Origin of the sequence: Lysinibacillus sp. NPDC096418 (assembly GCF_044762775.1) — a bacterium.
Lineage (GTDB): Bacteria > Bacillota > Bacilli > Bacillales_A > Planococcaceae > Lysinibacillus.
This window is the reverse complement of sequence record NZ_JBIWEY010000001.1, coordinates 230,687-461,372: the sequence shown is the minus strand read 5'-3', so window position 1 is coordinate 461,372 and position 230,686 is coordinate 230,687. Positions and strand designations below refer to the sequence as shown.

Sequence of the window (230,686 nt, the reverse complement as noted above, 5' to 3'; positions counted from 1 at the left end):
GAAAGCTGTCGCACCAGCACCAACTGGATCCAAAATAACTGGGATTCCAAGTGCGTTTGCTTTTTTTCCAGCAAGTAGCATCGATTCTTTTGTCCGTTCGTTTAGTGTGCCAATATTAATCAATAAGGCTGACGCAAGTGATACCATCTTCTCAACTTCTTGCAATTCATCGGCCATTACTGGAGAAGCACCAATTGCTAGTAAACCGTTTGCTTGAAAATTGGCCACAACGTAATTCGTTATACTATGAATAAGAGGCTGTTTTTTTCGAATAGCTTGTAAAATCATCGTACGCTCTCCGGTACCCAATTTTCTTTCGTCCAGGCCATTTCCCAAAACTGTAATTCATAATAACAACTGTTTTTAAAATGACTTTTTAAAATTGCTAATTTTTCAGGAGAAGCTGCTGCAGCATAAGCGTTCATCATTGAGATTTGTTTTTGGATTGTTACTTGGAAATCGTCACTACTATACATCGCAATCCAATCTTCATATAGGTTAACACCAGGTTTTGCGTCTTTATAATACATTCCTATTTCTAAATAAAGCCATGGGCAAGGCATCATAGCAGCAAAAGCTTCAGCTACATCGCCATTATGCACGGCGCTATACATATGATTAATGTAATTGATAGCACCTGGAGCAGGTTCACTCTGCTCAAGTTCCTCTTTGGTTACATTTAATTCTAAGAAAACAGAGCGATGTAATTCTAGCTCAGCTTCATTAATGAATTTCGCTGTATCAGTGTAGTATGCGAATTCTTCAGGTGTTTCACATTTAGCAGCTGCAAATGCTAATACCTTGGCATAATGCTTTAAATAATAGGCATCTTGAATCATATAGTATTTAAACTTATCGAGTGGTAGAGTACCATCCGCAATCCCTTTTACAAATGGGTGCTGGAAACTTCCCTCCCAATAAATATCTGTTTCTTTTCTTAATTCGTTACAAAATGTCATTATAAGTCCTCCTCAAATTGGTGAACGTAAGCATACAAAAAAAGCTCTTTTTCGTCTGTGAAATACACGTAAAAAGAGCTTCTTCATCAAAAAAATGATGTACTGCTCCCTACGTCAGTATTAACTAACAGGTTCAAAGGGTCAGGTTTTACCTTCTCAACTCAAAATGAGTCCCCCCGCAATCAAAATATTTAGCTGAAAATTGGAACGAAAAAAGCTCTCCTACGAATGAGGAGAGCGTATGTACAAGAAAAGCATAAGCGCGATTGTACATTGCTCCCTACGTTAGTATTAACTAACAGGTTCAAAGGGTCAGGTTTTAACCTTCTCAACTCAAGATGAGTCCCCCTGCAAACATTTGATTTGACCACAATGTACCATACTTTCCCTATATGAACAAGGCAATTTTATTATATTTGAAAAGTGGTGACTGATGCCATACAAATAAATGTGATAATTGTCATAATTTTTAATTATTAGAGTGTTTTTCATTGAAATCTATGAAAAATGAGTTTTATAATAAGTTTAACAAAGGGGGCAATAATGATGAATAGACAAAATCTAATCGCACCAGAATGGTATAACATTGTAGAGGAATTTGAAAAGTATGCACAAGATCCAGAGAAAAATGCTTTAATTGTTTATAATGAAAGCGAAGAGATTGACTATATAACATATACAAGTTTACTAGAAAAAGCGAATCAAGTAGCGCATGTGTTAACAGCACAGGGATTAACAAAAGGGGATGTTATTCTCATTATGGTGCCTAGATCTATTGAGGCATATGTTGCATATATCGCTGCATTGAAAGTTGGTTTAGCTATTATTCCAAGCTCTGAAATGCTTAGAGCGAAGGATATTGATTATCGTATTACACATGCTGATGCCAAAGCGGTCATTGCTTATGAACCATATATTGAACAATTTGATGATGTTGAACATTTAGGTGGATTACAACAGTTTGTCATCGGACATGCACATGCACCATGGCAGCCACTACTTGAAAAAATGGAACAGCAGCCTACAAGTTTTATAAGTACTACACCAACCAAAAGTACAGATGTAGCATTTCTTGCGTATACGAGTGGGACAACCGGTAATCCAAAAGCTGCTATTCATACTCATAGTTGGGGTTATGCGCATTTACGCACGACAGCACCAAATTGGCTAGGTGTACAAGAAAATGACATCGTATGGGCGACTGCAGCACCTGGTTGGCAGAAATGGATTTGGAGTCCGTTCCTTGCAACGTTAGGAAGTGGGGCTACTGCTTTTGTTTACAAAGGTAAGTTTGATGCACCTACATATTTAACATTGCTCGAAAAATTCAAGGTGAATGTTCTTTGTTGTACGCCTACAGAATATCGCTATATGGCGGCACTTGAAAATTTACGTGACTATAATTTATCAGAAGTTCGCCAAGCTGTATCTGCAGGTGAGCCGTTAAATAGTGAAGTCGTGAACGTATTTTTAACTGCATTTAACTTACAAGTACGCGATGGTTATGGTCAAACCGAAAATACATTACTTGTTGGAACGATGGTTGGTATGGAAGCGCGTGTCGGCTCGATGGGCAAACCAACACCAGGTAATACGGTATCGATTATTGATGATTTTGGTAATCCTGTTTCGGAGGGTATTGTTGGTGATATTGCCGTACACAAAGAAACACCTGCGTTATTTAGTAAATACTTTAAGGACCCAGAGCGTACAAGCCTGCAATTCCGCGGCGATTGGTATATTACTGGTGACCGTGCATGTAAAGATAAAGACGGCTACTTTTGGTTTGAAGGGCGAGGCGATGATGTAATTATTTCCTCAGGTTACACGATTGGTCCGTTCGAAGTAGAAGATGCATTAATAAAGCATTCTACTGTGAAAGAAGTGGCAGTTGTAGCAAGTCCAGATGAGGTTAGAGGTAATATAGTAAAGGCATTTGTTGTATTACGCGAAGGAATTATTGGGGATTCGTCGCTTATTCAGCAATTACAAAATCATGTAAAGGACTTAACGGCACCCTATAAATATCCACGTGCTATAGAATTTGTGGAGGAATTGCCAAAGACAGCATCCGGCAAAATCCGCCGTGTGGAATTACGTCAACAAGAGCAAAAACAATATAATCATTAATTATTTCCTGGGGAATAATGTCGAAAATCAAAGTTCAAGCGCATTTTATGAACTTTGATTTTTTTATGTGTTAAAATTGTTATTTACGGCATGATGAATTGCGGGAAATTAGTGCATATTTGCAAATAAATGAAACGTTTTATCCATTCATTCGTATAAAATTTTAAGGAGGCGGAATAGAATGAATGCAAAAAGGTGGGTAGCCTTAATTATTGCGGGCGTATTACTAGTGGTTTCACTAGGAATCAATACGGTATTTGCGTTTTTAAAAGCTGATTTCTTCGGTAATTTTGATAGCGTAATTGCAGGCAATGATTTTGAAGTTTATGAAACTGTATTAGAAGGAAATAATTTTGATAAAAGAATTGCTCATTTAACATTGGACGGTACGATTCAAGATGTTGGCTCTGGTACGGTATGGCAACAGGTTACCTATGATCATCAGTTTTTCTTAGGGCAATTAGATAATATTTTAAATGATGAAACTGTTCAGGGTGTTGTATTGAGCGTGAATACACCAGGTGGTGGTGTAACGGAGTCAGCAGAAATTTATAAAAAACTCCTACAAATCAAAGAAGAACGACAAATCCCAATCTACGTATCAATGGGGTCAATGGCCGCTTCTGGTGGTTATTATATCTCAGCACCAGCTGACAAAATTTTCGCAAATCGCGATACGATTACAGGTTCAATTGGTGTCATCATGCAATCTATTAACTATCAAGCACTTGCTGAAAAAGTAGGTGTCAAATTTGAAACGTTTAAATCAGGCGAGCATAAAGATATGCTAAGCCCAATGCGTGATGTTACAGCAGAAGAACGAGCGATGATGCAAGAAATGATTAATGAGTCATATGAAGAGTTTGTTGATATTATTGAAAAGGGTCGTAACATGTCGGAAGCAGACGTGAAAAAGGTAGCGGATGGCCGAGTTCTTGGTGGCACAAAAGCGCTTGAGGCAGGTCTAATTGACGAAATTGGCGATAAAGAAGCAGCAATTGCTGCATTACGTGCGGATTATGATTTAGAAGATGCAGAACTATTCGAATACACATATAACGTGGATGGCTGGCAATCGTATCTTGGTATGAAAATTGGTTCATTTATTGGACCATCAGCAGAAGAAAAAATGCTGATGAAAATTATGTCTGACTATAGTGCGCCAAAAATGATGTACTTATACGGTGAATATTAAGGGGGGCATATCATGACTAATAATGAATTCGTTGTGCAAGGTCCATATCCTGATGACGCCGAATTAACTGGCTATACGCCCAAATTACCAACAAAAGAACGACACTATACATTAAAAACGGCTGGCTTTTGGGTACGCTTTTGGGCGTTTTTAATTGATTCCCTCGTTATATCAGCAGTTATTGGTATTTGTATTAACCCGATTTTCCACTTAATGGATTGGTCTTTATCAGATTCGGCTTGGTATGCACCAATCTCCATTATTTCAGCTGTTATCTATTATTTATATTTTGTGTTGATGACAAAATTTTTAGGGCAAACATTAGGGAAAATGGCTTTCGGTCTACGCGTTGTATCGTTAAAACATGAAACCTTATCATGGTCTGATGTAATTTATCGTGAATGGATTGGTCGTTTTATTAGTAATTTTATAAAGTTGCTGTATGTCTTTGTGGCAATTTTGCCAAACAATCAAGGCTTACATGATTACTTTGCAGATACAATGGTTGTACACGAGAAAATTTATGTAGAAAAAGATTTCGAACAACCAGTACCGACTACTCAAAAAACAGTAAAACAACCTGAAATGATTGAAGAGTCAACAAAAGAATAATGATTGAAGGGCCTCTAACAACTCGTTAGAGGCTCTTCGGATATAAAGTATTTAGTTTCTTAGTAGTTGCGTGAATAAACTGCTCTTGAAAATTGTCTCTACACTAAAATCGGTAATTGAAAGCTTCTTTAACTACAGTAACGAGATGAGGATTTCCGTTCGGGGTGGGGAGCTTTCTGGGGGGATCCACTGAACTTCTCGCTACCCTCGCTTCAGGGGCTCATATGGGACGCTAATCCCCCAGGAGGATGAGGACTACAAATGATATAAATAATACAATTTGATCAATGCAAGATGGCCATTTGAACAGTAGCCATTTTACCTTCGTTCAAAATTAAATTGGCTTATTTTCTTTTACGATCTCCACAAGAAAGTTCTAGTTGATTGGAGTGGAAGACGGTGACTTCTAGGGGATTAGTGAGCAATTTGAAACCCAGCAGGAGCGTGTGACGAAGCGGCTCAAGGCTCGCCTCCTAGAACGCGTTCGCCTGGAAAGGAAATCAACAGGTCCCTTGAATAAAGGCTCATAATGAATTTTTGACGCAATTGTTTTGTTATAATGTGACCACTAACGAGTTGTTGGTGGTCTTCATTTGTATAGCCAAGCTCTATGAGTTGCAATTAATTCCCTACATTTAGTAGTATTATGTACAGATGAAGAAATAGGAGGCGTTAATATGGCACAAGTCACTTTTAAAAATGGCCCAGTAACACTAGTAGGAAATGAGGTAAAGGTTGGAGACCAAGCACCAAATTTCACAGTTTTAGATAATGGACTAGCACCTGTTACTTTAAAAGATTCAGAGGGTAAAATTCGTTTATTCAGTGTTGTACCGTCATTAGATACTGGCGTATGTGATGCGCAAACACGTAAATTTAATGAAGCTGCAGCTGAATTAGGAGACAATGTTGTGATTTACACAGTATCTGTTGACCTTCCATTCGCTCAAAAACGTTGGTGTGGTGCTGCAGGAATCGATGCAGTACAAACAGTATCGGATCACCGTGACCTTTCATTTGGTGAAGCATACGGCGTTTACATTCAAGAATTACGTTTACTTACACGTGCCGTATTCGTAGTGGATGCAGCTGGTAAAGTAACTTACGTTGAGTATGTTCCAGAAGCAACAGATCATCCAAACTATGAAGCAGCAATTGCCGCTGTAAAAGCACTAGCATAAATCATTTTATTTAGGCTAAGATAGTACCAGACGACGGGGCTGTGACAAAGGTGTTTGTCACAGCTTCTTTCTGTGTGAAAGGAAGTTTTATATGGAAAAGATTGAAAAACTATTTGGCATGATGAATGCTCATGCGGAGAAAATAGAAAAAGAGCAAGATGCTACATTTTTAGAGGGTATTTTGGATGCACTTGAAGCGTGGTTGGACGGAGAAGTAGATTACACGGTTGAAGGCGCAACAAAAGAAGATATTCGTAAAGCCATACAAATCGCTATTTTAAAAGGAATGCGTAAAGGTTCACAGCCAAACCATCAAATGACGCCTGATACACTGGGCTTACTTGTAGGATATTTTGTGGAACAGTTTTTCGAGGAGCGTCTAGCGAAAGAGAAAATTTCTATAATGGACCCAGCTGTAGGCACAGGGAATTTATTATTAACAGTGATGAATTTACTGGATGGGAAGGTAGAGGCAACTGGTGTAGAAGTAGATGAATTACTGATTCGTTTAGCGGCAGCTACAGCTGATTTAACAGAGCAACCTGTATCGTTATATCGCCAAGATGCACTGCAAGATTTATTGGCTAGCCCGGCAGATGCAATTGTATGTGATTTACCTGTTGGTTTTTATCCAAATGACGAAGTGGCACTTGATTATGAGCTATGTGCGGCAGAAGGCATGAGTTACGCTCATCACTTATTTATCGAGCAATCTGTGAATTATACAAAAGATGGAGGCTACTTATTTTTCTTAGCTCCAACGCATTTGTTTGAATCAGAGCAAGCTAAACAGTTGCATAAATATATTAAAAAACATGCGTGGATTCAAGCGATTATTCAATTGCCTGACACTATGTTTGCCAATAAAGCACACGAAAAGAGCATTGTAATTTTACAAAAACAAGGCGAGGGTTACAAGGCACCGAAAGAAGTGCTACTAGCTAAAGTGCCGAATATGCAAAATAAGCAAGCACTTTCTATGTTCTTTGAAAAAGTTCAAATGTGGAAAGAAGCGAAATAATATAGAGAAAAATGTTATAATGCCCGTTTATCCCCGAAAAGTGCTAGAGCATCTGAAGCGACTTTGAGGGAGGCGTTTTAACCTAACTAATCATAAAAAAGGTATCCAATAAACTTGGATACCTTTTTATGTACAGAGATATTATTGTTCTGGCGTACGGATAACAAGTACGTCGCATTTTGCAGAACGTACGATGGCTTCAGAAACTGATCCGATAAGGAAACGTTCTACTGCGTTAAGACCTGTAGCACCACAGATGATTAGGTCTGCATCAACAATATTAGAAAGTTCTTTTGTGATGATATTTTTTGGAGAGCCGTATTCAATCACAAGGTTAACATTTGTTAATCCTTCTTCTTCAGCTTCTTTTTTATAACCATTTAATAATTCTTCGGAGAATGCTTGTGCACGCTCTGCAATTGAACGGTCATATGCTTCGATTGCAGCGAAAGAACGAGTGTCAATAACATTTACTAAGTTAAGAACTGCACCCTCATTACGTTTTGCAACATCGATTGATTTACGGAAAGCGTATTCAGCTTCCTTCGAACCGTCAACTGCAACTACAATACTTTTATACTGATTAGCCATTTGTATTACCTCCCTATCTTTATACTCTGATTATACCAAATGATTGCTTAAAGGAAATACTTTCATATAGAAAAATTGTGAAAAAGTGAAGGCATTCACTTTGAAATGCTGAAAATATCGTTAGTAAATACTAAATTTTTTTAAAGGAAATCAATGAAAACTATGAATTAAAAGTGCTTTAATTAAAGCATTTTCAGTGCTTATTTGGTAATATGGAAGGGTAAGGGATGATTGAGAAATTATTCTTATTTCATATGAAGTGAAAGGGGTAGAAAGCTATGAAAATTGGGATTCCGAAAGAGATTAAAAATAATGAAAATCGGGTGGCAATGACGCCAGCAGGAGTCGTGTCATTAACAAATTCAGGTCATGAAGTATTTATTGAGTCAGGTGCAGGGATCGGTTCCAGTTTTTCTGATGCTGATTACGTAGCGGCTGGTGCACATATTGTAGCGACAGCGAAAGAAGCATGGGCTCAAGAGCTAATTTTAAAAGTGAAGGAACCTATTTCATCTGAATATGATTATTTTTATGAGGGACAAATATTGTTTACATATTTGCACCTAGCTCCTGAGAGAGAGCTAACGCAAGCATTAATAGATAAAAAGGTTGTAGGTATAGCCTATGAAACCGTGCAATTAGCGAACGGTTCATTACCACTATTAACACCAATGAGTGAAGTTGCTGGTAAAATGGCGACGCAAATTGGTGCACAGTTTTTAGAGAAAATTCACGGAGGAAAAGGTATTTTACTAGGCGGGGTGTCTGGAGTACCTCGTGGTAGAGTAACGGTCATTGGTGGCGGTATTGCTGGGACAAATGCAATCAAAACAGCTGTTGGTATGGGAGCGGACGTGACAGTTATAGATTTAAGCCCAGAACGTCTACGTCAATTAGAAGATGTATTTGGACGTGAAGTACAGACATTAATGTCAAATCCTTATAATATTGCAGAGTCTGTAAAAAACTCTGATTTAGTAATTGGCGCTGTATTAATTCCAGGTGCTAAGGCTCCTAAGCTTGTGACCGAAGAAATGATTCAATCAATGCAGCCTGGTTCTGTAGTAATTGATGTCGCGATTGACCAAGGGGGAATTTTTGCAACATCTGATCGTGTGACGACGCATGATAATCCAACGTATGAAAAGCACGGGGTTGTACATTATGCAGTGGCAAATATGCCAGGTGCAGTACCGCGTACGTCCACAATCGCATTAACAAATAATACGATTCCATATGCCTTGCAAATTGCGAATAAAGGTTTTAAACAGGCGTGTATTGATAATCTAGCACTGAAAAAAGGTGTCAATACATTAGATGGGCATGTGGTTTATAAAGCTGTTGCGGAGTCTCAAGGATTACCGTACGTCCATGTGGATGATTTAATGACATTGAGCTAAAGCTTACATTTTTTTAGAGCGTAAGGTTTAACGAAGACATAATTGATTTTAGAAGCGCCAATTTTTAGATGGCGCTTCTTTTTTGAATTTGTATTTTTAGTGGTTGAATTAAGAGAAAGGAATAATTTTAATAAATCTAACATGTTGCGGTATCTGAAATTTTTAAGGTCTGCTCATTATTGAATATTGGGGGCATAAATGTTTAAAGAAGTGATAGAAGAATTATTATATCGATATAAGATGCGCACTGTGAAAAATCGTCCTTTAATTGTTGCAGTTGACGGCTTAGGAGGAGCCGGAAAGACGACATTAGTAAAAAATATTGAAAATGAACTGAAGAATATATGTACTATTAGTGTTATTCATATCGATGACTATATAGAGGAAAATAACGAACGTTATAATACTGGATACGACGAATGGTATGAATATTATTATTTGCAATGGAATATTGAAAAAATTAGGGACGATTTATTAAAAAAAAATTCATAACAACTATACAGAACTAATTTTACCTTTCTATGATAAATTCTATGATAGAACTACACTAAACAAAATTACTATAGCATCTGATAGCATTGTTTTAATCGAAGGGGTATTTCTACAAAGAAAAGAATGGAAAATATATTACGATTATACAATCTTCGTAGATTGTCCAAGAGAAATAAGATATGAAAGAGTAATTAATCGAGATTTGTACATCGGAGATTACCAAGTAAGGTTGAATAAATATAAAAAAAGATATTGGTTAGGGGAAGAGTATTATTTGAAAACAGAAAATCCAACAAAAAAAGCAGATAAAATATATTGTGCTACATTATAACGTATATATTTAAGGATGAAAAAGACTTGATTCTACAAAAATGTAGAGACAAGTCTTTTTTTAGAACAAAATTAAATTTAAAGTACTATTAACTCTTTAGGGAATTTCGTTAACACTTCTACACCATCTTTTGTAACAACTACATCATCTTCAATACGAACGCCAGTTACATCTGCTTTGTAGACACCCGGTTCAATTGTGAAGACCATGCCTGCTTTCATCGTCATGTCGTTTGAACCTGTAATTGATGGGAATTCATGAACAGAAATGCCAAGCCCATGGCCAAGACGGTGTGTGAAATATTCACCGTATCCTGCATCTGTAATCGTATCACGTGCTATTTTGTCTAAATCCATCGCGCGAACACCTGGTTTTACGGCAGCAATAGCATTCATATTGGCAGCTAGTACAGTATTGTAGATATCTTTTTGTGCCTCAGAGGGTTCGCCGAATGCAACAGTTCGTGTGATATCAGAACAGTAACCATCGTAAATCACGCCAAGGTCGAATAATACCATATCTCCTTTTTGAATTTTGCGAGTTCCTGGTGTTCCATGTGGTGATGCTGTTTTTGGTCCACTTAACACCATTGTTTCAAATGACATTTTGCAACCTTTTTCCTGAATGGCGTTTTCAATCGCTGTTAGGATTTCTATTTCTGTTTTACCTTCAGCAATCTCTTTACAACCAATTTCAATTGCGTAATCTGCTAGCTCTGCAGCCTTACGTAATTTAGTTAACTCTGTTTCATCTTTTATCACACGCATAGCATTAATTTTTTCGTCGAGACGTACATAGCTTGCCTGTGGGAATAAGTGTTGTAGTGCTTCTAAGCGTTCTACGATTAAGTGAGTTTTCTCAATGGCAAATGTTGTAGGATTCACACCGCGTGCTTTAATGGCATTAGCTAGCACGACCATAGAATCTTGTGTATCTTGATGACCAACTACTTCGTAGGTCCAGCCAGCAGCTTTTGCATCAGGAATCTCCATTTGAGGACAAATTAAAAAAGGCTCTGCTTCTTTAAAAATCATGACGCCTAGTAATCTTTCATGTGGATTGCTTTTAAAGCCTGAAACGTAAAAAACGTTGTCTGGTGTTGTGATAAAAGCGGCATCAATATCGTGTTCAAGTAAAAAACTTTTAATTTCTTCATACTTTGACATTGTATTTCCTCCCCGTGCAGCAACGAATTTTCTAATCTTGTATAGCATATCAAAAAAAGGGAAATAACGCATTTGTAGCGAATTAAGCAAGGGTATAAAACATTATGGTAGGAGGAATTATTGATGGAAATTAGTTATCATGGACATTCGGTTGTGAAGATTCAAACAAATGGTACAACGATTCTAATCGATCCCTTTATTAATGGAAATACGTTAACGGATTTAAAAGTAACAGATGAGGCACCTGATGTAATTTTATTGACCCATGGGCATAACGATCATGTCGGCGATACAATTGAGTTAGCAAAGAAAAAGGATGCACTTGTAATAGCGCCACATGAGTTAGCTAACTGGGTTTCGTGGCAGGGGGTGAAAGCGCATCCGATGCATATTGGTGGTGCTAGGGAGTTTGATTTTGGAAAGGTAAAGTTAACGCAAGCTTTCCATGGTTCTTCGTATACGACTGATAACAATGAAATAATCTATATGGGTATGCCTGCTGGAATTTTACTCTTTATTGAAGGCAAAACAATATACCACGCTGGCGATACAGCGTTATTTAGCGATATGAAATTAATCGGTGAACGTCATCCAATTGATATAGCTTTTGTACCGATTGGTGATAATTTTACGATGGGACCTGAAGATGCGGCATGTGCAGTAGAATTCCTAAAACCAAAAATTGTTGTGCCAATTCATTACAATACATTCCCACCAATCGAGCAGGATCCACAAATTTTTGCAGATTTAGTAAGAGATGCAGATGTGCAAATTTTAGAAATTGGCGGAAAAGTAAACTGTTACTAACAAATTTAGAACCTGTACTATACAGGTTAACAACGTGCTAATAGTTGAAAACGTAGGCGGAGTTGTGATATTTCATCGCTTATACTCAATACTTTCGTAAAAAATATGGTACACTAGGAGCAGAATAGATTGCTTGAGAAATAGGTGATATTTTGTCTACTAAACATGAAAAAATTTTACAATACATTGAATCCTTGCCTGTGGGCGATAAAATTTCAGTACGCCAAATCGCGAAGGAAATGCAAGTAAGTGAAGGTACAGCTTACCGTGCCATTAAGGAAGCGGAAAATCGCCGTTTAGTTAGTTCGATTGAACGTGTAGGAACGATTCGTATTGAGAAGAAAAAGAAAGAAAATATCGAACGATTAACATTTGCTGAAATTGTCAATATCATAGATGGACAAGTACTGGGTGGCAAAACAGGCCTCCACAAAACGTTAACAAAGTTTGTGATAGGTGCCATGCAACTAGAAGATATGATGCGTTATACAGATGCAGGTAGTTTGTTAATCGTTGGTAACCGTATGAAAGCACATGAAAATGCATTACGTGCTGGTGCAGCAGTTCTTATTACAGGTGGGTTTGATACGACTGATGATAATAAACAACTTGCAGATTCACTTGATATGCCGATTATTTCAACGAGCTATGATACATTTACTGTAGCAACGATGATTAACCGTGCGATTTATGACCAATTAATCAAGAAAGATATTTTATTTATCGAAGATATCTTCATTCCAATGGCAGAAACTTCAGTGCTTCGCAACGACGAAACGATTCATCATTTCCAAAAGTTAAACGAACGTACAACCCATGGAGCATTTCCAGTTGTAACGCCGAATAACAAATTAGTAGGGATGGTAACAGTAAGAGATGTTATCGGCAGAGAAGAAGATGAACTTATCGAAAAAGTGATGACGAAGAATCCGATTGCAGGTTCAATGAAGATGAGTGTGGCTTCAGCAGGACATCGAATGATTTGGGAGGGCATTGACTTATTGCCAGTCGTAGATGATGATAATATTTTACAAGGTGTCATCAGTCGTCAAGATGTCTTAAAGGCATTACAACATGCACAACGCCAGCCACACCATGGTGAGACAATCGATGATCTAGTGAAAAATGAAATGAAAGTACTAGGTGATGAGAATTTAATCGTGGAGTTTAAAGTGACGCCACAAATGACCAACCAATATGGTGCTATTTCTTATGGAGCCTTTACAACATTACTAGCAGAAGTAGGTTCATTTGCCTTGAAACGCCGTAAGCGCGGTGACGCAATTGCAGAAAATATGACCATTTACTTTATTAAGCCAGTGCAAATGGAAAGCATTCTTACGGTTAAACCTCGTATATTAGATATGAGTCGTAAGTTCGTGAAAATGGACTTTGAGGTGTATAGTCATCAAACACTTGTTGGAAAAGCGATGATGATGTTCCAACTATTGGAGCGTTAAATTATTGCAACCATCGACGAAGGGGTGACCTAGTAGCTAGGTCACCCCTTTATCTTCATTCATTTCACCTTTATTAGTGCTGAGATAAGGCCTCTACACGTATTGTTTTTCTGTGCGAAAGCGAAGCATTAGGTACCTTTATATGAAGGGGTTATTGATTGATTTGGTATTCTTCTTCAACGAATTGTCCATAATGACGCACTTTTTTGGAATTTTCTACAATTACAAAGATGCCTAAAATGACAAGAATTGCTGCAATAATAAATGTATATACATCAGGGAATAAATAAGCTTGGTTTAAGGCGAATAGTACAATAAATGCGCCGAGTCCCAAGTTCGCTTTGCATTTATACCAATTTTTAGCGATTGGTAATTTTGAACGAAACTGTTTTGTTTTAAAGTAAAAATAAACAACAAACGATATAATAATCGCGAAGACAAAAATTAAATTGAGCATAGTAAACCTCCTAGCATAACTAGTAATTATTGTAACGATAAACTGGAGAAAATGCGAACGGATTTTACTATCATTTTGGGGGAAACTATTTTGAAGAGACAAATCATCGACACAATTGAACAATACGATACGGTTGTTATTCACCGCCACGTACGTCCAGATCCAGATGCATATGGCTCACAATTAGGATTAAAAGAGTTGATTTTAGCAAACTATCCAGAAAAAAAGGTATACGCTGTCGGAGAACATGATACATCTTTGTCGTTTTTAGCTAAGCCTGATCAAATTTCTGATGATATCTATAATGATGCTTTAGTTATTGTTACAGATACGGCAAACACTGAGCGTGTCGACGACCAACGTTATACGAATGGTAAAATGGTGATTAAAATAGATCACCATCCAAATGATGATGCATACGGTGATTTCCGTTGGGTGGATACAAATGCAAGCTCATGTAGTGAAATGATTTATGAGTTATTTGAAGAGGGAAAAGACGTAGCAAATTGGAAACTCTCTGATGCATCGGCGAGATTATTATTTGCTGGTATTGTTGGGGATACAGGACGTTTCCAATTCCCAAGCACGACGGTCAAAACATTTAAAATTGCAGGAGAGTTAATTACATATAATTTCGATCGTAATCAAATTTTTGACGGTATGTATGAAATGGATCATAAATTATTGAATTTACAAGGCTACATTTATCAAAATTTCGAAATGGATGAAAACGGAGCTGCATATGTAAAGCTAACAAAAGGCTTACTGGCTGAATTTGATGCAGTCCCATCTGAAGCTTCTTTATTAGTAGGCTGTCTAGGTAGTGTCAAAAATATTTGTGCATGGGTTGTATTTATTGAAGAAGAGAATCAAATTCGTGTGCGTTTACGCTCTAAAGGTCCAGTTATTAATACATTAGCAAAAGAATTTAATGGCGGTGGGCATCCTCTTGCTTCAGGTGCAACAGCATATTCTTGGGATGAAGCAGCACGAGTGACAAAGCGTTTGCAAGAAATCTGTGCAGCGTATAACGCATAAATGAAAGGTTGGGATACTATTGACACATGTATATACACAAATGCATACGAGCGCGGATTTACTACAAAGTACGATTCGCCTTGAACAATTGATCCCATTTTTACTAGAGCAAAAAACACAAGCCTGTGCAATCGTTAATACGAAATTGTACGGGCTTTTGCCTTTTTGTAAAGCAATGCAGCAAGCAAACTTACATGTAGTAATGGGACTAACTGTGGTCGTGCAATGGCAAGATATGAAGATGCCTCTTATACTTTATGCACAGACGCAAGAAGGCTATCAAAATTTATTGAAGATCAGTAGTGCTGTGTCTATTAGACAAGATGAAGTATTACCGTGGAAATGGCTTGAAGGCTACCAAACAGGGTGTGTGGTGATGCTTACAAGTACGAATCGCCAAGAGGATATGGGGGCTTGGCAGTCTTTTGCTAGTAATCTACATACAGTCTTTGGTGAGCGTTTTTTTGTAGGCATAGCAAGGCCAATGGGAATTTTTTCTGATCAAGAAGCGGCTATTACTTCGTGGTGTGCTACTGAAAATATTACGATTGGTGCGACACATTGCTGTTATTTTTTAAGACCTGAGGATCATTTCGCCTATGAGGTAGCAAGAGCAATTGACAAAGGTGAAAAGTTAAATGAAGGAATGTATACTGCAGATTCGCGAGGGCAATTCGCTCCAACTGCGGAGGAATGGCAAACTTGGTTTTTAGACAGACCAGAGTGGCTTGAAAAGAGTGCCAGTATGATAATGAGCTGTACAGCTGAAATTCCAGAGTCGCACACACAAATGCCAAAATTCCCTGTCCCAGCGGATGAAACAGCGGAGAGCCTACTAGTGAAGGAGGCGTATTCGGGATTAACAGCGCGTTTGCAGCAACCGTTAACGCAGGCTTATCAAGAACGACTCGACTATGAGCTTGGTGTTATTTGTTCAATGGGGTATGCGGATTATTTTTTGATCGTAGCTGACTTTATGCGCTTTGCGAAAGATAATCGTATTTTAACGGGGCCAGGCCGAGGATCTTCTGCAAGTTCACTTGTGGCATATAGTTTATCAATTACTCAAGTTGATCCGTTAATGTATGGTCTATTATTTGAACGATTTTTAAATCCTGACCGAGTAACACTGCCGGACATAGATATTGACTTTGTTGATTCAAAACGACAAAAAGTGATTCAATATGTAGCGCAAAAATATGGCAAGGCCAATGTAGCACAAATCATTACTTTTGGGACATTGTCGGCAAAGGCAGTTGCCAGAGACGTTGCACGTGTCTTTAATTTTGAAGCAGAAACGCTCGAAAAAATTTCAAAAATGATTCCGAATAAACCTGGCATGACATTACAAAGAGCATATGCTGAGTCATCTGCCTTTCAGCAATGGATTGGAGAAAATGAGGCACATGGCCGATGGTTTGATGTGGCATTAAAGCTAGAGGGATTACCGCGAAATACTTCAACACATGCTGCTGGAATTGTACTAGCGCCAACGCCTCTTGTCGATACCGTTCCGATTGAGGAAGGACATGAAGGAATCTATTTAACCCAATGGCCTATGGGGGATGTTGAGGCAAGTGGACTTGTGAAAATGGATTTTCTAGGCTTGCGCAATTTAACAATCTTAGAGCAAATTCGTTGGTCGATTTATAAGGCAAATGGCCCGTGGATTGAGTTTGAAAGAATCCCAATGCACGATGAGAAGACGTTTCAGCTATTACAAAAAGGTGATACAACGGGAATATTCCAATTAGAATCTGATGGAATGCGTCAAGCGTTGCGAGATATTTGTCCAACACATTTTTTAGATATTGTGGCAGTCAACGCATTGTATCGTCCAGGTCCGATGGATTTCATACCTGTGTACGCAAGGCGTAAAGCAGGCAAAGAGCCAGTGGTGTTGCCACATCCGGTGTTAGAACCGATTTTACGTGAAACTTTTGGTGTTATTGTCTATCAGGAGCAAATAATGCGCATCGCTTCAGTGATGGCTGGTTTTACGATGGGGCAGGCTGATTTATTACGCCGTGCGGTAAGTAAAAAAAGTCGTGAAGTGTTAGAGGAACAACGAGAGGTATTTGTACGCGGGGCAAAACAGCAAGGCTATGAAGTAGCGGTAGCTGAGGAAGTCTATGTATTAATCGTTCGTTTTGCGGATTACGGCTTTCCAAAAAGTCATGCTGTAGCGTATAGTATCATTTCTTATCATATGGCTTATTTAAAGGCACATTTCCCGAAAAGTTTTTACGCAGCACTTCTATCAAATGCTACTGGTAATGCCGAAAAAATTCAGCAACTTGTTGTAGAGGCAAAGGATAAAGGAATCGAATTTTATCCGCCTTCACTTTTACAGAGTACAAAGTTTTTTACTGTGGAAAATGAAGGGATTCGTTATAGCTTATCGGGTGTGAAGGGTGTACCACAGCCCTTTTTAGAGAAGCTACTGATGTTGCGTAAAGAGAATCAATCTGGATTTGATAATTTATTTGACTTAGCGGTACTATTAAGCGCACAGCATTTTAAGCCGAAAATTATGGAATCATTAATTTTTGCCGGGGCACTCGATTATTTAGGAAAAGACCGATCAGTATTGCTTGCTACGTTAGAGGCGGCTGTAAAACAAGCGGAATTACTGCGTCCGACAGATGATATTGATATAGATGCGGCCACAGCGTTTAGTTTTGGTAAGCCAAAATACATGCAAGCAGAACCGATGCCAAGAAAAGAAATGCTTCAACATGAAAAGGACAGCCTTGGCTTTTATATTTCAACGCATCCAATAGTAGAGGCAAGGTCGTACTGGCAAGAAGTCAATGCAACCTGCCGAGAGTTAAAGCAGATGCGTGAGGGAACGTATGTCAAAATGATCGGTATGATAGAAGAAGTGAAAGTAATTCGCACGAAAAAAGGCGAGCAAATGGCTTTTGTGCAGCTACAAGATGAATACAGTTCCGTTTCAGTAACATTGTTCCCTCAAGTGTTCCAACTCGTACAAGATATGTTACAAGAAGATCAGATACTCTATATAGAGGGGTCCCTCGAATTACGGTTTGGTAAACCACAAGTGAAAGCAAAACATGCACAAACGACAAAATAATAACGAGAATTAAAGGAATTTTAAAAACTGCATAAATTTTATGCAGTTTTTTCTTTACATTCAAACTGTTATTTTGTAAGATATAGTCATCACAAAAGTGGTCAGACCACTTTTTTATCCGAAGAAGTTAGTATGGGTACAGGGGAGTTTTCATATGGATAAACAAACCGAAAATAAAAAAGTTTTTTTAGAAATCGTGCAACAGCTGCGTCAACTTATACAAGTTGAAAAAATCCAATCTGGGGGAAAGCTTCCTTCTGAACGAGTTCTTTCAGAGCGTTTGGGTGTTGGACGTTCATCTGTTAGGGAAGCGCTGAGAAGTTTAGAATTACTAGGATTAATTGAAACAAGACATGGTGGTGGAACGTTTCTTGCTACTACACATAATCACCAGCTTGTTGAAGTTTTATCAATGTTTATATTAGAAGATGAAAAATCAAAAAAAGATGTCGAGTTAACGAGACAAATTCATGAAAAGGAAGCCATTCGCGTAATAACCTGTACAGAGGTACTGCGTACACTTCCTGTGTGGGACAGTTTTTTTGTAAAGCTAGAGATTGATGGGGCAGTGAATTGTAGAGATGTTTTACGAGAAATATTGATTACTTCCGGCAATCGACTTGCACTGAAAGTTTGGTTTCAGTTAGTAGCGTATGATGGTGACCGATTAAATCGGCTTTCAACGGAAAAAGAAAAGCTCATCATTCAAACGATGCTAAAGTCAATGCAACTAGGATTTGAAAAAGAGGCATTACAAGCCTATGAAAAGTGGATGGAAACTGCTTAAGTCATCATATACAACAAAGGGGGATACAAAAAATGGCAATACGTGATTTATTTAGCGGTAATCGAAAAAAGAAAATAATGATACAAGATGGACAAGAAAAGGCATTTCCTGAGGGATTAATGACAAAGTGTTCAGAATGTCGTCATATTCAGCTAACAAAAGAGTTAGAAAAGCACTATAATGTTTGCGTGAAATGCGGTCATCATTTTAAAATGAAAGCACAGGAACGTGTAGCAATTTTCTTAGATGAAGGTTCATTTGTTTCAATTGACGATCATTTACAAACGAGCAATCCTTTGAATTTTCCAGCATATGTGGAGAAGGTATCTGCAGACCAGGAAAAGACGGGCTTAAATGAAGCCGTATTGACTGGGATAGGTACTTTAGAAGGCGTAGAAATTGTTGTAGCAATTATGGATTCTCATTTCCGGATGGGCTCGATGGGGTCTGTCGTGGGAGAGAAAATTACACGTGCTGTTGAAAAGGCAACTGAAATGCGAGTGCCGTTTATTATTTTCACTGCTAGTGGTGGTGCACGTATGCAAGAAGGTGTACTTTCACTAATGCAAATGGCAAAAACAAGTGTAGCTTTAAAACGTCATAGTGATCAAGGATTACTATTTATATCGATTTTAACGCATCCTACAACAGGTGGTGTATCCGCAAGTTTTGCATCTGTTGGCGATATTAATATTGCAGAACCACAAGCGCTAATTGGTTTCGCTGGCCGTCGTGTCATTGAAGAGACAGTGCGAGAGAAATTGCCGAGTGATTTCCAAACTGCCGAGTTTTTATTGGCACATGGTCAACTTGATGCAATTTTCCATCGGAAAGATATGAGAAAACAAGTCGCAATGCTCGTGAAAATGCATACGAAAGGTGGCGTACAGCATGTCTAAAACATTAGCGTTTGAGGAACCAGTTGTACAATTACGTGGGAAAATTGATGAACTCAAAACAATTGCTGCAGAGGCAGATGTAGATATGACGGGGGAAATTGAAAGGCTTGAAACAAGATTGTCCCAGTTAGAGCAATCGATTTATGCGAATATGAAGCCATGGGATCGTGTCCAAGTAGCGCGTCATCCTGAACGCCCAACAACGTTACAATATATAGAAGCAATGTGTGAAAACTTTATTGAGTTGCACGGGGATCGTAATTTTGGTGATGATGCGGCAATTATAGGTGGTATTGCCTTTTTTGAAGGACAGCCAGTGACACTTATTGGTCATCAACGTGGTAAATCGACGAAAGAAAATATTCGCCGTAATTTTGGGATGCCTCATCCAGAAGGATATCGAAAGGCGCTACGTTTAATGAAGCAAGCTGAAAAATTTAATCGCCCTATCATTTGCTTCATTGATACGAAGGGAGCCTATCCTGGAAAAGCAGCGGAAGAACGAGGACAAAGTGAAGCAATTGCCCGTAATCTAATTGAAATGGCTGGTTTAAAAGTCCCTGTTATTAGCATCGTTATTGGTGAAGGAGGAAGCGGTGGTGCACTTGCTTTAGGTGTGGCAAACCGAGTCTTTATGTTGGAAAACTCGACGTATTCGGTGATTTCACCTGAGGGTGCTGCTTCAATTTTATGGAGAGACGGAAGCTTAGCGCAACAAGCTGCAGAGGCACTACGTATTACAGCGCCAGATTTAAAAGAATTGGGCGTTATTGATGGTATTATTCCGGAGGTAGCTGGTGGTGCCCATCGAAACGTAGCTAAGCAAGCACTGTATTTAAAAGAGTGTATTAGTGATACACTAAAAATACTAGGAGCTTTCAACGCTGAGCAATTAGTCGAAGATCGTTATGAAAAGTTTAAAAAAATAGGTCAGTTTGGCGAATAGCAGAACTTTACAGATGGTAGAACTTTGATGGAGGGATGCGTGCTAACGCATTCTTTTCATTTTTTTTTTGTAAAAGTTATGTTTTTGTTTTTTTTGAGCACTTTCGTAGTTTGTTTTTTCGTGATAATGTGAATAATAGTTGATATGTGCAGGAGGTGCTTGGATTATGAAAAAAATTGCTGTTTTAACAAGTGGTGGAGACGCCCCGGGAATGAATGCGGCAATTCGTGCAGTCGTACGTAAGGCAGCTTTTCATGGAATCGAGGTTGTCGGTATTAATCATGGCTATGAAGGATTGTTGAATGGTAGTATGCAACCTTTAGATTTAGGTTCAGTTGGTGATATTATTCAACGAGGAGGTACAAAATTATACTCCGCACGTTGCCTTGAATTTAAAAAGGATGCTGCGCAAGAGCGAGCTATCGCGAATTTGCGTGCTGCAGGAATAGAAGGTTTAGTAGTAATTGGTGGTGACGGTTCATATCGTGGTGCAATGGGAATGGTACAAAAAGGATTCCCTGTTGTCGGTGTACCGGGAACAATTGATAATGATATACCAGGTACAGAATACACGATTGGATTTGATACAGCACTCAACACTGTAGTTGAGTCTATAGATAAAATCCGTGATACAGCTAATTCCCATGAGAATTCTTTCATTGTAGAAGTTATGGGACGAGATGCTGGTGATATCGCACTTTGGGCAGGACTTGCTGCAGGTGCAGAAACTGTGTTAATTCCAGAAGAAGAGTATAATTTAGATGAAATTATAGCAAGATTAGAACGTGGTGCTGCGCGAGGTAAAAAGCATAGTATTATAATCGTTGCGGAAGGTGTCATGTCTGGTAATGAGTTAGCAAAATTACTAAAAGATAAGATCGGCATTGAAACTCGTGTATCTGTATTAGGTCATATACAACGCGGTGGAATTCCTACAGCACGTGACCGCGTCCTTGCAAGCCGCTTTGGTGCACATGCAGTGGAATTACTAATGGCAGGCAAGGGCGGCCGTGCTGTTGGTATACGTAATCATAAATTAATCGACTATGATATGCCTGAAGCATTTGAAAAGAATCATGAGGCAGATGTAAGCTTGTATACGTTAATGAAAGAACTATCAATATAATTTAGTGAAAATCGGAGTGGGCAAATAATGAGAAAAACGAAAATAGTATGTACAATTGGTCCAGCAAGTGAGTCACCAGAAACTTTAGAAAAGCTAATTGAAGCAGGTATGAACGTTGCTCGCTTAAATTTTTCGCACGGATCACATGAAGAACATGAAGCACGTATTAATACGATACGTGAAGTAGCAGAAAAATTAGGCAAGCCAGTTGGTATTTTACTCGATACAAAAGGTCCTGAAATTCGTACGCACAATATGCAAAATGGTGAACTTCACCTTTCTGTAGGACAAGTGATTGATATTTCAATGACTGAAGTTGAAGGAACTGAAAAATGTTTTTCTGTAACTTATGATCGTTTAATCGAAGATGTAGAACAAAACTCTATTATATTATTAGATGATGGTTTAATCGAATTACGAGTACTCGCTAAAGATATGGAAAAAGGTTTAATCCATACAATCGTTGAAAATGCAGGCGTCTTAAAAAATAAAAAAGGTGTAAATGTTCCTGGCGTATCTGTACAACTTCCTGGTATTACTGAAAAAGATGCACAAGATATCTTATTTGGTATTAAGCAAGGTGTAGACTTTATTGCGGCATCATTTGTTCGTCGTGCAAGCGATGTATTAGAAATTCGTGAGTTGTTAGAGCAAAATGGTGGTAGTCATATTCAAATTATCCCGAAAATCGAAAACCAAGAAGGTGTCGATAACATTGATGAAATCATTACAGTGTCAGACGGCTTAATGGTTGCACGTGGTGACCTTGGTGTAGAAATTCCTGCTGAAGAAGTACCGCTTGTACAAAAGCAATTAATTTTAAAATGCAATCAAGTGGGTAAACCAGTTATTACAGCAACACAAATGTTGGATTCTATGCAACGTAATCCACGTCCAACACGTGCTGAAGCGAGTGACGTAGCGAATGCGATTATCGATGGAACTGACGCAATCATGCTTTCTGGTGAAACGGCAGCGGGACTTTACCCTGTTGAATCTGTGCAAACAATGAATAAAATTGCCCTTCGTACAGAAAATTCTTTAGACTACAGACAAATTGTATCAAAACGTAGTCGTGAAAAAGAAGCAAACATGACGGAGGCCATTTCTCAAGCGGTTGCTTATACTTCTATCAATTTAGGCGTAAAAGCTGTACTTGCACCAACTGAAAGTGGAAACACTGCAAAAATGATTTCTAAATATCGTCCAGGTGTGCCGATTATAGCGGTAACTGGTTCTGTGAATTCAGCGCAAATGTTAACACTTGTATGGGGTGTGCAGCCAGTTGTTTGTCAACGTGTTACTTCGACTGATGAAATTTTAGAGTTAGCTGTAGATGAAAGCTTGAAACATGGCTTTGTAAATCACGGTGATGCAGTTGTCATCACAGCTGGTGTACCAGTTGGTGAAGCAGGTACAACGAACTTGATGAAAGTTCATATCATCGGTGACTTACTAGCTCGTGGTCAAGGAATCGGTAAAGCCTCTGTTGTTGGCAAAACTGTTATCGCAAAAAATGCGGCTGAAGCACTTGCTTACGAAACAGAAGGTCACATTTTAGTAACAGTTGGCTCAGATCGAGACATGATGCCAGCTCTTGAAAATTGTGTCGGACTAATTACTGAAGAAGGCGGACTTACTAGTCATGCAGCAGTTGTTGGTTTAAGTCTTGGTATTCCAGTTATTGTTGGAGTGAAAGAGGCGACAACATTAATCCGCCACGGACAAGAAATTACAATGGATGCTGAAACAGGCGTTATTTATAAAGGACATGCAAGTGTTCTATAAAATGTAAATGAAAAGCTCTAGTACAAACATGTACTAGAGCTTTTTCTTTTATAGGTGAAACTTATTGGGCTATAATAACGTATAAGAGGTAAGCGGTTTTGTATGCGAAAGGAGAAGAAAATGAAGAAAATCTTTCTTAGTTTCGTTGTTTATTCATTCGCCGAACTGGCGTTATTAATATTTATTGGGCAAAAAATAGGGGTACTTAGTACATTGTTATTAATTGTTGCAACAAGTGTCATTGGTATATATGTAGCGAAAAATAAAGGCATGCATTCTGTTCAAAAAGTGAAGAGCTCTTTAGCACGTGGAGAAGCACCAGGTCCAGCAGTTATAGATGCCATGCTGAATTTTAGTGGTGGGTTATTATTAGCACTACCAGGATTTTTAACAGATATTGTAGGTTTGCTGTTGCTATTGCCAATTACGCGTAAAATGTTCCAACCGTTAGCTTTTTATTGGATGCGCAAAAAAATGAGAAATGGTCAGTTCATTATCGTTCAAAAATAGCATTTTCCTTCAGCTTAACGGCTAAGAATAAAAATATCGGACTGAGCAAAATGCCGTAAAAGCCAAATAATAAAATTGAGGCAGCACTGATGAAAAATGTGTGGACGGTACGTAGTTGCAACGTATTGGACCAAAGCATGGAATCAGCTAGCTGCCTTGTTAATTGTACGAATAAATATAACAATAAAATAGAGACACATAAAAATGTGTTGCCATTGAAATAAAAATAGATGCTCATAGGTATGAGAAATACGCCTATGCCAAAGAAGGGCAATACATCAGCGAATGCGACAACGAATGCTTTGATAATCGCATTTTCAAATTGAAACAACATGAAACCTGCACATAGTATGAATAAAGTAATTGTGAATAGTTGGAATTCCACGAAAAGAAAATAATGGAATAGCTTCATTACCTTTGAAAAGTGAGATTTCCATTCAACACGATATTTTTTGGGTACATATTGGAAGAACCAATAGCGGGATTTTCTTGTTTCAAGAAGCGCGATGTAGTATGCAACAAGAAAGATAAATACTTCTATGAGATGTTTCATGAATAGTTGCAATAAATTTGCTGTATAGACTAGGATTGAATCGAAAATTGACAGTGATTTTTCTTGAAGTACTTGTATGAATAAGGATTCATATTGGGTGAACAAATGAAAATTTTGCACTGTATCTCGTATTTCAGGGAAAATCAGTATAACACTGTTAATTGAAATAATAATTAGGAGGATAATACTTGAAAGTATGAGGATTTCTACGATAATTGCAGCAAGCCAATAGGCAATTTTGCAGTATTTGTGTAGGAAATTTATTATAGGATAAGTTGAAAAGGATAAAAAAATTGCAAGAGATACTGGTAATACCAACCAAAGAATCAGGAAATAAAAAAGGAAAAGTGTTATATTTATAGATCTTTCGTATGAAAAATACTTAAATTTCTTCATTTTTTACAAAATCACCTCAATTTGAATAAATTGGTATTGTAAAATTGTTGTCAAAAAACTCTTAAATGCGAAAATATAGTCGTTTGTACGTTTTTTTCTTTATTTAAGGGAATGTCATTCACAAAGCTGTCAAAAATGATTATAATAACGATGTAAGCGATTTAATTAATGGTTCAAAATGAGCAAAAACGTAAGTGTCTACGAAATAGAAAGCACTTACAAAAAAATTACAAAGTATGAGGGAGCGATAATTTATGTCAGCAACAAAAGGTTTAGAAGGTATCGTAGCAGCGGAATCTAAAATCAGTTCAATTATCGATGACACACTTACATATGTCGGTTATGACATTGATGATTTAGCGGTTAATGCATCGTTTGAAGAGGTAATTTATTTATTATGGCACACTCGTTTACCAAAAGAGGACGAGCTAGCTGAATTAAAACAACAATTGGCAGACAACATGTCTATTCCACAAGCAATTGTAGACCAATTCAAAACATACCCACTTTCAACTGTACATCCAATGGCTGCTCTACGTACTGCAGTATCTTTACTTGGTGTATTCGATGAAGAAGCAGATGTAATGGATCCAGAAGCAAACTACCGTAAAGCTATCCGTCTGCAAGCTAAGATTGCTACAGCAGTAACTGCATTTGCACGCGTTCGCAAAGGTTTAGAGCCAGTTGCGCCAAAACCAGAGCTAGGTTATGCAGCTAACTTCCTATATATGTTAAAAGGTGAAGAGCCAGCAGCAATCGAAGTGGAAGCATTCGATAAAGCTTTAGTTTTACATGCTGACCATGAATTAAACGCATCAACATTTACAGCACGCGTATGTGTAGCTACACTTTCAGATGTTTATTCTGGTGTAACTTCAGCTATCGGTGCATTAAAAGGGCCACTTCATGGTGGTGCAAATGAGCAAGTTATGAAAATGTTATCTGAAATTGGCACACTTGCTAATGTTGAATCTTATATTCAAACGAAATTAGATAACAAAGAGAAAATCATGGGCTTCGGTCACCGTGTATACCGCAAAGGTGATCCACGTGCACCGCACTTACGTGTAATGTCACAAAAATTGACAGAATTAACAGGCAAACCAGAACTATATGAGATGTCAGTTAAAATTCATGATATGATTGTTGAACAGAAAAAACTACCAGCAAACGTAGATTTCTTCTCTGCATCGGTTTATGATTCATTAGGTATTGATCATGATCTATTCACACCAATTTTCGCGGTATCGCGTACTTCTGGATGGGTAGCACATATTCTTGAGCAATATGCTAATAACCGCCTAATCCGTCCACGTGCAGAATATGTTGGACCAGGTATGCAGAAATATGTTCCGATCAGCGAGCGCTGATTTGGAAAATATGCTAAAATATGTGGGACTGTGTTGTAACTAACACAGTCCTATGATTATGAATTTAGGAGGCAACAACAATGACAAACAAAATCGTAGTAGAAAATGGCGTACTTAACGTACCGAATAATCCAGTAATTCCATTTATCGAAGGTGACGGTATCGGTCCTGATATTTGGGCTGCAGCATCTCGCGTAATCGATGCAGCTGTTGAAAAAGCATACAATGGCGAAAAGAAAATTGAATGGTTAGAAGTTCTAGCTGGTGAAAAAGCATTCAACCAAACAGGTGAATGGTTACCACAAGATACTTTAGACAAAATTAACGAATACTTAATCGCAATTAAAGGTCCTCTTACTACGCCAATCGGTGGTGGTATCCGCTCTCTAAACGTAGCATTACGTCAACAACTTGACCTATATGTTTGCTTACGTCCAGTACGTCACTTTGACGGAGTACCTTCTCCAGTTAAACGCCCTGAAGACGTTGATATGGTTATCTTCCGCGAAAACACAGAAGACATCTACGCTGGTATCGAATTTGAGTCAGGTTCTGAACAAGCTCAAAAAATCATCAACTTCTTACAATCTGAATTTGGTGTAAAACAAATCCGTTTCCCAGAAACTTCAGGTATCGGTGTAAAACCTGTATCTAAAGAAGGAACTGAGCGTTTAGTACGTTCTGCTATCGAGTATGCAATTAAACATAACCGTCCATCAGTGACATTAGTTCACAAAGGGAACATCATGAAATTCACTGAAGGTGGATTCAAAAAATGGGGTTACGAATTAGCTGAAGCTGAGTTTGCTGATCAAACATTCACTTGGAACCAATATGACGCTATTAAAGCTGAACAAGGTGAAGAAGCTGCAAACAAAGCACAAGCTGACGCTTTAGCATCTGGTAAAATCTTAGTGAAAGATTCTATCGCTGATATCTTCTTACAACAAATCTTAACTCGTCCAAAAGAGTTTGATGTAGTAGCTACAATGAACTTAAATGGTGACTATATATCTGATGCATTAGCTGCACAAGTTGGTGGTATCGGTATCGCTCCAGGCGCAAACATCAACTATGTAACTGGTCACGCGATCTTCGAAGCTACTCACGGTACAGCTCCAAAATATGCTGGCTTAGATAAAGTTAACCCATCTTCAGTATTATTATCAGGCGTATTAATGCTTGAGCACTTAGGATGGCAAGAAGCTGCTGATATGATTAACACTTCTGTTGAAAAAACAATCTCTTCTAAAGTTGTAACTTATGACTTCGCTCGTTTAATGGACGGCGCTACAGAAGTTTCATGTTCTAAATTCGCAGATGCTTTAATCGGCAACCTATAATCTTTAGATAATTTATTGAATTTCGATAAGTGTCTAATATATACTTGTTAATTGAGGGTAGGAGATTCAATCTCCTCCCTTTTTTAAAACATAAAAACCAAAATTAAAGGAGCGTATTAAAAATGACTTTGAAACGTAAAAAAATCTCAGTTATTGGCGGCGGCTTCACTGGCGCTACGGCAGCATTCCTAGCAGCACAAAAAGAACTTGGTGATGTAGTTTTAGTTGATGTTCCACAAGTGGAAAACCCAACAAAAGGTAAAGCTTTGGACATGTTTGAAGCTTCTCCAATCCAGGGTTTTGATTCTTCAGTAATTGGTACTTCAAATTATGAAGATACTGCTGGTTCTGATATTGTAATCATTACTGCAGGAATCGCTCGTAAACCAGGGATGAGCCGTGATGATTTAGTGCAAATCAATCAGGGCGTGATGAAATCTGTATCTAAAGAAATCGCTAAATACTCTCCGGAAGCAACAATCCTTGTATTAACTAATCCGGTAGATGCTATGACTTACACTGTGTATAAAGAAACTGGATTCCCTAAAAACCGTGTAATCGGTCAATCTGGTGTACTTGATACAGCTCGTTTCCGTTCATTTATCGCTGAAGAACTAAATATCTCTGTTAAAGACATCACTGGTTTTGTACTAGGAGGTCATGGAGACACGATGGTTCCACTTACGCGTTATTCATTCGCTGGTGGTATTCCACTAGAAACTTTAATCGCTCCTGAACGTTTAGAAGAAATCGTTGACCGTACTCGTAATGGTGGTGCTGAAATTGTAAACCTACTTGGTAACGGTTCTGCATACTATGCTCCAGCTGCTGCTCTTATTGAAATGGCTGAAGCAATCCTGAAAGATCAAAAACGTATACTTCCATCGATCGCTCTTCTTGAAGGCGAATATGGCTACGAGAATATTTACCTGGGTGTGCCAACTTTACTTGGCGCTAACGGTATCGAAAAAATATTCGAATTAGAATTAACGGATAAAGAAAAAGCTGCGTTAGATAATTCTGCTAATGCTGTGAAAGCCGTTATGGAAGTTCTAACTTAATAGTAAGCTTATGAAATCGAGCGGGAATCCATTCCTGTTCGATTTTTCCATTTTTACGAGCCCATATACATAAATTAGGTATATCACCATAACATAGATGTGATTTCCGACTTTTAATGCTGAACCATAAATTGTAAAGTCGTATTGCCTTCATTTGGCTTTTCATTGTGCTTTTAGAAAAAAATTGATAATATAAAAGAAGATATGAGAGAAAAGGGGTTGGCGTGTCATTGCTTCAAAAGAACAGTAAAATTGGTCTCACTATTGATGAAATAACGATTGGCGAGAAAATTCAAATTACTGAAAAAATAGAAGACAAAGATTTACTGCTTTACTTAGGATTGACGAATGATAATAATCCGCTCTATATTCAACATGATTATGCAGCGACAACGCCTTTTAAAAAGCCAATTGTACCTACAATTATGCTAAATGGCATCATCACGTCTGCTGTTTCTAAATACATTCCAGGACCTGGAGCACGTATTATTGAACAGCATTTAAAATACTTAGGACCGCTTTATCATTATGAATTATTTGATACTTTTTTAGAGGTTACGGAAGTAAACAAAGAACATAATACGATTAATGTATCAGTCCACTCTTACGACGAGAACAAAAAGCTAGTCATTGAAGGAAACTTAACGGTTACACCACCACTTTAAGTATGACACGTCTTGATGATTTGAGATGGGGGTTTCAAATCACTATCGGAGGCATTAAAATGACAAAAACAATTCTAGTTGTAGAAGATGAATATTCAATTGCGACCTTACTAAAATATAATTTAGAACAAGCTGGTTATACTGTGGAAACGGCACAAGATGGTCAAGAGGGATTAGATAAGGCAATAGCTATTCAGCCTGATTTAGTATTACTTGATTTAATGCTACCAAAGATGGATGGCACTGAAGTGTGTAAACAAATCCGCCAGCAACGTATGAATACACCAATAATTATGCTGACAGCAAAAGATGATGAGTTCGATAAGGTGCTTGGATTAGAGCTAGGTGCTGATGATTATATGACAAAGCCATTTAGTCCGCGTGAAATGTTAGCACGAGTAAAGGCAGTGTTACGAAGATTTTCACAAAGCGTCGTGATCGAGGATAAAGATAACATAAAAGAAAAAATGTATGAATTTGGGCATTTACGTGTATATCCTGAGCGCTTCGAAGTGTTCTTACAAGATGAAGCACTAGAGTTCACCCCAAAGGAATTTGAATTGCTGATCTATTTATTGGAAAATAAAAATCGTGTATTAACACGTGATCAGCTATTAAGTGCGGTATGGAAATACGATTTTGCGGGTGATACTCGTATTGTAGATGTGCATATTAGTCATTTGCGCGATAAGATCGAAGAAAGTAGCCGTAAGCCAGTATTTATCAAAACGATTCGTGGTCTTGGCTATAAGTTTGAGGAGCCAAAAACGACATGAAATCAATGAGCAACCGCTTATTCTTGACGTTTATGCTATTGCTCGGAACGATATTAGCTGTCCTAGTTATTGTCATAGGTCAGCTTTTTCCTGTTTATTTAGAGCAATACAACTCACAAAAACGCTTAGACATTCAAGAAGAAATGAACGAAGTTATAGAAGAGCGACAAATCCATTTAACTGAATCTGATAAAACTGCGCTGTATGCTGTACAAACAAAAGAAACGGATGAGCAGTTTCTTTCGTATATTCATACACGTCTTTTTGCGTTACTCGCAATTTTATTTATCATTACGATTTTGTTACTCGGAATTGTTACTCGCTATATGATTAGGAGTTTTTCAGCGCCAATCGATAATGTAACTGAAACGGCACTTGAGCTAGCGAAAGGTAATTATCGTGCAAGAGCTCATGAAAATGAGCAGACACGTTTGATGCCACTAAGTCATTCCATCAATATTTTGGCGCGTAATTTACAGGACATTACGACAATTCGTGAGGTTGAGGAAGAACGACTAAAGACGTTAATCGAAAACATGGGTAGTTCGTTAATGATGATTGGTAGAGAAGGAAATGTGTCGATTGTTAATCGAGTGTTTTTAGATCGTTTTGGCATGCCATTAGAGGATGTAGAGGGGAAAGTATTTCGTACGATTGGATTGCCGAAGTCGTTGGAGCAGTTTATCGACCACGTATTTCTAACCGAGATGCCGTACCGACAGCAAATAAAGATGGAAGTACAACAGGAGTTTTACAATAAAGAAGTATACGGTGCACCGGTAATTGGCGACCATGGACGCTGGCTCGGTGTTGTAGTTGTCATGCACGATGTAACGGAGCTCGTACGTCTTGAGCAAATCCGTAAAGATTTCGTGGCGAATGTTTCGCATGAGCTACGCACACCAATTACTTCAATTAAGGGCTTCTCTGAGACATTATTAGACGGAGCTTATAAAGATGAAACGATGTTATTGTCGTTTTTAGAAATTATTCATAAGGAAAGTAATCGCCTACAAATGCTAATTCAGGATTTACTAGAGTTATCGAAAATTGAACAGCATGGCTTTACGGTCAATATTATGCCGATGAGTTTGCAGGAAGTGCTCATCCGCGGAGCCGAGCTTACAAGTCCACGTCTTGATGAGAAAAATATGAGTTTTAACGTGGATATTGCTCGTGATGTACAAGTAATGGGTGATGCTAACCGTATTATACAAATTGTCATGAATTTAATTACAAATGCTATTACGTATTCACCCGAGGATACGACGGTAACGATACGTTTAAAGGAAAATGAAGAGTATGGCATTCTTGAAATTGAAGATGAGGGCATAGGGATTGAAAAAAATGAAATCCCTCGTGTGTTCGAACGTTTTTACCGTGTAGATCGTGCGCGGAGCAGAAACTCAGGTGGGACAGGGCTAGGATTAGCCATTGTAAAGCACTTAGTGGAAGCACATCATGGGCGCATTCTGGTAGAAAGTGAAGTAGGGAGAGGAACGAAAATGATCGTGTCGATTCCGAAACATACACCGGGTCAAATAGATTGATGCATGTAACACTAGTAGCGGAATTAGTGTTGAAAGTTTACGAAATATTTACAATGAAAAAATAATAACTTCATAATATAGGGGTATAATCAATTTTAGAAACCCCCTATATCATTTAATAAGACGAATAAATGTTTATAAAAACCTGTATGCATTTGCATTCAGGTTTTTATGTTGTACTCTTTCATCAAAAGGGTGTAAAGTGTATAGGAATAATAAGTTTGAAAGAAGGATTACAATGAGGTTCGCAAAAAGTATCCTGCAAATTGGATACCTTTATATCATACTATTTGTCGGGAATAGTATTGCAAGTTTACTACATATTCCAATCCCCGGGAGCATTATTGGACTGGGGATTTTATTTCTCCTGTTACAGTTTAAAATAGTAAAACTAGAATGGATTGAAGTGGGTGCAGCTTTACTTCTAAGTGAGCTATTATTATTTTTCGTTCCATCGGCAATTGGGGTTATTGATTATGACGCACTTTTTGGCGTGCAAGGCATGAAAGTGATAGCTGTGATTGTAGGAAGTGGAATTGTTGTGATGCTTGCTACGGGCTACATGGCGGAGTGGTTTGGACAAAAGAAAAAAGGTGACATAGTATGAATTTTTTAGTAGCAGTTGTCAGTTTGCTTGGTACAATTGCTATCTTTTATGGCAGTAAAATAATTTATGTGAAATTCGGAAAAGCATGGTTAACTCCGTTGCTCCTTACACCAATTATTGTTATTTTAATATTGCTTATAACGGATACGTCTTATGAAAAATATAATGCGGGAGGCACCATTTTAACACATCTCCTTGGTCCAGCCACTGTTGCTTTTGCCGTGCCGATTTATAAAAATATTGCGTTGTTAAAAAAACATGCGATGGTAATTATCGTAAGCATTACTGTTGGTTCTACTGTGGCCATTACATCGTCATTTTTACTAGCGTTACTTGTTGGTTTGAATGATGAACTTACGCATAGCTTAGTGCCGCGTTCAGTAACAACACCGATTGCGATGGATATTTCTACAATGATCGGGGGCTCGCCAACATTGACAGCTGTTTTTGTTATGACGACGGGAATTTTAGGAAGTTTGTTAGCGCCGCTGCTAATTCGGACATGTCGTTTAAATACGCCGTCCGCAAAAGGTTTAATGCTAGGCATGGGTGCGCATGGTACGGGTACTTCGAAAGCCTTTGAGTTTGGAGAACTGGAAGGTACGTTTTCGAGTATTGCAATGGTAGTTGCTGCATTGATAAGTATCGTTTTATCAGCGACAATTTTCCCTGTTTTTGAGCAATTCGTGATGAATAGCTTGTTACCTTAATAGGTAGCAGGCTATTTTTCTTTAAAAATTATGAAACTTTTTCCTATATACCTTCGTAAAGAGTAGTACAAAGAAAGCAAAGGGAGGAACAAATATGAGTGTGAAAAGGACCCTAATGATGGTGGGACTTGGCGTTTTTGGCATCGTGGCCCTCATTGCAGTATTTACGTCGTGGTATACGGTCGATGAGTCAGAACAGGCGGTTGTCATTACATTTGGTCGTGCAGATGAAACGGTGACAGATTCTGGTTTGCATTTTAAATTACCTTGGCCAGTGCAGTCAGTTGAAGTTTTATCGAAAGAAACTTTTAGCTTACAGTTTGGCTATAAGCAAAATAAAGAAGGTGAGTTAGAGGCTTATGATGCTGAAACGAAAATGATTACGGGAGATAACAACATCGTCCTAACGGATCTTGTTGTTCAATGGAAAATAACAGATCCGCGTAAATATTTATTCAATGCACAAAAACCAGAAGAAATTTTACATAGCGCCACATCCAGTGCGATTCGCTCGATTATTGGTAGTTCAAAAATTGATGCAGCGTTAACCGATGGAAAAGGAGAAATCGAGGTACAAACACGTGATTTACTGGTTGGTCTTATCGATAAATACGATGTTGGTATTAGTATTTTAGGTGTGAAATTACAAGATGTTGAACTTCCAGACAAAGACGTTCGAGCAGCATTTACAGCGGTAACAGATGCACTTGAAACGAAAAACACAAAAATAAATGAAGCGAAAAAATATGTGAATAAGCGGAGCAATGAGGCAGAAGGTGAAAAGGATGCAATCATCTCTAAAGCGGAAGGTTCAAAAATTGCACGTATTGAACAGGCCCAAGGGGATGTGGCAGTCTTCAATAAAATGTATGAACAATATAAAGGCAATCAACAAATTACCCGTGAGCGACTTATTTTAGAAACATTAGAAAACGTTTTACCGAAAGCGCAACTTTATATTATGAATGATGATGGTGGCACGATGAAGTACTTACCGCTACCTGGATTGCAACCAACGGCACAGCAACCAACAACCGAGAAAAAAGAAGGGAGCGGTAACTAATGGACAAGAAAAATAATGATCTTGATAAATTTCTAAAGTTTTTATCTGGAAAAACGAAAAGTACCGCTTCTACTGAAGAAAATGCTGGAGACAATGTTGTGAAAATGTCCAAAAAAAGCCCTATGAATCCAAAAAAGTATATTTCTTTGACAGTCACGTTAACAGTGATTTTTGCAATCGGAGTAATAATATTTGCTAATATTTATATTGTAAAGGAATCTGAGTATGTCGTTGTTCGTCAGTTTGGAGAAGTAGTAAAATTTGAACGTGAGCCTGGATTGAAGATGAAGGTGCCATTCATTCAAAGTGTGACAAGATTACCGAAAAACCAAATGACTTATGAAATTTCAGAAGAGGAGATTAATACAAAAGATAAAAAACGTATTATTATTGATAATTATGCAGTATGGCGTATTACAGATCCGAAGCTTTTAATTTCAAATGCAGGTACGATTGAAAAGGTAGAATCTCGTATGGAGGAATTTATCTATTCGGTTATTCGTACTGAGCTTGGTCAGATTAAATACGAAGATATTATTAGTGATAAAGACTCTCAACGCGGAGGTATTAATGACCGTGTTACAAAACGCGTCAATCAATTATTATCGGATGATAAGTATGGAATTGAAGTAGTCGATGTACGTATTCGTCGTATCGATTTGCCAACTGTAAATGAGCAATCCGTTTTTAAGAATATGGTGTCAGAGCGTGAGTCAATGGCGCAACAGTATTTGTCAGAAGGGGATGCGGCGAAGCGTCGTATGGAAGCGCAAGCAGATAGAGAAGTGCAAGAAATGCTGGCAACAGCAAATAAAGATGCTGCAATGATTCAAGCAGAAGGTGAAGCGGAGGCGGCGAAGATTTATAATAAATCGTTTTCACAAGATCCTGAATTCTATTCATTGTATCGTACGCTAGAATCATATAAGAAAACAGTTGGGGAAGAGACGGTTATCATTTTGCCATCGACTTCACCATATGCCAAAATATTATCAGGTTACCTAGAATAATAATGTAATCCTTGCAGGGATTTGTGAAAGTGGGAATTGTCGTGCTAGTAAAGCGCGCGATTCCCACTTTTTGTTAGTTGGAATTTTAAATTAGGTGTTTAATATAATGCTAGTTTCTGATAAAATTATGATGTTTAGAAAAGATAAATGGAGGTAATTGTTGTGAAATTACAAATTAGCACGTGGCTCCAAAATCTAGGGATTGCTTGTAGCATTGCATCGTTTTTTACACTTTTTTTCCGCCTGACAGAATTTGAATGGGTGACGAAGAGTGTTTATCATATACCAGTATTTTTTGTTGTTGTATTTTTGTTAGGGCTAGTTCTTGCAGAAGATGTACGTAAAGTATTTAAAAAGATTTTTTTGTACGAGAAGCGTAAAGATCAGCGGCCTATTTGGCAAATTGGGATTGGATTGATTTTCTTCCTTGCACAAATTGGTGTTGTCATGGTATTTAGTACAGAGCTTACTCAGCCGACACTAGGTGGCATGCCATTGTTTTTAGTATTTGCTTTCATGAATGCATTTATTATGACGGTTATTTATGAAGAGGTTTTTTATCGTAAGGATAAAACGAATGAATTAAATAGTCATTAAAGGAAAGAGTCGATTGCTATGAGCAATCGGCTCTTTTTAGTTAAAGGTCTTTTGGGATTTGTAGAGAAATAGTAATTAATAGGTCGTCAACAAAATGATATGCTCAAAATGAAGAGTTTCGTTATAGCATTATGCAGGTAAAAATACAGTGGGGTGTATAAATGGAAAATGAAGAGATAAAACAAGAAGAATGTATTGATTATGAGGGGAAAGCTGCAAGATTCACACTTGCTTTATTACTAGCAACCTTAATAATTTGGGCCATTTATGATAAGTATAAAACAGGTAATAACGGTTTTCAATGGACGTTGATATCGGCAACGACTTTAGTTTATTTCAATAGTAAACAGTATTTTATAAGAAGAGATTCTAAAAGAAAGAGAATAGAGAAAGAAGGATAGTGTTAGAAAGGGAAGAGTTGAAATAGTCGACTTTTTCCCTTTTTTCATTTAAGCGGTTATGAATGATAGGGAGAAGAAAGCATCTTGTGTGAATTTTTGAGGGAAGAATGCTGTATTACAATTATGCATCCCTTATTTTCGCAAATCCGCTCATATGATTGGTAAAAAGACTATTTTCCCGATAAAGTAAGGGAGAGAAGCATTTTCAAACATACGTTTTCGTTTTACAATAAGAAGAGATGAGAACTCAGGAGGACATGAGATGACAAAAGATAAGTTACTATTGCTGGATGGTAATAGTTTGGCGTACCGCGCATTTTTCGCGTTACCACTTTTAACGAATGATAGTGGAATTCACACGAATGCAGCGTACGGATTTACGACGATGTTACAAAAGATATTAGAGGAAGAGCAACCGACTAAAATGTTGGTAGCATTCGATGCGGGTAAAACAACTTTTCGTCATGATACGTTTACTGAATATAAAGGTGGTCGTCAAAAAACACCGCCAGAATTATCGGAGCAATTTCCGTATATTCGTAAGTTGATTGATGCATATGGGATTAAGCGATATGAGCTTGAAATGTACGAGGCTGATGACATTATTGGTACATTAGCAAAAGAAGCGGCATCGCAAAACATGGACGTCATCATCGTATCTGGTGACCGTGATTTAACACAGCTTGCGACGGAGCAGGTGACAGTTTACATTACGAAAAAGGGAATTACGGAAATTGAGAAAAATACACCTGCATTTATCGAAGAAAAGTATGGTTTAACACCATTACAAATTATTGATATGAAGGGCTTAATGGGTGATGCTTCCGATAATATCCCTGGTGTGCCAGGTGTCGGTGAAAAGACAGCGGTGAAATTATTAAAAGAGCATGGTTCAGTGGAGGCGCTTTACGAGGCGATCGACACGTTGAAAGCATCGAAAATGAAAGAGAAGCTTGTCGCAAATGAAGAACAGGCACATATGAGTAAGAAGCTTGCGAAGATTTTCACAGAGGCACCAATTGAGGTGACACTTGCTGATCTAGCGTACAATGGACCTGATGAAGAAGCACTAATAAATGTATGGCAAGAGCTTGGCTTTAAATCATTGATTGAGAAAAGTGATTTTGCAGTCGAGGAAGAAGAACGTGCACCATTCGAATGTGACATTGTAGAAGATGTGAAGCCAGAGCAGCTAAAAGATATAATGGCTGTACATGTAGAGCTTGAAGATGAGCATTATCATACTTGCCAGCAGCTAGGCCTAGCTCTCTCAGATGGAATGAATACTTTTTATGTGCCATTTGAGAATGCTGCTAAATCAGATACGCTGCGCCTATGGTTAGAGGATTCAACGAAAACAAAGTATATGGTTGACTCTAAGGCGTCTCAAGCAGCGTTGAAACGTGCTGGCATTAAACTTGCTGGTGTTGAATTTGATTTATTGCTTGCTTCATACATTAATAACCCTGCACTTAGTGGTGATGACGTGGCGACACTTGCGAAAGATCTTGGCTACCGTGATGTGCAAACGAACGAAGCAGTTTATGGAAAAGGAGCAAAGCGTGCTGTGCCAGCGCAAGATATACTGGCTGAACACGTAAGTCGTAAAGCATTTGCTGTCTGGACGTTGCAACCAAAACTTGAAACACTATTACGTGAAAATGAACAGTTTGATTTATATAAAAACCTTGAACTCCCCCTTGCATCGATTTTAAGCGAGATGGAGAGCGAAGGGATTACTGTCAACCGAGCGACACTTGAAAAAATGGGCCAAGATTTAAAGGAGAAGCTGACTGTCATTGAACAAGATATTTATGCGGAAGCTGGTGAAGCATTTAATATCAACTCACCAAAGCAACTAGGGGTCATTCTCTTTGATAAGCTAGGCCTCCCTGTTATTAAAAAGACAAAAACAGGTTATTCTACAGCGGCTGATGTATTAGAAAAATTAAAGCCAGAGCATGCCATCATTGAACATATTCTCTTGTATCGTCAATTAGGAAAGTTGCAATCGACATATATTGAAGGGCTACTAAAAGAGATTCATGAAGCAGATGGAAAAGTGCATACGCGTTTCCAACAGGCATTAACATCGACAGGTCGTTTAAGCTCAACGGACCCGAACTTGCAAAACATTCCTGTGCGTCTAGAGGAAGGACGTAAAATTCGCCAAGCGTTCGTGCCATCGCATGAAAACTGGATTTTATTCTCTGCCGATTACTCACAAATCGAACTTCGTGTTCTGGCACATATGTCAGAGGATAAAAACTTAGTCGAAGCTTTCCGCGAAGGTATGGATATTCATACACGTACGGCAATGGATGTATTCCATGTATCTGCAGAAGATGTGGATAGCGATATGCGCCGTGCGGCAAAAGCGGTTAACTTTGGAATTGTGTACGGGATTAGTGATTATGGGCTTTCACAAAACTTAGACATCACACGTAAAGATGCAGCGGTATTTATTGAAAAGTACTTAGCGAGCTTCCCTGGAGTAAAGGGCTATATGGACAATATCGTCCAGGATGCGAAATTTAATGGTTTTGTGACGACTATTTTAAATCGCCGTCGATATTTACCGGATATTACGAGCTCAAACTTTAACTTGCGCAGTTTTGCGGAACGTACAGCGATGAATACACCGATTCAAGGTAGTGCGGCAGATATTATTAAAAAAGCAATGATTGATATGGATGCACGCTTGAAAAAAGAAAATATGCAGGCGAAATTATTATTACAAGTGCATGATGAGTTGATCTTTGAAGCACCACAAGAAGAATTAGCATTGTTAGAAAAAATTGTACCTGAAGTCATGGAAAATGCGATTGCGCTTGCCGTGCCATTAAAAGTAGATGTCAACTACGGCGCAACTTGGTACGAAGCGAAGTAAGGAGGCAGGATGTATGCCTGAATTACCAGAGGTGGAAGGTGTCGTGAAGGCATTGAAACCAGAAATTGAAGGACGAACAATTGAAAGTGTCAAGCTGTCGGAGACAATCCATTTAGGTTTTAGTGTGGGTAAGCAATGTATTGTTAAACAGGCAGAGCCGGAAGCGTTTGAAGTGGCACTTGCTCATATGACCATTACAAAAGTTGTGCGTCGTTCAAAATATATATTTTTTCATTTACTGAAAGAGGAAGTGCCTTATTTTTTGGTGAGTCATTTAGGTATGACTGGTGCTTGGTTTGTCGTCGATTCACCAGAAAATATTAATGAAGCTAAGTTCAAGAAACATATTCATGCAACATTTCGTTTAACGGATGGTGGATATTTAGTTTATTCGGATATTCGACGATTTGGAGAGTTACGCCTTTTAGCAAATCTGGAGGATCATGCACCACTAACCAAAATGGCACCGGAACCTTTTGATGATGATGCTTGTGATTTTTTCATTGCGAAAACGTTATTGCCGAAATATGAGAAAAAGGCTGTCAAAGAAGTGATTATGGATGGGCAAGTGATATCTGGCTGTGGCAATATTTACGCAACAGAAGCCCTGTTCAACGAGCGGATTCATCCAGCACGTAAAATGAATCGCATTAGCGAGAAACGTAAACGTGCGCTATTTGATGCAATAGTAGCTGTGTTGCGACAAAGTATTGAAGCAGGAGGCTCGACGATTTCAGATTATCGAAATATAAATGGCGAGGCTGGTAGTATGCAAAATCGGCTCCAAATGTACGGCAAAAAAGCATGCCCAGTGTGTGGGACGCAGACGAGTCAAATGACAATTGGGGGACGCACGTCAGTCTTTTGTCCAAATTGTCAACATTAAAGGGGAATTAGCTAATGATTATCGGATTAACAGGTAGTATTGCGAGTGGGAAAAGTACAGTAGCGAAAATGATGACAGACCTTGGATTACCAATCGTCGATGCGGATGTTGTGGCACGAGACGTTGTTGAACCAGGCACAGAGACGCTTAAAATAATTGCTCAAAACTTTGGGGATGATATTTTACTGGAAGATGGTCATTTAAATCGACCGAAACTGGGTGATATTATTTTTCACGAACCTGCAAAACGTAAAATCTTAAATGATATCATGCACCCGGCAATTCGTGCAGAAATGCTTCGTCAACGTGATGTATTAATAGCGGCAGGAGAAAAACATGTCGTGATGGATATTCCTTTGTTATTTGAAAGCAAATTACAACATTTTGTTGAACGTATTTTAGTAGTGTCGGTAAAAGAGGAAGTGCAACTACGTCGTTTAATGGAACGAAACGCATTGTCGAAAGAGGATGCAATTGCTCGTATTCATTCGCAATTGCCATTATCTGTGAAGGAAAAAGGCGCACATGCTGTTATTTATAATAATGAAAAGTTAGAAAATACTGAGGAACAACTGAAAAAAATTCTTACTTATTGGGAAGTACTGTAGATTAGGTGCGTAGCGAAAAATCATCGCTACGCATTTTTTTTATTATTTAAAGACGGAAAATAAGCAAAAGTTTTGATGGGAAGAATGATGTGTTATTTATCAGAAAATAAGAACTTTTCCAATGTGCGTAATTAATGTTCATCTTTATTGAAATTGTGTTATACTAATTTCATATAGTATATAATTAATATGAAAACGTATCCACAGGAGGATTTACAAATGACAGTATCTATTGCTATTAATGGTTTCGGACGTATTGGACGTATGGTTTTCCGTCAAGCGATCGTACAGGAGGGTTTAAATATCGTTGCGATTAACGCCAGCTATCCAGCTGAAACGTTAGCACATTTGATTAAGTATGACACAAATCACGGGACATTCGAAGGTACAATCGAACCGGCAGGCGATGCACTAATGGTAAATGGTAAGCGCGTACAAATTATTAGCGAACGTGATCCATTACAATTACCATGGGCAGCAATGGGCGTAGATATCGTTATTGAAGCAACTGGTAAATTCAATGAACGTGAAAAAGCAGCAATGCACTTAGAAGCGGGCGCAAAAAAAGTTATCTTAACAGCACCGGGTAAAAACGAAGATATCACTGTTGTATTAGGTGTAAACGACGAATTACTTGATATTGAAAAACATGACGTGATTTCAAACGCTTCTTGTACAACAAACTGCTTAGCACCAGTAGCAAAAGTATTAAACGACACATTCGGCATTAACAATGGTTTAATGACAACTGTTCATGCATACACAAATGACCAAAAAAATCTTGATAACCCACATAAAGATTTACGTCGTGCACGTGGTTGTGCACAGTCAATCATCCCAACATCAACGGGTGCTGCAAAAGCTTTAAAACTAGTATTACCAGAGCTAGATGGCAAGATTCATGGTATGGCACTACGTGTTCCGACTCCAAACGTATCACTTGTTGATCTTGTGGTTGATTTAGATACGGACGTAACAGTGGAATCAGTAAATGCAGCATTTGAAAAAGCAGCTACTGAAGGACCAATGAAGGGTATTTTGAACTTCACAATGGAGCCGCTTGTATCCTCTGACTTTAATACAACAACTTTCTCATCTACAGTAGATGGTCTTTCTACGATTGTTATGGGCAACCGCAAAGTAAAAGTACTTGCTTGGTACGATAACGAGTGGGGTTACTCTGCACGTGTAGTAGATCTTGCGAAAAAAGTTTCATTAGCATTAGAAACAGTTAACGCATAATAAATACGTAGATATGAAGACACACTGAAATCCTCTTGATTTCGGTGTGTTTTTTTCTTTATATAAGTGTGTTAGACTTCAAAAATGAAAGTGATTTTGTCCACGGGGGAAATTTTGTTATAATAGGTATACTAAAATTGTAGGAAAATCAGGGGAGTAAATATATGAGATGTCCATCTTGCCAATTTAACGGAACACGTGTAGTGGATTCGAGGCCTGTAGATGATAATAAGGAAATACGTAGACGTCGTGAATGTGAGTCGTGTGGCTTCCGTTTTACTACGTTCGAAAAAATTGAAGAAACGCCATTAGTTGTCGTGAAGAAAGAAGGATCACGTGAGGAGTTTAGCCGCGAAAAAGTATTGCGTGGTTTAATTCGTGCGTGCGAAAAACGCCCTGTTGCGCTTGAAGTGTTAGAGGGAATGGTGATTGCAATTGAAAAAGATTTACGCCGTATTGGAAATGCAGAGGTGCGTTCAGAGGATGTTGGTGAAATGGTAATGGACCGCTTAGCGAAAATTGATGAGGTTGCTTATGTACGCTTTGCATCTGTTTATCGTCAATTTAAAGATATCAACGTCTTTATAGAGGAGTTAAAAGAAATTATCCAAAGACAAACTGAGCAAAAATAATGAGGCAAAAGGGAGGGTGAATGACGTTGGTTCATTTGTATAAGGAGTTGCAGCCAGCGGATACTTTTGACATTCGCTTACCTCATGCGCTTTCAACGCAGGAAAGACAGCTGGTGACATTATTTTATCAGCCTCTAACAGGTGCTGAGCCAATTAGCTTGTATTTGACATTGTGGGCGGAAGCCGAGCAAATGCAGACACAACATCAATCGCATTATTATTTAATGAATGTTCTCGGCATGCCTATTGGCAAAGTGTTTGAGGCACGTATTGCTTTAGAGGCAATTGGTTTGCTACGTACGTGGAAAAAAGAAATTGAAGGGCAACGTTCCTTTTTATATGAGCTGGCACGTCCACTTGATGCGGATAGCTTTTTGAAAGATCCTTTGTTATCAATGTTCTTATTTAGCAAAATTGGGGAGCAGGCGTATCGTAAATTGCGTCAACGTTTTATAGTACCTGCAAGGGAGGCGGCATACAAGGATGTGTCGCGTGCCTTTATCGATGTTTTTAAACCTGTAAGTACGAATATCCCAAGTGATTTACAAGGTGACGATGGCATAAAAGTGCAGTCACCCAAAACCTATCCTTTCTATTTTGAACAATTCGACTTTAATTTATTGCAAGCGGGTCTATCAGAGCAACTGGTACCGGCGAGTTTACTGACAATTGAAGTACGCGAAGCAATTGCCAAGCTTGCTTTCTTATATCATTTAACGGCACTAGACATGCAAAAGGTTGTGATTCTCGCACTTGATGATGATTTAGGTATTTCATTAGAGCGTTTGCGTAAGGCAGCAGCCGACTATTATAAGCTGACAGTTTCTAAAGAACCACCAAAGCTTGCACGTGTCTATGATACAACGAGTGTCGAAGAGAAGGCTCAAATGACAAAGGATCAGGAGTTGCAACATTATTTAGAGACAACGCCGCCTGTGCAGGTGCTGCGTGATATTAATAATGGCAAAGAACCTTTGCAAACGTCTGTACAGCTTGCAGATAGCTTAATTGTTCAGCACGGTATGCCTATCGGGGTGGTTAACGCTTTACTTGAGTACGTTATGTTAACGACAGACATGAAGCTACCGAAAAAGTACGTGGAAACAATTGCTGACCATTGGGTGCGTAAAAATTTAAAAACAGCTAAAGAAGCTATGGAGCTTGCACGTCAAGAGCATGATAAATATACGGCATGGAAAAACAAGCCGCAAACGCCAGCAAAAAGTAGTAATTATACAAAAGGACGTTCGACTAATCGGCGCGAGGAAAAAGTGCCTGATTGGTTTTATAAGCGTAATGAGCAATCAGAAGAAGTTCCGACAGATACGGTAAGTACTGGTGGAACAGATTTTGAAATAGAACGACAAAAAATATTAGACAAGTTAGGCAATCAACAAAAGTAAGGCAGGTGAATAACTGTGGAACCAATTAATGGACCGCTGCAACGTGCAGTGAAAGTGCCATCTTTTCAAGAGCGCTACGAGGCGATGCGCAGAGAAATTTTAGAACATCCACGTGTACAGGCTTTTTTAGCTGATCATATGGAGGAGCTTAGCTATGATGCGATTGAGCGTAACTTGCCGAAGCTGCAAGAATTTATTAATCAATCTACGGAGTGCTGTGGCTGTGACAATACGGAGCATTGCACAAATTATTTACAAGGTTTTATTCCAAAATTACGTACGGTGCGTAATACAGTGGAAATCGATTATGTACGATGCGAGCAAAAAATACGTGAAGATGATCGCCGTGATGTCGCTAATATGATTGCTAGTATGCATATGCCAAAAGACGTACTACAAGCAACGATAGGTGATTTATTCATTGATGATTATTCACGTGTTGATATTGCAAATCGTGCCGCTGATTTTGTGCAAAAAACACGTGAGACAGGAAAATTACCGACAAAGGGCCTTTATTTATATGGTAAGTTTGGTGTCGGTAAATCCTTTGTTTTAGGTGCATTAGCAAATGAGCTGGCGACACTTAAAGTGAAGTCCGTAGTCGTGTTTGTGCCAGAGTTTTTACGTGAAATGAAAAATGCTATTGGTGATAATACGTTGCAAGAGAAAGTTGATTACGTGAAAAAAGCACCTGTACTAATGCTTGATGATTTAGGAGCAGAAACGATGTCTGCTTGGACACGTGACGAAATACTGGGTACTATTTTCCATTATCGTATGGCAGAACAATTACCGACCTTTATTACGTCAAACTTTAACTACGATGAACTAGAACATCATTTAGCACAATCGCAAAAGGGTGATATAGAGGTTGTGAAGGCAGCCCGTATTATGGAGCGAGTTAGGGCGATAACTGAGCCTGTACAAATGGGTGGAAAAAATCGCCGAGAGTAATTTTGCAGGTTGCATTTTTCGACAATCGAGCGTATACTGTCACATATAATATATATCATTGAAATGCATTGATGAGGACATGGATCTTGTGTATCTACTTACTAGAGAGGGAAGTCATTGGCTGTAAGCTTCCTAAGTTGTGAGCATTTGATTTACTACCTACTGAGCAGCGAGAGGGAATAATCTTTCGCCGGTACTGGCCCGTTAGCTAGCCTTGAGCTTCGTCTGACTTTTTTAGTCGGAAGGAAGAAGGGTGGAACCACGAGCATACGCTTCGTCCCTTTCATTAGGGACGGGGCTTTTTTGTTTTTTGGGGAGATTTTAAATGTTGGTTGTGTGGTGGGGCGCTCAAGATCAGAGTTAAGGCGCTCAACATTGTTGCGAAGTCGCTCAAGATCAGAGGCAAAGCGCTCAACATTGGTGCAAGGTCGCTCAAGATCAGAGGCAAAGCGCTCAACATTGGTGCAAGATCGCTCAAGATCAGAGGCAAAGCGCTCAACTTCGGCGCAAAGTCGCTCAACACCCATGTCAAATCGCTCAACTTGAGTAACGCGAACACAACAGTTCCAAATCACAATGCACCGCAATTAAACCGAATAAGGAGTGCAAACAAAATGTCAGATATGATTAAATTAACATTCCCAGATGGCGCTGTTAAGGAATTTGCAAAAGGCACATCTACAGATGACGTAGCATTATCAATTAGCCCGGGGCTTCGCAAAAAAGCGTACGCGGGTAAAGTAAACGGTGAATTAGTAGACTTAAAAACACCTATCGAAGAGGATGCAACAATTGCGATTATTACTCAAGATGATGTAGACGCGCTTGAAATCCTTCGTCACTCAACAGCTCACTTAACTGCACAAGCTGTAAAACGTTTATTCCCAGACGTTAAATTAGGAATTGGTCCAGTTATCGAAGGCGGTTTCTACTACGATATCGATGCACCAACACCAATTACAGCTGACGATTTACCAGCAATCGAAAAAGAAATGAAAAAAATCATCGCAGAAAACCTTGAAGTAGAACGTAAAAATGTTTCTCGTGATGAAGCACAAGCAATTTTCACTGAAATTGACGATGAATATAAATTAGAACTACTTGAGGCTATCCCAGCTGACGAGCAAGTATCAATTTATTACCAAGGAGAATTCTTCGACCTTTGCCGTGGTATTCACGTGCCATCTACAGGTAAACTTCGCGAATTCAAATTATTATCATTAGCAGGTGCTTATTGGAGAGGTAACTCAGACAATAAAATGCTTCAACGCATCTACGGTACAGCTTTCTTCAAAAAAGAAGAACTAAAACATCATTTGCAAATGCTTGAGGAAGCAAAAGAACGTGATCACCGTAAGATTGGTAAAGAATTAGAATTATTCACATCTTCGCAAAAAGTTGGTCAAGGGTTACCGCTTTGGTTACCAAATGGTGCGACAATCCGTCGTGTAATTGAACGCTATATTGTGGATAAAGAATTATCGCTTGGATACAAACATGTATACACACCAGTACTTGGTTCAAAAGAGTTATACCAAACTTCTGGTCACTGGGATCATTACCAAGATTCAATTTTCCCACCAATGGAAATGGACAATGAAACATTAATTATGCGTCCGATGAACTGCCCTCACCATATGATGGTGTACAAAAACAGTAAGCATTCTTACCGTAACCTACCATTACGTATTGCTGAGCTTGGTACAATGCACCGTTACGAAATGTCAGGTGCTGTTTCAGGGTTACAACGTGTACGCGGAATGACTTTAAACGATGCGCACTTATTCGTTCGACCAGATCAAATTAAAGCAGAATTCCAAAAAGTTGTGCAGTTAATTTTAGAAGTTTATAAAGATTTCGATCTAAACGATTACTCATTCCGTCTTTCTTATCGTGACCCAGCGGATACTGAGAAATACTTCGATGACGATGCAATGTGGGAAAAAGCACAAAGCATGTTAAAAGAAGCGATGGATGAGCTTGGCTTAGATTACTTCGAGGCTGAAGGTGAAGCTGCATTCTACGGTCCAAAACTTGATGTACAAGTAAAAACAGCGATTGGTAAAGAAGAAACATTATCAACAGTTCAACTCGACTTCTTATTACCAGAACGCTTCGATTTAACGTATGTTGGTGAAGATGGTAAACCACATCGTCCAGTTGTAATTCACCGTGGTGTCGTATCAACAATGGAACGTTTCGTTGCCTTCTTAATCGAAGAATACAAAGGTGCCTTCCCAACTTGGTTAGCACCAGTACAAGTAGAAGTAATTCCTGTATCGAACGAAGCACACTTCGACTATGCAAAACAAATCGAAGAACAGTTAACAGCTGCAGGTTTACGTGTAGAAATGGATGATCGTGAAGAAAAACTTGGTTATAAAATCCGTGAAGCACAAATGAAAAAAATCCCGTACATGCTTGTGATCGGGGACAAAGAAGTTGAAGCAAATGGCGTAAACGTTCGTCGTTATGGCTCTAAAGAGTCGTCAACAATTAGCTTTGAAGAATTCCTAGCTAACATTAAAGCAGAAGTGGCTCGCTTCTAATTGATATAAGTGAAAGACCTCGCTCTTGTATAGGAGTGAGGTCTTTTTTTGGTATTTACACGCGGAATTGATTGACGGCATTTTGTAAATCTAGTGCACGTGTGCTTAAATCATTTGAGACAGCACTAATTTCTTGCATGGTTGATAATTGTTGTTGTGAAGATTCTATTGAACTTTCAGCTTGGTTAGCGGTTGCTTTAGCAGCCACTGCGATTTCAGCTACTGAAGCGGCGACTTCTTCAGCTGCAGCAGAAATTTCTTCTGTGATAGCGGAAATATCTTCAATTTGTAATTTCATATCGTCTACGGCATTTTCGATATGGCTAAATGATATGCCAGCTTCGTTAATGATACCAACTCCAGCTTCCACAGTTTGTAAACTTTCTTGAACCGCCTTTTCAACATTTTTTGTATCTGTTTGAATCTCATTTGTTAATGCAACAATTTGGCTTGCTGATGCATTCGATTCTTCGGCGAGTTTACGTACTTCATCAGCTACTACGGCAAAGCCTTTACCATGTTCACCAGCACGTGCTGCTTCAATAGCCGCGTTTAGTGCAAGTAGGTTCGTTTGTTCTGTAATGCTCGTAATGACGTGAGAAATACTTTCAATTTCTTCGGATTGCTTGCTTAATTTTTGAATGAGTTCAGTTGTTAGCTTCGTTGATTCGTAAATTGTAGTCATTTGCTTGCTAGCAGTATTGATATTGGTTGCTCCTTGATCGGCCATATCAGCGGTTTCTGCTGCTTTTATATGTAGATTTTGTGAAGATTCAGCAATACGCTGTACAGCAGAAGCTGTTTCATCCATTGCTACTGCACTATCTTGTGCTGTTTGTGCTGCAGATAGTGTATTTTGAGCACCAAGTTCGGAGCGGTGCGCCATTTCAACAGATGATGCTGTTACTTCTTCCGTTGATGCACTAAGTTCTTCGGCAGATGAACTTAAATGCGTAGCACTATCCGATAATTGTATGATTAAATTTTTTAATGTATCTTTCATAGCATTAAAAGAAGTTGTTAATTGACCTATTTCGTCTTTTGATTTTATATTTATTGTAGGAATCGTTAAATTACCATCAGCAATTTGCTGTACGTTTATTTGTAAGTTTCTTAATGGTACAGCGATCCATTGATTCAATAGGTATGAAGTGGTGATTCCTACTATGATAGCGAGAATAACAATGATAATACCGATATATATCGCTTTTTGTGCCTTTTGATTGGCTTCTTTTTGCGCATTATCAAATAAAGTATCGATCAATGTTGATAATTCACTAGATGATGCAATCGTTTGTGTACTTTTTTCTTTTACATCTGTCACGTAGTAAGCTACTGCGGTATATACATCCTTTGTATCATTAAGATTAATTGTTTCATTTATACCTTTTTCGAGTGCCTCAATGTCTTGGGTAACACCTTTAAGCATTTGTTGTGCTTCATCACTTTCGAATGAGGTATTTAACTCTTTTATAATGTTTTGTAATTTTTGCTGTGCTTCTTTTACTTGGTTGAGTGCTTCTGAATCGCCCAGTAAATAGCTTTGCGTCTGTGTTGTTTGTAAAAGTGTGTAGTACTCAATGTCTGATGTTAATTGCAATTGTGGTAATCCGAGTTCTAATGTGTCGTTGTATTGTGATTCGATGCTACGTAATTGCATGAAAATAACGCTACATGCAAGTATTGTTACAATGACAGATAAGCTAATACTTAATAGAAGCTTTTTGCGAATAGTCATTTTCTCTCCCTCGATTCGTTCGAATATTTGGATTTTTCATAATAATCATAAACCAAATAAATGGAAATGTTAATGGATTATTTTATACTTTTATTTTTAGGGTGGATTTACTTGAAATTATTATTAAATAAATTGATGATGAGCCATCTAAATAGGGAGAATTAGCAAATATTTATATCACACATAATTATGAGTAACTCAATTCACTATGAGCATTCAATCATATGCATACATAGAATTTATAAATTATAGTTGACTTTCAAAAAAGGGCATGATATTATTGTGAAGGTTAATGAATACAAAGTTTGTGGTTGAAGTAGAGGCTGCCCGCTTCTCACCTGATTGACGCTTATTATGAGCTGTTTCAAGGTTATGACACGTTGAATTGTTTTACGCTTTGATTGCGTATGCACATATAGCGGGCGGACATCTTCAAAATGTCCGTCTTTTTTTTATGGACAGACGCTAGAAGGTTGTACCGTTCAACCGGGCAAGGCTTTGCCCAAACCATGTATTCGCGACAACTACTTGGAGGTGGATTACTATTAGCAAAGACATGTATGTAAACGAAGGCATTCGCGCACGTGAACTTCGATTAATCGATCACAATGGTGACCAGCTTGGTGTAAAGACACGTAATGAAGCGTTGGAAATCGCCACTCGTGTAAACTTGGATCTTGTCCTTGTGGCCCCTCAAGCCAAGCCGCCAGTCGCTCGTATCATGGACTATGGTAAATTTAAGTTTGAACAGCAAAAGAAAGACCGCGAAATTCGTAAAAATTCAAAAGTCATCGTGATGAAAGAGGTTCGTTTGAGCCCAACAATCGATGAAAATGATTTCCAAACGAAGCTACGTAACGCTATCAAATTCCTTGAAAAAGGCGATAAAGTTAAATGTAGCCTACGTTTCAAAGGTCGTGCGATTACACACAAAGAGATTGGTCAGCGTGTGCTAGATCGATTTGCTGAAGCTTGTGCTGAAGTATCTACGGTTGAACAAAAACCGAAGATGGAAGGCCGAAGCATGTTCTTAGTTCTTCAACCAAAGAACGAGAAATAATATTAGACGAACAGTTTAGGAGGAATTCGACATGCCAAAAATGAAAACACACCGTGGAGCTGCGAAACGTTTCAAAAAAACGGGTACTGGTAAATTAAAATTTGACCGTGCTTTTGGTAGCCACTTATTCGCAAACAAATCTACAAAAGCTAAGCGTCAATTACGTAAAGCTAAAATCGCTACATCTGGTGATTTCAAACGTATCCGTACGTTACTTACTTACGTAAAATAAGATCGAACAAAAACATAACATTCATTTTTTAATGAAAAGCAGGAGGTAATTAGTATGCCACGCGTAAAAGGCGGAACAGTAACGCGCAAGCGTCGTAAAAAGGTTTTAAAATTAGCAAAAGGTTATTATGGTTCAAAACATACATTATACAAAGTTGCTAACCAAGCAGTAATGAAGTCAGGTCAATATGCATACCGTGACCGTCGTCAAAAGAAACGTGATTTCCGTAAATTATGGATCACTCGTATCAACGCAGCTGCTCGCATGAATGGTCTTTCATACAGCCGTTTAATGCACGGTTTAAAAGTTGCTGGTATCGAAGTTAACCGTAAAATGTTAGCTGACCTAGCTGTAACGGATGCACAAGCATTCACACAATTAGCAGACGCTGCTAAAAAAGCAGTTGCTAAATAATTTACATGTACTTTAAAGACTGATGGATTTTTCCGTCAGTCTTTTTTTCTAGCTAAGGAGGTAGTTATGGCACAGGCTCTACTTGCTTATATGATTGTACTTTCACTTGTATTGCTTGTTTTCATGGGCATGGATAAATCTCGTGCGAAAAAACAAGAGTGGCGTATTGCTGAGCGCACATTATTTACACTAGCAATTAGTGGTGGTGCTGTAGGCGGTGTACTCGGCATGTATCTATTTCGACACAAGATACGTAATAATAGTTTCGCATTTGGCTTTCCATTGTTAGCAGCTTTGCAGATATTTGTGATTGTACGTCTATGGGGCACCTCTCTTTAGCAGGGAGGTATTTTTTTGCCTTCTGCGGATGTCACAGATGTTTTTTGCGCGAAAGCGAAGCGTCAGCAGCAGATTTTGAAAGGAGTCAATTACGCCTCGGTGTAATTGATATATTTGTAAGGTTGATGTCGATAAAAGTGGAAATGTGGGCGATAAAACAATAAAGTTGTCCAATAAAATTAAAAAATCAGTCCGATTAATGCCAGAGGTTGTCCGATAAACAAAAAATACGCCCTCAGTTCGAGGACGTGTCACACATAAGCTGTTCAATTGGTTGTTTCCAGTTAATTTTTGCATTTGGATAACTTGTTAAAATTTCTTGTTGTAAGTATTCGAAGTCTTTTTTTGTGAGGCCCTGCAATGTTGCGGCATCACGGGCTCCGACGAAAATTGTTACGACTTCAAAAGCATCTTCTGTTGTGCCTAAGTATTTTTCACCTTCAAAAAGTGAACCCTTATAAGAGATAAAGAAGTTTTTTCGGACATTTTTAACATCATCATAAAAATAATATTGATTTTTTTCGTAGGCCTCGTCCAGTTTTCGCTTTGGATCTGTTATATAACGAATCGCTTTATAAAATACGTAAATAATAAGCGCAATGACAGCAAGTCGAATTAGTAATGGCACCATGTTAGATTTCCCCCTTGTCTAAAGGTTATTCCTACCTATACGATTAAGGTGTGCAATTAGTTTCACTTTTAAAAAATTATTTAGGAGAAAAAAATGAATTTACATAAATTATTTGAAATGCAAAAAGGGCTAGATGCCTTTATCGAGAAAACGCAAAAGATTGAGCATGATGTTTTTAAGGAGAAGGGACTTGCACTTATGGTTGAGCTTGCAGAACTCGCCAATGAAACTCGTTGTTTTAAGTTTTGGAGTACGAAGGGTCCATCTGAAAGAGGCATAATTTTAGAAGAGTATGTGGACTCAATACACTTTATCTTATCGCTTGGCTTACTAAAAGGTTTTACTTCAATTGAGAAGTGGCCAGTAACTGAGGAAAAATGTGATTTAACTGAAACGTTCTTAATGACACAAGAAAGTATTTTGAAATTTATCCACAATCCAACAGAGAATGGCTACCTAGATATTTGGCAATGCTATGCAGTAATTGCTAATAACTTAGGTTTTAGCTTTGATGATGTGGTACGTGCATATATAGAAAAAAACGAGGAAAACTATCAACGTCAACGTACAGGCTACTAAGAAAAACCTTATGAAGCACATTTAATGTGTTTTATAAGGTTTTTCTTATAATATTAGAAAATTTCCATAAACTTTAAGCGTAACACAATAGTATAAAGAAATTTGCTGAAACTACGGCTTTATTGTAAACGCTATGTAAAGAATATGTTAAAACTCTGCTGAAAACCGCACAGGGAGTTAGATTTTTTTATAATAAATGAGATAAAACTTTAAGGAGTGGCAACATGGAGTTAAATTGGCAGGAAATGATATTCCAGTTCTTAGGGGGGCTAGGTCTCTTCTTATTTGCAATTAAATATATGGGAGATGGTCTGCAAAAGGCGGCCGGAGACCGTTTAAGAGATATATTAGATCGCTTTACGACGAATCCATTTATGGGTGTTTTAGTAGGTATTTTTGTCACAGTACTTATTCAGTCGAGTTCTGGGACGACTGTAATTACAGTTGGATTAGTTAGCGCCGGCTTTATGACATTACGACAAGCAATCGGTGTCATTATGGGGGCAAACATCGGGACAACGGTTACAGCCTTTATCATTGGGATTGATGTAGGGGAATATGCATATCCTATCATGGCACTTGGGGCAATCCTGCTATTTTTCTTTAAGAAAAGTAAAATTCAAAATATCGGACAAGTATTATTTGGCTTCTCAGGCTTATTTATCGGTTTAGAGTTGATGAGTAGTGGTATGAAGCCTTTACGTGAATGGCAACCATTTATTGATTTGACATTAAATATGAGTGACTCACCGATTCTAGGTGTCATTGTAGGGACAGTCTTTACGCTCATTGTACAGTCATCTTCGGCCACAGTAGGTATCTTACAGGGGCTATATGCAGAAGGTTTAATGACGCTGGATGGTGCGATACCAGTGCTTTTTGGTGACAATATCGGGACAACGATTACTGCGATATTGGCAGCATTAGGAGCATCTATTGCGGCAAAACGTGCAGCTGCAACACACGTATTATTTAATGTAGTTGGTACTATTGTTTTCATGCTTGTTTTAGGATTATTTACGAATTATATCGTGTGGATTTCCGGTGTATTAGGGCTAGAGCCTAAAATGCAAATTGCTTTCGCGCACGGAACGTTCAACGTTGTAAATACACTTATTCAACTTCCGTTAATCGGGGTATGGGCTTACGTCGTGACGAAGTTAATTCCAGGAGAGGATGCAATTGTTGAATATAAACCGAAGTTTTTAGATTACTCATTAATTACAAAGTCTCCAGCGATTGCGTTGGGACAAGCAAAACAAGAAGTTGTACGTATGGGTGATTTTGGTGTGCAAGGTTTAGTGGCATCACTGGATTATTTAAAGACACTAGATGTGAAACAGGCGAGTACAACAGCACAATTAGAAGAGGCTATAAATAACCTCGATCAAAAAACAACAGATTATTTAGTAAGTTTATCGAAACAATCATTATCAGGTGTAAACTCCCATGTCCACCACGGGCTACTTGAAAATATTCGTGACATTGAGCGTATTGGGGATCATGTAGAAAACTTAGTTGAGCTTATTGATTATAAAGAAGCAAACCGAGTAAAACTTAGTCAAGAAGCGATGCAAGAGCTAGAAGAAATGTTTGAGCTTGTTATAGATACAGTAAAGATAGCGATGCAAGCGCTCGAAACACGTGATGTATCGGTAGCACAGCAAGTGAGAGATCAAGAAAATCGAATTGACGAAATGGAACGTAAATTACGTAAACGTCATATTAAACGTTTAAATGAAGGTATTTGCTCGGGCTCAGCAGGTATCGTCTTTGTAGATATTATCAGTAACCTCGAACGTATTGGCGACCATGCCAACAACATTGCTGATACGATTTTTGAACAAGAGTAAGACCACCAAGCATTCTTTCGGGAATGCTTGTTTTTTTTAGCTCAATTTTCAGACGATTTATTAGGCATATAACGATAAACTAATTATAATAAAAGGAGACAGAAGATGTAGGAGGAACAGTCATGACTCAATTAGATTCAACGTTGCAAATGTTTAAAGATTTAACAGATGCAAATGGTATTCCTGGTAATGAACGTGCACCGCGTGAAGTGATGAAACAATACATTGCACCGTACGCTGATTCAGTGGAAACGGATAATTTAGGTAGCTTGATCGCCAAAAAAGTTGGAGATGAAAATGGTCCTAAAATTATGGTTGCAGGACACTTAGATGAAGTCGGTTTCATGGTAACGCAAATCGATGATAAAGGATTCATCAAATTCCAAACGGTAGGCGGCTGGTGGAGCCAAGTGATGCTTGCACAACGTGTGACGATTACAACACGTAAAGGCGAAGAAATTATCGGGGTTATTGGATCTAAACCGCCACATATTTTACCGGCTGAAGTGCGCAACAAAGTGGTAGATATTAAAGATATGTTTATCGATATTGGTGCTGCTTCTAAAGATGAGGTAATGGGATGGGGCGTTCGTCCTGGGGATATGGTGACACCATATTTCGAATTTAATGTCATGAAAAATGATAAATATTTACTTGCAAAAGCTTGGGATAACCGTATTGGATGTGCCATTGCGATTGATGTGATGAAAGCTTTAAAAGACGAAAAACATCCGAACATTTTATACTCAGTAGGAAATGTACAAGAGGAAGTTGGTCTGCGTGGAGCGAAAACGTCTACATTCAAAATCCAACCAGATATCGGCTTTGCAGTCGACGTTGGTATTGCGGGCGATACACCTGGGGTAACACCAAAAGAATCAAACAGTAAAATGGGTGCTGGTCCGCAAATCGTCGTGTACGATGCATCGATGGTATCACATCGTGGTTTACGTGAATTTGTTTTAGATGTAGCAGAAGAAAATAATATCCCTTATCAATTTGAGGCGCTATCTGGTGGTGGGACGGATGCTGGCTCTATCCACGTCACTGCAAACGGCATCCCTGCACTATCAATCGGTATTGCGACACGCTATATTCACTCACATGCAGGAATTTTACACCGTGATGACTACGAGAATGCGGTTAAATTGATCGTAGAAGTGATTAAAAAATTAGACCGTGATGCTGTGAATAAAATTATTTTTGACTGATACTGCTATAAGAATATCGGTAAGAACTAAATATGTATACTATAGTTTTGCCCTCTAACAAGAATGTTAGGGGGCTTTTTGTTTTGGTTAGATCAAAGAAGTATATAAATGTTGATACGAAGATTTTGGCGATTCAAGCTCAAAAAGAAGAAGAGCCAATATCAGAGGAACAAAGCATTGTAGATAAGCTGTATATTCTAAATGTAAATAATAAAAGTAATCAGATCATTACTATTCATCATGCATTGCCCGTACTCAATTAGCAAATGAAGCTGAATGGATTACGCAAGCTATCGGGACAGAAGTAGATTAGTAGATGTATTGTACGGGAGAGCGCATTTAAATAAGGGCATACGATACGGATAAAATGATTTATAGTTAATTAGACCTCATATCGTGATGGTTGCTTAGACGTTCAACTCTCAAGTTCCCTATTAAAAAATATACGTTAAAAAAATAAAATGGGAAGATGATACAATAGATGTAATTCAGGGTCAACACCAAAATATGTACTTGCAATTTAATAGGCTGGATATGGAGTGGAAAGTGGAGAGTTTTTGTACCGAAAGCAAAGAGGTAAGTACAGGAAGGCCATACCTGCGGAAGCATCCACTTGTAACGGAATCTACAGTCAAGCACATATTTGGGTGAGAGCCATAATTCAAAAACTAAATTGTTCCTTATTCCAACAACGAGGCAATTACAATTAGTGGAACAAATTTAAAGATGTTATCTTGAATCTTAAAAACGATAGTAAGGGTAGGAGAAGAAAATGAAAACTCAAGTGTCAGACTATATAAAAATAGGATCTTCGAAACAATTTATTTCTATTTTTGGTGAAGATAACAATCTGCCTCTTTTAGTGTATTTGCATGGTGGTCCAGGCGATGCCGCCTTACCACTAATTTATAAATATAACTCAGAACTTGGAAAAACGTTTAATGTTGTAGTCTGGGAACAAAGAGGAGCTGGGAAATCTTATTATACTTTTTCGGAAAAGGAACAAATATCTATTGAAACTTATATAGAAGACCTATACAGTTTAATTCATTATTTATTAGAAACGTTTAAACAAGAAAAAGTTTACCTTTTAGGGCACTCGTGGGGAAGTGTCCTAGGCTTAATTTTCATTAAAAAATACCCACAGCTAGTACATAGTTATTTTGGATGTGGTCAAGTAGTTAACATGAAAAAAGGGTTGAAGTGTCAATATGATTTTGTTTTGAAAGAAAGTCAAGAACAAAATCAAAAAAAGATTGTCCAGCGATTGAAAAATATTGACCTTTCATTGACTCAAAAAGATTGGTTAAACGATTTATTATTTGTTACTAAATTGGTGGTCCGATTCAGACATTCTTTATACGGAAAAAGCAATTACAACCAACTTGTAAGGGATTTCATTTTTTCATCAAAGTACACATTTAAAGATTTAATCAATCGCGAAAAAGGGAGTCTACAATCTATACAATTTTTGTGGCAAGAGCTCATGGAAATTGATTTTAGTGAATACAAGAGTTTCGATGTCCCTATTACGTTTTTTGAGGGGCGTCATGATCGGCATGTTTCTTCTTCATTAGTAGAGGATTACTATCACACAATAATAACGACAAAAAAACTCATTTGGTTCGAAAATTCAAGCCATTTTCCCCAGTGGGAAGAGTCAGACAAGTTTAATCAATCTTTGAATAGTATCAAAAAGCAGAATTAGCTTTTCAGGCTATTGATTGCTGTAACGTCTGTAATTCACCATCTTTTAAATAGCAGTACATCAATAGAGGGGAGGGCGTATATTTCAGATAATCGATAGGGTATCTTCCTATTTAGTATTGCGACACGCTATATTTACTCACATGCAGGCATTTTACACCGTGATGACTATGAGAATGCAGTTAAATTAATCGTAGAAGTTATTTAAAAATTAGATCGCGATGCTGTAAATAAAATTATTATTTGATTAATATGGACGAGAGCTTATCCAATGAGGTAGGCTTTTTTTGTTTGACTATGATTTTCACTTTGAAAAATATGCATAAAAATTCAGAAAGACGGATTATTGTCACAATTTATGTGTGAATTCAAACTTTTTAAAATAAACATAAAAATTCAGTTGATTTTATAATTATGCATGTATATAATAAACTCAACAGCAACGAAAGCAAGGAGCGAACGCAATGAAATTACTAGAAGAGGTGCAGTTAAAGTTAGTGTCTAGTTTAAAAGGGAAAGACTTACTTACACTGCTTGACTATACAAGTGAGGAAGTAGAGCAATTAGTAGCGTTGTCAACGCAGCTCAAGACGATCACTAAAGCAGGAAAATGTCCGAAATTACTAGAAGGTAAAACACTAGGTATGATTTTTGAAAAACATTCGACACGTACACGGATTTCATTTGAAGTAGGAATGAATCAGCTAGGCGGAAAAGCAATGTTTATGCATTCACGTGATTTACAAATTGGTCGTGGTGAATCGATTTATGATACAGCACATGTATTATCAGGTTATTTAGACGGTATTATGATTCGTGCAAATTCTCACGCAATGGTGAAAGAGCTTGCCGAACATGCAGTAATTCCAGTGATCAATGGTTTAACAGATATTTATCACCCTTGCCAGGCTTTAGCGGATTTGGAAACAATCGCTGAAAACAAAGGGGAATTAAAAGGACTTAAAATTGCATATGTTGGAGATGGCAACAATGTGGCGCACTCGTTAGTAGTCGCTTCTGCACACGTAGGAATGCACGTAGCAGTAGCAACGCCAGTTGGCTATGAATGTGATACAGAGGTTATCGCAAAAGCACAAGCTATCGCAGCAACAAATGGCAGTACAATCATCATTACTAATGATCCTGTAGAAGCAGTTCAGGATGCTGATGTTGTATATGCAGACGTTTGGACGTCAATGGGGCAAGAAGAAGAAACGGCTAAACGTTTACAAGACTTCGCAGGTTATCAAATTAACGATGAGCTTGTAGCACATGCAAAACCAAATTACATGTTCTTGCACTGTTTACCAGCACACCGAGAGGAAGAGGTCGCTACATCAGTTATCGATGGACCGAATTCTTACATCTTTGAACAGGCTGAGAACAGACTTCATGCACAGAAAGCAGTACTAGCTTCGATTTTAGCATAACGTTCGACATATGCTTCTCGGGTTGAGAAGTACTATATAAAGAGAGTTCATATTGGCAACAGAGGGTGTCAATATGGATAACATAAAAGTGGTGCACAGACAGAGGGATGTAGACCACACGCGATGTATGTTGTCAAGATGGATGGCTTCATCGCTACATAGTAAAAGTAATCTAGGAGATGCTGGATTGCTTTTTTTGTTGTTGAATTAGAAAAAACCGCACAAATTGAGCGGTTCGATAAGAATACATATTAGATTTTTCCATAGGCAAGGTATGGGAAGAAGCCTTCGAAAAAGCGTTCAGTTGCTGGCATGAAGTATGAACCAAAGTGGAAATCTGGATCAAGCGTTGTAATGATCCATGTACCACCAGTGGAATCCGTATCCATGTACATGACTGCACCGCCATCTTCTGTTGAAATCAAAACTTCAGTGTGCTCAGGTGGCCAAAAGACACCATGTTGATGCCATGTACAGTCAGCTAACGTTAAATAGCCATTGAACATTGGATGTAATGGATTTCGTAGCACTAAGCCGCTAGATGCATTTTTTTCAAGCCACCACCAGAAGTTAGTAGGGCGCTCTTCCCATTTTTGTGCAGGAAGCCAATTCCATGGTTGTGGGCCGAAAGTGACAACGATACCACCGCGTTCTGCAAAGTCATGGATTTTTGTAACACTTGCTAGTAATAATTTAGAATTCAATTGGGATGGGACTATCAAAACGTCTAAATCTTCAATATTTGTTTTTAAAAATTCAGGATGATAGATGATTTTTGTGATGTATTGATTGAACTTGGGTTCATGGAATGTGCGGTAATGCGATTCATTACCACTATAAATGACACCGATTTTTCTCATTGTGCTGTTCCCTCCTTTAAAGTTTTTACCTCCGCTTCAAGCCAAGCTAAAAACTGTGGGCGAATGCGGTCTGTTGATTTATTTTCACCTGCATAGCCAAGTAAATCACGCCCAGCATGTACTAAAATAGTGCCGTTTGTCGACGTTCGGTCAATGTACGTAACTGGCTTACCATTAGCAAATGTTAGTAAAATTTCTGCTCCTACGGGTGCATGGTGATAGCCACGTGCAAAGAAACCAGCAACACCTTTTTTAAAGGTCATATCTTCTGTTGTAACACCCTCGAAAATATGTGAATTTTCAGCTGGAAATACCTCGTAATCCTTGTAATTTTGAATATGCTGTGGCATGAATGGAGCACAGCCTGGTAGCCATTCACGGAATAAATGGCCACAATATACGACAATCTTCTTCTTCGCTAAAAAGTCTTTAATTTTTTCGCGCTGCGAAAACAAAAACTCTTGATCTACAAAATTTGGGATAATTAGAACGTCAACACCACTTAAATCCTCATTTGCAAAATCGTATTGCTCAACAACCTTAGACTCATCGCCTGTATCTTTTTGCATGGGGCCGTTTACACCAAAAGCATGACCAGGGTCTAGTTTTAACATAGTAAATTGAATACCCATATTTCTCCTCCTAAAAAACTTACTTCTTCCTTCAATGATAAATAATAGTGAAAATGTATAGTAAATGAACTATAAATATTATTTCTATAAAAATATCATGAGATAGCTAACGACTATAGAACTATAAAAAAAGTATATTGACAATGATAATCGTTATCAATATACTGTAGTAAGTATTTTACTGCAAATGATAATCATTTTCAATGTAAATTTAAAAAGAGAGTAGGGTATGCTTTGAAGCCAATTGCTTATGTCGGCATTGACATCCAATTTGCAAGACTAACAGAAGAGGATCGAAATCGGGGTTTAGTGTTTTTATATTTATACGATTTACCACATGCTGATTTACGTAAATTTGAGGGGATTATCATTACAAACTTAGTGGAAGAGCTGTTTTTACTGGAACATAAAGCAGTATTAGATGACTATCTGGCACAAGGTGGTGTAATTTTTTCTTTAACGGAAACATCACTGCCATGGCTTACAGGCGTGTCAAATTGGAAGCGCTCTCCAATTCCTTTGAAGGACCGTGAAATCATCATAACTGAGCCAGAGCATCCGCTATTTACTGGAATTGATGCATATGACCTTAACTATCGTAAAGGGGTGCGTGGTTTCTTCTCACGTGGTTATTTTGAGGGAATTCCACAGCATGCCAAAGTACTTGTGACTGATCAAAGCGGTGTACCAATTATATATGTAGACCAACATTCAACGAACGGTACAATTTTTGCAGGAGCAGGTACGGATATTTACCGTGTTTTTATAGACGAAGATAATACATCAAGCAAGCTAAGTGTACAAATGCTTGCATGTATACGGGAAGAATATTCATGCAACCAGGTGAGAGGAGGACAAGCCTTATGATAGGTATTGTGACAAATGGCTTGCCATTTCAAAATCGCTTTTTTGCAGAGGAAGAATTCAATTATTTATATGACGACGTACTACATATTCGTGAGTTACATAAATACGATTTAGCGAAGTATGACACCCTGATTTTATCATGTCGTTTAGATATTCCACATTTAAAACAATATCAGTCACAGTTATTAACATTTATTGAATCTGGTAAACGACTCATTATTTTCGGTGAGGTTTTAGACAACTGGTTTCCAACGATTGACTGGGAAGACTCAGAAGTAAACTTCAGCTGGTGGGTACGTGATGGTGGTGATTTGCCAATGGAACTGCAAAATGAGGCGCATCCACTATTTAAGTATGTGACACTTCGTGATATGAAATGGCACTATCATGGCTCTTTCATCCCACCTGAGGGTGCACAGTCATTACTGGATATTCCAGGCGGACGCTCATTACTTTACGTAGACAAGGTAAGTTTTAATGGCGAACTTATGGTGACAACACTTGACCCAATGTTTCATATTGGACTAGGGTTTATCGATCAATCGAAACCGTTTTTACACGGAATCGCAAAATGGCTAAGAGAGGAAGAAGGACAATGAGAAAATACGGATTTTTAGCAACATTAGCGTTGACGGCAATGCTAGCAGCTTGCGGAGGTGAGAAAGAAGAGGGAACAAGTACAGAAAAATCAGCAGAAGCACCAGCAACAGAAGTGCAAACAACTGCGGAGGAGAAAATTGTTACTGACCAACTAGGGCGTGAGGTGACAGTACCAGGAAAAATTGAACGGGTAGTAACAGGTGGGATTTTACCATACTTCTCAACTTGGTATGTAGCGACGAACTCGACAAAAGAGATAGTTGGAATGCACCCAAACTCATTCAATGCTGCGAAAAACTCAATTCTAGCCAAAATTTCACCAGACGTTTTAAAGGCTGAAACTTCCTTTGTTCAAAATGGTGAAGTGAATGTGGAAGAATTGATGAAAGTAAATCCACAGCTATATGTAGAGATTTCAACAGATGAAGCATCAATTAATAAGGTTTCAGAAGCAGGGATACCTGTCATTGGTGTTAAAGCTATTGATGCGGCTGCAGCCGAACCACTTGCAACGTTTAATAGCTGGTTGGAACTAACTAGTCAGATTACAGGTACAACAGAACGTGCGAATCGTTTTTTTGACGAAGGGAAAAAAGTACAAGCCCAATTGGATGAAAAGCTAGAGAACTTGGCAACAAATAAGAAGCCGCGAGCAATGATTTTACACATGCATAATGATAAATCCATTACAATCGGCGGTAAAAACTTCTTTGGGAACCAATGGCTAAATGCAACGGGTGCTGTAGATGTTGCTGAAAATGATATACAGGGACGAAAAGAAGTCAACATGGAGCAAATTTACGCTTGGAACCCAGACATCATTTACATTACAAACTTTACTGAAACACAACCTGTTGATCTACTTGAAAACAAAGTAAATGGTCAAGATTGGAGCCAAATTAAAGCAGTTCAAGACGGGAAAGTATATAAAATCCCGCTTGGTATTTATCGTTGGTTCCCACCAAGTGGGGATGCACCGCTTATGTTGAAATGGATGGCACAAAAGAACCATCCTGAATTATTCGACTATAAAATCGAAGATGAAATAAAATCTTATTACAAAGACTTCTATGAATTTGACGTAACAGACGAAGAAATTCACTCAATTTTAAATCCTTCTTCTGATGCAGCGAAATATTAAGGACTGATGGTGAAATGAAGAAATGGAAAGTTGCATTGTTATGGTTGCTACCGATTGTAGTAGCAATCATTTCACTGGGTGTAGGTCGTTTCGAGGTAGGGATTGAACATATTTTGAAAATCCTCGCTTCTCAAGTGTTCCCAGTTGAACAAACGTGGACACAAATGGAAGAAACCGTTGTGATGAATATTCGCTTACCACGGATCTTGCTAGCGCTACTTATTGGTGGTGGCTTAGCGATTGCGGGGGCAGGGTTTCAAGGCATGTTTGGTAATCCACTAGTATCGCCTGATATTTTAGGCGTTTCGGCCGGTGCAGGTTTTGGGGCTTCTCTAGGGATTTTATTATTTGGACAGAACTTTGCTGCACAAGTAATGGCTCTAATTTTCGGGCTTGGTGCGATTGGATTTACATTTTTAATTGCTGGTGCGAAGAAAAATGCACAAATGTTTATGTTTGTGTTAGCAGGTGTCGTGACGTCAGCGTTGTTTAACGCATTGATTTCACTGACAAAATTTGTAGCGGACCCAGAGGAAAAGCTCCCAGCGATTACATATTGGTTGATGGGGAGTCTTGGCACAGCGACATATAAGGATTTATATATTGGTGGCCCACTTATTTTAATAGGTATTTTACTATTGTATTTATTACGCTGGCGCTTGAATATTTTAACCTTGCCAGAGGACGAAGCAAAATCAATGGGGATTCCAGTGGTCCGTTTAAAATGGATTGTGATTTTTGGAGCTACATTGATCACCGCTGCTTCAGTAGCTGTAGCAGGAATTGTTGGCTGGGTTGGCTTAATTATTCCTCATGTAGCGCGAATGCTCGTTGGGAATAATAATCAGAATGTGTTGCCCGTGTCAGTTGCCATTGGTAGTGTGTATTTACTAATCATTGATAATTTGGCTCGCTCGATAACAGCGACGGAAATTCCGTTATCTATTTTAACAGCGATTATAGGTGCACCTTTCTTTGCTTATTTATTACGCCGTTCAGGAGGTGGATGGGGATGAAAATTGAAGTTGTGAATGGCAACTATCATTATGAGAAACGTCGAAAAAAATTCCCGGATTTATATGCAAGAAACATCAATTTCACCTTAGAACCTGGAGAAATTATGGCGATCCTTGGGCCGAATGGTGCAGGGAAGACGACAATGCTTAAATGTATTACAGGTCTACTTGAATGGAAGCAAGGTGAAACGCGTATTGATGATAAGGCACTTACGTCGATTGATCGTAAAGAGCTATGGAAGCGTGTTGGCTACGTACCGCAAGCACATAAAATGGTGTTTGGTTTTTCTATTGAGGAACTAGTAGTGATGGGACGTGCCCCATATATTAGCACACTTGCGCAGCCAACAAAAAAAGACTTGGAAGCGGCACATGCAGCACTCGATACAATTGGTATTTTGCATTTGGCGAAAAAGTCGTGCAATGAGGTGAGTGGTGGTGAGTTACAACTGGCACTTATTGCACGTACGCTTGTATCAGATCCAGAAGTTCTAATATTAGATGAACCAGAATCGCATCTCGATATACAAAAACAAATTGTTATTTTACAGACGATTAAACGTTTATCGCAAGAACGTGGCATTTCATGCATCATTAACACCCATTATCCAAATCATGCGTTTTACTTGGCGGATTTTGTACTCATGACGGCAAAGGAAAAGGATGTTGTCTACGGTAAAGTTCAAGATGTGATGACAGAATCCCGCATGAAGGAATTTTTCGACATTGAATTAAAGAAAATTATTTATGAGGAAGATGATTATTTAGTTGAAACAATGGTACCGCGAGCACTTGGTACAGAGCGAAATCTTAGTAGTTGTCGCTTTAATGATTTTCAGTAGAAAACACGGCCTTCTGTTTTAAGAGAGGCCGTGTTTTTAAGTGGTGAAATGTTATAGATTAACAAAGTTTCTCTCTTAATTTGAGAAACTACATCGTGAAAATTTTTCCTGGATTCATAATATTATGAGGGTCAAGAGCGGCCTTAATGCTTTTCATGACAAGTAAGGAAGCACCATGTTCTGCCGCTTGGTACTTCATCTTGCCGATGCCGACACCATGTTCACCTGTACATGAACCGCCACGTAGCAGTGCAAACTGGACAATATGTTCATTGAATTCATCGGCCCTTGCTTGCTCTTTTGCATCCGTTGGGTCAAGCATGAGTAACGCGTGGAAGTTGCCATCACCTACATGTCCAACAACTCCACCGGCAAGACCAACCGTCTCTAGCTGTTCCCGCGCATATAAAATTGTCTCAGCAAGTGCGGAAATTGGTACACAAACGTCTGTGGACATTAGTTTTTTTCCTGGATATGCATGAATATAGGCATAAGCAAGACTATGACGGGCTTCCCAAAGCTTATTGCGTGCGGCATTGTCGGTTTCAAAGGTAATTGAGGCGCAAACATAGTCCTCAAAAATTGCGGTAGTAAATTCAATATCTTCTTGCATACCTGCTTCATTTCCGTGGAATTCTAAAAATAAAGTCGGTTTTTCTTCATATGTAGTTTCATTGTAAACATTAGCTTGCGCTATAGAAGCTTCATCGACGAGCTCAACACGTCCGACCATAATCCCAGCTTGCAACAAGGCAGTGACTGCGCTAACAGCTTCACCAACTGTCGGAAAAACAGCACGCCCAGCAGTCACAAATTCAGGAATCCCATAAACCTTTAATGTCAACTCTGTAAAGCAACCAAGTGTACCCTCTGAGCCTACGAATAAACCATTTAAGTGATAGCCAGAAGAAGATTTTGCCGCCATGCTACCTGTATGGATAACGGAGCCATCTGCCAGCACGACCTCTAAATCACGTACTTGGTCACGCATAACGCCATAGCGTACAGCTGTCGTGCCACTAGCATTTGTTGCAGCCATCCCACCAAGTGTCGCATCAGCACCAGGGTCTACAGTAAATTGCAAACCGTGTTTTTTCAATTCTTTGTTGAGTTGAGCACGCGTGACACCAGGTTGCACTTTTGCAAGCAAGTCTTCTGGACGAATTTCTAAAATTGCATTCATTTCTGAGAAATCAATAGAGATTCCACGTGCAATAGGAATGGCATTGCCCTCTAAACTCGAGCCAACGCCAAATGGCACGACAGCTACACATGCTTCATGCGCAATTTTTAAAATCGCGCTCACGTCAGCTGTCGAGCGGGGAAATACAACGATATCTGGCAAACTCGCTGCATGGTGAGATTCATCTTTTCCATGCAATTCACGTACCGTTTTATTCGTAGATACTTGCTCGTCCTCTAAAATACTTTTAAGTTGACCTACTATTTGATCAATGACAATAGTCATTTCACTCGCCTCCAAATAATTCTGATAAATCTAATTTATCATGCTATTGGAAGGAATGAAATGTATGAATACATAAAAGTATGCTAGTGTGCAAATACTTTTTCTAGCTTTTGGGTAAAGGCATCTCGTTCTGTAGGGCTTGATTGTTGCCACCACTTTTCGAAAAATACACCAAGACCAGGTAGTAGATGTTCTTCACCGCGTGCAATCGCATCCTCTACAATGTCCTTAAATTCGGCTGCTGTTTGACCATTTACATTTGTTGTAATAGCATCTCTTATTTGAAAGTTCATCTTAAATCGCCTCCTTAGTAATAATTTGTCCAGGCTTTCAAAAATTATGTATGTAAAGTACTAAAAAAACTTATGATTTACAAAATTTCACTTAGTAAATTGCTGTTTTAATATGAAAAAATATTATAAATAACCTTAAGGAAATACGCTAAATCAGCCATTCGTCATCCGTTTTTATCCAGGTTACGATGGAGTCACCTAGGAATAATTGATTGTGCACAGTCGTCAGGATGGACTAATGATTGATGCGAAGGAAAAAAAGATAGAGTTGTCGCCAGAACAACCGTTTGAAGAAGTATTAGAGCTAGTGCAACCAATGATTACGACGATTTTATTGAAATGCCATGTTTATAAAAATTATGACTATTATCGTCATATTGCTGCTATCGGAGTATGGGAGGCGTGGCAAAAAGCTGATCCTACAAAAGGTAAGTTTTCTTCTTATATTTATACTACTGTTAAGGGGCGTATTATGCAGGAGCTTACAGTTGAAAAACGTTATGTGAGCAACTGTACGCTGATGGAGGATGAAACTTTGAACGTCTTAAGAACACATGACGGATTACTAGAAGAAGGGCATTCCACTGAATTAGTAGAAATGCTTTTTGAGTCTTTGACAAAAGAAGAGGTGAAATTACTTCAATTATTCTATTTAGATGGCTATAACTATAGGGAAATTGCTCTACAACTATCTGTGTCAGTGGATGCTGTAAAGAAAAGACGGATGCGAATTATAACCAAAATTAAGGGGGTTTTATAGGTATTTTTAAATAGAGAATAATAAAAAAAAACATCCTAATGCTCTTTATGATAGAAAAATGGGATGTTTTAATAAAATGTCCACAAGGGTTAGGAATAGTGATATTCTGTAGATTGTAAATTGATATCTCAAAAAGAGTAAAATATCAACCATTTATTTGCATCTGATAAAGAAGTAGTTGCTTTGCGCTACAAGCAACTACTTTCAATTATAGAAAGTAGTTGCTTTGCGCTACAAGCAACTACTTTCTATAATTGAAAGTTAAAATAAATTGAGAATTTTAAGATTTAACTATGCTCATCGCGAGTTAATCTTAGATGTGAAGGATTTTTACTATGGAGGAATAGTATTGGAGAAAGTTCATTTTAATAGAGACATCGAGAAAAAGGAGCTAGGCTTTATTTTCATGCCACTGCTACTACTTCTGCCAATTTTATTTTATAGTGAGCAATTATATGGTGTTTTCAAAGATGAACATTATATTTATTTTCATTTAGCCATTCAGATACTAGTCATCGTTTTTGCAATGGCCATAGCTATACAGACTTGGTTAATATTTCCACATTTAAAGTTTGAGCGTACGCTATACACAGGCGTCTTTTTCTTTACGATTGCCTTATTCGAATGGATTAACATCATTGAAGTGCATTCATTTGTTTCAGACTATGGTTTACAAACATCCTACCTTTCTATGTGGTTACACCTTATAATACGTCTGTTATTAGCGGGCGTCTTTCTCGTGATAATCATGAAAAACCAAACGCAGTTACAATTGAATCAGCGCTTACTTACATATGGAAAAGCTTGTATTCTTTCGATTTTTACACTGATAATACTTAGTAATCCACCTGTTTTTTTGCAGCCGTTTATTGTAGAAGAGATTCAACAACCACAATGGCAAAATGTTTTGCAATTGTCTGCAACAGGCATACAATTAATCGTTCTTGTGATTTTAATGAAAAACTATCATCTTGCACCTAAGCGTGCTGGTTGGCTAGCTATTGCATCCCTGTACTTGATTGTGAGTGATGTATTATTTACTGTATATCAAGATCCATACGCGTTTGGGCATGTTCTTGCGCTTGGGTATAAAATCTATGCTTTCTTCTTTGTCATTAAAGCGATTTATTTTGGCTTCGTGGAGAGGCCTTATCAACAGCTTTTACAGATTCAGAAAAATTTAGAGCAGTCGGAAAAAGAGTTGTATCATCAAGTGTATCATGATGATGTGACGCAGCTTGCAAACGAACGCTTTTTATTGAAAACGTTGAAGGTAGATTTACAAACAGGCAATGAGCCAAAAGCAGTTATTGCAATAGAGATTGATCGCTTAGCGACAATTCGTTCATCCCTAGGTATTAGCTATTCCAATAAAATGTTAAAGCTTGTGGCAGATAGAATCATTAGCGTGTTACCAGTGCATTTTTTTGCTGCTAAATTACAGGAAGATCAATTCGTTATTTATATTGGCCAATTTAAAGCGAAGGAAGAATTGATCCTATTTTGTGAAACATTAAAAGGCGTCATGCTGAAGGATCCAGTGCAAATACAGCATTACTCCTTAAATGGAGATCTAAATATTGGAATCGCTATTCAAACAGAAGAGTACATTTCTGAGGAAACTTTACTAATGCAGGCTCGCTTAGCGATGAAAGAGGCAAGTCGTTTTCCGAAGCGCTTATTATTTTATAAGCCGAGCATGTCTGATGGCGTTGCCGACCGACTTCTTCTCGAACAAGAGCTACGTCAGGCACTAGCAAATAACGAGTTTCATCTTGTATATCAGCCTCAGGTCAATTTGAAAAGTGGGAAAATTGAGTCTGTGGAGGCACTTGTACGGTGGCAACATCCTACACGTGGTTCCGTTTCTCCATGTGTATTTATACCAATCGCCGAAGAATCAGGGCTTATCATTCAACTCGGAGAATGGGTATTAGAAGCGGCATGTTTGCAGGCGAAAGAATGGCAAAAACAAGGTTTACCAAATATGAAAGTGGCAGTTAATCTATCACTCGGTCAGTTATTTCAGAAAAATTTAGTCAATATGGTAGAGGATATTTTACTACGAACAAAGCTAAATCCATGTTATTTACAACTCGAAATTACAGAGAGCATGGCAATGAATATTGACGAAATGACACTATTACTACGGGAATTGAAATCCCTTGGTATCCAAATAGCTGTCGATGACTTTGGGACAGGGTATTCATCGTTATCTTACTTAAAAGATTTTCCGATTGATTGCATTAAAATCGATCGTGCCTTTGTACGTAACATTCAGCATGATAAGAATGACGAGGTACTTGTGTCCATGATTCTTTCGATGGCCAAACATTTATGTTTAAAAGTTGTCGCAGAAGGCATTGAGGACATTGAACAGCTCTCTTTTCTTTTAGAAGGAGAGTGTGATTACATTCAAGGTTATCTATTCAGTAAACCAATTGCAGCTAAGCAACTTGAAAAAACTATTGATGAACTCCATCTTCATGCGGAAAATATACTTAATAGTTTTAAAAGTGTAGAAGAATATTCAATTTAGAAAGCTATCTTCCTCTTTAATATTGGAGAGTGAAGATAGCTTTTTTGCGGGAATTTAGATGTACTATACAATAAGAAAAGAGTGCCTAATTAATTTGCAAGTGTAAAAAATACTGGATAAATTGCAGAAAAATGAAATTTTATGTAAAAATATATTGAAAATTCTGATAACTGATTTTATAATGAAGGTGTAACAAATAGAGATGGAGGTGGTTATCGCAAAGAGTAAAGAGAGAATTCGTGAACGATTAGGATATTTGAAATGTGGCGGTAGTTAGTCGGTTGGAAGTATGAAACTGTTTTTGGGTTAAAAACAAGCAAGGAATGAACACCAGTAGCTGTATGGGTTTCCTTGCAATTTAAACAATGAGGAGGCAAGACCGTATTGTCAAAAATACAGCGTCTTCAAAAATCCCCAAGTATTCGACATACATAATCTTGTTGAGTAATCAACCAGCGCGTTGAAAGGACTCGTTAGTAAATCGAGAGCGGGTGTCAACAGTAGAAAGTATACAGAACTAATCATTATTTAGTATCGTGATTAGTGAGTCGACAAGATGTGAAGACCTCAATTCAAATGTATGTGAATGGTCGCCTGCAACATGCAACACATCGAGAAGTTAAGTACAGAAAACTGACGCATTAAGCCGGTAAGTTGAACCGATTTTAGGGGAATTTGACAACGGAATATGAAATGGAGGAAATAAAATTCATAAAAGAAAATAGAGTATACGCAATTGCACCATATTATATGGGCGGATATTCTTCTGTATTGATTACAGAGAAGGGAAAGTTGTTTTCGAAAAAGAGTGTGTCTGAAATTATGAATCGCTTTTGTATTATGAATGGGTCGACATTAGATGGGTGTATTCGAGCAGCGCGTGAAACTACAAATTATGTAAAGAATCCACCAATTATGTTGTCAGCAAAAGGGTTGTATGCGATGCAACTACCAAGTTTCGAATACAGAGAAGCGGTTTGGATATTTAACTTGGACTTCCTGACGCAAAAGATGGCTAATGGCCCGATGAGAATTGTCTTTCAAAACAATTACTATGTTGAAGTAGATGCTTCTGTAGCCAAGTTACAAACATACCTTTGGAAATTACTTGAGATGAAACATTTATTCGATCAGATTACACCAGACTATTTAAAATAAGCGCATCTGTGAATCCCACATTCTTGCTAAAGGGGTTCACTTTTTTTTCGCTTCATATGACACTCGGTGCTCGGTACTATATAATAGGGGACAGTATATAAAAAAAGGGCGGTAAAGAAATACAATGAAAAGAATTGAATCGACGCAAAATACATTAGTTAAATACTGGAAAAAGTTAGCAACAACTCGCAAAGAACGGGAACGTTCGGGTGAATTTTTAGTAGAAGGCTTCCATTTGGTAGAGGAAGCGTTGAAAAATAAGGAACAGGTGCTGCAGTTAATTGTACGAGAAGATGTTGATTTACCAATGCTTTGGCCAATTGATGATGTAACGTTGGTAGAAGTAACGCCAGCTGTTGCCAAGGAATTTGCTGAAACAGAAACGACACAAGGTGTGTTTGCCGTTTGCAAGCAACCAACGGCAGTTGCAGACTCGATGTCTACTTGGCGCAAGGTTTTACTTGTAGATGCAGTACAAGATCCGGGCAATATCGGTACGATGATTCGTACAGCAGATGCGGCCGGACTAGACGCAGTTGTGCTTGGCAAAGGTTGTGCAGATCTTTATAATCCGAAGACACTTCGTTCAGCGCAAGGCTCACATTTCCATATACCAGTTGTACGTGGTGATTTAGAAGACTGGATTGATGTGCTTCAAGATAATGGCGTTCCAGTGTTTGGTACAGCACTTGACGAAGATGCCGTGCCTTATAGTGATATTCAGCATGGTGGCGCATTTGCGATTATGGTGGGCAATGAAGGTAGTGGCATTAATCCACAGTTGCTTTCAAAAGCAGATCAAAACATGATTATTCCTATCTTTGGACAAGCTGAATCGTTAAATGTTGCTGTTGCGACAGGTATTGTCCTTTATGGATTTGCAAAATAGAATGGGTTAATTGAAGAAATTAATTAGTATAACATGATGCGAGTCTTTTCTCTGTAAATTTGTAATATAGAGAAAAGACTCGCTATTTTTATGTCTGTTGATGAACCAATTATATGATGAAAGTAGGTAACTGATTTTTAATAAAGAATCTTCGTATTTCTAAGGTTAAACTCTAAGCTGCTTTCTCTACTTCGTTTTTGAAGGTAGTGGATTTACAAATATTTTCGAAAGAGTCATATGGCTAAATTCCAATCAACTAAAAAGAAGACACCAATACGTGCGCTGAAGATGAAAAAGAAATATTTTAATAAGTCGTTAATTGAGGATTCCCTATTCAAATCATCTGATTTAGTAGCCATTTTAGAAGTTTGGGCCGAATATTTATTGAGTAAGTCATCTAATTCTTGACTATAGTGTACTACTTGGGGATGTGTGAATCCTAAATCTTTGGCCTTTTTATACATGATCTTTCTTTTAATCTCAATTTCAAATTTCAAAATATGTTTCCATAATAAACTGATCACGATAATTTCTCCCTCTACTTTTGTCTAATATTTGGAATGATTGTCTGATATTTAAATCAGCCTTTTCATTCTATAACACTTAAAATGAAAAAAATGTCATAATGTGTGCTAGGAATAATGTTTCACAAATTTGTCACATATGAAGAGGAGAGAGATGAATTAGGATCTTAAGTTGTATAAATTCGCTATTTAAATAATATAAAAACATCTTTTTTGTATATTGATGATATGTGAGAGAGGTCGAATTTTGTTCTTTTGTTTATGAATATAATGCTGAAAGAAAAATCCCCAAAGCTTCTTCGTAGATTTCATCGAATTGCGTAAGTGGGAGCGGATTTGTCCCGCTTCCAAGCTCAATTGTGAAACCAGGTCTCCGCCAGTCTTGGATGAACCAATCTTTATAGCCTGCGTAACTACCGGTAGCTTGAGCTGGCACGTATCCACTAACTCTTGCAAACTCTTTGGCAAGTATCTCATTTTCAGGGGGTTCAAGGTTTTCAAAACCCCAGTAAATTACTTTCCCTTGTGTATGAAATGCAAGCACTCTTGCAAAATCCATGCGCCTTGTAAGGTCCGCCATTGCAATGGCCTCTGGCTCAGATAAAGGTTTTTCCCCACCGTAATCTCTTGGACCTGGCTCCTTTGGATTTCTGGCACTTTCCAACTCCCACTTGGCAGGGAATTGATCGTTCAAATCTACACCTCTAATATTTGCTTTCCATCCTGAGAAGTCTAGGTTTCCTTTATTCCATTCAATCACTTGGCTATGCCACGGCTCAGTCTCTGGAGGTCCATTTATCACTAAATCTACACCGTCTGGATTGACCATTGGCACAATGGAAAGTTTCGTTTGTTGGTAAAGAGGAGCTGTAAAAAGACCACGAATGGGTTGCTGGTTCGTGAGGGAAAGCAAATAATCATTTAAGAAGGTCATAATAATTGGTGTTGTAATCCATTCATTTGCATGAAATGATCCATTATAATGAACGCGTTTAGCCCCGGTTCCAATCAGTACTTCGGGTATTTCCTTACCCAAAACTGAATTACCGATTGGAGGGGTTTGTAAGAATGGATAAACGGATAGTAATCTTCTAATGTCCTTCATCATGATGGAGTAGTCGTAATTTTGCTTTCCATTTACAAGCCTTGAAGTAATTCTTTTTGGTACTCGAATTGTCTGCCCAATTTGCAAACGATTTGGATCAAAATTAGGAGTCACAAGAAAAAGTGCATCTAGCGGAAGGTTTCTGCTAAGGGCAATTGACCATAAAGAATCTCCCGCTTGTATGTGATAATTAGTGGCTACAAACCCTGGTATTTGCACTGTTTGCCCTACTTGAAGTTCTTGAGTGTTAATGGTCCGGTTGGAGTCGATTATTAGTTGAAGAGGTACCTTAAACAGTTGGCTGTAATACCAAAATGAATCCCCACGTCTAACAAATATTTTCATGTGTTACTCTCCTTAATATTGAAAAGACTCAATTATAAAAGTATATGTAAAAAAGTAACGTTTGTTATTGGAAATCAAAATCAACCTTTCGAAAAGGTGTTGCATAGTATGTAACATACAATCAACATCATTTGAGAAGGGGGTTATAGATTGAAGAAGGCAAAGCTGACAGGAAGAATTGTTACCCCTGATGATCCTAATTATGAGCAGGCAAGAACGAATAATAATTTAAACAATCCTAAATTTCCAAGTAAAATTGTCTTTTGTCAAAAAAAGAAAGACGTCATCAATGCATTGCGTTGGGTGCAGGAAAATAATGAATCATTTCGAATCAGAAGTGGTCGGCATAGCTATGAAAATTTTTCATTAGTGAGCAAGGGCATAATTATTGATGTCAGTGAGATGAACAAAATCGTGGTCAATCCTGCAACAATGACGGCTAAAGTCGAAGCCGGTGCTAATTTAGGGAAAGTTTATCATGCATTATGGGAACACGGTTTGACGATTCCAGCGGGTACTGAAAGCAGTGTAGGGGTGGTTGGTTTGACGCTTGGTGGTGGAATCGGGATGTTGTCACGGCCATTTGGGTTAACTTGTGACAATTTGATTGAAGTTGAAATGGTTAGGGCTAGTAGTCATTTAGGGGCAGAACTCATTACAGCAAACAAACATACGAATAGTGATTTATTTTGGGCTTGCTGTGGAGGTGGAGGCGGTAATTTTGGCATAGTCACATCTCTTACATTCGAGTTACACCCCATAATGGATGTATCCATCTTCTCTATTTCATGGGGGTGGGAGGATTTCGAGATTGCCTTTGATGCATGGCAACACTTTGCACCCCACACTGATGAAAACCTAACGTCACAAATCGAATTAAAATCAAAAGAAGTTGGTGAAATTGTAGCGCAAGGCATTTTTGTAGGCTCTCCGTCCAAATTGAAAAAGCTTCTTAGACCTTTAAGGAATGCTGGAACCCCAACAAATGTATGGATTAAGGAAGTCCCGTACATCAAAGCTGTCAAATTTTTTGACGTACCAAGTGGCAATCAACCGGCCCTCCGCAAGCGCTCAGGATCTTTTATTGAAAGAACACTTCCGCAGAAAGCCATAATGGAGATGAAAGAGTTACTAGCAAACGCGCCAAATCGAAATGCAACTATATGGCAGCAATCATTGAGGGGAGCAGTAGGAGAAATTCCTTCAAGTAGCACGGCATATTTTTATAGAAACGCGCTTATCGCCCAAGAGTACCTGACTATATGGGAAGATCCTGAAGAAGAACAGCAAAACATTCGTTGGATAGAAAAAGTGAGGACCACATTGTCCCCTTATACATCAGGAGACTATGTGAACTTTCCAGATCTATATATTCAAGATTGGCCAACTGCGTATTATGGACGGAATTTTAGACGCCTTCGAGACGTGAAAACGAAATACGATCCTAAAAATGTATTTCAGTTTCCTCAAAGCATTCCTCCTAGTAGGAGATGGTTGTAGATAATATTTTCAAAAACAATCTTGTATGCGTTGTTTTTCTAGTTATGTAATGGTTTGATTAACCCCGCCTTTTAAATAGGGCAGGGGTTTTTACTCATTTTAATAGTAGTGTATATTGAATACTCGGTATTAGCAAAATCACAACTTAAAAATATCGAATCTATTGTACAAGGGATTCATCATCATATAGTGGAGGATTTCCGTTCCGGCAGGGCACTTTCCAGGGGCGTCTGATGAGCTGCTTCGGGGCAAAGTGTAACTGAATCAGGAAAAACAGAATTGTCTATTCGGCATAATTAATGCCCATAGGAAAACACTAAGAAAATCTTAAGAATTGGTGTGTAAATTTGTTAAGATTTAATTAGTATTATAACCTTATACGAATCCTATAGGAGTGATCACATGAGCCGAAAGAGATGGAGGAGTGAATGTAGTTGAACATTTTGATTTGTGATGATGATAAAGAAATTGTAAGGGCGATTAGCATTTATTTAGAAAATGAGGGATATCAAGTATTCAAAGCTTACAATGGTATGGAAGCAATCGATCTTATTCGAGATCACGTGATTCACCTCATTATTATGGATATTATGATGCCAAAAATGGATGGAATTACGGCGACGATGAAGATTCGGCAAGATAGTATGATTCCGTTAATTATGCTTTCTGCTAAGTCGGAGGATTATGACAAAATACTCGGATTAAATATCGGCGCAGATGATTATATGGCCAAGCCGTTTAATCCATTAGAACTTGTGGCCCGAGTGAAATCGCAGCTAAGAAGGTATACGACATTTGGGAGTCTTGAGGTGAGTAACAATGTATTGCAAACGGGCGGGCTCATGATTGATGATGAAAAGAAAGTCATTACCATTGATAAACAAGAGGTTCATTTGACACCAGTGCAGTATAAAATTTTAAAGCTTCTCACAGCAAATGCTGGGAGAGTATTCACAATTGAAGAGATTTATGAAAAGGTCTGGAATGAAAAGGCCATTAATCCAGAAAATACGGTTTCGGTTCATGTTCGAAAGATTCGAGAAAAAATTGAAATTAATCCGAAAGAGCCGAAATATTTAAAAGTTGTATGGGGAGTTGGGTATAAAGTTGAGAAATATTAGTCATGCACTCATTACGAAAGTAGTTGTGTTTGTGATTGCCGTCGTTTGTTTAACAGGTACAGCGAAGGCAATTTTCAACATGGAATTGAATGAGGTTCATCTAAGTAGTATAAATCAAGATAATTATTTTGAAAGCCGCGCATTCGCTGATGAAAGTTACAGCCTTATTTCCTCCTTGGCGCAATTAATCGGCAATTACAAAAGTGAAGAACATATTTTAAGCGGCAAGACATTAACAGAAGACGATATTTTCCGTTATTCATACAATTATAATCCGAATTTGAGTAGAGAGGAAAATAAGCGCATCTATCAAGAACAATATGCAGATGAAATAAATAGTGAAAAAGACGAAATCATGAGAGAACAAGTAAGAGAATTTCATCGGTTACGCAGCACACTAGAAGCATATGAAGGCATCGTGTTTTATGCGAGTGACGGTGAACATGTATTCTCCAATAGTGAACTAAATACGAAAGAGCAATTTGAATCATTTGGTGCATATATGCTATTTGAGGATTTTCAACAAACGCTTTATCCAAATGAAGTGAAAGAAAGCAGATACTTGGATTACTTTACACACCATGTTGAAGAGTTGAATCCACAAACAGACGTCTTTTATGTAGCGTTTAAAAAACCTTACTTAGAACAAAAAATGAAGGAATGGGAAAATAACAAAGCGATTGCCAAAAGTTTTCTTAATGAATTCATTGTATTTCTAGCAGGGTTTATTGTATCTTTTGTTTATTTAATCATTGTTATTGGAAGAACGTCATTTAAAGATAAAGAAGTTCATTTCCATGCCATTGACAAACTATATAATGATCTCAATATTGTGATAGTCGTTAGTTTAACAGCGCTGTGGATATCAATGATTGTTGAAGTGTTGCAAGAAATGTACATGCTTCTCACAGTACCTATTATTATCATTGTCTTATTGATGATTTTATCGCTCGTAAAGCATATCAAAAATAGATCATTGCTTCAGCATACACTCATCTATCAAATTCTCAAGAAGGTTTGTCTTGCGGTGAAAAATGTATTTGATAATGGCAGTGTAGGTGTGAAAACCGTACTGCTTGTCATTGGCTATCCAATCGTAGTTGCGGCAACGTTTTTCGTGTTCCCGATTACCATAGGTCTAGCTGCCTGGTTTGCGATGAAAAAGGTGAAGTCGTTTAACCGCATTAAAGAGGGCGTAGAGCAAATTAAGAATGGCGATCTTCATCATCGAATTGAAGTAGACGGAAAAGGCGAGTTTAGCCAACTTGCAGCGAACATTAACAGTATTACTGATGGGTTAAAAGAGTCGGTGGATAGTGAGATCAAGAGCGAGCGTTTAAAAACAGAGCTCATTACGAATGTTTCGCATGATATCAGAACGCCTTTAACGTCAATCATTACGTATGTCGATTTATTAAAAATAGAAAAAGACCCTGAACTAATTGCTGAATATATAGACGTGTTAGATCAAAAATCGAAAAGACTCAAGTTTTTAACAGATGATTTATTTGAAGCAGCGAAAGCGTCAAGTGGCAGTATGCCTGTTCAGTTAGAACGGATTGATATCGTATCATTACTAACGCAAGGGATAGGAGAAATGGGTGAAAAAATTGAAGCGTCGGCATTAGATTTTAAGTTAGCCTACCCAACAGAAAAGGTGTATGTTCAGGCTGATGGTAAACTCCTATGGCGCTCCGTCGAAAACCTATTCTCGAATATTTTTAAATACGCACAGCCTGCATCAAGGGTATATATTAATGTTGAAGATTTAGGCAATGAAATACTCGTGACATTTAAAAACATTTCAGCATATGAATTAAATATTTCAGTCGATGAGCTAATGGAACGCTTTAAACGCGGAGATGAATCTCGAACAAGTCAAGGTAGTGGATTAGGGTTGTCGATTGCTGAAAGCCTTATACACCTCCAGCATGGAAAGTTCTTAGTGCAAGTAGATGGCGATTTATTTAAGGCGATGATTTATCTACCGAAATTTCAAAATGAATAATGTAGCAAAGGAATAGGATATATGAGTATCCTATTCTTTTTTTGAATAGGTATAACTAATAAAAGTGATAGATATGCTGTTAGAATTTTCAAGGTTCTTCAGGTATAGAAAAACACGCTTACGCTAGAGAATTAGACGTGCGACAAAATCTGGCTGCAATTAAAAAATATATAAGTATTTCAATTTTGGAAAATGAGCTAAGTCGAGTTAGAGAATGCTCTTTGCTTTTTTAAAACGCCATAAATAATGCTGTGAGCTTAACGTAAGAAGCTGATTTGTATAAATGGGTATTATTTTTGCTTTGCTCGCTATGGGAGTGTGAAGAATGGGACGAGGTATTCTTTTTCATGAGAGATTCCTCGTTCCGTCAATGTTTGTCTAGTAACTTACATTGTACAAGAGGAATCTCTTTTTATTTATTGATAGAATTTGAAAAATCAACAAAGGTGCTAAACTAAATGATCAAACTTTATTCTAAAACTAATAATGACAGTCAACACACACAATCTTTTAGACATTGTCCTATGCTAAATTATTGGCTTCTAGTTTAGGTTGTTTAATGTTAAATTCATTCCAAACCGAGTCCTTTTCACCTAGCAATTCTTTTCCGTTCCAAAGGATGTCGTAAATGTCACCCTCGTAAGCAAGTGCTCGGCCAAAGGCAAATGAAATAAAATAGTCCTTCCAAGATTGAAAGACATTGCTGGCAGCATCTGCAGCTCTTTCTATATAGCCCCATGCCTCTTCTTCGGATATATAACCAAGTATGTAGCTCCATCTTGCAATATTTACAGCGCGGTCTAAATCCCATGCAGCAATGGTGTTCACTCGGTCAAAATCGGATTTAGTAAAGGAAAGCTTCTTCATCAGCGCAACTTGGGCTGATTCATAGCATTCCTGCGATTTCCCTATTTCTTCCTCTGTAAAGAACTGGCCAGCTTTCAACGCCATAAGAAGCTGATCATAATCCGGACGATGCCCTTCAATAAGCAGCCATTCCAGGACTTGTATAGCCTCCTCCCGATTTCTAACATCCCAAGCTGAAGATAGTCCTTCTCTCAAAGTTTCCTTATCTACCTTCACCGCCAGTATCTGCGGTGACTCAGACCGATAAAGAGAGAGGTTGGCACCGTAGGCAAGTAAATGCTGTTTCTCTTTTGGTAAAGGATTAGCCATCTCCATTGCTAATCGCGTTTTTTTATTCTGTTTCTCAGTTCGTTTGCTTGCTGAAATCAAACCCACGATTAGTAAAATCACAATCGTTGCTATAGCTCCTATAATATACAGAAAAGTATTCAAATCATCACGTTCCTCTCCATGTTTTTTGGGTGCACAGTTAAAGGTATTTTTTCTTACGAACACTTGTTGTCGTCATAAAAATAAATAAGAGTGAGTGGCTAGGTGGGGACTTTGCCTTATTTTTAGTTTGATCAAATTGTTGCCGAGTACTGACTCTGGGTGATATTCTTAAAGCCCAGTTTTGGAACAGACTTCGCTACCTTTAAGTAGATGAAACTATTATTCCGAAAAGAGGAGGCGAGTGTTGATTCGAAAACAGGGTAAGCGAGGTGAAGCGGCCGCCAAAAATGGAATTGCCAATGAAAAAGTATACATTCTTGTAGTACGTCATCGTTGGAATTATATAATCAGTGTGGTTGTAATATATGGACGTATTAACTCCACCATTTCGAATCGGGGACCGATAAAAAACACTGTGAAAAAATGGTTGTTTCCCTGCAGAAAAACGATATGTACAGAAGGGATATTTCTTATCCAAAACGTATTTGTATTTCATCTACGAATTAAGACTTTCTTTTCTCCCTTTCGAGGTATCGTTACAAAATACGCCAACTATTACTTAGCTAGGCATCGTTTCATTGACGAAAGATTAGCACCGTAAGTAAAAGATATGTTTCTTACTACACTGAGGTACCCGCTAAAAGTTACCTGCATCGGATTTTCAGTATACTGCGAGACAACCATGAGAAATCTCCCCTCTAAGCTCTACAAAATTTAAAACTGCGCCATTAATTTACCTACAACCAGAGGGGGATACCGTGTTACCTGTGTTCTACCACCCTTATGTATTGTAACATAATATTCAGTTAACATTTTGAATGTATGGATAATTATGGATAGTTGTAAAGTATGAAATGTAATATATAAAATTGGGAAAATCGATGGAAGTGGCAGGTATGTGAGTGGGTGATATTATGTGGTCTGAAAAGATTGTGTTTATCTATTTGGGGAGCAACACTCATTCTTTAATTTCCGTATTATTGCATATACATCCGTTCTAAAGATGAAAAAATCGCTCAAGTCTCTCATTAGTCTTTTGATTTTTTGAGATAGTAATTTTAGAGAAAGTGTTATGTATGGTTTATTGCAATTAAAAGATTGGGGGATCCATTGTAACGTACGATTGAATAAAATAATTAATCGACGGTATTTTATTTGGATTTGTACAAATCCTATTATAAAAATAACAGAGGGGATTTAAATGAATAATCATTATTTTTGGGCTGTCCGATTACCAGATTTCATAAAGCGAAATATTCAGGATGAGATGACAAGTGTTAAACAAATTCTTCAGTTTAAGCGTTGGGTCCATATGAAGGATTATCATATTACCCTTGCTTTTCTTGGGTCAGTGCATCAACAACAGTTGCAACCTGTTATCGAATTAGTGAGGAATGCCATTAAGGATGAGAAAGCTTTTCCGTTGCAGATTCAAGGTTTAAATGTTTTTGGAAATAATAAATCCCCACGAATATTATGGGCTGCCGTCCATCAGGAAAATAAATTATTCCAACTACAAAGAATCGTTCATGAAAAATGCCTAGAAGCTGGCTTTACATTGGAAAATCGACCATACCATCCGCATATTACATTGGCGCGAAATTGGACAGGTCTTGAAGAATTTAAGTTAGAGTTATTAGCAAAGTATAATCCTTTCCGTGAAAATCCTTTATCATTTCAAGCGGGTGAAGTTGTATTATATAAAACAAATTTAGAACAACTCCCCAAATATGAACCAATTGCAGCCTTTTCCCTTATTTAAATATAGGCTCTGTACCATGCTCTAGATAAACGAAATGATACATTCATCTAGTTTGTGCAATTTTTATCGATTTCTCTATGTGTTATGTTGTCTTTTTTTAGTAATTTCCCATCCGACAGTGTAATTTTTAGTGCAATCATTATACGCGAGCATGCCTTCGAAGTAAATAAATACTTAACTTTTGCGGGTGGTGCTATGGTGATTGAGTTGCTTTAAGAGGATGATTGAGGGAAATAAGCGAGAAGTAATGTTACTTGGAATCTTATGTGAAAATCCTTTTATTTAAGAATTGGATATTAAAAGGTTAATATATAATGGGTTTTAGGATTTTTTACTGGAGAACTGAATGAGGTTTTATTAACATGAGAATTCCATCGTTTAATTAATAATAATTATCTAGATAAAATAAAAAGGCTAACTATATACAATTTATATTTGTATATTGCAGCCTTAAATCGAATTTATATTTAATTACTTTTTCCTTTGAAGAACAATCGAAAAAAACGAAGAGCATCTAAACATTTTATTCAATAAATCTTTCTTGAACTTAATATATATGTCTTTTATAGCTACTAGATAAACATCAATATGTTTCTTCGGGAGTGAAATGGCCTTTGTCTTTTAACGTATAGTCAAAAAATTCAAGAATGAGTTCATTTTCCTTTTCAATACAGTAATATTGATCAATGTCGGCCTTCCCGCCTTGCAGTATATTTGCAAGTATAGGAGAGAAAAGTGGTAAATCGGTCAAGCTTAAATGTTTTGCCCCTTTAAAATGAGTAGTATATGCATCTTTGAAGTGCTCATTATTGAGTTTGTTTGCTACGTAAGTAGAGTTGCTTTCGAGTTGTTCCCAAACATCGTCAGAATAGATGTTAAGAAGAGGGATCGTAAAATCTTCGTCACGCGCTACAAAATCATTCATTTCACTATTATAAACAAGCTCACTAAAGAAGGGGGCGTCAATATTTACAACTGCATCTATATCATTACGTTCTTTACCTACCCAAACACTTGCAGCTCCGCCCATGGAGTGACCGAACACACCTATTTCCTCAGTATTGATATGTTGATAAACGGTGCTATCGTCTCTTTTGGCTTTCTCAACTACCGTATCAATGACAAAATTAATATCGTCTCTTCTCAATTTCATCCATTTTTGAATGAGTCCATAGACTTCTCCCTTCGTGTAAATACCTTTTTTATTGGAATTGCTGAATTCAAGATAAGTATCTGAATTAATTAAAGCCTTCGTTCCATCCTCTGATGCAGTATAAAAGGAGTGATATGGATGATCGATTGAAACGACTACATAACCGTGGCTTGCAAGCTCCTTATAGGTAGAGGTATTACTTGCCTTAATACCATATGCTCCATGTGAGAACACCAATAGAGGGTGTTTTTCATCTGCCTTTTTAGGATACCAAAATCCCACATTAACAAATCTGTTGTCTCCCTTGTCGGTAAACTCCTCTATTCGTTTTTTGTCAATATATGTGTAAGTAGCGGTTGAGACTTCATATTTACCTGTCACTTTTGGTGATTTATGCTGCGGAAATACAATTGCTGGTGCAATTGCAATTACGAAAACCGATATCATGATAATGGTTTTCCACACAATTTTAGAAGTTTTATATTTTTTTGTACTTGTTTTGTTACGGGCAAGAGATACAGTTCCCTTAACTGCTAAAATGAAAAGCAGTATGGCGAGCATACCCCAGCGGAAACTCCACACAATCACCGATGAAAGTGTGAGAATGACAAATGCTAAGAATAAAGCAATCCTAATCCAATTCTTCATTTTTTTATAGTATTGCTTCGTTACTATGCAGTAGATTGAAAATACAATCTCAAAAGCCAAAGCGATCAATAATAATAAAGTTCCCATAGTAGTTACCCCTTCCTTTTTTAAAAATTTCTTATGCACTGATCATAAAAAATGGCTGAAAGGATGTATATAGAAAAACGGTAAGTTGTATCTACGATCGAATAAGATGCAAAAAAGCGGTAAGCTTTTTAGCTTACCGCATAATAATCTGCTAGCAGACAACTGCTGCTTTATGATTTTATGGACTACTCAAATTCTTCTTTCTTAAATGCTTTTAGTTTTTCGTTGATTTTTTGTGCCTCTTTTTTATCCTTTTGCCATGACAACAAACGAACTATGAGATAGATTACGGCAATTTGCAGTGCCAAAATGATGCCATCTAATGCACGATTCACAATACCGAAAATGCTTCCAAGGATAATCAATAGAATCTCTAAAGTAAAAAAGTGAATGGCCATTCTTATACGCATTTTCTTCTCACTTATATCATTAGGAAAATACAAAATAAGTCCAATTAAGGCACTTGAAAGTGAAAAAGCCATAATAATATAAATTGAATTCAAATCAAAGTCCATATTTGGATTATATATTTGTCGCAAAATAGTAATAATAATTATGATGGATGCGAAGATAGTCAAAAAATCTTTAACAATCTTTTGTACAATTGCGATAACCCACATATTTTCCCCTCCTTCTATAATCCAAGCATATTTTTAAGGACAGGCACATACTGCCTTGATACAACAGCACGTTCCCCATTATCAAGCATTGCTTCAAATCGGCCACTTATGGACGGATTAATAGAAGAAATTTTGGCTATGTTCAATATTGTTGATTTTGATGCACGAAAACAGTTCTTTCCCTGCAATAATTCCTCAAGCTCATAAAGCTTTTGTTTTACCTCAAAAACGTTATTCTTGCAGTAAATAAAAACCTTTCCGTCAACTGCCTCGAAATAATAGATATTACTAAGCTTAATACGGTGAACTTCATCATTTTGATGTCCGAGTATTATGAGGTTTTCAGTTTTCAGCTTATTTACGAGTTCGTATATTTCGTCATCCACTTCATGACACCTTATGATGATTTCTTCCTTCATTTCTTTGCTAATTTCTTCTATTGAAATTTTCATATTATCACCCACGAAAATTCAAATTATTTCTCGTCGACTACACAATCTGATCTGGATAATGCTTACATCCTTGAACGTTGAGATGACAACGATTTAGGTAGTTTTGTTAGTTTGAAACTTTTATGTAGGGACTTTATAAAGGTTACATGCATTATTATTGATATCGTTTTGTTAGTTTATCTTTATGGCTTAACATAATTTCAGTTAAATCAATTTCGTACTTATCAGCTAAAATAAATAAATTATCAAGAACATCGCCTAGTTCTTCTTTTAAATTCTCAATTTGGTCTTCTTTTGGTAGAGTTTCTTCGTCTGGACGATCACGCCCAATTTCAATTGTTCGAATTGCTTTTGAAACTTCACCAACCTCTTCCGTTAAAAAATTTACACGAATAAAGGGGTTTAAGTCATACCAACCTCGTTTTTTATAAAATTCTGTTATCCATTTTTGGTATTCAAAAATATTCAATGAAAATCACTCCTTATACTTCTATAATGATAGCATAAAGGAGGAATGAAATTTGAATATTTCAGTTTATTGTGGTGCAAGTCTAGGTAACAAGGATTTATACGAAGAGGCAGCAAAATCACTTGGAAAATGGATTGCCGAAAATGGTCATACTTTAGTATATGGCGGAGGAAAGGCTGGACTAATGGGTGTGATTGCAGATGAAGTTTTATTACATAACGGTAAAGTAATCGGCATTATTCCAACATTTTTAGTTGACCGAGAGCTAAGTCATCCTAATTTAACTCGTTTAGAAGTTGTTCATTCCATGTCTGAACGTAAAAACAAGATGATTGAATTAGGGAACTGCTATATTGCACTGCCTGGGGGACCTGGAACTCTAGAAGAAATCTCTGAGGTAATTTCATGGGCAAGAATTGGACAACATCAAAATCCATGTATTTTATTCAATGTAGGTGGCTACTACGATAAATTAAAAGATTTTTATGATGATATGGTAACAAACGGTTTTTTAACTGAAGCAGATAAAAAAGCAATGCTGTTTTCCAACTCATTCATCGAAATCGAACAATATATTACAAATTATATACCACCAATGGTACGTACATATTAATTTTAGGGAACAGCCGCTATTAGTATAAAATAGCTAAGCTGTTTGTTCTAATAGGTGCAAATGGCATAGAGATTAGCGGTACTAAAAATCGTATATAGACTAGTTACGTTGAACCGTATCATAAGTAAATGAGGTTTATTGGTGCTGAGTAGCTATACCTAAAATAATATAGGATGCTCTGAAAAATAATAATCCCTAGTATGAGTATTATTTATCATAAAAGTCGATAAATTAAAGGTAGATAAAAAAAGCTTACCATTTTGGTAAGCTTTTTTATTAGATTAATGCATTATTCTACAACAAATCTTTAATTTGTTCATAAATATATTCTTTACTTAACCACCAAGCTTGTTTCGTCATATAATCATCCGTAAAATTTTCCCTTTCACTCTCTGGTCGATTTATCCATTTTGCTGGATGAGGTAATTTCCTAGAATTATTCATTAATTTCTTTTTAGGAACCCCTTTAACTACTGTGTCTTTATAGTATTTTGATCTGTATAGAGCTACTTGGGCATCGGGACGAAGATGTAAAATATCATTAAGAGATGGTTTAATGAAATTATTATGTATTCTGGTTTCATTATTTTTATTTTTGGTAAAAGTTAGTTCAACACCATTTTTTAGTTTTTCAACCTCTATTTTCCATACCCTTTTTACTGGCCCTTCTATATCAGGAATTGACATATTCCAAAATTTAGCTCCTACAAAAATAATATGCTCAGGGTTTGATTCATACGAATTGCTATCTTTTTTCTGTTTATTAAAATCGTTAAAGACTAGTAGTAAAAATTTTTTCCTTTCTAAGAAATCATAAACTCTTGATTCCTCCCAATATTCGTTAACCAGTTCAGAAAATGAAGGGATCCCCATGAATTTGAAATGCTCTTTTGGTTGTCCCATCCTTAAAGTAACCGTTTTTAAACTAATTTCTGCTTTTTCGATTTCTTCTGAAGTGACCTCATCTGTAGAGGTTGGCAAATTAAGAATTCCACGGATTATCATGTTATTAATATTTTTTTGCGACTGACTTTTGCCTACTTGGATACCAAGTTTTTGAATCAAATCACTTTGTTTCAAACCGTAATAGGGAGTAAAGCGGGATACAATAATTTCCTCAAGAGTTTTCTTTTCTAACTCTCTAACATCTTTCACAATACTATTAATTGCTTCGGTATGGTCTTGTCCAATAATATGATTATTTATGAGTTCATTAATGAATTTTGCTTTAAATGAATATGCTCTAGGCTTTGCAGGAACATCTGTATTCTTCTGTTTTGTAAATTCATCACCAGTTGTTGACTTTGTACATGCTCCTAGATAATTTGTGAGCCCCTCAGATAATTGTTCGGCTTTATCAGAGTTAATATATTCAGATATTTTTTTCCAGTCCTGTTTGATGATTTCTAAATCTTTCTCAGGAATTTCTATTACAGTATCTTTAGGCAAGCCAAAATCTTTTAACTCTGTCATTGAAAGTAGATTCGCATATAATACTCGGAATTTTGTCCTATCTTCAAACATTTCTCCGCTAGAAATTTTTTTCTTATGCGAAACATCACGTCTATAATATTGAATTAATTCAATTAGCTTATTCTTATGCCAAAAGGAGCTTTGTTCAAATGATTTACCATATTCATTTTGATAATTAATTTTATTTAAAACAAGTCTCTCCCCAGCAATAAACTTTGTGACTTTTCTCCTTTTAACATTTTTTACTTGTTTATCTATGGGGGTAACTTTTAATTCTACACCAGCTTCTGGAAAATCGGGTTCGGCGTAATTATCTGCAGGGTGTTCAAACCAAACTTGCTCTATTACATTGCCTGGATAAGATTTATTTTTCACATTCTTAGTGCTCTTTACATCAATTTCTCCAAGAGTCTTTCCAACCACTTCTAATGCTCTTTTATGTACTTTCTCCTTAGTATTATAGACACAACTCAAATCAATCCACTCCTCTAATATAACGAACAACAATATTTAATTATAGTATATCAAAGTTATTAAGGCGGATATTGTAAAAGGAAGATACTTTGAAAGTTTAGAACAATTAAAATTGGAATTAGATGATTATATTCATTGGTTTAACCATTTCAAAATACAAGGAAAACTTGGATACCTAAGTCCACTTGAATATTAAATAGGATACTTTAAAAAGTTGTCTTGTTCAGCATCGATAAACCAATATTTTATATTATAATATAAATATGGTAAATATTATTTTATGGAAATAAGAATTTAAGGAGGCTGCGGTAATGATTTATGAAACAGAACAGGCACTTTTATATAAAGCGAACGGGGCCCGTGGAAAGACATTTCGAGAGATTGACCAGCACGGCCGTTTAGATAGTAAACGTTCTAGAGGTGCTCTCGGGCAAATTATTGAAGAAAGCTTTTTTGGATATGAAGTGAATAGTAATGCAGAGGCAGATTTTGCGAATTTAGGTATAGAGTTAAAGGTGACACCTTTTAAGCAAAATAAAGATAAAAGTTTGTCGGCAAAAGAGAGATTAGTTCTAAACATCATTAATTATATGACAGAAGCGGAAAAGGGTTTTTACGACTCAAGCTTTTGGAAGAAAAATCAGAAATTATTATTAATGTTTTATGAATGGAAAAAGGAATTAAATCGTGGTGATTATAGAATTATCGAGACAATCCTTTTTGAGTATCCAGAAGAAGACTTAGCTGTTATTAAATCTGATTGGGAGTTGATTCAAGAGAAAATCAATTCGGGTTTAGCACATGAGTTATCAGAAGGAGACACACAATATTTAGGTGCATGTACTAAGGGAGCTAATAAAAATTCATTACGAGTTCAGCCTTATTCTAAAGAACTAGCAATGCAACGGGCCTTTTCTTTGAAGCAATCATATATGACAGCACTTATAAGACAATATATTTCAAAGGAGAAGTTAGTCAATTTTTCTACCCTTCAAGAACTTCAGGAAAAATCAATTAAACAATTATTAAATGAACGGTTTTCTCCTTTTATAGGAATGACTATGGAGGAAACTGCAGGAAAGCTAAATATTCAGGTTAATCCTAAAAATCGTTCGGCAGTTCCAAATTTAATTAGCGCATTATTAGGAGTTAAAGGAACAAAATTAGATAAAATTGCTGAGTTTGCAAAGGCGAATATTCAATTTAAAACAGTACGCTTACAACCAAATGGGAAACCTAAAGAAAGTATGTCCTTTAAAAATATTGATTTTGAAGAAATCGCTCATGAAGAATGGGAAGAAAGCTATATTAGAAATTACTTTGCGGAAACACAAATATTATTTGTGGTCTTTCAGTTTGATAGTGAAGGAGCATTACGTTTCAAAGGTATTAAGCTATGGCATATGCCTGCGCAAACAATTGAGCGGGAGCTGTTCGATTACTGGACTGAAATTCGCAGGGTATTAGCAGAAGGGGTAATTGTTACTCAAACTAAAAAGGGAATGGAAAATAACTTTCCTAAATCAAATTTTAATGGTGTTGTTCATGTACGGCCAAAAGGGGCGGACGGTAGTGATACAGTACAGCTTCCTGATGGGCAAAGTATTACAAAGCAATGCTATTGGCTAAATGCTAGTTATATTGCGGAAATAGTAAGTGATTTGGATGAGTAGTATTGGTTTAGCTGTTTAAACCAGTAATTTACTTGAATAAAAATTAGTATTTTGGGACATTAAAGTTATCGGAGTTCTCAAAAAAATAAGAGGTGAATGATTAAAGTTAGAAGGGGTAAACCAAATGATGGGGTTATTCACTAAGCTATGAGATATTTCGATTGAATAAATCAAGAGTAAAGTTTGAGTGATTACGTTATGGATAGAAGCATTTGTTGTAGCAGTTGATATTCCAAATGAAGTAATTAGATTAAAAAAGTGGTTTGAAAGAGTTTTTATTTAAGGTAAATAGACTTCTGTAACAGATGAATGGCCGAATTAAGTTTAATTAAATATATTTATAATGAATAAAATAAAAACCTTGAATTTATTAGGTGCAATAAATTCAAGGTTTTTGAAATTGTCGGTTAATATATGATTTGAAATAAAATAGTTGATCTTTTCTTAGATTTTTATTATAATGTAATTAAGAAGAGAAAGGATGTTCGCTTATGTCAAATACTCTGAATGTAGTCGAGTTGTTTGCGGGTGTCGGCGGATTTAGGTTAGGTTTAGAAAAAGCGAACGCTGATATTTTTAAAACAGTGTGGGCTAACCAATGGGAGCCGTCTCGCAAAGTACAACATGCGTTTGAATGTTATACAAGTAATTTTGATGAAGGAATTCATAGTAATGAGGATATTACAACTGTACCCGATAAGGTGTTTCAAGAGCTTGAGATAGATATGTTAGTCGGTGGCTTTCCATGTCAAGATTATTCGGTAGCCCGTTCGCTATCTGGAGAAAAAGGACTTGAAGGCAAGAAGGGTGTATTGTTTTGGGAGATTAAGCGTGTGCTTGAGAACTCGCACCCAAAGTATGTATTACTTGAAAATGTGGATCGATTGTTAAAATCACCTTCAAAGCAACGTGGTCGTGATTTTGCAGTAATGTTAGCAACGTTTCGTGATTTGAATTACATTGTGGAATGGCGTGTTGTGAATGCTGCTGAATATGGGGCTGCACAAAAGCGTCGTCGTGTGTTTATTTTTGCTTATAAAAATAACCTAGATTATGCACAGGCGCAAAGTGTCTTTTCAATGGATCATGTTGTGTTTAAAGAAGGTTTTTTTGCTAAGACATTTCCTGTTTTAAACGAGCCGTATAAAAATCGTATTGGGACGGTTGAATTGCCTAATGATTTAGTGGAGATTTCAGAGTCATTTTCCTTTGCTTTTCATACAGCAGGACTGATGATTGGTGATCAAGTATTTACTACGCAAACACAAGCAACTCATGAAGATTTCATTCCATTAAAAGATATTTTGATGGATGAAGCTACTGTGGATGAGTCCTACTATTTGAGTGAAGCAGCAACAGAGAAATTTGCTTATTTACGTGGGCCTAAGAAAATTGAGCGTACCTCCGCTGAAGGACATAAATATATATTTTCAGAAGGTGGTATGTCGCCAACTGATGATATTAACGGTCCAGGGCGTACAATGTTGACGAGTGAAGGTTCTATTAACCGTAGTACACATATTGTGGAAGTAAACGGGCGTAAACGTTATTTGACACCTGTTGAGTGTGAGCGTTTAAATGGTTTCCCTGATAATTGGACAAATACAATGCCAGACCGTATGCGCTATTTTTGCATGGGTAACGCATTAGTGGTTGATTTAATTCAGAAAATGGGACAAGCGATTGTTGAAATTGATACGAATGAACGTATTACATCGGAGCAAATAGAACTGAATATTTGATATTAGGACTGTGGGAAATCACAGTCTTTTTTTTCTGTTTTGAATATATGCCCATGAAACTTTGGTATTTCATCGCCCACTATTTCAGGAAGTGACTGACTGAATTTGGGTAATCAATATGCTTGTTATTAAACATAGTTACAAATTTTAAAGCAGGGTTGATAGAAGATTTCATTCGATTTTTAGGCCTTATGTTCGTTCAGAATTATTTCAATTGCTGGAATATCGGCAGGAGCTAAGTTTAGTTGAAGGAGTTGTTCGAGAGGAACTCTTTTTGTTTCAGGGTGTTCTAAAGCGATAAGTTCACCTGTTAAACTTTATAAGTTTCTAAGCGTACGATAATCTTTTCATACTCGTAAGGAGTATCTTCAAATTTTTCCCCAACCTTAATGGAGCAATTGAATTCCTCTGTAATTTCTCGTGTTAACGCTTGTTCAGGTGTTTCCGCAGCTTCGATTTTGCCACCAGGAAATTCCCAATAGTTTGCTAATATCATTTCGGGACTTCTTAGCGTGCAAAGGATCTCTTTCTTTTTATTTTCAATTATTGCACCGACTACATGTACATTTTTTTTATTAATAAATCACCCTGAATTATATTTATAAATTAATCATAGCTGAATTTCTGAGAATGAGCAGCAATTATGAATAAATTGTTTGCTTTGGATTATTTTATATCTGTAATGCTTTCTTCAGTTCTGCATCATCCGACAAAACAATATAGTGGAGTATACATTTTTAGATTCCATCTACATGAACCATTCAAAGGAGGTCGAGCGGATGCTGTCAAAATTTTTCGGTAAACGGAAGTTGTCCATTTATGCACCTGTGGATGGTGAGATTTTGTCGCTTGAGCAAGTACCCGATCCCATTTTTAGCGACAAAATGTTAGGTGAGGGACTAGCGATTATGCCGACAAAGGGGCATATACATGCACCGATTAATGGAACGGTCATGCATGTGGCCCAAACGAAGCATGCAATTGGCCTCCGTTCAAAGGATGGCACAGAACTTCTTATTCACATTGGTTTGGAAACGGTTTCACTAAAAGGGAAAGGTTTTACCGTCTTAGTAAAAGAGGGGGATATCGTTTCTGTTGGGCAACTAATAGTCGCAGTAGATTGGGATTTTATAGAGGCAAATGCGAAGAGTATCATTACACCAATTGTCATCACAAATAGCGCAGCTCGACAAATACAATACGAAGGGTCAAAGGAAGGTATTATGGGTGAAACATTGTTAATGACTGTCTATCCGAAATAAGAGAAGGGGGCATTCACTCAGTCATCAAAGAAAGGAACATGCTGTCATCTTTTATGTTTTTTGGTTCTTCACCAAAAGGTGGGGGCGACATATTAAATAAAGCGTTTGTTGATTGGAGTGGAGCCAGTGTGACTCCTTGGGAATCAGCGTCACAGATAAGACCCTGGAGCGAGCGTAGCGAAACTGTGTTTTGTCGCGGAAGCGAAGCGTCAGCAACCAGTGAAGCGGCTTATCGGACGCCCCTAGGAAAGCACGCTGGCGTAACGGAAATCAACTCCTAGTTATGGTGATGGACCATTTTTAAAACTGTACCTCATTAACTATGAAAAGGGGATCGTTTCGAATGAAGAAGTATCTACAAAGACTTGGTCGCTCTTTAATGTTACCGGTTGCTGTGTTGCCTGCAGCTGCTATTTTGATGGGGATTGGATATTGGATTGACCCTTCTCCTACTGGCTGGGGTTCGGGTAGTGTCTTAGCGGCGTTTTTAATCAAGGCGGGGGCGTCGATAATTGATCATATTCCGATTTTGTTCGCGGTAGGGGTTTCTTTTGGGATGGCGAAGAATAAGGACGGATCAGCGGCGATTAGTGGTTTGGTGGCTTTTTTAGTTGTGACGACAATGCTGTCAACGGACACGGTTGCGCTTTTGCAAGGTGTGGATGTGGAGAGTGTGGATGCTGCGTTTGATAAGATTGATAATGCATTTATAGGTATTCTTTCAGGGTTGATAGCAGCAGCGATGTATAATCGCTTTAGTCAAGTCAAGCTTCCTGATTTCTTGGCGTTCTTTAGTGGCAAGCGACTTGTGCCAATTATGTCATCTATCGTGATGATTTTTGTTTCCGCACTGTTATTTTATATTTGGCCAATTGTATTTGGTGCATTGGTATCATTCGGTGAAAGTATTAGTGCTTTAGGTGCTGCAGGCGCTGGTTTGTATGGTTTCTTTAACCGTCTATTAATTCCTACGGGCTTACATCATGCATTAAATTCTGTATTCTGGTTTGACACAATAGGTATTGATGATATCGGGAAGCTCTGGGATGGCTCTGGTGTTAAAGGGGTAACGGGCATGTATCAAGCTGGTTTCTTTCCAGTCATGATGTTTGGCTTACCAGCTGCAGGTCTTGCAATGTATCATACAGCGAAAACTAAACGGAAAAAGCAAGTGGCATCTTTAGTGCTTGCAGCAGGCTTTGCATCATTCTTTACAGGTGTTACTGAACCACTTGAATTTTCATTTATGTTCTTAGCACCTATGCTTTATGTGGTGCATGCGGCGTTAACGGGTCTTTCTTTATTTATCGCGGCTTCCTTCCAATGGACTGCAGGGTTTAGCTTTAGTGCAGGGTTTGTTGATTATATCTTAAGCATGCAATTGCCACTTGCCAATATGCCACTCATGTTGGTGTTGCAAGGATTAGTGTTTGCTGTGATTTACTATTTTGTATTTAGATTCTTAATTGTGAAATTTGATCTAAAAACACTTGGTCGTGAAGATGATGAGGAGGAATTCATAGCAATTTCATCAGATAAATCTTTCGCGAAGTTAGCGGCTGATATTTACGAAGGTTTAGGTGGCTTTGCTAATGTCGTATCTATTGATTATTGTGCGACGCGTTTACGTATTGAAGTCAAGGAGATGGGGAGAGTAAATCAGAAGCAGATTAAAGATACCGGTGTGTTTGGCATTAATATTATAGGGCCACATAGTATTCAAGTTATTGTTGGTACGAATGTTCAGTTTGTTGCAGATGAGATGGCAAAGTTGAAAAAGTAATGTGGAATCGTCGATAGATGTTTATGAGTACGCTATTCTTCTTGAATTGCAGTACCATATTATTGTATAATCACATTTGAATGTAAATAATTTATAATAAATGCTTTGACCGGGAAGTAGTAAAGATTGTGAATGGACGACAGGGAGCGCAGGCCGTAGATTGAAAGCCGACGCCGTGCCAATGCAGTTTTGAATTCAGCCCGCGAGCAGCTACCGGGACCAGCGTTTTAGCTGTAAAGGATAGCCGGCTTTAATCTTAGTCGTTATGTCAATGAAGTGATTGCACGCGTATTTGTTGTGCAATAACTAGGGTGGTACCGCGAATTATGTCCTCGTCCCTTTCTTAGGGGCGGGGTTTTTTGTTTTTATCGAGATGATTCAAGGAGGTTTTACACATGGAAGAACAATTAAAGCAGTTGGAGCAAGAAGCTTTAGCGAAGATTGAAGAAGCGGCGAATTTAAAAGAATTAAATGATGTACGTGTGGCGTATTTAGGGAAAAAAGGGCCAATTACGGACTTATTAAAAGGTATGGGTAAATTATCGGCTGAGGAGCGCCCGAAAATGGGGGCTTTAGTGAACACTGTACGTGAAAACGTGACTGCTCAGCTAGAAGCTAAAGTGGCTATTCTTGAAGAGGCTGCAATTGCTGAAAAATTAGCAACTGAAGCAATCGATGTAACATTACCGGGTCGTGCTATTAAAGTTGGTAACAGTCACCCATTAACACGTGTTATTGAAGAAATTGAAGACTTATTCATCGGGATGGGCTACGAGATAGCAGAAGGTCCAGAAGTAGAAAAAGACTACTATAACTTCGAGGCACTAAATTTACCAAAAGGTCATCCTGCGCGTGATATGCAAGATTCATTCTATATTTCCGAGGAAATATTATTACGTACACAAACATCTCCAGTTCAAGCGCGTACGATGGAAGCGAAAAAAGGTGAATCAATTCGAATCATTTGCCCAGGGAAAGTTTTCCGTCGCGACAATGATGACGCAACGCACTCACACCAATTTATGCAAATTGAAGGTCTTGTAATCGGCGAAAATATTCGCATGAGTGATTTGAAAGGTACTTTAGGTATGTTTGCGAAAAAAATGTTCGGTGAAGACCGTGAAATTCGTTTGCGTCCAAGTTTCTTCCCGTTCACAGAGCCTTCTGTTGAAATGGATATTTCTTGTTTCAAGTGTGGTGGCTCAGGTTGTAACATCTGTAAAGGTACTGGCTGGATTGAAATTTTAGGTGCGGGTATGGTGCATCCAAGAGTACTAGAAATGTCAGGTTATGATCCGAAGAAAGTTTCTGGTTTTGCGTTCGGTATGGGTGCAGAGCGTATTGCAATGTTGAAATACGGCGTGGATGATATTCGTCATTTCTATACAAATGACACGCGTTTCTTATCACAATTCGAGCGTACGGAAGGCTAGGAGGAGAAAATTACATGTTAGTTTCATTAGAATGGTTAAAAGATTATGTAGGTACTCAGGAATTAGCACCTGAAGTTTTAGCTGAAAAAATTACGCGCTCTGGGATTGAAGTAGACGCAGTAATCGACCGTGCAAGTGGTATGGATAAAGTTGTAGTCGGTCATGTTGTATCGAAAGAAAAACACCCTGAAGCGGATAAATTAAATATTTGCCAAGTGGACGTTGGGGAAGATGAGCCACAACAAATTATTTGTGGTGCACCAAACGTCGATGCTGGCCAAAAAGTAATCGTTGCTCGTCCAGGCGCACATTTACCAGGTGGCATCAAAATTAAAAAAGCAAAACTACGTGGACATGAGTCAAACGGGATGATTTGTTCATTACAAGAGTTAGGTATTGAAGGCAAGCTTGTACCGAAAGCTTATGCAGAAGGTATTTACGTATTACCTGCAGATGCAGAGCCAGGTTCTGATGCACTTGCACTTTTAGGCTTACGCGACACAGTGTTAGAGCTAGGCTTAACGCCAAACCGCTCTGATGCACTTTCTATGCTAGGTGTAGCATACGAGGTTGGAGCAATTCTTTCTGAGGAAGTAAAGTACCCAGAAATTTCTTATAAAACATCTTCTGAAAAAGCGGAAGACGTATTAAAACTTCGCGTGGAAGATTTACAAGCGAATCCTATGTACGTAGCAAAAGTTGTGAAGAACGTGAAAGTTGCTGAATCACCAATGTGGTTACAACACCGCTTAATGGCAGCTGGCGTGCGTCCACACAATAATGTAGTAGACGTAACGAACTACATTTTAATGGAGTACGGTCAACCGCTTCACGCATTCGACTACGATAGTCTGGCAACAGGCGAGATTGTTGTTCGCAAAGCAACAGAAGGCGAAACAATCACGACTTTAGATGACCAAGAACGCACATTAAAAGCGTCTGATTTAGTCATTACAAATGGTAAAGAGCCGGTAGCAATCGCAGGTATTATGGGTGGTGCGAATTCTGAAGTAACAGAAACGACAACGACTGTAGTCATTGAATCTGCTTACTTTGATGGTTTAACAGTACGCCAAACTTCACGTGAACTAGGTCTTCGTTCTGATGCCTCAGCTCGTTTTGAAAAAGGCGTTGATCCAAACCGTGTTTTACCAGCAGCTGAACGTGCAGCTGCATTACTTGCTGAACTAGCTGGCGGTGAAGTGCTAGAAGGCACTTGTATCGTAGATGAATTAGATAAAACACCTGCACGTGTTGTTGTATCGCCTGACTTCATCAATGAACGTCTAGGTATGAAAATTTCTTTAGAAGAAATGTTAACTATTTTAGAGCGTCTAAAATTCGATGTAGAAGCAGCGAATGGACTGTTAATCGTTGATGCACCAACACGTCGTCAGGATATTAAAATCGAAGAAGATATCGTGGAAGAAATCGCTCGTCTTTATGGCTACGATGAAATCCCGATGACTTTACCAGAAGGCGCGCAAGTTGGTCGCTTAACGCCTTACCAAGAAAAACGCCGTGTTGTGCGTAATTTCATGGAAAGTGCTGGGCTTTATCAAGCAGTCACATATTCATTAACGTCAGAAGCACTATCTCAACGTTTTGCACTGAAAGCTGAGCCTGTTACACGTTTATTAATGCCGATGAGTGAAGAGCGTTCTACACTACGCCAAAGCTTAATTCCGCATTTAATCGAAGCGGCAGCTTATAACGTAGCACGTCGTGCAGATTCAGTTGCTCTATATGAGGTTGGTTCTGTATTCTTAGGTAAAACATCAGAAGAGTTACCTTATGAGGAAGAACATGTAGCTGCTGTGTTAACTGGTAAATGGTTAGACCATGCTTGGCAAGGTGAGAAAAAAGCAGTAGATTTCTTCGTCTTAAAAGGCGTAGTAGAGGGTGTTGTTAATAAACTTGGCCTAGGCGAGCGTATTTCATTCGTCAAAGCAGAAGTAGATGGCTTACACCCAGGTCGTACAGCAAGTATTTTACTAGACGGCGAACAAGTAGGTATTATCGGCGGTCTACACCCAGCAGAAGAAAAAGCATGGGGCGTCAAAGATACGTACGTGATGGAAATGAATTTAGTGGCTTTATTAGCAGCATCATCAAACGAAGCACCACTAGGTTATACACCAGTACCACGTTTCCCAGCTATGTCTCGTGATATCGCACTTGTCCTTGATCGTGCAACAGCGGCGGGCGAAGTCGTATCAGCGATTCGCACAGCAAAAGTAAAATTATTAAAAGACGTCCGTATTTTCGACGTGTACGAAGGCGATAAAATGGAGGCAGGCAAAAAATCAGTAGCCTTCTCATTAACATACTTCGATCCAGAACGTACATTAACGGACGAAGAAGTTGTCGCAGCACACAATAAAGTACTAAAAGCCATCGCTACAATTGAAGGCACAGAAGTGCGTTAATAATTTTTAGTAAAAAGGTTGCTCTACACTATGTAGGGCAACCTTTTTTCATATAAAAATGCTATAATTGTACAAATACATAAGCAACGTTGAAGGAGCACCGTAGAAGTATGAATAGTAGTAAATACACAACGGCAGATTTTGCCGCATTAGTCGGGGTTAGCAAAGCCTCTGTTAATAATTATGTCGCAATTTTATATGAGTGCGGCCACGTAGTAGCACGTGATCACCGCAATTATCGTCAATTTACCGATAAAGACATTGCTATTTTCAAGGCATTAATCACATTAAATAAAGAGCGTGGCATGAGGCTAAAAGATGCCGCACAGGTTGTGGTAGCGCCAGGTTTTAAGTTAGATAGTGTAGCACCACAGCAAGCGCTAGAGGTAGCGAAGTACGATGATTTATGCCAGTCAATGGAGCTGCTTGCTGGTCATGTGTATGGAATTGAGCAACAAAATGCACAGTTACTCGAGCTTATTCAAACGCAGCGTCAACAAAACGAGCTATTAATGGCGCAAAATAATACATTAAAGCAAGAGCTAGGCACGATGATGCAGCACTTACTTGAAAAAGCGAACGAACCAAGTGCTATGCACCAGCAACAGCTCGACCGTGTCGAAAAGCAAAATAACGCAATTATGAATGTCCTTAATCGCCTGCAAGCTGAGCAACGTGAACAAACTGTTGAGGAAAAACCCGTTGAAAAAGGGATCTTTGCACGGATTTTGAATAAATAATGCTTTTAAAGGGAGGCGACTATATGGCCTCCTTTTTTAGTTATCCACAAAAAATTACGGAAATTAATATTTAGTAGTGGTTTCTTTATCGAAAAAAATAGTTTCTAGATGTGTGTAGGCACGGGCGGAATTCCTTGTTATAGTCGAGTGAAAAACGGAGGGGTTTCAATGATTGTGAAGCCATTTGAAGAGTCACCGATGACACAAGGCCTGCGTGAATTAGCGAGAAGATTAATGCCAAGCCATCCACTTTATGCGAAAATTTTGCGAGAGCTCCAGCAATCTGAGGCAGGTGATCACGGAGAGCAATTTATCGTTAGGCAACTAGAAAAGCTATCACATTGGCTTGACCTGAAAGTACTACACAATGTGGCGATTCAAAAACCTATGCCCATGCAACTCGACGTTGTTATCATTACGCCGTCAGAAGTAATAATTGTTGAGAGTAAAAATATCCGAGGACATATTCAACTGAAAATGAAACCGCGTCAAATGGTACGAGTCCTTGATAATGGGGATAGGGGTATCTTCAATCAACCAGAGATTCAACTAGAGGAATATGTATACAACTTGTCCGAATTTTTTAACCGCCATCATGTAAAGCTAAATGTCGAAGGTATCGTCATTTTTCCCTTTAACAACGCGAGTATTGACTATGAAGATGGCCAATATCCGATTCTCGTACTACGCGAACTAGCGAATTATCTACGTCAAAGAAATTCCAATAATTCACCAGTTGAAAGTCGCGAAATTATTCAGCTACTTCTCCATCACCATCAGCCTTTTTCGCCATTTCCCTTATGTCACTATTACAAAATTGACCCGAAATATATAAAGCAGGGCGTAATTTGTCCAAATTGCCAATGTGACAAGATGCAGCGAGAACAATTTAAATGGATTTGTCTCCAGTGCCAACAACAAGATGTAAAGGCACATGTACAAGCATTGCACGATTATAGCCTGTTAATCAGCAATCAAATTACTAACAAGGATGCCCAACAATTTTTATGTCTCTCTAATCGCCATCATGTGAAACGAATGCTGCAGTCTACCTGTGTTAGGAAACAAGGTGTTACAAGTAATACGATTTATCAAATATTGAAATAAGATTGCGCAGGGGAGGCGAGATGCTCAACATAGTGTAATAATGGCTCAGGTTTGGGTGAGAGTCGCTCAACTTCATGTCTAGGTCGCTCAAGTTAGGTTTGAAGTCGCTCAACCTCATGTCTAGGTCGCTCAAGTTTGGGTGAAAGTCGCTCAACCTCATGTCTAGATCGCTCAAGTTTGGGTGAAGGTCGCTCAACCTCGCACCCACCCCGCAATCCTTCTTCACTTCATCAATTTCCGAGCCTTCTCTGTATTCGCAAAATGCCATTTTGTCATAGCACGCAGCTTTTCTTCTCCTTGTTGCTTCCAAATGCGAGCAGCCATTAGATCTACCTTGCCAGAGGCACCTTTCAATAGCTCCATGTCTGCTTCTTCACTTAATCGGTCCATCTCTTTTAAAAATGAAGCACGTGCTAAAATCGAAGCTGTCGCAACGGCCACATGTAATTGCTCTGCTTTGGTTGAAAAGAGTACATCTTCACGCACAACTTCCCGCTCATTTTTAAGATAATTGTAGTACACCCCGCGCTCTGCAAACTGGTCAATCAAAATGTGGTCAGGTTTTTCTGGTGCCATTTTTGTCAGTACATGACCCAATGCTTTGTTATGCATCATTGCTTTGATCTTGCCTTGGGAGTAGCCTTTTGCTTGGATTTTATTGTATTTTTCGTTGCGTAGCACTAACACACTGTGAACACAGGCTGCGCGTAAATCAGGGGCGATGCGGCGCATGTAGTCGTCTGTTAGCATTTTTGAGTCTTTTACACCTAGTTCATGTATTAGTTCGATTTTTGAAGCGGGTACATAGACGGCTGCCACCGTGACTGGACCAAAGTAGTCACCAGTACCAGTTTCATCTGAGCCAAGAACGGACATTGTAGCAAAGCCGTCTGGTAAAGCATCTCCTTTGGCGCCGATTTTTGCGGCAACGCCTGTAGTGACCGTGGTACTTTTCTCATGTCCCCAGCGTGTCGCTTCGCGTTCTGCACCGCCTCCTTGAAACATTAGTTTGCCAGATTTATAGAGTGTAATCGATGTATCGGATAATTTTGCGGCGAAGATGACACCTGGTGCTTTTCGTTCCACAAAATTGCTTGCATAGAAGGTCATCACCTCTTTTTGCACATTGTTTGGAATTAAAAGTACAATATTTGACATAAAACCAATCCTTTCTGTCCTCGTTGTTCACAATTTTATACCTTTCATGGTATGATAAGAAATAGCTTTTTTGTATGTGATGGTAAAAATATTGTTCACTTCACAGTTAAAATCGTGAGCGAATAGATTTTATTGGAGGGTGCGGCTATGGAAAATCAAGAAAAAAACAGAATTTCTGTAGAAATATATGGGCAAACTTATAAAATGGTCGGCACAGAATCAATTGGACATATGCGGCTCGTTGCTTCGATTGTAGATGATCGTATGCGCGAGATTAACATACATAATCCATCACTTGATAGTACAAAATTAGCCGTCCTAACAGCTGCAAATACGGTTCATGATTATTTGCTACTAAAGGAACAAATGGAAGAATTAGAAGAAGAATTGAAAAAGTTAAAGGGTTGAAGTGAATGCTAGATTTAATCATATTATTTATATTACTTGTTGGACTGATAGTTGGTGCAAAACGAGGCTTAATTGTGCAGAGTATGCATATGCTTAGCTTTGTGATTGCATTGATTGTTGCGTACATTTATTATAAGCCACTGGCAAATAAATTTGTGTTCTGGGTGCCGTATCCAGGAGTAGCTGAAGGCGGAAGTCTGGGTGTTGTGATAGATAGTTTGGACTTAGATAACACATTTTACCGCATCGTTGCGTTCGCGGTGATTTTCTTTGCTGTGAAAATAACACTACAAATTGTAGCTTCAATTTTTGATTTTATCGCTTATTTACCGGTACTGCAATCATTAAATCGTATACTTGGTGGGTTACTTGGTATGGTTGAGTATTATTTACTCATGTTTATCGCATTTTATGTGCTAGCGCTGTTACCAATCGAACCAATTCAAAATTTAATGTCGAAGTCACTGTTGTCAGGCTTGATTTTGGAACATACACCGATTATTACGAAGATGTTCCAAAATTGGTGGTATATTTATATGCAATAGCAAACTGTACACTTCTCTCTGCACCTGAGGGAAGTGTTTTTACGATAGGAGGAATTTTACATGAACAAAAAAACAATTATTCGGACACTCGAAAAAATTGCTTTATATATGGAATTACAGGGCGAAAATCCATTCAAGATATCTGCTTTTCGTAAAGCGGCTGGAGCACTTGAAGCGGATGAGCGTTCTTTAAGTGAAATGGATGATGTGACAAAGCTAAAAGGCATCGGTAAAGGTACAGCGGCAGTGATTGAAGATTTAATCGCAACTGGTGAATCTAGCCTACTGAAAGAATTAGAAGAGATTGTACCAAAAGGGTTACTCCCATTATTAAAGCTCCCAGGATTAGGTGGCAAAAAGATCGCAAAACTACATCAAGAGCTTGGGATAGATTCTGCGGAGAGTCTACAGGCCGCATGTGAGGCTGGAAAAGTACGTGAGTTGGCAGGCTTTGCAGCGAAAACAGAAGAGAAGATTTTAAAGGAACTTGCCAATTTTGCGAATCGTTCAGAGCGTCTGCCAATTTGGCAACTAGAGCCTGTCGTTTTACAAATTGAAGCACTTCTCAGTAGTATGAAGGAAGTAGTGCGTTTTTCTGTAGCAGGAAGCTTCCGTCGTGCCGCCGAAACAAGCAAGGATGTCGATTTCATTGTTGTAACAGAGGATGCCCAGGCAGTACGTGAAAGGTTACTCAGTGAGTTAGTTATAAAAGAGGTAGTGGCTGCAGGTGATACGAAAATTTCTGTTATTTTAGATCGTGATGAACCAGTGAGCGTGGATTTCCGTTTAGTGAAAGATGCGGAGTATGCTACGGCATTACATCATTTTACCGGTTCTAAGGATCATAATGTGCGCTTACGCCAAATTGCGAAATCGCGCGGCGAGAAAATTAGTGAATACGGTGTCGAGCAAGAAGACGGCTCTGTATTAACATTTACAGATGAAACAGCATTCTTTAATCACTTTGGTTTACCGTTTATCCCGCCAAGCTTGCGAACAGGTTCGACGGAATTTGATCGTACAGAGGAACTTGCTGAATTAGTGAAACTAGAGGATATAGTGGCAGATCTACATATGCACACGACATGGTCAGACGGTGCATATTCGGTAGCTGAAATGGGTGAGGCGCTAATTGAACGTGACTATCGCTATAGTGTTATCACGGATCATTCACAGTATTTAAAAGTGGCGAATGGTTTAACGCCAGAGCGTTTAGAAAAGCAACGAGTGGAGATCGACGCGTTTAATGAGGCACATCCTGACTTTCATTTATATGCTGGAACAGAGATGGATATTTTACCGGACGGCACGTTAGATTTTGAGGATGACGTATTGCGTAAGTTAGATTTTGTCATTGCTTCAATTCATTCAAGTTTTACGCAATCACAAGATAAAATTATGGCGAGACTGCACACAGCGATGCAAAATCCATACGTCCATATGATTGCACATCCGACTGGTAGAATTATTGAGGACCGTGCTGGCTATAATCCAGATATGGAACAGCTCATTACATGGGCTAAAGAATATGGTAAAATTTTAGAGTTAAATGCCAATCCATATCGTTTAGATTTATGTGTAGAACATTTAGAAATGGCAGTAGCTGCAGGTGTACCGGTTGCTATCAACACAGATGCACATGCAATCGACCAACTACGCTTTATGGATATTGGTGTTCGTTATGCCAATAAGGCTTGGCTGAAAAAAGATATGATTGTAAATACATGGACGCCAGAGCAGTTCGAGGCGTTCATTCGACGAAATAAATAGGTTGAGGAGGTGTTCTCGATGATTGCAGAGCGCGCATTGAAAACACTAGAATATAATAAGGTCCGTCAGCTGGTGGCAAAACATTGTACGTCTTCTATCGGGAAGTCTGCTATTGATGAGCTTGTGCCACAAACGGACTTTGAAAAAGTAGTACAATTATTAGATGAAATGGATGAGGGCTTATCCATTTTACGTGTCAAAGGTAATGTACCATTAGGCGGCATTTTCGACGTGCGCCCAGCGGCAAGACGTGCCCAAATTGGTGGGATGCTGTCCGCAATGGAATTAATGGAAGTGTCGAGTACGATTCGTGCAAGCCGCATTCTTCGAAATTTCATTGAAGATATAGATGCAGAAGCAGCGATTGACATTCCGCTTTTTATCGCTAAAAAAGAATCAATGCCTGTATTAACAGGTTTACAGCATGAAATTAATAACTGTATTGATGACAACGGTGGCGTAGTAGATTCAGCGAGTCAAACACTACGTACAATCCGTCAATCTCTACGTTCAGAAGAATCTAAAGTAAAATCTAAACTGGAGAGCTTAACTCGAGGCAGTAATGCATCAAAAATGCTTTCCGATGCAATTGTCACGATTCGTAATGACCGCTACGTTATTCCAGTTAAACAAGAATACCGCTATCATTATGGTGGAATCGTGCATGACCAATCTTCTTCCGGTCAAACATTATTTATCGAGCCAGATTCAGTAGTACAAGCTAATAACGAAATTCATCGCCTTAAAATGAAGGAACAAGCTGAAATTGAGCGCATTTTATTAGCACTGAGTGCCATGGTGGAGGAAGTCGCACCTGATCTCTTCAACCTCGTTAAAATATTAGGTGAAATCGATGTGATTTTAGCAAAAGGTAAATACGGTCAAGCGAATAAATGCACGAAGCCGAAAATGAATAAAGATGGTTATATTCGTCTTGTACGTGCACGCCATCCATTGTTACCAATTGAAACAGCAGTTCCGAATGACATTGAATTTGGCAAGGACATTACGGCAATCGTGATTACAGGGCCAAACACGGGTGGTAAAACAGTTGCATTAAAAACAGTTGGTCTTTGCACGTTAATGGCGCAGGCTGGTCTACCAGTACCTGCATTAGATGGGTCAGAGCTAGCTGTGTTTGAACAATTATTCACGGATATTGGTGATGAGCAATCGATTGAACAATCTCTTTCAACGTTCTCTTCTCACATGGTGAACATTGTTGATATTCTACAAAAATTCGATCATGAATCACTCGTATTATTTGATGAATTAGGTGCAGGAACAGACCCACAAGAAGGTGCTGCTCTAGCGATTTCTATTTTAGATGAGGTGCACGGTAGAGGTGCACGTGTAATGGCAACAACGCACTATCCAGAGCTAAAAGCGTATGGCTACAACCGCCCAGGTGTTGCAAATGCAAGTGTCGAATTTGATATTGAAACGTTGAGTCCGACATATCGCTTACTGATTGGTGTGCCTGGGCGTTCGAATGCTTTCGAAATATCAAGCAGACTTGGTTTATCTAAATCAATCATTGACCGTGCGAAAAACTTCACAGGTACGGACCGTCATGAAGTCGAGTCGATGATTGCCTCACTTGAAGAGTCTCGCCGTCAATCAGAAGACGATGCTGAACGTTCTCATGCGTTATTATTAGAATCAGAAGCATTACGTGAGGAACTACAAGGAAAACTACAAGCCTACGATGAGCGCAAAGAAGCTCTCGAGAAAAAAGCAAAGGAAAAAGCGCGCAAAATTGTCGATGAAGCAAAAGCAGAAGCGGAGTCGATTATTGCAGAGCTGCGTGAAATGCGCAAAAATGCTAATCAGGTAGTTAAAGAACACGAACTCATTGAAGCACGTAAACGTTTAGAAGAAGCCGCACCACTTGAAGACAACAAAGTACTGAAAAAAGCCGCACAAGTAAAAGCGCGTGCACAAAGCTTAGTTGTCGGCGACGAAGTTAAGGTGTTAAGCTATGGACAACGAGGTACTTTACTAGAAAAAATATCTGATTCCGAGTGGGTTGTTCAAATGGGCATCCTAAAAATGAAAATTGCCGATAGCGATATTGAATACATCAAACCAGAAAAAGAGCCTGTACAACGTATGTCAGGTGTGAAAAATCGTAGTAGTCATGTGAAATTAGAATTAGATTTACGCGGGGAACGCTATGAGGACGCACTGATTCGAACAGAGAAGTATATCGATGATGCGTTACTAGCCAACTATGGTCGCGTTTCAATTATTCACGGCGTCGGCACAGGTGCGCTTCGTCAAGGAATTCAGGGCTATTTGAAAAAACATAAACGTGTGAAGTCCTTCCGATTTGGTGAAGCAGGTGAAGGTGGCTTTGGCGTGACGGTTGTTGAATTGAAATAAGTGAAATAGTGTAATAACAAAACATCATTACGGTAAAGGGGACTGAGAAAATGCTAGATTCTAGTTTTTGGCGCTATCCGATTGTCGAAACGGCAGGGTATTTTAGTGTTGTTGTATTATGTTTAGTCGTCTCAATGGCATTATTCGAAGTCGTTACGAAATATAAAAATTGGGACGAAATTAAAAAAGGCAACGTCGCTGTGGCACTCGCAACAGGTGGGAAAATTTTAGGGATCTGTAATATTTTCCGCTATTCCATTGCACGTCATAATACATTAAGCGAAATGATTGGATGGGGTCTTTTTGGTTTCACTTTATTAATTGTGGCCTATTTCTTATTTGAATTTATGACGCCACGCTTTAATGTCGATGAAGAAATCGCCAACGACAATCGTTCAGTCGGCTTCATATCATTTACCATTTCAGTTGGTTTGTCATTCGTCATTGGGGCAAGTATCGCATAGGAGTGTAGCTAGATGGAAAAGTTAGCGAAAATTTTAATCGTCGTATGTATCGCATTTTTAGCAGTCGGCGTCTATTATATGATGAATAATTAGCCTGTACCGCGCATCCAAGGAGGAAATCTTGGATGCGTTTTTTGGTTCAATTATGCTTTGTTGCTTATCGCTCGTGAAAAGGAACTTACCGCTCAGGGAGAAGAGTAGTACGCTCGGGTGAAGGCACATTTCGCTCAGGGATAGAAGTGGTGCGCTCGGGTGAAGGTACTTATCGCTCGGGGGTAGGAGTAGTGCGCTCGGATGAAGACACATTCCGCTCAGGGTAGAAGAGGTGCGCTCAGATGAAGGCACATTCTGCTCAGGGGTAGGAGAGGAACGCTCGGGTGAAGTTTACTAATCACTTGAACTTTAATATTATCAGCACACTTATCCACAAGTTTTACTAAAATTTCATCAAATCTTTATTTTGAAACGGGCAAATTTTTTGTTTTGGAAAAGGTATAGGCATGGGCAAAAAAACTTGCTATAGTCGAGGCAAAAAGAAGGAGTGAGGGGATGATTTTAAAACCTTTTGAGGAGTCATTTATGGTCAAAGGATTAGGCGCATTATTACAACGGTTAGAAATGAGCCATCCGCTATATACAAAACTTTCCCATGAATTGCAGCAACAAGAAGCCGGTGATTTTGGAGAGCACCATATTATAAAGCAGTTGCAAAAGTTGTCGTATACATTAGATATTGTTATTTTGCATAATGTTACTATACCCGAGCCTATACCTATACAACTAGATATTGTGGTGATTACACCTTATGATGTTGTGATTATTGAAAGTAAAAATATTAAAGGTAATATTCAATTGAAGATAAAGCCTCGTCAGATGATTCGTACATTAGAGACGGGAGAGCGGCACATCTTCAATCATCCTGAAATTCAACTTGAGGAATATGTTTTTGGCTTGGGTAAATTTTTTGAACGGCAACAGATCCATGTTGATGTAACGGGGGTTATCGTTTTTCCGTTTAATAACGCCGAAATTCAATATGATGATGGGGAATTTCCAGTTTTAATGATACGTGAATTGCTCTATTTTCTAAGGCAGCATGTAATGAACAAGCGGTCACAAAGGAAGATACCATCTAAAAAAATTGGAAATCTCCTAATGGAAAGTCATCGTTTATATCAGATACCCCCATTTTGCACATACTACAAAATCGATCCCCTGGTTATTAGAAAAGGTGTATTCTGTCGTCGTTGTATACAAAAGAAGGTTGTTCGAAATAAGAAAAATTGGTTTTGCCCTTACTGCAAAATGTATGACAAAACGGCACATCATCAAGCTTTACAAGACTATCGTATGTTAATCAATGACCATATTAATACGGAAACGGCACGTTACTTTTTAGAGCTTTCAAATAGACATATTACGAAAAGGCTATTACAAGATTATTGTACACAGAAAAAGGGGCATAATAATCAGATGTTATATCAACTATAGGTGTGAGAGGTGTTTCCTGTCCATCGATTAGGTGAAGGAGTACATCGCTCAGGTCAATGCTCACCCCACTAAAGGTAATCTCCAAACTGCTCAAGTAATATACCTTCCTTCTCTGACTGCACTTTTTTAGCAGCACTACGAAATCATTCGCACAAAACTCCCTTGAAAATCATCAATATTCCCTCGAAACCTGGTAACCTATGCAAAATATTTTATTTTTCTAAAATAGGAATAAGGATAGTTTAACTTTCATAGATAACAAGAAAATGAATAGGTATTCATTGGTAAATAGAACTTCCTAGCATTTTTGAATGCTCATATAGATGTTCAATAATGCATAATAATTAATCGAAAATGCATTTATTTTCTATTTTTGTGTTTGAAAGTGTATTTCCTTTTCATTATAATGAAGGTAAGAATTTACAAAGTTTCGGACAAGGGGGAGAGGACGTATGACAGAAAAACCATGGTTAGCAAATTATCCTAAAGAAGTACCGCCTTCTTTAACGTTTGATGAAATTCCGGTGCAAGAATTTTTGACACGTGCCTATAAAGCGAATCCAGCTAAAGTGGCCATTCATTTCATGGGCAGAGATTTGACGTATACCGAGCTTTACGAGTCATCACTTAGGTTCGCCAATTATTTACAGTCTCTTGGGGTGGAAAAAGGTGACCGCGTGGCAATTATGTTACCTAATACGCCACAAAGTGTAATCGCTTACTACGGAGCAATGTATGCTGGTGCCGTTGTTGTTCAGACGAATCCACTTTATACAGAACGGGAACTCCAATACCAAATGGCTGATTCGGGTGCGAAGGTTATTTTGGTTATGGATATTTTGTATCCACGCGTCATGAAGGTCCTCAAGGAAACTGCACTTGAAAATGTCATTGTGACAGGAATTAAAGACTACTTACCATTCCCGAAAAATTTAGTATATCCATTTATTCAAAAGAAGCAGTATGGCTTTAGTGTGAAGGTGGAGCATAGTGGGCAAAATCATTTATTTACTGAAATCATGAGATCTTCACCGATAAAAACGATTGATGTGCCTTTTGATTTTGAAGAGGATCTTGCATTGCTGCAATATACAGGTGGAACGACGGGCTTCCCGAAAGGTGTAATGTTGACACATAAAAATTTAATTGCTAATACATCGATGTGTGATGCATGGATGTATGAATGTGTGCGTGGGGAAGAAACGATTATGGGGGTTTTACCATTTTTCCATGTGTATGGAATGACAACGGTCATGTTGTTATCTGTATTTACGCACAATCGAATGGTGCTATTACCAAAATTCGATCCGGAAACAACATTGAAAACAATTGATAAGCAAAGACCGACATTGTTCCCAGGGGCACCTACATTGTATATTGGTCTATTAAATCATCCTGATATTACGAAGTATGATTTATCTTCTATAAAGGCTTGTTTGAGTGGCTCGGCTTCATTACCAATAGAAGTGCAAGAACAATTTGAAGCGGTAACAGGCGGCAAGCTTGTAGAAGGGTATGGCTTAACAGAAACGTCTCCTGTTTCACACGCGACACCAATCTGGGGTAAACGTATAAACGGCTCAGTTGGTTTACCATGGCCAAATACCGATTCAGTGATTTTACGTACAGGTGATACTGAGCCGTTACCTGTTGGAGAAGTTGGTGAAATTGCGGTAAAGGGGCCTCAAGTTATGAAAGGTTACTGGAATCGACCGGAGGATACAGCTGCAACTTTTGCAGATGGCTGGTTTTTAACCGGGGATTTAGGTTATATGGATGAAGAAGGTTTCTTCTATGTAGTAGACCGTAAAAAGGATTTAATCATTGCAGGGGGCTTCAATATTTATCCGCGTGAAGTAGAGGAAGTATTGTATGAGCTGGAAGAAATTCAAGAATGTGTCGTTGCAGGCATACCAGATCCGTACCGCGGAGAAACTGTAAAAGCATATATTGTTTTAAAAGAAGGACATTCGATTACCGAAGACGAATTAAATAAATATTGCCGTCAGCATTTAGCGGCGTTTAAAGTACCTCGTTACTATGAGTTCCGTGATGAACTACCAAAAACTGCGGTAGGAAAAATTTTACGCCGCACTTTAGTAGATGAAGAAAAAACAAAAATGGTGAGCAAAGAAGCGAAATAACTACGTAATAAAGTATTGACAAGTCATAATGTTAAATATAATATGAAAATATGAATGAGCATTCATATTTTCATATTTTTAATTTCTAGGTAATCACGCTACATCCTTGAGGTCGTTTTAATTCTTTGGATGAAAGTGATGGGGTGACTTTCATTTTGGGTTTTTCATTGGCTGTAGAACGTGCTTACGTTTTTTTCCTAGGTGGTGATATAAAAATGAAACGAGATAAGCCTAAATATAAGCAAATTATTGATGCAGCTGTAATCGTTATTGCAGAAAATGGCTATCACCAAGCGCAAGTATCGAAAATTGCTAAACAGGCGGGAGTAGCTGACGGAACGATCTATTTATATTTTAAAAATAAAGAAGATATTTTAATTTCTGTCTTTAATGAAAAAATGGCTGTTTTTGTAGAGTCATTACAAGATATAATAGAAAATGGAAGTACGTCTCAGGACAAACTTTCTCGAATGATTGAAAATCATTTTAATGTTCTGGTAACAGATCGATACTTAGCAACCGTCACACAATTAGAACTTCGACAATCCAACAAGGCATTGCGTTTGAAGATTAATGCAGTATTAAGAGAATACTTAAAACTGCTCGATCAAATTTTAATTGAAGGTATGCTTTCTGGTGAGTTTAACCAGACGATGGACGTAAGGCTGGCCCGTCAAATGGTGTTTGGAACAATCGATGAAATGATTACTTCTTGGGTGATGAATGATTATCGATACGATCTACTAGAGCAAGTTCCGAAAGTTCAAGACCTAATCTTGAACGGCATTAAAGCATAAGGAGATGTGGAGAAATGGAGTTTCTAAAGTGGAAAGTAGAAGAAGGGGTAGCAATCGTTACCATTGCACGTCCACCGGCTAATGCATTATCAGGTGGATTGATTGCAGAAATCAACGAATTACTAGATGCAGTAGAAAACGACGATGCTGTTCGAGTACTTGTACTTCATGGCGAGGGACGTTTCTTCTCAGCTGGTGCAGACATTAAGGAGTTTACAGATGTTGCAACTGGGGAAGAGTTTGCTAAGCTTTCAAACCATGGACAAGTAGTATTTGAACGTGTAGAAACGTTCCCTAAACCAGTTATTGCAGCCATTCATGGTGCCGCACTTGGTGGTGGACTTGAACTTGCTATGAGTTGTCATATGCGCTTTGTAACAGAGAAAGCCAAATTAGGCTTACCTGAATTACAATTAGGAATTATTCCAGGTTTCGGTGGCACACAGCGTTTACCTCGATATGTGGGAGTTGCAAAAGCAGCTGAAATGATGTTTACAAGTGACCCAATTTCGGGTATAGAAGCTGTACAATGGGGACTTGCAAACCGTGCGTTTGCAGAGGAGACATTACTGGAAGAGACATTGAAACTGGCGAAGAAAATTGCGAAGAAAAGTCCAATTGCTCTTAAAACAACAATTGAAACACTTCAATATGCAAAACCAGCTTCATTCCATGAAGGAATCCAAGCAGAAGCTGCATCCTTTGGTACTGTGTTCGTGACAGAAGATGCAAAAGAAGGTATCCAAGCGTTTATAGAAAAACGCGAACCTGTATTTACCGGCAAATAGTTATACATCAGTGACGTTGGCATAAAGAAAAGGGGTTCACCGACACTGAATATATATAATATTTACAAGTTTACTTAGAAATTAAAAAACGTTTCAGGAGGTATGGATATATGAACATTTTTGCATTAATTAAACGTACATTTGATACTGAAGAGAAGATCGTTGTGTCGGGTGGTAAAATTCAAGAGGATGGTGCTGAATTCATCATCAACCCATACGATGAGTATGCAATTGAAGAAGCAATTCAAGTGCGTGACGCTGAAGGCGGTAAAGTAACGGTTGTCACAATTGGTGGCGAAGATGCTGAAAAACAACTGCGTACAGCGCTAGCAATGGGTGCTGACGAAGCGGTTCTTATTAATACAGAAGACGACTTAGATGAGTTAGATCAAAATGCTGTTGCTTTCATTTTAGCAGAGTATTTAAAAGATAAAGAGGCTGACCTAATCTTAACTGGTAACGTTGCTATTGATGGCGGTTCTGGTCAAGTAGGGCCACGCGTTGCTGACCTATTAGGCATCAACTACGTAACAACAATTACAAATCTTGAAATCGATGGATCATCTGCGAAAATCGTACGCGATATCGAAGGTGATTCAGAAGTAATCGAAACAGCTTTACCACTTTTAGTAACGGCTCAACAAGGTCTAAACGAGCCTCGTTACCCATCTTTGCCAGGTATCATGAAAGCGAAGAAGAAACCGCTTGCTGAGCTTGAATTAGATGATTTAGATATCGATGAAGATGATGTAGAAGTAAAAATCGAAACGATCGACATTTACTTACCAGCTCAAAAAGCTGCAGGTCGCGTATTAGAGGGCGATCTTTCTGCTCAAGTAAAAGAGCTAGTGAATTTACTTCACACAGAAGCGAAAGTAGTTTAATACAGCTGCAATTTCGCTTTTTCGTAAATGATAGGAATCATCGACTTTAATTGAATTTAAGAGGGTAACGGAGGGAATATACTATGTCAAAAAAAGTATTAGTATTAGGTGAAGTTCGTGAAGGAAGCTTACGTAACGTTTCTTTTGAAGCAATCGCAGCAGCTAAACAAATTGCTGATGGTGGCGAAGTTGTAGGTGTACTTTTAGGGGATGCAGTTTCAAGCCTTGCTGGACCATTATTTGAATATGGTGCTGATCGTGTTGTAACAGTGGAACACCCACATTTAAAAGACTATACATCTGATGGTTATGGCCAAGCTTTATTAGCTGTTATTGAACAAGAAAATCCACAAGGACTTGTCTTTGGTCATACAGCGAATGGTAAAGATTTATCTCCGAAAATCGCAAGTAAATTACAATCTGGTTTAATTTCAGATGTAACGTCTATCGAAGGATCTGGTGATGATGCTGTTTTCATCCGTCCAATCTACTCTGGTAAAGCTTTCGAAAAGGTAAAAGTAAAAGACGGCATTGTGTTTGTAACAATTCGTCCAAATAACATTGCACCTTTAGAAAAAGCGACAGGTAAATCAGGTGATTTATCTGCAATCACTGTAGACATTACGAACCTACGTACAATTATTAAAGAAGTTGTACGCAAAGCTTCAGAAGGTGTTGATCTTTCGGAGGCAAAAGTGGTTATTGCTGGTGGACGTGGCGTGAAGTCTGAAGAAGGCTTTGAGCCATTAAAAGAACTAGCGAACTTATTAGGTGGAGCGGTTGGTGCTTCACGAGGTGCGTGTGATGCAGAATATTGTGATTACTCATTACAAATTGGTCAAACAGGTAAAGTAGTAACACCTGACCTTTATATCGCAGCGGGTATTTCGGGAGCAATCCAGCACGTAGCGGGTATGTCAAACTCAAAAGTAATCGTAGCGATTAACAAAGATCCAGAAGCGAATATCTTCAAAGTTGCAGACTACGGTATCGTAGGCGATTTATTTGAAGTAATTCCCCTTCTAATTCAAGAGTTCAAAGCATTAAAAGTAAATGCATAATTTTTAATGGCAGGGAGGATTTATCTTCCCTGTTTTTTTTATGGCTTATCACCATAACAAGGGGTTGATTTCCGTTCCGCCAGCGTGCTTTGCCGCTGACGCTTCGCTTTCGCGCAGAGCAAGAGCTTCCTGGGGGCGTCCGATAAGCGGCTTCACTGGTTGCTGACGCTTTGCTTTCGCAACAAAACACAGTTTCGCTACGCTCGTTCCAGAGGCTTATCTGTGACGCTAATCCCCAAGGAGTCACGCTGGCTCCACTCCAATCAACAAACGCTTTATTTAATATGTCAGCCCCACCTTTTGCTGATGAACCTTTTTAATGCAAAGAAAACCAGGCCTCACTGCGAATGGATTTGCTATTTTAAAATAAAGTGTTGACATTGAGAATGTAAGTCGGTATAGTGATGGATATTAACTAAAAGTTTTTGAATATAATTTATTTTGAAACGCAAAGATTAGGAGCAGTAAAAGCTCATTATTTGGTGAAGAGAGCTGCGGGTTGGTGCAACGCAGTCCAATAATACTTTGAACTTGCCTATGAGTGGTAAAGCAAATAAGATTAACTGACTATTTTATTTGTTTTGACGATTAACCTTCGTTACCAGGTTTTTAAGCAGGGTTCATAAAGAACCAATAAGAGTGGTACCGCGGTTTGCTAAAGGCATATCGTCTCTTTTTTCATTGGATGATGAAGGAAGAGACGATATGCTTTTTTTAATTTAGGAGGTGAAGAAAGGGTTCGTAAAGTGATGGATATTAATTAGAACGCTATAACTATAGTTTTAGGAAACGCAAAGATTAGGAGTAGTAAAAGCTCATTATTTGGTGAAGAGAGCTGCGGGTTGGTGCAACGCAGTCCAATAATACTTTGAACTTACCTATGAGTGGTAAAGCAAATAAGATTAACTGACTATTTTGTTTGTTTTGACGATTAACCTTCGTTACCAGGTTTTTAAGTAGGGTTCATGAAGAACCAATAAGAGTGGTACCGCGGTTTGCTTAAGGCATATCGTCTCTTTTTTCATCGGATGATGAAGGCAGAGACGATATGCCCTTTTTAATTTAGGAGGTAAGGAAATGGAAAAAGACAACCAGAAATTACAGAGAACAATGACTTCAAGGCATATTACAATGATGGCATTAGGTGGTGCCATTGGTGCAGGATTATTTAAAGGAAGCAGTGCAGCCATTGACATGGCAGGTCCAGCAGTACTGATTGCGTACTTATTAGGTGGGGTAATCTTGCTATTCGTTATGCAAGGTTTAGCTGAAATGGCAGTCCGCAATAGTGATGCAAGAACATTTAGAGATTTAGTACAATCGATTCTAGGCAAATATCCCGCTTATTTTTTAGATTGGATTTATTGGAAGATGTGGGTTTTAAATATTGCAGCTGAATCAGTGGTTGCGGCGATTTTCCTTCAATATTGGTTGCCGGAATATCCAATTTGGATACTTGCATTATCTGTTTCCCTATTGGTTACAGTAATTAATTTATTATCCGTGAAAGTATTTGCAGAAACGGAGTATTGGCTTGCGTTTATTAAAATTACCGTTATTGTAGTATTTATCTTAGCAGGGTTCATTTTATTACTTTTCACATTTGGTGATCATACAGCTGTTGGTTTTTCAAACTTAACGGAGCATGGTGGTTTCTTACCGAATGGCCCAACAGGCTTAATTGCCGCAATGCTTGTAGTAATCTATTCTTACGGAGGCACTGAAATTATTGGTATTACGTTAGCAGAAACAAAAAATCCTGAAAAAGTAGTGCCGAAAGCTGTTCGCAGTACATTGCTACGAATCATCGCATTCTATTTAGTACCATTCTTTATTATTGTTAGCTTAATTCCGTGGAATGAAGTAAATGGAGTAGCGGAGAGCCCGTTTGTAATGGTGTTTAAAATGATAGGAATTCCTGGTGCAGACCATATTATGAATGCAGTTGTAATACTTGCGATTATTTCATCAATGAACTCAGGATTATACGGCTCATCACGTGTGCTGTACACACAAGCTGTGGATGGCCGTGTTCCTAAAATGTTCGCGCATTTATCGAAAAAGAGAGTTCCTGTATATGCGATATTGATGTGTACGATAGCTTTATATATGGGCGTAATTATTTCTTTATTTGCTGGTAGTAAAACGTTTGATTTCCTAATGGGTTCACTAGGGTATACCGTATTATTTATTTGGTTAATCATTGCGATTGCACATTTGAAATCGCGGAAGATACAACCAGAAAAAACAAGTGCCTATGCGGTGAAATGGTACCCGTATACAACTTGGATAGCTATTATTGCGTTAGTAGCAATCTTAATCGGCATTATTTTCACGACGTCGATTATTATCACAGGAATTACATTAGCCATTTATATTTTTATTACATTAACGTATGTATATAGCGGGCGTCATCATCAAAATGAGGAGAAATAGTAAGTTATCAAAGCGTCTTTTCGACAGTTTCCTCAGATAAAGGATAAAATATACAATCCAGGCAGATTGTTCGCTCAAGTTATTTTGAACATGCTATACTACAGATATAGTTAGTTTTAAGGAGGATTTCAAATGGCAATTGTACATGCAACAGACGCGAATTTCCAAGAAGAAGTTAAAGAAGGTTTAGTGTTAGTTGATTTCTGGGCTACTTGGTGTGGACCATGTAAAATGATCGCGCCAGTTCTAGAAGAACTTGACGCTGCAGGTAGTGCTGCTAAAATCGTGAAAGTAGACGTGGATAATAACCAAGGTACTGCTGCACAATATCAAATTATGTCGATTCCATCATTATTATTATTCAAAGATGGCGAAGTAATCGACAAAACAGTTGGTTTCCAACCAAAAGAAGCGTTAGAAGCTTTCATCGCAAAACACGCTTAATATTCTAGATATTTCCGAGCCAGGCCATCTAAGGATGTGCTTGGCTTTTTTACATTGTATAATAGTAGGAAATATGAAGGAGGCAGGTAGGCGATGAATGATTTAATCAAACGTAAGCTTGAAATATTACCAGATCAGCCTGGCTGCTATTTGATGAAGGACAGGCAAGGCACTATTATTTATGTCGGTAAAGCCAAGGTGCTCAAAAATCGTGTACGCTCGTATTTTACTGGCACACATGAGGGGAAAACACAACGACTTGTCAGTGAAATTGAGGACTTTGAATATATTGTCACATCGTCTAATATAGAAGCACTTATTCTAGAGCTGAATCTCATTAAATTACATGATCCGAAGTATAACATCATGTTAACGGATGATAAAACGTACCCGTATTTAAAAATTACGAATGAAAAATATCCACGTTTGATCACAACTCGTAAAGTCAAAAAAGATAAGGCGAAATATTTCGGGCCCTATCCAAATGCCTATGCAGCGAGTGAAACGAAAAAATTGCTCGACCGTTTATATCCGCTTCGCAAATGTGTGCAGCTACCGTCAAAGGTTTGCTTATATTATCATATGGGGCAATGCTTAGCGCCTTGTGTGAAGGACATTGAGCAGCAAGTGTTTACGGATATGATAGAGGAAATGACGAAGTTTTTAAATGGCGGTGTCGAGACAGTAAAAAAAGAACTTGAAGAGAAAATGCTTGCAGCTGCGGAAAACTTGGAGTTTGAACGAGCAAAGGAATTTCGTGACCAAATCACCCATATCGAGACAGTAATGCAGAAACAGAAAATTGTTTCTAGCGATACGACGAACCGTGATGTATTTGGCTATGCAGTTGAAAAAGGTTGGATGTGTGTGCAAGTATTTTTTGTTCGTCAAGGTAAACTTATCGAACGTGACGTTTCTATTTTCCCGATTTACAGAGATGCGGAGGAAGAGTTTTTAACGTTTGTCGGTCGATTTTATGAAAAGCCGGAGCACATCAAGCCAAAAGAAATCTTCGTTCCGCAGGCAATTGATGAAGCTATATTAACAGAATTACTTGAGGTAAAGGTACTAACACCAAAGCGTGGGCAGAAAAAAGAGCTTGTCGATTTAGCAACTAAAAATGCAGAAATCGCGGTAATGGCGAAATTCCAACTCATTGAGCGACAAGAAGAACGCACTATTGGCGCTTGTGAGGCACTAGGTGAGGCGATGGGGATTGCTACGCCGTTACGTATTGAAGCATTTGATAATAGCCATATGCATGGAACGGATGCTGTGTCGGCAATGGTCGTTTTTATTGATGGTAAGCCAGCCAAGAAGGAATATCGTAAATACAAAACACGAACTGCTGCCAAACATGATGATTACGGAGCAATGCAAGAAGTTATTCGCCGTCGTTATACACGTGTGCTTAAAGAAAATCTACCACTGCCAGATTTAGTGCTAGTTGATGGTGGGAAAGGGCAAATAGAAGTTGCTCGGGAAGTATTAGAAGATGAACTCGGTTTATCGATTCCAATTGCCGGTTTAGCAAAAGACGATAAGCATAATACGTCTCAACTATTATTTGGTGAGCCACCTGAGGTTATTGCATTGAAAAGAACAAGTGATGGATTTTATTTACTGCAACGTATTCAAGATGAGGTGCATCGATTTGCCATTACGTTTTTACGCCAGCAACATGAAAAGCATGCTATTCAGTCTGTACTTGATGAGATTGAAGGTGTTGGACCAAAGCGCAAACAACAGCTACTCAAACATTTTGGCTCGGTCAAGAAAATCCGTGAAGCTAGTGAGCTTGAGCTTCAAGAAGCAGGTATGCCTGTTAACCTAGCAAGTAACATATATGCGTATTTTCAGCAGGAAGCATTGTCAAAGGAATAGACATGTGCTAAGGTAAGGTCAATTAAATAATTTAAATAGTCACTATTTTTAGTGATGATAGAGGTGCAAGATTCAATAGTAGCTCATTAGAGGATGAACAAATCCGTTGATAATGTGTGAAAGGGGAGCTTGCCGAAGTAGGACATCGTTGTTTCCGATGTCGTGCTGGTTTTGCATTTAAGAGATGTAAGACTGTCGAATCTTTACGTTTCGGAGAGCTATCACACATGAGCAAGCTTTTTATTTGTACATGTTGCAGGCAGCTATTCACGCTATGTGAAGGCTGCCTTTTTTTCGTTCAAACGAATCAATAATATGGAGGAGGAATGGCAGATGGGAAGTATCGTATTGAAATTTGGTGGGCCAGCGACGGCATCAACGGAACGTATACAAGAAGTAGCGAAAAAAGTAATTGCTGAAAAAAATCGTGGTTTTGATGTTGTTGTGGTGACAGCGGCAATGGGACGTACGACAAAGGATTTAACAAGAATGGCGAGAGAGTTATCAGATGATGTGTCGAAGCGTGAGCTAGATGTATTGTTATCAACTAGCTCACAATTAACGAGTGCGTTATTTGCGATGGCACTCATGGAATCAGGCTATGATGCTGTGTCATTAACAGGTTGGCAAGCTGGCGTGCAGACGGATGCTGTTCATCATAATGCACGCATTGAAAACATTGATGTAAAAAGAATTGAAGAACATTTTATTCAAGGCAAAATTGTAGTTGTTGCCGGTGAACAAGGGATTGATGAAGAGCAGAATATTACGACGCTTGGGAAGGGCGGAGCTGAAACGACGGCGATTGCGATTGCCGCGGCCCTTAAATCTGAACGAGTAGATATTTATACGAATGTAGATGGTGTGTATACAGCTGACCCAAGCTACATACCAGCCGCACAAAAATTAAAAGAAATTTCTTATGATGAAATGTTAGAGCTGTCCAATCTAGGCTCGCATATTTTACATCCACGGGCTGTGGAGCTAGCGAAAAAATTCCAAATGCCTGTAATTATTCGCTCAAGTGTAATGGACGTAGAAGGTACTATATTAAAGGAGGAAGTTGAAATGGAGAAAAACTTAATAGTACGTGGGGTGGCCTTTGAATCAGATATTATCCGTTTGACGGTTGGATATGATGCCTATTCTGACGCTTCTTTAGCGGATATGTTTACGACACTTGCAGAAAACCACATTAATGTCGATATCATTGTACAAGCAATTATTGATGGCGTAAAACCGTCTGTGTCATTTTCAATTATGAAAGACGAATTTGCAGAAACTCTACGCGTGCTTGAGGATAGTAAATTATCGCTAGGTTTTAGTTTTGCTGATTTTGAAGTAGGTTTATCGAAAGTATCTATTATCGGCTCAGGAATGGCATCGAATCCTGGGGTTGCAGCCCGCATGTTCGATCGTTTACGCCGTGAAGACATTCCTGTAAAGATGGTGAGTACATCAGAAATTAAAGTATCTGTCGTTGTGCTACAAGATGATATGATTCGTGCTGCAAATGCATTACATGAGGAATTCAATTTAGAAGAAGCGCTACATGCATAACGTTAAAGCTATTATTTCCTCAAACGGAATAATAGCTTTTTATATTTGAAAAATTCGTGAAATACTAAATTTTACGATAAAAAAATAGTTTGTCCATTTTTGTTGGGCTATAATGACAATATGTATCATTTTGGAAGAACGTAGAATAAATATTCAGCAGCTAAGAAATTATTATAGGAGGGATAGTGTGGCGTTATTTAGCGTGTTTCATAAACCTGTGCAAGAAGCAGTAGAGAGTAATCATAATGAAGAGTTACAACTATTGAAAAGACGAGTATTGGAATTAGAAATCGATCAAGAAATAGTCGATATTAAAAATGCTATTTTAGACTTTGTATTAGCCCATATGGAATTAATTAATTTTCAAACGGCCTTAAAAGTTCTTGATGTATCTCGTAGTGTAGGCGATATTTCGGCGATGAGTGAAGAAATGTCATCGAATTCAGAGGAAATGCTGGCAGTTGAACAAAACGTCAATCGTAACATTCAGCAAATCAAAAGCCATTCCATCCAGCTAGTTGAAGAAATGGAAGCTTCAATTGCTAAAGGGGAAACCGTTCAAAAATTATTAGGGAATGGGGCTAGCTCCACCGAGGATTTGAAAAATGAACTCAACAAAATGAATACTATAGGTTTGAGTGTGACAAGTATTGCCGATCAAACTCAACTCCTGTCATTAAATGCATCGATTGAAGCGGCACGAGCGGGCGAGCATGGCAAGGGCTTTAGTGTTGTCGCAATGGAAGTGGGGAAACTAGCGAGTAGCTCAAAAGATTCATTAGCGGGGATGACGTCAATTCGCCAAATAATCGATGAAAAAACAAATCATACGACAGAGAATATAAAGCAAGTCGAACATTATTTTGTGGATTATTTAAGTAGTATGAAGCAAAATATTTCAAATCTAGCAGAAATGAGTAAGAATATTGAAGAAGCTGCTTACGGTATTCAACAAATGACTGAAGCCTCTGAAGAGAATGTCATAGCAGTGGATCGTTTAGCACAAACGACAACAACACTATCTCATACAAGTGACTTTACGAATGTGATCAAAAGTCAAGTGGATGAAATGTTAAACGCCATTGCTCCGACGATTAAAAAACCAACTGAACAAACTGTTGTAAGTCAGTTGGCAGCAAGACTCATTGATCACGCCAATTTCCTGCGTCATACAATGCAGCAAGCTGGACGTAAATCTACGATAAAAACACATCACCAATGCGCACTCGGGCAATGGTATTATACTCATTTGGACCAGTACAATCATTTACGAGAATATCGCAACATCGAGGAACCACATGCAAAAGTGCATTTATCAGCACAGAACTTAGTAAATGAGCTGTCGATGATAAATTTAGAAGAAATGATTCAACACTCACTACATATTTTAGAGGCATTTATTTCGCTATTCGATGTACTATTAGCGGAAAGAAAGTTACAGTGACAATAAAAAGGAGTGACACTTTCCAATTTGGCCAGTTTCACTCCTTTTTTGTTTACTTGTCGGGAATTGTATTTAAGATGCGCTCTTTGACATCCCATTTGACTGTGAAGTTGACGAATTGTTGTTTATCGCGCTTTTCGTCATAACACTCCGTTAAATAGCCTTGAATATGCTGGATTTGCTCTGCTATAAAACCAGCTTCAAGTCTAAAACTACGATTGTTAATTTGTAAAAACTGTGGGTCGTTCGTTAAATGAAAGATACGGCCATCCCTAGATTCTTTGACGATTGTTAGCGTTCCCCAGCTTGCATCATTGAAAAATGCGATAATTTCCTCTTGACTTTTGCAAGGGAATTTACGAGCAAGCTCTTTTCCTGCCCAATAAAGGACGTCATCTTCATGTTTTCCTAGTATAGAAGATAGAACATGATCACGAATTAATTCATAACCAAAGGAAGAGATTGTATTTACTGGATTGTTTAACATAGAAAGCCTACTTTCTTAGAATTTTCATATAATTCCACTGATATTAACTAATGAATGTTTTTTCGAGCGAAAAATAAGCATAAAGAACCGTATTTCTCATTTAATGAGGTACGCGAAAAAAGCCAAGTTACCTTGACGCTTGTTGCTCTTGAGAGTACAATAAACATGTCATAATATTGTACCATGATGAAATACACAGTCAATGAACTATCATTTACAAAATGGTGACTCTTTAATTGTGATATTTTAAGTACTAAGGGGGGTAACAGTCTTGTCGAAAGATCGAGAGTTTTTATGGCGACGCTTACATTCTCTACTTGGCGTGATTCCAGTAGGTCTGTTCCTAGTGTTCCACTTGTCATTGAATTTCACTGCTGTAGGTGGTGAAGAGGCTTACAATGATGCAACGGGGGTAATGGAATTAGTTCCACATTCTCTATTGTTGCTAATGGAATGGGTAATTATTTATATTCCATTAATGTTCCATGCATTCTATGGTGTGTTCATCGCATTCACAGCTACACCAAATACGGGTCGTTTTAGTACATACCGTAACTGGATGTTCTCATTACAACGTTTTACTGGTGTATTCCTAGTGATTTTCGTTGCATGGCATATCTTCCAAACGCGTATTCAAAAAGCGCTTGGAGCTGACGTAGACTTCAATATGATGGAAGAAATCGTTTCTAATCCATTCATGCTTGGATTCTATATCGTTGGTATTTTATCAGCAACGTTCCACTTAACAAACGGTTTATGGGCATTCCTAGTAAGCTGGGGTATTACACAATCTCCTCAGTCTCAAAAGATTGCTACATATGTAACTAACATTCTTTTCGTAATTTTAAGTGTAGTTGGTGTGGCTGCTATTTTAGCTTTCGTAGTATAAAAGCAAAGTTAGCAACTTATGCAATCATTGTAATTTTTAAAGAGGAGTGAGAAATAATCATGGCGAAAAGCAAAGTAATTGTTGTCGGCGGCGGTTTAGCTGGTCTGATGGCAACGATTAAAGCAGCTGAAGTTGGTACTGAAGTTGATTTATTCTCATTAGTTCCTGTAAAACGCTCACACTCTGTTTGTGCGCAGGGCGGAATTAATGGTGCAGTAAATACTAAAGGTGAAGGGGATTCTCCTTGGATTCACTTTGACGATACAGTTTATGGTGGGGACTTCTTAGCGAACCAACCACCAGTTAAGGGTATGTGTGATGCAGCCCCTGGTATTATCCACTTAATGGACCGTATGGGTGTAATGTTCAACCGTACGCCAGAAGGTCTACTTGACTTCCGTCGCTTCGGTGGTACGTTAATGCACCGTACAGCATTCTCGGGTGCAACAACTGGTCAACAATTACTATACGCACTAGATGAGCAAGTTCGTTCTCACGAAGTAGCTGGTTTAGTAAGTAAGTACGAGCACTGGGAATTCCTTGGTGTAGTTATCGATCCAGACGGCGTTTGTCGTGGTATCGTAGCGCAAGATATGCGTACAGAAGAGATTAAGTCATTCCGCGCGGATGCTGTTATTATGGCAACTGGTGGCCCTGGTATCATCTTCGGTAAAACAACAAACTCTGTTATTAACACAGGTTCTGCTGCTTCTATCGTTTACCAACAAGGTGCTTCTTACGCGAATGGTGAGTTCATTCAAATTCACCCAACTGCGATTCCTGGAGACGACAAAAACCGTCTAATGTCAGAATCTGCTCGTGGTGAAGGTGGACGTATTTGGACATACAAAGACGGTAAGCCTTGGTACTTCCTTGAAGAGAAATACCCTGCATATGGTAACCTTGTACCACGTGATATCGCAACACGTGAAATTTTCGATGTCTGCGTAAACCAAAAACTTGGTATCAACGGCGAAAACATGGTATACCTAGATCTTTCTCACAAAGATCCGCATGAATTAGATATTAAATTAGGTGGAATTATCGAAATCTACGAAAAGTTCGTAGGTGATGATCCGCGTAAATTACCAATGAAAATCTTCCCAGCAGTTCACTATTCAATGGGTGGATTATGGGTAGATTACAACCAAATGACTGAAATTCCTGGATTATTTGCAGCAGGTGAATGTGATTACTCACAACACGGTGCTAACCGTCTAGGAGCTAACTCATTATTATCTGCTATTTATGGCGGTATGGTTGCCGGCCCTAATGCAGTAGATTATGTTAAAACACTTAAAAAGCATGCAGAAGATACTCCACAAGAAGTCTTCGATGCTCGCGTGAAAGAAGAGCAAGAAAAATGGGATGCTATCATGAAGATGGATGGCACAGAAAATGCTTACCTTCTACACAAAGAACTTGGCGAGTGGATGACAGACAACATGACAGTTGTTCGTCATAACGACCGTCTTGAAAAAACATATGCTAAATTAAATGAATTACAAGAGCGTTGGGAAAACATCAATATCTATGATACGCAAAAATGGAGTAACCAAGGTGCTCACTTTACGCGTCAGTTGAAAAACATGTTATACCTTGCAAAAGTAATGACAAAAGGTGCTTTATTACGTGATGAATCTCGTGGTGCACACTACAAACCAGATTTCCCAGAACGTGATGATGAGCAATTCTTAAAAACAACGATGGCGAAATTCGATCCAGCTACTGGTGAGCCAACAATCACTTACCAAGAAGTTGACGTATCATTAATCCCACCACGTAAACGTGATTACTCTGCTTAAGGAGGCTAAGAATTATGGAAATGACAGGTAACACTGGCAGAACAGTAAAAGTTGAAATTTTACGACAAGATACACAAGGTGGCAATGGCTACTGGCAGAAATTCGAAGTTCCTTATCGTCATGGTATGAACGTTATTTCTGTATTAATGGAAATTCAAAAAAATCCTACTACAGCTTCTGGTGAAACAACAACACCTGTAGCTTGGGATATGAACTGTCTAGAAGAAGTTTGTGGTGCATGTTCAATGGTGATTAACGGACGTCCTCGTCAATCATGTTCGACACTGATTGACCAATTGACTGAACCAGTTAAACTTGAACCAATGAAAACTTTCCCAGTTATTCGTGACTTACAGGTTGACCGTGACCGTATGTTTAATGCGCTGAAAAAAGTTAAAGCATGGGTTCCAATCGATGGTACTTACGATTTAGGCGAAGGTCCACGTATGCCTGAAAACAAACGTCAATGGGCTTATGAATTATCGAAATGTATGACTTGTGGTGTATGTATGGAAGCATGTCCAAACGTGTCTGAAAAAGCTTCATTCATCGGACCAGCACCATTATCACAAGTACGTCTTTTCAACACTCACCCAACTGGTGCAATGATTAAAAACGAACGTTTAAATGCAATCATGGGCGACGGTGGTCTTGCGAACTGCGGTAACTCTCAAAACTGTGTAGCAGCTTGTCCTAAAGGTATTCCTTTAACAACTTCTATCGCATCTTTAAACCGTGCGACTACAGTACAAATGTTCCGTAACTTCTTCGGTTCAGACCACATGGTTGACTAATTGTACAAGCCAAACTCCCTTACATATTCGTGTAAGGGAGTTTTTTTACATTAATTCCGGAGTAGAGGCTCATTACTATAACTTGGGATTGATTTCCGTTCCAATGTTGATATTCTCTTTAACCAAATGTCATTCCCGAACCTGAGTGGATGGATTAAAACCGTAAAGTGACGGATCGACCTTGTGAAAGCAGAGATAGAACGAGCAGTAAGTGAGTTGATATATTAAAAAACAGAAATATCTGATTTTTATGGGATAATAGTATCTTTTCCGTTATAATGAATAAGAATTCATTATAACTGCATTGGTAGAAGATCCAAGTAATTGTTGAATGCGGTTAGGCTTCCGGGCACAATTACTCGGAGGTTTATTTGAAAACAAAGGGGATGGGAAATATGAAGGCAAGTTATGTGGGGGACTATGAGAAATGGTTGAATGATTTTCAATTTTTTATTGAGGTGCGTGTGCGTTTCTCAGAAACAGATATGTATGGTCATATGAATAACACAGTAAGTTTTACGTACTTTGAGCAGGCGCGCATCGATTATTTCCGTCATATAGGGGTGCTTATGCCATCAGCTATTGATGAAAATGTAAAAGGTATTCCGATTGTGGCAGATTTGCAATGCGATTATGTGCAACAGGTTTTCTTTGATGATGTGTTACGTATTTATACAAAGGTTTCGAATGTTGGTAATTCGTCAATGGATATTCATTATGTAGCGAAAAATCAAAAGAATGAAGTATGCTTCACTGGTCGAGGTACAATTGTACAAATGGACCCGCGAACTGGTAAGAGTGTGCCACTTTCAGAAGAAGAAAAACTACGTTTGAAATCACTAGCAATCATTTAACGTTGTGGGGCTAATGTTTTTATATGGGTAAAGTAGGGCGACTGTCACGAATAAATAGCCCGTAATTGCTTAATATAGAAGAAACGAGTAAAAAATTTGCTGAATGTTAATTTATTGATGCAATAGCCGTCACCGCTCTTCACTCCTTTACATAAGTTACAATACGTGAGGGGGAGGAGGGTGTGACTAAATATGAATGGCTCCCATCATCGTTCTCTTTTAACTAACCGAGAACGTGAAATATTTGCGCTATTACTAGCGGAAAAAACAACGAAAGATATTGCAGAGCAGCTTGGTATTAGTGAAAAGACTGTACGTAATCATATTTCCAATACAATTCAAAAACTAGGTGTGACGAATCGTTCACAAGCCATTATTGAGCTATTACGCTTAGAAGAATTCAAATTAGAATAAATGGACTCTTGCTATTTTGAGAAAAAAACGACAAAATAGAACTATTCAACGTATTTTTAGGAGTGGAATAGTTATATGTCGGATGAAGTAACAAAGCACTCACCTGAAACCGTTGCAACGGTTGAAAAGGAATTACGCTATATAGCGGCCATTGTGAAACAAAAAGGAAGAGAAATTGTTTCGCAGTATGCGATTACGCCGCCACAATTTGTTGCATTACAGTGGTTAGAAGAGCTTGGAGATATAACTATTGGCGATTTGTCTAATCGTTTGTATTTAGCCTTTAGCACAACAACAGATTTAGTGGACCGAATGGAGAAAAATGAATTAGTCAAACGCGTGCGTGACGAAAATGATCGCCGTGTTGTGGTCATACATCTCCTTGAAAAAGGCGAACGAATTATACAAGAAGTAATTGAAAAACGACAGCAGTATTTGCAAGAAATGCTGGTGGGTTTTGACGTCCAAGAAACCGAGCAATTTTCGAACTATTTACAAAAACTACATGTACACATGAAACAGGATTGAGGCGGAAAGTATGAATGCCCCGATAGGCGTTATTGATTCAGGAGTAGGCGGTTTAACCGTAGCAAAAGAAATTATGAAACTATTACCAAACGAAACAATCTATTATATTGGTGATACAGCAAGATGTCCGTATGGTCCACGTAGTCGACAAGAAGTACGGAATTTTACTTGGCAAATGGCAAAAGCATTGGAAAAAATGAATGTTAAAATGCTTGTCATTGCTTGTAATACAGCTACTGCGGTAGCCCTTGAAAGTTTACAAAGAAATATGCCCTTTCCAGTATTAGGTGTTATTAATGCTGGAGCACGTGCAGCTGTTAAAAAAACAAAGCGACATGAAGTCGTGGTCCTAGCTACAGAAGGGACGATTAAAAGCGGTGCCTATGAGGAAGCATTGACGTCACTTAATACGTCAACGCATATTATCCCCCTTGCTTGCCCAACATTCGTACCAATCGTAGAAAGTGGCGAGTACAAAGGTGAGTTTGCGAGTAAATTAATCGCAGAAGGTTTGAAACCTTTAAAAAATGAACAGTTTGATACTGTTATTTTAGGATGCACACATTACCCAATTTTGCAAAAGCAAATTGAAGCTGTCGTCGGAGAAGATGTTTTTGTTCTTTCTTCTGCAGAAGAAACAGCAAAAGATGTGCAGGAAATGCTTGCGTATAACGGTACATTGGCAGATTCAAATGCTGTATCTGCTCATAAATTTTTTGCAACAGGCTCGGTGCCAATTTTCCGCTCGATTGCAGAAAGCTGGCTTGAACAAGGTACGTTAGACATTAATCGCATTACACTAAAATAAAAAATCAGCTTAGCTTTTTAGCCAGGCTGATTTTTCATGTATAAGCTAAAGCGCTTGTCGAAAGTAGATAAGCGCTTTAGCATTTTTCGTAGTAAGGTGGCACTTTTTTGAAACTTAAAATTGTGATAAGATGAGTGCGCGAAAGATTTTAGGAGGAACGAATATAATGACTAGATATGATGGAAGAAATGCGGATGCACTGCGTCCTGTAAACATGGATAGCGACTATTTACTACACCCAGAAGGTTCAGTTTTAATCCAAGTGGGGAACACAAAGGTAATATGTACAGCAACAGTTGAAGACAAAGTACCGGGCTTTTTACGTGGACAAGGCAAGGGATGGGTTACAGCAGAATACTCAATGCTACCACGTGCAACAGCACAACGTACAGCTCGTGAATCATCTCGTGGTAAAGTGAATGGACGTACAATGGAAATCCAACGTCTAATCGGTCGTGCATTACGTGCTATCGTTGATTTAGAGGCGCTGGGCGAGCGTACAGTTTGGATTGACTGTGACGTTATTCAAGCAGATGGAGGAACGCGTACAGCTTCAATTACAGGTGCATTCGTAGCAATGACACAAGCAATCGGCAAGCTAGCTGAAGAAAAGAAACTAGCTAAATTCCCAGTGACAGACTTTTTAGCTGCTACTAGTGTAGGGATTGTTGAAGAACAAGGGCCTGTTTTAGACTTAAACTATGTAGAAGATGTAGCTGCGGCAGTGGATATGAACATTGTCATGACAGGTGCTGGTCGTTATGTAGAGTTACAAGGAACTGGTGAAGAAGCTACTTTCTCACGTGAGGAATTAAACGAGCTACTAGCGCTTGGCGAAAAAGGAATTCGCGAATTAATCAATATGCAAAAAGAAGTATTAGGTGAACTTGCAAGTAAAGTAGGAGGAGACTGCTAATATGAAACAAGTTGTCATTGCCACTAAAAACAAAGGTAAAGCAAAGGATTTCGAAGCACTATTTGGCCCGCTAGGCTATGAAGTAGTGACGATGTTTGATGTAGCTCCAGATATGGAAATTGAAGAAACAGGCACAACATTTGAAGAAAATGCTGTATTAAAAGCAGAGGCACTTGCTAAAGCACTGGGTACAATCGTGATTGCAGATGATAGTGGTCTTGCAGTAGACGCATTAGACGGCGAACCAGGTGTATATTCAGCACGCTACGCTGGTGATCATGATGACGAAGCGAATATGGTGAAGTTACTGGAGAATTTACAAGGCGTAGCAGATGAAAAGCGTACAGCACGTTTTTGCTGCTGTATCGCTATTGCAGGTCCAGACTTAGACACGACAACTGTTTTTGGTACTTGTGAAGGTGTTATTGCCCATGAAAAACGCGGTACAAATGGCTTTGGATACGATCCAGTGTTCTTTGTACCAAGCTTAAATCGTATGATGGCAGAATTAACACCTGAAGAAAAAGGTGCCATTTCTCACCGAGGTAATGCCATTCGCCAGCTGAAAGAAATACTACCAACTCTTATAAAATAAGGAGTGATGTCCATGCAAGTTTTAGTCATGAGTGATACCCATGGGGATAGTCAAGTCATTGAAAAAGTACGTGGATTTTATCCAAATGCAGCTGAGATGATTCATTGCGGAGATAGCGAGCTTGCCTTTTCTCATACTGCATTAGCAGATATGCAAAAAGTGCGTGGCAATTGTGATATGGAGTCGGCGTTTCCGGATGAAGCGGTATTTGAGGTGGATGATATTACATTTTTTGTAACACATGGGCATTTATTCAATGTGAAGTCTTCCATTTTATCGTTATCTTACCGGGCGAAAGAGGTAAGCGCGCAAATCGTCTGCTTCGGCCATTCGCATTTGTTAGGCGCTGAGATGATCGATGGTGTATTGTTCTTAAATCCAGGTAGCTTATTAAAGCCGCGTGGACGCAAAGAGAAAAGCTTTGCCGTTGTAGAAATACGTGATGATCAATTCCGAGTGGATTTCTTTACTGATGATAACGACTGCATTTCTTCACATACTTTTACGAGGTAGTTTACATTAGCAAGATAAGTACTTTACTATTTATTCAATTGTACAGGTATCAGTCACATGACTTTTATCTGAGCTTGAATGAGTAGTAAGGTGCTTTTTATTTTAGGCAATTTTCGTTAAGCGGAACGGAAAAAAGTTTGCTAGCATATCGTATGTATGGAGAGATAAATTGAAGGAGAATGATCGCCGTGCATATGTATTCTAAAGGTTGGTTTGTGAAGGAATTACGGGCAAGGGGAGTCATGGTGCATCCGCTATTACGCAATCACTTGGGACTCTATAAAGAATCAGAATTACGTCATTTATATTATAAATTGCTGGAGAAAGAACAGGAAAGTAAGAGCGATTTAGAAGGATCCTGAAGCACCCAATTATCATATTGGGTGTTTTCTAAGATGCTTGTTTGGATGAGATCCCTGTGGGAAATAACTAGATTTGACTGAGAGGAGGAGCCAAAGGTGAAAAAAACTTGGATGATCACACAACAGTGGGAAGATGTATTATTTCTTCATTGGCCAGTTCCATTTGATGAATTAAAGCAACATATCCCTCAAGAACTTGAACTTGATCTTTATGGAAATAAAGCTTGGCTTAGTCTAGTCCTATTTAAAGTAAAAGGGAATAGGCTAAGGTTAACACCTTCTTTGCCAGGTGTTAGTTCTTTCTTACAACTAAATGTGCGGACATATGTCACTTGTAATGAGAAGAAAGGCGTCTATTTCTTTAACCTAGATGCAAGTAATGCCCTTATCGTACAAATAACAACATTCGTTCATTTATTGCCTTACAGACGCGCAAAAATGACGTTGGAAAAAGAGGGGAATACCTTTTCCTACACTAGTAGCTATCAAAGCCAAAAAGCATTAGAAGAGAAGTTGATAGTTACATTTGAACCAATGCCTGTTCGGATAGAAAGTCGTGCATTCGAAAGTTGGTTAATCGAGCGCTATCATTTATGGACAAAAATGAAAACTCGTTTACTTCGCATCGATACTTGCCATTCACCGTGGCGTTTGCAGAAGGTAAATGTCGTCATCCATCACAACACGATGGCTCCATTTGTAAATAGTTTTAGGCAAGGCAGTCAGCCAATCGTCCATTATTCAAAATATAAAAAGGCACGAATTTTCCGTCCTGTAATGGAAACTAAAAAAGTACCAAGTCATTAACAATTCGAAATTGTCGACGGCTTGGTACTTTTACTTTTGTTAAAAACGATAATAAAATTGCATAACGATAGCCGATGCAATCATATCAGACATAGCTAAAGCCTCTGCTTCAATTTCATCAAAAATTTCAATATCTCTTTTATAGTTTTTCTGAATCATCGTCACAGCTTCATCTTTCGTTAATGCTAAATGTGTATAAAACATTTTTTGTACATCTTCTTTTCTCAAACATGGATTAATGCTACTTAAAAACACTGAAATATCATCTGCATTGCGATACCATTCTTTTTCCTTTAACGCTGCAGTTTCAGCGTCACCTTTAACAGCAGCAGTAACAAGCTCTGCTGCTAGGACTAGATGTTCTTTAATCAGCTCGGCATAGCGGTCTGCGATTTGATCGCCGTAAAATGGACGGAGACAATTACCCAAATCGGTCGCATTTCGTAGCAGTCGTTCTTGTACAAACGGTAAATCAGGCAAGCCGAATACAATGCTAATAATAGTCATCCTCGTCCAATTGACATGCTCCATCCATAGCAGACGATTCATCGCCATAAAATCAGATTCAGCCTTACTAATGCAGCGATAGTCATTTGCAGATGGTTGCTGGTTTAAGAAGTGGCGGATCGGCGCGGTATATTGTGAAGAAGGATTTGTATAGATTGATCTGAGCGAATTCGCGTAAAATCCATATTGGTAAGGAAACACCGTATTTTCATTCCTTTCCTCATACTATTGTTGAACGAAAATGTTCTTTCAATAGCATACTCAGAGGTGCCTTAGAATGTGAAAAAATTAGGGAGTATCCACTGCGAAGGACATTTAAATTGTAGGAACAAGTTTTTTATTAATCCTCATACATCATTTTCTTGGTCATTCCACCATCAATCGTAAGGTTTGTCCCTGTTACAAAATTATTGTCCGGGTTTGTAAAGTAGAGGCAAGCTTGTGCAATATCCGCTGGCTTACCTACACGACCTGATAAATGTTGTGCATGATCAATAGTAAGTAAGCCTTCATAGTCACCCGTTTCAATCCAGCCAGGTGAGATACAATTGACAGTAATCCTATCAGGTCCTAGAGAGCGTGCTAGTGCATGCGTTAATGCAACGATGCCACCTTTTGTGGTCGCATAGGCTTCTGTGAAAGGTTCAGACATAAAAGCGCGCGTAGAGGCCATTGAAACGATAGAACCCCCATTTTCATTATCACGCATAATTTTCGCTGCCTCTCTAGAGCAGAAAAATACGCTACTTAAATTTGTTTGAATGACATGATTCCAATCTTCCATGGATAAATCATAAGGGGAGGTATACTGAAACGTGCCTGCATTATTAATTAGAATATTGATTGTGCCAAAGTGGTTGACCGTTTGCTGCATTAAAGAAACTATGTCTTGCTCTTTGCTGACATCCGTTTGGATAAATAGCCTTGAACATCCCATCGCCTGCAATTCACTTTCTAATTGTTTTCCCTTAGCGAGATCAATATCGGCAATGACTACCTTTGCGCCACTTTTTGCATAAGCCAATGCTACGCCACGACCAATTCCTTGCGCTCCACCAGTAATTACAACAACTGAATCATGAAACATAAAGATTCCTCCGATTTATCTGTTTTAAATTATTTTAACAAAATAATTAATATTTTTATGTTCCTAAAGAACTCAAAATAAGCTATAATAAATCAGTCACAGTATGGGAGTATCATTGCACAAATGTATTTGCTATAATTTCTAGGGAAATATTTTCTGTATAGTAAAATTCATGTTGACTTTGTTAGAAATATCGCATATAATAATTATTGTCTTTACTAATGAATTAGTGAAGTAACCATGTCTCAGTAGCTCAGCAGGATAGAGCAACGGCCTTCTAAGCCGTCGGTCGGGGGTTCGAATCCCTCCTGGGACGTCAATTGCAAATCGAAGGTTGATATTCAACCAAAAAGAAAAACGCTTGAAACCTTGTGGATACTGGGTTTTGAGCGTTTTTCACATTGTCTAAAGTATATCGAGAATCGCGTTAGACCACTCCCTTGATGGAGGGTCTTTCGTAAGTGGACCATTTGTTTGAAGATAATCAATCCATCATCTGTGGAGGACAAGAATCACAATGAGCGTCCAGTACCTTTCTACAATTGGTTAAATGAACGTGATAGTCATCCGCAATCTAGTAGTAGACAGGGCAATTTGGAAAATTGGTTGGAATGGTAAATGGAAATAGTTATCCAAATAAATTTTATTTGAGGTATTATTAAAATGGTTCAAACAAAATTGAACTAGAGGAAGGCGTATGAAATATGAAAATAAAAAGCGTTGTTATTACAATTGTCGCATTTTTATTTATAGTTATTGCAGGGTATAGTTCTGGGACAGAAGAAGAGTCTATGGGTGAAGTTGAAAAGGAAAGTTATACGCAAGAACGGGTAGAGTCTATGTTCAGTGAAGAAAATCTGGAGGCAGCGAAAGAACGACTAGAGGAACGGGGTGGCTCAGATTATATGATACCACATGAGCATACTGCTATCGGAGAAAATCAATCAACTGTAGTAGAACTTAAAGAGTCGGACATTTTAGACGGAGAAGATTCTAGTTTTGAAAAGTATGACAACGTAGGAGAAATACGTCTTGATACGTTAGAGCTGGACTCTACTTTTGAGGATCAAGATAAATATACAAAGGTGCTGCTTACAGAACTAGGAATGGAGGATTATTATTATGCAAAGCGTTATCCTCTATTGTGGACAGCCGGTATTCCTCCAGATGGACTCAAAGAGCATAGTGATGGCACTCTATCTTTTTATCTAAGTAAATACTCTGTGCTTATAAATTGTCACTTTCAGGGCGCTAATCCTGACGTGAAAGAAAAAATTATCAGAAACATGGAGCACGTATATAAAAACAATACACCTATAATTGTCTATGGAGAATATGAGCAGTTTCTGGACGAAGAAGGATACCCTGGCTATCGTCTTATCGTTCATCGAATAGGCTTTAAAGAGGTCATAATTTAATAAAAGAAAAACTAAGGATTTGAAAACAACCCTGAATTATTCATGGAAATGATTTTTAGAAATTTTCCAATTAAGACCACTCCGTGATGGGTGGTCTTTAGTATTTGGACTATTTGTTTGAAGATAATCAAATCATCATCTGTGGAGGACAAGACTCACAATGAGTGTCCAGAGCCTTTTATAACTGGCTTAATGAACGTGATAGCCATCCACAAATAAATAGTAATAGACCGAATTTGGATAACTAGCATTTATGGTAGCAATGGTGAAATTAGACTAAGTCCAGTTACTCTAATTTTGTTAAATTTCTCACAGTATTATTTTTTTCGTTGTTAGAATATTAGATTATTAGTATATAATACCAATATAATGTGTTTTCTAACATAAAGATGAGTAGGGGGAGAATTATGAAAAAAATTTTTATGGTGTTACTAGTAGTATTTGTATTAGCGGTAGTACATCCAACAAAATCAGAAGCAATCGTAAGGTATGATGGAGCAGATGTGTATAAAGACCAAACTGGAAAAATGACCTTTACAAAAGACATCAAGGTATACAAGAAAAATGAAGATGGTACATTTGATTCGCTAGTGGTGAAGCGAAATAATTATTTTAGAACGTATGAAATTGAAAAATATGATGGCAAAACATTCTATCAAATGGGGCAATATCGGGTACAAGCAACGGATTTGGTAGTTTTCAAAGAAGTACCGATCGATATACGTTCATCATTCTATAACAATCCAGCCTATGTCATGATTAATCATCAGGGCGTGAAAACTAACGGTATGGATAATTTCATTGAATATGGCACACTTTTTATAGTTGGAAAACGAGAAGAGGTTTGTAGACCACAAGTACTATTAGTTTCTATTGAGAAGGGTAAATTAAATTACCATTATTGTGTTGGAGACATTGAAGGTGGAGATGTAACCGGTACAGGTATTCTTGATAGCACCGATATTCGAATTTTTGAAAAGAAAACAAGAAATAAAGGCTCATATATACTAACAGAAGATACAGAACAATATAATGGCCCGGTGATAACAAGATACTATGGAAAAGTGTTGAAAGGAACTGTCTTTTATTCACCAGGAATTGAGATTAATGGTTATTTGATGGTGGGAGATGTGAATTTTGGTTTTATTCCAGCAAATCTATTGAAGCCAGTTGAAGATAAGTGATAGAGTAGGAATTATATTAAGCCCTCTTATTTATTTCATAAGGGGCTATTTTTTTATGGTTTGTTGACATGCGGAAAGTTTGTTTGTTTGTTGATGTCTTAGGCTTAGCTGATAACAATTAAAAAGACCACTCCGTGATGGGTGGTCAAAAAAATATGCTAAAAAGGCTTAGATCATAACGAAGTTGATTTGCTTTGTTTCGAATTCCTAACGTCTCCAGGCGGGCGAGCGGGTTCAGTATGTCCATTACGCTCATTAGGCTTTTTATTATTACTGGAGTCTGCTCTACTAGAAAATGATTGTTTTATTGTCTCGTCTGTTGCAAATTCTGTATCTTTTTTATCTCTTTTCATTTCAACACCTCCTAAAGATATTATTTAACTTATCCAATAAAATATACTTTGAGCATGAGTGTCTAAAAGCAAGGTAAACATTATAGTTATAAACATTTGATATATCAATGTTTTAGCATGTCCTCCTGGACGTCAATTAAACAGTCACAAACCATTGATACTATTGGATTTGTGAGAAACTAGGGATTCAGTCGGGGCTTCGGTCACTTACGTAGAATCCCTTTTTTATTACCCTGAAAATTACGTTAATAGCATTCAAAAATTATCTTCCAATTCATTTGAGTGGAGGATTTTTTTATTACAATTCATCATTCTATATAAGCCTGATGTTATCTATTAAATTCCTCACTTAAAAAGATCCGATAAATAATTAAATTCGCCACGCCTGTTAATGTAAGTGAAATTTCTCGAATCCGAAAATGCATTCACACGTGTAGGAGCAATAAACTTCGCTGTTTTCATTTCTTCAAACATAACTTCATTTTCGCCAATACCGTCTAAAAGTAAAATAATAGGTGGGATTTTCCAGAATTTAAAATTGTAATAACTACACATACTTAAAATAGTTAATGCTTTTGTAAACGTTATGTAAATTTATTTTCAGAAAGTAATAAAAATGGGCAATTTTAAAGAAGATATATTACCAATATAAAGAAATCTAACTGCACATCGCCAAATTTCAGACATATTTGTAGGCGGAAGTATGATGAAAGAAATGAAATGTAAAGAAGAAGAAAATAATTCATTTCACTGCTATTGGTAGTGAAAAAATCGAATGAATTAAAGTGAAAATAAACAAGGGATTTATTAGTTAAACTAATGCATAAACGTAAATTTTATTAAATAACAGATACATTTATTAGAAAATAAAGAAAAATCTTAATGTATTTTACTGTCTATTAACGACTGATTTATGAAATTTACATAAGGTTTACATTCTTTATATATGGAGTTAATTTTATTCCTTTATTGTTAAGATAACGAAAGAAACTACTTGGGGGATTAATCAAACATGTGGAAAAAATTACTTTACTTTCTTTGCTTTACAGTACTATTAATTGTTCTTGTAGCTTGTAGTAATGAAAAAGATACAGCAGATACACAAACAGGTGGCTCGCTTGTAACGATTTCAGGTTCTACATCAATAGGGCCGCTTGCAGAGAAGCTAGCTATGAAATATGAAGAAGAAAACGACGTGAAAATTGAAGTAAACCAAATAGGTTCTTCGGCAGGTATTACAAATGCAATCAACGGTGTTTCTCAAATCGGGATGGCATCACGTGACTTAAAGCAAGAAGAAAAAGACAGTAATTTACAAGAATTGATTATTGCTTATGATGGCATTGTTGTTGTAGCACATCCATCCAACCCTATAAAAAATTTAACGATGGAACAGGTGAAGCGAATTTTCACAGGTGAGGTTACGAACTGGAAAGAGATTGGTGGCAAGGACATGGAAATTGTTGTTGTTTCACGTGAGGATGGTTCAGGATCACGTGATGCGTTCCAAGAAATCGTGGGCTATAAATCAGGCCAGCTTATTAAAAATGCGATTGTAGCAAGTGGTAACGGGAATATTAAAACGACAGTTGCAATGAACAAGCATGCAGTCGGATTTATTTCCTTTGAATATGTAGATGAATCAATTTCGACAATGGATATTAATGGAGTACAAGCAACGGCTGAAAATGTTTTAGCAGGACAATATGAACTATCTCGACCATTTTTATTTGTGCATAAAGAAGATGTACCGGAGTCAGCAAAGCAATTTATGGAGTTTATCTTAACGATTGAAGGGCAAAAGATTGTTGAATCAGCTGGTGCAATTCCGTTAACGAAATAAGTAGTCGTGGGGGACGAAAAAGTGGCAATACAACATTCAAAAGAAGTAGAACAACAGATTAGTAACGGAAATGCACGAAAGTACTTTTTTGAAAAATTATCATCGAAAATTTTCTTAGCCTGTGCATTGCTATCCGTAATTAGTTTATTACTTATCGTAGGATTTGTTTTTTATAAAGGGACTAACCCATTCGTAACAGGTGATTATAGCTTCCTAAGCTTTATCTTCGGATCAGAATGGGTGCCAAGTGAAGATAAATTCGGGATTTTCCCGATGATTGTTGCATCGATTTATGCGACGATTGGTGCTTTAGTAATCGGGGTTCCTGTTGGTTTATTTACGGCGATTTTTTTAGCTGAGATTGCACCGAAGCGCGTGGCGAAAATTGTGTCACCAGCAATTCAATTGTTAGCAGGTATTCCATCTGTATTGTATGGGGTATTTGGTTTAGCAATTATCGTACCATTTTTACAGGACAATTTAGGGCTTGCTCGTGGGCAAAGCTTAATCGCGGTTATTTTAGTATTAGCGATTATGATGCTTCCGACAGTTGTAACAGTAGCAGAAACAGCGATTCGTGCGGTACCAAAATCATATCATGAAGGTTCACTAGCATTAGGTGTTTCTGAAATTGGGACAATCTTTAAAGTTGTTGTTCCAGCAGCAAAATCAGGTATTATGGCTGCAATCGTTTTAGGTCTTGGACGTGCATTAGGTGAGACAATGGCTGTTATTTTAGTTGCGGGTAACTCATTAATTATCCCAACAAGCCTAACAGACAGTATACGTCCATTAACTACAAATATTGCACTTGAAATGGGCTATGCAGCAGGTACGCATCAGGAAATGTTATTTGCGACAGGTATCGTATTATTCTCTTTCATCTTAATTTTAAATTTTGTATTAGCTCGAATAACAGCGAAAGGTGGTCACTAAGGTGCGCCAAGCAAAAGATAATCTACTACGCGTAATGCTTTGGGGCTCAGCGTTTGTATCAGTAGCCATTTTAGTTACGATTGTTGGATATTTATTCTACAAAGGTTTTTCTTATATTAGCTTTGATTTTATTTTTGGTGACTATTCACCCATAGGTGGCGGCGGGCTTTTCCCGATGATTGTCACAACGATTTACACAATTATCATTTCATTAATTATTGCAACACCAATTGGGATTTTAGCAGCGGTTTACTTACAAGAGTATGCCAAGCAAGGTCGTTTAGTCCGCATCATCCGCTATGCAACGGAAAGCTTAACGGGTATTCCATCAATTATTTATGGTTTATTCGGTGCCGTATTCTTCGTAGCGATTTTGAAGTTAGGTATGTCGATCATAGCTGCTTCATTAACTTTAACAATCATCGTTTTGCCGGTTATTATTCGTACGACAGAGGAAGCGTTAAAAACGGTACCAGCATCATATCGTGAAGGTTCATTAGCATTAGGAACGACAAAGCTTCAAACACTGTATAAAGTCATTTTACCGAGCGCGATGCCTGGTATTTTATCGGGTATTATTTTATCAATCGGTCGTATTGTAGGAGAGTCGGCAGCGATTTTCTTAACAGCAGGTACAGTAGCCGCGATGCCAGATAGTATTTTCTCGTCTGCTCGTACATTAACAGTACACTCGTACTTAGTAACACAGGAATCAGGGGATATTGGTTTAGCAGCAGCAATCGGTATCGTATTGATAGTCATTATTTTAGTACTTAATTTATCGGCAACATATATTTCGAAAAAGTTCAATAAAGCAGATTATTAACAAAGGGGAATGGGCATGGTAATGATGGTATCGGAGGTAGCAGCAGTGAACAAACAACAACAAGTATCTACAGCATCAGCGCAATCTAAAATTCTTGTCAATGATTTAAATTTATTCTACGGGGAAAAGCAAGCTTTATTTAATGTTTCATTAGATATTAAGGAGAAGGAAGTAACGGCTTTAATCGGTCCTTCGGGATGTGGTAAATCGACTTTTCTACGTACGTTAAATCGTATGAATGATTTAATTGACGGTGTGCGTGTTAACGGTAACATTAATATTGATGGTGAAGATATTTACACTTCAAATGATGTGATAAAACTACGTACAAAAGTAGGAATGGTATTCCAAAAATCGAACCTATTCCCGATGAGTATTTATGACAATGTAGCATATGGTCCACGTATGCAAGGGATTAAAAATCGTAAAGTTCTAGATGCTTTAGTGGAGGAATCTTTACGGGGTGCGGCGATTTGGGATGAAGTAAAGGACCGTTTAAAAACATCAGCATTAGGTCTTTCGGGCGGTCAGCAACAGCGTATTTGTATTGCACGTGCCATTGCAATGAAGCCAGATGTTATTTTAATGGACGAGCCAACGAGTGCACTAGATCCAATTTCAACATTAAAAGTAGAAGAACTGATTACACAAATGAAAAAAGACTATACAATCGTCATTGTAACGCACAACATGCAACAGGCTGCGCGCATTAGTGATAAGACAGCTTTCTTCTTAAATGGAGAGGTTGTAGAGTATGATGATACAAATGTGATTTTCTCTACACCAAAAGATCAACAAACAGAAGATTATGTAACAGGTCGTTTCGGCTAATAGGGGGAAATAGAAATGATTCGTGAAAACTTCGAAAAAAATATGCTTGAGCTTCAAAATAAAATGGGTGAGATGGTAGAGGCGACAGTGGCAGCGATGGAAAAAGCCTTTACCGCACTCGAAACGCAAGATATGACAATTGCTTTGTCGGTTATTGAGGAAGACGCGCACATTGATGCACTTGAAAATGAAATGAATCAAGTGGCAACTTGGCTGATGGCAAAAGAACAGCCTGTTTCTCGTGATTTACGCCGTATACTAAGCATGATTAAGATGTCTGCAGAAATCGAACGTATTGCAGATTTCGCGGTAAATATATCAAAATCAACGATTAAAATTGGCAAGACGGACTCATTACTTCCTCTAACATCGTTAATACAAATGAAAGATATTTCGATGGATATGCTGAAAAAGGCACTGAAATCCTTTGTGGAAGAGGATATTGTATTAGCGAAAGCAGTAGGAGATTTAGATGATCATGTGGATGAAAAAAATTATCAAAACTATAAAACGTTAATCGATTTGATTCAACAACAACCAGAGCAGGCAGAAGAAATTGTACAGCTACTGTTTATTAATCGTTTCGTCGAACGTACAGCAGATCATATTACGAATATGGCAGAATCAACGGCTTACTTCATTAAAGGGGAATTATTTGATTTAAATTAACGGAATCTTTAGATACGTGGAAGAGGACTAATTTATGAAAAAAAGAATATTAGTCGTAGAAGATGATCGTCATATGGCAGACTTGATTCAAGCACGTTTGAAAAAAGAAGGCTATGAAGTAGAGTGTGTGCATGATGGGGTAGAGGCGTTGCGAGTTGTGGAACGTTGCCTACCGGATTGTATGCTTCTTGATTGGATGTTACCGAAGATGGAAGGTATTGAAGTATGTAGACAAGTACGGTATCGACATGATTTTCCGATTATTATGATTAGCGGGAGAACGGAAGAATTAGATATCATACTTGCCTTAGAGTTAGGCGCGACTGATTACTTAACAAAGCCATTTGGTTTTCGTGAACTTCTAACACGCATGCGTATGCATATGAAACGCTATGAAAATGAACGGAAATACAAAGAATATGTGTCGGAGTTTTCAATCGGACCATTCCATTTTGATTTAGTCGCATTTAAAGTTTATAAAAATAATTTAGAGATACCACTAACACACCGAGAGTTCAAGGTACTGTTGCATTTAATGCAACAACCAGATGTTGTTCAAACGCGTGATCAAATTATAGAGGTGCTGGAATCCTCAAAAGATAATCGACGTGCAGTTGATGTAATTATTCGCCGATTACGTGAAAAAATAGAAAAACAGCCAAGTGATCCAAAATGGATTAAAACGAAAAACGGTATAGGCTATTATTTTCATATTGATTCAAAAGAAGTCTCTTACTATTAGTGGGAGACTTTTAATTTAGGAAATAATCGGTACCGTTTTATAAAATTAGAACCATGGTCACGACGATAAATAAAATGTACACGAAGCCCGTCCCTTTGCTTAGTGTAATTTTAGAGCGTATATAAGCCCCTGAAATCATCGCACAGCACATCATGGTATCGATAAAAGGTTCGATTGGCCCGAGCAGTTTCACATCAATTTTCCCTGCTCGTAAGAATGTTATCGTGGGACTTATCAAGTTCAAATCGAATAAGTTTGAATCAACTGGAAAGTGCTTCAAATCCTTTGGTTTTAAGGGTTCGAGGCGCTTTTTTTTTTGAGAATCCGTTCGAAAAAGTGTCACGAAATTGCTTCTAGACTGTTAATGAAAGATGTTAAGTGTAACGATTCGCTTACAATTAGCCGAAGTCCACATTACACAACTATTCATAAATCCATTCATCAATCTCAATGAAATACTTTGTAATGAAGAATGAAACATATATAAATTGGAAATGAATAGGTGTAAAATGAAGGGGCTGATAGTTATGGCATTTTATGAAGATAAAGAAATTTACTGCTACAGCTGCCGTAAAAAGACTTTATTTACACGCAAAGATATGCATAAAAATAGTGGAGTAGACAGTCATTGTAGTGAATGTGCCGGCATGTGGTTTGAGTGGCAAAATCGAGCAGTGGAGCGAGAAATGGAAAAGTGGATTGACTATAACCAAAGGCTCGTAAATTAACTTTATGTCTATTCTCAACGTTTATTCAAGGGGAATTTAGTAACCAGTATCTACATCATCAAGATATTGTAAAATCCTTTTAACAAAGGGGCATCCTATAAAAGATGCCTCTTTTTATGGTTACATGATTAAAAAGTAAAGGTATACGATGTACAGCATAGGAAACATTTACACTGGTTGTTTGGAGTTGAAATTGAAGACTAGATAGTTAGTTGAAAATAGCAACAATCTTTAAGAGAAAGTCTTACTCAAAGATTGTTGCTGTTTTAATGTTTAGTTATTTCGTATATATTTTTTAATTATAGTAACTAAAATAGCGAGAAGAAATACTATAAAACTATTTATTAGCAAATAGTATGCAAGATTCAACCCAAAGAATACTGCAAAGGCATCACGAATTATAAATAGTGCTAGTATACTTCCCAATCCACCGAATACACCTGCTAGTATTAATACTACGAAAGAAGCAAAATATAAACTTTTCTTTTTTTTGAAGAATACAATTCCAATAATATTGGCAACAACGATAGAAAAGACCATAAATATATAGAAAAAACTCTCCATTAACTCCCTCTTTTCAAAACAATTTTACTTAATGTAATTACTATCCCTTCGTTAATTTTTCCATTGCCTCCCTCTGATTATAGATAATAACTAGGGGGTGATGTGGGTTTATTACACTCTTTTTCTTCATCATTATAATTCTCCCTATTGATCTGCTCAGATAGTTGAATAGCAAAAATCTTTTCTAACAAAAGAATAAAAATGTGTAGCTAATGAAAGAAAAGAGACATGGATGTATGAAGCGGCTCAGAACTGTTTGCATCTGAAGATAACAAAAACATTTTTTTTACTGAATGTAACAACATATGTATGGCTGATTTAGTTGGCTTTGGAACCCCTTTTAGGATGGTGAGCTGTGCATACATCAATACCTTTTTAATTATCGAGAAGCGCTTAAAGAACTACTCGATTACTTAGCTGAAATATTAAAATCGAGAGAATTCAAAGATTTTCGTTATATTAATTGATTTGTGAAATCTCATACAGATTAATGTTTAAATAACCGACACTATGGGCATCCTCCAATAATAATCTATTAGGGGGGGCTTCATTTGATTAAAAATATGGACTTTAATTCAGTGATGCATTCAAACGTAGGAATTATTTATGCTGGAAAAACTTTTGTTATCACCGGGGAGTTTTCAATACCTTACGAAGAAATTGTGAAAGAAATTGAATCTAGAGGTGGCGCTGTCTTAGCGGAAGTATCTTCAATAACTGATTATTTGATTATTGGTGAGAAAGTTGGAGTCACAAAGATAGGCGCAGCTGAAATAGCGGGGACACGGGTAATAACGGTAGAAGAACTTCAAATGAGTTAATGTATTTTGTTTCTTTTATTCTTTTAGTCAATAATTAAACTACTAAGGCGATGAGGAGCGGGCTTAAATAGGTATCTTTATGTTCAATATTGTTAATTATCTTTTTCGGGTATAACTAAGATACTTAGCCCTTTATCACCGTAATTCTACATTTTAACACAAGGATACGTTTCTTCTGGCAAATGAAAAGTACATATCTCTAACGGCAGTATAACTTCTTTATCAGATTATTGTATCTGCTATATATTCAGTTTCATAATTTGTGTCCATCCAAGCAATTGCTTTGGAGTGACATTAGTTATTTAACCACTATTCCTGATATTTATATGTAGAAGGAGATGACTTGGATAGAACACTCTCTTCTATTTCCTTAAATGTTAGGAAATTTACTTTTTGTATTATTACATAAAAATTCATTAATTTAGTAATTTTAATATAATAATTCCATATGTTAATTCTTTCCTTTTCATAATTAATTTTTTTTGAAAACAGTTCGCAGTTTTTTAATTGTTATCTTTCTTTAAACTATGAGTTCAATGGGAAATATAAATAAAAACAAAATATCGACAGAGAAAAACATATTGTTACCTTAAAAATAATAATATTTTGATTCAATGTAATTCTTAAGACCGCTTCTATTTGTATTCGTAGAACTAAAGGATTGTCAATATAGACGACGCCAGATTTTGTCGTATATAATAAATTAAAGTAAAATTTTGTAGGTGAAATAATTGGATGATATAGTAATTACAGGGTATGGGATTAAAGCACCTGGTGTTTCTGATAAATTTAGTTTTTTAAATGTACTAGATAAAGGAATTTGTACTCAGAGCATATTAAAGAATGATAATCAGCCCCATTCTAGTATTGTTGCGGGTTTGATAGAGGATAGCTTTATAGAGATAAAGGGGAAAAATTATAAACGACATTCGCGTGCAGTAAGAATGGCGATTGCTGCGACAATGGAAGCAGTTGAAATGTCGAACTTAGATTATTTCAAACCACACAGAATTGCAGTGATTATTGGAACAGCTGCTGGCGCTATTCTTGAACTTGAACAATACTCTTCTAAATTTTTTGATGTGAAGACAACTCCAATTCAAGGAGTGTCATACGCTGATCCGCACACACTCTCGGGTTCTGTTGCAGAAGCAATTGGTTCTTGTGGGCCTACATTTACAGTTACAACTGGATGTACTGCTAGTCTGGATGCAGTTTCGATTGGGAAACTCCTACTTGAAAGTGGCAGTGTAGATGCTTGCATAGTAGGAGGAACAGATGCTCCTTTAGGTCAATGGACAATTAATGGCTTTAAAAAAATGAGATCACTCTCAACTGAGGCTACTATCGATAAAGCTGGAGTTCCATTTTCGACGGAGCATCGTGGATTTGTTTTATCCGAGGGGGCAGGAATAATTGTTCTAGAACGCAAAAAATCTGCACAAGCGCGTAAACAAATGATCTATGGCAAAATAGAACGTGTCGTTTCAAGAAATGAAGGGCAAAAACTATTAAGTTCCGATACAACAGGTAGACATATGCTTGAAGTTTTTCAAGAAACCATTGGAGATACTATACCATGCTATGTAAATAGTCAGGCACTTGGTATAGAAGTAAATGATCAAATTGAACGATATATCCTAAAGGAAACATTAGGTTGTGAGGTACCCATCACTTCAGTTAAAGGAATGATAGGACATTCATTTGGTGCAATGGGAGCAATGCAAATCATTTCATCGCTGCTGTCCATGGAATATGGGTTTATCCCTCCTACAATCAAAACATTTGGGAAGGGATTTGAGGACATACCGATTGTTTATGAAACGAGGCATCAAGCTGTTAAGTCCGTTTGCATAACTAATCATGGGGTAAGTGGGAATAATGCAAGTCTATTACTGACACGTATATAGGAGGCTCATTATATGTTTTTTATTTTTTTAATTTTGCTATCTTGTATTCCCATCTGTGTTGGTATTACGATATTAGGCTTATTCAAAAAAAATAAACTATCAAAAGTTATTTTTTTATTTCTATTAATGGTTACAGTTTGGCAATTAGATGTTGCATTTTTGTATTCTTTTAATCTATTTAAAGAAGAGACTGTAGAATTCTTTTTTAAGCTTTTCCGTTTTGGCTCTATTATGATTACTCCAACGATATTCTATCTAGGATATACAATAGTTCAAGATACATTGCCATCTGATTTAAAAAGGAAATGGCAATTTCTTGTGAATCGTACTACTGTTTTATTATTTTATGGGGTGGCCTTTGTTGTTTATTTAATCGGGTGGAGTGATAAAGGGGTTAGTAGAATAGAACTTATACAAAGGGGTTCTAGTTTATTTTATTTTCCTGTTTATGGAGATCTGTCGTGGACTTTTTGTTCAAACCTAATTCTCTTTTTAGTGAGTATGCCTGTCTGTTTTTTGATTAGTTTAAATGTGCAAAATAAGAGTATACGATCATTTGTGATTTATTTTAATATCTTTACATCAATTGGATGTGCAATAGGCCTCTTAAACATGTTTCCGTCGGCCAGATTGTACCCAAGTTCGATTGCATTGCTAGTCTATGCTATATCAATATTAATCCTTTCGAGCCGGATGCATATTGATATCGTTAACAATATGAATAAGAAGTTAAGTGAGCAAAGAAAGTTTTTATTCCAAGTCATTGATCTAAATCCAAATTATATTTATGCTCAAGACGAAAACGGCCGTTATACACTTATGAATCAATCATATGCTCAATTAAGGGGTATGAACATTCAAGATATGATTGGGAAATCTGATGATGACCTAAATAAAGATCCTTTCGTTGAGGGACAAGTGGCGAGTCAATGCAAAATACAGGAGAAGGTTTTCATAAGAGAAGAATCTATTACAGCTGCATCAGGAGAAAATATTTGGGTGCAGACCGTCAAAGTACCTATACATATAAATGATCGGTCAGCGCTGCTTGCTGTATCAACTGATATTACGGAACGAAAGCAATATGAAGATGAAATCAAATATCAAGCCAATCATGATGCCTTAACAGGGCTACCGAATAGAAGAATGTTCAATGAGGATTTAACGATCCTTTTGGAAAAAGCTAAAATTGAATCAAGTCAGAATGCAATTATGTTTATTGATTTAGACAGATTTAAATACATCAATGATACACTCGGACATGATGTCGGTGATTTTTTATTAACAGAAGTATCAAGACGTATTGGAATGTTACTAAAGCAAAGACATAGCTGCGCGGATATTTATCGTCTGGGTGGAGATGAATTCACAATTTTACTGCCAGATTATAATGCTGAAGATAGTGAGGCTTTTGCCGAAGAATTATTGGAACAATTTAAAAATGGCTTTTTGGTTGATGGTAGTGAGTATTTCATTACACCGAGCATTGGAATCAGCATATTTCCAAGAGATGGTGATGATGCGAACACTTTAATAAAACATGCAGATAACGCAATGTACTATGTGAAAGAAAAAGGGAAAAACAACTACCAATTATTCACATCAGAAATGCAGCATCAGTTCTATAGGAAAATGATGATTGAAAAACAATTACGAACTGCACTAGATAATGAGGAGTTTGAACTTTACTATCAGCCTATTATAGATGTAAAAACAAATGAAATCGTAGGGATGGAGTCCCTGATTCGGTGGTATAATGAAATATTAGGACAAGTTACACCGGATGAATTTATTCCAATTGCGGAAGAGACCGGAATGATTATTCCAATAGGCCAATGGGTATTGGATACTGCGATTAAACAAAATATCCGATGGCAAACAGAATCAGGTAAGCCATTAACAATAAGTATTAATGTATCTGTAAGGCAGTTACTTGAGCCAGCGTTTTTTGAGTATGCGAAAAATGCAATCGAGAATGCTGCAATTGATGCGAACTATATAGTATTAGAGATCACTGAGAGTATTGCGATGTATGCTGAGTCGATGATAGAAAAGTTATATGCATTAAAGGGACTTGGTATAAGTCTATCAATGGATGACTTTGGAACAGGATATTCATCGCTTAGCTACCTGAGTAAATATCCTCTAGATTCATTGAAAATCGATAAATCATTCGTCATGGGGATGAATCGAAATGATGAAAACAAAGCACTTGTGAAAAATATTACTGTGATAGCAAAACAATTCGATTTGAAAGTCATAGCTGAAGGGGTAGAAGGAGAAGAAGAATATCAGTTCTTATCTGAGATTGGCTGTGATTACGCTCAAGGCTATTTCATTAGCCGCCCACTCCCTGTAACTGACTTTGAAGAAAAGTGGCTTACAGTGGGGAACTGATTCATTAACTAAGCTTTATCGCGAATACTTTGATAAAAGAGTTGAACAGTGTTTTAAAAAGTAACTATCCCCGAATAAGGCACTTTAAAATGTGCTTTATTCGGTTTTTTCTATGGAAAAAGCTTGTATACTAAAAGCTGAATATACTATAACAGGGTAGTTTTAGGGATCAAATCTTTGTAATGAACATCATCGTCGATTGTTTTTCATTTGTTTGATGACGGAAAAAGGTGTTTAATATATATTGAAGTTATTTTGTTAGAATAAAAAGAGCTCAATGTTCAAATTAATGTTACAGTTAGTAAGTAAATTTTTTTAGGTGAATAGGAGAACAAACATGATTGAAGTAAAAACATCTCCGATAAGTGGTGGAGAATTCAATAGAGGGGTATTCGCTACACGTGATATCCAAAAAGGTGAGCTTTTACATGAAGCTCCTGTCATTTCTTATCCAAATGAACAGCATAAGTACATGGAAAAAACGATACTAGGGGATTACGCTTTTGAGTTTGGCATAGGTCAATCTGCTATTCTTCTTGGTTATGGCATGTTATTTAACCACTCGTATGAACCAAATGCAACTTATGAAATTAATTTCAAAAATAACACATTCGACTTCTTTGCTTTTACTGATATAAAAGCAGGTGACGAAATTTTTATTAATTACAATGGCGACGTTGATGACCTCGATCCACTTTGGTTTAATGAGGAATAAAAGGATAGAGGGACGATTCGTCTTCTGAAATGAATACCATCTTTATAACCATCTATCTAAGTGGCTGATAGGTGGTTATTGTGATTCTAGGAACGAAATGAATCAACAATATTATTTCTTTACATCACAATGTTAGTGGTGGGTTTACCTATTGTTAAATAGGGAGAGTCGTGAGAGTGAAGTATACTCGAAATTCAGCTCATTAACTATGGACATATTGCTGGGAATTTTAAGTTAATCGTTGCGCTAGACAAATATGATTTTTTAGTATATAATCAAGTTAATAAGATCGATTACGAAGAAATAATGAATTCACATATTACAAAGAGTGATCATGTTTTATTCGATACTTTTTGTAATGTGTGAATTTTTTCTTTTGAAGAAATGTGATATTATTTAATACAATTAATGGAGGTCATTCAAATGACACAACAAGGTACAGTAAAATGGTTTAACGCAGAAAAAGGTTTCGGATTCATCGAAGTAGAAGGCGGAAACGATGTATTCGCTCACTTCTCAGCTATCCAAGGTGAAGGTTTCAAATCACTTGACGAAGGTCAAAAAGTTGAATTCTCAGTAGAAGAAGGTCAACGTGGCCCACAAGCTACAAACATCGTAAAACTTTAATTTTTAATGATGTAATTAAAAAGAGGCATCCTTTCATTAGGATGTCTCTTTTTTTATGCCTAGCATGAACGTAATCTCGAGGGCACAGTTGTCGTTTAATTTCTTTCTTTGAGTTTGGATCCCCCAAACTGAAATTTTTGTCCTTTTACTAAGTTCATTTTTTCAGCTCAGGGGAATTATAGCTTATTTTATTTCAAGTGTATACGGTTGTGTGCTAGCTTTGCCGTAATATTCACTTACTTCAATATAATAAGTTCCTTTGTCCAATTCGATTGTACCTACTTCATCATCTTCAGCTCCGTACAAATCTAACGTTTCTACTGTTTTTCCTTTTGCATCAATAATACGGATGACACCATCAAGTGCTTTTTCTGTTTTTAGAGAGAAGTACACATCGCGTTTGCGGTCATTGTTAAATACAAAATGGTCCTTGTCACCAAATGGAACACCTGAATTTAGATATTGAGTAGCTACCCATGTATCGTCTTTTTTCGTGAGTATAGAAGGTTTTGTTGGTACGCCGTTAACTAACTTGGAATCTGCATCTTCATCTACTCTTGTATGATTAAAAATGTTTAAACTATACGGTTGCATCGATACTTGTTCAAGATTGGCTCCGTTTACAAGAATAAAATAACCGTAATTCTTTTTTGCTTTAAAAGATGTGCTTACTTCTGTTGTCCCAAAAATACCAAGTAGTTGTTCAATTAAGCTCTCACCTTGTCCAAAGGGAACTTCTGTTGCCATTTCTTTTGGATCAATTTCCATATTACCATTTGTGTCTTCAATAATGGAGCCGTAAAATTTTAAGTCATTTTGAAGTTCTTTAGGTAATTGATTTAGCTGTTCAGGTGTATATGGTACAGAAGAAACAAGAAGACTCAAGACTTCATCTTTGCCTCGTTGTTTATAATAATAGTGATCCGTATCATCTTGATAGATGAGATGATTAGTATATGTTGTACCAGGTTGAATAGTTAGCGCTTCTATCGGTGTATTATTATTGCTATTATTGTCCTTCGGAATATCTGCCATTTTACTTGCTTTAAGGGTATATGGTTCTGAAGAACGATCACCGTAATTGACTACTTTTAAAACATAAGTTTTGTCCTTTTTCAAAGCAATTGTTTTGGCATCATTTTCATCACTTGTTGATCCAAGAAGTAGAGCAAGTAACCCCAATTCATTAGTTAACGAAGAAATCGGTAATAATTCATTTGTTTCCTCGTCGTATTCAAATATAGTACCAGATGGTGTTTGGTTCATACCTTTTTTAATGTGGAAACCATATACGGCATCTTCTTGTGCTTTAAATGAGAAGTAATCTTCATCATATTCTGTTTGGAAGTATGCTTTTTGATCTTTCCCAATATCAAAACTAATCGCATGTTCCATGATTAGATCTACTTCTTCCGGACTTCCTGTAGCGTCTAGACTCATTAACATATTCAATAAATCATTCTTTTTATGATATTCTTTTGTCTGATATTGCTCTAAGGATGTAAGGTCCTCTTGTGCTTCTCCTTCTAGTACTTCTCCTTCTAGTACTTCCTCATTTAACGGTAGCCCGTCTTCATCTTTGGGAAGGGTAATGACTCCTCCTTTTAATGTGTAAGGTAGGGTTGATTCACTGATACTTTCTTCAATTTCAATGCCACCGCTAAAGAACATTCCAAGTAACATGTCGAAACTATTTTCATTCGATACACTTAGTACATACTCTTGATCAGGAATAGCATCGATAATAAGGCTTACTCCGTCGCCTTTATCTGTGCCATAGGATGATTGCATAGGATAAGGCTCATACAATTCCTCATCATCCACTTCCTCTGTCGGTACAGTATCTAGATCTTCCTTAAGATAAAGTTCCATAGATGCTGTAACACCTGGTATACCAGATAAATCAAATTTTAGTGTTGTTGGTTCTTTAACTGAAAATGTGAAATAATCTTGGTCTCTTTGTTGATCTTTAGAAAGTAGGGTATAATTTTTTCCTTCTGTACTAAATGGGAACTGTTGGATATTATCCATGTTGTCAATATCTAATGAATCAATTGGTAATTCTATAGATGTTTGAGCTGTGAAGATGTAGTTGGACTCGCCTTTAATGTTATAGCTACCATTATGATCTTTAACTCCAACTAGAAGGGTTCCTTTTTTGTCTGCTTTATATAGGTATCCTTCTTGCTTTCCTACACGGACATCATTCACGTTGATTGGTTCAACTTCACCTTTTTTGTCTGAAGGGTAGAAGTACAAATCAAATGCATAATCGTACTTGTTTGCACCTTTTAATGTCAGTTGAGCATATTCGTTTGATTCTAGATCGACCTTGTACCATTTTTTCTCGTCTGGCTGCGTGAATTTACCTTCTTCTGTATTCAATATATTTTTTTCGAGCACCTTGGCGTTTTTCATACGCTCTTCGTTTGTCTCTGAATACTGCTCAGGTAGATTCTTTAAATCAAACTGTAATGCCTTCACAGGGTTGACAAGGCCATGTCCATATGTGAGATCATAGCCCTTCTCACCTAAATCCTTTGAGGTCATTTCGAGAATAGCTTTTATTTCATAAGGCTTTAAATTTGGATATTTAGATTTTAGTAGGGACACCACACCTGCAACAACGGGAGATGCCATCGATGTCCCGCTCTCCTTTACAAAGGAAGATCCTTTATTCACATCAAGAACAGTGCTGTATACATCTTCACCTGGAGCTACCAAGTTAACCGATGGACCGTAGTTTGAATAGCTTGAGAGTTTGTTTCTATCATTTGTAGAACCTACGCTAATGACACCTTCGAAAGAAGCGGGGAAGGAGTAATCATCTGTCGACTCATTTCCTGCTGCTGCTACAATAGTAATTCCTTGATCAATCGCTTTCTTAACTGCTTCCTTCACTAGTGGAGATTCTCCATAGCCGCCAAGGCTCATGTTAATAACATCAGCGCCTTGCTCAATGGCGTAAAGGATACCTTGTGCAATGGCGAAATCATAGGCACCTTCTTTTCCATTGAAAACATCAATCGGAAGAATCTTCGCTTTTGGATTAATCCCATGTCCTCCTATAGCATTATCTTTTGCCGCTCCTATAATTCCTGCTACATGTGTTCCATGGTAACCGGAATATGCAGTATTTGCAGGCGCTACTGCATTATACGGTGGAAGTATTTGAGACTTTAAATCTGGATGTTTATAATCCACGCCAGTATCGATAACTGCTACTTTTACTTCATGATCACCTGCTAATTCTAAGGCTTTATCAATTTGAAGCAAGTCTAGGTGATACATATCCTTTTTCTTAGGATCTACTCCTGTGTTGAAAGAGTGATACACATAGCTTGGAGATACACTTTTAACTCCTTTTTGCTTTGCGTAATATGAAACTGCTTTTTCTAAAGTTAATCCCTTGTTAAGTTGGATAACGTCGTAACCTAATGAAGGGATAGATCGGATCACTTTTGAGCCGATTTTTTTATGCGCATTCTTTGCAAGACCTGAATGCTTGACGATAATTGTATCCTTACTAATCCATTCTTTTTGATTTTCTAACTGCTTTAACGTTTGTTCCTTACTGCTAGTTAGAGTACTATTCGCTGTTTTTTGTGGTTCCTCTGCAAAGGCAGAAGTGGCAGGAATCATTAGTGCAGTAGAAGCTACGACAGCGATTGATTTCTTAATCCAGTTTTTCAATTATTTCCTCTCCTTCAGTGATTTAATGTAAGTCACACCTATACTATTACGAATGAACGATGGAAAAGTTTCGTATATGAGGAAATTACAACAATAATTTACATATATGATTCTTTCTACTTTATATATGCTGAAAAGTTGCAACAGCATACTAACTTTAGTTGTGGGGGTGGAAGGTCATAAAAAATCCCACAACTTCTATGAAGTGTGGGATTCGGTCATTTTTTCTTATGCTTCTTCTTGGAAATAGATTTTATAGAACTTTCTATTTGTTGTTTCATCATAGCCAAACTCAATCAGTTCATCCACTTGATCGATATTCTGTACGTTCACTTGAATCTCAATGTTGGAGTCGAGTTTAATCTTCCGCTTATAACTTTTTTCTACCTTAGCAATCGCGCTCTCAGAAATAACTGTTTCGTAGGGTTTTACTGAATTAACGATTAGATCTTTTTGTGCGGGCTCTGTTTTTTCAAATACCGTTTCAATATAATCGTTTACTTGAAATTCTTCTTCATTTTTAAAATAATCGAGCGTTTTGTTTAATAGCCCTAACTTTTCGGTATTTGTAAAATTCTCTTCTTTTAAAATATATTTTTTACATTCTGTTAATGCTAAATTCGTTTTATGATAATGTTCATCCGCTACCTTCACCTTTAAAAAGCGCTCTTGCCAGTAGATGACATCTTCTTTCTTTTTCGTCTTCATAAAGACAGCTGGAGCTTCGTCTGCCCCCATATCCACGATAACGGCCATATTATTGATTTTCTTAACATTAATACCGTCGATGCCATTTACAACTACTTTGTTTTGTTCGTTTTTTACATCTAAAAACATTTCCTTTTCATCAATTTTGACGATGGCAATTACCTTTTTTGCCTCTGTAGACATTAAACAATTTTCGAATAAGCCAATAAACAATTCACCGCTTTTAATATTAGGGTGCCCAGATGAACTTTGTAAGTGTGTTGCGATATTCTTGGATTGTTCAAGGAAATTATTCTCATTATCGAAAATAGATTTCACATACGTATATACTTCATTTAATCCAATGTCCGTTTCGTGGAAAAATTCATATTGTTGGTCAAAATCGAGTTTGTTAAACGCTAATTGTGTAAAGGCTGCTTCAAGCATGACCTCAGGACGCGTGAATGCCTCTTCTCCCAAAACAAGCGTGTCGCTTACATAATGTACGACATACTGTGCTAATATACTGTCACTTACTTCTAGCATGGTCTTCACCTTCTAATCATTAGTTGTAGATAATCTACCATATCATATTCTTCATGCTATTTTCATGTGTTTTACATAGAGTTATGATTATTTTTTTAGTGAAGTAAGAAAATGATTGCTTTTAAATTGTGTGGCGTTTCATGAATTATGGAACGTTGTTTAATTTTTAGCGCCAAGTATTCGTACAATCCACTAGAACCTTTTTATTTGTTTTCTGCAAAATTTGTAAATATAGTAGATAACCTTTCCCTATTAGATACATAGCCCCTCCTAGAAATTGATTAACCTCCACAATTACATTCTATAATCCCCTTAAATTGTCTTCTTTGAGTAAAATGATTATTTAAAATGGCGATATAAAAGTAATGGTCTATATTTCACTTTAATTCATGGCATCCAGATTTTTTCTAAACATTGATTGCTTCATTGTTGTTACATTCTTTCTTCCATTATGAGTAATCTCCCAAAACATTTAGTTAATGTTACTTAAATTCGTAAGTCCAACATATATACTAATAAACCTCTATGCTAATAAAGTTGAGGATAAATAATAACGTAAAATCCAAATATAAAAAGAGGAAGTGAATGTAGTTGAAGAAAGCCTTCATTCTACTCTTGTTGACAATACTTCTATTAGTAGGGTGTTCTCAAAATAAGCAACAACAAAATGAAACTCTTAAAGATACAACAGTATCCAATAAAGAACTAGTTGTCGTCGCGGACAATCTAGAAACACCATGGTCGATTGAGAAGTTAGGTGACACTTTCTATTTATCAGAAAGACCAGGAAATATTTTGAAGATAGTTAATGGAGCAATAGATAGCCAAGGGGTGGAGCTCAAAAAAGAACTTTCAACTGCTTCGGAGGCAGGGTTATTAGGGTTTGTACTTGCTCCAGATTTCTCAGATTCGAAGCACGCTTATGCTTATTATACTTATGAGGACAGTTCTGGACAGTTTAACCGTATTGTAACACTACGCTTAGAAGGTAATCGTTGGAGAGAAGAGAGCTTGCTCCTCGATAAAATCCCTAGTGGTACCTACCATCACGGTGGAAGACTTAAAATTGGCCCTGATGGCAAGCTTTATGCAACAGCAGGTGATGCGAGTCAACCTTCAATCGCACAAGATCTAAAATCATTAGGTGGAAAAATTTTTAGAATGAATTTAGATGGATCTGTACCAAGTGATAATCCGTTTCCAGACTCCTATGTATATAGTTATGGTCATCGTAATCCCCAAGGAATTACCTGGTCGTCGGACGGGACACTTTATGTTAGTGAGCACGGTAATTCAGCCTTTGATGAGATTAACAAAATAGAAGCGGGTAAAAATTTTGGCTGGCCGCTTATCGAAGGACTCGAAGAACAAGAGGGGATGGTTACACCTTTATTTACATCTGGAAGCAATGCAACTTGGGCTCCTTCTGGAATGGATTATTATAATGGTAAATTATACGTCGCTTCATTAAGAGGAAATACGGTTTTAGAATTTGACCTTGTTACAGGTGAACAAAAAGAAATAATTACGAAACTCGGAAGAATCCGAGATGTCTTAGTAGAGGATGGTTTCCTATATTTTATTAGCAATAATACAGATGGACGTGGGGATCCACAAGAGAATGACGATAAGTTGTATAGAGTTTCACTTTTACATTTGGATTAAAAGGACTGTGAATCTTGCTATATAGTCAATTTTCCAACAATACTATCAAATTAGTTTTACTTAGTTAGAAATAGTGTAAAATTTAATATGATTGAATAAACTTCTAGGAGGATTATGATAATGACTAAATATAACAAAATCGCAGTAGCAATTGATTTTTCAGAACAGTCTTTGAAGGCGTTTAACCGCGCAGTAAATGTAGCAATAGAGAGTGGAGCTACTTTGCAATTAGTGAATGTTGTTGACACTAAGTCATTTGGATCAGTTTCGGCATATGATTTAAAATATGCGGAGAAACTTAAAGAAGAAAACATTATCCAAATTGAAAAGTTGAAAAATGAAGCAAAAGCAGCTGGTATAGCGAATGTAGAGGCTGTAGTAGAAATGGGTTCCCCTAAGGTTATTCTGACAGGGCTTCCTGATGTCGGATTAATTGTATGCGGTGCAACGGGTGTCAATCAATTTGAAAAAATGGTGATTGGTTCAGTAGCAGATCGCATCGTTCGTCTTGCTAAATGTGATGTGTTATTAGTACGTTAAAATTATTTAAACACGCTAAAGGTTCTAGGATGTTTAACACTTTATTAAAATTCAGATGAAAATTGAACGCTTTAAAGCCTCTAATTTCAGGGGTTTAAGGCGTTTTTTTTGTAGAATAAGAAAAAACGCCAGCTAAAGAAACATTAATTGCATTAACAATCCCTCACCCAACTGAGACCGGTTGTGCCTTCTCCCGTATGTACGCTTATACTAGCGCTCAAAGGGTAGATTATAAACTGAATGGAAGGGAATTCGGCTTGGAGTTCAGCTTTCCAATGCTCGGCATCTTGATCGTTATTGCTATGGACAATTGCCACTTCAGTAACTGTAGATTGTTTTAATTCTTTACGTAGTAAGTCATTTACATATTGTTTAGCGCGCTTGTAGGTGCGTACTTTATCCTTTAATACAACACGTCCGTTTTGAAACGAGACAATTACCTTTAATTTTAGTAAATTGCCAAGTAAAGCAAAGATGCCAGGTACACGTCCACCTTTATAGAGTTGTGTTAAGTTTGCTGGGATACCGGATAGCTCTACTCGGTTAGTCATATCTTCAAGAATTCGTGCAATGTCATCTGCTTTAACACCTTGTGCTTCGAGAGCATGGCCTGTTTCGAGAATTTTTTGCATCGGATAGGAGATGATTTTTGAATCAATCGCATAAATCGGAAAGTTCGCTTGTTTAGCAGCAGCTAAAGAACTTTCATACGTTCCGGATAATAAACTTGTGGGATGAACGGCAATGGCACAAGTATACCCTTTCATTTTTAATTGTGTGTAAAGATCCACCATATCTCCAAAGAGCGGCTGTGAGGTTGTCGGAAGTGCTTTTGTGTTCCTCATTTTTTCATAAAATTCTGCCTGTGTTAGTTCTATCTTTTCTCTAAAAGCACCTTCTTCAAATATCACACTAATTGAAAATACATGGATGTTCAATTTTTCAATAAAAGAGTCACTTAAATATGCAGACGTATCTGTAACCCATGCAATTTTTTCTACCATAATACGGTGCCACCTACTTTCTAATAATGATAAAAATGAACAATCCTCATTCGTCATTGAAAGCTGTATTTACTGGTTATACTTATTATATGAAAAAATAAATTGTTGGATGAAAGTCCAAAATGAAGCGTGCTATTTAATGTAAAGGTGTGAGCATAATGAAAAAGGCAATATTTTTAGATCGTGATGGTGTAATAAATGAAGTACTATCGGATCGTGTGAAGTTTGTAAATAAACCGCAGGATCTATATTTCCTACCAGGTGTGCCAGAAGCGATTAAAAAATTGAACGATTATTTTGATTTTATTTTCGTCGTAACGAATCAAGGTGGTGTTGGATTGGGGTTTATGAAGGAATCGCAGCTCAAAAAAATCCATGACTATATGATTGCGGAATTAAAGAAGCAAGGGGCAACAATTCATGATGTGGCGTATTGTCCGCATAAGCCAAAAGCGGGCTGTGAATGTCGTAAGCCGAAAAGTAAATTGATTGTAGATCTAAGTGAAAAATATGATGTCGAGCTATCCCAGTCTTATATGGTAGGCGATACCGATACAGACATTATTGCAGGAAAGAGGGCGGGAACGAAAGGTGTATTTTTAGGGAAAAGTGATCCGCTTGCAGACGCCGTTTTCCCGGATTTAATCAGTGCTGTAGATTGGATAATAGAGGATTCAAAAGTATAGAAAGTGTATAATCAATTGTTGGCAGTAAACACTAAATGTTACACAAAATGAAATAAGAAAAGGGGATACGATGACAAAAAAAACAGAAGCAGGGTGGAACTTAGACAACAGTTATGCCCGACTTCCCGAATTACTTTTTACTAGGCTTGATCTCAATCCTGTACGTTCGCCAAAATTGATTGTTTTCAATGATTTATTGGCTAATTCATTGGGATTGAACGCTCAAATTTTAAAAAGTGATGAAGGAGTAGCAGTCCTTGCAGGTAACCGCATTCCTGAAGGTGGTTGTCCTCTTGCACAAGCTTATGCGGGCCACCAATTCGGCCATTTTACGATGTTAGGGGACGGTCGAACTATTCTACTTGGCGAGCAAATCACTCCGTTGGGAGAACGTGTTGATGTACAGCTCAAAGGTTCTGGTAGAACGCCTTATTCGCGTAGAGGAGACGGTCGTGCGGCACTAGGGCCCATGCTACGAGAATACATCATCAGTGAAGCAATGCATGCCCTCGGTATTCCAACGACTCGTAGCCTAGCGGTAGTAACAACTGGAGAGTCGATTATCCGTGAAACAGAGCTACTTGGTGCTGTTTTGACTCGTGTGGCTGCTAGTCATCTGCGCGTCGGAACTTTCCAATATGTTGCACAGTGGGGAACAGTTGAGGACCTTCGTGCTCTAGCTGATTATGCCTTACAAAGACATTATCCAGACGTTGATGCTGATGAGAACCGCTATTTGAATTTACTTCAGGCGGTCATCAAACGTCAGGCAACGTTAATCGCTAGATGGCAATTAGTTGGGTTTATACATGGGGTAATGAATACCGACAATATGACGATTAGTGGAGAAACTATTGATTATGGTCCTTGTGCATTTATGGATACGTATGATCTGGCTACAGTGTTCAGCTCAATTGATACGCAAGGGCGCTACGCTTATGGGAATCAGCCTCGTATTGCTGGATGGAATCTTGCGCGATTTGCAGAAACACTTTTACCGCTTCTGCATGACGATGAAGAAGAAGCGCTTAACCTTGCCCAAGAAGCAATTCAAGATTTTCCTAAGCTATATTACAGGACTTGGCTAACAGGTATGCGAGCCAAACTAGGGATGTTTAACGAAGAGGTGGAGGATGAGCCACTGATTGAGGAGCTTTTCAGTTTGATGCAAAAACATCAAGCAGACTATACGAACACCTTCCGCGCATTAACGTTGGATAAACTGGAAGATACAGCTCTGTTTGGCATTGAAGAGTTTACTCAATGGTATGAGAAATGGCAGGCAAGACTTGCAAGGCAGACGGAATCCAAAGACAACGCAAAACAGTTGATGAAAGACAATAACCCAGCAGTAATTCCTCGCAATCATCGGGTGGAAGAAGCAATAGCAGCTGCGGTAGAGCAAGCAGATTATAGTGTGATGGAACGGCTTCTGAAAGCACTTACGACCCCATTTGCGCACGTGCCTGAACAGGACACATACACAACACTGCCACCGCAATCAAACTGCCCTTACCAAACTTATTGTGGTACATGATATAGAACATTAACTAAAAGAGTTCTCGTTGCAGGGAATCATAGAGAAAGTATTATCTCATCTATCAATGACCTAGTTTTCACTTAACGTGAAAGCTGGGTCTTTTTTTATTTAAGGAATAAAATAGAGTGCGTATTAATATATTGCATAAAATAATCTGTCTGTCGAAGGGGAGGAAATTATGAAAAATCTAGGTGTATTACTTTTGATGCTAGCATGTGTACTATCTACTTCTATAAAAATTAACATACGTCTTAGCAACCGAGTAAGCATTACTACTAATAGTAAAGCCAATTGCTGAAGAGAATTCAGTAATTGGCTTGTAATTAGGTTTAATTTTCAATTACTGTTGCTGTGTCGATAATGCTTTGAGGGATATCGATTGAATCTATATTATTGATTTCTGAATAGGTAACTACAGATTTTGTTTGAATTGAAACCTCTTGACCTTCTACTTTCATTATTAAATCAAATTCCATGTCCATTTTATTTGTATCGAACGTTTCTTTATCGATATAGATTACGTAGTTTGCTTTATCAATGCTTAAGCCATCAAGAGGGTTATTCCCTGCACCAATTGTTTTATCCATCTCAGATTGGATAAGTTCTTTAAAGGCATCACCTTGTGCATTTAATGTTAAAACATACGTATCGTCTGTTTGTTTAAATGTAAAGTCATCAATATATTCTTTAAGTTGTGCTAGTTGCTCTTGCGCGTTAGCGGACGAAGCAGTTTGGTCAAGAATAGCGTCGAATTGTTCATTCGGTAGCTTCATCCAACTTCCTGATGTTTCGTCTTTCATAAAGAATCCTTGATCCTGCTTCATATACATTTCAATTGGTAGCTTAGAATCTTCAGTGCCTCCACCAAACATGTCAGGTGCAGACATAGTACCAGAGAGGTGCATAGCAAGTGGTTTGGTGATCATGTCCATGTCTATTTGAGAATCCATATTCATCTCTATCGTTTCTTCGCCGTTAACAACTTTCATTGCTTGTTCCATATCCATAATTGCGCTCATACTCTTGATGTCTACTTGGCGTTCTACGGCCTTCTCATATACTTGCTCTAAAGTTAACTTGCTTGTATCTGTTGTACCTTTCTCTGGTGTAGCGCTAGTGTTACAAGCTGTTAATACAAGTGCAACAGCACCTGCACTTAAAACTGTGAAAAATTTTTTCATCTCATCCAACTCCCATTTTTTTATAATAAAGAATTACATTACTAGTACGAATAACACGGGATAAAGTTTCAGAATAAAAAGTTTTTTTAAAAAAAGGGGGGGTTTTAGAAATGTGCTAAGCAGTAGAGGCGTGGTACGCATAAAAAAAGCCGAGAAAATGAAAACCATTTTCTCGGCTTGCTTGACTTATTGGTAACCCCAAATCATTGTGAGTAGAGAACCAAGGATTGTAACAACACCAACGAATACTGCGTATAAGATTGATGTATAAATTGATTTCTTATCTTCAGATTCACCAGCATGCATGAACAACACTAATTGAACAGTTGCTTGTGCAAGAGCTGTAACTAGTAAGATAGTGAAAGCAATGTTATAGGACATATCGAATATCACTACAGATAGAGCGACAAGTGTTAGTAAAAGTGAGAAGCCGAAGCCCATCACATGTTGTTTAGGGAATAATTCCTTCATCAGCTAATCAGTCCTTTCAAGTAGACGAAGCTGAAGATGAAAATCCAAACAACGTCTAAGAAGTGCCAGTACAGTGAGAAGATAAACGCTTTGTTAGCTGTTTTATCAGTTAAACCACGTTTTGCAACTTGAATTAAAATCGCAGTACCCCAGAATAAACCGAAAGTAACGTGAGCTCCGTGTGTACCTAGTAAAGTCATTAATGCCGATAAGAATGCGCTTGTAGTAATTGTAGCGCCCTCATGTACATAAGTGAAGAATTCAAAGATTTCAATTCCTAAGAAACCAAGACCAAGAATTAGCGTAATGATGAAGAAAGACATCATCGCTTTTTTATTGCCAAGGCGCATAGCATGAATACCAAGGCCGATAGTAAAACTACTTGTTAATAGTATGAAAGTTTCCAGTAATACAGGCGTCAATTCGAAAATCTCAGCACCAGTTGGACCACTACCTGTACGGTTTTCTAATACAAAGTAAACAGTAAAGAGTGTAGCGAATAAGGCAATCTCCGCGCCAAGGAAAATCCAAAATCCGAAGATTTTCAGACGATTTTCCTCTGTACTATATTCTAATGGAAGTGAAGAATCTATTTTCATATTATTTGTCACCTCTCAAACGTTTTTCAGTTGCCGTAATTTCTTCAACTGAAATGTAACGGCCATCGTCTTTTTCGAATGAACGAACAGCCATGAAACCAAATACACAAAGCATGCTAATAATAGCTAGTGTCCATGCACTAAATACCGCAAAGAAAGCAGCTAAGAAGAAGAATCCGCTCATCCAGAATGGTGCAGCAGAGTTATTTGGCATGTGGATTTTTTCATATTTTCCAGCCGTAATGTCACGACCTTCTTTTTTCGCAAACCAGAATTCATCTAAACGGTTGATTGTTGGTACAATTGCAAAGTTATATTCAGGTACTGGAGAGTGTGTAGCCCATTCTAAAGAACGACCATCCCAAACATCTGCCTTTTCATTACGTGGCATATGTCTCCAGCTGTAGTAAATGTTATAAACAATTACTGCGAAACCTGTAGCAAGTCCAAGTGCACCGACGAATGATAGCATACTCAATGGACCGTATCCTGTAGATTCAGAGTACGTGTACATACGACGTGCGTAGCCATCTAAACCTTGGATAAACATAGGGAAGAAAGTTACGTTAAAGCTAATAGCGATTAACCAGAAACCAAGCTTACCTAATTTCTCATTTAAACGGAAACCGAACATTTTCGGCCACCAGAAGTGGTAACCTGCAAGTACACCGAATACTGTACCTGGAATTAATACATAGTGGAAGTGGGCAACTAAGAATAACGTATTATGATATTGATAGTCGGCACTTGCCATTGCAAGCATAACCCCTGTAACCCCACCAATCGTAAAGATGGGAATAAAGCCAAGTGTATAAAGCATCGGAGTCGTAAAGGTAATTTTACCTTTTCGCATCGTGAGCAACCAGTTGAATATTTTAACCCCGGTTGGTACTGCAATTGCCATTGTTGTAATTGAGAATACGCCATTTACCATAGCACCGTGACCCATTGTGTAGAAGTGGTGAGCCCATACTAAGAATGACAGTAAAGAAATAACAACCATACTCATAACCATTGATTTGTAGCCGTATAAGTTTTTACGTGCAAACGTTGCAATGATTTCAGAGAAGATACCGAAGGCAGGTAGGATAACGATGTATACTTCAGGATGTCCCCAAACCCAGAATAGGTTGGCCCAAAGCATGTCCATACCACCGTCTGACATAGCAAAGAATTTTGTGCCGAATTGACGGTCTAATGTCATTAATGCAAGTGCTACAGTTAATACTGGGAAAGCAAATACAATGATAACGTTTGTAATTAATACCGACCAAGTGAACATAGGCATTTTCATTAATGTCATGCCAGGTGCACGCATCTTCATAATTGTTGCGATGAAGTTAATACCGGTCATTAACGTACCAAGACCAGATAATTGTAGTGCGAAAGCGTAATAGTTGTTTCCGACGGTTGGACTAAACTCAATACCCGCTAGTGGGAAGTAGGCTGTCCAACCAGCATCAGGTGAACCACCGATGATAAATGAAATGTTTAGTAAACCTGCACCAGCTGCGAATAACCAGAAGCTGACCGCGTTTAGACGTGGGAATGCAACGTCACGTGCACCAATCTGTAGTGGAATAACGATGTTCATTAAACCAATAACGAAAGGCATCGCCATAAATAAAATCATGATTAAACCATGTGTTGTAAAAATTTCATTGTAGTGTTGTGCATCTAAAAGTCCGTTATCAGGAACGGCTGTTTGCGCACGCATTAGAAGTGCGTCAATACCACCACGGAATAGCATTAATAATGCGACTGCGATATACATAATACCGATTTTTTTATGGTCTACCGTTGAGAGCCAGTTGTGATACAAATTGCCCCATTGCTTGAAATAAGTAAGACCAGCTGCAATTACAACAGTACCAACAACGATACTAATTGCTGCCATTAAAATCATCGGCTCTTGCATTGGATGCAAAATTTCCTCCATACTCATTGGATGCGCTCCTTTCGTGTTTGAAAATTAGTGTGATTTATTTGAGTGATCCATGTTTTCATGGTCCATGTTTGAATGATCCATTTCTCCATCAGCGTCAGTCATTTCTGAATGTTCCATTGGAGGAGGACTAAATTCTAAGTGTGTAGAAGAGTAGCTTGAACGACCAACGTGTTCAGCTTCTAATAGTTCTTCAAATTTTTCTTTTGTTAATGGTTTTTCTTTTGCTTTTACGTCAGAAACCCATTGATCGAAGTCAGCTTGTGTCAAAGTTTGTGCTTCGAATTCCATCTCAGCAAATCCACGACCATTGAAGTTCGAGTTACGACCCATATATGATCCAACTTCATCCGCTGCAAGGTGAATAGTTGTTAACATGTCACTCATTGCATATTTTTGACCAGCAAGTTGTGGAATCCAGAAACTTGTGATCGGTCCGAAAGAATAAAGTTTGAATTCGATAGGACGGTCTGTCGGAAGGTTAACATAGTTTACAGTTTCAATACCCTCTTCTGGATAACTAAAGTGCCATTTCCAGTTAGATGATGATGCATAAATAACAAGTGGTTCTGAATTTTCATAGCCTTCAGGTGTCGTTTCAACACTATATGTCGATTTGACAGTGACAATCGCTAAGAAAGTAACGATTAGGATTGGAATCGCTGTCCATGTGATTTCCAGAGCTAAACTACCCTCGTCGTGAGGTGGTTCGTAATCAGCTGGCGTTTTTGATGCACGGTATTTTGTTAGCATGAATGCTAAAAGTACGTACACGACAATTAATATGAAGGCCATTGTAATAATGGATAAGATAATTGTGTTTGATAATGTTTGTGCTTGTGGTCCTTTTGGATCAAGGACTGTCAATGGTTCACAGCCACTAAGAATCGCAAGTACCGCGAAAGCTAAAAACATTAGGCGTGTTTTTTTATTCATGTTTGGCTCCTCTCTATAAACGGCAATTCCTAAAATTCATTTTTGGTGTATGGATTCGCGTTAAAAAATATTAACGAATAGTAGGGAAAATACTCACCTCTTTTAATCTTTTGTACCAATCAAATAGGTTCGCATTGACAATGACTTACTTATATAAGATATGAAATGAAAATCTATATTTGATTGGTCAATGCAAGTGATAGCAAAGTAGACAGATATGTAGGTGGAAAATTTATAACGCCACATAATCTAGCATGTCAATGAGTTTTGATTGGAATTTTATTCTTTCTCATTGACAATCGCTGTCTGTGTTTGCAAATAGGATTATACGCCCCGTCTCAGAGAAATAACATTATTTTGTTATAGAATTGTAGGTGGATTGTCACCGATTATGAACATTTTTTGAACGAATATTACTATTTTGTAATTGGTATTTTCTTCATTAACTAAATTAACACTGTATAAACGTTGAAAACATTGAGTTTGTGATGTTTAACTAAGTAAATAAAAAATTGATGAATAATTGAACTTCACATTTTAGACGCTAAATTGTAATAATATCGTAAAAAAATAAGAGTTTTCAGTTCGTAATAGTTGATATGTATTATAAAAAGGGTTATGAGAAAACGATGTTTTATGGACATAAAAGGGTAATATTTCTATGAAAAGGATAATTAACATGGGTATTTTTAGATATATGAAGGAATTATGGCAATATATTAAGGGAGTTTCAATAACTTACAAATTAAGGTATTAGTTATTTTTGGAGAATAATAAAAAGAGCATCCAGTAGTTTAGGATACTCTTTTAAGAGAGATGTAGATGGCTTTAAGTTCCTAGCTTCAACCATTTTGCTATTTGTCCATATAAGGCATTTTGGAGTTTAGGGGCTTGATTATTCATTTTTAAGGCGAAGAATAAGGTTTTCATCATATTCAACGTACATGTTCGTCCACTAAAAAAGCTATTAGTATATCCTTGGGTTAGTAGATGCATTTCGAATTTATCGAAGGCTTGCTCCACCCATTCGATTAAAGCGTCCTCTGAATAGCCACGATTAAGTAAAGCTTCAACAATATTTACTAAGCGTTCCTCTTCGTCATTGACGTAGATTACATCTTTCCAGGTCGTTAATTTTAGTGCATGTAGAATGGAAGGTGCATACTGTAAGTCGAATTTAGGATGTTTAATGGTCGCTGTTGCCAAATCGGCACCGTGTGCAATGCTGTGCGCCCAGCCTTTTCCTTCAACTTGACCACGCGTATCTTTTTCTAAAAGTAAGTACCGGCCAATTTTTTTGAAGAAAGTATGTAGACCTTGATCTTCTATAACTAGTAACTCGGCATCTTTTGCAAGTATCCCTGCTACAAGTAGGGCTGAGAATGAGCGCGTGAAAACACTATCAGTATCGTCTTCACCGATACGTGAATACAAAAACTCCTCACTTGTTGCTGTATCAAATAAAAATTGCAGTTGATGAGTCTGCAATAGATTATCGCTAAGTAAAGTGATGAATGTCCGGTAAATGAGATGATCACGCAACTCAGCATCGGTGGAACCGATGTGTGCAAGCATTTGCTGTAAAAGTGTATCACCATTTTCTAAGAAAAATGCTTGACGAGCAGCGAAGGTCATTGTTGAAAATGATTGTAATGTTTCCTTAAGTTCCATATTTAAGCCTCCAAACATAAGTATCTTGTATCATTATACCGTTTTTTATAAAATTATCTCTCGTTCTAGTGAGAGAATAATATAGTAGGGTTAGCTGTGAGGTTTTCAGAAACAATAGAAAGTTGATATGATTAAACGGATAAATGTGTGAATAGGGGAAGATGTATAATGGAAAAAATTCAATTATCTATTTTAGATATTGGCATGATGTTACAAGGACAAACTGCGACTGAAGCACTTGCGCAATCAGTTCGTTTTGTACAATTAGCAGAAGAGTTAGGTTATAAACGATATTGGTTTGCGGAGCATCATAATGCAGGAAATCAAATTAGTCCTTCTCCTGCGATATTAATAGCGCATACGGCAGCACATACGAAAACCATTCGCGTTGGTGCGGGTGGCATTATGCTGCCTAATCATAGTCCGTTAAAAGTAGCCGAAGATTTTGCGTTACTTGCTGCGATGCACCCAGGACGCATTGATTTAGGCATCGGACGTGCACCAGGAACAGATGGATTAACAGCACTTGCTTTAAGACGTTCGAGAGAAGCTGTGTATCAGTATGATTTCCCTGAAAATTTGGATGAGTTGCTGCATTATTTTCAACGCGATTTTCCAACAGACCATCCATTTGCACGTATTAAGTTTTCGCCATCTACGGAGCTTCCAGACGTATTTATGCTTGGCTCTAGTAATGGTGGAGTGCAATTTGCGGCAAATAAAGGAGTGGGTTTTGCCTTTGCAGCACATATGTCTCCTGATATTGCTGTTCCGACACTACGTCACTATCATGACACATTCCAACCTTCGGATTGGCTATCTGCTCCGCATGGGATTTATTCGATTAGTATAATTACTGCAGAGACGGAAGAAGAGGCATATTACTTGGCTAGACCTGCTCAGCTATTTTGGGCACGTATTTTTTCTGGAGCGCCGATTGGGAATTTCCCTACGCTCGAGGAAGCGCATGCCCATACATTTACTCCAGCAGAAAAAAGTGCTGCAACACGTATGGAAAATTCTATGCTTATCGGAACACCTGCGCAAATGGCAAAGCAACTTAAACATGTGACAAAAGAGGCTGGTGTAGAAGAAGTGATGGTGTTATCGTTTTATCCAACGATTGAATCAAGAGTCAACGGCTACCGATTATTAGCAGAGTCTATGCTATAGACATAAAAAAGACATACTTCCTTTGGAAAGTATGCTAAGGCTTTACTTAAAGAATGGCTGCGGACTTAATGCCTAATGGCCATTCAGTCATCGTATTTTTATTTGTTTTTAAATCCACTAATATATTTGCATGTTTCAAGGCGTCAATCACCCATTCGCTGTAATAAAGAACAGGCTGTGGATGTTGTAAAATTCGTTTCATATCTTTACGATCGATGTGTAAAAGCTTATAGCTACATTCAATATGGACTGGTTGAGGGATGATCCATAACGCGTTGTCTTGATGACCAAGGGCAATAGTGCCTGGGATTTGACCTTGGATACTCGTGATGTACGTAATTGCTTCTTTCGTATACGTATTAATCTTTGTGTTTGTAAAAAAATCAAATTCAATTGAGTAGTCTGTCTGACCGTCTGTTGCTGTTGAAAAGCTGAAAATCTTTATAGGTAGTGTTTGAAACTTTGGAAAGATGCGGCTATCGAATTCTTTGACTACATCCATTAATTGCATGTGTTTCACTCCTTTAAAGAATGGCATTGCCCAATAAGACGACAACTATCATATGAAAAATACATATTCAACTTTGTCTTAAAGGGGATTTTTAATATATAATACGCTGTGTCACAAAATCTGTATATAAAAATATGGAAAAATAAGATAAATAAACATTATTAAGGTTTGTATAACCTATCGAATGATGCATACTAGTAAGAATGTAGAAGTGGGGGTGAGAAAAGTGGCTAAACATAAACGATCAATTATTAAGCATGACAATATCATTGTTTTTCCAGGAGCAGCACAAAAGTTAATAAAAGAAGGTCATCATTATGCAGAAGAATACCAGTATGAGAAAGCTGTCGAATGCTTTGAAAAAGCTTTTTTATATGAAGAAGGTGATGAAGCTGCTTTAAGTGCTTATGCCTATGCACTCTATGAACTGAAAGCATATGAAAAAGCTAAAGCTGTTTGCGCGCAATTACTAGCAATGGGTACTTCTTTGTATGTTGAAGTGATGGAACTGTATATTACCGTTTCTATGCAGCTAAAGGAATACCATCAAGTAGAGGCGCTGATCGACGCTTTAATAGAAGAAAATGCTTTACCTCGTGAACAACTCGAAAAATTTGAACGCCTTAAGGATTTAAATATTGAAGTCGCTAAAAATCTTCAACAAAAAGAAGATACACAGATGCTCATTGAAAAAGAGGAATATGAGCTAGCTAGATTCAGTGTGTTAGAATCGAATGATCAAGCTATGCTTTTACATCGTCTGATGGATACAAATGTACGTCAATTAAAACAAGCGTTAAAAGAAATTATTGAATGTGAAGATATCCACCCATTTGTCCAGAGTTTAGCGCTAATTTTACTTGTGGAACAAGAGGTTTCTATTGAAGTAAGTATTACAAAATTTGAGCAAACAAAACAGGTCGATCCGGCACACTTACAATTACCTACGCAATTGCCGCAATATACGCTTGTGAAAGAAATTGTGGAAAATAAACTAGAGCAAGACCCAACGACGCTTGAGATGGTACAATATTTAATGGCAAGGCATGCGATTGTTACTTATCCGTTTGAGTGGTCGCCATTTGAAGCCGATGATATCGCTTATAGTTATATTGATTTTGTGCAATCGATGCTAGGTAAGGTACAGGAAATGGACTATGAGATTATCGACTTTTTGCAAACACTAGAAAAATTAACAGAACTGCAAGATGTGTGAAAAAAGTTGAAACTATACGCATCTATGATATACTAAAATGGTTGTCAAAATCGTAGTTACGAATGAATTGTCTAACATTGAAAATTAACTTTTTTTTACAGGAGTCACCTGTTATTTTATACTAGGTAAGACGAATGTCAGAGAATAGTTACATTTAGGAGCGCAAAAAGCGCTTGCTAAATAAAATTAAAGCCTCTGGCAGATGGCATAGATTTTGAAAAATTTGTGATAGATGTTAGCCTAATATGATTCATGCATATGAACATAGAGTGTTAACTAGTCCAAGTACGATTCGAATTCTATACACATGATAGGCCAAGGTGAATTTGATTATTTGGAGGTTTTTATACATGTCAGCAAAATGGGAAAAACAAGAAGGAAATATTGGTACTTTAACAATTGAAGTATCAGCTGCAGAAGTAGACGCAGCAATGGAACAAGCATTCAAGAAAGTTGTAAAACAAATTAACGTACCAGGATTCCGTAAAGGAAAAATGCCTCGTAAAATGTTCGAGCAACGTTTCGGTATCGAATCATTATATCAAGATGCACTAGAAATCATCGTGCCAGAAGCTTATGCTAAAGCAATTGACGAAGCTGGTATCGCACCAGTAGATTACCCAGAAATCTCTGGTACAGAAAACTTCGTACATGGTAAAGATTTCGCATTTACTGCACAAGTAACTGTTAAACCAGAACCAAAACTTGGTGACTACAAAGGTCTTGAAGTAGCGAAACTTCCAGTTGAAGTAACTGACGAAGAAGTAGATGCACAAATCCAAGATCAATTAGCTAAAAAAGCTGAACTTGAACTTAAAGAAGATGAAGCGATCGTAACTGGCGATACTGCTGTTATCGATTTCGAAGGTTTCGTAGGTGAAGAAGCATTCGAAGGTGGTAAAGGCGAAGACTACCCACTAGAAATCGGTTCAGGTTCATTCATTCCTGGATTTGAAGAGCAACTTGTAGGTGTTAAAGCTGGCGAAGCTAAAGACGTAACTGTTACTTTCCCAGAAGAATACCACGCTGAAGAATTAGCTGGTAAAGAAGCTGTGTTCAAAGTAACTGTTAAAGAAGTAAAAACAAAAGTTCTTCCAGAATTAAACGACGAGTTCGCTAAAGAAATCGACCCAGAAGTAGAGGGCGTTGATGCTTTACGTGCTAAAATCAAAGAACAAACAGCTACACAAAAGCAAGCTGAATCAGATGCTACACTTCGCGACGAATTAGTTGAAAAAGCTACTGCAAACGCTGAGTTTGAAGTGCCAGCTGGTATGATCCAAACTGAAACTGACCGTATGTTACAAGAATTCGGCCAACGTTTACAATCACAAGGTATGAATCTTGAATTATACTTCCAATTCTCTGGTCAAACAGAAGAAGACTTACGTGGTCAAATGAAAGAAGAAGCAGAAAATCGCGTACGTGTTTCTCTAACTCTTGAAGCAATTGCTGAAGCAGAGAAAATCGAAGCTACTGAAGCTGACATCGATGCTGAATTAGAAAAAATGTCTGCACAATTTAACATGACTAAAGAACAAATCACTTCTGCATTAGGTGGAACTGCAGTTCTTGAAAATGATATTAAAATTCAAAAAACAGTTGAACTTTTAGTTGAGAACGCTAAAATCACTGAATAATATTTAAATATATAGTAAAATGATTATGAGACAAGGTACGGCTTTTTAACCGTGCCTTGTTTTATCACATATAGATTTTATCTTTTTAGCGGGTATCTAAAAGCCAGCAGAATAAAGATAAAGCCTCCGGCGGATGTCTCAGATGTTTGGTGCGCGAAAGCGAATCGTTTGCAGCAAATTTTGAAATGTTGAAAATCATGTTGGCCTAAGTACATCGCATTCATGCGACAACTGCTAACTGACCTGCATCACGCTGTCCTAAGCCCAATTCAGAATCTGGACGCAATTACGCCGAGGCATATTTGATACATAGTATTGTTGGTTGACTTTGCATACGATGCTAAATTTTAAGCAGTCGATTTATTTGATAATGATTCGATTATCTTGTAAGATAGTTGCTTGAATAGGGGTGAAACATATTGTTCAAATTTAATGATGAAAAAGGCAATTTAAAATGCTCATTCTGTGGTAAACCACAAGAACAGGTACGTAAATTAGTTGCAGGACCTGGTGTCTATATTTGTGACGAATGTATCGAGCTTTGTTCAGAAATCGTTGTAGAAGAACTAGGTGTTGAGGAAGAAATCGAGTTCCAAGATATTCCGAAACCGAAAGAGATCTTAGCGATTTTAGATGAGTACGTAATCGGACAAGAACGTGCTAAAAAAGCTTTAGCAGTTGCCGTTTATAATCACTACAAACGTATTAATACGAATAGTAAAATTGATGATGTAGAATTAGCAAAATCGAACATTGTGTTAATCGGCCCAACTGGTAGCGGTAAAACATTATTAGCACAAACATTAGCGCGTATTCTAAACGTACCTTTTGCTATTGCAGATGCGACTTCTTTAACAGAAGCGGGTTATGTTGGTGAAGATGTAGAAAATATTCTATTAAAATTAATACAATCTGCGGATTATGACATCGAACGTGCTGAAAAAGGAATTATCTATATTGATGAAATCGATAAAGTAGCACGTAAATCAGAAAACCCATCGATTACACGCGATGTTTCTGGTGAAGGTGTGCAACAAGCTCTTCTTAAAATTTTAGAAGGTACAGTTGCAAGTGTGCCACCTCAAGGCGGACGTAAACATCCACATCAAGAATTTTTACAAATCGATACGACAAATATTTTATTTATCGTAGGTGGAGCATTTGATGGGATTGAATCGATTATTAAACGTCGTCAAGGCGAAAAAATAATTGGATTTGGTTCAGATCCAAACAAAGTGGAAGTAGAAGAAGGCTCTTTAATGGCTAAACTAATTCCAGAAGACTTACTAAAATTCGGTCTAATTCCTGAGTTTATCGGTCGTTTACCAGTATTGGCAAGCTTAGAGCAATTAAATGAATCTGCGCTTGTACAAATCTTAACGGAGCCGAAAAATGCATTAGCGAAGCAATATCAAAAAATGCTTGAGCTTGATGGTGTTGAACTTGAATTTGATGAAGGTGCACTGTCTGAAATTGCCAAAGAGGCGATAGAACGTAAAACAGGTGCGCGTGGTCTTCGTTCAATTATTGAGTCAACAATGCTAGAAGTAATGTATGAACTACCATCGCGTGATGACGTAAAGAAATGCGTCATTACAGCAAAAACAATTACGGATAAAGAGAAACCGAAATTGCTTCTTGAAGATGGCACTGAACTCGATGAAGGTAATGATAAAAAAACTTCAGCATAATAGATTAGAACTTCAATGACATTCAAGAAGTTTGGATATCCAATATTATGAGATAAAGAGTAAATTAGCTGGCTTCGATTGTGCAATACCGCACAGCTCGACAGTCAGCTTTTTGTTCATACATATGGATTATGTATAAATAGATTTATTGGAATTTATGGCTGGCGTCAATATTTTGTGTGAAACAACTAAATAAACACATACTAATATGGCGGGATTGAAAACAACAAAATGTCGATGGAGGTGATTGCCCGCATGGTAACAATTCAAAAAACATCTAATGTGCCACTATTGCCCTTACGTGGACTGTTAGTATATCCTACTATGGTGTTACATATTGATGTGGGTAGAAATCGTTCTGTAGCAGCGCTTGAGCAAGCAATGCTAGAAGATCAATTGATTTTATTAGTAACGCAAAAAGAAATGCATGACGAACAACCAGGAGAAGCTGATTTATATAAATTCGGCACAATGGCATATGTTAAACAAATGCTAAAATTACCAAACGGAACGTTACGTATTTTAGTGGAAGGTGTAGCACGTGCTTCTTGGTCTAACTACACAGCATTAGAGAACTATACTACTGTTGATATAGATGTAAAAGAAGAAAATACAGCTAAAGACGTGGAGACTGAAGCGTTAATGCGTACACTTCTGACGTATTTTGAAAAGTACGCGAGATCTTCAAATAAGATTACGACTGAAACAATTGATACAGTAGCAGATATTGAAGAACCTGGCCGATTAGCCGATATTATTGCTTCGCATTTACCAGTTAAAATTGCAGATAAGCAAGAAATATTAGAAATGTTAAATGTCAAAAAGCGTATCGATCATTTAATTATTCGCTTGCATGATGAGCAGGAAGTGCTTGATTTAGAGAAGAAAATTAATGCAAAAGTTAAGCAATCCATGGAGCGTACACAAAAAGAGTATTATTTGCGCGAGCAGATGAAAGCAATTCAAACGGAGCTTGGCGATAGTGAAGGTAAAACTGGTGAAGTCTCTGCCTTACGTAAACGTATTAATGAAGCAGGTATGCCAGAAACAACGAAAAAAGCTGTTTCAAAGGAACTGGATCGCTATGAAAAGCTTCCAACAGCAAGTGCCGAAAGTGGTGTTATTCGTAACTATGTTGATTGGATGGTATCACTGCCATGGACGAACAAGACTGAAGACCGTATGGATATCAAACATGCTGAAAAGATATTAAATCGAGATCATAATGGTCTTGAAAAAGTAAAAGAACGTGTGCTTGAATATTTAGCTGTACGTCAGCTGATGAAATCGTTACGGGGACCAATTCTTTGCTTAGCTGGACCTCCTGGTGTCGGGAAAACTTCCTTAGCACGTTCAATTGCGGAGAGCTTAGATAGAAAATTTGTCCGTATTTCATTAGGTGGTGTTCGTGATGAATCAGAAATTCGAGGTCATCGTCGTACGTATGTGGGTGCAATGCCAGGACGTATTATTCAAGGTATGAAAAAAGCGGGTACAGTGAATCCTGTTTTCTTACTAGATGAAATTGATAAAATGTCGAATGATTTTAGGGGAGACCCATCAGCTGCAATGCTTGAAGTATTAGATCCAGAGCAAAATAGTACATTTAGCGATCACTTTATTGAAGAACCTTATAATTTATCGAATGTGTTATTTATTGCAACAGCGAATGACTTGAGCACAATTCCAGGACCATTATTAGATCGTATGGAGATTATTTCGATTGCTGGTTATACAGAAATTGAAAAAACAGAAATTACGAAAGATCATTTAATTCCAAAGCAACTTGAAGAGCATGGCTTGAAAAAAGCACAAGTGATTTTCAAAGATGAAGCGGTACTTGATTTAATCCGTTATTATACACGTGAAGCTGGTGTACGTGGCTTAGAGCGCCAAGTAGCATCTGTATGCCGTAAAGTGGCGAAAATTATCGTTTCCGGTGAGAAAAAACGTGTTACTGTAAATTCTAAAACACTAGAAGAATTCCTTGGTAAACATCGTTATCGTTATGGACAAGCTGAAACAGAAAATCAAATTGGTGTAGCTACCGGATTAGCATATACAACTGTTGGTGGCGATACACTTCAAATTGAGGTTTCATTAACACCAGGTAAGGGCAAATTACAACTTACTGGTAAGCTTGGTGACGTTATGAAAGAATCAGCGCAAACTGCGTTGTCTTATGTACGTTCAAAGACAAAAGAGTTGGGTGTCGATGCAGAGTATTTCGAAATGCATGATATTCATATTCACGTGCCAGAGGGGGCTGTACCAAAAGATGGTCCTTCGGCTGGTATTACAATGGCAACAGCAATTACGTCTGCCATCTTAAATCGACCAATTCGTCGTGAAGTTGGTATGACAGGTGAGATTACATTACGTGGTCGTGTCCTACCAATTGGAGGATTGAAAGAGAAGTCATTGAGCGCACATCGTGCAGGCTTGACAACAATTATTTGTCCAAAAGACAATGAACGCGACATTGAAGATATTCCTGAAGTCGTTCGCGAACAACTTACATTTAAACTAGTGTCATCAGCTGATGAAGTATTAGCACTTGCACTAGACGGAGGTTTTTAATTACATGAAAGTCCACAACGTTGAAATGGTCATTAGTGCCGTTAGACCAGACCAATATCCTGAGGATGGACTGCCAGAGTTTGCATTAGCAGGTCGTTCGAATGTTGGAAAATCATCATTCATTAATCGTATGATTGGTCGTAAAAGTATGGCGCGTATTTCTTCTAAACCAGGGAAAACGCAAACGCTAAACTTTTATAAAATCGAGGAGCAGTTATTTTTCGTCGATGTACCTGGATACGGTTATGCGAAAGTTTCCAAAACAGAACGTGAAGCATGGGGTAAGATGATTGAACGTTATATTACAGGGCGTGAAGAACTAAAAGCGGTCGTGCAAATTGTCGACCTGCGCCACCCACCTACTGCTGATGATTGTATGATGTATGATTTCTTAAAGCATTACAATATCCCATGTATTATCATTGCAACGAAGGCAGACAAAATCCCTAAAGGGAAATGGGATAAGCACAAAAAGATGGTTAAAGAAACACTTGAGATGGATAAAAATGATCCGCTAATTGTATTCTCATCTGAAAAAGGGTTAGGCTTTGAAGAAGCTTGGCGTGAAATTGAAAAGAAAATGATGTGACAAAAAAACATCTACAGCGTCTAATTGAACGTTGTAGATGTTTTTTTTGTAGAAATCTGTAAAAATGCTTGATGTATGAAATGTTTGACCGATAAAGTAGATAGGAGGTGGTGTGTAAATGGATATCGCAGCTTTATCAATTAGCATGAACCAAGCAACTTTAATGCAAAATGTGTCTTTAGCTGTTACAAAGCAGGCAATGGACATGCAACAACAAAATACAGAACAACTTGTAGAAATGTTAGATGCTCCACATCCGACGGCAGGACATACAATTGATATTCAAGTATGATAATGGAAAGGTAGCTTGAAGTTGGAAGCTACCTCTATCTTTGTATTCAATAGTTTAAAATAAGTTGTAGAAAGTATTGGAGAATTACAACTTTTTGAATAAGAAATCTAGCAATAGATAAGCTATACTATTCTTGAATAGTATACATGTTAAGGAGGCAGGAATAGTTGAAAAAAATATCATACATACTCGTAGTTCTTTTGCTTATGATGGTAACGTTACCATCAGGACATTCTGCACAAGCTGCGCAGAAAGTAACTGGAACATTTGTTGATGTTACATATTCAGAGTATACAAATGCAGAAGGCAAAGTGGAAAAGCAACTTAGTAAAATCACCTTACAAAATGATAGTGGGCGTACAGTTACGTTCAACATCAACAACGATGTCCTTCTATATATTAATAACACTCAAACAACGATAGACGGTTTTAAAATGGGCATGAAGGTGGAGGCGGAAGTATCACTACGACGTGTAGTAGCTCTGCGTGGAACTTCGAATATCTCAGAAGAATCAACAACGGTTGCACAAAATGCGAAAACAATCGCAGGTGTAGTAACAAGTATCGACCCAAAAGGCATGTTTATCATGGTAAAGCCGGATGTTGGGAAAGAAACAACTTACTATATTAATAAAGACACAGCCTATCAAAAAAATTCATCAGCTGTTGATATTAGCTCGTTGTACATTGGTGATCGAGTTAAGCTAAAGCTAAACAACACAGGTACCTCTATTGTTTCGAAGGTTGAAATTAGCGTGTCTGGCACAGTGGTTGAAAAACTATATAAGGGCGAAATTCAAACAGTCAATGCCAATAGCAATAAACTAACGATGAAAAATCAACATGCTTTAGAAAACTGGCAATTTGGAAATAGCCCAAGCTCTGCACTGTCTACGATGTCATTTGCTTCAAAAGCACCTATCTATGTTGGCAATAAAAAAATAGAAAAAGGTCATTTGAAAAATTACATTGGTAGTGAAGCGTATTACGCGACTGTAAAGCAATTTGGTAAGGAAGTTATTGAAAAAATTGTTGTCCTTCAAAACAATGAACGTACATACTATGAACCGATGACAGCAGTCGATACAGGCTATCAGTTCTTAACATTAAAATCAGCGGGACGTATGTATTACCATGATGGCTCAATATTAATTCGTAACGGACGTTTAATTGAACCAACAGGCTTAATGGCATACGGAACAGCATTTGTTGTTTCTGATGGTGCGGCACGTGATCATTATGCACAAGTGGTTCAAGTAACAAGTGATAGCTTTATGTCACCAAACTTAGCAACACATGATTTGTATTACGGAAAATTAGTACAAGCTGATGGTTATTTAATTGAAATCGACGATGCTATCAAGATTGAATCGAATGTCTTCAAAGATACGGATGGGCAAGTATTATCTATTAGTAATTCGACAAAGGCAAAAGTGAATGACAATGCCAAAACGTATACAATCGTGCCTGATATCGAGTTATATCTTTACGAAGACCAATACGGTTACTTCTACGTGAAGGATGGCCACGTACAAGCTATTCATATTTTAGATAATTCAACACCAGTGGCACAGCGTATGCTAGTTGGTAAACTTCAATCAGTTAAATCGACGTTCCCAGCAGTGATTAATGTGAAGAGTGTTAGTCAATGGATGAACGGAAGCTGGTACGAAGCTGGGGAAATGATCGATATGGATATCGATCAAGCAACGATAATTAAAGCAGGAAAAGTTATTCAGCCTTCTGACTTAAAACCTTCAGATCGTTTAGTCGTTATGTCGAATAATTTTGTAAAAGGGTACTTTATTTTAGTCGATTAATAGTGAAGGCGGCATGTGGAGAAACTTCACATGCCATCTCCGCTTTCAATTCTAGTGAATAGGCTGAAAGATGAAAGAGAGGGACAAAATCGCATGCAAAAGTATGTAAAAAGAATTTGTATATCATGTTTTGCTCTCATCATCATGATGATGGGAATACAAGTAGATGCATCAGCTGCTTCACCAGACACAACTGGAGCAGTGAAAAATGAGTATACATATGAAGAAGCAGTATTTATTTCAGGGAAACCAGTCGTATTTACAGGCAATAGTAAGAATGTGAAAATCACAGAAAAAGAATCTAAGGGAAAAATTACTGAAACGTTTAATATGAAACTTACTTCAAAAAGTGGTGATACACTTTCACGTACGTTTTCATACGAATCTGATGTAGTCGATTACACAACGATTGGTCAAAAAACGGCAAATGGCGTAGTGAAAAAATATTCAGAGAAAATCGTAATTGGCGGTATAACATACACGTTAGCTGATTTTCAATTTTCACAAGGTACTGTAACGGATAATCGTGCAGCATCTGATTATTTCTCAGGTAATATTATTTCACGAAAAACATACACAACTTCAGGTAAGAAAAATCAGCCTACACAAACAATCTCAATTGATACAGATAGTCGTCATGTAGGGTATGAGAACTTCTGGGGTGCGACAGAAACGCAAATTACAGAATCTGTTATTTCGAATAGTGATGGTACAACGGGACATGTGAAAAACCGTTTATCGACAAGTAAATCACGTGTTTTAAACTATGAAGATAATCCTGCGGGTCTCTCAAGCTTTGATGGAGGTTACGCGGTAGTAAGCGAAAAAGATGTGATTTCTGAATATACGTATAATTTAGCCTCTGGTACAGCAGGTACACTAAGCTTAGATTCAGAGTATATGCCGACGATAGAGCGTTTAATCATTCCGAAATTCCGCGATATTTCAAATCACTATGCGAAGGATGGCATTGAAAAATTATATTCATTAGGTATTTATGAAGACGCAAGTAATTTCTTTTCACCAAACACGCCAATGAAACGTTCTGATTTTACTATCGCAATTGGGAAAGCGGTAGATTTACGTGTAATGGAAGAAAAAAAATCGAAAAAAGCTTCTTCAACTAGTATTTTCAAAGATGTGAAACGCACAATGAAAGACTATGCTTATATTGAATCAGCGGTGAAAAAAGGCATTATCAGAGGGGTAACGCCGGACTACTTTAAACCAGACAATCCAATTACGCGTGCACAGGCAGCTGCCATTTTTGTTAGAGCGTTAGGACTAGAAAATAAAGCGCCGGAACCAGGATATGTAACAAAATTCACAGACGATGCTCAAATTCCAAATTACTCTCGTGATGGTATTTATATTGTCAATGAGTTAGGGCTAATGACGGGAGATCCAGTTACAGGACGCTTCAATCCAAACCAATCATTAACACGTGCACAAGCATCTGTTGTATTAGAGCGCTTCTTGAACTATTTAGAAAACGATTTAAAGCAAAATCATAGAGACGACGTACTATTTTTTGACTAAGGAAAGGATTTGAATAAATGAGACATGTGAAAAAAGCATTTTTATTACTATTTTGCTTCGTGCTAACATTTGTCACAGTTGTGCCCGCAACAACGCAAGCTGCTACGACTATTCAAGATGTTCCTACGACAAATAGTAAGTATGCAGCAATTTCATGGGCAATCAACAACGATTTAATGTCGACAAATAGCGCAAATAATTTTTTGCCAGATGGACAGGTTGCTGAACGAGATGTCGTAACGATGTTCTCTAAGCTTGATAAAAACTATGCGTTAACTTACAACGAAAGCGTTGCATATAACTTCTATAGTGAATTTTACTTACCGTTGGAAGGGACATTTGTTGCAACGAACCGTTCGAAAACAATTACGCGAGGTCAATTTGCACGCATTTACGCTGCGTTTAAAGGGTTAGACTTAGACGAGCCACAAGCGGTGCAGTATCTATATATAAATGATATTTCAACAGGATCTACCGGTAAAAAAACTTTTGCAGATTTTAACCCTTCTACAAAGCTAACACGTGGCGATTTGGCAGTATTTTTATATCGTGGTGTACAAAGCGATTCATTTGCTGTACAAGGTTTAAAAAAGGCAGCATCTGGACGTGATAATGACAAAATTACATTACCAGCAGGTTTCATGGGTTCAACAGGTGAGGAATTTGAAGAGCCGAAAGATAATGACAACGATTTTGTAGGACCCCCTTATGTAAACAATGCGCTACAAGCGATTGATATTGAAAAACCAGATTTAATTGCAAATGGTGAAGATAAAACGTTAATAACGGTTTCATTAAAAGCATGTAATGGTGATCCGATTGCAGATGATAAATCGTATACATTCCGTGTAACGTCTACACATGGGGCAACGATTGTGAATACGAGTGGGGAAACGGTTCGAAATGTTCAATCTGATGGTTCGACTGTATCTGCTATCGTAGTTGCACCAAAGTTAACAAAATCTGCACGTGATGTAATTTCGTTTGAATTAATAAACAATACAGATCCAAGCATGAAATGTCTTGTTGGAGAAAAGTTAAATGCGAATGTACGATATGCTCCAAAGGCAGAAATGCGAATTAATTTTGAAGTGTATGATCCGAAAAATTTAGGTGATACAGATGGGGACATAACACCTCCATATCCAACGCGTGAAAAACTACCAGAATTCTTTACAGAAAATCTAGTAGATGTGTTCTGGATTGATCCTGAAGAGAAGAAATTTAGTATCGGACAGCAAACAAATGTAACGAATGCTTTAGGAGCGGTGGAAAACAAATATTTACAGTATGGTGGCAGTGATGCCGCTTATCCAGCACTCGGCTATAAGCATGCTCAATTACAATTTGAAAACTACGATATTTCGGTGTATTTATTTGAAAAAATACTTAAACATCGTTTAGATAATTCGGTGACAAAACCTGCTAAGACTGAAATTATGTACATGATTAATAAGGATGGTAATCCGATTTATCGTATTCAAGGAATTGATGATTCGATTGCCTCACAAGTAGAGAACATTAACCCAGTAGGCTCAATCATTCAATTAATGAGTCATATGCCGGAAGAGAAAAAGTTAACAATCGAGCATTATGATAGTGTTATGAAAATCTATGCAATTTTAAGTAACTTAAGCAATTATGACCGTACTGTATTGCTTAAATATCAAGGTGGTAAATTACTAGGTCAAGTAGAAGCGTATAAGAAACGTGTAGAAGCATTGAAAGAAAGTGCCGACGCAGCAGCAAGACCTAATGGCAAAGATCGATATACAAAAGTAATGGTGACACTCGTAAGACCTAGTGGAGAAATTGTAACGGACTATCAAGGAACAGTTAAAATTACATTTGATGGTGTTGAAAAAACAGCCTCGTTTGTAACGAATACATCAGACTACTTAACAAATACGGGTGGTCCTGGTACAGCTGTTGCGTATTTTGATTCGATCCTTTATGGAAATTCTAAAATTGAGGCGGAACTAGTCGATAAAGTCGATCCTCGTTATGCAACGATTTTAAAGGACATTACAAATACAACGATAACAAAAGAAATTTTCACGAACCCTTACTTCTCTAAAAATGTATGTTCACTTGCTTCTGAAGTAGCATATGTAGTTGATTATTCTTCATCGATGCGTGCAGTTGATCCGACGAATTACCGTGGCACTAAAACAAAGGAATTAATTGAACAAATAAATGCGAAGAATAATATCGTCATTAAAACAAATACGAAGGCCCAATTACTAAAAGAGGGCGATACAAAAACTGTAATGGCACATCCTTTGTATAAAGACCAAAAAGAATCCGGTGCGACAGATATTTTCACTGGTGTAAAATTAGCAATAAGTAAGTTCTCAGATGATCAAAAAACTTCGAAATCTATTGTTGTTGTGTCTGATGGCAAAACGAGTAAATCAAGCTTGAATGAAACAATTGCCGCAGCGAAAAAACAAGGGATTAAAGTTTATACAGTAAGCATGGGTAAGAAATCACAAATTAATGAAAAAATATTAAAGCAATTAGCAGAAGATACTGGTGGAACTTACTTCCATACTTCGAATCAAATGCAATTCCATAAGGCATATCAAACAATTATTGACTCGATCTTATGTAAAAAAGTATATCCAAGCTGTTTAAATGGTGGAGACTTATTTGATACATCGACAGTGACGATTCGTAAAGGTATTATTACGATGAGCGCACGTATTCCTTCTGATTGTCCAGGCGTGGAACGTGTTGTTGTACGTTACTCTTCTGTCAGCGGTGATATTCAGTTTGATTTAACGAAGCGTAGCGATAGCGTCTTTATGTTGACGAAAAACGTACAGGTTATGCAAGACTTCAAGATTAATACAGAAGTTGAGTTTATCGCATACGATAAAGACAATAATTTACTATCATCGAAAAAGGTGAAAGTTTCAAGTTAATAGGCAAGTTAGCTGCTCCTAGTATTTTACTAGGGGCAGTTTTTATGTGCGCCCGGCATGCGCATGAGCTATAGGGTGGAAGTCCCGAACCCCGAAGACAGAAGTAGAGGTTAGCCAAGAGCAAGGGTGTCCGTGGTGACGCGGAATCTGAAGGAAGCTGGCGGCAAAACACCGGTCCGAGGAACACGAATCTCATAGAAGGCTAGGTATGATTGGATGAGTTTGCATAACAAAACAAAGTCCTTTCTGTCAAAGGTCATATCGAGTAAATGAGGCGGATAGATGGTGTGAAAGTGCATGTGCTTACCCGGGGAGGTCTGATGGAAATGCGAAGTACACTTTGTAAGCTGCTTAGTGATAAGTAGTTGAACCATCAGAAGTCAGCAGAAGTCATAGTACCATCAGTGGGAAGGACTGAACCATGAAGGACTGCGGAATAAACTTGAATTTCACTTGCACGTTGAAGCAGACAATTCGAATAAGGACTTACTTAGTGGAAGAAATGGTGAATTCCATAGGACACATTAAGAGGGCTAAGATGTAAGTGGCAAGGAGAGACAGAAAAGCATAACGGACAGGGAGATACAAAATCGCTGTCCGTCAGACTTCATGGAACCGCCGTATACGGATCCGTACGTACGGTGGTGTGAGAGGACGGGAGTTAGTCGCTCCCTCCTACTCGATTGAGGTTAAATAATGGCTCTACACCGAGTGTGCTAATAGGGAAACAGAGGTTAAAAACATCATGTCCTGTGACGACTTATCTGTGCGAAAGCGAAGCGACAGTAGCAAACGCCTTCGTGACCATCAACACGTTAGCTCACTAGATGCCTCTTGGAAAGCACCAAGCTGAAACGGAAATCCTTCCTTATTTCCCAATAAAAAATTTAAGTGATTTAAACAGATTGATTGAAACCATCTATATAGTTTGTTACACTCAGTTTATAATAATTCTAATTTAAAAAAATTTCTACACGGCATGTTCACAAATATATAGATGAACTCATGTCGAACTATGCTATAATATAATTTATGAATTAGAACGTGTGAGGTGTTATTCATGCATACCATCGTAGTAGGCTTGAATTATAAAACAGCGCCTGTTGAAATTCGTGAGAAGCTGTCATTCATTGAGAGTGAGCTACCACAGGCAATGGAAGCGCTACAAAAACAGAAAAGCATATTGGAAAACGTCATTATTTCTACATGTAACCGCACAGAAATTTATGCGGTTGTTGATCAGCTACATACAGGACGTCATTTTGTAAAGCAATTTTTAGCGGATTGGTTTCATTTGCCGGTGGAGAATTTTTCTTCTCATTTATTTATCCGAGAAGAGGATGCGGCATTAGAACATCTTTTCAAAGTGACTGCTGGAATCGACTCAATGGTCCTTGGTGAAACGCAAATTTTAGGTCAAGTGAGAAAGAGCTTTTTGAATGGACAAGAGATTGGGACGACTGGTACGGTCTACAATCAGTTATTCAAACAAGCAGTGACATTTGCAAAACGAGCACATAATGAAACAGCTATTGGTGAAAATGCGGTATCTGTATCTTATGCAGCTGTCGAACTTGCAAAGAAAATTTTTGGTTCATTAGGGCGTAAGCATGTTGCAATTTTAGGTGCTGGAAAAATGGGTCAGCTTGCGATTGAAAACTTATACGGAAACGGTGTGGGCAAAGTCACAGTTATTAACCGTACGTTTGAGAAAGCGGAGAGCTTAGCTGTAAAGTTTAGTGGCGAGGCAAAATCGATGAAAGAATTGCAATGCTCATTATTAGATGCGGATATTTTAATTACGTCAACTGGTTCGACAGATTATGTCATTGATTATGAATTGATGGAATTTGTCGATCGTCTCCGTAAAGGTAAGCCATTATTCATGGTAGATATTGCAGTACCACGTGATATTGACCCACGAGTAGGAGATTTACCGAATATTTTCTTGTATGATATTGATGACTTACAAGGCATTGTAGAGGCGAATTTAGCCGAGCGTGAACGAGCTGCTTCTGAAATAACACAAATGATAGACAAAGAGGTTGTTCAGTTTAAAGATTGGTTTGCTACACTAGGTGTTGTACCAGTTATTTCAGCATTGCGTAAAAAGGCGAGTCGTATTCAAGAGGAAACGATGTTGAGTATTGAAAATAAAATGCCAGATTTAACGGATCGTGAACGTAAAATTTTAAGCAAACATACAAAATCAATTATTAATCAATTATTAAAAGAGCCTATTTTGCAAGCGAAAGAAATGGCGAATTCACCTAAAGCAAATGAACAGTTACGTTTATTCCAACAAATATTTGGTATTGAGGATGCAGTTGAAGAAGAAGTTGATGCGATGACCGAGCAAAAGCTACAACGAAAAGAGCAAGTGCAGCATCAGGCTTCTATACAACCAAAGTACTCTTTATAAAAGAATTTATATGAGGCGTTTTCGTATCTGTGTGGTAAACTAAGGGTACGAAAACGTTTTTATTTTAAAAAATGTCTAGGCTAAAGTGCTTTATAGGATGCGGTGTTTTTACCAACGCAAGTATAGACGGGGGCTTTAGCACTTTTCTATATGAAGAAGGGATGTCTATTGGCTGATTTGACAACGACAAGGCTCTATGAAGTAATGATCGTCTTGTATGCGATCAGTCTAGTATTTTACTTTACTGATTACTTTTATAAGCAAGTTCGTGCAAGAAGAATAGCTTTTTGGCTTGTATCATTTGTATGGGTCATTCAAAGCACAATTATATTATTAACTATTATTGAACTAAAGCGTTTTCCGATTTTGTCGTTATATGAAGGGATACTCTTTTACTCATGGTTACTTGTGACATTATCGATTATTCTTCATTGTATTGCGAGAGTGGATTTGCCGGTATTTATTATTAATATACTAGGCTTTGTGTTTGCGAGCATTTTTACTTTTATGCCCAAACGACCAACTGGAGCAGTAGGGGAGACCTTAATCTCGGAAATGCTTTTTATTCATATATCATTTGCGATTTTATCGTATGCGGCATTTACATTAGCATTCGTGTTTTCGACATTGTATTTAGTGTTATATCGCTTATTAAAGAAGAAAAAATTGACACATTTATGGTCGCGTTTGCCCTCTTTACAGCAAACGAGCAATTGGATAAATGTATCGTTTTTTGTCGGGATCCCTTTGTTATTTGTAAGCTTAATTTTAGGGTTTGAATGGGCACTCTTATCGCTAGATAGCTTATTTATTTTTGACGCTAAAATTATTGGGTCTCTTATATTATTAGTGCTTTATTGTTCAATTTTATATGTGAATCGTAAAGGTAAGCTGATAGGCACAAATTTCGCTTGGTTACAAATTTATGCCTATCTATTGGTTGTCGCTAATTTCTTTTTAGGTAGTAGCTTATCGCGATTCCATTTATGGTATTAGAAGAAAGGTTGGAGACTGTTGAGAAAAATTATCGTAGGTTCAAGAAGAAGTAAGCTAGCATTAACACAAACGAATTGGTTCATTAATGAACTGAAGGCTGCTGGAGCACCATTTGAATTTGAAGTGAAGGAAATTGTGACAAAAGGTGATCAAATCTTAGATGTACAATTATCAAAAGTTGGTGGTAAAGGTTTATTCGTTAAAGAAATCGAACAAGCACTTTACGATAAGGAAATCGACTTTGCGGTACATTCTATGAAGGATATGCCTGCAGTGTTACCTGAGGGCTTAGTCATTGGTTGTATCCCACCTCGTGAGGATGCACGAGATGCGTTTATTTCAAAAGGACATGTGAAATTTGCAGACCTTCCATCAGGTTCTGTAGTCGGCACAAGCTCACTTCGTCGCAGTGCACAGTTATTGACAGTGCGTCCCGATTTAGAAATCAAATGGATTCGTGGTAATGTCGATACTCGTTTAGCGAAGCTTGAGACAGAAGAATACGATGCAATTATTTTAGCGGCAGCGGGATTAAAGCGTCTTGGCTGGAGTGATGATGTTGTAACTGAGTTTTTATCAATAGAAGACTGTTTACCAGCTGTTGCACAAGGTTCTTTAGGTATCGAATGCCGTAAAGACGACGAGGAATTATTAGCAGAACTAGCTAAACTTACAGACGGTTCAACATGGCAAGAAGCACATGCTGAACGTGCATTTTTAGCTGCTATGGACGGCGGCTGTCAAGTACCTATCGCAGGGTATGCCAAAACAAATGGGGAACAAATTACACTTACAGGTTTAGTTGCAGCACCAGATGCTTCAGTTATTTATAAAGAAACTGTCGTAGGTTCTGACGCAGAGACGGTTGGTAAAAAGCTTGCAACGATTTTAACAGAGCAAGGTGCATTTGATTTAATTCAACGCGTGAAGGCAGAGCAAGATGCAAAGTAATTTACCTTTACAAGGTAAAACGATTATTTTAACGGGCACGTCTAAAACGAGCACAATCATCGAAGATATTACAACGCTAGGTGGCCGAGCAATAGTTACCCCATTAATTGAAACTTGCGAACTTATAGATCAAAATGATGAAGTGCAATTAGAGTATGCGCGCCAATTTAACTGGCTTATTTTTACGAGTCAAAATGCAGTAGATGCATTTGCAAGTAAGGTAAAGCGATTTAATCTAAATGCACAGCATTTTCAAGGGAAGATTGCGTCTATTGGTACCAAAACTACAGAGGCTTTAGAGAAATTAGGTTTTAGTGTTAGCTTTATGCCAACTATTTTTAGTGCTGATGTATTTGTCAAAGAGTTTCCGAGCGTGGCTGGAGCGAACCCTTCTTGTTTGTTTATTCGTGGTGAAAAAGCGAAGAAAACATTAAAGGATGGCTTGCCATTTGAGTTAAAGGAATGGACGATTTACGAAACACTTGAAAGACATGATCACAAGCAAATTATTATTAATTGTATTCGTGAAAACAAGGATGTTACGGTTATCTTTGCAAGTCCATCAGCGGTGGATGTTTACGCATTAGATGTTGCATCTATTGTTGGCTGGGAAGCGGTTCGTGTTGCTGCAATTGGTCATATCACGGAAGCGGCGATTACCAATCATGGCGCTAAAGTAGATGTGAAACCAAGTGTATATACGATGCAGGCTGTACTAGAGGAATTAATGAAAGTAGAGGAACAGAGAACATGACTCAATTACAATTTCAAAGACATCGTCGTCTGCGCGCGAATGCTGCAATGCGCGCCATGGTAAAAGAAACATACTTACACAAAGAAGATCTTATTTATCCGATTTTTGTCATTGAAGGCGAAGATATTAAAAATGAAGTGTCTTCAATGCCAGGTGTGTTTCAATTTTCATTAGATAACTTAGGAGCAGAAATCGATGAAGTCGTTGCTTTAGGTATTCCTGCTGTCATTTTATTTGGTTTACCTGCGGAAAAGGATGCTGTCGGTACAGGTGCCTACCATGACCATGGTATTGTGCAAGAGGCTACACGTCTAGTTAAGGAACGTCACCCAGAACTTCTAGTTATTGCAGATACTTGTCTATGTGAGTATACAGACCACGGACATTGTGGTGTCATTGAAGGAGAGCAAATTTTAAATGACCCTTCATTAGATTTGCTTGCACGTACAGCAATATCTCAAGCACAAGCTGGTGCTGATATTATTGCGCCATCGAATATGATGGATGGTTTCGTTACAGCTATTCGTGCAGGATTAGATGCAGCTGGATTTGAACATATACCAATTATGTCTTATGCGGTGAAATATGCTTCAAGCTATTACGGACCATTCCGTGATGCGGCTGATGGTGCACCACAGTTTGGTGACCGTCAGTCGTATCAAATGGACCCATCGAATCGTCTAGAGGCATTCCGTGAGGCGGAATCTGATGTAGCTGAAGGTGCTGATTTCTTAATTGTAAAGCCTGCACTTAGCTACTTAGATATTATTCGTGATGTAAAAAATAACTTCACATTACCAATCGTTGCGTACAACGTATCAGGCGAGTATGCAATGGTGAAAGCAGCCGCAATTAACGGCTGGATTGATGAGAAAAAAGTTGTGCTTGAAACATTACTAGGTATGAAACGTGCAGGTTCAGACTTAATCATTACGTATCATGCAAAAGATGCAGCACGCTGGTTGGAGGAGAAATAAATGGCTCGTTCTTACGAAAAATCAAAACAAGCATACGCTGAAGCAGTACAATTAATGCCTGGTGGTGTTAGTAGTCCAGTACGTGCATTCAAATCTGTAAATATGGACCCAATCTTCATGGAGTCAGGACAAGGTGCAATCATTAAAGATATTGATGGTAATGACTATATTGACTATGTATTATCATGGGGTCCACTTATTTTAGGACATTCGCATCCAGAGGTTGTTCAAGCTATTGCTGAAACTGCGGCGAAGGGTTCATCATTCGGTGCGCCAAGCTATACTGAAAATAGATTAGCAAAATTAGTATTAGATCGTTTACCTGCAATGGATATGATTCGTTTTGTGTCTTCAGGGACAGAAGCGACAATGTCTGCTCTACGTGTCGCACGTGGTGTTACAGGACGCGACAAAATCTTAAAGTTCGAAGGTTCTTACCATGGCCACGGTGATTCACTACTGATTAAGGCGGGTTCAGGTGTCGCAACACTAGGTTTACCAGATAGCCCTGGAGTACCTGCAGATATCGCGAAAAATACGTTAACAGTCGCATATAACGATCTAACATCTGTTAAAGCTGTCTTTGAAAACTTCGGTTCAGAACTTGCAGCAGTGATCGTTGAGCCAGTTGCAGGGAATATGGGTGTTGTTCCACCGCAGCCAGAATTTTTACAAGGCTTGCGTGACTTAACAAAAGAATACGGAACGATTTTAATCTTCGATGAAGTAATGACAGGATTCCGTGTAGACTATGGTTGCGCACAAGGTTACTTCGGTATCGAGCCAGATATGACTTGTTTAGGTAAAGTAATTGGTGGTGGCCTTCCAGTAGGTGCATTCGCAGGTAAAAAAGAAATTATGGAGCAAGTTGCGCCGGCAGGTCCTATTTACCAAGCAGGTACACTTTCAGGGAATCCACTTGCTATGACAGCTGGTTATGAAACGTTAAGTCGTTTAGATGCAGGTTCTTATGAATACTTCAAAAAACTAGGAGATCAATTAGAAGAAGGTTTCCGTGCGGCAGCAACGAAATATAATATCCCGCATACAGTTAACCGTGCAGGCTCAATGATTGGCTTCTTCTTCACAAATGAAGATGTTATCGACTTTGCTTCTGCAAAAACTTCCGATCTACAATTGTTTGCTGAGTATTTCCGTTTAATGGCGGGAGAAGGTATTTTCCTACCACCTTCACAATTTGAAGGGTTATTCATCTCAACAGCACATACAGAAGAGCATATCGCGCAAACAGTGGAAGCATTCCATAAAGTATTTGCACAATTAGCACGCTAATATATCTATAGCTAGAAAGCCATCCATTAGGGGTGGCTTTTATCTTTTTTTATAGTTGTTAATAACTCAGCTTACCACCATAGCTTGGGTTCCGTTCCGGTTGGGCACTTTCCGAGGAACCTCCAATGTGCCAGCTTCGGGCCAACATGATGTTGGTCACGAAGGTGTGTGCGGCTGTCCTTCGCTTTCGTGCAGATAAATTGTCACAGGATGTTCCGTTTTTAGCCTTGCTACAGGGTCTCATCTGGGACGCTAATGCCGCAGGAAGCGTTGCCCTGCAGCGAAAGGTGAATGCCGTCAGCTACACTCGCCAGCCTTCACTCCAATGAACACGCATTTTAAAATCGATAAATTCTTTAACTAAATGAGATTCCACACTTTTGGTAATAAACCTAATTTATCCCTAATTTATCTTTCTATATTGTGAAAAGAATAGTATTGTTATGTATATGCAAAAATTTCTATTTTAATAAAAATATAGAATGAAGGGGTAGGTTATGAAGGTTAATAAAAAGATTAGTTTAATCATTTCGCTGGTACTAATTATTACTTTGATAGGAATTGTCGTAAAAAATGGGTTTACAAATAACCAAACAATAAATGCTCTGATTAAAAATGAAGATGGGACGGAGCGTATTGCATATGAAACCAAACTCATCGGCTTAGATCATTCTGAAACAACATTGAAGGATTACAAAGGTAAAATTCTTGTATTAAACTTTTGGGCATCATGGTGTGGCCCTTGTATAGATGAGGCTCCTGACTTAAATAAATTTTATAAGAAAAAGCCAAAGAATGTGGAATTCCTCACGGTTAATATGACTTCTAAAGAAAAAGGTGTTGAATCTGTAGAAAAATTTGCGGATCAGTATAATATAAAGTTTCCCATTTTTTTAGATAAGAAAGGTACCTTACAAAAATCATTTGAAATTATTGGTTATCCAACAACATTAATTATTGATTCGGATGGGATTGTTCAATACAGAATTCAGGGTGAAATCAACCGAGAGCAGTTGAATACATTGGTATCAAAGCTTTAGGGAAATTACGATGCTTATTTTTTGAGATACATAATTTAATGACTTTTCTATAAAAACGTTGGACGATAAAAGTTCGACGTTTTTATTTTATTTGAAACGATTTGGATAAGTTGTTCATCTAACTTATAGATAAACAGAAAGGGTGGTGACAAACTTGTTAGCGATGTCATTATTAGCGAAGGCAAAGAAGGGCAATAATCAAGCATTTTTAAAACTGCTTCAGGATGAGAAAGTAAAGCTATACAAGATGGCTTACATTTACATGAGAAATGAAAATGATGCGCTAGATGTTGTGCAGGAAACAGTGGCAAAGGCATATGCCAATATCCATACGGTAAAAGAAGAGCAGTATTTTGCGACATGGCTGATGAAGATTTTAATTAATACAGCCCTTGAAATGTTACGCAAAAACAAAAAAAATTTACTGATGCAGGAGCAGCTACCAGAGAGAGGACAAGAATCTTCTTACGATGAAAAATTAGATTTACTTCAAGCGATTGAACAGCTTGATGAGAAATACAAAACGGTGATTTTATTAAAATATTATCGAGATCTTCCAACGAAGAATATTGCTGATTTACTAGAATGCCCAGAAGGAACTGTCAAAACAAATGTACATAGGGGGATCCAACAATTGAAAAAATATTTTAATAGAGGAGGCGAGTTTTATGGAGAACAATATAAAAAAGACAATTGATGACATCGATGTGCCGTTAGAAAAACTAGATCAAGTGATTGAAAAAGGGATGCAACATAAAAAGAAAAAGCAGAAAAAATCATTTGCAATGGCAATGCTTTTAGTCGTAGCTACAGGGGGCCTTGTTCTAGGATCTGGCTTTATTTCACCGAAAATGGCGAATGTTTTAGCTGACGTTCCTTTAATTGGTTTTATGTATGACATTGAAAAGTATGATGAGGGATTACTTAATGCTTTATCAGATGACAATAAAGTTACTTTGAATGAGACAGTTGTAAGTAATGGCCTACCAATTACAGTTGAAGAAATTGTATACGATGGTGCACGCCTTGATGTAATCTTTTCAATGCCAAGTTATGAAGGTAAGTATGCTTCAAGTATACATGTTGATGGGAAGGAAATTAATGCGGGATCAAGTATGCGAATTTTAGAAAATAATGATGTCTTCCGCGGAGTCTGGGAAACTAGAATGCCAGATAATTTACCTGATGCTTTCGATCTTACATTTAATATTCATCAAATAGATGATCCGACGGCCAAATGGGTTTATAGGACGCCAATCCAAAAGGTGAAAAATAATATCAAAACTTTAGCTACAGGACAAACAGGTGAAATCGATGGTATATCTTTTACGGTAGATCATCTCGAAACATCTACTACTACAACAAAATTGAACGTAAAGTTTGACGCGTTAATGGAAAAAATATTCTCAGAAGAGCGGGTTCTTTTTGAAACGGTAACGGATCAAAATGGTACACCTATCAGAGTGTTGGACAAGTCTGGGAGTGGTGATGAAAATGGGGTCACTTATACTTATCTATTGGGGCCGTTAAGTGAAGAAATAACAGAATTAAAAATTCTTTATTATTTCGTCCCTTTTTACCATGAACGAGAAGATATTATAGTGCCACTTGCAGATAAATTTCCACAGAGAATTTCACAAGGTAAGATGGGAGATATCGTCATCACAAATGTAGAACATAAGGGGTCTGAAGCTACAATGACTTTCTATGTGGACAGTGATTTTCCTTATAATGATGTACTGATGCCAAATTTTTTAGAGATTGAAGTCGAATCAGGCGAAAGCTTGACGACCCAAATATTAAATCCAATTGGCCCGAATGAATATCAATTGACGTTCCAAGCAAATGCAGGAAAACCTTTAGTTCATACAATAGCAAATACACCAGACATGAAAGTAGAGCAATCCGCGATAGTAACAATTCCAATAAAATAGAGTTGTTTTTACTAGCATGATGAAAAAGGTAACTCAATTTGTAATAACATAGAAAGTATTAAAAAAGTCCTTATTAGGAAGCGAAATGGGCTACGGTCATATGTTTTGTTTAATAATTGTCTTTTTTAAGAGTTTTATAGAGACCTACTGGTACTTCCTTAATATTAGCGTATGTTTCGAAACCTGTCTGCTAAATTTTATTCGTCATAAATACAACTATTCTCATAAGCATTTTGTAAGCAAAATCGTTTATAATATAGCTATTCATAAAAGAAAGTAGTGAATTGATATGGCAACAGGCACACATATAGTAGAAGTACCCGTAGCGATTGAAAACGTATGGGATTTCGTCAGTGATATGGAGAAATGGGCAAAGCTTGTCCCAGGTTATAATGCGCATACGATGATTAACGACAAACAGTCTACATGGACATTTAAAGGTAATGTCGGTGTATTGAAGAAAACGGTAGAAGTAGAGATTGATATTTTAGAATGGTCTGCTCCTTCTAAAGTAACGTTTAACTTAAAAGGACTTTCTGATAATTTCACTGGGAATGGCTATTTCCTAGCAGAAAGTATTGATGAGAACAATACACGTATGACAGGTTATTTAGAGGTGACTGCAGGGGGCTTAGCAGGTCCTATCTTAAACCCAATCTTTAAGCCAATCGTACCAAAAGCAACACAAATGCTGACAGATCGTGTAGCGAATAAAATTAAATCATTACATGCTTAAAACATGGAGGTGTCTCAAACCCTGAGACACCTCTTTTTTTGCTGTCATACCCTTCTTTAAAACAACATATAATGCATGGGAGGGAATATTATCGAACATAAAACTTGGAATATGAGTGAGACATTTTGTTTTCCTGGATATGGTTGCCCAACAGAAATTGCTGCTGTGCAGATTACACCTCAATGGCAAGCTCAACAATTAGATGATTCATTGCGGTTAATTGGTATTTATCATGTGACAGCACATGTACGTTTTGATTTCCAAGAAGAACATGCAATGATGGATTCAGATGATTTGGTGAAAATAGATGCACTTGATCTTCAAGGAGATACCGGCTATTTTGAGTATGCGGTTCCTTTACATGTGGATTTACCGAAAGATGCATCTATTGATAGTTTAATGGTGAAAGACATTCGACCTTCACTCAATAACCAAACATGTCAGCTAGAATGGACGATCGCGAGTACATTTAGTGAACCGGAGCAAGTAATAGCGGTGGCCCATATTGTTGAGGCACCACCTGAACCTGTTGCTGAACCTGTTGCTGAAGAAGTTGTACTGGTAGTTGAAGAGCAAATTATGCTAGCAAAAGAATCTACGAATCAAATTGTTATTCGTGAGTCTAGCTCATGGGAGCAAGAGGCACCATCAATGATTTGGGATTTAGAAGAGAATTACACATTGTTGAAAGTACGCCCGTCAAATGATATCGTTCATTAGTAAATAGAAAAGAAGCAACAATAATAATAAAATTATAAAATCTCCAGTAGTTGGAATGATTATGACACGTACAAATTGGAAAGCACAAATTGGTAAAATGATTGTTCGGCAGTAAAAACGAATTTGTCGTAGCCAAGGTGGTAAAAACCAGGGATTGTATTTACGTCGCATATGAAATTTCACTTCCTTTCTAAGCTACTAGTTGAAAATAACTAAACTACTTGAAAAAATGCGTGCTATTGCGGTACAATGTTGGAAGTTAAATAGCGATGCATGGAAAGGGAAGAGTAAATTGCCCGCGCATTTTATAGAGAGGAAACGGTAGCTGTAAAGTTTCCATTTGTGCACAATTGAAGGTAGCCCAAGAGCAGCTTTAGTGAACTGATAGTAGTTAGAGCCGGTTAAACACCGTTATCGAATTGAGAGCCGAGAATCGGTTTTGTTTAAGTGCTATTGTAGGCACTGGACTTTAAACTAGCTCGGAATTAAAGGTGGTACCGCGAACTTAAAACTCCTTCGTCCTTTTATAGACGTTAGGAGTTTTTTTATTTGTCCAAAATAGGAGGAACGAAAATGACAGAAAACATTTCAATGCCAACAAAGTATGATCCACAGTCGATTGAAACAGGTCGTTATGAATGGTGGCTACAAGGTAAGTTTTTCGAGGCGAAACCTGAAAGCGGAAAAGAACCATATTCAATCGTTATTCCACCGCCGAACGTAACAGGGAAATTACACCTTGGTCACGCGTGGGATACAACATTACAAGATATTTTAATCCGTATGAAACGCATGCAAGGGTATGATGCGCTATGGTTACCAGGTATGGACCATGCGGGTATTGCAACACAAGCGAAAGTAGAAGCAAAACTTCGTGAAGATAATATTTCTCGTTATGATTTAGGACGCGAAAAATTTCTTGAAAAAACAATGGAATGGAAAGAAGAGTATGCTGGACATATTCGTGAACAATGGGCAAAGTTAGGTCTTGGTCTTGATTATTCTCGTGAACGTTTCACATTAGATAAAGGTCTTTCAGATGCAGTAAAAACAGTATTCATTCAACTTTATGAAAAAGGTTTAATCTATCGTGGGGAACGTATTATTAACTGGGATCCAGCTGCAAAAACTGCCCTTTCAGATATCGAAGTAATTTATAAAGATGTTCAAGGTGCTTTCTACCACATGAAGTACCCATTAGCAGATGGATCAGGATACGTAGAAGTAGCTACAACACGTCCTGAAACGATGCTTGGTGACTCTGGTGTAGCTGTTCACCCGAAAGATGAACGCTATCAAGACTTAATTGGTAAAACAATTATTTTACCAATCGTAGGCCGTGAAATTCCAATTGTTGCTGATGAATATGTAGATATGGAATTTGGTACGGGTGTTGTAAAAATGACACCAGCGCATGATCCGAACGACTTTGAAGTTGGTAATCGTCATAATTTAGAACGTATTTTAGTAATGAACGAAGATGGCACAATGAATGAGCTTGCGGGCAAATATAACGGTATGGATCGTTTTGAATGCCGCAAACAAATCGTTGCTGATTTACAAGAAGCTGGCGTGTTAATTAAAATCGAAGAACATATGCATTCTGTAGGTCACTCTGAACGTACTGACGCAGTAGTAGAACCTTACCTTTCAGCACAATGGTTCGTTAAAATGCAACCACTTGCAGATGCTTCCCTTGAACTTCAAAAAGATGAGGAAGGCAAAGTAAACTTTGTACCTTCTCGTTTTGAAAACACATATTCTCGTTGGATGGAAAACATTCGCGACTGGTGTATTTCTCGTCAATTATGGTGGGGTCACCAAATCCCAGCATGGTATCACAATGAAACAGGTGAAATTTACGTTGGAAAAGAAGCGCCAGCTGACGCTGATAACTGGACGCAAGATGAAGACGTTCTTGATACTTGGTTCTCATCTGCATTATGGCCATTTTCAACTATGGGTTGGCCAGATGAAGCAAGCGAAGAGTTCAAACGCTATTACCCTACAAGTACGCTTGTAACTGGGTATGACATTATTTTCTTCTGGGTATCACGTATGATTTTCCAAGGGCTTGAATTTACGGGTGAACGGCCATTCAAAGATGTATTAATTCACGGTTTAGTACGTGATGGCGAAGGTCGTAAAATGAGTAAATCACTTGGTAATGGTGTAGATCCAATGGATGTGATCGAACAATACGGCGCTGACTCACTGCGTTACTTCTTAGCAACAGGTTCATCACCGGGTCAAGATTTACGCTACACAACAGAAAAAGTAGAGTCGGTATGGAACTTTGCCAATAAAATTTGGAATGCCTCTCGTTTCGCATTAATGAACATGGACGGCATGACATATGATGAAATCGACTTAACTGGTGAAAAATCTGTTGCAGATAAGTGGATTTTAACTCGTCTAAATGAAACAATCGAACGCGTTACTTTTTTAGCAGAACGTTATGAGTTTGGTGAAGTGGGCCGTGAGCTATATAACTTCATTTGGGATGATTTCTGTTCTTGGTATATCGAAATGGCGAAATTACCAATGAATGGTGATGATGAAGCCGCGAAGAAAACGACGCGTTCAATTTTAGCGTACGTGTTAGATCAAACGATGCGTTTATTACACCCATTCATGCCATTTATTACGGAAGAAATTTGGCAACACTTACCACACGAAGGTGAGTCTATTACAGTGGCAGCATGGCCAACAGTTCGTGATGACTTACACTTCGCAGAAGAAGCGGATAATATGAAATTGCTTATGGATATTATACGTTCGGTACGTAATATTCGTGCGGAAGTAAATACACCTATGAGCAAAAAAGTACCATTATTCATTTCAGCAAAAGATGCTGCGACTGTAAGTGTACTTGAAGCAAATAAAGCGTATTTAGAAAAATTCTGTAACCCTGAAACGTTAACGATTGGTGAAGGCTTAGAAGCACCAGGTCAATCAATGACAGCTGTTGTAACGGGAGCAGAGCTATTCTTACCTCTAGTCGGCCTCATTAACTTAGAAGAAGAAATTGCTCGTCTTGAAAAAGAGTTAGAAAAATGGGCAAAAGAAGTTAAGTTAGTGTCTGGAAAGCTTTCAAACGAAAAATTTGTCTCAAAAGCTCCAGAAGCTTTAGTAAATGCTGAACGTGAGAAATTAGCAGATTATGAAAGCAAACATGCGTTAGTACTAAAACGTTTAGAAGAACTGAAAAATATGTAATTAATTTATTGCAGCGGATGACATTTTTGGTCATTCGCTGTTTTTTGCTATTTGTGTGATTTGTAATGAAATAAATCTATTGAAATAGGTCTTTTTGTATAGTATGATATTTTAAACTTAGTATAATAGACAAAGGCAAACTGCTTGAAAAGGCAGGGCGCAAAGCCTAGGGTCTAAGGTATAAAGATTATTTTTAATCTGAAATGCTATGATCGCCTGGTTACCAAAGAAAAGGATTTATTAATAATTCTCTTGGCTATTCTATCGTAATTAGAATGGCCTTTTATTATGCAATAAAGTAATGTTAAATGTTGGAGGTTACTGATGTCTGGAAATATAGGAACAACCATTGCGAAAGTAAATACGGCCTGTGATAATTTAGAATTTGTTAATGCGAGAGCAATCATAGAGATAAATCTCCTTAAATTATCAGAAGCAAAATACTATAGACTCCTTAATGCAAATGCGAAAGTGTTAATCAAGCATGTAATTTCGGATAGCAAAGTAAACGACGGAACAAACAATAAATTAACACGTGCAGATTTATTAACAATCAATAAAATCAATGAATATTGTTCGAACTTTGATATATCTATGTTAAAAAGAACATTAAAGAACTCATTTGAATTAGTTCAAAGATCAGATGTTCATCCTTATTTAAATAAAGATGCGAAGATTATCTTAGCTGATATGGGTGCTCTGCTTGGAATGGAGTATCAGTTGCAATAGTTATCCTCAATTTAAAAGGGGCAGTCCTAAAAGTAAAAATAGTATGCTGAGAGTACTTCCGGCATACTGTTTTTTGATATATAGGTAAAAATCCGCGTAGACTCCTGCGGGAACATTTTTCACGACGAAAGCGTGAGTGAAACGTAGCGGCAGGAGTATGCACAAGATGTAAGACGCAACGAATCGCGCGTAGTGAGGGTTGCGACTGACGCTGTGTCCGTGGAAAGCGCAGCGGTTTTTTACCATATAGAAAGCTAGATGTTAAGCTTAAAGAGACTTTTTGGATAGCCACTTTTAAATTGAGTGCGAATTGTGTGTGTGTGAGGCAACTTTTGTACTAAAATAGAGCTATTGCATACATAAGGAGTGTTTGGTTTGTTTACAACGATGGAACAATGTACAGATTTTATTTTCAAATTAAAGGCAGTTGACCATAAACGTGCACCATTAGTAATGATGCGTGAGGTGCTGGCTTATCTAGATAATCCACAAAATCAGCTAAAAGTAATTCATTTAGCAGGTTCTAATGGTAAAGGTTCCACTGTAAATGCGCTACGTGAAATGCTAGAGGGGGCAAGCTATAAAGTAGGGGCATTTACATCACCGCATTTAGAATGTGTCAACGAACGTATAACAATTAATGGTGTACAGATTCCTGATGCACAATTCTTGCAGTACATGAATGCGGTGGCACATATTGTTGAAACGCATTACAACGGCGATTATCCAAGTTTTTTTGAAGTGATAACGTTAATAATGTTCCAATATTTCGCTGCAGCTCATGTTGATTTTGCGTTGATTGAAACAGGTCTTGGCGGACGTTTAGATGCTACAAATGTCATTACACCTCTTGTTTCTATAATTACGACGATTTCATTAGAGCATACCGCTTTTTTAGGAGACACGTATGCAAAAATAGCTTTTGAAAAGGCAGGCATTATTAAGGAAGATGTACCGGTTATTGTTGGGGTGAAAAATGAAGATGCGCTTGCAGTCATACGTAAAGTGGCAGAAGAACGTCATGCAGAGTGTCGTATCTTAGGGGAAGATTTTAAGGTTACGACGCAACAACAATATGAAAGGATGCAGCATTTCGATTATGAAAATCAAGAGGTGCAGATGCAAGATATTGTATTGAAAATGGCAGGTTTACACCAAGTAGCAAATGCTAGTCTTGCAATGACTGCGATGTTAGTGCTACAAGAAAAAGGTCATGTAAAAATTTCAGACACTACTATACGCAAGGCACTACAAACAGCGCAGTGGGCAGGTCGCTTTGAGCAAGTTGCCAATAATATTGTCTTAGACGGTGCACATAATTCAGAAGGTACAGCAGCACTGATCCAAACATTAAAAGATGTCTATCCAAATCGAAACTATAACTTTATTTATGCAGCGCTTTCTGATAAGGATCACGCCAATAGTATTGCATTAATGGATGAAGTAGCAAACTCGATGGCCTTTACGCAAATTTCTTTACCAAATGCTATGCCAGCAGAGCAATTAGCAGCGTTATCACAGCATCCCCAAAAAGTGTATAACTCAGATTGGCAGCAAGTTATTGATGCGGAAATACAGAGAAAAGAAGAGGCTGATATTTTGATCATTACCGGTTCTTTATATTTTATAGCGGAAGCACGTAAAGCGCTCTTGGAGGTAGTAGGATGATTCCGCAATTTGATCGCTATAAAGAGAAATGGTCGGTACAAAGTGATGATGTCATCAAACCTGGACTGACAGCAATTCAAGAAGCATTATCATTGGTAGGGAATCCAGAGCAACAGTTTCAAGTGGTCCATATAGCTGGTACAAATGGTAAAGGCTCTACGCTTACTTTTATAGAAGCAATTGCGAAAGAGCATGGTTTGCGTGTTGGTAAGTTTATGTCGCCTTGTATTTTAGATGTACATGACCAAATACAAGTAGCAAGTTTATCCATTACTACGGGAGAGATGGACGGCGTATTTGAGCAAATGCATAAGGCTGGACTAAGCGGAAAGTTGACTGATTTTGAATTGCTGACGGTAGTAGCTTTCTTACATTTTGTGAATAGTCATGTTGATGTGGCGTTAATTGAAACAGGGATGGGTGGTTTGCTTGATAGCACGAATGTCGTAACGCCGATTGTTTCCATTATTCCAAGCATTGCGCTAGAGCACACAAAGTTTTTAGGGAACTCCATTGCAAGTATTGCGCATCATAAAGCAGGTATTATTAAACAAAATCGCCCTGTCATTATCGGTGAAATGCCTCAAGAAGCAAAGGCTGCTGTTTATGAGGAATCACGTAAGAAAAATGCACATGTACTAGAGTTGGGCGATCAGTTTTACATTGAGCAGTCGACTACAGGTGAAAAGTATACGAATGATGAAAACGGTCTAACACTTACGATTCTTAAAAGAAAAATGAAAGGGCAACATCAAGCAAGTAATATGGCACTTGCGATTACAGCTTTTTTCGAGGTGGCTCCTGCATTGAATATACCTGTTAGCCTTCAAAGTATTATTGTAGGTGTTCAACAGGCAACTGTGTTAGGGCGCTATGAAGAAGTGTTGCCACATATTATTTTAGACGGGGCCCATAATCCTGCTAGTGCAGAGAAGCTTGTCGCGACGATACATGAGGACTTACCAGATGCGTCCGTTACATTTGTCGTCGGTATACTTGCCGATAAAGACGTAAAGGCAGTATTACGTCATCTTGAGCAGGTAAGTGATTGTTTTTATTTCGTGGATATAGACAATCCTCGAGCTATGCCAGCAGAACAATTGCTTCAGCTTTCAAACGCTAAAGAAAAATATATTTTACAAGACTGCACGGCATTTATTAAAGATCAATCTCAAATGCATAGTAAGACAATCGTATCAGGTTCGTTATACTTACTTGCAGAAATACGAAATTCATTATTAAAAAATGACTCACAGTGAGTGAAATAAAAAATTATGACCATATGATAAAGGAGAGTTACTATTACTCCCCGTTATAGCAGTGAACCCTAAAAAGAATAGTTGAATGTTTTGAGACGTATTTTTGCTTAGTATAAGGTAATGATTTGTTAACGTAAAAATTAAGTAGTTGCAAATAATCTATTAGTACATTTTGCAAGTTATGATGAATTGAGGCGTATTTTGCTACATACTAGCGATAAATTTTTTTAGACGAGACGACATGAGTCTCGTCTTTTTTTATGTGAATTTTGTTACGTTGGATGGTGAGGTGATGAACGCATGAAAATTGTAAGTCATGTTATAAAAAAACAAGTGATTCGTGCAATTGTTATAGGGAGCATTGTAGGACTTTTTGGTGTTGCAATATTTTTAGGCGTTCTCCAAGTGAGTAATCAAATAGCACTAAAAAACGAGGGAGATGAAACTGTAGATAAAGAGGAAAAAATTACAACTGCGGGTGACACGTCTCCTTCAGCCATGTTTTATGCTAGTCAGGCGGGTGTATTTTCAAATTATGAAAGTGCGAGTGCGTTTTTAGCCGAGTATCCAGCGTTAAAGGAAGGAGCTATTGTGGACGTGGACGGGAAGTTTTATGTTTGGACAAGTATGGTGATTGATGAAAGTAAGTTAACGTTCTTAGAAGCTCCACCAACGTTTAAAAAGGCATTTACTGTCGTCAATGAAAGCTGTACGGATGCAAAGATTGCTGAATTGCCTAGTGTGCTAGCGGATAAAAATGCAGCAAAATTAAATTTTCAGGAAACAGCGAATGATTCTACATTACCTGATGATTGGCAATCAATCGGTATGGCTGCATCCAAGATATCAAATGATTTGAACATTGTTCGCTTACATGTATTTGCGCACTATAAGTCTAAAAATGCTTGTTTACAAGTGAAATTTTAAGCCGAGAGTATAGTGAAATGAATATTATCTCGTTTTTTTGAAAATTTTCAAAAGAACATTTCTCCGTTATGATGGTTGTTGAGGAGGAATGTAAAAGATGATATTTGAAACAGATCAAAAACTTGTACTTGCTTCCGCTTCCCCACGACGTAAGGAATTGCTCGCGATGTTAGAGGTCCCTTTTGACATTGTGACGAGTGATGTGGAGGAAACAAGTGTACAAGCAACGACGATGCAAGAGTATGTGAAAGGTGTGGCGTTGTTAAAAACACGTGATGTTGCGAAAAAAGTGCCAACAGCAACTGTCATTGGTGCAGATACGATTGTTGTTTTTGACAATGAGCTTTTGCATAAACCAACAACGCGAGAAGAGGCAATTTCACATTTATCACGTCTTTCAGGCACAAGTCATGCGGTCATGACGGCGGTTGTCATACTAGAACCAAATGGAAAAGAGACGACTATTGTGGAAGAAACGAAAGTCATATTCCATAATCTATCTCAAGAATTAATCGAAGCTTATGTTGATTCAGGAGATCCGTATGATAAGGCGGGGGGTTATGGTATCCAAACGGCTGGCACACTTTTAGTTGAGCGAATTGAAGGAGATTATAACAATGTTGTTGGGTTACCACTTGCAGCGTTGTTTACGCAATTGGTAGCGCGAAATATTATCCAATTTGCGAAGGAGTGAGGCTTTTGCCTATAGATGTTTTACCAGAGATGATGATACGGGACGTACATATCGCAGATCGTCCGCGTGAACGATTGCTACGGCAAGGGGCAATGAGCCTATCGAACCAAGAGTTACTTGCTATACTATTGCGCTCAGGTACGAAGGAGGAATCGGTTCTATCCCTTGCAAATCGTGTGCTCAGTTCATTCGAACGTTTACATCATTTAAAACATGCGACGATTGAAGAGATGATGACGATTAAAGGCATTGGTGAAGTAAAAGCAATTCAGTTACTTGCAGCTATAGAGTTGGGACGGCGTTTGTCACAAAAGCAAGTTGATGAAAAATATACGATTCGTTCTCCGCAAGATGCTGCGACGTACTTAATGCCCGATATGACATCACTCACACAAGAACATTTCGTCGTACTTTTTCTGAATGTTAAGAACCAAATCATTCATCGACAGACGATTTTTATTGGAAGCTTGAATGCATCTATAGTGCATCCAAGGGAGATTTTCCGCGAGGCAGTAAAACGATCGGCGGCTTCCATTATATGTGCGCATAATCATCGGATTATGTATATGTTAGACAGCTAAAACAACTCATGTTATGATGGTGCTACCTAAAAAAGTTAGGTAACACCTAAAAATGTGAGGTGCTATATGAAAAAGTTTAAATTAATTAATAATATTGTTGAATCAAAAAAAGCTGAACTAAATGTAGATCTATTACTTAATTATCAATCGAAATTATTAGGGGAATGGGAAAGACAACAAAAAGTTAAGGGATATACTTCTCATACAATTGCTTTAAATTTAAGAAATATTAATGAATTTTTAACATTATCCAATAAATTTTGTTGGGATATTACAACTGATGATGTTGAAAATTTTTATTTATCTCTAGTAGGAAAGGGGTTAGCACATAGTACGAGACGTATGTATCAATCTAATATTTCAACTTTTTATAATTTTTTAAGAGGAAGAAAATCATTAGAAATATTTAATACATTAGGACTTACCGTTCCTGATGTACTAGATGAATTTAATAAGTTTTTTCATAGAAAAGATGATAATGATTTTAGAGTTGTAGCACCAAAAAAAGAAATTGTAGATACTTTTTTTAATGGAATGAAAAAAGAAATGATAGATGGTAGAAAGTATTATACAGTAGCAAGGGATTAGGTGTTTTTTAAGGTATTAATGTTAACAGGCTTAAGAATATTTGAACTTACAAAAGTCGATAAAAATGATTTGCGGTTTGATTTAGGTAATGAAAGAGGTAAAATACATGTTCGATTTGGTAAAGGGAGTAGAGGTACAGGCTATAAACCTCGTTGGATACCAATGTTAAATGATGTAGATCTATTGTTAAAGTGGTATCTTGAAGAAATATTACCTAGATTCAATAAGGAAAATATGGATAATGCAGCGTTGTTTCTGTCCGAAAATGGACAAAGGGTGTCTCGTGACACAATGCGTGCTAATTTGACAAGAAGACAAATGAAGATAGGAATTCCTAAAGAAGAAATTTTTTCTGCTCATCAATTAAGACATGCTTTTGCAACAAACCAGGTAGAAAATGGTGTGGATATTTTAACTATGAGTAAATTATTAGGCCATGTAAATGTTGCAACTACAGCGGGTTACTTAGAACCAAGTAGTGACTATATTGAAAAACGAATAAGAGTAAGTCAAGAATTATGGAGAAGACAATTGGTTGAGTTAGAGGAAGGTGATTAAGAATGGCTGTTGAATGGCGATTAAGAAAAATAATGGCTGAAAATAATATTTGGTCTGGAGCAGAGTTAGCAAGAAAGATGGAAGAAATCACCGGATATAAGTTGTCGGCTCCTTCAATTGCAGCTTTAATTAACGAACCTCCAAAACAAATAAAAGTAAATACATTGGATGCTTTGTGTTCAGCTTTAAATTGTAAACCAAATGATTTGCTGTTTCACAAACCCACGGTTATTGTATCTAAAGATAAAATGCATGAAGTTGATGTTAAAAAAGTATCTAATGGTAATGAACGTAAGATGCCACCGATTTGAAGGAGTTAACTATGTATGCTAATTGTCCACTATGTAGTCAAAAAGCTTCAGTAAAAACAATAAAAAAAACTGGAGAGTGTAATGATTGTCAGAGCAAACGTATATTGAGTTGTTATAATGAAAAAAATTACAGAATATCGAAAATTAAAAGTCAGTTTGCTTCGGATTTATTAGTTGAGTTTATTGAATTTATAGCCAAAAGTTCATGGAAACATGTACTTCAATCAAGGATGGTAATAGATTTCATAAAAATTTTATCGGGCTATACTGGCAATGTTAAAATTGTTAGTTCCCAATTAGAAGTAGATTATTTTAGAAAAAGCTCCATTAAATCTCCTACTATTATTTTCACAATTAAAGCATTTTTGATATCTAAAAAATTGCTTATATTAGATATAGAACATAAACAAGAAAATTTTTTTCCAGAAGATATTAGACCAGAAAATAGATTTCAACAAGATATTTGTGACTATTTTTTTTCAGAGAAAAGGTGTCATGATTGCGGGAGAAATTTGACTGAAAAATCTCAACATAGTTTTTGTTATGACTGTGTCGCTTATAGAACTGTTTTTCGAAGAACTACATTTGAATATGTGGATTCAATTTTTAACAATAGTTCCATTAAAGGATTATATTATTACTTCATTCAATATTTGTATGGTTTGAATAGGACGGTACAAACTTATGCTGAAATATTAGGGAACACTGAGAAATATTTTACTTACTTACAAGATTTTATTCCAAGTGGATTGAAATTTTATCCATTCATTATCTTAGTAGAAAAAAAGGAGTATAAATATAAAGTCATTAGTGGTAATAAATATCTTAATATTTTTCTTTCGAATGATTGGTTGTTATTTTTTGAGAAAAAGTTTTCTAAATCTAATAGCTCCAAAGAATTTTTTTTTAGTTTTTTTAGAGAGTGTAGGGTTGCTGAAAGCTAGAGTAAAAGATGAAAAACAATTAATTATACAAAAAATTAAACAGATAAATAAATCATTTCAAAAACCATTATTAAAAATAATTGAATATGAAAATGAAAAAATGGGAAATTTTTATCGTAAGAATTCAACTCATACAAAAAAGTGGATTTCTGTTGAAAGTAGTATTATTCAAGTTATTCGATTTTATGGTTGGTTAATGGAGCGTTATAGTCTTTCGAGTTGGGCAGAGGTTGAAGAAGATATGGTTAATAAATATCTCTTAGAATTTGATTTCGTGAATGGACAAAATAAAAAAAGAACATTATATAATTTCTTCGCATATATGAAGAAACATGGTTTTATATTTACAGTGCCGATTGAACAATTTGTAGCCAGGGATGATATGATAGAAGTTAAACCCTTATCTATCACTCAACATAAAGAAATCTTTAGGTCTATAGAGTATGGAGATGAAGATTTAGTTACGGAGCGTTTTATAACCTCTCTAATATATTTTCATGGATTGACAAGTGCGCAAATAAGGTCAATTGAGTTAGAAAATATTTTTTTAGAAAAAAAATATATAACTATTGAAAACAGACCCCCAGCATATTTAAGTGAAATCGATCTCCTGTTATTGGAAAAAGCATTAAAGATTAGAGAGAGCTCGTTAAAAAGAAAACAATCAAAAAAATTATTTCCATCTTATAAATCTTTGAAAGATGTGTCTATCTCAAATATTTTAATTTGTAAAAAAGTTAAAAGTATTACAGGTTTTACACCGAAATATTTAAGAATAGCAGCTTTTCAATATTGTGCTGCAAGATTTGGCCCACAATTTCTGAATGAGTGTTTTGGTCTATCACTTACACAAAGTGCAAGATATGGAAGGATAGGGGAAGAATTAGTGGGTTTACAGGTGAATGAAGAAATTAAAACTAATTAATATCACTCATCTTCTTTGATTAGTAGATGAGTGATATAGATGATGTAGAATATTTAATTAATCTAAGCTGTCTCGGATATATTGTATGTTAGTATAATCTAAATCAATTTTTGTAATGTTAAAACCGTCGTAATAATTAGTGTTTAAAATAATCAATTTAATAGTTTCTTTGTAAAATTCATTAGAGAAAGTAGGGGGACTATCTATTTCGGAATACCATTGTTTTTGCCATTCTAGGTAGTATTCCTCGGCTAAATGGGGGAAATCCCTCCAAAATTCACGTATATTTTTTTCAACATGATAATCAATATATTTTTCTCTCTCAGTTTCATTCATTTTCAGTAGCCTTTTTGGATAATCACCAGTTAAGTCATTGAAGAAACTTCCATTACCATCTTTGTAAAAATATTCGAATAAACCAGCATTTAATAAGATTTTTTCGATTTCTTCTTTTAAGAATGGATCATTAATTTTACTTTTAGCAAATAAGTTAAAAGCTTCGTCTTCATTAGATGCTTTAACAACACTTAATAAATCTACACCACCATCAATAACATATAAATTTTTCAAAGTAACACCCCTTTTAAGTGTAATTATTTTACATTTAAAAATAGTATATACATCATTTTTTTAAAGTTCAATAACTTTTAGGAGGTTACGTATGGGACTAAATTAGATTAGTTGTCTAGGAAAATAGAAATATAGAACAACTTGAACAAAGAAACAACATACTATTAATAATGAAAAACAAAAAATCATAAAATATTGTGCACAATATGTTGCCCTTCGTTTGAAGGTGGAAAAATTTTGTGAGAAGGAACTAAAGTGGAATTCTAAACATATTTGTAACATATTTAAGCGTGTGATAATTATACATTTTGTTTTATAATGGGAATTAATAGAATTTTTTATATATGGGAGAGATGAAATTGAAAATTAAATTATTTAATTTTTTTAATATTGAGAACAGTGAAATTGAACTAAGCCCAATAATGATTTTTTGTGGAGATAATGGTTCGGGTAAGACCCATTTAGTTAAAATATTAACAACGATTAACGAATTTTTTTTATCAAGAGAAATCCCTGACCTTACTTTAAGTGAACTAGAAAAATTTAATTATATTTTTAATATGCAAACGATGAATAATGGTCTAAACATGTATTGGAAAAAAGGAAATTTGGATGATGAATTTGATGAAGAAGTTCTGTTTATTGAAGAAGAATCGAAAAGTATTGGGGATTTAGAGTTTAAGTTCAATATTGATGGTGAAAATTTAGTTGAATTTTATGATGATATTGAATTGAAGATGAATGAACTTCTTAATGGCTCATTACCAAAAATATTAAAAAAAGCATATTCAGATGATGAATATATAAATAAACTTAGTGATGTGAAATTGGAAATACTACATAAAGAACCATTAGAAATACATTTCTTTATTAGGGGCACTTCTGATTTTGAGTGTACGATTGAAGTGAGATCTAGAAATTTAGTTAGTAGGTTTGGCTTGAGTATTTTGGGAGGATTTTCTGAAGATGAACCTGAAATAGCTGATTATTATATTGAAGAATCTACTCGATATGCTATGCAGATTATTATGAAACATATTTATGAGATCAATTTATTCCCTTCTCACATAGCAACAAACAGAAAAAAAGGTATGGATTATGCAGAGAAATTTTACTATTTACCAGCTTCACGAGAGGCTTATCAAAGAGATCTAGCTCTTTTTGCTTCTAAAAAAGAAAATAATAAGCTTATGGTTTCAAGATATCTTGTAGATGAAGATGGAAATAAATCGAATAATTTGAATAGTATTGATCCATTTATAGAAAAGTATGTTGATGAAATATTAAGGCTAATAGCTATCAAATCGAATAAGAAACTCGATAGTAAAACAAAACTATTCGTTGAATACCTACAAAACATATTTTTAAAAGCAGAAATAATATCAAGTCCTGAAGGTGATATTAAATATAGATTACCTGATAATAGCTTGATAAGTGCAAACATGGCATCTTCTCTACAAAATGAATATGCAATTTTAAAAATATTAATAGAAAAAGTTTTAAATCCTAACATAATTTTGGAAGAGCCCGAATCACATTTATCTATTAGTAACTCAGTTAAATTAATTCAATATTTGCTGGCTTTTCAAGAGCATAGTTCGAACTTACTTTGGCTTACAACTCATAATAATTTTATAGGTGATGCATTGAATAATATTATAATGATTTCTAAACTAGATAAAGAACGTCAAAATATTTATTTAGAAAAATTAAATTTGAATAATTTAATAGAAGAGTTTAATGGTAATTTTATTTCTAAAATAAATGCTTATTTAATTAATGGGAATAAAATCCAAATTCTCCCGAAAACTAGCTATGGAGTGGACTTTGATATTTTTAATAAGCAAATAAATGATTTTTTGGACATCACTACAGAATTGCAATGGGAGTTAGAGAATAATTAAAGTATTTTATTGGCGGTGAATATAGAGATGAATAACGGTATCAAAATTCATGGTAGGATTGCTAAATGTATTACTAACAATCACTTTTCATTAATTCCAGAAATACATGGTGATTTGATTATTACAGAAAAATATTCTGATAGGGATATTCAAGATTCTAATGATATTGATGTTAATATATCTGAAATATTAGAATTAGATTTATCTGATAATAATAGATTTCAAGTGTTTAAATATGGAGATTCAGATAGTAGTAAGGAAAAAAGTATTTTTGGAAACTTTAAGGCTCAAACTTTTAAAGAAAGAAAATGCGATATTTCTCTATTGGTTTTTGATCATGAAGAAAAGGCAGTATTTTTAGTATGTGGAGAAGTAAAAAAAACATTGAAAATTGAATCACTATTTGAAGCACGGGAACAAATTATTTCTACTTATATTGATTTAAATTTATATAATGCTTTGTTGTCATATAACTCATATACTATAAAAAATATTTTTTTTATAGTATTTGAAAAAAATCAGATGATAAAAAAAGTTATTTCTTCTACCCAACTATTAAAGAAATCCGACAATGGTAAGTCAATACCTACCAATTTATTGTTAGAAGAATATAATAAAGAATCTATTCATTATACTCTTGATTGCTCTAGAAACTTAAGAGAAGTTGATAAAAATTTAAGTGAATTAATTCATTGGGTAAATTCTCGTTTTATGTTTATTAATGTTCCAAAATTGCAAGGTGTAATTGAAGAAGAATTTGTATAGTTAATAAAGTTGAATTAAGAGAACGTAAAAAACGATTGTATCAACCCATTCGAATGATACAATTCTTTTTTGAGTGTTCTTAAAATAAAACCCACCCGAGTGGTGTACCAACGTCGATCCCAGAAGATATTGAGGTATCGAAAAGACTTCAAGAGGCGGGTTATATTATAGGTATAGATTTGGTCGATCATGTGATTATTGGGGATCATCAATTCATTAGTTTAAAAGAAAAAGGTTATTTTTAGTTCTGCAAGAGTGGGACTGACCTCAAAAGTATAGACAAAAAAATGCATCTTTGATTGAATTCGGGTTTAATTACCCAAATTTTAATTAGAAGGTGTTTTTTTCTGTGGGAACAAGAGTTAGTTATCAATACGAAGTAAAAACGAAGGCCATTGAAATGAAATTTGCTGATGTGCCAACGAAACAGATTTCAACAAGCCGTTAAAGGAAAAGGCATTATCACGAGCATATCCCGTAAAGGTATGCGCGCTGATAATGCCCGTATCAAATCGTTCCATTCAGTATTAAGGCTGAGACGTTTCCTTTAGACAGTTTAACGAATACTACGACTGCAATCGGAGAACAAACTGAGAAAAATTAGGATTATAACTATATCCGAATACAAGCAAAACTAAACAACCAGTCGCCGATACAAAACCGACAACTGGTTGGATAAATGCTTTTTTGACCCCTGTCTTAAATATGGGAATCAGTCCCTTTGTAACCATACTTTTATTTTTATGCCTATATAATTAAAATTTTTAAATGGTACAATTGTTTCATACCAAAACAATTGGAGGGGTAGAAGTGTCTCAACTGTTTTTCTCTAATTATACAAATGAAATCGAAGATCTGCTTAAAAATGATTTATCGAAAAGTACGTATTGTGGCATGATTGATGATTTAGAAAAGCTTGTTACTTTAGCTGATCGACTTGCCATTTCTTGTCAAAAACACCCATATTTCACTAATATCTCCTCGTTTTTAAAAAATATTGAAAGAGCGTTTACCGATCCAAATGATGCGGACCAAGCCTCACAGGTACTACTGAATGTTGAGAAATGGATTAAACCCGTGCTGTATTTTAGCGATAAGGAAAAGTGGGAGAAGCTCAATCAAGAGAAGCATTACTTCACCTTAAAGCCTACCGTTACACAGTTACGGCTGTTAAACCAACAAGAGATGGAAGCAGAGACGCCTGATGCCTTCGAAGATGTCGGGAAAAAGTATATGTGGATTGCAATTAATTCTAGAAATTACGAGACGCATAATACGGCACTTTCATCCAGTGAACTGCGATTGAACTATTTGCGCTGTGCCATGACAATTATTTTAGTCCCACTGTACCTAAATTATGACGTTATCAAAGCCAATTTGGAGGGGCTGTTATGTCGTCAGATTGATGCAGAAGCAGAGGATTTAATCGCTTCGATCCGTGTGTCGCGTGGAAAAGAAATCAAAGGTTTTAAAGCAAGACAGGATTTAGTGGAGAAAATCGCTGGTAAGCTAACCAACGAGTTACGAGAAAGTGGCGGCTATTATTTACTCACAGGTATTGAAGGAATTGGGAAGACAGCGCTTTGTGCAAAGGTATCTGAGCAATTACTTGCGAAGCAAGATAGATTGATTGAGCCAGACGCCAACATCAAGCAAGCTGCACCGTGGTTGCCTGGACAACTTATTCATTTTGGGAAGTGGGAATCTGACCCTGTTCGTATTTTACGCTCACTTATTTCACAAGCGAATACGATGTTACTCGAGCCAGAAGATTTACCGAATCATACTCCTGCATTGCAAGAAGTAGACAAAATGAGCTTTTTTAATAGCTCATCGCAAATGAAAAGGGCGATTTCAGGTGAACACTTTGGCAATTATTCCAAGAAACTATTTTCGCCCGCGAAGAATTTTTCTAATTCATCCACTCAGGAGAATGTTGTGTCATTACCGTTAAATACAAATGCGTTGAACCACCCTACAAATGTTAGGAGTGAGCTCGAAATACATAAAGCCATCTTCAGTCGCGCGCTCCGAAAGCTCACGAAGCAATACGGTCCGGTCGTCATAATTATTGATGCACTCGATGAAATCACTACCTTTCTCGATAATTTAGAATTTTTACCACGTCAATTACCACCAGGTGTATCTGCATTATTGACGGTCCGTCCGAATCTTGGAATTGAAAAATGGCTTACAAATTATAGTAGCGCATTGGTTTATCCGGACCAAGTCGGCTATATAGAACGCAGTGAAATTCCGCTCTTTACAGGTATTGACGATTTCGCTGGAAAAGAGGAGAAAAAGTTCAATGATCAGATTTACCGCAATAGTAAAGGGTGGTCCTTACAGATTGCGGCAATTGCCCGTAAACTAAAGGAAGTTAACGGCGATTTCACACAAGTCGATGTGGAAGATGAGCTTGGGAAATATTTTGACCGACAAAAGGATGAATGGCTGCGTGCGTATGAGGATGGCCGCGGTGAATATTTAAAAGAAGTTCTACATTTACTCGCGATTTTCGAGCCGATTTCTGCAATTAGCTTAGATGATGTGCAAGGATATTTAGAAGAAAAATTTAACGAACGGCTTAATTTAGATAAAATCATTGATTTACTAAAGCCGGTTTCGTATCAGATTCAAGGTCTTGAAACAGCCAAGAAAAATATTAAATTAGGCATTAAGGCATATGCGGATTATGTAAAAAAATGCATTGGTAAACGCGATTTAAAAAGACATTTAGAGGACTATACCGTGTGGATGAAAGACGATAAAGACATTGAGTCGAAACTAGTTGCTGACTTTGTGAATTATTGGATGAGCGAGGGGTCTCGAAAAGAAATTGAGATTGTCAAAGAAATCATCGATGAGTTAATCGAAGACGCAGAGCTCGAGAAAGTACAAGAATTAGCTGGTCACATGATTACATCCGTTAAGAAGATTCCTCAAGGCTATAAGTATTGCATGCGAGAGTTGGCATCACTAGGAAAACCCAATGCTGTAGTGAATTATGCAAAATTAATATTGATGGGGAAAAGTAGCAAAGAACATGAGAAAAGGGAAGCTGAAGCGTGGCTTCGCAAGTCTGCTGACAGAGATGAACCCGAAATATTGTGTTTTTTAGGGAGTTATTTAATTGATCATAAAAAAGAGGAACAGCTACGACAAGAAGGTGAGCAATACCTTCGTCAAGCGATTCTACAAGGATATCAACCTGGGAAGATGATGTTAGGTAGTCGTTTGATTGATGGAAAAGGTTTAGCTGTTAATAAAGATGAGGGCTATGAATTACTGGAGGAACTTGTGGAAGAAGGGCATGAAATGGGTATCCTCATATTGGTTCATTTTTTATTAAGGACGGAACAGTCAGAAGCGAATCCCGAAAAAGCTTATCAATTATTGAGCATGCTAGCTGAAGAAAGGGAAAATATCCCGGCGATGTATAACTTAGGGGTAAATCTTATCAATGGTAAGAGATTAACGAAGAATGTACAAGAAGGCGAGCAATGGTTAAGACGGGCAGCTGAGAAAGAATTTGTGCAAGCGATGTGCTTTTTAGGTGTGGAATTAATCGAAGGTGAACATCTACCGCAACATATAGATGAAGGCATTGAATGGCTTGAAAAAGCAATTGATATGGAGCATGAAGAGTCGTGTTTGCTTTTAGCTGAATATTACCTAGATGGTAAACATGTAAAGGCAGATTTTGAACAAGGAAAGCAATGGCTGTTAGAGGCTGTGAAAATGCGTTCGATTTCAGCCATGTTTTCATTAGGCAGAGCACATCTATATGAATTAGGGGGGTTTCCCCAAGACAATGATGAGGCGTTGAAGTGGTTACAAATGGCGATTGAAGAAGGCTCAAATGAAGCGTGTTTGATGCTTGGAGACGCACTAGTAGATGGTATAGGTTTTAAACGAAATTATAGTTTGGGTATCCACTATTTAGAAATGTCGGTAAAAAATGAGTTTATAAATGCTTATAGTGCGCTTGGAATGGCTTATTTAAATGGTAATGGCTCTTCTAGAAAACGGATTGAAGGGGAGAAAATTCTACGACAAGGTATGGAAAAGGGCTGCAATGTCTCAAAAATTAATTTAGCCATCGAATTAGCCAAAGGGGATAAAATAACGAAAAGGGTAGATGAATCAAAGCAACTCTTTGAGGAATTAATAGAAGACCGATTTGAAAAAGCAATAACGATTAGATGTCAACTATCAATACAAGAAAATGCTTTTGATGAAACAACTGAAGATGTACAAGCACTTCTTTGGCGTGAAATTGAAAAAGATGTACCAGAAGCAATGGTGGCTCTCGCTGAATATTTAGAAGAAGGAGAAGAAATACCACAAGATATTGATACGGCCATTCGTTTGTTTGAACAAGCGTGCTCATTAGAGTATAGGCGAGCCTATTTATCTTATGCTACGTCGTTATTGGTGATGGATGTATTGCCGAAAGATTTTGAAAAAGGATTACAGATTATCGATAAATTGTTGGAGACAGAAGAAGATGAAGTCTACAATATATTAGCTATACATTATTATAAAAATGAGCATAATATTGAAAAGGCTATTGAATTTTATGTCAAGCTTTTTAAGAAAGGGCAAATAGAACATGCAAGTAACTTATTTTACATTATTCGTCATGATAATGCTTCTGTCGAAGGACAATTCGACTTCAATCAATTACTAGACATGGTGAAAAATTCAGACAGGCCACTTGCACGTGTGAATTACGCGCTTTATTTACTATCGTTAAGCACGGATGAGCAAACATGGCGTGAAGTGGATGCCATGTTTGCGAAACTAGTTGAGGTAAGAGATGTCGAGGAATGGTGGACAAGGTTAGCTAAGAAGGAAGATATGGAAGGCTACCTCGTTCTTGGGTTATTACATCGTCATCAAAAGATTGTACTCTCTAGTACATGGACGCTCAAGCACTGCTTTATACAAGCAAGTACCGAGTATGAAATTCCACATTGGATCCAAAAACAACGTTAAAATAGAACCATTCTGCACATTGTAAAGTTCGAATGAGGGCAGTGAAAAATTGTAGTTCTAATAATTTTTTCAAACTAAAAATTTGCTAAATAAGATTTAGTGTTTGGGTATTCGCAATATTCACATGCCGAGTGTGGAGTATCCTCATTCGATTTTCTTTGTTTGGGGTCTTGCCTGTCTCGCTTTTCTCGCAGGAGTCTCCGAAATAACGATAGAATTTAAGCTGGTTGATAAAGAAATGGTTGTTTCTAAAATATTTATTATTTATTTGTAGTTTATAATGAATTTTAGTTCGTTGTTATAAATTGAACTTACCTAAACGAACATAAGCATTTCCATCCGAGCGGTGTACCAACACCGAGTCCAGAAGATATTGAAGTAACGAAAAGAATTCAAGAAGCGGGTTATATTATTGGCATAGACTTGGTTGATCATGTGATTATTGGAGATCATCAATACATTAGTCTAAAGGAAAAAGGTTATTTTTAGTTCTGCATGTGAGGTTGCTTCTGTTAGTATAGTCAAATGAAAAAGCATCTTCGATTGAATTTGGGTTTAGAACCTAAACTTCAATTTGGAGGTGTATTATAGCTATATTCGAATTTGAGAGAAACTAAACAACCAGTTGCCGGTATTATACCGACAACTGGTTGTTTAAATGCTATTTGACTCCCGTCCTGTATCAGAGGGGTAGCCCTATTTCATAATAAGTCTTTTTACTATTTTTAAACTATTCCTACATCTAAGTTTAAACTGTAAAATTCAGTAAATTTTCAGAATTAATACTATAAGAAATAACTTTTTTCTTGTCCTGCTTGACTACATCAACTTGATTATCAGTACTATAAACAAAGAAATTAACATCTTTTTTGCCTTTTTTTACGTTGATGACAAATGGAGTAACATTGGTCTCTGGATGTAGAAATAATTTTTCATTGCCTGGAAATATATAATGTTTTTTTAAAAAGTTTGCTTCATTAAAATAGTCAGTAAATCTATTTTTTTCTTCTTCTTTTAAATGCTTTCCGTTAAATGTAACAGTAACATCTTTTGAATCAAGTTTTGGATGAAGTGCAAATTTAGTTAAAACCCATGCTACAAGTGCACTTGGAGGACTCATTAACAATTTAAGAATAAAAAATAGTATCGAACCAACCCAAACCCATGTCATATTAAATCAACTCTTTCAGTAATAATATGTGGTTACTAATGAACCTACTAAGTACTTAGTTTAATAGTATTAATATATTTTCACAAGATAATTGCCTGGCAAACGATAGCTTTTCTTCAATAAGGCAATAAAACGAAGTTCAAACAATCAGACGTTTTAGTGGGGAAAGGAAATCTAATCAAAAAACAACTACACTTTATTGGAAGGTAATATATATTTGATGAATTACTCATTATAAGTAATTATATGAATTCTATTAAAATTAAGTATGTTTAGCTTGTACAAGTGGTGTACCAACACTGAGTCCAGAAGATATTAAAGTGACAAAAGAAATCAAGAAGCGGATTTTATTATAGGTGTAGATTTGGCCGAACATGTGATTACCGGGGATCAATAATCTATTAGTCTAAAGGAAAAAGGTTATTTTTAGTTCTGTAAGAGTATCTTGCAGAACTTTTTTTTATGTTTAAGCAACTATTTGCTTATTAGTACGTCATTGTACATATGTGATAGTGGCGGTTATTCACAAAAATTGGCAAGGTGCCAGGCGTTGTCTTACGTAAAAAAAAATTATATGCTAATCTATGAACGCAATTTTTTTAATAGAAAAAATAAATTATTATGTTTTACGTAAGACAGTGCATGTGACACTATAAATTCTTACGTTTTTGCGTTATAATGAGCGGTATGATTTTATGTCAACGAAACTTAAGGATGACTTAAATAGAAAGGGAGTACACAATTTGTTTGGATTAGGAAGTAAAGATGTCGGGATTGACCTTGGCACAGCGAATACATTAGTTTTTATTAAAGGAAAAGGGATCGTTTTACGCGAACCTTCAGTTGTAGCACAAAATACAAAAACAGGAGACATAGTTGCGGTGGGTAATGACGCGAAAAATATGATCGGTCGTACACCAGGTTCAATCGTAGCTATTCGTCCAATGAAAGACGGCGTTATTGCTGACTTTGAAATTACAAGAGCGATGCTAGAGTACTACTTAAAGGAAGCATCAAAAAATTCCGGAGGTAACTGGAAAAAGCCAAATATTATGATTTGTGTGCCTTATGGTATTACATCAGTTGAACAACGTGCGGTAATCGACGCATCTCGACAAGCTGGTGCAAAAGAAGCATTCACAATCGAAGAACCGTTTGCAGCTGCAATCGGCGCAAACTTACCTGTTTGGGATCCAACTGGTTCTATGGTCGTTGATATCGGTGGTGGTACTACAGAAGTTGCAGTTATTTCTTTAGGTGGTATCGTAACAAGTGAATCAGTTCGTGTCGGCGGTGACGCAATGGATCATTCGATTATTTCATATATTCGTAAGACGTATAACCTAACAATCGGTGAACGTACGGCAGAAGCTGTGAAAATGGAAATTGGTACGGCAAGCGCTGAAGGTCCGGAGCTGAAAATGGACATCCGTGGTCGCGACCTTTTAACAGGCTTACCGAAAACAATTGAAATTTCTTCTGTTGAAATCTCAGAATCATTACGTGAAGCAGTGACAGCTATTATCGATGGCGTCAAGAAAACACTTGAACAAACACCTCCAGAATTATCTGCTGACGTGATGGAGCGCGGAATTGTCTTAACTGGTGGCGGTGCATTATTAACTAACTTAGATAAAGTTATTAGTCGTGAAACGAATATGCCAGTATTCATTGCAGAAGATCCGCTTGACTGTGTAGCAATTGGTACTGGAAAAGCTTTAGATCATATTGATTTAATTCGTCAACAACAAGGTAGAGGGTAAGGAGGTTTAGGCAATGCCACATTTTTTTTTCAATAAGAAAGTAATATTGCTGCTCGTGGGCATGATTTTTCTTGTGGCATTGATTAGCTTCTCATTACGTGATCGAACAAACGCAACTTTACCAGAACAAATTATTAAAGATACTGTCGGCGTCGCACAATCGATTGTTGCGAAGCCGGCCAATTATATTGCTGGTATTTTTAATAACATTGACTCTCTATTAAATACGTACGAAGAAAACAAACGCTTAAAAGCACGCTTAGAAGAATTTGCAGTTGTACAAAATGAGGCGTTACAACTGAAATCTGACATCAAGAAATTTGAACAGATTGAAAAATCTGAAAATTTAAAAGCGTTTAATCCAATTCAGGCAACTGTGATTGCTCGTAATCCAGACCAATGGGAAGAGAAAATTATTTTAGATAAAGGCTCTTCACATGGTGTGACTAAGAATATGGCGGTTATGACAGCGAGTGGTTTAATTGGTAAAATTACATTGGTGACACCTTTTACATCTGAGGTAGAACTTTTGTATACAAATAATCCAAACTACCGTGTGTCGGCAATGGTCTTGGGTGAAAAAGAAGCGTACGGTTTAATCGAGGGCTTTGATGAAGAGCGTAATGAACTCATTTTGAAGCGAATCGATTCAAGCTTAATGGTCAAAGAAGGCGAGCAAGTTGTTTCATCTGGACTAGGCGGGATTTTTCCAAAGGGTATACCAATTGGTGAGATTACAGAGATCAGCACAGATGATTATGGCTTAACGAAAATGGCATATGTTAAACCATCTGCCGACTTTTCAATTTTAGAGTATGTCATGATCGCAAACCGTACATCAACAGTTATTGATGGTGCGGATGGGAATTCGACAAATAAAGATTTAACAAACCCACAAGAGGACAGTGAAGAGGAGGATGAATGATGGTTCGGTTTCTCATTCCCTCTATTGCGGTACTGTTATTTTTGCTAGAACCTGAATTTGCAATGCTTTCACCAATTGAGTTGAACGGGCAAATTTTTTATTTAGTACCGAGATTTTTAATATTATATTTGATTTTTATTTCCATCTATTACAGCCGTCAGCGTGCGGTGATGTATGGTCTTTTTTTTGGTGTCTTGTATGATGTCTTTTACATTGATATTATTGGATTATACTCTGTGTTATATCCACTTATTTGTTTTTTAGCTGGTTCAATCGTAAAAATTATTCATCAGCATTTAGTAGTTACAACAACTATTTCGCTTATTTTGGTAGCTATTTTAGAATTTGTACTTTATCAATTCTTTTATTTAATCGATTTTACATCGATTCCACTAGCAGATTTTTTACGTTCACGGTTGCTACCTACAATGATTGCCAACATGTTATTTTTAATGATTCTTGGTTGGGCATTCAAGTATCTAATTAATGCGCGTGTTTTACAGAGAGCGCGTGAAGTATCGTAATAACGAGCAACGTGAGGTGAAATATTCATGAAAAAACAACTTGTTAATATGAAAGGTACAAAAGACGGCTTTATCTTACGTTTAGATGATCAATGCGCTTATATTGATTTAGTAGAGGAGCTACAAGGAAAAGTCTCAGAGGGCGGTATCGATGGTAAAGTAGATGTACAATTACATCTAGGTTACCGATACTGTTCTGATGAGCAATTAAAAGAATTAGTAGAGATTGTGCAACAATCTGAGCAACTTTCGGTTTCGAAAGTGCAAAGTGATGTACTAACTGTACAGGAAAGTAATCAGAGGATATTAGAGAGTCAACAAGATACATATGTCGGTGTTGTCAGATCTGGTCAAATCCTTCGTGCACCTGGAGATATTATTATTGTTGGTAATATCAATCCAAACGGTCGTGTTGAAGCTGGCGGCAATGTATATGTGCTTGGGAAGTTAAAAGGGATTGTACATGCTGGTGTGCAAGGCAATAAAGAAGCAATTATTGCTGCCTCTCGTTTTGAAGCCACACATATTATGATTGCTGATCAGGTTGAAGTGATGTCAGATGAACATGTAAAAAAAGTGAATAGAACAGAGATGATTTGTGCATTTATAGGAAATGATGGTCGTATTATGTACGACCAAATTCATACGTTGAAAAATATTCGACCATTCTTAATTGCGTCTAAAGGAGGAAGCTAATGTGGGTGAAGCAATCGTAATAACTTCAGGTAAAGGCGGAGTAGGGAAGACAACTACTACTGCCAATCTTGGAACTGCATTGGCTCTTCAAGGTAAAAAAGTATGTTTAGTCGATACCGATATCGGACTGCGAAACTTGGACGTTATACTTGGTTTAGAAAATCGTATTATTTATGATTTAGTCGATGTCGTTGAAGGACGTTGTAAAACACATCAAGCACTTGTAAAAGATAAACGTGTAGATGAGAAACTATTTTTATTACCTGCTGCTCAAACTACAGATAAAAACGCTGTGACACCTGAGCAAATGAAGAGTTTAGTAGATGAATTAAAAAGAGACTATGATTATGTTTTAATAGATTGCCCAGCAGGTATTGAGCAGGGCTATCGTAATGCTGTTGCAGGTGCGGATCATGCGATTGTTGTGACGACACCGGAAATTTCTGCTGTGCGTGATGCAGACCGTATTATCGGTTTATTAGAGCAAGAGGAAATTACAGCACCAAAGCTTATTATTAATCGTATTCGTCATCATATGATGAAAAATGGCGAAACACTGGATGTTAATGAAATTACGACACATTTATCGATAGATTTATTAGGTATTATAGTTGATAGTGAAAGTGTCATTTCATCATCAAACAAGGGTGAACCAATTGTTATGGATCCTGAGAACAAAGCATCTTTAGGTTATCGTAATATTGCTCGTCGTATTTTAGGGGAGTCTGTGCCATTGATGGCAATTGAAGATGAAAGTAAAGGCATGTTTTCAAAATTCAAAGCATTATTTTCTAGATAATTTATTAAACCTTCTCGCATATTTATGTGGAAGGTTTTTATTTTTTTGTAAGAATTCGATATTAGTAATATTACATTCGGAACATGTCCAATTCATTTTTATAGAAATTCATCATTATGAATGGGGGGTGATTTCCGTTCCGGCGGGGCGTTCGATGAACTGCTTCGGAGCAACAGTTATTTTGTGTAGTGAAAGCAAAGCGTCAGCTAAATTCGCCCAGCTGGAACGAAGATCAACAAAACTACTTCACAGGGTTGCATCTATGTCTAGTAGCTGGGTTTTTCTGATGAGAATGGATGTTTTAGCACATTTGTTTTGCATGAACGGACATGCTACCTCATATAGTGTGAAAAAAGGGATGAAGGCTTGTTTAGAAAATGGAAATGGATTGTTATGACGTTACTTGTAGCTGCCATTATGCTTGTGATTCGCTTAGAGGACAATGGTACCCTTAAAACACCTATAAGGAAGCTAGTTACTACCTCAGCGGATATGACGTATTTGACTGAGCTAGGACAAAGCCTCTTGAAAAAAGAGGAGGAGAAGATTGTTGTCTCAAGTGATATTGGACAATCTGATTTATTATCGTTTGCCAAAGCTGAAGCATTCCAAGAAGGCTTTTTATTGCAGTATGATGTAGGATTGCCTGTATATACTGGTCAAGAAGGGCTCGTTGTGTTTACAGGTCATACAAAATATACTGGTAAGACGATGTCGATTAGTTATGCAGATGGGACGACCGTTTCGTATGGTATGCTTGATAGCTTGGCACAACTTCCATATACATCTGTAAAAGAGAATGATTTAATTGGCATGAAACAGGCTGGGCAATTATATATGTCCATTGAAAAAAATAGTGAACATTATAGTTTAGAAGAAATTGTACAATGGCTTAAAACGGATACAAATGAAAATTAAATTGCATATTTTATGTATCCCTTTTGTTTTTTTTATGATTTTTAGCGGGCAAATTGCGTATTATTCTATTATATTAGGGGCACTTTTATGGCATGAGGCAGGGCATTTGCTTGCAGCTAAGCTTTGTCGTGTAAAGGTGAAATCGTGCGTGATAGCGCCGTACGGAGGAGAAATTGAATTCGAAAATCCTGCGATTGTTAATGAAAAATCACTCTTGTGGATTGCTTTAGGGGGACCAATCGCTACGTTACTAGGGATTGGTTTTGCTTTTTTTATGCCAGAATTAATCGCTGAAAGATTGATAAATGTGCAACTTGTGTTATTGGCTTTTAACTTATTGCCGGTCATACCTTTAGATGGGGGAAGAATTATACTTGCACTTCTTCTTATTTTTTATCCGAGTGCTAAAGCGTTTGAATTCTATCACTCGTTTTCCCTATTTATTGTAACGGTCATATTACTGATGACAATAAGTAATTTGCCACAATCACTTTTTTTAGTGATACTTTGTCTCTTTGTATGGCTGCAAGTAATAAAAGAATGGAATTATCGGAAATACCGTTTAGCATTTGAGAAATATGTAATGCACCGGTTGACTTAATAGATTCTATGTGGTAATATCTTAATGTTATTGTTTGTAGCACCCGTGCTACTACAACCGCTCTGGGAAGGTTTAAGTATCCTTGTGATCACCTTCATAAACAGGCGAGTCTTAGTCTAAGAGGAGGTGCAGTAAAATGTACGCAATTATTGAAACTGGTGGTAAACAAATCAAAGTAGAAGCTGGTCAAGAAATCTATGTTGAGAAATTAGGCGTGGAAGCTGACGAAGTTGTAACTTTCGATAAAGTTTTATTCGTAGGTGGCGAAAACGTTAAAGTTGGAGCTCCATTCGTAGAGGGCGCTACAGTAACAGCTAAAGCTGTGAAAGAAGGCCGTCAAAAGAAAATCGTTGTTTTCAAATTGAAAGCTAAAAAGAACTACCGTCGTAAACAAGGTCACCGTCAACCTTATACAAAATTAGTTGTTGAGTCAATCAACGCTTAATTGTGAGGTGTAACTAATGATACAAGTTACGATACATCATGATGAAAATAGACATGTGTCTGCATTTGAATTTTCAGGACATGCTGAGTACGACGAATCTGGTAAAGATTTAGTATGTGCAGGAGCATCTACTATTGCCATTGGTACGGTAAATGCTATTTATGCACTACTACAATTACAACCAGAAGTTGAACAAGCAGCTGAAGGTGGAGGCTATCTTAAGGTAGATCTACCAACGGATTTAGAACCCGAAATTGATGCAAAACTACAGTTAATTGTCCAAGTAATGACTGCCCAAGTGTATTCTATGGTGCAAAATTACGGACAATATATCCAAATCAACTACAACAAAGTAGGAGGTGGAACAGAATGAAATTGTTATTAGCATTAGACCTTCAACTTTTCGCATCGAAAAAAGGGGTAGGTTCTACTAAAAACGGACGTGACTCTGAGTCTAAACGTCTTGGCGCTAAACGTGCTGATGGCCAATTCGTAACTGGTGGTTCAATTCTTTACCGTCAACGCGGTACAAAAATTTACCCAGGTACAAACGTAGGTCGTGGTGGTGACGATACACTATTTGCTAAAGTTGACGGTGTTGTAAAATTCGAACGCCTAGGTCGCGATCGCAAACAAGTATCTGTATACCCAGAAACTCAACAAGCTTAATTTTCATAATTATGATCATAAAGCGGAGGGCTGCATTTATTGCAGTCCTTTTTTTTCTTCAAAAATCATAGTTGTTGCGATGAATTAAGAGAAAAAAACGTTAAAACTTGTTATACTAATAAAGATAACTTTATTGGAGTGAATGGGATGAACAGTCAATCACTAACCATTAGTGAAGTATTACGTTTTGCGAATCATGATTATGTGAATCAGCTTCAACTAATTCGCATGAATTTAGATTTAGGTAGAATCGATGAATCAAAGAAACTTATTCAAAATTTTTCTGAACAATTACGGGTGCTTTCTAGCATAAATCGACTACAGTTACCACAAACGATGGAATGGCTACAAACGGCAAGCTGGCGCTATCCTTCGTTACCAATGAAAATTAGTGGTGAGATTAATAAACCTGTCATAAATGATATTGATACGGCAGTTGTAGAATACTTAAATAAAACAGTTATTCATGTTTATGATACATTAGATCCATTTACTGAACAGAGCTTAGCGATTGATGTACGTGTTAAGAACGATACATTTGACGTGACGTTTACTTTAAATGGGCTTTGGAGTGCTGATGCATTCACCGAAAAAGGTTTGAAACAATTCGACATTCAAACAGTAGAAGAGACAAATACGTCTTGGATATATGTATTGAGTGCAAGCAGGGAGTGAATTAAATGTTTGTCGATCACGTCAAGATTTATGTAAAAGGTGGCGACGGCGGGGATGGTATGGTAGCCTTCCGTCGTGAAAAATTTGTACCGAATGGTGGTCCAGCTGGTGGCGATGGCGGTCACGGTGGTAACGTTGTATTTCAAGTAGAAGAGGGTCTACGTACGTTAATGGATTTCCGTTATAAACGTAACTTTAAAGCTGATCGTGGTGAACACGGTATGAGTAAAGGAATGCATGGTAGACGTGCAAATGATTTAATTGTTAAAGTACCACCAGGCACTGTCGTAATGGACGAAGAAACAGGCACTGTCCTTGCCGATTTAGTCGAGCATGGTCAACAAGCAATCATTGCTAAAGCTGGTCGTGGTGGCCGAGGAAATTGTCGTTTTGCAACTCCTGCCAATCCTGCTCCAGAACTTTCCGAAAAAGGTGAGCCAGGACAGGAATTAAATGTTATATTAGAGTTGAAAGTACTAGCAGATGTAGGCTTAGTAGGCTTTCCGAGTGTAGGTAAGTCAACATTACTATCAGTGGTTTCTGCAGCAAAGCCTAAAATAGGTGCATATCATTTCACAACAATCGTACCGAACTTAGGTATGGTTGAAACGGATGATCACCGTAGCTTTGCTATGGCCGATTTACCAGGTTTAATCGAAGGTGCGCACGAAGGTGTTGGTCTTGGTCACCAATTCCTACGTCATATTGAACGTACACGTGTTATCGTGCATGTAATTGATATGTCAGGTATGGAAGGACGCGACCCTTATGAAGATTACTTAACAATCAACGAAGAGTTAAAACAATACAATCTTCGTTTAACAGAGCGTCCACAAATTATTGTGGCAAACAAGATGGACATGCCAGATGCAGAGGAAAACTTAGAAATTTTCCGAGAAAAAGTGGGCGAAGATGTGAAAATCTTCCCAGTATCAGCGGTTTCACGCCAAGGCTTAAAACCGGTATTATTTGAAATTGCTGATTTACTAGAAGTGACTCCAGAATTCCCATTATTCGAAGATCTTGATGAAGAATCAGATGCAACGGTACTTTACAAACACCAATCTGAAGCAGATTCAATCGAAATCACTCGTGAACCTGATGGCACATTCATTCTTAGTGGATATGCAATTGAGCGTATCTTCAAGATGACTGACTTCAGTCGCGAGGACGGTGTACGTCGTTTTGCACGTCAATTACGTGGTATGGGTGTCGATGAGGCATTACGTGAACGTGGTGCACAAAATGGGGACATCGTACGCTTACTAGAATTCGAATTCGAATTTGTCGACTAAAGAATAGGTTTTAGGGGGAAGAGTATGAAAAACGTTGCTAACCAGCGATATTATTTAGTTCGTGAAGACGTTTTGACAGATGCTATGCAAAAAACTTTGGAGGCAAAACACTTACTTTCAAGTGGTACGGTATCTTCCATATGGGATGCGGTAAAGCAAGTAGATTTATCGCGTAGTGCGTTTTATAAATATCGTGATGCTGTTTTTCCTTTCCACTCTATTGTGCAAGAACGGATTTTAACAGTCTTTTTACAGCTTCAGGACCGTAAAGGAACGCTTGCAAAGCTATTAGAAACTGTGACGAACACACATTGTAATGTACTTACAATCCATCAAACGATTCCAATTCAAGGTCGTGCAAACGTCACATTATCGTTAGATGTAACGAGCATGAGTTGTGAACTAGATGAATTAATGCAACAACTAAAACGTCTTGATTTTGTAGAATCGGCAGAAGTTATTAGTTCAGGTGCATTGTAATAGAAATGGGCGCATATTTTGTGCGCTCTTTCTTTTTAACCGGAGATATTAGAAAATTATGAATGGTTTAAATGCTACTAGTTGTAGCAAAGGAGGCAATTTCAATGACAAATCAACAATGGGAAAAAAGAGTCGCGTACCTAGGACCAGAAGCATCTTTTACATATTTAGCAACGAAGGGGGTTTTTCCGAATGATTGGCTTGTGCCATGTGCTACAATTCCAGAGTGTATTGAGGCAGTCGCAGAGGGCAAAGTGGATTTAGCAGTTGTGCCGATTGAAAACGCATTAGAGGGCTCGGTACCGCTAACGCTTGATTATTTATTCCATGAAGCAACACTTTATGTGACAGGTGAGCTACAATCGAAAATTCAGCAGCATTTAATGGTCAATAAAGAGCAAAAAGAAAACTGGGAATCTATTAAGGGTGTTTATTCGCATCCACATGCATTAGCGCAATGCCATAAGTATTTATTTTATCGTTTTAGTGATGTACCGCTACATCAAACAACTTCGACAGCGGCAGCAGCAAAGTTTGTTTCCGAAAATCCAACTGAATGTATTGCGGCAGTTGGGAATGCTTCAGCTGCTGAAAAATATGGCTTGGAAATAGTTCAAGCAAACATACATGATTTCCACTTCAACCATACTCGTTTCTTTGTATTATCGAAGCAAAACAAACGCCTACCACAAGAATTATCAGATGGTCAGGCAAAAACAACCTTTATGCTTACCTTACCAACGGACCGTTCAGGGGCACTTCACCAAGTTCTATCTGTTTTTGCATGGCGTCAGCTTAATTTAAGTAAAATTGAGTCACGTCCTTTAAAAACAGGACTTGGCGATTACTTCTTCATGATTGATGTCTTGGCAGATGAAAAAGAGCCGATGATGCGTGGGGCGATGGAGGAGTTAGCTGCTCTTGGTTGCAAAGTGAAGTCACTAGGTACATACTTTACGTATATTACACCAGAAGAGTCGTGAAGTTTGGGTAGGAGGCGATTAAATGAGTGGCATAATCTTATTTGATGGTATTTGTAATTTTTGCGATAGCAGTGTGCAGTTTATTATCAAGCGTGATAAGGCTGCTTACTTTCAGTTTGCTTCGATTCAAAGTGAAGAGGGGCAAAGGCTACTTAAAGAATATAAAATTCCTGCTGATGTAGATAGTGTGATTTTGATAGAAGGTGGTCAGGCTTATTCGGAATCCACTGCTCCTTTAAGAGTTTGTCGACATTTAGACGGAGCTTGGAAATTATTTTATGTTTTGCTTGCTGTACCGCCTTTTATTCGTAACTTTTTCTATCGACTTTTTGCCAAAAGTCGTTATCGATTATTTGGTCAAAAGGAAGCATGCTTGCTACCAACTGCAGAACAAAGACAACGCTTTTTATAAGAAGTGCATGTGCTGTAATGGCATTTGCACTTTTTATTTGCATCTACATGGATGAAATTATCGAGCAGCTAGGGTGGAAAACGAGAATAAAATACAAATACATCGTACATTTTTTGATTCAATGATGTTCCTATAAAAAAGATTGTCCGATTACATACGGACAATCTTTTTTATAGTTTTTATACTATTGTTCATTCACTAAATAGCCCTTAGTACGTAAGGCATTTTCGATTATATCTAGCGTTTCTAAAGAGGGTGCAGAAATAACATGCAAATGTGTACCACCTGTAAGTTCTGAAAGGTAGCTCGCTTTTGTATCTTGAACGCGTTGTATAAATCTCTCTACATCATGTCGATTAGATACCATAATGGAAGCTGTAATTTCACCATAAATGGGATGTTCGACAATCACGTTCTTTACTGTGCCACCACAGTCGACAATCGTAAGGAGTTCATCTTTTGCATCTCCTGATGAATGGAAGCAAGGGATCGTGCGTTCAACAGTTTGACTGAGTTGATCTGGGTGCATGTATAGATAGCCTTGGCTTGTCGCGATGATTGGCTCATTTCTTGCTTTTAAAAGGGTCATGTCATTCACAATGACCTGTCTAGAAACATTCGCAAATTTCGCTAGATCTGTCCCTGTAATGGGCGTTTTGCTTTTTTGTAATTGTATAAGAAGTTGCAGTCGGCGTTCCTCGCCTAACATTTTTTTCATAAGAGATCACCTCTGCCAGTAATGAAGGAAATCAATTCCTTAGTGCTTAGTGTAACATGAAGCTTTTTGGTTATGCGTGAATTTTTTGTATCCAAATAGATATTCGCACATATGATACGAAGAGAGGAAGGGAGGAAGAAAGTGCGTATTCATATTGTTAAAAAGGGAGATACATTGTGGAAGATTGCCAAAGAGTACGGCATTTCGTTTGAAGATTTGAAACGGCTCAACGTCCATCTTGCCAACCCCGATTATATTGTGCCCGGCATGGAGATTATTTTGCCTGAAAAAATACACAAAGCAACACCTGCTCAACCAATGCATCATGTAAAAGAAGCACCTGCTCAACCAACGCATCATGTAAAAGAAGCACCTGTTCAACCGACGCATCATGTAAAGGAAAGTGTTAAAAAGGAGGAGGCAAGACCTCTGCCTCCACCAGCGCCTCAAATGATTCCGATACCGTTCCCAATGCCAATGCCTATGCAACAACCACAGATGTGGATGCAACCGCCTTTAGAGATGAATTGGAATCAGCAATTAGTTATGCCACAAATGGAACAGCCGGCTTTACCACCAATCCAGATACACACACCAGCGCCCCAACCAGCGCCAGCACCTCCACCAACACCAGCACCTCAACCAGCACCTCCACCACCAATGAATATCATGCCACAAATGCCTGTAATGCCACAGATACCACATTGTCCGAGTTGCCATCAACCGCAAATGCACATGATGCCACATTGTTCGAGTTGCCACCAACCGCAAATGCACATGATGCCACATTGTTCGAGTTGTCACCAACCAATGCACCATCAGATGTTCTGGCCAATGCCGCAGATGCAAATGCCACAGATGCAGATGCCAATGCAGCCACAAGAGATGCCATGTTCGATGCCTATGCCGCAACAAGAGGCGGCATGCCAAATGCCCGCCTATGATATAGCTGGAGCTGGTCAATACCGAGAATCGAGCTCATTTTCTTCTTTATTTAATGTAAAACACCATCAGCACCATCACCAAATGGAACAGCCTTGTGAAATGCCACCACCGATGATGCCAAATTGGCAATTTGATCAATGCCACTGTCAACCGCCATGCCCACCATTTGCGCCATGGACGCCACCTCAATTTTTCCCTGGTGGGATGACGCCTTATCGATGGTGAGATCGTGTATATCGTCGAAGAATTAAAACCTAATATTTGGAAGTATAAATATGAGTCTAATTATTATTTTGTGAAAAGAGCGAAGCAATTAGAAGTTGCTGAAAAAGTAAGAACAATTCATCAACAGCTAGCTCATTTTGAGCCTTCGCTTGCATTACCGTTAGTACCAAGTGATGATGAACAACTTATTGTACAATTGTGGCAAGAAGGAAGCCATAGCGCAGATTTCTCGAAGAAAAAGGATCGACAGCAATCGCTTGATTTATTAATATCATTGCATGATTCGTCTAAAAAAATTGCTTGGCAGCAAGTGCAGGGATTGCACCAACACTCACAACTATTAAAATGGCAAATGCGTTTGATGCGCTTTAAAAGTCGACGCAATGAGATACGTGCATTTTTAACGAAAGAGGAAGTTGCACAAATACTTAAATATAGTGAAAAATCGCTACGATTAATTGAAATGGAAGATGTAGAGGAAAATGATTTAACACTTTTGCATGGAGATGTGGTTCATCATAATTTTCTTTGGTGCACAGATGGGAAACTGCGCTTTATAGATTTTGATTTGGCTCATATAGGTGAGGCAGATGACGAATATGTCTTATGGTTGCATCGGGTGTTACCGGCAGTGGATTATGATTTAGAAAAACTAATTGTTGAATTACCACAACTTAAGCGTTTAGATAAAAGAAAACTACATCGATTAAAATTTCCGAATGAGCTATTACGTGAGTGGTTGTATGTGCTGGATTTACCACTAAATCAACAAATGGTATTTTTAGATTATTTACTACCATTTACGAAACGTGCGCTCACATATTGGCCAAGATTGTGGTACGATAGTGATAGATTTGTAGAGACATAATAACATATCAAAAAAGCTGAGAATGACCGTTAATATGGCGGTCATTCTTTTTCCCGTTGGTTGCAAAAGGTGGACTTTTACCTTTTCTTTTTGTCGAGCATTCGTTCGCTATATGCTATAATCGATAACGATGAATGTGAGGGATTTTACATGTATGATTATTTAAAAGGACAAGTAACACGTATTACGCCTGAATATATTGTATTGGAGCAACAAGGGATTGGATGGCAGTTAAATACCCCGAATCCATTTGCTTTTCGTATGAGTGCAACAGAGCAGCAAATCTATGTCCATTTGCATGTGCGTGAGGATGCACAACTTTTATACGGTTTTCCTAATTTGGATCAGCGTGAGCTATTCCGTAAGCTCATTTTAGTGTCAGGTATTGGACCTAAGGGAGCGCTAGCCATATTAGCGACAGGCAATCCGCAACAAGTGATTAGTGCGATTGAACGTGAGGATGAGCCGTTCTTAGTGAAGTTCCCAGGTGTTGGGAAGAAGACTGCGCGTCAAATGATCCTTGATTTAAAAGGCAAGCTAGGCTCACTTCTAGATACAATTGAATTACCAAGTATGGAGGATGAATTGCCATTATTCGGCGTCAACCCACATAAACATGAACTTGAAGAAGCATTATTAGCATTAATGGCACTCGGATATTCTGAAAAAGAACTTGAAAAAATTCGTCCGCGCCTTGAGGAAAATGACAGTCTGCAAACGACAGATGCGTATATGAAGCAGGCATTACAATTATTATTGAAATTGACATAATGAAAGGAGGGTGAGCTCATGTCGGAACGATTAATAAATGGTGAAGCGGGCACTTTTGATGAGCAATTTGAATTATCTTTACGTCCACAGCGTTTATCGCAGTATATTGGACAACATAAAGTAAAAGAAAATCTTCAAATTTTCATTGAGGCGGCAAAGCTTCGTCAGGAAAGTTTAGATCATGTGCTCTTATATGGTCCTCCTGGGCTTGGTAAGACGACGCTCGCTGCTGTAATTGCTAATGAAATGAATGTTAATGTGC

At 37.6% G+C, this 230,686-nt stretch carries 213 protein-coding genes, 1 tRNA gene, 6 pseudogenes, 4 riboswitches and 5 other annotated features (2 of these 229 cut by a window edge); of the genes and pseudogenes, 177 read left to right on the top strand and 43 right to left on the bottom strand.

Annotation, left to right across the window (positions count from 1 at the left end; translation table 11 throughout):
* Both thiM and tenA read right to left on the bottom strand, forming a co-directional pair.
* Positions 1-288 carry the start of a hydroxyethylthiazole kinase gene (thiM, locus tag ACIQZG_RS02175; RefSeq protein ID WP_402753511.1) on the bottom strand. Its footprint begins 468 nt before the window's first position, so the window shows 288 of its 756 coding nt (coding positions 1-288); the start codon lies at positions 286-288; its stop codon lies off the left edge, out of view.
* Positions 285-959: a thiaminase II gene (tenA, locus tag ACIQZG_RS02170; RefSeq protein WP_402753510.1), complete on the bottom strand. Its 675-nt coding sequence runs from the start codon at positions 957-959 to the stop codon at positions 285-287. Before tenA ends, thiM begins: the two co-directional genes overlap by 4 nt.
* Positions 960-1,048: 89 nt before the next feature.
* Positions 1,049-1,147, bottom strand: a riboswitch (TPP riboswitch).
* 72 nt (positions 1,148-1,219) lie between these two features.
* Positions 1,220-1,319: riboswitch (TPP riboswitch) on the bottom strand.
* Positions 1,320-1,505: 186 nt separating this feature from the next.
* Here tenA and mbcS point away from each other — a divergent pair.
* From mbcS to ACIQZG_RS02145, 5 genes are all read left to right on the top strand, one after another.
* On the top strand, positions 1,506-3,089 hold the full coding sequence (mbcS, locus tag ACIQZG_RS02165) for an acyl-CoA synthetase MbcS (RefSeq protein WP_402753509.1): 1,584 nt from the start codon (positions 1,506-1,508) through the stop codon (positions 3,087-3,089).
* A 181-nt stretch (positions 3,090-3,270) separates the two neighbouring features.
* Positions 3,271-4,284, top strand: a complete 1,014-nt coding sequence (sppA, locus tag ACIQZG_RS02160; protein ID WP_402753508.1) for a signal peptide peptidase SppA — start codon at positions 3,271-3,273, stop codon at positions 4,282-4,284.
* Positions 4,285-4,296: 12 nt separating this feature from the next.
* Positions 4,297-4,896: an RDD family protein gene (locus ACIQZG_RS02155; RefSeq protein ID WP_402753507.1), complete on the top strand. Its 600-nt coding sequence runs from the start codon at positions 4,297-4,299 to the stop codon at positions 4,894-4,896.
* A gap of 677 nt (positions 4,897-5,573) precedes the next feature.
* On the top strand, positions 5,574-6,077 hold the full coding sequence (gene tpx / locus ACIQZG_RS02150; RefSeq protein ID WP_402753506.1) for a thiol peroxidase: 504 nt from the start codon (positions 5,574-5,576) through the stop codon (positions 6,075-6,077).
* Positions 6,078-6,168: 91 nt separating this feature from the next.
* Positions 6,169-7,098 (top strand): class I SAM-dependent methyltransferase, encoded by a 930-nt coding sequence (locus tag ACIQZG_RS02145; RefSeq protein WP_402753505.1) that lies wholly within the window; start codon positions 6,169-6,171, stop codon positions 7,096-7,098.
* A 141-nt stretch (positions 7,099-7,239) separates the two neighbouring features.
* On the opposite strand, the gene ACIQZG_RS02140 is transcribed toward ACIQZG_RS02145, so the two are convergent.
* On the bottom strand, positions 7,240-7,689 hold the full coding sequence (locus tag ACIQZG_RS02140) for a universal stress protein (RefSeq protein WP_402753504.1): 450 nt from the start codon (positions 7,687-7,689) through the stop codon (positions 7,240-7,242).
* A 278-nt stretch (positions 7,690-7,967) separates the two neighbouring features.
* On the opposite strand from ACIQZG_RS02140, the gene ald reads away from it, so the two are divergent.
* Both ald and ACIQZG_RS02130 read left to right on the top strand, forming a co-directional pair.
* Complete coding sequence (gene ald, locus ACIQZG_RS02135) at positions 7,968-9,089, top strand: alanine dehydrogenase (protein ID WP_402753503.1); 1,122 nt, start codon at positions 7,968-7,970, stop codon at positions 9,087-9,089.
* Positions 9,090-9,287: 198 nt separating this feature from the next.
* Positions 9,288-9,581 carry a P-loop NTPase fold protein gene (locus ACIQZG_RS02130; protein WP_402753502.1) on the top strand — a complete coding sequence of 98 codons (294 nt, stop codon included), beginning with the start codon at positions 9,288-9,290 and terminating at the stop codon, positions 9,579-9,581.
* 408 nt (positions 9,582-9,989) lie between these two features.
* On the opposite strand, the gene ACIQZG_RS02125 is transcribed toward ACIQZG_RS02130, so the two are convergent.
* Positions 9,990-11,078 carry a M24 family metallopeptidase gene (locus ACIQZG_RS02125; RefSeq protein ID WP_402753501.1) on the bottom strand — a complete coding sequence of 363 codons (1,089 nt, stop codon included), beginning with the start codon at positions 11,076-11,078 and terminating at the stop codon, positions 9,990-9,992.
* A gap of 123 nt (positions 11,079-11,201) precedes the next feature.
* On the opposite strand from ACIQZG_RS02125, the gene ACIQZG_RS02120 reads away from it, so the two are divergent.
* A complete protein-coding gene (locus tag ACIQZG_RS02120) occupies positions 11,202-11,885 on the top strand; it encodes a metal-dependent hydrolase (RefSeq protein WP_402753500.1) in 684 nt (227 codons plus the stop codon).
* A gap of 152 nt (positions 11,886-12,037) precedes the next feature.
* Positions 12,038-13,345 (top strand): DRTGG domain-containing protein, encoded by a 1,308-nt coding sequence (locus ACIQZG_RS02115; protein ID WP_402753499.1) that lies wholly within the window; start codon positions 12,038-12,040, stop codon positions 13,343-13,345.
* A gap of 151 nt (positions 13,346-13,496) precedes the next feature.
* On the opposite strand, the gene ACIQZG_RS02110 is transcribed toward ACIQZG_RS02115, so the two are convergent.
* Positions 13,497-13,802 carry a YtpI family protein gene (locus ACIQZG_RS02110; RefSeq protein ID WP_402753498.1) on the bottom strand — a complete coding sequence of 102 codons (306 nt, stop codon included), beginning with the start codon at positions 13,800-13,802 and terminating at the stop codon, positions 13,497-13,499.
* 90 nt (positions 13,803-13,892) lie between these two features.
* Between ACIQZG_RS02110 and ACIQZG_RS02105 the strand changes: the two genes are divergently transcribed.
* The 8 genes from ACIQZG_RS02105 (at position 13,893) to ACIQZG_RS02070 (ending at position 23,993) form a co-directional block, all read left to right on the top strand.
* Positions 13,893-14,840, top strand: coding sequence for a DHH family phosphoesterase (locus tag ACIQZG_RS02105; protein ID WP_402753497.1), 948 nt, complete (start codon positions 13,893-13,895; stop codon positions 14,838-14,840).
* Positions 14,841-14,859: 19 nt separating this feature from the next.
* Positions 14,860-17,937: a DNA polymerase III subunit alpha gene (gene dnaE, locus ACIQZG_RS02100; protein ID WP_402753496.1), complete on the top strand. Its 3,078-nt coding sequence runs from the start codon at positions 14,860-14,862 to the stop codon at positions 17,935-17,937.
* 154 nt (positions 17,938-18,091) lie between these two features.
* The gene (locus tag ACIQZG_RS02095) at positions 18,092-18,724 is read left to right on the top strand and encodes a FadR/GntR family transcriptional regulator (protein WP_402753495.1); all 633 of its coding nucleotides are present in this window, start codon (positions 18,092-18,094) and stop codon (positions 18,722-18,724) included.
* A gap of 32 nt (positions 18,725-18,756) precedes the next feature.
* Positions 18,757-19,623: an acetyl-CoA carboxylase, carboxyltransferase subunit beta gene (gene accD, locus ACIQZG_RS02090; RefSeq protein WP_402753494.1), complete on the top strand. Its 867-nt coding sequence runs from the start codon at positions 18,757-18,759 to the stop codon at positions 19,621-19,623.
* The gene (locus ACIQZG_RS02085) at positions 19,616-20,569 is read left to right on the top strand and encodes an acetyl-CoA carboxylase carboxyltransferase subunit alpha (RefSeq protein WP_402753493.1); all 954 of its coding nucleotides are present in this window, start codon (positions 19,616-19,618) and stop codon (positions 20,567-20,569) included. Before accD ends, ACIQZG_RS02085 begins: the two co-directional genes overlap by 8 nt.
* A 166-nt stretch (positions 20,570-20,735) precedes the next feature.
* On the top strand, positions 20,736-21,695 hold the full coding sequence (gene pfkA, locus ACIQZG_RS02080; protein ID WP_402753492.1) for a 6-phosphofructokinase: 960 nt from the start codon (positions 20,736-20,738) through the stop codon (positions 21,693-21,695).
* Positions 21,696-21,722: 27 nt separating this feature from the next.
* On the top strand, positions 21,723-23,483 hold the full coding sequence (pyk, locus tag ACIQZG_RS02075; protein ID WP_402753491.1) for a pyruvate kinase: 1,761 nt from the start codon (positions 21,723-21,725) through the stop codon (positions 23,481-23,483).
* Between the two features lie 120 nt (positions 23,484-23,603).
* Positions 23,604-23,993, top strand: coding sequence for an FxsA family protein (locus ACIQZG_RS02070; RefSeq protein ID WP_402753490.1), 390 nt, complete (start codon positions 23,604-23,606; stop codon positions 23,991-23,993).
* On the opposite strand, the gene ACIQZG_RS02065 is transcribed toward ACIQZG_RS02070, so the two are convergent.
* Positions 23,977-24,942 carry an AI-2E family transporter gene (locus ACIQZG_RS02065; protein ID WP_402753489.1) on the bottom strand — a complete coding sequence of 322 codons (966 nt, stop codon included), beginning with the start codon at positions 24,940-24,942 and terminating at the stop codon, positions 23,977-23,979. The two genes, ACIQZG_RS02070 and ACIQZG_RS02065, sit on opposite strands and share 17 nt — an antisense overlap.
* Before the next feature lie 254 nt (positions 24,943-25,196).
* Here ACIQZG_RS02065 and citZ point away from each other — a divergent pair, with 254 nt between their 5' ends.
* The 19 genes from citZ (at position 25,197) to dnaI (ending at position 44,710) form a co-directional block, all read left to right on the top strand.
* Positions 25,197-26,312, top strand: a complete 1,116-nt coding sequence (gene citZ / locus ACIQZG_RS02060) for a citrate synthase (RefSeq protein ID WP_402753488.1) — start codon at positions 25,197-25,199, stop codon at positions 26,310-26,312.
* Between the two features lie 80 nt (positions 26,313-26,392).
* Complete coding sequence (gene icd / locus ACIQZG_RS02055; protein WP_402753487.1) at positions 26,393-27,655, top strand: NADP-dependent isocitrate dehydrogenase; 1,263 nt, start codon at positions 26,393-26,395, stop codon at positions 27,653-27,655.
* A gap of 122 nt (positions 27,656-27,777) precedes the next feature.
* Entirely contained in the window at positions 27,778-28,716 is a 939-nt protein-coding gene (mdh, locus tag ACIQZG_RS02050; RefSeq protein ID WP_402753486.1) for a malate dehydrogenase, read from the top strand.
* A 230-nt stretch (positions 28,717-28,946) separates the two neighbouring features.
* On the top strand, positions 28,947-29,381 hold the full coding sequence (locus ACIQZG_RS02045) for a MaoC/PaaZ C-terminal domain-containing protein (RefSeq protein WP_402753485.1): 435 nt from the start codon (positions 28,947-28,949) through the stop codon (positions 29,379-29,381).
* A 59-nt stretch (positions 29,382-29,440) separates the two neighbouring features.
* Positions 29,441-30,157, top strand: a complete 717-nt coding sequence (locus tag ACIQZG_RS02040; protein WP_402753484.1) for a response regulator transcription factor — start codon at positions 29,441-29,443, stop codon at positions 30,155-30,157.
* On the top strand, positions 30,154-31,707 hold the full coding sequence (gene pnpS, locus ACIQZG_RS02035; protein WP_402753483.1) for a two-component system histidine kinase PnpS: 1,554 nt from the start codon (positions 30,154-30,156) through the stop codon (positions 31,705-31,707). The genes ACIQZG_RS02040 and pnpS overlap by 4 nt, the downstream gene beginning before the upstream one ends.
* 238 nt (positions 31,708-31,945) lie before the next feature.
* Positions 31,946-32,314 (top strand): CidA/LrgA family holin-like protein, encoded by a 369-nt coding sequence (locus ACIQZG_RS02030; RefSeq protein ID WP_402753482.1) that lies wholly within the window; start codon positions 31,946-31,948, stop codon positions 32,312-32,314.
* A complete protein-coding gene (locus tag ACIQZG_RS02025; RefSeq protein ID WP_402753481.1) occupies positions 32,311-33,024 on the top strand; it encodes an LrgB family protein in 714 nt (237 codons plus the stop codon). The genes ACIQZG_RS02030 and ACIQZG_RS02025 overlap by 4 nt, the downstream gene beginning before the upstream one ends.
* A 94-nt stretch (positions 33,025-33,118) precedes the next feature.
* Positions 33,119-34,087 carry an FtsH protease activity modulator HflK gene (gene hflK, locus ACIQZG_RS02020; RefSeq protein WP_402753480.1) on the top strand — a complete coding sequence of 323 codons (969 nt, stop codon included), beginning with the start codon at positions 33,119-33,121 and terminating at the stop codon, positions 34,085-34,087.
* Complete coding sequence (gene hflC, locus ACIQZG_RS02015; protein ID WP_402753479.1) at positions 34,087-35,097, top strand: protease modulator HflC; 1,011 nt, start codon at positions 34,087-34,089, stop codon at positions 35,095-35,097. The genes hflK and hflC overlap by 1 nt, the downstream gene beginning before the upstream one ends.
* Positions 35,098-35,259: 162 nt before the next feature.
* Positions 35,260-35,694 (top strand): DNA polymerase I, encoded by a 435-nt coding sequence (locus ACIQZG_RS02010; RefSeq protein WP_402753478.1) that lies wholly within the window; start codon positions 35,260-35,262, stop codon positions 35,692-35,694.
* 161 nt (positions 35,695-35,855) lie between these two features.
* Positions 35,856-36,095: a hypothetical protein gene (locus tag ACIQZG_RS02005; protein WP_402753477.1), complete on the top strand. Its 240-nt coding sequence runs from the start codon at positions 35,856-35,858 to the stop codon at positions 36,093-36,095.
* A gap of 262 nt (positions 36,096-36,357) precedes the next feature.
* On the top strand, positions 36,358-38,985 hold the full coding sequence (gene polA / locus ACIQZG_RS02000; RefSeq protein WP_402753476.1) for a DNA polymerase I: 2,628 nt from the start codon (positions 36,358-36,360) through the stop codon (positions 38,983-38,985).
* A gap of 13 nt (positions 38,986-38,998) precedes the next feature.
* Complete coding sequence (mutM, locus tag ACIQZG_RS01995) at positions 38,999-39,871, top strand: bifunctional DNA-formamidopyrimidine glycosylase/DNA-(apurinic or apyrimidinic site) lyase (RefSeq protein WP_402753475.1); 873 nt, start codon at positions 38,999-39,001, stop codon at positions 39,869-39,871.
* A 14-nt stretch (positions 39,872-39,885) separates the two neighbouring features.
* The gene (coaE, locus tag ACIQZG_RS01990) at positions 39,886-40,479 is read left to right on the top strand and encodes a dephospho-CoA kinase (RefSeq protein WP_402753474.1); all 594 of its coding nucleotides are present in this window, start codon (positions 39,886-39,888) and stop codon (positions 40,477-40,479) included.
* A gap of 219 nt (positions 40,480-40,698) precedes the next feature.
* Complete coding sequence (locus tag ACIQZG_RS01985; RefSeq protein WP_402753473.1) at positions 40,699-41,721, top strand: glyceraldehyde-3-phosphate dehydrogenase; 1,023 nt, start codon at positions 40,699-40,701, stop codon at positions 41,719-41,721.
* Between the two features lie 164 nt (positions 41,722-41,885).
* Complete coding sequence (nrdR, locus tag ACIQZG_RS01980) at positions 41,886-42,353, top strand: transcriptional regulator NrdR (RefSeq protein ID WP_402753472.1); 468 nt, start codon at positions 41,886-41,888, stop codon at positions 42,351-42,353.
* Positions 42,354-42,373: 20 nt separating this feature from the next.
* Entirely contained in the window at positions 42,374-43,756 is a 1,383-nt protein-coding gene (locus ACIQZG_RS01975; protein WP_402753471.1) for a replication initiation and membrane attachment family protein, read from the top strand.
* A 24-nt stretch (positions 43,757-43,780) separates the two neighbouring features.
* On the top strand, positions 43,781-44,710 hold the full coding sequence (gene dnaI / locus ACIQZG_RS01970) for a primosomal protein DnaI (protein ID WP_402753597.1): 930 nt from the start codon (positions 43,781-43,783) through the stop codon (positions 44,708-44,710).
* A gap of 155 nt (positions 44,711-44,865) precedes the next feature.
* On the opposite strand, the gene ACIQZG_RS24560 is transcribed toward dnaI, so the two are convergent.
* Positions 44,866-45,237, bottom strand: coding sequence for a hypothetical protein (locus ACIQZG_RS24560; RefSeq protein WP_483869777.1), 372 nt, complete (start codon positions 45,235-45,237; stop codon positions 44,866-44,868).
* An 87-nt stretch (positions 45,238-45,324) separates the two neighbouring features.
* Here ACIQZG_RS24560 and thrS point away from each other — a divergent pair, with 87 nt between their 5' ends.
* The gene (gene thrS / locus ACIQZG_RS01960; protein ID WP_402753469.1) at positions 45,325-47,259 is read left to right on the top strand and encodes a threonine--tRNA ligase; all 1,935 of its coding nucleotides are present in this window, start codon (positions 45,325-45,327) and stop codon (positions 47,257-47,259) included.
* Between the two features lie 55 nt (positions 47,260-47,314).
* Here the strand turns inward: thrS and ACIQZG_RS01955 are convergent, their stop codons facing one another.
* Positions 47,315-48,997 (bottom strand): methyl-accepting chemotaxis protein, encoded by a 1,683-nt coding sequence (locus ACIQZG_RS01955; protein ID WP_402753468.1) that lies wholly within the window; start codon positions 48,995-48,997, stop codon positions 47,315-47,317.
* Between the two features lie 556 nt (positions 48,998-49,553).
* Here ACIQZG_RS01955 and infC point away from each other — a divergent pair.
* The 4 genes from infC (at position 49,554) to ACIQZG_RS01935 (ending at position 51,042) form a co-directional block, all read left to right on the top strand.
* Complete coding sequence (infC, locus tag ACIQZG_RS01950) at positions 49,554-50,057, top strand: translation initiation factor IF-3 (protein WP_402753467.1); 504 nt, start codon at positions 49,554-49,556, stop codon at positions 50,055-50,057.
* Between the two features lie 31 nt (positions 50,058-50,088).
* Entirely contained in the window at positions 50,089-50,289 is a 201-nt protein-coding gene (gene rpmI / locus ACIQZG_RS01945) for a 50S ribosomal protein L35 (protein ID WP_402753466.1), read from the top strand.
* A 54-nt stretch (positions 50,290-50,343) separates the two neighbouring features.
* Complete coding sequence (gene rplT / locus ACIQZG_RS01940; protein ID WP_402753465.1) at positions 50,344-50,703, top strand: 50S ribosomal protein L20; 360 nt, start codon at positions 50,344-50,346, stop codon at positions 50,701-50,703.
* A 66-nt stretch (positions 50,704-50,769) separates the two neighbouring features.
* Positions 50,770-51,042 carry a DUF1294 domain-containing protein gene (locus ACIQZG_RS01935; RefSeq protein WP_402753464.1) on the top strand — a complete coding sequence of 91 codons (273 nt, stop codon included), beginning with the start codon at positions 50,770-50,772 and terminating at the stop codon, positions 51,040-51,042.
* A 235-nt stretch (positions 51,043-51,277) separates the two neighbouring features.
* Here the strand turns inward: ACIQZG_RS01935 and ACIQZG_RS01930 are convergent, their stop codons facing one another.
* Positions 51,278-51,673, bottom strand: a complete 396-nt coding sequence (locus ACIQZG_RS01930) for a sigma-w pathway protein ysdB (protein ID WP_402753463.1) — start codon at positions 51,671-51,673, stop codon at positions 51,278-51,280.
* Positions 51,674-51,766: 93 nt separating this feature from the next.
* Here ACIQZG_RS01930 and ACIQZG_RS01925 point away from each other — a divergent pair, with 93 nt between their 5' ends.
* The 6 genes from ACIQZG_RS01925 (at position 51,767) to argF (ending at position 58,453) form a co-directional block, all read left to right on the top strand.
* On the top strand, positions 51,767-52,252 hold the full coding sequence (locus ACIQZG_RS01925) for a dUTP diphosphatase (protein WP_402753462.1): 486 nt from the start codon (positions 51,767-51,769) through the stop codon (positions 52,250-52,252).
* 224 nt (positions 52,253-52,476) lie between these two features.
* Complete coding sequence (locus ACIQZG_RS01920) at positions 52,477-54,105, top strand: Na/Pi cotransporter family protein (protein ID WP_402753461.1); 1,629 nt, start codon at positions 52,477-52,479, stop codon at positions 54,103-54,105.
* Between the two features lie 122 nt (positions 54,106-54,227).
* Positions 54,228-55,316, top strand: coding sequence for a M42 family metallopeptidase (locus tag ACIQZG_RS01915; RefSeq protein WP_402753460.1), 1,089 nt, complete (start codon positions 54,228-54,230; stop codon positions 55,314-55,316).
* An 83-nt stretch (positions 55,317-55,399) separates the two neighbouring features.
* Entirely contained in the window at positions 55,400-55,579 is a 180-nt protein-coding gene (locus ACIQZG_RS01910) for a hypothetical protein (protein ID WP_402753459.1), read from the top strand.
* Between the two features lie 509 nt (positions 55,580-56,088).
* Positions 56,089-57,024, top strand: a complete 936-nt coding sequence (locus tag ACIQZG_RS01905) for an alpha/beta fold hydrolase (protein ID WP_402753458.1) — start codon at positions 56,089-56,091, stop codon at positions 57,022-57,024.
* Positions 57,025-57,487: 463 nt separating this feature from the next.
* Positions 57,488-58,453 carry an ornithine carbamoyltransferase gene (gene argF, locus ACIQZG_RS01900; RefSeq protein WP_402753457.1) on the top strand — a complete coding sequence of 322 codons (966 nt, stop codon included), beginning with the start codon at positions 57,488-57,490 and terminating at the stop codon, positions 58,451-58,453.
* A gap of 251 nt (positions 58,454-58,704) precedes the next feature.
* On the opposite strand, the gene ACIQZG_RS01895 is transcribed toward argF, so the two are convergent.
* On the bottom strand, positions 58,705-59,313 hold the full coding sequence (locus tag ACIQZG_RS01895; RefSeq protein ID WP_402753456.1) for a hypothetical protein: 609 nt from the start codon (positions 59,311-59,313) through the stop codon (positions 58,705-58,707).
* Positions 59,310-59,945 (bottom strand): hypothetical protein, encoded by a 636-nt coding sequence (locus tag ACIQZG_RS01890; RefSeq protein ID WP_402753455.1) that lies wholly within the window; start codon positions 59,943-59,945, stop codon positions 59,310-59,312. The genes ACIQZG_RS01895 and ACIQZG_RS01890 overlap by 4 nt, the downstream gene beginning before the upstream one ends.
* 234 nt (positions 59,946-60,179) lie before the next feature.
* Here ACIQZG_RS01890 and ACIQZG_RS01885 point away from each other — a divergent pair, with 234 nt between their 5' ends.
* From ACIQZG_RS01885 to ACIQZG_RS01865, 5 genes are read left to right on the top strand one after another with little or no spacing between them, the layout of a single operon-like run.
* The gene (locus ACIQZG_RS01885; protein ID WP_402753454.1) at positions 60,180-60,812 is read left to right on the top strand and encodes a hypothetical protein; all 633 of its coding nucleotides are present in this window, start codon (positions 60,180-60,182) and stop codon (positions 60,810-60,812) included.
* Positions 60,809-61,411 carry a hypothetical protein gene (locus tag ACIQZG_RS01880; RefSeq protein WP_402753453.1) on the top strand — a complete coding sequence of 201 codons (603 nt, stop codon included), beginning with the start codon at positions 60,809-60,811 and terminating at the stop codon, positions 61,409-61,411. Before ACIQZG_RS01885 ends, ACIQZG_RS01880 begins: the two co-directional genes overlap by 4 nt.
* A complete protein-coding gene (locus ACIQZG_RS01875) occupies positions 61,408-62,553 on the top strand; it encodes an ABC transporter substrate-binding protein (RefSeq protein WP_402753452.1) in 1,146 nt (381 codons plus the stop codon). Before ACIQZG_RS01880 ends, ACIQZG_RS01875 begins: the two co-directional genes overlap by 4 nt.
* 14 nt (positions 62,554-62,567) lie before the next feature.
* Positions 62,568-63,569: a FecCD family ABC transporter permease gene (locus ACIQZG_RS01870; protein ID WP_402753451.1), complete on the top strand. Its 1,002-nt coding sequence runs from the start codon at positions 62,568-62,570 to the stop codon at positions 63,567-63,569.
* Positions 63,566-64,411: an ABC transporter ATP-binding protein gene (locus ACIQZG_RS01865; RefSeq protein ID WP_402753450.1), complete on the top strand. Its 846-nt coding sequence runs from the start codon at positions 63,566-63,568 to the stop codon at positions 64,409-64,411. Before ACIQZG_RS01870 ends, ACIQZG_RS01865 begins: the two co-directional genes overlap by 4 nt.
* 88 nt (positions 64,412-64,499) lie before the next feature.
* Here ACIQZG_RS01865 and ACIQZG_RS01860 read toward each other — a convergent pair whose 3' ends face one another.
* Positions 64,500-65,879, bottom strand: coding sequence for an FAD-binding oxidoreductase (locus tag ACIQZG_RS01860; protein ID WP_402753449.1), 1,380 nt, complete (start codon positions 65,877-65,879; stop codon positions 64,500-64,502).
* An 83-nt stretch (positions 65,880-65,962) separates the two neighbouring features.
* Positions 65,963-66,172, bottom strand: coding sequence for a small acid-soluble spore protein SspI (gene sspI / locus ACIQZG_RS01855; protein WP_402753448.1), 210 nt, complete (start codon positions 66,170-66,172; stop codon positions 65,963-65,965).
* Between the two features lie 214 nt (positions 66,173-66,386).
* Here sspI and ACIQZG_RS01850 point away from each other — a divergent pair, with 214 nt between their 5' ends.
* The 4 genes from ACIQZG_RS01850 to ACIQZG_RS01835 all read left to right on the top strand — a co-directional run bounded on the left by ACIQZG_RS01850 (position 66,387) and on the right by ACIQZG_RS01835 (position 71,518).
* Positions 66,387-66,932: a sigma-70 family RNA polymerase sigma factor gene (locus ACIQZG_RS01850; protein ID WP_402753447.1), complete on the top strand. Its 546-nt coding sequence runs from the start codon at positions 66,387-66,389 to the stop codon at positions 66,930-66,932.
* Between the two features lie 349 nt (positions 66,933-67,281).
* Positions 67,282-69,471, top strand: a complete 2,190-nt coding sequence (locus tag ACIQZG_RS01845; protein ID WP_402753446.1) for a putative bifunctional diguanylate cyclase/phosphodiesterase — start codon at positions 67,282-67,284, stop codon at positions 69,469-69,471.
* Positions 69,472-70,164: 693 nt separating this feature from the next.
* Positions 70,165-70,629 (top strand): competence protein ComK, encoded by a 465-nt coding sequence (locus ACIQZG_RS01840; protein ID WP_402753445.1) that lies wholly within the window; start codon positions 70,165-70,167, stop codon positions 70,627-70,629.
* Between the two features lie 124 nt (positions 70,630-70,753).
* Positions 70,754-71,518, top strand: coding sequence for a TrmH family RNA methyltransferase (locus ACIQZG_RS01835; protein WP_402753444.1), 765 nt, complete (start codon positions 70,754-70,756; stop codon positions 71,516-71,518).
* 368 nt (positions 71,519-71,886) lie between these two features.
* Here the strand turns inward: ACIQZG_RS01835 and ACIQZG_RS01830 are convergent.
* Both ACIQZG_RS01830 and ACIQZG_RS01825 read right to left on the bottom strand, forming a co-directional pair.
* Positions 71,887-72,042 (bottom strand): annotated as a pseudogene (locus ACIQZG_RS01830) (Spo0E family sporulation regulatory protein-aspartic acid phosphatase); the annotation flags it as partial.
* A gap of 259 nt (positions 72,043-72,301) precedes the next feature.
* On the bottom strand, positions 72,302-73,492 hold the full coding sequence (locus ACIQZG_RS01825; RefSeq protein ID WP_402753443.1) for a M14 family metallopeptidase: 1,191 nt from the start codon (positions 73,490-73,492) through the stop codon (positions 72,302-72,304).
* Between the two features lie 150 nt (positions 73,493-73,642).
* Between ACIQZG_RS01825 and ACIQZG_RS01820 the strand changes: the two genes are divergently transcribed.
* From ACIQZG_RS01820 to ACIQZG_RS01810, 3 genes are all read left to right on the top strand, one after another.
* Positions 73,643-74,992 carry an FAD-binding oxidoreductase gene (locus tag ACIQZG_RS01820; protein WP_402753442.1) on the top strand — a complete coding sequence of 450 codons (1,350 nt, stop codon included), beginning with the start codon at positions 73,643-73,645 and terminating at the stop codon, positions 74,990-74,992.
* A 434-nt stretch (positions 74,993-75,426) separates the two neighbouring features.
* A complete protein-coding gene (locus ACIQZG_RS01815; protein WP_402753441.1) occupies positions 75,427-76,113 on the top strand; it encodes a response regulator transcription factor in 687 nt (228 codons plus the stop codon).
* On the top strand, positions 76,100-78,121 hold the full coding sequence (locus ACIQZG_RS01810; RefSeq protein WP_402753440.1) for a HAMP domain-containing sensor histidine kinase: 2,022 nt from the start codon (positions 76,100-76,102) through the stop codon (positions 78,119-78,121). The genes ACIQZG_RS01815 and ACIQZG_RS01810 overlap by 14 nt, the downstream gene beginning before the upstream one ends.
* A 522-nt stretch (positions 78,122-78,643) precedes the next feature.
* Here ACIQZG_RS01810 and ACIQZG_RS01805 read toward each other — a convergent pair.
* Complete coding sequence (locus ACIQZG_RS01805) at positions 78,644-79,483, bottom strand: DUF1266 domain-containing protein (RefSeq protein ID WP_402753439.1); 840 nt, start codon at positions 79,481-79,483, stop codon at positions 78,644-78,646.
* Between the two features lie 181 nt (positions 79,484-79,664).
* Between ACIQZG_RS01805 and ACIQZG_RS01800 the strand changes: the two genes are divergently transcribed.
* Positions 79,665-80,021 (top strand): hypothetical protein, encoded by a 357-nt coding sequence (locus ACIQZG_RS01800; protein WP_402753438.1) that lies wholly within the window; start codon positions 79,665-79,667, stop codon positions 80,019-80,021.
* Positions 80,022-80,621: 600 nt separating this feature from the next.
* A complete protein-coding gene (gene thpR, locus ACIQZG_RS01795) occupies positions 80,622-81,182 on the top strand; it encodes an RNA 2',3'-cyclic phosphodiesterase (protein ID WP_402753437.1) in 561 nt (186 codons plus the stop codon).
* 583 nt (positions 81,183-81,765) lie between these two features.
* On the opposite strand, the gene ACIQZG_RS01790 is transcribed toward thpR, so the two are convergent.
* The 4 genes from ACIQZG_RS01790 to ACIQZG_RS01775 all read right to left on the bottom strand — a co-directional run bounded on the left by ACIQZG_RS01790 (position 81,766) and on the right by ACIQZG_RS01775 (position 84,611).
* Positions 81,766-83,070: an alpha/beta hydrolase family protein gene (locus ACIQZG_RS01790; RefSeq protein WP_402753436.1), complete on the bottom strand. Its 1,305-nt coding sequence runs from the start codon at positions 83,068-83,070 to the stop codon at positions 81,766-81,768.
* 185 nt (positions 83,071-83,255) lie between these two features.
* Entirely contained in the window at positions 83,256-83,690 is a 435-nt protein-coding gene (locus ACIQZG_RS01785; RefSeq protein ID WP_402753435.1) for a DUF3021 family protein, read from the bottom strand.
* Between the two features lie 14 nt (positions 83,691-83,704).
* Positions 83,705-84,154, bottom strand: a complete 450-nt coding sequence (locus tag ACIQZG_RS01780; RefSeq protein ID WP_402753434.1) for a LytTR family DNA-binding domain-containing protein — start codon at positions 84,152-84,154, stop codon at positions 83,705-83,707.
* Positions 84,155-84,296: 142 nt separating this feature from the next.
* The gene (locus ACIQZG_RS01775) at positions 84,297-84,611 is read right to left on the bottom strand and encodes a MazG nucleotide pyrophosphohydrolase domain-containing protein (protein ID WP_402753433.1); all 315 of its coding nucleotides are present in this window, start codon (positions 84,609-84,611) and stop codon (positions 84,297-84,299) included.
* A 52-nt stretch (positions 84,612-84,663) separates the two neighbouring features.
* On the opposite strand from ACIQZG_RS01775, the gene ACIQZG_RS01770 reads away from it, so the two are divergent.
* Positions 84,664-85,224, top strand: a complete 561-nt coding sequence (locus ACIQZG_RS01770) for an LOG family protein (protein ID WP_402753432.1) — start codon at positions 84,664-84,666, stop codon at positions 85,222-85,224.
* Positions 85,225-85,518: 294 nt separating this feature from the next.
* Here the strand turns inward: ACIQZG_RS01770 and ACIQZG_RS01765 are convergent, their stop codons facing one another.
* On the bottom strand, positions 85,519-87,171 hold the full coding sequence (locus ACIQZG_RS01765) for a Sau3AI family type II restriction endonuclease (RefSeq protein WP_402753431.1): 1,653 nt from the start codon (positions 87,169-87,171) through the stop codon (positions 85,519-85,521).
* A 49-nt stretch (positions 87,172-87,220) separates the two neighbouring features.
* Here ACIQZG_RS01765 and ACIQZG_RS01760 point away from each other — a divergent pair, with 49 nt between their 5' ends.
* From ACIQZG_RS01760 to dcm, 3 genes are all read left to right on the top strand, one after another.
* Positions 87,221-87,367, top strand: a complete 147-nt coding sequence (locus ACIQZG_RS01760) for an IS3 family transposase (RefSeq protein WP_402753596.1) — start codon at positions 87,221-87,223, stop codon at positions 87,365-87,367.
* 115 nt (positions 87,368-87,482) lie between these two features.
* A complete protein-coding gene (locus ACIQZG_RS01755; protein WP_402753430.1) occupies positions 87,483-88,844 on the top strand; it encodes a Sau3AI family type II restriction endonuclease in 1,362 nt (453 codons plus the stop codon).
* A 491-nt stretch (positions 88,845-89,335) separates the two neighbouring features.
* Positions 89,336-90,586, top strand: a complete 1,251-nt coding sequence (gene dcm, locus ACIQZG_RS01750; RefSeq protein WP_402753429.1) for a DNA (cytosine-5-)-methyltransferase — start codon at positions 89,336-89,338, stop codon at positions 90,584-90,586.
* A gap of 182 nt (positions 90,587-90,768) precedes the next feature.
* On the opposite strand, the pseudogene ACIQZG_RS01745 reads toward dcm, so the two are convergent.
* Positions 90,769-91,166 (bottom strand): annotated as a pseudogene (locus ACIQZG_RS01745) ((deoxy)nucleoside triphosphate pyrophosphohydrolase).
* Positions 91,167-91,365: 199 nt separating this feature from the next.
* On the opposite strand from ACIQZG_RS01745, the gene ACIQZG_RS01740 reads away from it, so the two are divergent.
* The 6 genes from ACIQZG_RS01740 to ACIQZG_RS01715 all read left to right on the top strand — a co-directional run bounded on the left by ACIQZG_RS01740 (position 91,366) and on the right by ACIQZG_RS01715 (position 99,340).
* On the top strand, positions 91,366-91,848 hold the full coding sequence (locus ACIQZG_RS01740; RefSeq protein WP_402753428.1) for a PTS sugar transporter subunit IIA: 483 nt from the start codon (positions 91,366-91,368) through the stop codon (positions 91,846-91,848).
* A gap of 343 nt (positions 91,849-92,191) precedes the next feature.
* Positions 92,192-93,631 (top strand): N-acetylglucosamine-specific PTS transporter subunit IIBC, encoded by a 1,440-nt coding sequence (gene nagE, locus ACIQZG_RS01735; protein ID WP_402753427.1) that lies wholly within the window; start codon positions 92,192-92,194, stop codon positions 93,629-93,631.
* Between the two features lie 96 nt (positions 93,632-93,727).
* Positions 93,728-93,974: a binding site (T-box leader), on the top strand.
* Positions 93,975-94,026: 52 nt separating this feature from the next.
* Positions 94,027-95,064 carry a phenylalanine--tRNA ligase subunit alpha gene (gene pheS / locus ACIQZG_RS01730; protein ID WP_402753426.1) on the top strand — a complete coding sequence of 346 codons (1,038 nt, stop codon included), beginning with the start codon at positions 94,027-94,029 and terminating at the stop codon, positions 95,062-95,064.
* Positions 95,065-95,078: 14 nt separating this feature from the next.
* A complete protein-coding gene (gene pheT, locus ACIQZG_RS01725; RefSeq protein ID WP_402753425.1) occupies positions 95,079-97,493 on the top strand; it encodes a phenylalanine--tRNA ligase subunit beta in 2,415 nt (804 codons plus the stop codon).
* 110 nt (positions 97,494-97,603) lie between these two features.
* The gene (locus ACIQZG_RS01720; RefSeq protein WP_402753424.1) at positions 97,604-98,233 is read left to right on the top strand and encodes a MerR family transcriptional regulator; all 630 of its coding nucleotides are present in this window, start codon (positions 97,604-97,606) and stop codon (positions 98,231-98,233) included.
* Between the two features lie 168 nt (positions 98,234-98,401).
* Positions 98,402-99,340, top strand: coding sequence for a nuclease-related domain-containing protein (locus tag ACIQZG_RS01715; RefSeq protein ID WP_402753423.1), 939 nt, complete (start codon positions 98,402-98,404; stop codon positions 99,338-99,340).
* Positions 99,341-99,562: 222 nt separating this feature from the next.
* Here the strand turns inward: ACIQZG_RS01715 and rnhC are convergent, their stop codons facing one another.
* Positions 99,563-100,498, bottom strand: coding sequence for a ribonuclease HIII (gene rnhC, locus ACIQZG_RS01710; RefSeq protein ID WP_402753422.1), 936 nt, complete (start codon positions 100,496-100,498; stop codon positions 99,563-99,565).
* A 147-nt stretch (positions 100,499-100,645) separates the two neighbouring features.
* Between rnhC and zapA the strand changes: the two genes are divergently transcribed.
* The 16 genes from zapA to ACIQZG_RS01630 all read left to right on the top strand — a co-directional run bounded on the left by zapA (position 100,646) and on the right by ACIQZG_RS01630 (position 121,003).
* Entirely contained in the window at positions 100,646-100,906 is a 261-nt protein-coding gene (zapA, locus tag ACIQZG_RS01705) for a cell division protein ZapA (RefSeq protein WP_402753421.1), read from the top strand.
* A 5-nt stretch (positions 100,907-100,911) separates the two neighbouring features.
* Positions 100,912-101,451, top strand: a complete 540-nt coding sequence (locus tag ACIQZG_RS01700) for a CvpA family protein (RefSeq protein ID WP_402753420.1) — start codon at positions 100,912-100,914, stop codon at positions 101,449-101,451.
* Positions 101,452-101,511: 60 nt separating this feature from the next.
* The gene (gene polX, locus ACIQZG_RS01695; RefSeq protein WP_402753419.1) at positions 101,512-103,221 is read left to right on the top strand and encodes a DNA polymerase/3'-5' exonuclease PolX; all 1,710 of its coding nucleotides are present in this window, start codon (positions 101,512-101,514) and stop codon (positions 103,219-103,221) included.
* Positions 103,222-103,239: 18 nt separating this feature from the next.
* Positions 103,240-105,606 (top strand): endonuclease MutS2, encoded by a 2,367-nt coding sequence (locus ACIQZG_RS01690; protein WP_402753418.1) that lies wholly within the window; start codon positions 103,240-103,242, stop codon positions 105,604-105,606.
* 50 nt (positions 105,607-105,656) lie between these two features.
* Positions 105,657-106,070, top strand: a complete 414-nt coding sequence (locus ACIQZG_RS01685) for a DUF350 domain-containing protein (RefSeq protein WP_402753417.1) — start codon at positions 105,657-105,659, stop codon at positions 106,068-106,070.
* 549 nt (positions 106,071-106,619) lie between these two features.
* Entirely contained in the window at positions 106,620-107,561 is a 942-nt protein-coding gene (locus ACIQZG_RS01680; RefSeq protein ID WP_402753416.1) for an NERD domain-containing protein, read from the top strand.
* Between the two features lie 452 nt (positions 107,562-108,013).
* Positions 108,014-109,705 (top strand): AMP-binding protein, encoded by a 1,692-nt coding sequence (locus ACIQZG_RS01675; RefSeq protein WP_402753415.1) that lies wholly within the window; start codon positions 108,014-108,016, stop codon positions 109,703-109,705.
* A 215-nt stretch (positions 109,706-109,920) separates the two neighbouring features.
* Positions 109,921-110,502, top strand: a complete 582-nt coding sequence (locus ACIQZG_RS01670; RefSeq protein ID WP_402753414.1) for a fatty acid metabolism transcriptional regulator FadR — start codon at positions 109,921-109,923, stop codon at positions 110,500-110,502.
* A gap of 14 nt (positions 110,503-110,516) precedes the next feature.
* On the top strand, positions 110,517-111,290 hold the full coding sequence (locus tag ACIQZG_RS01665) for an enoyl-CoA hydratase (protein ID WP_402753413.1): 774 nt from the start codon (positions 110,517-110,519) through the stop codon (positions 111,288-111,290).
* Between the two features lie 110 nt (positions 111,291-111,400).
* Positions 111,401-112,174, top strand: coding sequence for an electron transfer flavoprotein subunit beta/FixA family protein (locus ACIQZG_RS01660; protein WP_402753412.1), 774 nt, complete (start codon positions 111,401-111,403; stop codon positions 112,172-112,174).
* An 83-nt stretch (positions 112,175-112,257) separates the two neighbouring features.
* Complete coding sequence (locus ACIQZG_RS01655; protein ID WP_402753411.1) at positions 112,258-113,235, top strand: electron transfer flavoprotein subunit alpha/FixB family protein; 978 nt, start codon at positions 112,258-112,260, stop codon at positions 113,233-113,235.
* A 442-nt stretch (positions 113,236-113,677) separates the two neighbouring features.
* Positions 113,678-113,912, top strand: a binding site (T-box leader).
* A gap of 108 nt (positions 113,913-114,020) precedes the next feature.
* Positions 114,021-114,255: a binding site (T-box leader), on the top strand.
* 57 nt (positions 114,256-114,312) lie between these two features.
* Positions 114,313-115,671: an amino acid permease gene (locus tag ACIQZG_RS01650; protein WP_402753410.1), complete on the top strand. Its 1,359-nt coding sequence runs from the start codon at positions 114,313-114,315 to the stop codon at positions 115,669-115,671.
* Positions 115,672-115,803: 132 nt separating this feature from the next.
* Positions 115,804-116,115, top strand: a complete 312-nt coding sequence (gene trxA / locus ACIQZG_RS01645; RefSeq protein ID WP_402753409.1) for a thioredoxin — start codon at positions 115,804-115,806, stop codon at positions 116,113-116,115.
* A gap of 93 nt (positions 116,116-116,208) precedes the next feature.
* Positions 116,209-117,999 carry an excinuclease ABC subunit UvrC gene (uvrC, locus tag ACIQZG_RS01640; protein ID WP_402753408.1) on the top strand — a complete coding sequence of 597 codons (1,791 nt, stop codon included), beginning with the start codon at positions 116,209-116,211 and terminating at the stop codon, positions 117,997-117,999.
* Between the two features lie 50 nt (positions 118,000-118,049).
* Positions 118,050-118,228: riboswitch (Lysine riboswitch) on the top strand.
* Between the two features lie 104 nt (positions 118,229-118,332).
* On the top strand, positions 118,333-119,559 hold the full coding sequence (locus ACIQZG_RS01635) for an aspartate kinase (RefSeq protein WP_402753407.1): 1,227 nt from the start codon (positions 118,333-118,335) through the stop codon (positions 119,557-119,559).
* 187 nt (positions 119,560-119,746) lie between these two features.
* Positions 119,747-121,003, top strand: coding sequence for a methyl-accepting chemotaxis protein (locus ACIQZG_RS01630; RefSeq protein ID WP_402753406.1), 1,257 nt, complete (start codon positions 119,747-119,749; stop codon positions 121,001-121,003).
* Positions 121,004-121,055: 52 nt separating this feature from the next.
* Here the strand turns inward: ACIQZG_RS01630 and ACIQZG_RS01625 are convergent, their stop codons facing one another.
* Positions 121,056-121,490, bottom strand: a complete 435-nt coding sequence (locus ACIQZG_RS01625; protein ID WP_402753405.1) for a YslB family protein — start codon at positions 121,488-121,490, stop codon at positions 121,056-121,058.
* Positions 121,491-121,761: 271 nt separating this feature from the next.
* Between ACIQZG_RS01625 and ACIQZG_RS01620 the strand changes: the two genes are divergently transcribed.
* The 12 genes from ACIQZG_RS01620 to ACIQZG_RS01565 all read left to right on the top strand — a co-directional run bounded on the left by ACIQZG_RS01620 (position 121,762) and on the right by ACIQZG_RS01565 (position 130,775).
* Positions 121,762-122,379, top strand: coding sequence for a succinate dehydrogenase cytochrome b558 subunit (locus tag ACIQZG_RS01620; RefSeq protein ID WP_402753404.1), 618 nt, complete (start codon positions 121,762-121,764; stop codon positions 122,377-122,379).
* Between the two features lie 59 nt (positions 122,380-122,438).
* The gene (gene sdhA / locus ACIQZG_RS01615; protein ID WP_402753403.1) at positions 122,439-124,184 is read left to right on the top strand and encodes a succinate dehydrogenase flavoprotein subunit; all 1,746 of its coding nucleotides are present in this window, start codon (positions 122,439-122,441) and stop codon (positions 124,182-124,184) included.
* A 14-nt stretch (positions 124,185-124,198) separates the two neighbouring features.
* Positions 124,199-124,978, top strand: coding sequence for a succinate dehydrogenase iron-sulfur subunit (gene sdhB / locus ACIQZG_RS01610; RefSeq protein ID WP_402753402.1), 780 nt, complete (start codon positions 124,199-124,201; stop codon positions 124,976-124,978).
* 395 nt (positions 124,979-125,373) lie between these two features.
* The gene (locus ACIQZG_RS01605) at positions 125,374-125,832 is read left to right on the top strand and encodes an acyl-CoA thioesterase (RefSeq protein ID WP_402753401.1); all 459 of its coding nucleotides are present in this window, start codon (positions 125,374-125,376) and stop codon (positions 125,830-125,832) included.
* A 192-nt stretch (positions 125,833-126,024) separates the two neighbouring features.
* Positions 126,025-126,246: a helix-turn-helix domain-containing protein gene (locus tag ACIQZG_RS01600; protein ID WP_402753400.1), complete on the top strand. Its 222-nt coding sequence runs from the start codon at positions 126,025-126,027 to the stop codon at positions 126,244-126,246.
* A gap of 75 nt (positions 126,247-126,321) precedes the next feature.
* Complete coding sequence (locus tag ACIQZG_RS01595) at positions 126,322-126,774, top strand: MarR family winged helix-turn-helix transcriptional regulator (RefSeq protein ID WP_402753399.1); 453 nt, start codon at positions 126,322-126,324, stop codon at positions 126,772-126,774.
* A gap of 10 nt (positions 126,775-126,784) precedes the next feature.
* Entirely contained in the window at positions 126,785-127,582 is a 798-nt protein-coding gene (gene racE, locus ACIQZG_RS01590; protein WP_402753398.1) for a glutamate racemase, read from the top strand.
* 166 nt (positions 127,583-127,748) lie between these two features.
* Entirely contained in the window at positions 127,749-128,498 is a 750-nt protein-coding gene (gene rph / locus ACIQZG_RS01585; RefSeq protein ID WP_402753397.1) for a ribonuclease PH, read from the top strand.
* A gap of 1 nt (position 128,499) precedes the next feature.
* The gene (locus ACIQZG_RS01580) at positions 128,500-129,093 is read left to right on the top strand and encodes an XTP/dITP diphosphatase (RefSeq protein ID WP_402753396.1); all 594 of its coding nucleotides are present in this window, start codon (positions 128,500-128,502) and stop codon (positions 129,091-129,093) included.
* Positions 129,094-129,105: 12 nt separating this feature from the next.
* Positions 129,106-129,606, top strand: coding sequence for a metallophosphoesterase (locus ACIQZG_RS01575; RefSeq protein ID WP_402753595.1), 501 nt, complete (start codon positions 129,106-129,108; stop codon positions 129,604-129,606).
* A 194-nt stretch (positions 129,607-129,800) separates the two neighbouring features.
* Positions 129,801-129,968: a DUF2639 domain-containing protein gene (locus ACIQZG_RS01570; RefSeq protein ID WP_402753594.1), complete on the top strand. Its 168-nt coding sequence runs from the start codon at positions 129,801-129,803 to the stop codon at positions 129,966-129,968.
* Positions 129,969-130,064: 96 nt separating this feature from the next.
* Positions 130,065-130,775 (top strand): YqjF family protein, encoded by a 711-nt coding sequence (locus ACIQZG_RS01565; RefSeq protein WP_402753395.1) that lies wholly within the window; start codon positions 130,065-130,067, stop codon positions 130,773-130,775.
* Positions 130,776-130,814: 39 nt separating this feature from the next.
* Here the strand turns inward: ACIQZG_RS01565 and ACIQZG_RS01560 are convergent, their stop codons facing one another.
* Positions 130,815-131,483, bottom strand: a complete 669-nt coding sequence (locus ACIQZG_RS01560; protein WP_402753394.1) for a hypothetical protein — start codon at positions 131,481-131,483, stop codon at positions 130,815-130,817.
* A 139-nt stretch (positions 131,484-131,622) separates the two neighbouring features.
* A complete protein-coding gene (locus ACIQZG_RS01555) occupies positions 131,623-132,369 on the bottom strand; it encodes an SDR family NAD(P)-dependent oxidoreductase (protein ID WP_402753393.1) in 747 nt (248 codons plus the stop codon).
* Between the two features lie 242 nt (positions 132,370-132,611).
* Between ACIQZG_RS01555 and ACIQZG_RS01550 the strand changes: the two genes are divergently transcribed.
* From ACIQZG_RS01550 to ACIQZG_RS01535, 4 genes are all read left to right on the top strand, one after another.
* Positions 132,612-132,685, top strand: a tRNA-Arg gene (locus ACIQZG_RS01550).
* A 158-nt stretch (positions 132,686-132,843) separates the two neighbouring features.
* Positions 132,844-132,987: a hypothetical protein gene (locus ACIQZG_RS01545; RefSeq protein ID WP_402753392.1), complete on the top strand. Its 144-nt coding sequence runs from the start codon at positions 132,844-132,846 to the stop codon at positions 132,985-132,987.
* Between the two features lie 86 nt (positions 132,988-133,073).
* Entirely contained in the window at positions 133,074-133,787 is a 714-nt protein-coding gene (locus ACIQZG_RS01540; RefSeq protein ID WP_402753391.1) for a hypothetical protein, read from the top strand.
* Positions 133,788-134,194: 407 nt separating this feature from the next.
* Positions 134,195-134,971, top strand: coding sequence for a hypothetical protein (locus ACIQZG_RS01535; RefSeq protein ID WP_402753390.1), 777 nt, complete (start codon positions 134,195-134,197; stop codon positions 134,969-134,971).
* A 173-nt stretch (positions 134,972-135,144) separates the two neighbouring features.
* Here ACIQZG_RS01535 and ACIQZG_RS01530 read toward each other — a convergent pair whose 3' ends face one another.
* Positions 135,145-135,324 (bottom strand): hypothetical protein, encoded by a 180-nt coding sequence (locus ACIQZG_RS01530; protein WP_402753389.1) that lies wholly within the window; start codon positions 135,322-135,324, stop codon positions 135,145-135,147.
* 345 nt (positions 135,325-135,669) lie between these two features.
* Positions 135,670-135,879, bottom strand: coding sequence for a hypothetical protein (locus tag ACIQZG_RS01525; protein WP_402753388.1), 210 nt, complete (start codon positions 135,877-135,879; stop codon positions 135,670-135,672).
* Between the two features lie 457 nt (positions 135,880-136,336).
* Here ACIQZG_RS01525 and ACIQZG_RS01520 point away from each other — a divergent pair, with 457 nt between their 5' ends.
* Genes ACIQZG_RS01520 through ACIQZG_RS01495 form a run of 6 tightly spaced genes read left to right on the top strand, consistent with a single transcriptional unit; the run spans position 136,337 to position 141,171 of the window.
* The gene (locus tag ACIQZG_RS01520) at positions 136,337-137,167 is read left to right on the top strand and encodes a phosphate ABC transporter substrate-binding protein (RefSeq protein WP_402753387.1); all 831 of its coding nucleotides are present in this window, start codon (positions 136,337-136,339) and stop codon (positions 137,165-137,167) included.
* 21 nt (positions 137,168-137,188) lie between these two features.
* The gene (pstC, locus tag ACIQZG_RS01515) at positions 137,189-138,103 is read left to right on the top strand and encodes a phosphate ABC transporter permease subunit PstC (RefSeq protein ID WP_402753386.1); all 915 of its coding nucleotides are present in this window, start codon (positions 137,189-137,191) and stop codon (positions 138,101-138,103) included.
* Between the two features lies 1 nt (position 138,104).
* Positions 138,105-138,929 carry a phosphate ABC transporter permease PstA gene (gene pstA, locus ACIQZG_RS01510; protein ID WP_402753385.1) on the top strand — a complete coding sequence of 275 codons (825 nt, stop codon included), beginning with the start codon at positions 138,105-138,107 and terminating at the stop codon, positions 138,927-138,929.
* Between the two features lie 15 nt (positions 138,930-138,944).
* Positions 138,945-139,760, top strand: coding sequence for a phosphate ABC transporter ATP-binding protein PstB (pstB, locus tag ACIQZG_RS01505; protein WP_402753384.1), 816 nt, complete (start codon positions 138,945-138,947; stop codon positions 139,758-139,760).
* A gap of 15 nt (positions 139,761-139,775) precedes the next feature.
* Positions 139,776-140,429, top strand: a complete 654-nt coding sequence (gene phoU, locus ACIQZG_RS01500; protein WP_402753383.1) for a phosphate signaling complex protein PhoU — start codon at positions 139,776-139,778, stop codon at positions 140,427-140,429.
* 34 nt (positions 140,430-140,463) lie between these two features.
* Positions 140,464-141,171, top strand: a complete 708-nt coding sequence (locus ACIQZG_RS01495; protein WP_402753382.1) for a response regulator — start codon at positions 140,464-140,466, stop codon at positions 141,169-141,171.
* A 37-nt stretch (positions 141,172-141,208) separates the two neighbouring features.
* Here ACIQZG_RS01495 and ACIQZG_RS01490 read toward each other — a convergent pair whose 3' ends face one another.
* A complete protein-coding gene (locus ACIQZG_RS01490; RefSeq protein WP_402753381.1) occupies positions 141,209-141,514 on the bottom strand; it encodes a hypothetical protein in 306 nt (101 codons plus the stop codon).
* 184 nt (positions 141,515-141,698) lie between these two features.
* Between ACIQZG_RS01490 and ACIQZG_RS01485 the strand changes: the two genes are divergently transcribed.
* The gene (locus ACIQZG_RS01485) at positions 141,699-141,899 is read left to right on the top strand and encodes a hypothetical protein (RefSeq protein ID WP_402753380.1); all 201 of its coding nucleotides are present in this window, start codon (positions 141,699-141,701) and stop codon (positions 141,897-141,899) included.
* Positions 141,900-142,172: 273 nt separating this feature from the next.
* Here ACIQZG_RS01485 and ACIQZG_RS01480 read toward each other — a convergent pair whose 3' ends face one another.
* A complete protein-coding gene (locus ACIQZG_RS01480) occupies positions 142,173-142,463 on the bottom strand; it encodes a 3-isopropylmalate dehydrogenase (protein ID WP_402753379.1) in 291 nt (96 codons plus the stop codon).
* 551 nt (positions 142,464-143,014) lie between these two features.
* Here ACIQZG_RS01480 and ACIQZG_RS01475 point away from each other — a divergent pair.
* The 5 genes from ACIQZG_RS01475 to ACIQZG_RS01455 all read left to right on the top strand — a co-directional run bounded on the left by ACIQZG_RS01475 (position 143,015) and on the right by ACIQZG_RS01455 (position 148,933).
* Positions 143,015-143,284 carry a BRCT domain-containing protein gene (locus ACIQZG_RS01475; protein ID WP_402753378.1) on the top strand — a complete coding sequence of 90 codons (270 nt, stop codon included), beginning with the start codon at positions 143,015-143,017 and terminating at the stop codon, positions 143,282-143,284.
* A gap of 731 nt (positions 143,285-144,015) precedes the next feature.
* The gene (locus ACIQZG_RS01470) at positions 144,016-145,194 is read left to right on the top strand and encodes a beta-ketoacyl synthase N-terminal-like domain-containing protein (protein WP_402753377.1); all 1,179 of its coding nucleotides are present in this window, start codon (positions 144,016-144,018) and stop codon (positions 145,192-145,194) included.
* 717 nt (positions 145,195-145,911) lie between these two features.
* Positions 145,912-147,591, top strand: a complete 1,680-nt coding sequence (locus ACIQZG_RS01465) for a sensor domain-containing protein (RefSeq protein WP_402753376.1) — start codon at positions 145,912-145,914, stop codon at positions 147,589-147,591.
* Positions 147,592-147,928: 337 nt separating this feature from the next.
* Positions 147,929-148,306, top strand: coding sequence for an SET domain-containing protein (locus tag ACIQZG_RS01460; RefSeq protein WP_402753375.1), 378 nt, complete (start codon positions 147,929-147,931; stop codon positions 148,304-148,306).
* A gap of 423 nt (positions 148,307-148,729) precedes the next feature.
* Positions 148,730-148,933: a cold-shock protein gene (locus ACIQZG_RS01455; RefSeq protein ID WP_172772242.1), complete on the top strand. Its 204-nt coding sequence runs from the start codon at positions 148,730-148,732 to the stop codon at positions 148,931-148,933.
* A 183-nt stretch (positions 148,934-149,116) separates the two neighbouring features.
* On the opposite strand, the gene ACIQZG_RS01450 is transcribed toward ACIQZG_RS01455, so the two are convergent.
* Together ACIQZG_RS01450 and ACIQZG_RS01445 are read right to left on the bottom strand one after the other, a co-directional pair.
* Positions 149,117-152,626 carry a S8 family peptidase gene (locus ACIQZG_RS01450; RefSeq protein WP_402753374.1) on the bottom strand — a complete coding sequence of 1,170 codons (3,510 nt, stop codon included), beginning with the start codon at positions 152,624-152,626 and terminating at the stop codon, positions 149,117-149,119.
* A 228-nt stretch (positions 152,627-152,854) separates the two neighbouring features.
* Complete coding sequence (locus tag ACIQZG_RS01445) at positions 152,855-153,859, bottom strand: nucleoid-associated protein (RefSeq protein ID WP_402753373.1); 1,005 nt, start codon at positions 153,857-153,859, stop codon at positions 152,855-152,857.
* A gap of 591 nt (positions 153,860-154,450) precedes the next feature.
* Here ACIQZG_RS01445 and ACIQZG_RS01440 point away from each other — a divergent pair.
* Positions 154,451-155,524 carry a PQQ-dependent sugar dehydrogenase gene (locus ACIQZG_RS01440; RefSeq protein WP_402753372.1) on the top strand — a complete coding sequence of 358 codons (1,074 nt, stop codon included), beginning with the start codon at positions 154,451-154,453 and terminating at the stop codon, positions 155,522-155,524.
* Positions 155,525-155,644: 120 nt separating this feature from the next.
* The gene (locus ACIQZG_RS01435; RefSeq protein WP_402753371.1) at positions 155,645-156,064 is read left to right on the top strand and encodes a universal stress protein; all 420 of its coding nucleotides are present in this window, start codon (positions 155,645-155,647) and stop codon (positions 156,062-156,064) included.
* 152 nt (positions 156,065-156,216) lie between these two features.
* Here ACIQZG_RS01435 and ACIQZG_RS01430 read toward each other — a convergent pair whose 3' ends face one another.
* Positions 156,217-157,068, bottom strand: a complete 852-nt coding sequence (locus tag ACIQZG_RS01430) for a DegV family protein (protein ID WP_402753370.1) — start codon at positions 157,066-157,068, stop codon at positions 156,217-156,219.
* A 158-nt stretch (positions 157,069-157,226) separates the two neighbouring features.
* Between ACIQZG_RS01430 and ACIQZG_RS01425 the strand changes: the two genes are divergently transcribed.
* Entirely contained in the window at positions 157,227-157,754 is a 528-nt protein-coding gene (locus ACIQZG_RS01425) for a D-glycero-alpha-D-manno-heptose-1,7-bisphosphate 7-phosphatase (protein WP_402753369.1), read from the top strand.
* A 70-nt stretch (positions 157,755-157,824) separates the two neighbouring features.
* Positions 157,825-159,291, top strand: a complete 1,467-nt coding sequence (locus ACIQZG_RS01420) for a protein adenylyltransferase SelO (RefSeq protein WP_402753368.1) — start codon at positions 157,825-157,827, stop codon at positions 159,289-159,291.
* Between the two features lie 332 nt (positions 159,292-159,623).
* Here the strand turns inward: ACIQZG_RS01420 and ACIQZG_RS01415 are convergent, their stop codons facing one another.
* The 6 genes from ACIQZG_RS01415 to ACIQZG_RS01390 all read right to left on the bottom strand — a co-directional run bounded on the left by ACIQZG_RS01415 (position 159,624) and on the right by ACIQZG_RS01390 (position 166,097).
* Entirely contained in the window at positions 159,624-160,475 is an 852-nt protein-coding gene (locus tag ACIQZG_RS01415; protein ID WP_402753367.1) for a DUF6612 family protein, read from the bottom strand.
* A 186-nt stretch (positions 160,476-160,661) separates the two neighbouring features.
* Positions 160,662-160,946 carry a cytochrome aa3 quinol oxidase subunit IV gene (gene qoxD, locus ACIQZG_RS01410; RefSeq protein WP_402753366.1) on the bottom strand — a complete coding sequence of 95 codons (285 nt, stop codon included), beginning with the start codon at positions 160,944-160,946 and terminating at the stop codon, positions 160,662-160,664.
* On the bottom strand, positions 160,946-161,545 hold the full coding sequence (gene qoxC, locus ACIQZG_RS01405) for a cytochrome aa3 quinol oxidase subunit III (protein WP_402753365.1): 600 nt from the start codon (positions 161,543-161,545) through the stop codon (positions 160,946-160,948). The genes qoxD and qoxC overlap by 1 nt, the downstream gene beginning before the upstream one ends.
* A 1-nt stretch (position 161,546) precedes the next feature.
* On the bottom strand, positions 161,547-163,490 hold the full coding sequence (gene qoxB / locus ACIQZG_RS01400; RefSeq protein WP_402753364.1) for a cytochrome aa3 quinol oxidase subunit I: 1,944 nt from the start codon (positions 163,488-163,490) through the stop codon (positions 161,547-161,549).
* A 27-nt stretch (positions 163,491-163,517) separates the two neighbouring features.
* A complete protein-coding gene (gene qoxA, locus ACIQZG_RS01395; RefSeq protein WP_402753363.1) occupies positions 163,518-164,426 on the bottom strand; it encodes a cytochrome aa3 quinol oxidase subunit II in 909 nt (302 codons plus the stop codon).
* Between the two features lie 828 nt (positions 164,427-165,254).
* The gene (locus ACIQZG_RS01390; RefSeq protein WP_402753362.1) at positions 165,255-166,097 is read right to left on the bottom strand and encodes a DUF2785 domain-containing protein; all 843 of its coding nucleotides are present in this window, start codon (positions 166,095-166,097) and stop codon (positions 165,255-165,257) included.
* Between the two features lie 168 nt (positions 166,098-166,265).
* On the opposite strand from ACIQZG_RS01390, the gene ACIQZG_RS01385 reads away from it, so the two are divergent.
* Entirely contained in the window at positions 166,266-167,270 is a 1,005-nt protein-coding gene (locus tag ACIQZG_RS01385) for an LLM class flavin-dependent oxidoreductase (RefSeq protein WP_402753361.1), read from the top strand.
* A gap of 46 nt (positions 167,271-167,316) precedes the next feature.
* Here ACIQZG_RS01385 and ACIQZG_RS01380 read toward each other — a convergent pair whose 3' ends face one another.
* Positions 167,317-167,781, bottom strand: a complete 465-nt coding sequence (locus ACIQZG_RS01380; RefSeq protein ID WP_402753360.1) for a hypothetical protein — start codon at positions 167,779-167,781, stop codon at positions 167,317-167,319.
* Positions 167,782-168,007: 226 nt separating this feature from the next.
* Between ACIQZG_RS01380 and ACIQZG_RS01375 the strand changes: the two genes are divergently transcribed.
* From ACIQZG_RS01375 to ACIQZG_RS01220, 32 genes and pseudogenes are all read left to right on the top strand, one after another.
* Positions 168,008-168,997 carry a hypothetical protein gene (locus tag ACIQZG_RS01375; protein WP_402753359.1) on the top strand — a complete coding sequence of 330 codons (990 nt, stop codon included), beginning with the start codon at positions 168,008-168,010 and terminating at the stop codon, positions 168,995-168,997.
* A gap of 350 nt (positions 168,998-169,347) precedes the next feature.
* Positions 169,348-170,637: a trigger factor gene (tig, locus tag ACIQZG_RS01370; RefSeq protein ID WP_402753358.1), complete on the top strand. Its 1,290-nt coding sequence runs from the start codon at positions 169,348-169,350 to the stop codon at positions 170,635-170,637.
* A gap of 419 nt (positions 170,638-171,056) precedes the next feature.
* Complete coding sequence (gene clpX / locus ACIQZG_RS01365; RefSeq protein ID WP_402753357.1) at positions 171,057-172,328, top strand: ATP-dependent protease ATP-binding subunit ClpX; 1,272 nt, start codon at positions 171,057-171,059, stop codon at positions 172,326-172,328.
* 255 nt (positions 172,329-172,583) lie between these two features.
* Positions 172,584-174,908, top strand: a complete 2,325-nt coding sequence (lon, locus tag ACIQZG_RS01360; RefSeq protein ID WP_402753356.1) for an endopeptidase La — start codon at positions 172,584-172,586, stop codon at positions 174,906-174,908.
* A 4-nt stretch (positions 174,909-174,912) separates the two neighbouring features.
* Positions 174,913-175,497, top strand: a complete 585-nt coding sequence (gene yihA / locus ACIQZG_RS01355) for a ribosome biogenesis GTP-binding protein YihA/YsxC (protein WP_402753355.1) — start codon at positions 174,913-174,915, stop codon at positions 175,495-175,497.
* 118 nt (positions 175,498-175,615) lie between these two features.
* Positions 175,616-175,789: a YjfB family protein gene (locus ACIQZG_RS01350; RefSeq protein WP_402753354.1), complete on the top strand. Its 174-nt coding sequence runs from the start codon at positions 175,616-175,618 to the stop codon at positions 175,787-175,789.
* 167 nt (positions 175,790-175,956) lie between these two features.
* A complete protein-coding gene (locus tag ACIQZG_RS01345; protein WP_402753353.1) occupies positions 175,957-177,609 on the top strand; it encodes a hypothetical protein in 1,653 nt (550 codons plus the stop codon).
* Positions 177,610-177,753: 144 nt separating this feature from the next.
* Complete coding sequence (locus ACIQZG_RS01340; RefSeq protein ID WP_402753352.1) at positions 177,754-179,148, top strand: S-layer homology domain-containing protein; 1,395 nt, start codon at positions 177,754-177,756, stop codon at positions 179,146-179,148.
* A 17-nt stretch (positions 179,149-179,165) separates the two neighbouring features.
* The gene (locus tag ACIQZG_RS01335) at positions 179,166-182,075 is read left to right on the top strand and encodes a vWA domain-containing protein (protein WP_402753351.1); all 2,910 of its coding nucleotides are present in this window, start codon (positions 179,166-179,168) and stop codon (positions 182,073-182,075) included.
* A 1,060-nt stretch (positions 182,076-183,135) separates the two neighbouring features.
* Entirely contained in the window at positions 183,136-184,497 is a 1,362-nt protein-coding gene (hemA, locus tag ACIQZG_RS01330) for a glutamyl-tRNA reductase (RefSeq protein WP_402753350.1), read from the top strand.
* A gap of 168 nt (positions 184,498-184,665) precedes the next feature.
* A complete protein-coding gene (gene ccsA / locus ACIQZG_RS01325; RefSeq protein ID WP_402753349.1) occupies positions 184,666-185,493 on the top strand; it encodes a cytochrome c biogenesis protein CcsA in 828 nt (275 codons plus the stop codon).
* Between the two features lie 18 nt (positions 185,494-185,511).
* Positions 185,512-186,444: a hydroxymethylbilane synthase gene (gene hemC / locus ACIQZG_RS01320; RefSeq protein WP_402753348.1), complete on the top strand. Its 933-nt coding sequence runs from the start codon at positions 185,512-185,514 to the stop codon at positions 186,442-186,444.
* A complete protein-coding gene (locus ACIQZG_RS01315; RefSeq protein ID WP_402753347.1) occupies positions 186,434-187,198 on the top strand; it encodes a uroporphyrinogen-III synthase in 765 nt (254 codons plus the stop codon). The genes hemC and ACIQZG_RS01315 overlap by 11 nt, the downstream gene beginning before the upstream one ends.
* Complete coding sequence (gene hemB / locus ACIQZG_RS01310; protein WP_402753346.1) at positions 187,195-188,175, top strand: porphobilinogen synthase; 981 nt, start codon at positions 187,195-187,197, stop codon at positions 188,173-188,175. The genes ACIQZG_RS01315 and hemB overlap by 4 nt, the downstream gene beginning before the upstream one ends.
* Positions 188,176-189,468 carry a glutamate-1-semialdehyde 2,1-aminomutase gene (gene hemL / locus ACIQZG_RS01305; protein ID WP_402753345.1) on the top strand — a complete coding sequence of 431 codons (1,293 nt, stop codon included), beginning with the start codon at positions 188,176-188,178 and terminating at the stop codon, positions 189,466-189,468.
* Positions 189,469-189,965: 497 nt separating this feature from the next.
* Positions 189,966-190,508 (top strand): TlpA family protein disulfide reductase, encoded by a 543-nt coding sequence (locus tag ACIQZG_RS01300; protein WP_402753344.1) that lies wholly within the window; start codon positions 189,966-189,968, stop codon positions 190,506-190,508.
* 163 nt (positions 190,509-190,671) lie between these two features.
* Positions 190,672-191,205 (top strand): sigma-70 family RNA polymerase sigma factor, encoded by a 534-nt coding sequence (locus tag ACIQZG_RS01295; RefSeq protein ID WP_402753593.1) that lies wholly within the window; start codon positions 190,672-190,674, stop codon positions 191,203-191,205.
* Positions 191,177-192,442 (top strand): DUF4179 domain-containing protein, encoded by a 1,266-nt coding sequence (locus ACIQZG_RS01290; protein ID WP_402753343.1) that lies wholly within the window; start codon positions 191,177-191,179, stop codon positions 192,440-192,442. Before ACIQZG_RS01295 ends, ACIQZG_RS01290 begins: the two co-directional genes overlap by 29 nt.
* 289 nt (positions 192,443-192,731) lie before the next feature.
* A complete protein-coding gene (locus ACIQZG_RS01285; protein ID WP_402753342.1) occupies positions 192,732-193,178 on the top strand; it encodes an SRPBCC family protein in 447 nt (148 codons plus the stop codon).
* Between the two features lie 111 nt (positions 193,179-193,289).
* On the top strand, positions 193,290-193,898 hold the full coding sequence (locus tag ACIQZG_RS01280) for a valyl-tRNA synthetase (RefSeq protein WP_402753341.1): 609 nt from the start codon (positions 193,290-193,292) through the stop codon (positions 193,896-193,898).
* Between the two features lie 265 nt (positions 193,899-194,163).
* Positions 194,164-194,425, top strand: a binding site (T-box leader).
* Positions 194,426-194,471: 46 nt separating this feature from the next.
* Positions 194,472-197,117 (top strand): valine--tRNA ligase, encoded by a 2,646-nt coding sequence (locus tag ACIQZG_RS01275; protein WP_402753340.1) that lies wholly within the window; start codon positions 194,472-194,474, stop codon positions 197,115-197,117.
* Positions 197,118-197,241: 124 nt separating this feature from the next.
* Positions 197,242-197,345, top strand: a riboswitch (cyclic di-GMP riboswitch).
* A gap of 96 nt (positions 197,346-197,441) precedes the next feature.
* Positions 197,442-197,846, top strand: coding sequence for a hypothetical protein (locus ACIQZG_RS01270; protein WP_402753339.1), 405 nt, complete (start codon positions 197,442-197,444; stop codon positions 197,844-197,846).
* A 375-nt stretch (positions 197,847-198,221) separates the two neighbouring features.
* Complete coding sequence (locus ACIQZG_RS01265; protein ID WP_402753338.1) at positions 198,222-199,514, top strand: bifunctional folylpolyglutamate synthase/dihydrofolate synthase; 1,293 nt, start codon at positions 198,222-198,224, stop codon at positions 199,512-199,514.
* Complete coding sequence (locus ACIQZG_RS01260) at positions 199,511-200,773, top strand: bifunctional folylpolyglutamate synthase/dihydrofolate synthase (protein ID WP_402753337.1); 1,263 nt, start codon at positions 199,511-199,513, stop codon at positions 200,771-200,773. Before ACIQZG_RS01265 ends, ACIQZG_RS01260 begins: the two co-directional genes overlap by 4 nt.
* A gap of 300 nt (positions 200,774-201,073) precedes the next feature.
* Positions 201,074-201,700: a hypothetical protein gene (locus tag ACIQZG_RS01255; RefSeq protein ID WP_402753336.1), complete on the top strand. Its 627-nt coding sequence runs from the start codon at positions 201,074-201,076 to the stop codon at positions 201,698-201,700.
* A gap of 97 nt (positions 201,701-201,797) precedes the next feature.
* Entirely contained in the window at positions 201,798-202,394 is a 597-nt protein-coding gene (locus tag ACIQZG_RS01250; protein WP_402753335.1) for a Maf family protein, read from the top strand.
* Positions 202,395-202,426: 32 nt separating this feature from the next.
* Positions 202,427-202,948, top strand: a pseudogene (gene radC, locus ACIQZG_RS01245) (RadC family protein); the annotation flags it as partial.
* Positions 202,949-203,041: 93 nt separating this feature from the next.
* On the top strand, positions 203,042-203,563 hold the full coding sequence (locus ACIQZG_RS01240) for a phage integrase N-terminal SAM-like domain-containing protein (RefSeq protein ID WP_402753334.1): 522 nt from the start codon (positions 203,042-203,044) through the stop codon (positions 203,561-203,563).
* Positions 203,564-204,121, top strand: a complete 558-nt coding sequence (locus ACIQZG_RS01235; RefSeq protein WP_402753333.1) for a tyrosine-type recombinase/integrase — start codon at positions 203,564-203,566, stop codon at positions 204,119-204,121.
* A gap of 2 nt (positions 204,122-204,123) precedes the next feature.
* Positions 204,124-204,432: a helix-turn-helix domain-containing protein gene (locus ACIQZG_RS01230; RefSeq protein ID WP_402753332.1), complete on the top strand. Its 309-nt coding sequence runs from the start codon at positions 204,124-204,126 to the stop codon at positions 204,430-204,432.
* Between the two features lie 11 nt (positions 204,433-204,443).
* On the top strand, positions 204,444-205,376 hold the full coding sequence (locus ACIQZG_RS01225) for a hypothetical protein (RefSeq protein WP_402753331.1): 933 nt from the start codon (positions 204,444-204,446) through the stop codon (positions 205,374-205,376).
* Positions 205,363-206,301: a hypothetical protein gene (locus ACIQZG_RS01220; RefSeq protein ID WP_402753330.1), complete on the top strand. Its 939-nt coding sequence runs from the start codon at positions 205,363-205,365 to the stop codon at positions 206,299-206,301. Before ACIQZG_RS01225 ends, ACIQZG_RS01220 begins: the two co-directional genes overlap by 14 nt.
* Positions 206,302-206,358: 57 nt before the next feature.
* On the opposite strand, the gene ACIQZG_RS01215 is transcribed toward ACIQZG_RS01220, so the two are convergent.
* Positions 206,359-206,871 (bottom strand): hypothetical protein, encoded by a 513-nt coding sequence (locus tag ACIQZG_RS01215; RefSeq protein ID WP_402753329.1) that lies wholly within the window; start codon positions 206,869-206,871, stop codon positions 206,359-206,361.
* Positions 206,872-207,230: 359 nt separating this feature from the next.
* On the opposite strand from ACIQZG_RS01215, the gene ACIQZG_RS01210 reads away from it, so the two are divergent.
* The 6 genes and pseudogenes from ACIQZG_RS01210 to ACIQZG_RS01185 form a co-directional block, all read left to right on the top strand.
* Positions 207,231-208,775 carry an ATP-binding protein gene (locus ACIQZG_RS01210; protein WP_402753328.1) on the top strand — a complete coding sequence of 515 codons (1,545 nt, stop codon included), beginning with the start codon at positions 207,231-207,233 and terminating at the stop codon, positions 208,773-208,775.
* A gap of 27 nt (positions 208,776-208,802) precedes the next feature.
* Entirely contained in the window at positions 208,803-209,540 is a 738-nt protein-coding gene (locus ACIQZG_RS01205) for a hypothetical protein (protein WP_402753327.1), read from the top strand.
* Between the two features lie 92 nt (positions 209,541-209,632).
* Positions 209,633-209,785, top strand: a pseudogene (locus tag ACIQZG_RS01200) (JAB domain-containing protein); the annotation flags it as partial.
* A gap of 186 nt (positions 209,786-209,971) precedes the next feature.
* Positions 209,972-210,219 (top strand): annotated as a pseudogene (locus ACIQZG_RS01195) (IS3 family transposase); the annotation flags it as partial.
* 131 nt (positions 210,220-210,350) lie between these two features.
* Positions 210,351-214,541, top strand: coding sequence for a hypothetical protein (locus ACIQZG_RS01190; protein WP_402753326.1), 4,191 nt, complete (start codon positions 210,351-210,353; stop codon positions 214,539-214,541).
* A 330-nt stretch (positions 214,542-214,871) separates the two neighbouring features.
* Positions 214,872-215,030 (top strand): annotated as a pseudogene (locus tag ACIQZG_RS01185) (JAB domain-containing protein); the annotation flags it as partial.
* A 259-nt stretch (positions 215,031-215,289) separates the two neighbouring features.
* On the opposite strand, the gene ACIQZG_RS01180 reads toward ACIQZG_RS01185, so the two are convergent.
* Positions 215,290-215,712 (bottom strand): YfmQ family protein, encoded by a 423-nt coding sequence (locus tag ACIQZG_RS01180; protein ID WP_402753325.1) that lies wholly within the window; start codon positions 215,710-215,712, stop codon positions 215,290-215,292.
* Positions 215,713-216,455: 743 nt separating this feature from the next.
* Between ACIQZG_RS01180 and ACIQZG_RS01175 the strand changes: the two genes are divergently transcribed.
* The 15 genes from ACIQZG_RS01175 to ACIQZG_RS01105 all read left to right on the top strand — a co-directional run bounded on the left by ACIQZG_RS01175 (position 216,456) and on the right by ACIQZG_RS01105 (position 226,897).
* A complete protein-coding gene (locus ACIQZG_RS01175; RefSeq protein ID WP_402753324.1) occupies positions 216,456-217,475 on the top strand; it encodes a rod shape-determining protein in 1,020 nt (339 codons plus the stop codon).
* 13 nt (positions 217,476-217,488) lie between these two features.
* Positions 217,489-218,400: a rod shape-determining protein MreC gene (gene mreC / locus ACIQZG_RS01170; protein ID WP_402753323.1), complete on the top strand. Its 912-nt coding sequence runs from the start codon at positions 217,489-217,491 to the stop codon at positions 218,398-218,400.
* Positions 218,400-218,924 carry a rod shape-determining protein MreD gene (gene mreD / locus ACIQZG_RS01165; protein WP_402753322.1) on the top strand — a complete coding sequence of 175 codons (525 nt, stop codon included), beginning with the start codon at positions 218,400-218,402 and terminating at the stop codon, positions 218,922-218,924. Before mreC ends, mreD begins: the two co-directional genes overlap by 1 nt.
* Positions 218,925-218,951: 27 nt before the next feature.
* Positions 218,952-219,620 carry a septum site-determining protein MinC gene (minC, locus tag ACIQZG_RS01160; RefSeq protein ID WP_402753321.1) on the top strand — a complete coding sequence of 223 codons (669 nt, stop codon included), beginning with the start codon at positions 218,952-218,954 and terminating at the stop codon, positions 219,618-219,620.
* 1 nt (position 219,621) lies between these two features.
* Positions 219,622-220,419 (top strand): septum site-determining protein MinD, encoded by a 798-nt coding sequence (gene minD / locus ACIQZG_RS01155; RefSeq protein ID WP_402753320.1) that lies wholly within the window; start codon positions 219,622-219,624, stop codon positions 220,417-220,419.
* A 366-nt stretch (positions 220,420-220,785) separates the two neighbouring features.
* The gene (locus ACIQZG_RS01150) at positions 220,786-221,337 is read left to right on the top strand and encodes a peptidoglycan DD-metalloendopeptidase family protein (protein WP_402753319.1); all 552 of its coding nucleotides are present in this window, start codon (positions 220,786-220,788) and stop codon (positions 221,335-221,337) included.
* A complete protein-coding gene (locus ACIQZG_RS01145; RefSeq protein WP_402753318.1) occupies positions 221,327-221,938 on the top strand; it encodes a zinc metalloprotease in 612 nt (203 codons plus the stop codon). Before ACIQZG_RS01150 ends, ACIQZG_RS01145 begins: the two co-directional genes overlap by 11 nt.
* 45 nt (positions 221,939-221,983) lie before the next feature.
* Positions 221,984-222,060: a sequence feature (ribosomal protein L21 leader region), on the top strand.
* A 14-nt stretch (positions 222,061-222,074) separates the two neighbouring features.
* Positions 222,075-222,383, top strand: coding sequence for a 50S ribosomal protein L21 (gene rplU, locus ACIQZG_RS01140; protein WP_010860053.1), 309 nt, complete (start codon positions 222,075-222,077; stop codon positions 222,381-222,383).
* Positions 222,384-222,399: 16 nt separating this feature from the next.
* The gene (locus ACIQZG_RS01135) at positions 222,400-222,756 is read left to right on the top strand and encodes a ribosomal-processing cysteine protease Prp (protein ID WP_402753317.1); all 357 of its coding nucleotides are present in this window, start codon (positions 222,400-222,402) and stop codon (positions 222,754-222,756) included.
* Positions 222,753-223,052 (top strand): 50S ribosomal protein L27, encoded by a 300-nt coding sequence (rpmA, locus tag ACIQZG_RS01130; RefSeq protein WP_010860051.1) that lies wholly within the window; start codon positions 222,753-222,755, stop codon positions 223,050-223,052. The genes ACIQZG_RS01135 and rpmA overlap by 4 nt, the downstream gene beginning before the upstream one ends.
* Positions 223,053-223,199: 147 nt before the next feature.
* Positions 223,200-223,727 (top strand): Spo0B domain-containing protein, encoded by a 528-nt coding sequence (locus tag ACIQZG_RS01125; RefSeq protein ID WP_402753316.1) that lies wholly within the window; start codon positions 223,200-223,202, stop codon positions 223,725-223,727.
* A gap of 5 nt (positions 223,728-223,732) precedes the next feature.
* Positions 223,733-225,022 (top strand): GTPase ObgE, encoded by a 1,290-nt coding sequence (gene obgE / locus ACIQZG_RS01120; protein ID WP_402753315.1) that lies wholly within the window; start codon positions 223,733-223,735, stop codon positions 225,020-225,022.
* A gap of 24 nt (positions 225,023-225,046) precedes the next feature.
* On the top strand, positions 225,047-225,502 hold the full coding sequence (locus ACIQZG_RS01115; protein WP_402753314.1) for an ACT domain-containing protein: 456 nt from the start codon (positions 225,047-225,049) through the stop codon (positions 225,500-225,502).
* A gap of 104 nt (positions 225,503-225,606) precedes the next feature.
* Positions 225,607-226,485, top strand: coding sequence for a prephenate dehydratase (gene pheA, locus ACIQZG_RS01110; protein ID WP_402753313.1), 879 nt, complete (start codon positions 225,607-225,609; stop codon positions 226,483-226,485).
* Between the two features lie 22 nt (positions 226,486-226,507).
* The gene (locus ACIQZG_RS01105; protein ID WP_402753312.1) at positions 226,508-226,897 is read left to right on the top strand and encodes a thiol-disulfide oxidoreductase DCC family protein; all 390 of its coding nucleotides are present in this window, start codon (positions 226,508-226,510) and stop codon (positions 226,895-226,897) included.
* A gap of 184 nt (positions 226,898-227,081) precedes the next feature.
* Here ACIQZG_RS01105 and ACIQZG_RS01100 read toward each other — a convergent pair whose 3' ends face one another.
* Positions 227,082-227,615: a transcription repressor NadR gene (locus ACIQZG_RS01100; protein ID WP_402753311.1), complete on the bottom strand. Its 534-nt coding sequence runs from the start codon at positions 227,613-227,615 to the stop codon at positions 227,082-227,084.
* A gap of 141 nt (positions 227,616-227,756) precedes the next feature.
* On the opposite strand from ACIQZG_RS01100, the gene ACIQZG_RS01095 reads away from it, so the two are divergent.
* From ACIQZG_RS01095 to ruvB, 4 genes are all read left to right on the top strand, one after another.
* Complete coding sequence (locus tag ACIQZG_RS01095) at positions 227,757-228,785, top strand: LysM peptidoglycan-binding domain-containing protein (RefSeq protein ID WP_402753310.1); 1,029 nt, start codon at positions 227,757-227,759, stop codon at positions 228,783-228,785.
* 4 nt (positions 228,786-228,789) lie between these two features.
* Positions 228,790-229,653, top strand: coding sequence for a phosphotransferase (locus ACIQZG_RS01090; RefSeq protein ID WP_402753309.1), 864 nt, complete (start codon positions 228,790-228,792; stop codon positions 229,651-229,653).
* 150 nt (positions 229,654-229,803) lie between these two features.
* Positions 229,804-230,424: a Holliday junction branch migration protein RuvA gene (ruvA, locus tag ACIQZG_RS01085; RefSeq protein ID WP_402753308.1), complete on the top strand. Its 621-nt coding sequence runs from the start codon at positions 229,804-229,806 to the stop codon at positions 230,422-230,424.
* A gap of 18 nt (positions 230,425-230,442) precedes the next feature.
* On the top strand, positions 230,443-230,686 hold the 5' portion of the coding sequence (gene ruvB, locus ACIQZG_RS01080) for a Holliday junction branch migration DNA helicase RuvB (RefSeq protein ID WP_402753307.1). Its footprint extends 761 nt past the window's final position; only the first 244 of its 1,005 coding nucleotides appear in the window; it begins with the start codon at positions 230,443-230,445; its stop codon lies beyond the right edge, outside the window.

Excerpts from the sequence above, each read along its gene's own strand:
- ACIQZG_RS01650 (WP_402753410.1), top strand. The coding sequence starts at position 114,313 with ATGGAAAAAGACAACCAGAAATTACAGAGAACAATGACTTCAAGGCAT.
- ACIQZG_RS01240 (WP_402753334.1), top strand. The coding sequence starts at position 203,042 with ATGAAAAAGTTTAAATTAATTAATAATATTGTTGAATCAAAAAAAGCT.
- ACIQZG_RS01180 (WP_402753325.1), bottom strand. The coding sequence starts at position 215,712 with ATGACATGGGTTTGGGTTGGTTCGATACTATTTTTTATTCTTAAATTG.
- ACIQZG_RS01605 (WP_402753401.1), top strand. The coding sequence starts at position 125,374 with ATGAAGGCAAGTTATGTGGGGGACTATGAGAAATGGTTGAATGATTTT.
- ACIQZG_RS01785 (WP_402753435.1), bottom strand. The coding sequence starts at position 83,690 with ATGTGGGTTATCGCAATTGTACAAAAGATTGTTAAAGATTTTTTGACT.
- ACIQZG_RS01145 (WP_402753318.1), top strand. The coding sequence starts at position 221,327 with ATGAAAATTAAATTGCATATTTTATGTATCCCTTTTGTTTTTTTTATG.
- pfkA (WP_402753492.1), top strand. The coding sequence starts at position 20,736 with ATGAAAAAAATTGCTGTTTTAACAAGTGGTGGAGACGCCCCGGGAATG.
- pnpS (WP_402753483.1), top strand. The coding sequence starts at position 30,154 with ATGAAATCAATGAGCAACCGCTTATTCTTGACGTTTATGCTATTGCTC.
- rnhC (WP_402753422.1), bottom strand. The coding sequence starts at position 100,498 with ATGTCAAATATTGTACTTTTAATTCCAAACAATGTGCAAAAAGAGGTG.
- ACIQZG_RS01865 (WP_402753450.1), top strand. The coding sequence starts at position 63,566 with ATGAAAATTGAAGTTGTGAATGGCAACTATCATTATGAGAAACGTCGA.
- ACIQZG_RS02130 (WP_402753502.1), top strand. The coding sequence starts at position 9,288 with ATGTTTAAAGAAGTGATAGAAGAATTATTATATCGATATAAGATGCGC.
- phoU (WP_402753383.1), top strand. The coding sequence starts at position 139,776 with ATGATTCGTGAAAACTTCGAAAAAAATATGCTTGAGCTTCAAAATAAA.
- ACIQZG_RS01315 (WP_402753347.1), top strand. The coding sequence starts at position 186,434 with ATGCAAAGTAATTTACCTTTACAAGGTAAAACGATTATTTTAACGGGC.
- ACIQZG_RS01295 (WP_402753593.1), top strand. The coding sequence starts at position 190,672 with ATGTCATTATTAGCGAAGGCAAAGAAGGGCAATAATCAAGCATTTTTA.
- ACIQZG_RS01485 (WP_402753380.1), top strand. The coding sequence starts at position 141,699 with ATGGCATTTTATGAAGATAAAGAAATTTACTGCTACAGCTGCCGTAAA.
- accD (WP_402753494.1), top strand. The coding sequence starts at position 18,757 with ATGGCAATACGTGATTTATTTAGCGGTAATCGAAAAAAGAAAATAATG.
- ACIQZG_RS01125 (WP_402753316.1), top strand. The coding sequence starts at position 223,200 with ATGAACAGTCAATCACTAACCATTAGTGAAGTATTACGTTTTGCGAAT.
- ACIQZG_RS01875 (WP_402753452.1), top strand. The coding sequence starts at position 61,408 with ATGAGAAAATACGGATTTTTAGCAACATTAGCGTTGACGGCAATGCTA.
- ACIQZG_RS01460 (WP_402753375.1), top strand. The coding sequence starts at position 147,929 with ATGATTGAAGTAAAAACATCTCCGATAAGTGGTGGAGAATTCAATAGA.
- ACIQZG_RS01390 (WP_402753362.1), bottom strand. The coding sequence starts at position 166,097 with ATGGAACTTAAGGAAACATTACAATCATTTTCAACAATGACCTTCGCT.
- ACIQZG_RS01520 (WP_402753387.1), top strand. The coding sequence starts at position 136,337 with ATGTGGAAAAAATTACTTTACTTTCTTTGCTTTACAGTACTATTAATT.
- ACIQZG_RS01985 (WP_402753473.1), top strand. The coding sequence starts at position 40,699 with ATGACAGTATCTATTGCTATTAATGGTTTCGGACGTATTGGACGTATG.
- nrdR (WP_402753472.1), top strand. The coding sequence starts at position 41,886 with ATGAGATGTCCATCTTGCCAATTTAACGGAACACGTGTAGTGGATTCG.
- ACIQZG_RS01955 (WP_402753468.1), bottom strand. The coding sequence starts at position 48,997 with ATGACTATTCGCAAAAAGCTTCTATTAAGTATTAGCTTATCTGTCATT.
- ACIQZG_RS01105 (WP_402753312.1), top strand. The coding sequence starts at position 226,508 with ATGAGTGGCATAATCTTATTTGATGGTATTTGTAATTTTTGCGATAGC.
- pheA (WP_402753313.1), top strand. The coding sequence starts at position 225,607 with ATGACAAATCAACAATGGGAAAAAAGAGTCGCGTACCTAGGACCAGAA.
- ACIQZG_RS01385 (WP_402753361.1), top strand. The coding sequence starts at position 166,266 with ATGGAAAAAATTCAATTATCTATTTTAGATATTGGCATGATGTTACAA.
- ACIQZG_RS01920 (WP_402753461.1), top strand. The coding sequence starts at position 52,477 with ATGGAGTTAAATTGGCAGGAAATGATATTCCAGTTCTTAGGGGGGCTA.
- ACIQZG_RS02030 (WP_402753482.1), top strand. The coding sequence starts at position 31,946 with ATGAGGTTCGCAAAAAGTATCCTGCAAATTGGATACCTTTATATCATA.
- ACIQZG_RS01895 (WP_402753456.1), bottom strand. The coding sequence starts at position 59,313 with ATGAGAAAAATCGGTGTCATTTATAGTGGTAATGAATCGCATTACCGC.
- rpmI (WP_402753466.1), top strand. The coding sequence starts at position 50,089 with ATGCCAAAAATGAAAACACACCGTGGAGCTGCGAAACGTTTCAAAAAA.
- ACIQZG_RS01535 (WP_402753390.1), top strand. The coding sequence starts at position 134,195 with ATGAAAAAAATTTTTATGGTGTTACTAGTAGTATTTGTATTAGCGGTA.
- ACIQZG_RS01285 (WP_402753342.1), top strand. The coding sequence starts at position 192,732 with ATGGCAACAGGCACACATATAGTAGAAGTACCCGTAGCGATTGAAAAC.
- ACIQZG_RS01115 (WP_402753314.1), top strand. The coding sequence starts at position 225,047 with ATGAAAAACGTTGCTAACCAGCGATATTATTTAGTTCGTGAAGACGTT.
- yihA (WP_402753355.1), top strand. The coding sequence starts at position 174,913 with ATGAAAGTCCACAACGTTGAAATGGTCATTAGTGCCGTTAGACCAGAC.
- ACIQZG_RS01335 (WP_402753351.1), top strand. The coding sequence starts at position 179,166 with ATGAGACATGTGAAAAAAGCATTTTTATTACTATTTTGCTTCGTGCTA.
- ACIQZG_RS01740 (WP_402753428.1), top strand. The coding sequence starts at position 91,366 with ATGCTGTCAAAATTTTTCGGTAAACGGAAGTTGTCCATTTATGCACCT.
- ACIQZG_RS02110 (WP_402753498.1), bottom strand. The coding sequence starts at position 13,802 with ATGCTCAATTTAATTTTTGTCTTCGCGATTATTATATCGTTTGTTGTT.
- pheT (WP_402753425.1), top strand. The coding sequence starts at position 95,079 with ATGTTAGTTTCATTAGAATGGTTAAAAGATTATGTAGGTACTCAGGAA.
- ACIQZG_RS01495 (WP_402753382.1), top strand. The coding sequence starts at position 140,464 with ATGAAAAAAAGAATATTAGTCGTAGAAGATGATCGTCATATGGCAGAC.
- polA (WP_402753476.1), top strand. The coding sequence starts at position 36,358 with ATGACAAAAGATAAGTTACTATTGCTGGATGGTAATAGTTTGGCGTAC.
- pheS (WP_402753426.1), top strand. The coding sequence starts at position 94,027 with ATGGAAGAACAATTAAAGCAGTTGGAGCAAGAAGCTTTAGCGAAGATT.
- ACIQZG_RS01790 (WP_402753436.1), bottom strand. The coding sequence starts at position 83,070 with ATGGGAACTTTATTATTATTGATCGCTTTGGCTTTTGAGATTGTATTT.
- ACIQZG_RS02140 (WP_402753504.1), bottom strand. The coding sequence starts at position 7,689 with ATGGCTAATCAGTATAAAAGTATTGTAGTTGCAGTTGACGGTTCGAAG.
- hflK (WP_402753480.1), top strand. The coding sequence starts at position 33,119 with ATGAGTGTGAAAAGGACCCTAATGATGGTGGGACTTGGCGTTTTTGGC.
- ACIQZG_RS01655 (WP_402753411.1), top strand. The coding sequence starts at position 112,258 with ATGTCAAAAAAAGTATTAGTATTAGGTGAAGTTCGTGAAGGAAGCTTA.
- ACIQZG_RS02005 (WP_402753477.1), top strand. The coding sequence starts at position 35,856 with ATGGAAAATGAAGAGATAAAACAAGAAGAATGTATTGATTATGAGGGG.
- citZ (WP_402753488.1), top strand. The coding sequence starts at position 25,197 with ATGTCAGCAACAAAAGGTTTAGAAGGTATCGTAGCAGCGGAATCTAAA.
- ACIQZG_RS01465 (WP_402753376.1), top strand. The coding sequence starts at position 145,912 with ATGAATAAGAAGTTAAGTGAGCAAAGAAAGTTTTTATTCCAAGTCATT.
- ACIQZG_RS01595 (WP_402753399.1), top strand. The coding sequence starts at position 126,322 with ATGTCGGATGAAGTAACAAAGCACTCACCTGAAACCGTTGCAACGGTT.
- ACIQZG_RS01690 (WP_402753418.1), top strand. The coding sequence starts at position 103,240 with ATGATTGCAGAGCGCGCATTGAAAACACTAGAATATAATAAGGTCCGT.
- hflC (WP_402753479.1), top strand. The coding sequence starts at position 34,087 with ATGGACAAGAAAAATAATGATCTTGATAAATTTCTAAAGTTTTTATCT.
- ACIQZG_RS02085 (WP_402753493.1), top strand. The coding sequence starts at position 19,616 with ATGTCTAAAACATTAGCGTTTGAGGAACCAGTTGTACAATTACGTGGG.
- ACIQZG_RS01835 (WP_402753444.1), top strand. The coding sequence starts at position 70,754 with ATGAAAAGAATTGAATCGACGCAAAATACATTAGTTAAATACTGGAAA.
- ACIQZG_RS01205 (WP_402753327.1), top strand. The coding sequence starts at position 208,803 with ATGAATAACGGTATCAAAATTCATGGTAGGATTGCTAAATGTATTACT.
- ACIQZG_RS02040 (WP_402753484.1), top strand. The coding sequence starts at position 29,441 with ATGACAAAAACAATTCTAGTTGTAGAAGATGAATATTCAATTGCGACC.
- ACIQZG_RS01380 (WP_402753360.1), bottom strand. The coding sequence starts at position 167,781 with ATGCAATTAATGGATGTAGTCAAAGAATTCGATAGCCGCATCTTTCCA.
- mbcS (WP_402753509.1), top strand. The coding sequence starts at position 1,506 with ATGAATAGACAAAATCTAATCGCACCAGAATGGTATAACATTGTAGAG.
- ACIQZG_RS01275 (WP_402753340.1), top strand. The coding sequence starts at position 194,472 with ATGACAGAAAACATTTCAATGCCAACAAAGTATGATCCACAGTCGATT.
- ACIQZG_RS01660 (WP_402753412.1), top strand. The coding sequence starts at position 111,401 with ATGAACATTTTTGCATTAATTAAACGTACATTTGATACTGAAGAGAAG.
- polX (WP_402753419.1), top strand. The coding sequence starts at position 101,512 with ATGAACAAAAAAACAATTATTCGGACACTCGAAAAAATTGCTTTATAT.
- ACIQZG_RS02065 (WP_402753489.1), bottom strand. The coding sequence starts at position 24,942 with ATGAAGAAATTTAAGTATTTTTCATACGAAAGATCTATAAATATAACA.
- ACIQZG_RS01935 (WP_402753464.1), top strand. The coding sequence starts at position 50,770 with ATGGCACAGGCTCTACTTGCTTATATGATTGTACTTTCACTTGTATTG.
- rplU (WP_010860053.1), top strand. The coding sequence starts at position 222,075 with ATGTACGCAATTATTGAAACTGGTGGTAAACAAATCAAAGTAGAAGCT.
- qoxA (WP_402753363.1), bottom strand. The coding sequence starts at position 164,426 with ATGAATAAAAAAACACGCCTAATGTTTTTAGCTTTCGCGGTACTTGCG.
- ACIQZG_RS01700 (WP_402753420.1), top strand. The coding sequence starts at position 100,912 with ATGCTAGATTTAATCATATTATTTATATTACTTGTTGGACTGATAGTT.
- ACIQZG_RS01860 (WP_402753449.1), bottom strand. The coding sequence starts at position 65,879 with ATGACTATTGTCATTGATCAAATAGTAGGTCAACTTAAAAGTATTTTA.
- ACIQZG_RS02155 (WP_402753507.1), top strand. The coding sequence starts at position 4,297 with ATGACTAATAATGAATTCGTTGTGCAAGGTCCATATCCTGATGACGCC.
- ACIQZG_RS01530 (WP_402753389.1), bottom strand. The coding sequence starts at position 135,324 with ATGAAAAGAGATAAAAAAGATACAGAATTTGCAACAGACGAGACAATA.
- ACIQZG_RS02095 (WP_402753495.1), top strand. The coding sequence starts at position 18,092 with ATGGATAAACAAACCGAAAATAAAAAAGTTTTTTTAGAAATCGTGCAA.
- ACIQZG_RS02025 (WP_402753481.1), top strand. The coding sequence starts at position 32,311 with ATGAATTTTTTAGTAGCAGTTGTCAGTTTGCTTGGTACAATTGCTATC.
- qoxD (WP_402753366.1), bottom strand. The coding sequence starts at position 160,946 with ATGAAGGAATTATTCCCTAAACAACATGTGATGGGCTTCGGCTTCTCA.
- ACIQZG_RS01230 (WP_402753332.1), top strand. The coding sequence starts at position 204,124 with ATGGCTGTTGAATGGCGATTAAGAAAAATAATGGCTGAAAATAATATT.
- ACIQZG_RS01425 (WP_402753369.1), top strand. The coding sequence starts at position 157,227 with ATGAAAAAGGCAATATTTTTAGATCGTGATGGTGTAATAAATGAAGTA.
- ACIQZG_RS24560 (WP_483869777.1), bottom strand. The coding sequence starts at position 45,237 with ATGGGTGTTGAGCGACTTTGCGCCGAAGTTGAGCGCTTTGCCTCTGAT.
- ACIQZG_RS01570 (WP_402753594.1), top strand. The coding sequence starts at position 129,801 with ATGTATTCTAAAGGTTGGTTTGTGAAGGAATTACGGGCAAGGGGAGTC.
- ACIQZG_RS01930 (WP_402753463.1), bottom strand. The coding sequence starts at position 51,673 with ATGGTGCCATTACTAATTCGACTTGCTGTCATTGCGCTTATTATTTAC.
- sdhB (WP_402753402.1), top strand. The coding sequence starts at position 124,199 with ATGGAAATGACAGGTAACACTGGCAGAACAGTAAAAGTTGAAATTTTA.
- ACIQZG_RS01670 (WP_402753414.1), top strand. The coding sequence starts at position 109,921 with ATGAAACGAGATAAGCCTAAATATAAGCAAATTATTGATGCAGCTGTA.
- hemA (WP_402753350.1), top strand. The coding sequence starts at position 183,136 with ATGCATACCATCGTAGTAGGCTTGAATTATAAAACAGCGCCTGTTGAA.
- tenA (WP_402753510.1), bottom strand. The coding sequence starts at position 959 with ATGACATTTTGTAACGAATTAAGAAAAGAAACAGATATTTATTGGGAG.
- ACIQZG_RS01580 (WP_402753396.1), top strand. The coding sequence starts at position 128,500 with ATGAAACAAGTTGTCATTGCCACTAAAAACAAAGGTAAAGCAAAGGAT.
- ACIQZG_RS02145 (WP_402753505.1), top strand. The coding sequence starts at position 6,169 with ATGGAAAAGATTGAAAAACTATTTGGCATGATGAATGCTCATGCGGAG.
- infC (WP_402753467.1), top strand. The coding sequence starts at position 49,554 with ATGTATGTAAACGAAGGCATTCGCGCACGTGAACTTCGATTAATCGAT.
- ACIQZG_RS01880 (WP_402753453.1), top strand. The coding sequence starts at position 60,809 with ATGATAGGTATTGTGACAAATGGCTTGCCATTTCAAAATCGCTTTTTT.
- ACIQZG_RS01680 (WP_402753416.1), top strand. The coding sequence starts at position 106,620 with ATGATTTTAAAACCTTTTGAGGAGTCATTTATGGTCAAAGGATTAGGC.
- tig (WP_402753358.1), top strand. The coding sequence starts at position 169,348 with ATGTCAGCAAAATGGGAAAAACAAGAAGGAAATATTGGTACTTTAACA.
- ACIQZG_RS01975 (WP_402753471.1), top strand. The coding sequence starts at position 42,374 with ATGACGTTGGTTCATTTGTATAAGGAGTTGCAGCCAGCGGATACTTTT.
- qoxC (WP_402753365.1), bottom strand. The coding sequence starts at position 161,545 with ATGAAAATAGATTCTTCACTTCCATTAGAATATAGTACAGAGGAAAAT.
- ACIQZG_RS01575 (WP_402753595.1), top strand. The coding sequence starts at position 129,106 with ATGCAAGTTTTAGTCATGAGTGATACCCATGGGGATAGTCAAGTCATT.
- ACIQZG_RS01755 (WP_402753430.1), top strand. The coding sequence starts at position 87,483 with ATGATTTATGAAACAGAACAGGCACTTTTATATAAAGCGAACGGGGCC.
- ACIQZG_RS01270 (WP_402753339.1), top strand. The coding sequence starts at position 197,442 with ATGTCTGGAAATATAGGAACAACCATTGCGAAAGTAAATACGGCCTGT.
- lon (WP_402753356.1), top strand. The coding sequence starts at position 172,584 with ATGGTAACAATTCAAAAAACATCTAATGTGCCACTATTGCCCTTACGT.
- ACIQZG_RS01675 (WP_402753415.1), top strand. The coding sequence starts at position 108,014 with ATGACAGAAAAACCATGGTTAGCAAATTATCCTAAAGAAGTACCGCCT.
- sppA (WP_402753508.1), top strand. The coding sequence starts at position 3,271 with ATGAATGCAAAAAGGTGGGTAGCCTTAATTATTGCGGGCGTATTACTA.
- minC (WP_402753321.1), top strand. The coding sequence starts at position 218,952 with ATGAAAAAACAACTTGTTAATATGAAAGGTACAAAAGACGGCTTTATC.
- ACIQZG_RS01300 (WP_402753344.1), top strand. The coding sequence starts at position 189,966 with ATGAAGGTTAATAAAAAGATTAGTTTAATCATTTCGCTGGTACTAATT.
- ACIQZG_RS01525 (WP_402753388.1), bottom strand. The coding sequence starts at position 135,879 with ATGTGTAGTTATTACAATTTTAAATTCTGGAAAATCCCACCTATTATT.
- ACIQZG_RS01635 (WP_402753407.1), top strand. The coding sequence starts at position 118,333 with ATGGGAAGTATCGTATTGAAATTTGGTGGGCCAGCGACGGCATCAACG.
- ACIQZG_RS01720 (WP_402753424.1), top strand. The coding sequence starts at position 97,604 with ATGAATAGTAGTAAATACACAACGGCAGATTTTGCCGCATTAGTCGGG.
- ACIQZG_RS01600 (WP_402753400.1), top strand. The coding sequence starts at position 126,025 with ATGAATGGCTCCCATCATCGTTCTCTTTTAACTAACCGAGAACGTGAA.
- qoxB (WP_402753364.1), bottom strand. The coding sequence starts at position 163,490 with ATGAGTATGGAGGAAATTTTGCATCCAATGCAAGAGCCGATGATTTTA.
- ruvA (WP_402753308.1), top strand. The coding sequence starts at position 229,804 with ATGTATGATTATTTAAAAGGACAAGTAACACGTATTACGCCTGAATAT.
- ACIQZG_RS01825 (WP_402753443.1), bottom strand. The coding sequence starts at position 73,492 with ATGAAAATATTTGTTAGACGTGGGGATTCATTTTGGTATTACAGCCAA.
- ACIQZG_RS01250 (WP_402753335.1), top strand. The coding sequence starts at position 201,798 with ATGATATTTGAAACAGATCAAAAACTTGTACTTGCTTCCGCTTCCCCA.
- ACIQZG_RS01540 (WP_402753391.1), top strand. The coding sequence starts at position 133,074 with ATGAAAATAAAAAGCGTTGTTATTACAATTGTCGCATTTTTATTTATA.
- ACIQZG_RS02120 (WP_402753500.1), top strand. The coding sequence starts at position 11,202 with ATGGAAATTAGTTATCATGGACATTCGGTTGTGAAGATTCAAACAAAT.
- pyk (WP_402753491.1), top strand. The coding sequence starts at position 21,723 with ATGAGAAAAACGAAAATAGTATGTACAATTGGTCCAGCAAGTGAGTCA.
- ACIQZG_RS01870 (WP_402753451.1), top strand. The coding sequence starts at position 62,568 with ATGAAGAAATGGAAAGTTGCATTGTTATGGTTGCTACCGATTGTAGTA.
- ACIQZG_RS01715 (WP_402753423.1), top strand. The coding sequence starts at position 98,402 with ATGATTGTGAAGCCATTTGAAGAGTCACCGATGACACAAGGCCTGCGT.
- racE (WP_402753398.1), top strand. The coding sequence starts at position 126,785 with ATGAATGCCCCGATAGGCGTTATTGATTCAGGAGTAGGCGGTTTAACC.
- zapA (WP_402753421.1), top strand. The coding sequence starts at position 100,646 with ATGGAAAATCAAGAAAAAAACAGAATTTCTGTAGAAATATATGGGCAA.
- ACIQZG_RS01135 (WP_402753317.1), top strand. The coding sequence starts at position 222,400 with ATGATACAAGTTACGATACATCATGATGAAAATAGACATGTGTCTGCA.
- ACIQZG_RS01260 (WP_402753337.1), top strand. The coding sequence starts at position 199,511 with ATGATTCCGCAATTTGATCGCTATAAAGAGAAATGGTCGGTACAAAGT.
- ACIQZG_RS01625 (WP_402753405.1), bottom strand. The coding sequence starts at position 121,490 with ATGTTAAACAATCCAGTAAATACAATCTCTTCCTTTGGTTATGAATTA.
- obgE (WP_402753315.1), top strand. The coding sequence starts at position 223,733 with ATGTTTGTCGATCACGTCAAGATTTATGTAAAAGGTGGCGACGGCGGG.
- tpx (WP_402753506.1), top strand. The coding sequence starts at position 5,574 with ATGGCACAAGTCACTTTTAAAAATGGCCCAGTAACACTAGTAGGAAAT.
- rpmA (WP_010860051.1), top strand. The coding sequence starts at position 222,753 with ATGAAATTGTTATTAGCATTAGACCTTCAACTTTTCGCATCGAAAAAA.
- ACIQZG_RS01445 (WP_402753373.1), bottom strand. The coding sequence starts at position 153,859 with ATGCTAGAAGTAAGTGACAGTATATTAGCACAGTATGTCGTACATTAT.
- ACIQZG_RS01100 (WP_402753311.1), bottom strand. The coding sequence starts at position 227,615 with ATGAAAAAAATGTTAGGCGAGGAACGCCGACTGCAACTTCTTATACAA.
- ACIQZG_RS01890 (WP_402753455.1), bottom strand. The coding sequence starts at position 59,945 with ATGGGTATTCAATTTACTATGTTAAAACTAGACCCTGGTCATGCTTTT.
- ACIQZG_RS01415 (WP_402753367.1), bottom strand. The coding sequence starts at position 160,475 with ATGAAAAAATTTTTCACAGTTTTAAGTGCAGGTGCTGTTGCACTTGTA.
- mdh (WP_402753486.1), top strand. The coding sequence starts at position 27,778 with ATGACTTTGAAACGTAAAAAAATCTCAGTTATTGGCGGCGGCTTCACT.
- ACIQZG_RS01555 (WP_402753393.1), bottom strand. The coding sequence starts at position 132,369 with ATGTTTCATGATTCAGTTGTTGTAATTACTGGTGGAGCGCAAGGAATT.
- icd (WP_402753487.1), top strand. The coding sequence starts at position 26,393 with ATGACAAACAAAATCGTAGTAGAAAATGGCGTACTTAACGTACCGAAT.
- trxA (WP_402753409.1), top strand. The coding sequence starts at position 115,804 with ATGGCAATTGTACATGCAACAGACGCGAATTTCCAAGAAGAAGTTAAA.
- pstB (WP_402753384.1), top strand. The coding sequence starts at position 138,945 with ATGGTAATGATGGTATCGGAGGTAGCAGCAGTGAACAAACAACAACAA.
- mreC (WP_402753323.1), top strand. The coding sequence starts at position 217,489 with ATGCCACATTTTTTTTTCAATAAGAAAGTAATATTGCTGCTCGTGGGC.
- hemB (WP_402753346.1), top strand. The coding sequence starts at position 187,195 with ATGACTCAATTACAATTTCAAAGACATCGTCGTCTGCGCGCGAATGCT.
- ACIQZG_RS01915 (WP_402753460.1), top strand. The coding sequence starts at position 54,228 with ATGACTCAATTAGATTCAACGTTGCAAATGTTTAAAGATTTAACAGAT.
- ACIQZG_RS01430 (WP_402753370.1), bottom strand. The coding sequence starts at position 157,068 with ATGGTAGAAAAAATTGCATGGGTTACAGATACGTCTGCATATTTAAGT.
- mutM (WP_402753475.1), top strand. The coding sequence starts at position 38,999 with ATGCCTGAATTACCAGAGGTGGAAGGTGTCGTGAAGGCATTGAAACCA.
- ACIQZG_RS02125 (WP_402753501.1), bottom strand. The coding sequence starts at position 11,078 with ATGTCAAAGTATGAAGAAATTAAAAGTTTTTTACTTGAACACGATATT.
- sspI (WP_402753448.1), bottom strand. The coding sequence starts at position 66,172 with ATGAACTTTCAAATAAGAGATGCTATTACAACAAATGTAAATGGTCAA.
- nagE (WP_402753427.1), top strand. The coding sequence starts at position 92,192 with ATGAAGAAGTATCTACAAAGACTTGGTCGCTCTTTAATGTTACCGGTT.
- ald (WP_402753503.1), top strand. The coding sequence starts at position 7,968 with ATGAAAATTGGGATTCCGAAAGAGATTAAAAATAATGAAAATCGGGTG.
- argF (WP_402753457.1), top strand. The coding sequence starts at position 57,488 with ATGAAATTACTAGAAGAGGTGCAGTTAAAGTTAGTGTCTAGTTTAAAA.
- mreD (WP_402753322.1), top strand. The coding sequence starts at position 218,400 with ATGGTTCGGTTTCTCATTCCCTCTATTGCGGTACTGTTATTTTTGCTA.
- ACIQZG_RS01685 (WP_402753417.1), top strand. The coding sequence starts at position 105,657 with ATGCTAGATTCTAGTTTTTGGCGCTATCCGATTGTCGAAACGGCAGGG.
- thpR (WP_402753437.1), top strand. The coding sequence starts at position 80,622 with ATGAATAATCATTATTTTTGGGCTGTCCGATTACCAGATTTCATAAAG.
- ACIQZG_RS01280 (WP_402753341.1), top strand. The coding sequence starts at position 193,290 with ATGAGTGAGACATTTTGTTTTCCTGGATATGGTTGCCCAACAGAAATT.
- ACIQZG_RS01435 (WP_402753371.1), top strand. The coding sequence starts at position 155,645 with ATGACTAAATATAACAAAATCGCAGTAGCAATTGATTTTTCAGAACAG.
- coaE (WP_402753474.1), top strand. The coding sequence starts at position 39,886 with ATGATTATCGGATTAACAGGTAGTATTGCGAGTGGGAAAAGTACAGTA.
- ACIQZG_RS01255 (WP_402753336.1), top strand. The coding sequence starts at position 201,074 with ATGAAAATTGTAAGTCATGTTATAAAAAAACAAGTGATTCGTGCAATT.
- ACIQZG_RS01225 (WP_402753331.1), top strand. The coding sequence starts at position 204,444 with ATGTATGCTAATTGTCCACTATGTAGTCAAAAAGCTTCAGTAAAAACA.
- thrS (WP_402753469.1), top strand. The coding sequence starts at position 45,325 with ATGTCAGATATGATTAAATTAACATTCCCAGATGGCGCTGTTAAGGAA.
- ACIQZG_RS01840 (WP_402753445.1), top strand. The coding sequence starts at position 70,165 with ATGGAGGAAATAAAATTCATAAAAGAAAATAGAGTATACGCAATTGCA.
- ACIQZG_RS01420 (WP_402753368.1), top strand. The coding sequence starts at position 157,825 with ATGACAAAAAAAACAGAAGCAGGGTGGAACTTAGACAACAGTTATGCC.
- ACIQZG_RS01905 (WP_402753458.1), top strand. The coding sequence starts at position 56,089 with ATGAAAACTCAAGTGTCAGACTATATAAAAATAGGATCTTCGAAACAA.
- ACIQZG_RS02070 (WP_402753490.1), top strand. The coding sequence starts at position 23,604 with ATGAAGAAAATCTTTCTTAGTTTCGTTGTTTATTCATTCGCCGAACTG.
- sdhA (WP_402753403.1), top strand. The coding sequence starts at position 122,439 with ATGGCGAAAAGCAAAGTAATTGTTGTCGGCGGCGGTTTAGCTGGTCTG.
- ACIQZG_RS01350 (WP_402753354.1), top strand. The coding sequence starts at position 175,616 with ATGGATATCGCAGCTTTATCAATTAGCATGAACCAAGCAACTTTAATG.
- ACIQZG_RS01340 (WP_402753352.1), top strand. The coding sequence starts at position 177,754 with ATGATGATGGGAATACAAGTAGATGCATCAGCTGCTTCACCAGACACA.
- ACIQZG_RS01480 (WP_402753379.1), bottom strand. The coding sequence starts at position 142,463 with ATGGAGAGTTTTTTCTATATATTTATGGTCTTTTCTATCGTTGTTGCC.
- ACIQZG_RS01290 (WP_402753343.1), top strand. The coding sequence starts at position 191,177 with ATGGAGAACAATATAAAAAAGACAATTGATGACATCGATGTGCCGTTA.
- ACIQZG_RS01925 (WP_402753462.1), top strand. The coding sequence starts at position 51,767 with ATGAATTTACATAAATTATTTGAAATGCAAAAAGGGCTAGATGCCTTT.
- ACIQZG_RS01665 (WP_402753413.1), top strand. The coding sequence starts at position 110,517 with ATGGAGTTTCTAAAGTGGAAAGTAGAAGAAGGGGTAGCAATCGTTACC.
- hemL (WP_402753345.1), top strand. The coding sequence starts at position 188,176 with ATGGCTCGTTCTTACGAAAAATCAAAACAAGCATACGCTGAAGCAGTA.
- ACIQZG_RS01455 (WP_172772242.1), top strand. The coding sequence starts at position 148,730 with ATGACACAACAAGGTACAGTAAAATGGTTTAACGCAGAAAAAGGTTTC.
- uvrC (WP_402753408.1), top strand. The coding sequence starts at position 116,209 with ATGAATGATTTAATCAAACGTAAGCTTGAAATATTACCAGATCAGCCT.
- rplT (WP_402753465.1), top strand. The coding sequence starts at position 50,344 with ATGCCACGCGTAAAAGGCGGAACAGTAACGCGCAAGCGTCGTAAAAAG.
- dcm (WP_402753429.1), top strand. The coding sequence starts at position 89,336 with ATGTCAAATACTCTGAATGTAGTCGAGTTGTTTGCGGGTGTCGGCGGA.
- rph (WP_402753397.1), top strand. The coding sequence starts at position 127,749 with ATGACTAGATATGATGGAAGAAATGCGGATGCACTGCGTCCTGTAAAC.